The following is a 230,686-nucleotide window of genomic DNA, read 5'->3' as shown; positions in this document are numbered from 1 at the left end:
ACCCACCCCCGGAACCTTCACCCACACCTCACCCACCGGCCGCACCTACACCAAGAACCCCCAACCCCCACCCTTTTAGACCCTGGGGCTGATAGCCTCGATTCCGCTGAAACAGCAGCACGTTGGATGTATGAGAAACGACTAAGACCCCAAGCTCGATTGTCATCTTGATGCGGGGTCTTCATCAGAGTTCTACTTCAAAAACGCTATGGTCTGATCAACGTATCCAAGGAGTACGAAAAAGTTCTTTCTTGGCAGTCGATGAGCGCACTTGCGGCGGGCGCGGCCGGATATCGTGGGGAACAGGAAACACAAGTCTTTAGCTCCAAACCAAGGAATCAGCCTGAAAATCTTTCAACCAGTCCCAACCTCACCAGTCCCGGCTGCGGCCAGCCGCAAACAGAAACAATATTGCGCGGCGGCGATGGCAGGTGTCGTGATCTACACAGGGGTGGACGTCCTTCTGCAGCGGTTACCGCCGCACTACAGCGCGATTCGTGACGCCGAGAGCAATCTGGCAGTGGGACCGTACGGCTGGGTGATGAACCTGAATTTCCTGGGCCGCGCGGTCACGACGTTCGCCGTGGCGCGTGCCGTGCTGGGAACGGGCCCCGCTTCGCGGAGGAGGACCACCGGCGCCACCCTTTTGGGCATCGGCGGAGTGTCGTCCGGTGTCTTGGCTTTCTTTCCCACCGATATCTTGACGGACATTCCCGGCCCTCTCCCCAGCGCTGACGCCGCGGGCACTGACGCCGCGGGCGCGTCCGTGGCAGTGCAAGCAGCAACGGCGACGCCCGGTGGTATGGTGCACCTGATCGTAGCGGGGGCCGGGTTTGTCAGCGCCCTGGCCGGAATCTGCCTATTGACGCAATGGCTTCGGAGCTACCCACCGCTGCGGCCCATATCCCGGGCTGCCACTGGATTTGCCGCCGTCGGCGCCGTCGGCCTCGTTTCCCTGGGGCTGTCCAGCCGATTATTCCCGAGGTTCCTCGGACTTGCCGAGCGGGTGGCTCTGGCCGGGATCCTGGGCTGGGCCTTTAGCGTGTCAGCGGGAATCCGCTCCCTGTCGCGGACCAGATGACCCTGTCGGGGACCCGATGATCCGGTCGCGGCCGGAGTACACGGCGGCGACGCACAGAGCTGCCATAGCCACGGCGATAACGGCCAATGGCAGCGTCCAGCCACCGGTCCAGTCGTGCAGGGCGCCAAACACGACGGGACCGGCCGCCCCGACGGCGTACCCCAACGACTGGGCCATCCCGGAGAGGGCTGCGGCCTGGGTGTGATGCACCGTGCGCAGGCTGAACAACGACAGGGCGACGACGATGAGGCTTCCGCAGCCGAGGGCACCGAAAATGATCCAGAGCAGCATCAAGCCAGGCGCCGCGGCCATGCCCGCATAGGCGATGAATACCAAGATACTGCTCAGCAGAGCGATGAGCCGCTGATCGGCAAATCTATGCAGCACCGCTCCCGCGGCGAAGCTGGTCACCACGTTGATCAGCAGGAAGAGCGACAAGTGTGCTCCGGCCGCGGCTTCGGACACTCCCTGGCTGTGTTCAATGCTGGGCAGCCAGGCCATGAAGACGTAAAACGAGACGGACTGCAGTCCCATAAAGGTGGTGACCTGCCAGCCGAGAGCCGATTTCCAGGGGGAGGAATAGCAGCCCCGGTGCAAGCCGGGTTCCCGCTTAGACGCCGGGCGGCGCCCAAGGAAGGGCAGCAGGAAGCCCATCGCCACCAGAACAAGCCCGACCCAGATACCCAGGGCCAGTCGCCAACCACCGGGAGAGGATTGTGCGATCGGCACCACGAGCGCTGTCCCGATGGCTGCCGCGGCCGCCTGCACAGCCGTGTAACTCCCCGTCACCTGGCTGACCCGGTCCGGGAAGTCGCGTTTTACCAGCGAGGGCACCAGGACATTGAGGACCGCGATGCCCACTCCCACGAGCCCGGTTCCGATCCATACGTAACCGGCGACCGGGAGCGAACGAAGCACAATACCGGCAGCAAGGATAAGTAAAGCGGCCCATAGCGCGCGGTCCAGTCCCAACCAGCGCGCGAAGGCGGGCGCGATCGGAGAGAACAGGGCAAAGACGATCAGCGGCAGACCGGTCAGAAATCCGGCAGCGGTGCTGGACAGGGACAAGTCGGCGCTGATGTCGCTCAAAAGCGGTCCGACGCTGACGAAGGAGACCCGCAGATTCACCGCTATAAATATGACTCCGATAAAGGCAAAGCCAAAGCGGACGCTTCGTCCGGTCTTCGGGTTCACGTCTGCTGCGACGGGCAGTTTGTTCCCCCTACCGTGGCTCATCCGGGTCCTCGGGGGATTTCCGGCGCCGGTCCGCAATCAGGTCCTTGCTGCGCAGCAGTCGCAGCGCGGTCACCAGCAGCAGACCGCCGGCCATATTGAAGACCAGTGTGTAGCCGAACCAGCCCAGCCACTGCAGGTACGTGATGGGCGCCCCGGCGTGGAGCGCACCAAAGATCAGCAGTGAATCCAGGATCGAATGGAACAGCGGCAGTCCGGAGAGCAGGAAGCCGCCGGCTATGGCCGCAACGATCTTGGCGACGTCGGACTCGGTGCCGTGCTGCATCCGGGTCATCAGCGTGATGGTGCTACCGCCCAAGACGGCGAGGCAGATGTTCTGTAAAGAGATGGGCGTGGCGACAAAATGCTGCGCGGACTCAGTGACGGTACCGGTCCATTCCGGGAAGGCCCGCAGGACCAGCCACATGATGACCCAGCCGCTGACCAGGTTGGCAACGAGCGTTCCTGCCCACAGCTTTGCCAGCTTCCCGATACTTGCCTCGCGGGCGGCGACGGCGGCGATCGGTACCAGGAAGCCCTCGGTGAAGAGTTCGCTCTTGGCCAGCAGCAGGGCAATAAAGCCGATGCTGAAGGCCACGCCGGCCAGCAGCGAGCTGCCGGTTTCATGCTTTACCGCAAGGTAGGCCATGATCCCGGTGCCGATTTCCAGGCCGCCGAAGGTCCCGGTAATGAGGACGGACGCCCAGGTGCGGTTGAGCCGCTGGGCACCCTCATCCACGATCCGGCTAAACGAGTCCTGGATTTCGTCTTCGACCGGGGCATCACTTTTGCCCAGTTGTTTACGCCGCGCCTGATCACTCATCCGGTGGAAGCCTTTCATCGCAGGATCTGGCTTTTTATCCTAGTAGGCGCGGTGCCCACAACGTGGAATCCGGACAACGAACTGGCATCGCGGCCGCCCGGAACATATCGTCGGTATAGGCCCAATTCCGCAACCAGGCAGGGATACGATGAGCAGGAACAGCAGAAACCGGCATAAAGTCAAGGACACTGCCGCCCGGAAGGGCAGCAAGGGTGCCGCCGGTTCGGCGTCGACCTCGATGAGCACGTTCCGGGCGGGCCGCGCCATTGACGCGCTCACGCCGGCATTCGTGCAGTGGTTCGACGACGGTTCAGTCGGCTCGGCCACCGCGGCGCTGGAATACCTGGCGGACGTCAAAGCCGTCATCGGCCGTTATATGGAAGGTACGGCCGCGGCGGAGGTGACGGTCTTCGAACCCATACCGCTGGCGATGGCCACCACCGACGTGCTGGTAGCCACGGACGACGAAGCGGACGCTATGTTCATCGTGGACGCCGTTCACGCGTACGTCGATTTCCTCTCCGAAACGGGCAGATGGACCGGCTCCGCGGAGCAGTTGGCCCAGGTCATGGACTTCTTCGAAACTATTGACGACGACGACGACCTTGGCCTGATTGATATGCCGGAGCTGAGCGAGGATGAGGCGCTCAAGGCGTTGGCCGGCCTGCCGCTCATCCAGTGGACAACGGCCCTGCTGCAGTGGATCGGCGACGGCAGGCCCGTCACTGGCACGGGAGCCCTGCGCCTGAAGGATCTTCAAGAGGCGGCCGCGTGCGTTGGAGTGTCGGTCCGCGGCGCCGTCAAGGGCGCACAGCCGGACGACGCCCTTCCCTTCGTCAAGTCCATGCAGGACGTGCCGCTGCTGCCGCAGATCTGGGCCGCGCTGGAAGCCGCCGAGCTGATTGAAATCAAGGCTACGAAGGTGGTGCCGTTCGAGGATGCCGAGGGCTTCCTGTCCGGCACGGCGGCAGAGCGCGTGGAGGCATATAGCTTCTACGCCACGCGGTTCCTGGAGCAGACCGTGCTGGGCATTGACCCGGCCTTTCCCGACATGTCTGCGACCCTGGCCGGGTTGGAGGTGTCGATCCTGATCGCTGCGTCGACTTCTGAGCCTCCGTCGCTGGAACGCGTCCTCGCCCTGGCTGACCAGGCGCCGGAAGAGGAGAAGAGGATCACGGAAATCATCAGCCGCCTGGCCCTGGGCAGGCTGGAAAGGCTCGCTGAACTGGGCCTGTTGACCATCGACACCCATTTCCGCGTGCCACCGGCGTTAATCGGCTGTGTCGTGGACGCCTTCGACGATGACGTGATTGATCGCCTGCATCTCGGGGAAGCCGGGGACGACGCGAAGCTTCCGGCCGCCGCACCCGTCCTGCAGCTGAAGATCCAGCTCAAAAATGCCAAACCACCCATCTGGCGACGCGTTCTGGTCCCGGCCGACATGCCGCTGGACCGGTTGCACAGTGTCATTCAGAGCGTGTTCGGATGGTTGGATTACCACCTGCACAACTTCCAGACCGGTGGTTTCCGCGGCCCCAGCTATGCTCCGGTAGATCCGGATGGCCTCTCCGACTCCTTTGGCGAACCATCCCTGGACGAGTCCACGGTCACGGTGGGCGAACTGCTGCGGGAGGTCGGCAGCAAAATGGTCTATACCTATGATTTCGGCGACGACTGGGAGCACGCCATCGCCGTGGAAAAGATCCTGACAGACGGCGGCGGCCAGCTTCCGCAGTGCACCGGCGGCAGGGGCGCTGCGCCGGCTGAGGACAGCGGCGGAACCTGGGGCTGGACCAAGATTGTGCAGGCCGTCAACGATCCGGAGCATGAGGAGCACGAGGAGTACCGGGAATGGCTGGGCCTGCAGTCCGGTGAGACCTTGGACCCCAAGGCCTTTGACGTGGAAGAGGCCAACGGAGACCTGGCTGATATTTTCTGACGCAGGTCTTCGCATGGCCGGGCCGCCATATGGCTACTCTATGTCCAGTTCCTCACCGATGCCGGGCCGGCGTCGGGCACTCGGTTGGACCGGGAAGCGGCGCCCGCTGATCTGGTCCGGGACAATACGGACGAAGTGGTTCTTTTCCCCGGGCTGCCAGGGAAAAAGCGGCAACATGGCGCCGGCCGCGGCCTCGTCGATGTCCTGATGCTTCTCCGCCGTGCCCTTGATGACAGCACTCCAAGCCTTTGAGGTGGACCGATCGTAGCCGTCCACCTCAAAGGCCAGCGGGTAGCCCGAGCGCACGCCGTCCAGTTTGGAACCCTCAGCGCTGCGGAAAACAACCGTCCCGTGGTCCACCACGTAGGTCAGCGGAAAGATCTCCGGATGGTCGTCGATGATGACGGCCAGCCGGCCGATGTCCGCGCTGCGCAGGGCGTCCCAGCACTCGCGGGTGGAGAGGTGCTCGATTGAGTGAACTTCGTCGTTGGCGTCCATAGTGCCATCCTAGGCTGGTCGCGGCCCCAAAGGGTGAGCTGATTTTCCTTGGCTTTGCACCTGTTGCCCGTTCAACGGTTGCGGGTGTCGCGATCCCGGGTGCCCACGGCGGACCAGCCGCGGCGCACCGGTTCGGCAACGGCCCTGCCTGCAACCTTGCCCTTGTCCCGGCTCCGATAAACAATGTAAGGCCGGAACAGATAGTGCAGTGGTGCCGTGAAGGCGTGCACCAGGCGGGTGAAGGGCCAGATGGTGAACAGCAGCATGCCCACTAGTGTGTGCAGGTGGAACGCAAAAGGGGCGTTGGTCATCGCCGCAATGTCCGGCTGGAAAATGAACAATGAACGGAACCAGGGGGAGACGGTTGCGCGGTAGTTGTGTCCTTCTTCGCCCAGAAAGACGCTGGCCAGCGTGGTCCACAAGCCGAAGACAATGGCGGCGGTCAGTACCACATACATCATTTTGTCATTGCGGGTGGTGGCCATGAAAACCGGGCCCGTCGTCCGCCGTCGGTAGATCAGCAAGATGATGCCACCGAGTGTGCCGATACCGGCGATGCCGCCTACGAAGAGCGCGTTGAAGTGGTAGAAGTCCTGGCTCATGCCCACCGCTTGAGTCCAGGACATCGGTATCACCAGGCCGAAGAAATGACCGGCGATGACGGCCAGCAGGCCGAAGTGGAAGACCGGTGAGCCGATGCGCAGCAGCCTCGATTCGTACAGTTGCGAAGACCTGGTGGTCCAGCCGAATTGGTCGTATTTGTACCGCCAGATGAGTCCGCCAACCAGCACGACCATCATCACGTACGGCAGCACGCCCCATAGCAGGATGTCCATCTCAGCTCCTTGCCAGCGGCAGCAGCCGCGGATCGTAGGGTTCCAGGCCGACCGATTCGGTGGGCGGCCCGTATCCGGCCATCTTCATGACTGCCTGTTGGTCAGCAGGGGATTTTCCGGGCAGGGTGTCACAGATGGCGCGCAGGATTAGGCTGTGCGGGAGTTTGTCATCGAGCAGACCGAGCCGGAGCATTTCCAGGCTGGGCCGGTACTTGATCAGCAGTTCCCGGCCGGCGTCCAGATCAACGCAGGCGGCGAACTCCAGCACCATCGGCAGGTAATCCGGCAGTTCCCCGTGGGTGTCCACCAGGAACTCGCTGCGCCGATAGACCTGCTTGAAGGCACCCAGAACCTGTCCCCGGCGTCGGGTGTCGCCGTCGGTCCAATAGGACAGATGGAGAGCGTGGCGTTTGCCGAGGTCGAACTCCTGCACGTACCGGGCCTGCACCTCCAGGGGGCGGCCGGAGCCCAGAAGGGTCAGGACGGGCTCGAAGTCCTGGACCGTGCCCGGATGCCCTGCCAGCACCGACCTGATCAGCGGCAGCCGCTCCAGGACCGCGTCGTCCGGGTAGGAGAGGCACCACGAAGCGGCCAGGTAAACAGCCCTGTCACGGGCAGCAGCCGCACGGACAGCTGTTTCTCTTTTAGTGCCCGACTTTTTACCGGCCGGCTTAGTTCGATCCCTCACGGCTCCTCCCGGTGGGCCGGGGAGTCCGCGCTCATCCGCGGCGCATCCCGCTTGTCCGGAAACAGCCCGCGGGGTGTCCCGTTGCCGTCCCAGTTGAGCAGGTTGACCCGCCCGCGAAGGGACTGTTCACCGGCAACCGTGTCCGAGGTCTGCCGGTCGCGCAGGGCATTGAACGTCTCCACTGCCACCGGAGTGGGTTTGCCGCTGGCCTCCCCGAACGGAGAATCCTGCATGCCGGGGCCGCCGTCGAAATCCAACGAGCAGCCCATTTCTTCCAGATCGTGGGCCTGTTCCATGTGCGCCTGCGGGATGACGTAGCGTTCCTCGTATTTGGCGATCGCCATCAGCCGGTACATTTCGTACATGTCCTGTCCCGACATGCCCACCGCAGCGGGGATGGAATCGTCGGGATCGTTGCCCATGCTGATGCCGCGCATATAGGAGCGCATGGCCGCGAGCTTTTTAAGCACGGCGGTGACCCGTTCAGCGTCCCCGGCGGTGAACAGTTCCGCCAGGTACTCGACCGGGATCCGCAGCGCATCGATGGCTCCGAACAAATTTCCGTAGTCCTCCGCGTCGTGGCCCTGTTCCTTGAGTAGGTCGACGACGGGCGAAAGCGGCGGGACGTACCAGACCATCGGCATCGTGCGGTATTCGGGGTGCAGCGGCAGGGCCACCTTGTAGACCTTGGCCAGTGCATAGACAGGCGAGCGCTGCGCAGCGTCAATCCAGTCGTCCTGGATGCCCTGTGCCCGGGCCGCGGCTATCACGGCGGGGTCGTGCGGGTCCAGCAGCACGTCCATCTGCGCGTCGTAAAGTTCCTGCGGATCGGTCACCGACGCCGCCGCGGTGACCGCGTCGGCGTCGTACAGGAAGAGCCCCAGGTAGCGCAGCCGGCCCACGCAGGTTTCCGAGCACACCGTCGGCAGCCCCACCTCGATCCGGGGGTAGCAGAAAGTGCACTTCTCGGCCTTGCCGGTCTTGTGGTTGAAATACATTTTCTTGTAGGGGCAGCCGGTGATGCACTGCCGCCAGCCGCGGCACTTGTCCTGGTCCACCAGCACGATGCCGTCTTCCACCCGCTTGTAGATGGCTCCGGAGGGGCAGGACGCCATGCAGGACGGGTTCAGGCAGTGTTCGCAGATCCGCGGCAGGTAGAACATGAAGGTCTTCTCGAATTCGAGCTTGATTGTGTCCTCGGATTCGCGGCGGAGCTTTTCGATGACCGGATCCAGATGGCCCATTTCGGGGGAGCCGCCAAGGTCATCGTCCCAGTTGGCGGACCAGGTGATCTTCGTATCCTTGCCGGTGATCAGGGATTTGGGCCGGGCCACCGGAAAATCATCGCCCAGGGGTGCATCGATAAGGGTCTTGTAATCGTAGGTCCAGGGCTCGTAATAGTCCTTGAGCTCGGGCTGGACCGGGCTGGCGAAGAGCCCGAACATCTTGCTGACCCGCCCGCCCGCCTTCAGGACCAGTTTCCCGCGCTTGTTCAGCGACCAGCCGCCCTGCCACTTTTCCTGATCCTCGTACCGGCGCGGATACCCCTGTCCGGGCCGGGTCTCCACATTGTTGAACCAGACGTATTCGGTGCCGGCCCGGTTGGTCCAGGCCTGTTTGCAGGTGACCGAACAAGTGTGGCAGCCGATGCACTTGTCAAGATTCATGACCATGCCCATTTGAGCCATTACACGCATCAGTACTGCACCTCCTGGGAACGACGGCGGATGGTGGAAACGTTGTCCCGCTGGTTTCCGGTGGGGCCAAGGTAGTTGAACGCGTACGTCAGCTGGGCATAGCCGCCGATCAGGTGCGACGGTTTTACCAGCAGCCGCGTCAGCGAGTTGTGGATGCCGCCGCGCCGTCCGGTCGCCTCCGACTTAGGCACATCGATGGTGCGCTCCTGGGCGTGGTAGACATACACCACCCCCTCCGGCATCCGGTGACTGACCACGGCCCGCGCCACGTAGACGCCGTTGATGTTCACGCATTCAACCCAGTCGTTGTCCTTGGCCTCGATGGACGCCGCATCCGCCGGGCTCATCCAGACAGTCGGTCCGCCGCGGGAGAGCGAGAGCATCAGCAGATTGTCCTGGTATTCGGAGTGGATGGACCACTTCGAATGCGGGGTCAGGTAGCGCACCACCACCTCCTTGGTGCCGTTCGGCCCCAGCTTCGGCTCACCAAACAAGCGCTGCATGTCCAGCGGCGGCCGGTAGATGGGCAGCGCCTCCCCGACATCACGGATCCAGTCGTGGTCCAGGAAGAAGTGCATCCTCCCGGTGAGCGTATGCCAGGGTTTGAGCCGCTCCACATTGATGGTGAACGGGGAGTACCGGCGACCGCCGGATTCGGAGCCGGACCACTCCGGGGAGGTAATCACCGGGACGGGACCGGCCTGGGTCTGGGCGAAGGTGATGAATTTTTCCTCGGATCCTTCGGCAAGGTCCGCCAGTTTCCGGCCGGTCCGGATTTCCAGGTCCTTGAACCCCTGTACTGCCAGCTGGCCGTTGGTGGTGCCGGAAAATGCCAGGATCGCCTCGGCCATCTTGGCATCGGTATCGATCGCGGGCCGCCCGTCTGCCGCGCCGCCGAGCATCACACCGTTGGCGTGGCTGAGCCGTTTCAGCGCGCCGTCGAGTTTGTAGGTGACGTTCTTGACGGTGAAGCCGAGCGTGTCCGCCAGCGGGCCGACGGCGGCGAGCTTCTGGGCGATGGCCGTATAGTCCCGCTCCACCACGGAAAAGACGGGCATGTTTTGTCCCGGCACCGCCGGGATACCCGGTTCGCGCCAGTCCCGGACGATGCCGCCGGGCTGGGCCACCTGGCCGGCGGTGTCATGCTGAAGGGGGACGCTGACCAGGTCGCGGCGGACTCCCAGATGAGTCTGGGCCTGCCGGGAGAGCTCTTCGGCCAGCAGATGGAAGGTCTCGAAGTCTGTCTTGGTTTCCCAGGGCGGGTCGATGGCGGGGGTGAAGGCGTGCACAAAGGGGTGCATGTCCGTGGAGGAGAGATCGTGTTTCTCGTACCAGGTGGCGGCCGGGAAAACGATGTCGGACAGCAGCGTGGTGGAGGTCATCCGGAAATCGGCGGAGACCAGCAGGTCAAGCTTGCCCTCCGGCGCCTGCTCATGCCACCTGACGTCCCGGGGTTTGAGTCCCTCGGCATGGTCCTTGCCCATCACGTTGTTGTGTGTTCCGAGCAGGTTCCGCAGAAAGTATTCATTGCCCTTGGCCGAGGAACCGAAGAGGTTCGACCGCCAGAGCACCAGGGTCCGCGGCCAGTTCTCCGGCGCGTCCACGTCCTCGATGGCCGGCGTCAATGTCCGGTTCTTGAGGGCATCGGCAATATAGGACGGCGTGTCCTGCGCGGTTCCGGCGGCGACGGCGGCCTCGGCCTCGTCCGCAATATCCAGCGGGTTGCGGTCAAACTGCGGGTAGAACGGCATCCACCCCAGCCTGGCGGACTGGGCCATGGTGTCAGCGGTGTGCATGCCGTCCAGGCTTCCGGTGGAGAGCGGGGATTTCAGCGCGTCCGCGGAGTAGCCGTCCTGGCGCCACTGGTCGGTGTGCATGTACCAGTAGCCGGTGCCGATCATGGTCCGCGGCGGCCGGGCCCAGTCCAGGGCATTGGCAATAGAGATCCATCCGGTGGTGGGCCGGGTTTTTTCCTGCCCCACGTAGTGCGCCCAGCCGCCGCCGTTGCGTCCCATGCAGCCGGTAAGCATCACCAGGGACAGCACCGCCCGGTAAGTCGCGTCGCCGTGGAACCACTGGCAGATGCCGGCGCCCATAATGATCATCGAGCGGCCCTTGGACTGCTCGGCATTGCGGGCAAATTCGCGTGCCACCCTGATACACGCCTGCGCGGGGACAGAGGTGATCTCCTCCTGCCAGGCCGGGGTGTACGGGGTGCCGGCGTCGTCGTAGTCGGCGGCCCAGTCACCAGGCAGCCCCGGCCTGCCGACGCCGTATTGCGCCAGCATCAAATCGAACACGGTGGTGACCAGATGCCCGTCCACCCGCAGCACCGGAACGCCGCGGCGCAGCACGCTGCCGGCGCCGGCCGGGTCTTCGAAACAGGGCAGCAGGATTTCGGCACTCTCGGACGAGACCTCCAGCAGCGACAGCGCCGGCTCCACACCCTCCAGGTCCAGATTCCATTTGCCCTTCCCCGATTCGTTGTAACGGAACCCCATTGAGCCGTTGGGTACCACCGCGCGGCCGGTCAGCTTGTCAAAGAGCACCGTCCGGAACGCCGGATCTTCGGCCCCCGCTTCAGCCGGCAGGTCAGCGGCGGTGAGGAACTTGGACGGAACCAGGCCGCCGCCGTCGTGCTCTTCCAGCCGCACCAAAAACGGCAGGTCCGTGTACTGCCGGACGTAGCCGGAGAAGTACGGCACCTCGCGGTCGACGAAGAATTCCCTGAGCATCACATGGCCCATGGCCATGGCCAGCGCGGCGTCGGTTCCCGCCTGCGCCGGCAGCCACTCGTCCGCGAACTTGGTGTTGTCCGCATAGTCCGGACTGATCGCGACCACTTTGGTTCCGCGGTAGCGCACCTCCGTCATCCAGTGCGCGTCCGGCGTCCGGGTCACCGGGACATTGGAACCCCACATCATCAGATAGGTGGAATCCCACCAGTCGCCGGATTCCGGCACATCCGTCTGGTCCCCGAACACCTGCGGACTGGCCACCGGCAGGTCAGCGTACCAGTCGTAGAAGGAGGTCATCACTCCACCGATCAGCTGAATAAAGCGGTTGCCGACGGCGTGGGAGACCATGGACATCGCCGGAATGGGGGAGAAGCCGGAGCAGTGATCGGGCCCGTAGGTCTTGATGGTGTGGGTATGCGCGGCGGCTGCCATCTCGATGGCCTCCTGCCAGGACACTCGGACCAGCCCGCCCTTGCCGCGCGCCTGCTGGTAGCGCCGCCGTCGTTCGGGGTCGGTGACGACGTCCGCCCACGCCAACACCGGATCCTTCAGCCGCCCCTTGGACTCGCGGTACATCTCCACTAGGACGCCGCGGGCATAGGGAAACCTGACACGCGTGGGCGAGTAGGTGTACCAGGAGAAGGCAGCGCCGCGCGGGCAGCCGCGCGGCTCATACTCCGGGCTGTCCGCCCCGACGGAGGGGTAATCCGTCTGCTGCGACTCCCAGGTGATGATCCCGTCCTTGACGTAGACCTTCCAGGAGCAGGACCCGGTGCAGTTCACCCCGTGCGTGGAGCGCACCACCTTGTCATGGCTCCATCTGTCCCGGTAGAACACATCCCCCTTGCGGCCGCCCTCGCGGAACACCGCCCGCGAGTCGTCCGTCTCGTCCCATTTAGTGAAGAAGCGGCCGAGCTTGAGCATTGCGTCCGAAATGGGTCCGTCAAGGCCCGGGGTGATCCGTTCAGTAACCATGCTCACACCATAGGAGCCGGAAATATCCGGCGCTAGAGTCTAACGAATTGTTCACAAAAGCCTGCGCTAATTACCGGCCTTCGGTCCCGGCCGTGGCTTAGACAGGACACGCCCGCGCTGCCTGAGCCGCGTCGGCTACGCTGGGGTAACTGTTATTGCCCTGGTTCGCTACGTCACGTCGGAAGGACCGGATTGGCCAACCATCTTGAGCGCTACCACCAGGTAGCTCAGACCCTTTCCAGGCACGGACTGGCCTGGCTGCTCGGTGCCACCGGACTCGAAAGGCTTGTTACCTTCCCGCGCGGCGGTGGGGACCGGGTGGATGCACCGCTGAGCAATGCCGAACACCTGCGCCTGGCTCTGGAGGAGCTCGGGCCCACGTTCATCAAGCTCGGCCAGGTCCTCTCCACCCGTTCGGACCTGTTGCCTCCTGAGTTCAGAATTGAACTGGCAAAGCTTCAGGACGACGCTCCTGCTTTGCCCGCAGGGACCGTCGAAGAACTGATAGTCCAGGAACTTGGCGCCCTTCCGACTGAGCTGTTTGCGGTCTTTGACCCCGAGCCGCTGGCCTGCGCCTCCATCGGCCAGGCCCATGCGGCCACCTCTATGGACGGAACAGAGCTGGTCGTGAAGATCCGCCGTCCCGGTGTGGTCCGCCAGATCGAAGAGGATCTGGAAATTCTGCAGAACCTTGCAGCCCAGGCCAGCCGCCGTTGGGCCGTCGCCGATGACTACGACCTCGTGGGCATCACTGCGGAATTTGCGCAGACACTGCGTGCCGAATTGGACTATCTGCAGGAAGGCCGGAGCGCCGAGCGTTTTACCGACAACTTCGCCGGCGACGACGGCATCCATATCCCGAAGATTTTCTGGGACTTTACTACCTCCCGGGTTCTGACCATGGAGCGGATCCGAGGAATCAAGGTCAGCGATCTTGCGGCCCTCGACGCCGCCGGCATAGACCGGCGGGACCTGGCCAAACGGGCGGCCGGCGCCGCGGCAAAAATGATTTTCGAGGACGGCTTCTTCCACGCCGATCCGCACCCGGGAAACTTGTTTATCGAAGACGGCGGACGAATCGGCCTGATCGACTTCGGCATGGTCGGCCAGGTGGATGAGAAAATGCGCGCCCAGCTGGGACTACTGCTGCTGGCGTTGGTCCGGCACGACCCCGAGCGGGTCACGGCAGCCCTGCTGGAGCTGGCCACATCGCGCCGGGCTGACGAATCTGTCCGGCTGCACCGCGATGTGGTGTCACTGATCGACCTCTATAAAGGCAAGCCGCTGGCTGAGGTCCCGGTTGTCCGGCTCATTACGGAAACGTTGGCCATTTTGCGCCGTCATCATCTTCAGCTGCCGCGGGAGATGGCGATGCTGCTGAAAATGGTGCTCATGACGGAGGGACTCGGGGTGCTGCTGGACCCGGCCTTTCAGCTCGGAGAGGTGCTCGGTCCCTACGTACAAAAGTTGGCTGTTGAGCGGATATCTATGGCTGCCTTCGCCCGCAAGCTCAGTAAGGCCGGGAGCGACGCCGTCGAACTGGGCCTGGACCTTCCCGGGCAGCTGCGCCGCCTCCTTGCCGTCGTGGACCGCGACGGCGTCGAAGTCCATCTTCGGGCCGCTGAACTCGAGCCGCTGGTAGGACGGATTGAGCGGATCGGCAACCGGCTCGTCGTCGGCATGTTGACCGCAGCCTTCATTCGGGGGATCGGTGACCTCACCACCGCTGACACCTCCCGCTGGCGGCAATGGCAACGGCCGCTGCTTGGTTCCGGACTCGGAGCCGTCGGGAGCTTGGGTGCCTACCTTGGCTGGACGGCCCTGCGCAAACACCGGCCACGCTGAAGCCAGGACCGGCCGCGGTCCTCGGCGTAGCACCGGAGATGAAACCGACAGCTCTGCGCGACAACATTTAGGGGACTTTCGGCCGTAGTCGCACGCCGGTCCGGGGCCTACACTAAGGCTGGCGGAGCGGTGCTCCGGGGGACCACCAGCAAACATTGGATATTCAGTTTGGATCCGCAACACCCCGTCGGTACGATCACCCGTCCGGACGCCGCTGAGCCCCCGGCACTGAAGGAACTGGCCCGCGCCGGCAGCGACGAGGTCCTGCATTCCCTGCAAACGAGTTCCGGCGGACTCAGTGCCGACGAGGCCCGGCGGCGCCTGCTTCAGTACGGTCCGAATGCCCTGCGGACCCACAAAGCAAGCCCGTGGAAAGTACTGGTGCGCCAACTTGCCAGTCCGATTCTGCTGTTGCTGATCATCACCGCCGGAATCTCGGTTTTTCTCGGCGATGCGACCAACTCCATCGTTATCGGCGTAATCCTGATGGTCAGCGTCGGCCTCGGCTTCAGCAACGAATACCGGGCCGAACTAGCGGCCGAGGCGCTCCATTCCTCCGTCCGGCACCGGGCCGTCGTTGTCCGCGATGGAGCGGAGAAAACCGTGGACGTCGTGGAACTCGTGCCCGGCGATGTTGTCCGGCTTACGCTGGGTGCGGTCATCCCCGCGGATATGCGGCTCCTCACCGCGACAGACCTCCTCTGCGATGAGAGCATTTTGACGGGCGAATCCCTGCCGGCAGCCAAGGACCCGGCGCCCGTTACCGGAATGTCAGCGTTGGCGGACCTTAGCTCGTGCATTTTCATGGGCACGATCGTGCAGTCAGGGACCTGCAGCGCGGTGGTGGCAGCTACGGGCGGCCGCACCGAATTCGGCCGGATCGCCCTCGGGCTGGGGGAGCATCAGCCGCAGACGGAATTCCAGCGGGGTCTGAAAAAGTTTTCCTACCTGCTCCTGCAGGTAGCCACGGTCCTGACTACCCTGATTCTGATCGCGAACCTGCTGCTTCGCCGGCCCCTGATCGAATCCCTCCTCTTTTCGCTGGCTATCGCGGTGGGAATCACGCCGCAGCTGCTGCCCGCCGTCGTCAGCACCTGCCTTGCTGCCGGAAGCCGGGCACTGGCCAAACGGAAAGTCCTGGTCAAGCGTCTGGTCTGCATCGAGGATCTGGGCGACATGGACGTGCTCGTCACGGACAAAACCGGTACCCTCACCGATGGGCGGATCAGTTTCCTGGCAGCGATTCCAACCGACAGAACGCTCACGGCCAGTGCGGTGAATGTGCTGGGGCTGCTCGCCACCGAATCCGACATTGGGCACGGGCGCAGCGGTGCTGCTGGGGCGAACTCCCTGGACGCGGCGTTGTGGGAATCGCCCGCGGCCCAGTCCTGGGACCCCACAAATTACCACCGGCTGGACCTGGTCCCCTTCGACCACCGGAGCCGTATGACCACCGTCCTGATGGACGACGACGGCGGGAACCGGCAGATGATCGTCAAGGGGGCACCCGAGGACGTCCTGCAACACTGTGCCGAGGTACCGGCGGCTGCGCGCGCGGCGCTGGACGCCCAGTTCGACGCCGGTGCCCGGGTGGTCGCCGTCGCCCGTTGCCCGGCTCCGGAACTGGGAAGCCTTAAAGGTGCTGACCGGGCCGGCCTGGCACTCGCGGGTTTCCTGTGTTTTTTGGACAATCCAAAAACCAGCGTCAAGGATTCGCTCCTGCAACTGGCAAAACTCGGGGTAACCGTCAAGGTTGCCACCGGAGACAACGCCCGGGTGGCCGAAAAGGTCTGCACGGACCTTGGCCTGGACTACGGGAGGACCCTGACCGGGGCGCAAATTGATGCCATGGATGACGACGAACTCCGTGCCGCAGTGGGCGTCACCGGAATTTTTGCCCGTGTTTCCCCGGAGCAGAAGGGCCGCCTGGTGGGGATGCTGCGCACCACGGGCAGATCCGTCGGGTTCCTGGGCGACGGCGTTAACGACGCCCTGGCGCTGCATCGAGCTGACGTGGGCATCTCGGTGGACGGCGGTGCGGACGTGGCCAAGGACGCAGCCGACATCGTGCTGATGGACAAGGACCTCGGCGTGCTAGCCGAAGGCATCAGGGAGGGGCGGCGGATCTTCTCGAACACCATTAAGTACGTCCTGATGGGCACATCGAGTAATTTCGGCAACATGTTCAGCGCCGCGGCAGCGTCCGTGGTGCTCAGCTTCCTGCCGATGCTCCCGGGCCAGATCCTGCTGAACAATCTGCTCTATGACACCGGCCAGCTGGCCATTCCGGGAGACAGGGTGGATCCGGAGCAGCTCCGCGCGCCATCGCACTGGAACATTGCCTTTATACGCCGGTTCATGCTCACCTTCGGGCCCATCAGCTCGCTCTTCGATTTCGCCACTTTCGCTCTGATGCTGTTCGTTTTCCACGCCGCCCCGGGCGAATTCCGGGCCGGCTGGTTCATCGAGTCGATCGCCACCCAGAGCCTGATCATCTTCGCCATCCGCACGCGCAGGGTGCCGTTCTTCCGCAGCAGACCCTCCGCGGGCCTGCTCCTGGCCACCATCGCGGTGGTGGCCGTGGGGATCTATCTCCCGCTCCCGCCGCTGGGAGGATTCCTTGGCTTTGATCCGCTCCCGGTGCCGTTCTTCCTGGCCCTGTTGGCCATGACGGTGCTGTACCTGGTGCTGGTGGAAATCGCCAAGAAGCAATTCTTCGCCCGGACCGTGGAACCGGACAAGGCCCCGGCCCCTCGTACAGCCGAGCACCACATCCACCGGCGCGCAGCGCGCTTCAGCGCTCCGAGCCGACACGTTCGCGGGCACCGTGGGACGTGATACCCGGAGGCGCCCCCAGCACTGAAACTGGCCTGGTGGGTCATTTCACCACCAGGCCGCGGATCACCGCCATGGCGGCCGCGGCTCGTGTGTCCCGGAGCAAGCTCACTGTAAGGCCCGACCAGAGGGAAATCGGTAGCCAAGATGGTGCCCGGCTTTCCTCAAGCGCAGGCGTCCTACCAGCGGTGCGACGCCTGAAGGATCACCGTGGCCCCGATGACAATGCGAAGCTCAGGAGATCCAGAACCCGACGGTGCAGAGCAGACGCGTCTCGTCGTCGGCCCCGGCCGGTGGTTCGATAGCGGGCGGGAACACGCCGAAGCCGCGCCAGTCCTCGGCGTTGGGCACGACGTGCTCGTTCATTCCGGTAATTATCTCCGTCGAGAGGTGGAATGGGATACCGAGGTGCTTCGCGATCAGCCAGGCCTGGAACGCGCGGTAGAGTGCCAGGTGGACCAGGCCCTCCTCCGCCGGATAGTCGCCGTACTGGAAGCGGAAGGTCTGACCGGGGTCGATGCCGGCGCGCACGGCAGCTGTCGCGGTGTCGTTGAGAGCGTCGTAGGCAGCAATCGGATCGTCGCCGAGCAGATCGCGGTCGCGGAGGTCGTCTCCGTCGGTGATCGAGCCGCCAGCGAGTATTCCCGGGACCCAGGCCTCGTCGTAGGCATGAGCTCTCAGGATGTCGCGGATGGTCGGATTGGGGGTTTGCGTCCATCCGGCCGGAGCGGGCTTGTCGAGGTCCTCGGGTGTCACCCGGTCGATGACGGTGCGAAGGGCGGCATCAGAGGCGAGGAACAGCTGATTGGTTTCCATTTTCGGATTATACCCGCGGCGTGTGGCTCTTCCTCTGGGCGAAGTAACGCACCCCGCCCTGGACGCCCGCCAAGGGGCGACCCTATCCTGGTGTGCCCAGATTCCGGGCAGCCCCGATGCGAGTTCTCCGTAGCGTCGCGGTCCGACGAGCAGGGCCCAGCGCCCGCGTTATGCCGCCATCCTGTCCGTCGTCCTGTGGCGCCTTTATCCTTCAGCCCCGCTGGTCGATGAAGGCGTCACGGCCTTGGGAGGCAGCGACCGGATCCATCCAGCCGAAGTCGATCACATTGCACGCAGCATTGTGATCGGTGAAAGCCGGGTTGATGGTGGCAGGTCCAGGCAGTGCTGCCCGACAGCTCCCGTCGGCTAATTATCCACCATGATCCACCCAGGGCATCGGCGTGCCGCATATGCTCGACGCTTGACGGCTGCAGCTACACCAGCCGAAATAGGCCTCAAATAGTGTCCCGTATAGCGCCCGCGGGATTCTATCGATCGAACACCTTATATGGACACTTCATCAGCCACCAATTACAAAGCGGATTATTGGGGGTCCGGTGACCGAGGAGAAGAAGAAATGCGTTTCAGTAATCCTGTGGCAAGGAATCCATGGCCACATGACATGGCAATTACGGTCGAGGACCATCCGTTTCCTCTGAATCTTCTGCTGTTCATCCGTCAGGCTTGGCAGCTCGGAGTCGATGCCGACATTCCCAAACTCTTGCCACAGCCAGCGAGAGGTAATTCCAAGGCCCCAGACTCGGCCAGCCTCCCCGAATGGAGCGATCGTTGGCAAAACGGATGGGATAGGGCTTGGATCTGGTACCAGATTGCCGACTCCATGGCAGATGAATCAGTCCGTCGCGTCATCCGCCTGTTTCCTGACTACGGCCATCGGTGGCCACTGTGGGAGAACAGCACTGCCGAGCGACCGACGAAATACACAATGGAGCCCGCGGACTTTGGGCTGTCGCCGAGTCTCACGCTCCGACTTCGCACATGGTACGACGCCTGGGATGCTGAGAACTTGTATGACGGCGGTTGGAGCTCGCCTGAAAACGAAACAGCTTGGAACGTGGAGGGTGCCAAAATCGCCGAGCAACTTCGTGAAGAAGTCAACGCCTTCGCTGACGTGGAATACGACGAGTAGAACCAGCGTCTGTAAACGACATCGTCAGCGCCCGTTTAGCGGTCAACAAACGGTTTGATGAATCACGCTGGGAGTCAAAATCTGATGGCTACTATGAAGGCATGAGCGAATACTTGCGGCCCACGTTCGCCCCGGAGATTTACCATGATGAACACGGCCTGCCCATCGACTACGGCAGTCGATGGCCCGGCGAGTCACCGCCCGCTGGTGCCTATTCCCACGTCAGCAATCTCCGGCGGTTTGCGCCTCTGCACGAAGTTGCGGAAGCCCTCATTAAGTGGCTTCTAAATACTTTCGAGGTGATCATTGAGGAAGACCCGGTGGTCGCTACTGACCTTATTCAGGTGCCAAATGACGTTGTTCGAGCCGTACGAGTCGTGCCTAGTGACTTCAAGGCGGCCCCTTTGACTTTTGTCCTCACGTCGTTCCCCGGCGTATACCTTCACGCAGGCTCACTTCACGACTTCCACTTTCCTGTTTGCGGCTGCGATGCCTGTGATGACAAAGTCGAGAACCTGATCGAGGAGCTTGAGTGGACCGTGCGGACCGTCGTATCGGGTGGATATTACGAGAGCTTTGATCCTTTGCCGGCCGACTGGATCGAGTATCGACTTAATGAGCCGGGTGTCGGGATGCAGTCCGGCCGCAGCCGCACGGAGGATCTGCCCAAAGAAAGAGTGGAGCTCGCACGAGCCGTATTACCCGCCGATGGGCAATGGTTGCCTTGGCAAGAGCTTGCACCAGACAGCCTTGCCGCTGACAACTAATCTGCCACGCTGATTGTCCCAGTGAAGGTTCCCGCTGCGGACAGGCTCTGGGTAGCTTCCATTGGCAAGCTGTAGTCCAGCGGCCACCTGGCTCAACTTGCCCTTAGCGTAGATTTTTCCCGTTTTCTGCGGGCCCCTATAGATGGCGCAGGTATCTTTCGGGTGAGTCCAGAAATGATCGCCAGTTTGAAACCAGATCGAGGTTTGACCATTCCTGCCGACGAAGCCCCCATGGGCCCACCTCGAGGATCTGCGCGCCCGGGAGGGCTGCCAGAACAGGGGAGTGTGTGGACATGATGACCTGCGAGTGGCCTTCGGCGAGGAGATCTTTTAGGACCGCGAGCAGGCTGAGGCAACCGGCGAAGGACAGCGCCGACTCTGGTTCATCGAGCACCCACAAGCCGCGTCCCCGGAAACGGTCCACCGCCAGCTCCAAGAACGACTCGCCGTGTGACATGTCGTGGAACGAGATGTCCGGACCCGACGTGCACGGGTTCTTCTCGAGGTAGGTGAAGAATCCGTGCATGGTTTCCGCCCGCAGGAAGTAGCCGCGTCGTGTGGTGCCGGCGTTGCGGACCAGCTGAAGGTGATCGGCGAGGACGGATTCCGCGGACCTGGTGCTGTGGCGGGCCCCTGTGGATCCTCCTTCAGGAGACAAGCCGTAGGCGAGTGCAATAGCTTCGACGAGGGTGGATTTTCCCGACCCGTTTTCGCCTACGAAGATCGTTGCTGGGCTCAGATCGAGCCCTTGGTCTAAGATTTGGGCGACAGGCGGTAGGTTACCTGGCCACCGGTGGCGGTCGAGACCGCTGGTCGGGTCTTCGGTCAACCGTCGGATCGGAAAGGTATGCGAGGACATGCCCCATTCTTGCAGGCACCCCTCCGAGCTGCCGTGCGGACGATGAATCCTCGGTGTTCTTGTTTTCATCAGGCCGAAGGGGCGTCTCCCATATTCGCGCTGAGCGGATAGAATTTATGCTCGGTTTGATGGTGGGCGGGGGGAGGGATGTCAGGCGTGCGAATAGTTCGGCCCGCGTCACGTCAAGGCCTGTTCCGCTGCCGCGGGGCTATTCTGCCCGGGTTACAGTTGCCGGCCCCTGCGGTCCCAATTGTCCCGCTTGGCCTCTTCCTCATTCCAGAACGACCTGTTGTTGCGCTGGACGCGGAACAGGTAGCCCAGAAGAATCCCGCTGATCAGGAACAAGGCGGCAGCCGGAAGGAAAGCTGAGAGATCCCAGTTGTCACCACGTCAGAACAGGGCATTCAGGACGAGTATGCTACTGACGACGGCCAGACCGACATCGGCCCACACCAGGAAACGGAAGCTACCCCGGGTCATTCTCGGTTCATGCCGTTTGGGACCATCTGGTTCCGACATGTTCGAAGCCTACCGCCGGTGACCTGGCTTGTCGCGGTCGGCTCCTTCCGGCGCATCCCCTTATCGCAGGTCTTTTCGCATCCTGTAGTTAATCAGCTCCACACCTGCCTTAACCGGATGCTGTTCTGCTTTGACTGTGAAGCCATGCCGCTCGAAGAACGGCCGCGCTGTAATGCTGACGTTGGCTGAGAGCTCGGGTGTCCCTTCGCGGCGTGCATGCGCTTCCACGTGCGCGAGTAGCTGGTGCGCTACTCCACGTCGCTGGTGACGCGGCGAGACGAACATCATGTCCACATAACCGTCGGAGCTTACATCCGAGAAGCCGGCGAGTTCGCCGCCGATGGTGGCCACGATGCTGTTTCGGGCCCGCATCGCTGTGTGCCACGTATCTGGGTCGCGCCTCTCGGGCTGAGCCCACGCCTGTACTTGCTCGGCCGTGTAGTCCGCGGCAGCAGTCTCTGTCACGGCCGAGATGAACACCGCCAGAGTTTCTGCAGCATCCGAGTGCTGGTAGGGCCGGATCACTACGGACGCGGGCTCTTGTGTTGGCTGACGGTCCATCAACCCAGTCTGCCACCGAGCTGTCCGTGCCTGAACCACAACTATTGGCGCCCGGCCCTCGTGGAGTAGCGCCGTCCGGTGATTGACGCCGGTGAAATTCTGATGATGTGGTCCTGGCCCACTCCCTGCCAGGGAAAAAGTGGCCGGCCGATTCGGTCCAGGTCCGCATCCGAGTGCTCCACGACTGCAGCTGGGCCTTTAATGATGACGCTCCAGGCAATGCCAAACTCGGCGCTGACGGAGTCCGCTTCGAGGGCAACGCTGCCCCCTGCTTCAATGGCGTGCAGCTTTGTCCCGTCACCGGTCTGGAACACCACAGTTTCTTTGTCAACCCTGAAATTGACCGGAAACACGTCCGGATGGCCGTCGCTGATGATGCCCAACCGGCCCACGCTGACTTCGGTCAGCAGCTGCCAGCATTCGGCCGCCGCCAGAATTTCGGGCGTGGGCACGAACGCTTCTTCTCTTGTGTGATCGCTCATAGACCGAGCCTAGGCTTTCGTGGCGGGTGCCATCAGGGCCGAAAGCCCTGTGCCGGGCTTCCGGCGTTCCAGCGCACCGGACCGGACCGCCCGCAGTGCATTCAAAATGGTGGCCAGATCGACCGCTTCCTGGCTGAGCGCCCCGGCAACAGCTGGAATGAGGCCGACGGCGGCGGCGGCCATCAGTGCGATGCTGAGCAGAATTCCTATCCAGATGCTGCCGACAGCTATCCGCATGGTCCGCTGGCCGATCGACACGGCCTGGGCCACTCTGGATAAGTCATCAACCATAATCACCACGTCCGCGGATTCGCTGGCGGCTGTAGAGCCCTTGGCGCCCATGGCGACACCGACATCCGCGGCGGCCAAAACGGGAGCGTCATTGACACCGTCCCCAACCATGAGCACGGGACCGTGCGGCAGGTTCCCGACGATGGAGACTTTGTCCTCCGGCCGGCACTCTGCGTACACATTTTCAATGCCGGCTGCAGCGGCAATATGGGCTGCCGTCGCCTGCGAATCCCCGGTGACCATCATGGTCCGGCGAACTCCGAGAAGGGCGAGCGCTGCAAGCGTGCCGGGGGCTTCTGAGCGCATTGGATCGCTCATGACCAGCGTCCCGGCAAACGTGTCATCCACGCTGACATAGATGGCCAGTTGTCCACTGCGTAACGGCGCCTGTGCGATGGGACCGGATGTGCGCGAGATGAAGCTACGTTTCCCCACGGCGACGTTGTGCCCGGAGACCATGGCCGTCACGCCGTCCGTGGCATGCTCGGTGGCGCTGGCGGGCAGCGGGAGTAGGTGTCCCCGGTGCTGTGCAGCCGAGACGATGGCCGCGGCCAAAACATGTGAGGAGGCCTGCTCGGCGGCTGCGGCCAGGACCAGCAAATCATCCTTGCTGGCAACGCCGGGTCCGGGGCCCTGAGCCAACCGCACCTCGTCCAGCGCCGGTCGTCCATTGGTCAGCGTTCCTGTCTTATCCAGGACGACGGTCTGCACCCGGGACAGCTGCTCCAGAGTGGAGCCGTTCTTAATAATGATCCCTGCGTGGGCCGCGCGGCTCATGCCGCCAAGAAACGCCACCGGCGCAGCAATCAGCAGGGGGCACGGCGTGGCCACAACCAGCACTTGCGCAAACCGCGCCGGTTCCCCGCTGAGCAGCCAGGCCAAGGCACCTATGGCCAGGGCAACGACGGTGAAGGGTACGGCGTAGCGGTCTGCCAGCCTGACGACGGGGGCGCGGCTTTCGGCGGCCGCCTCGACCAGGGCAATGATGCGGCTGTATTGCGAATCGGCCGCCGATGCCAAGGCCTGCAGTCGGACGGAGATCTCTGAATTGACCGATCCGCTCAGGACCGGATCCCCTGCCCTGTGCTCGGAGGGCAGGCTTTCCCCAGTGATTGCTGATTCATCGAAGGCCGCTACGGGGGAGAGCAGCGTTGCATCCACGGGTACGACTTCCGACGGCCGCACCAGCAGAATGTCCCCGGGTTTGACGTCAGCGGCCGGGATATCCTCCAGAGCCCCGCCGCCGCTCTCTCGGTGCGCCAGCTGTGGTGCACGGTCCAGCAGCGCGCTGAGTTCCGCGCGCGCCCGCCCGGCGGCAAAGTCCTCCAGCGCCGCGCCGCCTTCGAGCATCAGAACGATAATCAGCGACGCGATGTACTCCCCAACGGCAACCGTGCTCACGATGGCTGTGACAGCGAGCAGATCCACGCCCCAGCGGCCGTGAATGATGTCCCGCACCATCCCCACGGTTCGGTACCCAGCGACGCATAGAGCGAACCCGCTGGCGCTCCAGCGCGCTGGGCCGGTGTTTCCGGCCAGAAGCAGTGAAGTCACCACAACTCCGGCCACGAGGGTCGCGGCGATTATCGGGTAACGCCGGAGCATAATTCCCGGGGAGCCTGGCTTACTCATCGGCCTCGGGTTGACGGCTGATGATGACCTTGAGCGCCTTGGTTTCAGCCGCGCGGGTGAACGTGTCATAGGCGGCCGGGAATTCATCGAAACTGAAATGATGCGTGCCGAACTTGGCGGCCTCTACTTTATGCTGGGTGGCTAAGCGGAGCAGCATGGCTGTGCTGCTGGTGTTGACCAGCCCCATGCTGATGCTGATGTTGCGGATCCACAGGTCCTCAAGGTGCAGTTCAACGGAGCGTCCGTGGACCCCGACGTTGGCAACCCTGCCGCCGGGCCGGACCACGTCGACGGCCATGGCAAACGTTTCCGGGACGCCGACGGCTTCGATGGCGACATCCACGCCGGCACCGTCGGTCAAGGCGAGGATCTGCCCGCGCCAGTCCGGGGAACCGGACACGACGGTGTGGGTGGCCCCGAAGTCCAGGGACTGTTCCAGCCGGGACGGATCAAGGTCGACGGCGATGACGGTCGAAGCGCCGCACAGTCCCGCCGTCATAACGGCGGCAAGTCCGACGGGACCGGCGCCGATCACGGCCACCACGTCACCGGGTTTGACTCCGCCGGCCTGGACGCCGATTTCAAATCCTGTGGGCAAGATGTCCGAAAGCATGACGGCCTCGGCGTCGCTGACGCCGTCGGGCATTTTGTAGAGCGAATTATCCGCGTAGGGCACGCGGACATATTCGGCTTGTGTGCCGTCAATGAGGTGCCCGAACACCCATCCGATTCCCGCCACACCTTCCTCGCCAAGGCAGTGGGAGTAGAGGCCGGAACGGCAGTTGATGCAGTGGCCGCAGGACTTGATGCAGGAAATAATGACCCTGTCGCCTACCGCCAGATCGTGGACGCCGCTCCCCACTTCCGTGACAGTTCCCACCCCCTCGTGTCCCAAGATGCGTCCCTCCTGCACGGCCGGTACATCGCCTTTGAGGATGTGAAGGTCTGTTCCGCAAATCGTGGTGGTGTCCACCCGGACGATTGCGTCGGAGGGGCTGAGCAGCACCGGCTGCGGTACATCGGTCCAGCTCTTCTTGCCGGGGCCCTGATAGACAAGCGCTTTCACTGGGGGATCCTTAGCTGGTTGCGTGTTGCTGATGGCTATTCGGAAGCTGAATGCGGAGCTTGTGCCTGCGCGGTCCACCATTCCGCCGGCGGGGTGACTTGGAAGCGGCGGCCGGTGATGAGGGTGGGGGAGATGCGAAGGAAGACGTCCTTGTGGCCGGCCTCCCAGGGAAAGAGCATCAGGGAAAAGGTCTCCAGCACTTCGTCCGTGCTGCTGATGGCAGATGCCGGACCCTTAGCGACCACGCTCCAGGCAATTCCGGTGTCCGCGTCCACCCCGTCCGCTTCCATTGCGACCGGCACTGCCCCCGCGGCCGAGGAGAGCTTGGTGCCCTCGCCGGTGCGGAAGACCACGGTGGCATGATCCACCGTGTAATTAATCGGGAAGATGTCCGGGTGATCGTCCACCCAAACCGCAAGGCGACCTACCGAGACGCCGCGCAGCAGTGCCCAACAGATGCTGGGTTCGAGGATTTCGGTCCGGGCGGCCGGCTGGTTGGTGCTCATAGATCCGAGCGTAGTCCGGGGGACCGGCGGCCAGTAGGGCACAAGGACCCTGTGCGTACACGGGACAGCAGGACCACGTCGTACAGTGGCCGCAGAGGCACAACAGCCGCCATCACTGACATGCAGGAACGTCGCGGACCCCTATTCGAACGACGCGCGGCGCGGATCAGACAGGGGGCTCTTCCAGATATCCGGCTTCGTCACACTGAATCTTCGTCCGCTGAGATTGAGCGTATTAATGCGTATGACGTGGTCCTTCGGGCCACCTTGCCACGGCTCCACAGAGGCGGTATTCGCGCTGGTCAGCTCTTCCGGGCGGCGGACCTCTCGAGCAGCTCCGCGCAAGACCACGCTCCACGCGAGTTCGGTGCGCGCGTCGTAGCCATCGATTTCCATGGCCACAGGGGTGTTGTCGAGTGCGCCCTGCAACTTAGTTCCCGTCGAGGTGCGGAAAACGACGGAGCCGTTGTCAACGGCGTAATTGACCGGGAAGATATCCGGGTGACCATCCACCACGACGGCCAAGCGGCCCACAACGTGGTCCTTGAGCAGCTGCCAGCATTCGCTCTGCTCGAGTTTTTCCACGTCGGGGCGGTCGGTTGCATCCATGTGTTAGAGACTATACGACGTCTGGGAGAGATATCGGAGAGCAAGGCCTTCGATCCACAGCTGCCGGACTAAAGGCGCCACCTCGGGCCTCTGCCCGCTCCCGCGGTAGTCTGTGAAGACGTAGTTGGTTCCCTCTGGAGGTGCCGGATGAACGACTCCCCGAGAACGGGCGCACTTCTCTACACGCAGGAGCGCATGCAGGGGCTAATGGCTGCTGTGGTGTCGATCGGGGAGGAGCTGGACCTGGCCTCCGTGCTGAAACAAATCGTCGAGTCGGCCTGCACGTTGCTGCATGCCGGCTACGGGGCATTGGGCGTCATCGGCGACGAGGGTGGACTGACCCACTTCATCACGGTCGGCATCGATCCGGAGCTCGCCGCCAGGATCGGCCCGCTGCCGACCGGCCACGGCGTATTGGGCCTGCTGATCCGGGAGCCGCAGCCGATCCGTTTGCCTGACCTGCGCGCCCACCCTGCCTCGTACGGTTTTCCCGCTTACCATCCGCCGATGCGGACCTTCCTGGGTGTTCCGGTCCGGGTCCGGGACACCGTGTTCGGCAACCTGTACCTCACCGAAAAGGAACATGGCGAGCCGTTCAGCAAGGAAGACGAGGACCTGGCCGTCGCGCTGGCGACCGCTGCCGGCGTCGCCATTGAGAACGCGAAACTCTTCGACGACTCGCTCCTTCGCTCGCGGTGGCTGGAGGCCTGCATGGATGTCGCAGCCAGTGCCATGGGCAGCGGCAGGGACGGCGGAGAAGCCGGCCCCGATCTGGTCGCCGGGCGCGCGCACGAGGTCTCCGATTCGGCCATGGTACTGATCGCCGTTCCCTCCGACGAGGGCGGACCAAGCTACATCGCCGCCGCTGCCGGTGACGGCGCCGGAACGTTCCGGGGACGACCGATGGAACTTGATGCCGCCGTCGTCTGCCGTGTAGTGAAGACCGGCGCCCCCGTGGCGCTCACTGCCACGGAGCTGATGGGAACCGGCCCGGGCAACGCGTACGGTCCCGCCCTCGCCGTGGCCTTGGGGTCCGCTGACATGGCACATGGCGTCCTGATTTTCCTCCGGTCTGCCGGCGCCGGGAACTATCCGGCATCCTTCCTGGACATGGCTGGACTCTATGCAGCCCAGGCGGCGTTGGCCCTCGAACTGGTCCGCACCAACCGGCTGCGCGAACAGCTGGTGGTCCTGACGGACCGGGACCGGATTGCCAAGGACCTGCACGACGTGGTCATTCAGCGGTTGTTCGCTGCCGGGCTGAGCATCCAAAGCCTGGGCCGGCTCACGGATAACCCGACGGCGGTGCAGCGGATCCATACCGTGACCGGCGAACTGGACGCCACGATCCGGGACCTGCGGGACACCATTTATTCCTTGCAGGAAAGCGCCGGGAATGTGGAACTGCTTAGCAGCCGGATCCTGCGCAGTGTCCGAAATGCCACCCGGGAGCTTCCTTTCGCGCCGCGGCTGCACCTGGCCGGACCGGTGGATACCGCCATTGATGACGCCATCTGCGCACATTTGCTGGCGGTCCTCTCCGAAGGGGTGAGTAATGCGGTGCGGCACTCCGGCGCGGAGACGATCGACGTGACGGTCGCCGTAGAGGACGGGCGGGCGCGCCTACGAGTGGACGACGACGGCAGGGGCTTTGCCGACCCGGCGCACCGGAGTGGACTGGCCAACATGGACCACCGGGCCCGGGAGCTCAACGGGTCTCTGAGCGTGGAAAGCGCACCCGGAAAAGGGACACGGCTTTGCTGGTCGGTGCCGCTGCCGGTGCCGGTGGCCGAGATTTAGCCGCCTGCAGATCCTGGCGCTTCAGGGGATCCGTGTCATATAGACCGCTGCCTGAGTGCGGCGCTCAAAGCCGAGCTTGGCCAGCAGCGACGACACGTAGTTCTTGACTGTCTTCTCGGCCAGGAACAGTTCCTGGCCGATTTGCCGGTTCGTCATTCCCTGCCCGATCAGGTTCAGTACCTTCCGTTCCTGGACGGTCAGCTTCGCAACCCGCGGATCCGGATGAACAGGTTCGGCCAGTCCCCGGACCACACGGTTTTTTAGTGCGGAGTCAAAAAGGGATTCCCCACCGGCGGCACGGCGTAGGGAAGAGATCAGGTCAGTACCACCGATCTCCTTGAGCACGTACCCCGCCGCACCGGCCAGCACAGCCCCCCGCACCGCCTGTTCGTCGTCGTAACTGGTCAGGATCAGGCAGCGTAGCGATGGGTCCACGGCGCGCACATCCCGGCAGACCTCGATCCCGGTCCCATCGGGCAAACGCGCATCCAGGACACAGACATCGGGGCGAAGGGCGGGAATCTGCCGTGTTGCCTCGGCCGCCGAGCCGGACGAACCGACGACGGCGAACCCCTCGCCTTCCAAGAGTTCTGCGAGCCCGCGGCGCACCAGTTCGTGGTCGTCGAGGATGTAAACGCCGATGGCCGGGTTCGAAGGATGCGCGGCGTCGCGCGGCTCAGTTGTGCCCGGCGACGGCTCGACGGATTGCTGTGGGCTGGAGGATTCGGAGTTGGCCACGGGACCTGGTTTTCTACTCAGCGTCCGCGGTGGCGGACAAGGCTATTCTTCCGTCCCCGCAGACTCGGCAGCAAGGGTCCAAAGACCCGGGGACCGGACCCGCGGCCGCCACGCCGTCAAGCCGACCGATCCAACCAGGTCATACAGCTTCGGCGCCTCCTCGTCCCGCTGCGCTGCGGGCCGCATCCGCTGCGTGGAGCAGTTCCGAGAATGCCGGGTGGGTTCACACTCACGCCTTGGTACGGGCTCTACCTGTTGCCCATTTTGATCCGAGGCAACCAGGGGGCGATACCGAGGAGGGCCAGAACGAGTATGAGCTCCACAATCCCGGTCGTGAAGTAGAGCCCCTGCAACCAGCTGAAGCCCTGGATCATGATGGTTCGACCATGATCCAGACGATCATGGCGAACCCGGCGACAGCAGTCCATAGGAGGGCCGACACGCGACGGCCACGCAGCAGCATGGTTGCGGCCCGCTTCCTTCTTTGCGCGGCTCTTTTGTGCCCGGCGATGGGCCGCCGGATGTATGTGTGCTGGAGGAATCGGGGCTGACCACGGGACCTGGCTTTCTACTCAGCGTCCGCAGGGGCGGAGGCTAGTCTTCCGTCCCCGCAGACCCAGCAGCAAGGGTCCAAAGACCCGGGGACCAGACCCTCCGGGTTCGGTCCCGGCCCGGGGCCGGGCATGTGACTTTGGCCCCTACCGGTGCTCGCCGGCACAGGCAACACTGGAAGAACAGGCATTTCCGCACGATCAAAGGACAAAACCATGGTCACGCACGATGCACAGCCACGAATTGTCGTCGGGTTCGACGGATCCGCTGCATCCATTGAAGCATTGCGCGAGGCCGCCCGGTTCGCCTCGCTCCTTGGGGCCACGGTCGACGCGATGATCTGCTGGGACTTCCCCGGATTTTATGCGGCGCCCTATGCCCTCGGCGCCAGCGACTTCGAATCGACCGCCCGCCAGATCCTCGACGACACCGTGCAGGGAGCGTTTGACGGCAACATCCCGGCTAACGTTTCCGTCAGGATGGTGCAAGGACCGGCCCGATCCACGCTGATCGACGCCAGCAAGGGTGCAGCCATGCTTGTGGTCGGCAGGCGCGGGCGCGGCGGATTCGGCGGCCTGCTGCTGGGATCCGTCAGCTCGGCCTGCGTGGCTCACGCGCATTGTCCCGTGCTCGTTGTCCACCCGCCCAAGGAAGAAGGCTTACCGTCTTTTGAATAAACTCCCAATTGCTCACGGTCAGCGGTACCTATCCGCTTGTTCGGTTTCTCCTCGGCGTCTGCCAGAAGGTCATCCACATCAGACATGAAGATGTACGGGTCCTTGATTAGGTGTTGGGCCAGATCGGAGGCCGATGGCGGCAGGGCCGCCTTGGGGTTGGTGATGGCTTGCCGGAGCATTCGTAGAATTTGGTGTCGATCTGATGCTCCAGAACATCGCGTGACCAGCCGTTTTTGATGTCTGCCGCGGCGTACCTAGGTCTGCCTGTTTCATTCTGAAGATGCCGAAGAAGGGCTATGTTGTTGTACCAGGGCAATCGGGCAAGCGGCGCATGCCCAATTGGTTCGGAACCCAAGCTGCTGCAAAGCTACGCATAAAGCGGAAGTTAGGTGGTGAGAATCCCCAAGTGTATTTTTCGTTTGTGCAAGGCCATGCACAAACGCTGGGGTCCACTGTTGCAGACGTTGGTTGCAACATTGGGAAACGGACTGCCTACGATTTCACACGGGGTCCTCGAGCATCTTCTCCGCGTCCCTGACTCGAAGCTTGCCGGACGTCAGTTGCGGGAGGAGCGCGAAGGCAGAGCGACGGCTTCATCCAGGTGCCGTCGTTGAATGGGACCCATTGTCGTTGCCTTATCAGCGGCGACAGCTTTGAAGCCATCCAGCTTGACCCGAAGCAACTCATTGACAAGCAAACAGGGTGTTCCCCTTTGGGCATTACCTTGAAAATATGCTGGTCGATTATGCCTGTTGGTCGAGGCCATCGAGGCCATCGATACCATCGATGCAGAGTGAGAGAACCGGACCACGCGAACAACAAGTCGCCCCGGTCGCGCCAAGTTTTCGTCAGCCACGTCTATGTCGTTGTATACGGTCGAGCCACCGATTCCTGAGTTTAATTCAGCGATACGAATGACCACACGGCCTGTTCCACTGGCATTCTTTGTGAAAGCCCTGCCGTTGACGAAGTCTGCCGTGTCGGAGAGCGGCACCTCTGTGGTGTCTTCAAGCATCGTCTGGAATACGGTCTGGGAAAGGTTCTCCGCCGTTGCGGCGAGTTTGGTGTTGGCGGCGATTTTGTCGTCGAGCGCCTCCAGCACCTCCGCAATCGCCCGTTGCTCGGGCAATAGCGGAAAACGAGCTCCAACCCATTCTACTTCTCCGCCAAGGACGCCGAAGGCCGCAAGGCGGATCAACGTCTCTTTGTGGAAGACCCTTTGGGGGCCGGCGACGTACTTCCGGGCGACAAGGCCCGAGGCTCGGTGGCCTTTGACATTGCCCCGGGCACGGCGACTGTGGTGATTTCTGATCCGCTGATGCAGGAGGCCGCACGGGTAAAAATCGACCAATAGAGGCGGAATCCAGATCGGACGTTAGCATTCTACTGTTCGCACTGACTTCTAAACATTGGGGAAATGAAATGAGTGCTAATCAGCACCAAATGACTTCTGACAGGCGGGCGGTGCGCCCAAGACGGAAATCTCCAGCATTGCCGGCTCTGGAATCTATGAATTCCGCGGAGGCGCGGTCACGTGGTTCGGCACACAGCTTCTTGGGGCGCTGTTTACGGTCTGTACCCTCGGTATCTATACCTTCTGGGGGTATCCGCGGCTGATGCAGTGGAAGGTCGAAAAAACCGTCTATGCCTAAGCCCGGTCATGGAGCCGGGGTGAAAAACCACTGGACAGCAAGCCCGCTGAGGAGTTGACTGGAAGTGGAGCCCGGCCCCTGTTTGGAGCTGGACCTGTCGAGGCTCCCACACCCGGGAGCCAAGTCTCAAGGAGATGGGTTCTAATGAAGAAATGGACGCGCTGGCAGGATTGGGCTGCCATCGTAGTCGGTCTGTACGCGGTGCTCGCGACGACGTGGACGACTCATGCTGGAGCCTCCGCATCGTTGATGATCATCTTCGGCGGACTGCTGGTAATCGCAGGTCTGGTGAATCTGGCGATGCCTGGGATGCAGACAATGGAGTGGGCGCAAGCAGTTGTGGCTGCGCTGTTGTTCATCTCCCCTTGGATCGGTTCCTACACCGGAGCGTCGGGTGCGGCCTGGACGTCCTGGATTACAGGCGCCATCGCGGTCATCGTTACCGCGGCGGCCATCAAGCCGAGTATGGCTGAGCACCACCACCACCGGACAGTGCCTTTGCAATAATTGAACGCAACGCGAATCGAGGGTAGCCGTTACGGCTACCCTCGATTCGCGTTCGATCGCCCAACGTGCCCCCGGTGGTACCCCTACACAAACACGGTGGAGCCTCATATGCTGAGGGCAAGACGTGTGGCCGCATCCGAACACCGATGCCGTCACACCCGGGAGCGAGGAACAGCTGCGATGACGTCTTGGACCGACGAAGAAGGCCGTATTGACGGTGTCCGCCATGTAAATGCCGAGCTGACCGCCCGCGAATGCTGGAATCTGCTGACGACGGAAACCACCGGGAGGTTTGGTTATCAGGTCGACGGCCGGATTATGATCTTTCCGGTCAATTATCTGATCCACGACGAAGCCATTTATTTCCGGACTTTGCCTGAAGGTGCCATCGGATCGGCTCTTCCGTGTGCCGTCGCCTCGTTTGAGATAGACATGGTCAAGCGGGAGCAGAGCACAGGGTGGGCGGTGCTCGCCAGCGGCCCGGCCAGCGCGGTCACGGACCAGGACCTGCTGACCTACCTGTGGGGCAGGATCATGCTGGAACCGCTGGCGGCCGGGCTGCGTGACCAGTTTGTCCGACTTGCTCCGGCTGAGCTGACGGGCCGGCGGGTCTACCTGAGCTAGCCGGCCGGCTGGCTGACCCGCGGCGGCCCTCGACTGGCTGGCCCAGCCGGCTGACCCGAATTAAGGCCACGTCGCGGTGCGGGTAGAGTCTTTTGCATGCAAAGTGAGAAAACCGGCGACGACGGATCGGTCATGATCCGTGAGCACCGCGACGTGGCCACCGGATCCGACGGGCAGAACTATTTTTACCGCTCCCTGGGCGACGGCAGCTACGAATCCAGTATTCATACGCAGGGCGCATGGAATCCGCACGAGCAGCATATGGCTCCGGTTGCCGGGATTATGACCCGCGAGCTGGAGTTGCACCGGCCGCGACCTGAGCTGCGGATGGCGCGGATCAGCTTCGATATTCTCGGCATCATTCCGGGCGGAAAATTCCGGATTGAGACCAAAATAATCCGGCCCGGCAGGACTATTGAGTTGCTGCAGGCGGAGTTGATTGCCGATGAGCGCGTGGCAGTTCGCGCCACCGCGTGGCGCCTGCAGCGCGGCCAGACCGCCGCCGTCGCCGCCGTTGAGGACAAGGCCATGCCGACGGTGGAAGAGGCAGGCGAGTGGCACGATCTGGACAAGTGGCCCGGCGGCTACATTGCCTCCCTTGAGGCCCGGGTGGTGTCCGGCCACCGCCCCGGCCGCGGCCAGGTGTGGATCCGCAGCCCATATCCGATGGTGGACGGTGAACCGACGACGGACATGGTGCGGTTGATGGGCTTGGTGGACACCGCCAATGGCATTGCCTCCCGCGTTCCGCCGGGCCCGGGCAGCTACATGTTCCCGAACGTTGACCTCTCCATCCACCTGCACCGCGAGCCAGCGGGGGAATGGCTGGGCCTGGATACCAGTGTGACCTTTGGGGCGGACGGGATCGGTCTGACGAATTCCGTGCTCCACGACGCGCATGGGCCGTTCGGTGTCGCTGCCCAGATCCTTACGGTGCGCCAACTTCCGGAAGCGTAGAATGCGACCCGGCCCTGTGCACATGGCGCCTGCCCTTTCGGTGCTGCGCCAGGACGTGAGTTCGGGTGCAGCGGCGGATCTTGATGGGGCGCTGACCCTGTTGGCCTCGGCCCGCGCGGGGGAGATCGGGCCGACGTTGCGTTTGTACCGTCCGAAGCCCACGATGGCCTTCGGGCAGCGGGATGCTAACCTTCCCGGTTTTGCCGCCGCTTCCGCGGCCGCCGCCGGGCACGGATTCGAACCCCTCATCCGCAAGGCGGGCGGTCGAGCGGCCGCGTACCATCAGGGCTGCCTGATTGTGGACCATATTGAGCCGCAGCACGACGCGATGGTGCACGCTAAACCCCGGTTCGGGTACTTCGGCGAACTCTTCGCCCAGGCCCTGCAGAGCCTGAGCGTGGACGCGGGCATCGGCGAGATTCCGCGGGAGTACTGCCCGGGGGAATATACGGTCTTCGGGCGGCCTGCTGCGCGCAACGCCGGCGACGGTGACGGCGTCGACCATACCGGCGGCTGGGATGGTCGGATCAAGCTCGTCGGCACGGCGCAACGGGTAGTCGCTGGCGCGTGGCTGTTCAGCTCGGTGATCGTGGTTGAGGACTCCGCACCGCTGCGCTCGGTGTTGACGGATTGTTATGCCGCACTGGGCCTGGACTGGAACCCGCTGACGGCCGGCGGCGCAGCGGATCTGGTGCCGCGGCTGACCGTCGACGACGTCACTGATGCCGTGCTGCGCGTCTACGCCGACCGTACCGAACTGAACTTCTGCAGCTGACCAGCAGCGGGAATTCCACGCGCGCCCGGATCTCCACATACCCGCAGGCAGCCGAGGCCGCCTGCGGCCCCCTGATGAACCAGGGGACCGGCAGGCCGCATGCGGCTAGTGACCGCGGTCTATCCAGTCCTGCAGCGCCGGCGCCTCGGCGCCGATCGTGGTGGAATCCCCGTGCCCGGTCCGCACCACAGTGTCCGCGGGCAGCACCAACAGCTTGCTCCGGATGGACTCGATAATGGTGGGGAAGTCACTGTAGGAACGTCCCGTGGCTCCGGGGCCGCCCCGGAATAGTGTGTCGCCGGTGAACACCGTCCCTTCCGCGGGCAGGTAATAGCAGACCGAGCCGGGGGAGTGCCCGGGGGTGTGCAGCGCCGTTAAGGTGACGCCCGCGACGTCGAATGTGTCGCCGTCGTGCACCTCATGACCAGGCCCGAAATCCGGGTAAACGGCATCCCAGAGCATCCGGTCCGCCGGGTGCAGGTAAATCGGCGCCCGCGCATCCTCGGCCAGACGCTCCGCCGCGCCAATGTGGTCATCGTGGGCGTGCGTCAGCAGCAGCGCCACGACCCGGCGTCCCGCCAGCTGGTCAATGATCGCCTGCGCATCGTGCGGGGCGTCGATGATGATGCACTCCTCGTCGTCACCGACAATCCAGACGTTGTTGTCCACGTCCCAGGTGCCGCCGTCGAGCGAGAAGGTCCCGGAGGTTACCAAGGGCTCAATCCGCACGGCCATCAGAGATCCACAACCGAACGAAGTACGGTGCCTTCACGCATTTTGTCGAAGGCTTCCTCAATCTGGTCGATGCCGATCCGTTCGGAGACGAATGCGTCCAGATCCAGCCGTCCCTGCTGATACAGGCGCACCAGCATGGGGAAGTCCCGGGACGGCAGGCAATCTCCATACCAGGAGGATTTTAGAGAACCGCCGCGGCCAAAGACGTCCAGCAGCGGCAGTTCCAGCGTCATCTCCGGCGATGGCACCCCCACCAGAACCACCGTCCCGGCCAGATCGCGCGCGTAAAACGCCTGCTGGTAGGTTTCCGGACGGCCGACGGCGTCAATCACCACATCGGCGCCGAAACCTCCGGTCAGGGCACGGATGGCCTCCACCGGATCATTGTCGGATGAGTTAACCGTGTCGGTGGCGCCCATGCTGAGCGCCCGCTCAAGTTTGGTGTCATTGATGTCCACCGCAATGATGGTCGTAGCTCCGGCCAGCGCAGCTCCAGCGATGGCTGCGGAGCCGACGCCGCCACAGCCGATCACTGCCACCGAATCCCCCCGCTGCACGCCGCCGGTGTTCAGCGCGGCGCCGATCCCGGCCATTACACCGCAGCCCAACAGGCCAACGGCGGCAGCATCCGCCTCCGGATCCACCTTGGTGCACTGGCCTGCGGCCACCAACGTCTTCTCGGCAAAAGCTCCGATGCCCAGCGCCGGGGACAGTACGGTGCCGTCCTCCAGTGTCATCTTCTGCGTCGCATTGTGCGTATTGAAGCAGTACTGGGGGCGCCCGCGTCGGCAGGCACGGCACTCGCCGCAGACGGCGCGCCAGTTCAGAATCACCCTGTCGCCTGGGGCCACCTCAGTGACGTCCGGACCTACGGCGCTGACCACACCGGTGGCTTCGTGGCCGAGCAGGAACGGGAAATCATCGCTGATCTGGCCCAGCTTGTAATGCAGATCCGTGTGGCAGACGCCGCTGGTGATGATGTCCACCAAAGCTTCACCCGGGCCCGGATCCGGGACCAGAATGGTTTCCAACGTGACGGGGGCACCTTTAGAACGCGCAACGACGCCCTGAACTTTATGCACCACTATGTGCTCTTTTCTCTAACGGGATGTTTGCTTGGCAATAAGAAGACGGCAGGCCAGTCTCCTGGCTGCCGTTTCCATTACTGTCTGTCTATCACAACCGGTTGGAGGGCGCTGTCCGACCACGCGGTGTTTAGTGTTTGCGTCTGTCTGTGTCGGCGGCCCGCCAGTGGGCACGTGCCGGTGGCCGCGCGGCCGCGGCGGCAGCCGCTCGTGGAGGTGGCCCGCCACGTCGGGCAGCTCAGGCGGGCAGCTTAAGCGGCGAGCCTGGTCTGCACATCCCGCAGCGACGGGTTGGTAGCGGAAGTCCCATCCGGGAAAATGACGGTGGGAACGGTTTGGTTTCCGCCGTTAAGCTTCTCCACCAGTTCGGACGTCCCCGGCACGTCCTCAATGTTGACCTCGGTGTAGCCGATTCCCTGGGCATCCAGCTGGCTCTTGAGCCGGCGGCAGTAGCCGCACCAGGATGTTGAAAACATGGTGATGGTGCCGGCGTCGGGGGTGAAGTCCACGGGTTCTCCTTGAGTTGATGATTGTATTGGCGGGCCCTTGGTGTTTCCGGGCCCGCGGGGTTGGTATGGCTAATGCTCCATAATGTGCAACACCGGAGCATGGCCGCGGTATTCCGCCCGGTGTGGGAAGACGCCGCCCAGTTCCAAAGGCCCGAAGCCATACTCCGGCACTTTGTTAGGTCAGCAAAACGACGCATGACGCGATGGCTAGTGAGGGGAGGACCGTTGTGGCCCTGAAATGGCGATGGTCGACTTTGTCGCGTCGCCCCTGTTCGGCCCCTTCCGTAGGTCAGCCGGCTCGCCATAATCATGGGCAACGGCGCACTGTTGCCTACTGCAACAAGCGCAATGGCACAAACCAGCCAGGAAGGTACAGGGATTACCGTCCATTCACGACAGCAAGCAATGGCGCCGTCGATCCTCCAAGATCCTCCTTAGATACGGACACGCAAGCAGTATCTGAGGCGGCAAAAGCTATCGCAGGCTGCGCTCTATCGCGAAGTCATTCAGGCATGCCGTTCCAAGCTTGACAAGCAGCACCGAACTGCGGGTCACCCCGCACCAAGGCAACACCATGCAGCGAAGCACGAAGGGCCGCTCAATAGTGCTTGGGAGCAATTTTGATGTCGTCTCTCGTCTCTCGCGTTCAACAACCAAGCAAAACGATTCATGGTGAAATGCACGTAATTCTTCCCAAGGCATTGCTCTAAAGCTACCCATCCCGGTTTATGGGACCTGATCGCGTGGGCGCAGAGGGTTGGCAGCAGGGACATACAATGTGCTTTCGCGTGGGCCGCCAGACCATGGCGGAATGATGCGAACTAGGTGGTCCCGTTCGACGAAGGCCGCCGCCAGCTCGGGTGATACGCCGGCATATGGCGAACTCTGGGTCACATGGCAGGCGATTGCCTGCCATAGCCGTTTGAGGATGAGCGATCCGTCGATGACGGTTGTGACATCATCATCGGTTCGTCCCAACTCGGTCTCGAGATACACACTCTCGGGATCGGTGGCGGGGAGCTCACGTGCCCATTGGCTCATCAGTGAGCGTGGCAGGAACCAGTGGTATAGGCTAGCAGGCCAGTCGACGGTCTGCTGGAACGCCTGCGTGGCCGCGGCACCAATCGCGGCATGGTCGCGGTGGCCGCGGCATGGTCGCGGTGGCCATCGGACCCAGACGGGTCCATCGTGACCACAACATCAGGACGATGGGCCTGGATCATTCGGGAAACCTCGTCAACCAAGGTCGGCAGGTCCTCCACTAGTGAGTGTGCCGGCGCAGGGCCGCTCCAGCCAGAGTCGGCGAAACCAAGGACCTCAACGACCTCAACCCCTAACGCACTGGCAGCCGCATGGAGCTCGGCCTCACGGGCGACACCCAGCAGCCCGGGCTCCGCATAGAGCCCCGAGGCGTCTTCGCCGGCCTCCCCGCGACTGGCACAACAAACCACAACACGCCAACCCGCCTCAGCCGCTGCGGCGATGACTGAGCCACAACCGAAAGACTCATCATCGGGATGGGCAACGGTGACAAGTAACGTAAGGCGGCGATCTGCAGGCGGTCGCATGACGGTACTCATGGGAGGAAGCCTTTCTGCAGCCAGGTTGGGCACCTGTGGGTATTTCCTATATTTCTACTGCATAGAGCACTATCGCAAGGTTTTGTGCCGACCATTTAAGGAAGTACGAACATGCCGAAACGAAACATGACTTCTCTGGCAAGCCTCGATAACAGCCGCCGGCCGGAAAGCTCTGACCGAATGGCTAGATGCGTCCAAGACATCAATGACGTCACAGCTGGCGATCGAACCGCGGTCAACGCACTCAGCATCCAACTCGCAGCAGAGCTCCACCGCACTGCGCTGGCATGGGCACGCTGGGCACACACCGTCGCTTCTCTGGAGCCAATGATGCCTACAGAGTGTGTTTGCCGGTTTTGCCTATCCATCTGCCGGTTCGATGAGTTCCGGGCCGTTGTTGCGCACGCTGTTGGCTTTGGTGCTCACGATTCGCGGGACCAGCCGCGGTTCCGGCATGGACTCCAGGAGCTGCTGCACCTCCGTTGGAGATGTTGTACCGGGGTCCAGCCAGTCCGCGTAGAGATCCGGTGGGACAATGACTGGGGTCCTGTCGTGGATATGCCCCAGCGCGTCCGTCGCCGCGGCGGTGATAATGGTGCAGGTGCGCAGCCACTTGTCGGGGTGGTCATCTGGAAGGGTCGGGTCCGGCCAGTATTCGTAGAGGCCGGCGAACGCCAGCGGTTCGTTAGTTTCGTTGTGCAGATAATTGGGGATCTTGCCGTGGGCCGTTTTCTGCCATTCGTAGTAGCCATCCGCCGGCACCAATGCCCGCCGGTTGGCTGCGGCCTTTCGGAAGGACGGTTTCTCGGTGACGGTCTCGCGCCGGGCATTGATGAGCCGGGCTCCGGATTTGGGATCCTTTGACCAAGAAGGAACCAGGCCCCAGCGGGCGGTCAATAACTGGCGGTCTATTCGAGGAGAGGCAGCTTTGTCGCCCGTCTTATCAAGGCGGCCGACAATTAGCGGGACTTCGTCGGTTGGTGCCACATTGTAGGACGCGACGAGCTCTTCGGTATGGGTGGCATTGATGCCAAAGGACGCTACGAGGTCGCCGGCGCTCCGGGCCATTACATATCTGCCGCACATGATTACATTATGGACCGGCTGCCCTGGTTGCGCGGATGTGGCGTGAGCGGCTATTCGTCTTGTTCTTCAGGCGTCCAGCGTCGGAAGTCCAGCGAGAGGTACAGCGCCAGGGCTGCGGAGTTCTCGTCACTGACGCGCACTGCGACGTTGTGGTGTCCGGCTTGGAAAAGAGCATCCAGGGAGGCGCGCACCAGATCTTCCGCCAGGCCTTGACGCCGGTGCTCGCGATCGGTAAAAAGTTCGATGATGAAAGGTGCATCCGGTGCGCCATCCCATTTGGCGCGTTCCACCACCAGGATGGCGGCAATGATCTCCTCCGCTTCCGTCACAATTTGTGACGCTGCCGGCAGGTAGGTGCCGTACTTACCTTCAAAGGATGCTTTGAGATCGGCGACGGCGGCTTCCATGTTTTCGCTGGCGACTCCCGGACCATAGGCGCTGAAGAAGAGCTCGCCGAGTTTGCGGATGTCTGCGGCGGTTGCCGGGCGGGATTCCGTGGGGAGGTCCCGCTCGAGGGGACTGGTTTGGGCGATCAGGGTAACCATGTTGGTCATGGAGCGCTCCTCTGGTGAACTCATAGGGTGCGGGCGTCGCCAGCGTCGTAGTGGGTCTTGTACACACATGCTAGACGGCATTCCTCCCGCCAGCTACATCACGTAACTGAGTTTGCGATGCTGAGCTTCTTGTGTAACAACGGCGTTGTATATTCGGTAGATCGGGGCGTACACTTGATGGCACTAGAAGATATATTCGACCAATGGTCAATTCGATAAGTGTTCACGAGGTGCGGCGATGGGGATGTTTAGCGAACCGGTTGAGGTGATCCGCTCGGCTGACGGCTTGCCGCTGAAGATACGTTGGCAGGGGCAGGAGTACATTATCGGGGCAGAACCCCTGCGATGGTACGAGCGCCGTAAATGGTGGGCGGAGGAGAGCCGTGCCGAGCGCGGTCACGGTGCGGGTCTGGTCGACCATGAAATCTGGCGGGTCCAGGCCCGGCTCAACGGACAGGGGCCGCTGCATACCTTCGATCTGGGGCTTCACCTGGACAGCGAACGATGGCGAATGCTGCGCATTCATGATGCTGTGCAGGCACGCAGCGCTTGAATCTGTAGACGCGATCTATAAACAGCCTGTGGACACAGCCTGCGGGCTCCCGCTCCAGAAACTAACATTTTGGACTTCTTATGAGCTTCACCCATCTCCATGTTTCCACCGCTTTTAGCGCCCATTATGGGGTTTCCTGGCCCGAGGATCTGGTGCAGGCGGCTGTCGCCGACACTGCGGATGCCTTGGCCTGTACGGACCGGGACGGTCTCTACGGAACGGTGAAACATGTCAAGGCCTGCATGGAGGCCGGGATTGATCCGGTAGTGGGGGTGGATCTTGCGGTTCTCGAGGAGGGGGCGGAAAGCGGCAGGGTGGTGGTCCTGGCCCACGGCGGCATCCACGCTGCGGGATATCGGGCGTTGTGCCGGCTGGTGTCGGATGCGCACGCCAACGTCGGCACCAAGTCTTTGGTGGGGGTGACCCTGGCACAACTGGCCTCCCGGACCCTAGACCCGCAGACACTGGCACCGGTGCTTACGGTACTGGTGGGGCCGTCGTCGGACGTTGGCCGTTCCATGGGCGGCCGTAAATACCTGCTGCCGCGCCGGAAGTTTCAACGTTGGTATCAGCAAATGCCGGCCGGAACCATGGCTGTGGAAATCGTCACTCATCTGAGCACGCCTGGTGAGGCCATGAGTACGGCGCAGGCGGTACGGATGCTTAAACTGGCGCAGGAATTCCGGGTCCCGGCTGTCCTGACCAACGCGGTTCGCTACTGCGAGAGGGATGGCGCTGCCACAGCCGATGTGCTCGACTCTGCCCGAGTCCTCAGCCCGCTGACGGATTTATCCGGGCCTGAACTTCGTCTGCAGCCCAACGGTCAGGGGTGGCTGAAAACTGGGACCCGGATGATTGCGTTGGGCAAGGAAATTATGCGTGCAGCCGGCTTCGGCGCCGGGGAACTGTCCCAGTTGCTGGCCAATACGGAAAAGTTGACGGACCGATGCCGGATGGATCCCCGCACGGATATGGGTTGGAAGCAGCCCGTGGTACCGGAAGCATCGGTGCTGGGTATTGAGCGGGATCCGCAGATTGAATTGGAGCAGCGCTGTGAAGCCGGGATCAGCCGGCGATTCCCGGACGTTACTGGTTCCGGCGCCCGCGCTGTGCAGGACAGGCTGTCGCAGGAACTGACAGTGATTAAGACCTTGGGGTTCGCCTCCTATTTTCTGACCGTCGCCGAGGTGTCCAGAATGATCGCCGACATGGGAGTGCGAGCGGCGGCCCGGGGTTCCGGGGCATCAAGCCTGGTGAATTACCTGCTGGAGATTAGCCAAGTTGATCCGCTGCGCCATGATCTGATTTTTGAGCGCTTCCTTTCGGGGAAACGCTCAACCTTGCCGGATATTGATATAGATGTCGAGAGCGCGGAACGGCATAACGTCTATCAACGCGTTTTCCAGCGGTTCGGCGCCGAACGGGTGTCGTTGATGAGTATGCAGAACGGCTACCGCGCGCGGGGAGCGGTGCGTGATGCCGGGCTGGCCTTGGGAATGGCTGAGGAGGAGATCGGTACAATCGCCAAACAGCTGTGGCGGTTTTCCGCCCGGAATTTCCGTGAAGCGATGGCGGAAAAGCCCGAACTGCGGGAATTCGCGGAGCGGGTTGAAGGGCAAAGAACCGAGGCCTTTGCCCCAAACCAGCAACTGGATCTGCTGGTGGACCTGACCGAACGGCTGGACCGGCTGCCCCGGCATATTTCCATGCATCCCTGCGGTGTGATTTTGGGCAACGGCTCGCTGCTGGACCGCACCCCTGTGCAGCCCAGTGGACTGGGCCTGCAGATGAGTCAGTTCGATAAGTACGATATGGACCCGATGGGCATGCTCAAGCTGGATATTCTGGGGGTCCGGATGCAGAGCGCCATGGCCTATGCGGTCCGTGAGGTGATCCGGATCCATCCCTCCAAAGCAGAGGTGACGGCTGCCGGGAACCATCCCCGCAGTGGATTAGGGAACGGCCCGGACTACATTCAGGCAGACGGCATGATTGAGCTCAACAAGGTACCGCTCGATGACGAACCAACCTTTGAGCTGATCCGCAGTACCCATACACTGGGCTGTTTTCAGATTGAATCACCAGGGCAGCGGGAATTAATTGGCAAAATGGCGCCTCGGGAATTTAATGACCTGATCATCGACATTTCGCTTTTCAGGCCTGGTCCGATGAAGTCCAATATGGTCAAGCCGTATCTGGAGAACCGGCATGGCTTTGCGCCGGAGGTATATCCGCATCCGCGCCTTAAACCGGCTTTGGCGGAGACGCATGGGGTAACAGTCTTTCATGAGCAGGTGCTGCGGACTTTTGATGTCATGACCGGCTGTGGCCTGGCCCAGGCGGATGAGTACCGCCGGATGCTCGGTAATGACAGAGGTGAGCCCAGGATGGAGGATGAGTTTCGCACGGCGGCCCGGGCCAGGGGTTTCTCCCTTGACGTGGTTGACCAGGTCTGGGAGACGCTGAAGGCCTTTGGAAGCTTTGGATTCTGCAAGGCGCATGGCGCCGCCTTTGCGGTGCCGACATACCAATCCGCGTGGCTGAAAGCACACCATCCGGAGGCTTTTCTGGCAGGTCTATGGGAACACGATCCCGGTATGTACCCGCGCCGGCTTCTGGTGGCTGAGGCGCGCAGGATGGGCATTCCGATTCTGCCGCTGGACATTAACAAGAGCGCCGGGGAATACCGGGTGGAATGGGTCGAGGCGCCGGAGGCTATAACGCCACCTCATCTGAGGACGCAGGGGAAGGATGACATGGCTGTCCAGCAGAAGCTGGGAATCCGGATGAGCCTGGCGGGAGTGTATGGGCTCTCCGCTGCCGAGCTCAAGCGTATTATGGCTCATCAGCCCTATGCTTCCTTAGCGGACCTGCGCACGCAGGCCAGAGTGAGCCGACCGACCATGCAACGTCTGGCCCAACTGGGCGCATTCGACGCGCTGCACCGCAAGGCCAAGGATGAGTCGGGGTCAACTGCGAGCCGTGCGGACCTGATTCCCCATTTGCAGAATCTGCCCACGCGTGGGAAAAAATCGGAACCGATCGAAGGTCAATTGTTGCTTCCTTTGGGGGATTTGGAGTTGGCTAACCTCAAGGACAAGCTCCCGGAACCCAGCGCGATGGAGAAAATCCGAACCGAGCTTGATCTGCTGGCGATGGATGTCAGTGGTCATTTGATGTCCAGCTACGGCCCGTTGCTGACTTCTCTTGGTGTGACGACGGCAGACAAATTGCTAGGCTTGCGTAACAATTCGGAGGTGCTGGTTGCCGGTATCCGGGTTGCCACCCAGACGCCGCCGATGCGCGGAGGCCGCAGGGTGGTCTTCATCAGCATCGACGACGGAACCGGCTGTGTGGATGCCACCTTCTTCCATGAAGCGCAGCAAAAGTCTGGTCCGCTGCTCTTTGGCACCAGGTTGCTGCTGATTCGGGGACTGACCCGCCGCACCGGACCGCGGGGGATGAGTTTACAAGCGCTGGAGGCCTGGGACCTTAGCCAAACGGATTCCCTTCCGCTGTCCCCGCTAGCAAAGGAAGACAATTTTCAAATGGAATCCCCGGTCCAGCTGAGAAGAGACATTCTAGGTGGCAGCCTCAGCCCGGAGGACCCACTATTGGGAACGCGGCGCACCTTGGCAGTCACGGGATTTAACGGCTAGTTAATCCACCGAAAGTTTTTCAAAAATTCTTTTCCACAGGGGCCTGTTTTGGGGTCTTTTTGTCCTGATGATGTCAGTGCCTGCTCGTAGCCTTGTAGTAGTTGGAGATCAGCGGGATTTCCCGGTTTTTGCGGGTACGGGTTGCTGGTGCAGGTTGCCGGGTTTGGGTTGCTGGGTTTGTGGGTTGAGGGGTGGTGGGTGGGCGTGGAGATTGATCGGGAGAATCTGGCTCAGGTGCTGGCCGCGATCACCGCGAAGTATCCGCGCCGGGTCCAGCGCGCAGGCCTCGGCTCCGGCGCTGTTCCCGGGCCTGTTCCCGGGACCGGTCAGCCCGAGGGCAGCGGCGCAGCGAACCCGGCCACTCCCGCTGCTCCTGCCGATCCTGTAAAGCCGGCCGCGCCCAAGGTTCCCTATGATGCCGTTGACGGCTCATCTGGTACTGCCGATTCTGCTGCTCCTGCGTGTCCCGTTTGTTCTGTTGATGGTTTTCCTGTTGGTGGTACGTCGGCGGGGATGGTGGCCCGGTTGGAGCTGGTGAATGTGTTGTTGGCGGAGGTGTTGGGGACGGATCCGCAGGCGGTGTCGCCGGAGGCTTGGTTGTCGGTGATTGGTGTGTCTGAGGGGACCCGGCGTCGGTTGGATGCGGTGTATTTGCGCAGTGTCGCGGCAGCGGATCAGTGTGGGGCCGCGGCGTTGTCCGGGATCGGGACGAAGAACGTGCGCGAGTTCCTGGTTCATGGGGTAGGGGTGGAGCCGGGACGGGCGAAAGCCGAGGTCGAAGCGGCCCGCGCCCTCCATACCGGGCCCGGCAGCAGGAACGGTCCCGGTTTTTTGGTGCGTGAGGTGGAGTTGGGGGGCGGGCCGTTGGCGTTGCTGGGTACCCGGTTGGCGGCCGGGGATATCACGGCCGGGCATGTGAAGACGGGGGTGCGGGTGTTGGAGAAGGTCCCGGCCCGGATCATTACCGAGGAGACGTCGGAGCGGATGGGGGAGTATCTGGCCCGGCAGGCTCCAACGCTGCGTAGTGATGATTTCCGTCGGTTCGCTGAGCAGGTCATCAGGCTGTGCCGGGCCGATACGGGGGATCATTATGATCCGGAGTCGGTGATGCGTCGTAAGTTCACGATGGGGGTGGATGTGACGGGGATGGTGCATGGTTCGTATCAGCTGGACCCGGTGGCGGGGGCGGAGTTGATGGCGATCCTGGATCCGTTGTCGGCTCCGCACCCGGATCAGCGGACCCCCGACGGGGACCTGGTCGCCGTTGATCAGCGGACCGCGGATCAGCGGCGTGCGGACGCGCTCACCGAAATGGCCCGTGCGGCAGGCGCTTACCTCAACCTCACCCACCCACCAGGTATCGAGAGCCCCAACAGCGCCGGTACGGCTGGCACCGGTGCCGGCGGTGACCACGACAGCGGAAGCGACGGCTCCCCTGAGGGCACTGGCGGCGGTTCTGCTGAGGGCATTGGCGGTGGCTGTGCTGAGAGCGGCGGTTCTGGTTCTGCCAGTGGTGCTGGCGGTTTGGCCGGTGGCGGTGGTGGGTGGGCGCACCCGGAAGTCGATGCCCGGGCCCGGGCAGAGGCAGCCGCGGCCCAGGCCGATGACCTGTTCTCCCTCACACCAACAGATGACAGCACAGACCCCGGTACCGGCAAGGGTGCGGGTACGGGCCTAGGAACCGGCACAGGAACTGGCACAGGAACTGGAGCCGGAGCCGGAATAGGTACCGATGCAGGTGCGGGCAGGGAAACCGGGACGGGGAGGAGGAGTACTCGTTGCGGTCCGAGTAGGGCCGGCAGGCTCCGCCCGGGGAGGCGGCCGGCCCGTATGACGATCACGACTACCTTTGACCAGCTCCGCAGCTTCCCGGACCGGGAAGCCGCCATCCTCCGCCAAACGCTGTGGAACCAACCACCACCACCTCTACTACCAGCAGTATCACCAGCACCATCAACGCCACCAGCATCACCGCCAGCGGAGCTGCCGGCGCCGCGGACTCCGGCAGACCCAGCCGTGCTACCGGACGGTGACGGGTGGCCGGGAGGGATCGGCCCGGACAGCCGCAGCTTCGGCTGGGCCACCGACACCACTGACAACTGCACCAACGATTCCTCCAACCCCGGGTCCGGGTCCTCATGGTGCTGGGAGCCGGAGCCGGAGCGCGAGCCCGAGCCGGAGCCTCTCTCGGCTCCAGAAAGCGGTTTGACCGGTGCCGTTTTGGTCGGTGCCGGTGGGTTGACGCCGTTGGATCCGATGCCGTCCTGGTGTGATGGTTTGGGCAGCATCAGTCCCGGTACCCTGGCCCGAATGGTGTGTGACGCGGTGTTCGAGCGGGCCGTCCTGGGGAGCAACGGTGCCCTCCTGGATCTGGGCACCGCGGTCAGGCTCGCGACCCCCGCGCAGCGCAGGGCCGTGTCCGTCCGGGACGGCGGGTGCGTCCGGCCCGGCTGTAACCGGCCCGCGTCCTGGTGCGATATCCACCACGTCATCTGGTACTCCCGCGGCGGACCCACCGCCGTCTCCAACATGTGTGCTTTGTGCCCGGGCTGTCATTCCCTGGTCCACGCCGGGATCCTGGAAGTCACCATGATCAACAAGATCCCCTACCTCCGGTACGGACCCAACGCCCGTCAACGCCCGGGCCTGCACTGCTACAACCGCACCACCGGCACCGGCCTCAACACGAGGACCGGCACCACCCCAGACGGAGGGCCGGCGGCCGGGTACACCGAGAATCCCTGGATCCGCAACACCTACCACGACGACCTCAAAGACGCCCAAAACTTCGCCCGCACCATCATCACAGAACAGGCGATGTAGGAAGGCAGTTGGTGGTGAGGAGCTATCACCCATAGGTTATCGAACCGGATGGGTGCCTTGCAGCTCGGAGCTTGATGTTGGTCGGCGCGTGATGTTCCCAGTACGATCGTCAAGTGCTTACAGCAACCCTCGTATGTTGCTTAGACGGAGCCACACACGCGATTTTAGGAGCAGAAGTGCCAGTGGATACTCAAATCACCCTTATCGTCGACGGCGAAGAGACCACGGTGAACACGGGCACCACTGGTGCCGAAGTCTTCTTTGAGCGGCGCGACGTCGTCGTTATGCGGGTGAATGGCGAGCTGAAGGATCTGGACCAGCCGCTAGAGCCCGGTTCCGCCGTCGAAGCTGTCACTATCGATTCCCCTGACGGACTCAATGTGCTCCGGCACTCAAGCGCCCACGTCATGGCGCAGGCCGTTCAGCAGTTGCGACCGGACGCCAAATTGGGAATCGGTCCTTATATTACCGACGGTTTTTACTTTGACTTTGACGTTGAGGAGCCTTTCACCCCTGAGGATCTGAAACAGCTGGAAAAGATGATGCAGAAGATCATCAACAGCAACCAAAAGTTTGTCCGCCGGGTCGTCACCGAAGAGCAGGCACGCGAGGCGATGAAGAATGAGCCGTACAAACTCGAATTGATCGGTATCAAGGGTTCCACTGGAACGGACGCAGCCTCGGCGGATGATGGTTCCAACGTGGAAGTGGGCGGCGCCGAGCTGACCATTTACGACAATGTGGAGCGCAAAGAGGGAACCACCGTCTGGTGCGATCTTTGTCGGGGTCCGCATTTGCCAAACACAAAACTGATTTCAAATGCTTTCGCCCTGACCCGGAGCGCCGCTGCCTACTGGAGGGGAAACCAGAACAACAAGCAGCTGCAGCGGATTTACGGGACGGCATGGCCGACCAAGGATGCGCTCAAGGCATACCAGGAGCGAATTGCCGAGGCCGAGCGCCGGGATCACCGTAAGCTCGGTATTGAATTGGACCTTTTTTCCTTTCCGGACGAGCTAGGTTCCGGCCTGCCGATTTTCCACCCCAAGGGTGGAATTATCCGCAAAGCGATGGAGGACTATTCCCGGCAGCGGCATGTGGAGGCCGGGTACGACTTCGTTTATACCCCGCACATCACCAAGGCGCATCTTTACGAAGTCTCCGGGCACCTGGATTGGTACAAGGACGGCATGTTCCCGCCCATGCACGTGGATGCGGAACTCAATGGTGACGGCACCGTGCGCAAGCCTGGGGTGGACTACTACCTCAAGCCGATGAACTGTCCCATGCACAATTTGGTCTTCCGCTCCCGCGGCCGTTCCTATCGCGAACTGCCACTGAGGCTCTTCGAATTCGGATCTGTCTATCGCTATGAAAAGTCCGGCGTCATCCATGGGCTGACCCGGGTGCGGGGCATGACTCAGGATGATGCCCACATCTATTGCACCCGCGAGCAGATGAAGGACGAGCTGACCTCCACCTTGAACTTCGTGCTGGATCTGCTCAAGGACTACGGACTGGAGGACTTCTACCTGGAACTATCCACCAAGGACCCGGAGAAGTTTGTCGGTTCGGATGATGCCTGGGATGAAGCCACCAGAACGCTTGCGGAGGTCGCGGAAGCTTCCGGGCTGGACTTGGTCCCGGACCCGGGCGGCGCGGCTTTCTACGGTCCGAAGATTTCCGTGCAGGCAAGAGACGCCATCGGCCGGACCTGGCAAATGTCTACAATTCAGCTGGATTTCAACCTGCCGGAGCGCTTCGAACTGGAATACCAGGCGGCAGATGGCACTCGGCAGCGCCCTGTGATGATTCACCGGGCCCTGTTCGGCTCGGTGGAGCGGTTCATGGCAGTCCTGACGGAACATTACGCCGGGGCCTTCCCGGCGTGGCTGTCACCTGTTCAGGTAGTGGCAGTCCCGGTGGCGGAGACCTTTAATGAGTACATGTTCGACGTCGTCGACAAGCTCAAGGCCCACGGCATCCGTGCCGAAGTCGACACGTCCTCGGACAGGTTCCCCAAGAAAATCCGGACGGCCAGTAAGGACAAGGTGCCGTTTGTGCTAATTGCCGGGGGTGACGACGTCGATGCTTCGGCTGTGTCTTTCCGGTTCCGGGACGGCAGCCAAGACAACGGGGTTCCGGTGGATGAGGCCGTGTCCCGGATTGTTGACGCAGTCCGGAACCGGACGGCGTAGCGGGCAGGCGGGCTATTGTGGGGAACGATGTGGATAACTCAGCGGCGGTCGAACCCGGGCCGGGCGCGCCCGGAGTAGGTAGCACGGGTGCGGCAGACCCCGGGCAGCCTGGATCGGCTGCGCCCGGAGAGCCGGGATCGGTGCAGGATGATTTCGTGCTCCCGGGGGTCCCCGATGCCTTCCAGCGACTGTGGACGCCACACCGGCTGGCCTACATCCAAGGGGGCCAGGACCAGTTCCACAAGGATGAGTGCCCGTTCTGCGTGGCTCCATCACGCTCCGATGAAGAGTCCCTCATTGTCTACCGCGGCGAGACCGCTTACGTCGTGTTGAACCTGTATCCCTATAATCCAGGGCACCTCCTGGTCTGTCCGTACCGGCATATTCCCGACTACACGGATCTGACGATGACGGAAACGGCGGAGTTCGCGGCGCTGACTCAACAGGCTATGCGCGTGTTGCGCACGGTCTCCCATCCTTCGGGGTTTAATTTGGGTATGAACCAGGGCATAACCGGGGGTGCCGGTATTTCCGCACACTTGCACCAGCATGTGGTGCCGCGGTGGGGTGGCGACGGGAATTTCCTGCCCATTATTGCCCAGACCAAAGCTATTACGCAGACTCTGGGGGACGTCCGCTGCCAGGTGGCGCAGGCTTGGGCCGCAGCTGTCGCAGAAGACCCTGTAGCGGACCATGCTCAATAAGTACGCACGTGCACTTTTCGCCGCTATCTTCTCCCCAGTGGCCAACCTCCTGGTGCGGTGGCGCATCTCGCCGGATGCGGTCACTATCGTAGGGACGCTGGGGGTGGCCGCCGGGGCGCTGATCTGGTACCCGCTGGGTCAGCTTTTCTGGGGAACTGTGGTCATCACGGTCTTCGTTTTTTCGGACATCATCGACGGGTTGATGGCTCGAGCACTTGGCCGGTCCGGGCGGTGGGGCGCTTTTCTTGATTCCACCTTGGACCGTGTCGGCGATGGGGCAGTGTTCGCCGGCATTATTGTCTGGTTCTATACCGGCGGCAACAACCACACGATAGCTGTCATGGCCCTGATTTGTTTGGTCCTTGGAAGCATCGTTTCATATGCCAAAGCGCGGGCCGAAGGCCTGGGCATGACAGCGAATGTCGGCATCGCCGAGCGGTCGGACCGGCTGGTGTCGGTGCTGGTGGCAACCGGTCTGGTAGGGCTGGGTATCAGCAGTATTCTGCTGTTGATCGTTCTGATCCTGTTGGCCGCGGCCAGCCTTTACACGGTCTTCCAGCGGATCCTGACCGTCCGTCGTCAGGCGTTCATGCTCGACGGCGGCGCCAACAGTGATACCGACAGTAATGCAGGCACGATGCTGAGCGGGGGCGCCGAAAGTGACCCGGATGGCAGTCGGGGGACTCGTGCGGGGGAAGCCCGCCGCCATCCCTGAAGGAGGGCGGGACCACACCCCACGGGGTAGCGGTCCGCACCCGGCTCTCTTGTCCCGGCCTGGGTAAGGTAACGCAAATCCTTTGCGGCCTGACTAGAGGTCTAAGATTGAAGTGTCTAGTTCAGTCTGACTAGTTACGCCTTGCGCAAGAGGCTCTCATCTACTTTCCCATAGGGGTTTTTGTGTCTACACCTGAGGTAACGCCAGTATCCGGTCCTGTCAGCGGCGGTGCCGCGGCCGGGGTAACCGGCAGCAGCCGGGTCAAGCGCGGCATGGCCGAGATGCTCAAGGGCGGCGTCATTATGGACGTCATTAACGTTGAGCAAGCACGCATTGCCGAAGATGCCGGCGCCGTCGCGGTTATGGCGTTGGAGCGCGTTCCCGCGGACATCCGGGCACAGGGCGGCGTTTCGCGGATGAGTGACCCGGACATGATCGACAAGATCATCGAAGCGGTTTCCGTTCCCGTGATGGCCAAGGCCCGGATCGGACATTTCGTTGAGGCCCAGGTGCTGCAGTCGTTGGGCGTGGACTACATTGACGAGTCCGAGGTCTTGACTCCTGCCGACTACGCTCATCACATCGACAAGTGGAACTTCACCGTTCCGTTCGTGTGTGGAGCTACGAATCTGGGCGAAGCACTTCGCCGGATCAACGAGGGCGCTGCGATGATCCGTTCCAAGGGTGAGGCCGGCACCGGGGACGTCTCCAACGCAACCATGCACATGCGCCAGATCCGGGCCGAAATCCAGCGTCTGTCATCACTGGCAGAGGACGAGTTGTACGTGGCGGCCAAGGAGCTGCAGGCGCCGTATGAACTCGTAAAGGAAATAGCCGCCACCGGCAAACTTCCTGTGGTGCTTTTCACCGCGGGCGGCATTGCCACCCCCTCAGATGCAGCGATGATGATGCAGCTCGGCGCGGACGGCGTTTTTGTGGGTTCCGGAATCTTCAAGTCCGGAAACCCGGCGGAGCGTGCGGCTGCCGTGGTCAAGGCAACCACATTCTTCGATGACGCCGATGTCATTGCCAAGGTCTCCCGCGGTTTGGGCGAGGCCATGGTCGGCATCAACGTTGACGAGATTCCTGAGCCGCACCGTTTGGCCACGCGCGGCTGGTAACGGCCACAGCGCCTAAACGGGTCCGTCACCATCAGGTGGCGGACCCGTTTGCGTGGTTGTAGCGGGACAACGTACGGGCCATGATGGTCAGCATGAACGGTGTTGTCACGAAGTATGAAACGGATGTCTGCATCGTGGGCGGCGGCCCGGCGGGCATGATGCTTGGGCTGCTGTTGGCGCGCCAAGGGCTAGACGTGATCGTGCTGGAAAAACACCCGGATTTCATTCGAGACTTCCGCGGCGACACGGTGCATCCGTCCACTCTGGATGTGCTCGACCAACTGGGTCTGGTGGGGGAGACGGAAGAGGTTCCGCACCGGGACGTCGCAGATCTGCGGACCACCTTTGCAGACGGAACCTATCGCGTGGCGGATTTTTCACGGTTGCGAACGGCTCACCCGTACATCCGGTTCATGCCACAATCGGACTTTCTGAACGTCCTGGCGAAAGCCGCCCAGAAGCTGCCCGGCTTCCATTTGCTGCGCAGCCATGAAGCCATTGATCTGGTGCCGGGCGGCGGGGCTATCCAGGGAGTCCGGGCGCGAGGGCCGGACGGAATGGTACAGGTGAGCGCCAAACTCACGGTGGCTGCCGATGGCCGGAACTCGGCGCTGCGCCGGTGCGCCGGCATGCGGCCGCGAGAGTACGGCGCACCGATGGACGTGCTGTGGTTTCGGCTTAGCCGGGCCGCCGGATCGGCCCGGGGACTGGACATGCATTTTGGCCCGGGCAAGGTGGTGCTGGCCATTGATCGCGGTGATTACTGGCAGATCGCTTATGTGATCCCCAAAGGCGGGGATGAAAGGGTGCGGGTCGCAGGGATCGAGGTACTGCGGCAGTCCGTCGTGGACCTGATTCCGGACTTGGCCGACAACGTCGCCGAGCTGGCGAGTTTTGACGATGTGAGCACGTTGACGGTGCGGCTGGACCGGCTGCGACGATGGTCGGAACCAGGACTATTGTTCATTGGGGATGCCGCTCATGCCATGTCTCCGATCGGCGGCGTGGGGATTAATCTGGCCATTCAGGATGCGGTCTGCGCAGCTCGCGTGCTGGGATCCGGGCGGTCCGCAACAGGGTGGCCGTCCCGCCGGATCCTTGCTGCGGTCCACCGTCGGCGCTGGTTCCCCACCGTGGGAACCCAGCTGCTGCAGCGCATCGCGCAGCGCTTCCTGGTTCTGCCGATGCTGGACAGCACCGAGCCTGTGAAGGCTCCGCCGCCGTTGCGGCTCCTCGCCTTCTTTCCGTGGCTGCAGGTGCTGCCGGCAAGAGTAATCGGCATCGGGCTGCGGCCCGAACGCGTGGCCCGAAGCCGTGCTCCGCACCGGCTCAGCCCGCGTCAGTTGCGCACTTAAGGCGGCGTCAGTTGAGCCCGCGGCGGGCTAACACCGGCGCAAGATCGGCGTCCCTGCCGCGGAAGTTCCGAAAGGACTCCAGCGGATCCGCGCTGTTGCCGCGGGCGAGGAGCGTGGAACGGAAGTGCTCGCCGTTGCTGCGGGTCAGGCCGCCGTTGGATTTGAACCACTCCACCGTGTCCGCGTCCAGGACTTCGCTCCAAATATAGGCGTAGTAGCCGGCCGAGTATCCACCGGCAAAGATGTGTTTAAAATATCCGGTCCTGTACCGCGGCGGAACCAGGCGTAGGGATACGCCGGAGTCGGAGAGTGCCTGCGCCTCAAAGCCCAGCGGATCGGCCACGTGAGTTCCCGGGGGCAGACTGTGCCAGGCAAGGTCCAACAGTGCCGCACCGAGATACTCAGTGGTCGCGAAGCCTTCACCCCAGAGGCGGGCAGCTTCAAGCTTCGCCACTGTCTCCGGCGGCAGGGGTTCGCCGCTTCGGTAGTGCCGGGCGTAGTTCTGCACGATTTCCGGCCAAAGGATCCACATTTCGTTGACCTGGGAGGGGTACTCAACAAAGTCGCGCGGCACATTGGTGCCGGAGAACCGCGGATACGTTACCTCGGAGAAGAGACCGTGCAGGGCATGGCCGAATTCGTGGAAGCAGGTCACCACCTCGTCGTAGGTCAGCAGGGTTGGTTCGCCCACGGGAGGCTTGGAAATGTTGAGATTGTTCACCACTACGGAACGGCGATTGAGCAGGGTGGATTGTTCCACCAGCGGGTTCATCCAGGCACCGCCGTTTTTGCTGTCCCTGGTGTAGTAGTCGCCCAGGAACAGGCCGAGCCCCGCTCCATCTGCGTTGAAGACCTCCCAAACGCGGACCTCCGGATGGTAGCCGTGCAGGTCGGGCCGCTCCTGGAAGGTGATTCCGTACAGCCGGGTTGCCGCAGCGAAGACGCCGTCCCGCAGTACGCGTTCGAACTCGAAGTACGGTCGAAGCGAGGCCAAGTCGACGTCGTATTTGTCGCGTCGGACCTGCGCGGAATAGAAGGCCCAGTCCCAGGGTTCCAGATCATGGCCTTCGGCCTCGGCCAGCCCCGTCAGTACGGCCGCTTCCGTACAGGCATTCGCCACGGCGGACGGTGCCAGCCGTGCCAGCATGGATCGCACAGCTGCCAGCGACGGGGCCGTTTCATCGTCCGTGACGAAGGCGGCATGGGACGCAAAGCCGAGCAGCGCAGCTCGTTCGGCACGCAGGGCTGCCATTCGCGCGGCCACCGGCAGGGTGTCTGCGGAACCGTCGCCGGACCCCCGGCCGATGGATGCCTCGAAGAGCCGACGTCGGGTTCCCCGATTCCTCAGAATTTCCAGAGCGGGTTGGGCCGTCGGTAGGATCAGCGTGAGCAGGTACCCGCCGTCGTGCCCCGCTGCCTTCGCTGCCTCGGAGGCGCTGGCGATATCTTCGTCCGGCAGGCCTGCCAGCTCAGCGGCATCGCGAACCAGCAGGGCGGCGTCATTGGTGTTCTTCAGGACGCCGTGCGAAAACTCGGTGCCCAACGATGAAAGCTCCTCGTTGATCTCGCGCAATCTGGATTGCGCAGCCGGTGCCAGATCGGCGCCGGTACGCCGAAACGCCTTGCGGTATTCCTCAACCAGCCGCACCGATTCATCGTCCAGGCCTTCGGTATCGACGTGCAGGAAACGCTGGTACAGGTTTGCGTCAAGGTAGATGTTGTCCTCGTGCGCGGCAAACTTCGGGGAAACCACCGTTTCCAGCTCCTGGATGACTGTGGTGGCATCCGCGGAAGAGTTGTTGAAAAAGACAGCGGCCGCCCGGGAGAGCAGCTGCCCGGAGCGCTCCATCGCCAGCACCGTGTTCTCGAATGTTGCCGGTTCCACAGCTGAACCGATGGCGGCGATCTCGGCGAGGTGTTCGCCGAATCCTGCCTCGAACGCCGGCACGAAGTCCCCGTCCGAGATACTGGCAAAGTCCGGGAAGCCATAGGGGAGCGTGCTGACGGAAAAGAACGGATTATTCCGGGAATTGACGGTCATAACCCGACTCTTTCACACTTGCCGCCCCGCCGGACCCGGGACGGCAAGTGCTTATCGTCTGAAGACCAGGGACATCGGCGTGGTTTCCGTCGTCTGGCCCTGCGGGTTATCTTTGAAGATCGCTTCCAGGACGGTCTTGGACAGTGCCGTGTCGTGCCCCAGCGCCACTACGCCAAGGTCGTTGGCATCCATGATCGCTGTGCCCGCGAAGGTGCCGGCAAATTCTGCCGGGACGGCCTTTTTGACAAGCGCACTGAGCCGGGCCGCGACCCCGTCAGGATCAAGCGGCGCATATTTGACCGAATGGGTGGAAGTGCCCACCTGGTAGCCCGCTGCCCCGTCAATAGCGTTGATGTTATGCCCGACTACCTCGTAGAAGATCCCGGATTTACCCTGCAGCTTCCCAATCACGCTGCGGCCGGCAGCGTACAGCAGCCGGGGCAGACCTACCTCATCGATGGCGAGCTGCATGGACCAGGGGCTGGCAAGCCCGATGCCTCCGGGATTGCGGGTCACAAAGCGGCTCAGCGTTCGGGCCGCCGGGGTGACCTTAATGTCCCAGACCGGAATGGACCGGCCCTGGGTCATGGCGACAATCTTTTCGCTGACGAAGAGGTACCAGGGGGTGCCAGACGCGGCAGCGGCATGTTCGTCTCCGGCCTGCGGTAGTCCCGCAAAAAAACGGTCAATGTATTTCATGACCGCCGGGTCAAAGTCCGTGTCCTTGTAGAACACCTCGGTGCGCAGCGGGTAGCGGCGGTACGTGCCGCCGTCGGACTCTGCGCCGTTCAGTCCTTTACCGTCAGCGGGGACCGTAATGTCTAACTGCTTGTCAGCGTTTGGTATGTAGTCGCTCTTGTCCGCAATGCCGGCCTTGACTTCCGGCTCGTCGAAGAACTCGCGCAGCCACAGCTCGGTGTTAAGCAGCCGCCAAAAGACCATGGTGGACGCGCTGGACTTGCCCGTCAGGTATTCCTCGAAGGCATACAGCACGGCATTTTGATCCCAGTAGGGGCGCGCGCCGAAGGACGAGGAAAGGAAGATCTCATAGATCTTTTCCTTCATCAGAATGAACCATTCCGCTTCCGGCGTGGTGAAACCGATTTTGTTACGGCGATTGCTGATCATCTCCGGCAGCAGGTCGCGGGTGGCATCGCGCAGGATCCGTTTGTTCCAGCCGCCTTTGATGATGGATTCGTCATCCAGGCTGAAGAGGAACTTCACCACTTCCTTATCCAGGAACGGCACGCGGCCCTCGATCGAGAAACGCATGGTGTTCTTGTCCTCGTAACGCAGCACGGCCGGAAGCGACTTGTGGAAAAGATCATCGATCAGACGCAGCTTAAGGTTGTCCGCAATATTGGCGAACCGCTCGCCCTTGTGCGCCGCGGTGAAATCCTTCTTCAGCAGCGAGGAAATGGCCAGCGGCTTTTTGGCAGTGACCATGCCCCGAAGGCGGAAGCGGCCCAGACGGTAAAGAATGTCCGCGCTGGAGGCCAGCTCCTTGGCCAGTTTGGCCCGCTGGCCGTTCTTCTTCAGCTGGCGAAGATAGGCGAAGTAATAGGGGATATAACCGGCCATCATCTCGTCAGCGCCCTGACCATCCAGCAGCACTGTCACGTGTTTGGAGGCCTCCTGCATGACGCGGTACTGCGCGTAGGGACCGGAGGAGATGATCGGCTCTTCCATCGTCCGGACGAAGTCTTCGAGGTCTACGGCGAATTCCTCGGCCTTGGGCAGGATCTTATGGCTGGTGACATTCCCGGTGCAGGTGGCCAGGACTGCGTCGGCGTACTTTTCCTCGTCATTGATCGAGTTCGGGAAGATCGCCGAAAAGGTCTGCTGGGTGGCGCCGAGGGAGTCGGTGGCGGCTGCCTTTTGCTGCATGAGTTTGTTGATGGTCACGACGACGGCGGAGGAGTCCAGCCCGCCGGAGAGCGCGGTGCCGACGGGGACCTCGGACTGCAGCCGAAGGCGGACGCCCTCGGTGAAGCGGCTGCGGTATTCGTCGATGACTGCCGGGCTGTAGGGGGTCCCGATTTCGGCCAGTTCGGCGAGTTCTTCCTTGAACCGGGTATATGGGCTGACGGCGAACCCCGCGGGAGCATCAGGGCTGGTGTCGACGACCAGCTTCTCACCGGGCATGAGTTTGTTGACGCCATCGAAAAACGTCTGTGCTTCCTCGTCGTGGATGCGGAACTGCAGGTAGCGAAACAGGATCCGCTCATTGGGGAACGTGTCCAGCTTGCCGGCGGCCAGCAGCGGCTTGATTTCCGAACCGAACAGCAGCTTAGGGTCCTCGACTGTGCCGGCATTGGCGTAATACAGGGGCTTGATGCCGAAGTGGTCCCGGGCCAGGACCAAGCGATTGTTCCTGCGGTCATGGATGGCAAAGCCGAACATGCCGTTGAAACGGTCAAAGGCCGCATCTCCCCACTCCTCGTAGGCCTGCAGCACTACCTCGGTGTCGGAGACTGTCAGGAATGTCCTGCCCAAGGCAACGAGCTCGTCGCGGAGATCGAGGTAGTTGTAGACCTCACCGTTGTACACCAGAACGGTTTGACCGTCCTGGCTGATCATCGGCTCCTGCCCATGGGCCACGTCGATGATGGATAGCCGGCGGTGTGCCAGACCCACCTGGCCGTGGGTGTAATAGCCCTCGCCGTCAGGGCCGCGGTGCACTATGCACGAGTTCATCTCCCGCAGAAGAGCTTCGTCTTCCCCAAAACCGTAGTAACCGGCGATTCCGCACATACTTCTAAACCTCATCTTTAGTACGTCAGTCCTCGGTCAATGCTACTGTCTCGGCCGGCTCCGTCCCTTCATATCCGCCAGCAACGGTCCGGGCCGTTCCTCCCGCCGGGCGCCCCGCCCGGGCCGCCCCGCCCGGGCGGTTGCCGGGTATGGGCGGGAACTATGATGTCTTGGTGACTATTGAAAGACCCGTGCACCGTCCGCTGACCGTCGGTATCCTCGCGCTGCAGGGAGACGTCCGTGAACACGCCCGTGCCATCGAAGCCTGCGGAGCGCGTGCCGTGAGCGTGCGACGAGCAACCGAACTGGCCGACGTTGACGCGCTGATCCTGCCCGGGGGAGAGTCCACCACGATCGACAAGCTGACGCGCATCTTTTCCCTTGCCGAGCCTTTGAAGGAGCGAATCTCCGCCGGAATGCCGGTGTACGGCAGCTGCGCTGGGATGATTCTGCTGGCCGATGAGATCGCCGACCCGGCGAGGGATCGGGACGGCAACGCCCAGCAGACCCTGGGCGGGCTGGATATCACCGTGCGGCGCAATGCCTTTGGCCGCCAGCGTGAGTCCTTTGAAACGGATCTTGATTTCGCGGCGCTCAATGACGCGGTCCTTAATGATGCGGTCCTCACTAGTGCGGTCCTTGCGAAAGTGTCACCGACCGATGCGGCCCTGGCCAACCGCACGGCCGGTGCCTGGGCACCGAACCATCCCCGGTCCGGCGTACCGGTGCACGCGGTTTTTATCCGCGCGCCATGGGTGGAACGCGTCGGAGCTTCGGTGCAGGTGCTCGCCTCCGTGCAGCTTCCCGCGGCCGCACTTGCGCCGGAAGAGGGCTCCGGGCAGCCGGAAAACACCCGGACCGCTAGAATTGAAGGTAATACCAGAGCGGTGGCAGTGCGATCGCGGCATTTGCTTGCCACCTCCTTTCATCCGGAGGTAACGGGGGAGCGCCGCATTCATGAGCTATTCATCCGCATGATTAGAGGAGAAGCGTAAAGCATGTCAGGGCACTCCAAATGGGCAACCACCAAGCACAAAAAAGCCGTTATTGACGGCCGCCGTGCTAAGTCTTTTGCCAAGCTGATCAAAAACATCGAGGTCGCCGCCCGGATCGGCGGGGCGGATCTGGTAGGCAATCCTTCGCTGGAACTTGCCGTCTCCAAGGCCAAAAAAACATCCGTCCCGGCGGACAACATTGACCGGGCCATCAAGCGTGGCTCCGGCCAGCTTGGCGATGCCGTGGACTACCAGACGATCATGTATGAGGGCTACGGGCCGCAGGGCACGGCGATTCTGATCGAGTGTCTGACCGACAACAAGAACCGCGCCGCTTCCGAGGTGCGCCTGGTGGTGGGGCGTAACGGCGGAAATATGGGGGATCCAGGCTCCGTGGCGTACATGTTCGCCCGCAAAGGCGTGGTCTCGCTGCCCAAGAAAGATCTCTCGGAGGATGATGTTCTGCTCGCCGTCTTGGACGCCGGCGCGGAAGAAGTCAAGGATGACGGTGAAAACTTTGAGGTGATCTCGGAGCCGCAGGACCTGCCGGCCATCCGCGCGGCCCTGACCGAGGCCGGGATTGACTACGACACAGATGACGCCGCTTTTGTGCCCTCTATGCAAGTGGAGCTGGATGTGGAGCATGCCCGTAAGTTCATGAAGCTCTACGATGCCCTAGAGGATCTGGACGACGTGCAGAACATCTACTCAAACGCCGACGTCAGCGCCGAGGTCATGGCCGAGCTGGACGAGGACTGACGCTGCGCGTTCTAGGCGTCGATCCGGGTCTGACCCGCTGCGGGCTTGGCGTTGTCGACGTCGCCGCAAACCGGACGGCAACACTGGTCGCCTTTGGCGTGGTCGGCAGCACCCCGGAGAATAGCCTTGATGCGCGTTTGCTGGTGATTGCGGACTCGATCGACAAGTGGCTCACCGACTACAACCCCGATGTGCTGGCCGTTGAACGAGTGTTCTCCCAACTCAACGTCAGTACGGTGATGGGTGTGGCGCAGGCCTCTGGAGTGGTGATTGCGGCCGCAGCCCGCCGCGGCATCCCGGTGGCTTTACATACGCCTTCGGAGGTGAAGGCCGCCGTCACCGGCAGCGGCCGGGCGGACAAGACTGCGGTGACAACGATGGTGACGAAAATCCTGCGCCTCGATTGCGCACCCACTCCCGCCGACGCGGCCGACGCTTTGGCGCTGGCGATCACGCATGCCTGGCGGGCGGGGCCGGGGTCGGCCAGTCTGGGCGCGACCGGCGCGACGGGTGCGACGGCGGCGCAAAAGCTATGGCGCGACGCCGAGGCCAAGGCAAAAAAGAACAAAGAGAAGACAGCGCACGGCTGGCGTTGAGCGTGGCGTTCCTGCAATGTCCGTGGCCTTCGCTACTGTGTTAGTAGATATGTTCTATCCACAGCCCAGACCGCTACTAACCCGGAGAGTTTCCCTATGATCAGCTTTGTTCGCGGGCCCGTGGCGCAGATCGGTCTCTCATCGGCCGTTATTGATGTGCACGGAATCGGCATGCTGGTCCATGCCGCACCCAAGACCCTTGGCGGCCTGCACACGGGTCAGGAAGCCACGCTGGTTACCTCGATGATTGTCCGCGAGGATTCGATGACGCTCTACGGGTTTGCCAACGGCAGCGAACGCGAGGTTTTCGACGTGCTGCTGAGCGTCAGCGGAATCGGTCCACGGCTGGCGTTGGCAGTACTGGCGGTGCACGAGCCGGAAACCATCCGGGTCGCCGTGGCGGCCGCCGACGGCAAGGCGTTCACGAAGGTCCCCGGGATCGGCCCCAAGGTTGCCGGCCGAATTGTTCTCGAACTGACCGGAAAGCTGCTCCCCGAAGGTACCGGCGGGAGTGCCTCGGCCGCGGCCGGTGTGGCCGGCTCCGCTGCCTGGAAGCCGCAGGTGATCGCCGCAATGACCGGGCTGGGCTGGTCCGAGAAGGACGCTGCCATGAGCATCGATAAGGCGACGGCGGATGACCCGGCACTGCTGGAAAGCGGCAACGTGGCGGCGATTCTGCGGGCCACCCTGCGCTGGCTCGGCCAGGACGTAGCCCGCGCATCGTCCGCGGGGAGGGCAGGCGCACGTGGCTGAGCATGAGCCCGGCGCGGAGGCCGTCCGCTCGGTGGTTTCCCCGGAACCAGTCCCGCCGCTGGCGGGCGAGCCGGAAGAGCGGGCCATCGAAGCGGCGCTGCGGCCAAAAAATCTGCATGATTTTGTCGGCCAACAGCGCGTGCGAAAGCAGCTTTCGCTCGTGTTGGAAGCCTCCCGGCTGCGGGGCCGCAGCGCCGACCATGTCCTCATGTCCGGCCCGCCAGGGCTGGGGAAAACCACGTTGGCGATGATCATCGCGGCCGAGATGAACGCACCCTTGCGGATCAGCTCTGGGCCTGCCATCCAACACGCGGGTGACCTGGCGGCAATCTTGTCCTCGCTCTCCGAAGGCGAGGTCTTGTTTCTGGATGAGATCCACCGCATGTCCAGGCCCGCGGAGGAAATGCTCTATATGGCGATGGAGGATTTCCGGGTAGACATTGTGGTGGGCAAGGGCGCCGGCGCCACGGCCATCCCGCTGGAGCTGCCGTCCTTTACCTTAGTTGGCGCGACGACGCGGGCGGGGTTGCTGCCGGGGCCGCTACGGGACAGGTTTGGTTTCACCGGTCACCTCGAGTTTTACTCAGTCGAGGAACTGGAACTGGTGCTGCGCCGCTCGGCGGGGCTTCTGGATCTGTCCCTTACCAGTGCTGGATTCGCGGAAATCGCCGGACGGTCCCGGGGCACGCCCCGGATTGCGAACCGGCTGCTGCGCCGCGTGCGGGACTGGGCCTTGGTCCATTCGGTATCCACTATTGACGCACGCACGGCATCTGCCGCGCTGGATATGTACGAGGTTGATGCCCGTGGTTTGGATAGGTTGGACCGCTCCGTATTGCACGCCCTGATCACTAAATTCAACGGCGGGCCGGTGGGACTATCAACTCTGGCCATTGCAGTGGGGGAAGAACCGGAAACAGTGGAAACCGTTGCCGAGCCCTTCCTGGTCCGTGAAGGGCTGCTCGGACGGACTCCCCGTGGACGGATCGCGATGGCGCCGGCTTGGGCGCATTTGGGTCTGCACATGCCGCCCGGGGCCGTGGGTGCGGCGCTGCAGCCGCTGCTCCCGCTGGAGGAGGATGTCTGTGCTGACGATTTCTCCCCCGAGATATTCTGAGCTGAATTCTCCGCCGGAGAGGTGCCCGGAGCGCAGTTTCCGCAACGCCTCGACGGTGCATGAAGCCGATGCTGGAAAAAACAGCTTAGACTGGTATGACCTCCGGCACGTTGTTCGACTGTTCCGGAACCCATCGACTTAAACGAACGGACCTCAGCTGTGTTCACAAGCATTCTGGCCGCAGACCAACCTCAAGCGGGCGGCTTTGACCCAATGACACTGATCCTTTTCGCACTTTTCGCCGTAGTCATCCTGATGATGTTCCGCCGCCAGAAGAAGGCAAAGGCGGCGCAGCAGGAGCAGCAGGCGAAGCTGGCCACGGGCGTAGCCGTGATGACTAACTTCGGCCTGTTCGGCACGGTGCTCTCGATTGACGACGCCGAGAATAAGGTTGTCCTTGAACTTTCGCCGGGCAATACTGCAACGGTTCACCGCCAGACCATCACTAAGATCACAGCCCCGGTCCAGAATGACTCGGCGGTTCCGGACGACGCATCATCCCTGATGGGGATGCCGTCAGACGGACAGGCGGATCCGCACCCCCGGGCCTATGGCGATGCCGGTGCAGGCAACGTAAGCGAGAGCGCTGACGAGACGATCCTGCGTTTGAATAAAGACAACAAAAACGACAACTAGTCTCATCCAGGCGAGAAGTTCCCGCGGGAACCACGGCGCATTTGCCGCTCCGGCCCATAGGGCTGGAGCGGCCGCGTTGCGTCGGGAGCCATTGACGAAGAGAAAGATCCACTGATGGCACGTACTCGTCCGACATCGATGGCCCGCAGGACACTGCTGTGGCTTGGGATTATTTTTATTGCACTCGCCATGCTGCTTGGCGGCGGCTCCATTTGGGGCCAGGCCAGTTGGGCGCCCAAGCTTGCGCTCGACCTTGAGGGCGGCACGCAGATGATTCTGACGCCCAAGGTGCAGGGCGGGCAGTCGATCAACGACGAACAGCTGAACCAGGCCGTGTCGATTATCCGACAGCGCGTGGACGGATCCGGCGTGTCGGAATCCGAAATCAGTACCCAGTCCGGGCGCAATGTGATTGTCAGTCTGCCGGGGACGCCCTCGGCGGCGACTCGTGACCTCATCAAGGCCTCCGCGGACATGTCCTTTCGACCTGTCATCACGACCGGCCCGGGAGCTGCCACTCCGGCGGCCCAGATGCTGGCCCCGGACAAGCTGCCGGTTCCGACAGCGGCGCCCACGAATGCCAGCGACCCAAACTGGGTCGACACAGCTTTATACAAGACCTTTGAAACCACCAGCTGCGTCCCTCCGGTGACCGAGGCTCCCACGAACGCCGATCCGGCGAAGCCCGTCATCTCCTGTCAGCTGGACTCGGGGGCGAAGTACATCCTCGGCCCGGTGGAGGTACCGGGTAAGGACATCAGCGGTGCCAGCTACGGATTGCAGCAGGGAGCTCAGGGCGCCACCACCAACCAGTGGTCCGTGAACCTGAAGTTCAACAGCGACGGCGCCACCAAGTTCCGCGAAGTCACCTCCCGGCTCAACGGCTTCCTGAAGGCAAACCCGCAGGACCCGCGGGCGCAGTTCGCGATCGTGCTCGACGGGCGTGTGATTTCCGCCCCCGTTTCACAGGCCGTCATCGCGGACGGGAACTCGTCCATCACCGGCAATTTCACCGAAGCGTCGGCGAAATCGCTGGCGGATAAGCTCAAGTTCGGCGCCCTGCCGATCAGTTTCGACATCCAAAGCGAACAACAGATCTCTGCCACCCTCGGTGGCCAGCAGCTTGAAATGGGTCTGCTGGCAGGCGTAATCGGTCTGCTGCTGGTGGTGGTTTATTCGTTGTTCCAGTACCGCGCCCTTGGCTTCGTGACCATCTTCTCGCTGGTGGTTGCCGGTGCGCTGACCTACCTGGCGATAGCCATCCTTGGCTGGACCCAGAACTACCGGCTTTCACTCGCCGGTGTCGCAGGCCTGATCGTGGCAATCGGCCAGACGGCAGATTCATTCATCGTCTACTTTGAGCGTATTCGCGACGAGCTCCGCGACGGACGCGGCCTGGTTGCCGCGGTGGAGAATGGCTGGCGGCGCGCCAAGCGGACGGTACTGGCCTCCAAGGCAGTGAACCTGCTCGCCGCCGTCGTACTGTACTTTGTTGCGGTCGGGAACGTGCGTGGCTTTGCGTTCACGCTCGGCCTGACAGCCATTGCGGACCTGATTGTCGTGTTTATGTTCACCCATCCCACTCTCCAGCTGCTCGCACGGACCCGGTTCTTCGGCGAGGGCCACCGGTTCTCCGGCCTGGATCCCAAGCGCCTGGGAGCGGTTCCGCTGTACCGTGGAGCGGGTCGGTTCCGCGAGCCGGTGCAGGTCTCACTTGGGGTGAAGGGCGGCGCGAAGTCAGGTTCTTCCTCGGTCCCGAAGGGTAAGAATTCCGGGGCGCTGGCGGAGGCGGAGCGTCGACAGACCATCGCCGAGCGGCGGCTCGCCGCTCGGCAGGAACAAATGGCCGGCAGCAGGGGCGCCGGTTCGCCATCCCCGTCCAACGGATCGCAGGATGCGGCCAAGGAGAACAAATCATGACCAGTTTCGCCACCTTCGGCAATGAGCTCTACACGGGCAAGCGCTCGTACAACTTCGTCGGCAGACGCAAGATCTGGTTCAGCATTGCGGCCGTAGTAGTAATTCTTTCGATCCTGATGCCGATTATCCGCGGGGGGTTCAATCTGGGGATCGACTTCCGCGGCGGCTCGGAATTCACTGTCTCGAATGTGCAGCACACGGATGCGGGCATCGGCGAGCGTGCCGTGACGGACATTGTCCCGGGCACCGTGCCGCGGGTTGCCAATATCGCCGGTAACACTATGCGGATCCAGACGGACAAGCTAACCGACGATGAGACCATCAAGGTCAAGGCAGCGCTGATCAAGGCGTACGGGGTCAACGAGGATCATGTCACCTCGACCTTCGTCGGCCCCACCTGGGGGGCGGACGTGACCAAGCAGGCCGTCCTCGGGTTGATCGTCTTCGTGCTGCTGGCTACGCTGCTGATGGCGTTGTACTTCCGTACCTGGCGTATGTCCGTGGCTGCGATTATAGGCCTGCTGGTGGTGATGTTTACCACGGCGGGACTTTACTCAGCCAGCGATTTCGAGGTGACGCCGTCAGCTATTATCGGCTTTCTGACGATTTTGAGCTACTCGCTGTATGACACCGTGGTGGTCTTTGACAAAATCCGGGAAAATACGTCAGATGTGGAGAGTTCCACGCGCCGCACCTTTGCCGAGGAAGTTAATCTGGCCGTAAACCAGACACTGGTGCGCTCCATCAACACGATGATGGTTGCCGTTCTCCCGGTTGCGTCGGTGCTCTTTATCGGGGCCTTCCTGCTCGGCGCGGGAACCCTGCGGGATCTGTCGCTCGCGCTGTTCATCGGCATTATTGTCAGCACCTTCTCCACCGTCTTCATTGCAGCTCCGATGTACGCGTGGCTGCGGATGCATGAGCCGTCGCTGGTGAAGCAGGCCAAACGGGTATCCCAGCGTCGGGCGGCTGAAAAAGCGGCCCAGACCGAGCGCGACAATTCCTCAGCGGTCACTGCTTAGCCCCTCGCAGGCCGGCATCGCAGCGATCGGGCGGGGTTTAGAATAATAGGAATCCATTTTCGACGGTTCGTCACCAGCGGAACGGAGGAGAATTGGCCCACGGAGAGGGACACGGCAGTGAACGAGCAGGGCGGCGCGACCGGCAAGGTGGTGGAACCGGCTGTTCCGGAGCCACAGCAGCCGGCGGTAACGCCCGCGGCCGCGGCAGTCCGGCAGGCCGGTCAAAGTCCTGCGGAACTGCGCCCGACGTTCCCTGGTCGGCGGGAGCGTACCCGGGCTCGTTTAGCCCGCTTGACCGGACGTGGGAGCAGCGGCTATTCCCCGATCCTGGAACCGCTGCTGCGCACCGTACGGGCCAATAACCCGAAAGAGGATTTTGACCTCATCCAGCGTGCGTTCGTCGTTGCGGAGCGGAGCCACCAGGGACAGAAGCGCAAGAGCGGAGACCCGTACATTACGCATCCGGTGGCCGTCGCCACCATTTTGGGTGAGCTGGGCATGTCCGGGACTACCCTCGCCGCGGCCCTGCTGCACGACACCGTGGAGGACACGCCTTACACGCTCGATCAGCTCCGCCAGGAATTCGGTGACGAGGTGGCCACGCTGGTTGACGGTGTCACCAAGCTGGACAAGGTCACCTTTGGTGAGTCCGCGCAGGCCGAAACGGTGCGCAAGATGGTCGTGGCGATGGCCAAGGACATCCGGGTGCTGGTGATCAAACTGGCGGACCGCCTGCATAACGCACGGACCTGGCGCTTCGTGTCTGCCGAATCTTCGGGCCGCAAGGCCAGGGAGACGCTGGAAATTTTTGCTCCGTTGGCCCACCGGCTGGGCATGAATACGATCAAGTGGGAACTTGAAGATCTTTCCTTCGCCGCACTTTATCCGAAGGTCTACGACGAGATCGTGCGGATGGTCGGGGACAGGACCCCAGAGCGGGAAAAGTCCCTGGCGGTCATCCGCAACCAGATCACCGAGGACCTGCGGACGGCCAAGATCCATGCCAATATTACCGGCCGGCCCAAGCACTACTATTCCATCTACCAAAAGATGATTGTCCGCGACAAGGACTTTGACGATATTAACGACCTGATGGGCGTGCGGATCCTTGTCGACTCGGTCAAGGACTGTTATGCCGCGCTGGGGCAGATGCATGCGCGCTGGAGCCCGCTGCCCGGCCGGTTCAAAGACTACATTGCGATGCCCAAGTTCAATATGTACCAGTCCCTGCACACCACCGTGATCGGCCCGGACGGTAAGCCCGTGGAGATCCAAATCCGTACCTTGGAAATGCATCAGCGCGCCGAGTACGGCGTTGCGGCGCATTGGAAGTATAAGAACCAGCCTAAGGGCGGTCCGGCCGCCACCGCGGCCGGCGACGACATGACCTGGCTGCGGACGTTGGTGGACTGGCAGCAGGAAACCCGGGATCCGGGTGAGTTCCTTGATTCCCTGCGGTTTGAAATGAACGCCCGGGAAGTCTTTGTTTTCACGCCCAAGGGCGAGGTCATGGCGCTGCCGGCCGGGTCCACACCGGTGGACTTTGCCTATGCCGTACACACCGAGGTGGGCCACCGTACCATCGGCGCCAGGGTCAACGGCAAGCTGATTCCGCTCAACAGCGAACTGAACCACGGTGACTGGGTGGAGATCTTTACCTCCAAGGCCGAGGGCGCCGGCCCCAGCCAGGATTGGCAGAACTTCGTTAAGAGCCCGCGGGCCCGGAACAAAATCCGCCAATGGTTCAGCAAAGAACGCCGTGAAGAAGCCGTTGAAAAGGGCAAAGAGCTCCTCACCCGGGCCATGCGCAAGCAGAACCTTCCGCTGCAGCGACTCATGACCCACGATGCCCTGCTGGCAGTGGCCCAGGATTTCCGCTATGTGGACATTACCGGACTGTACGCCGCCGTCGGTGACGGCCACACATCCGCACAGTCCGTCGTCGAAAAGCTCGTCGAGTCCCTCGGCGGCCACGACATCGCCGAGGACGAAGTCGCCGAAATAGCCGCTCCCGGCGTGCCGAGCCGGCCACGCTACTCGGACTCCGGCGTGATCGTTCATGGCATGGGGGATGTGCTGGTCAAACTGGCGCGCTGCTGCACGCCGGTGCCTCCGGATTCGATCGCGGGGTTCGTCACGAAGGGCTCGGGCATTTCGGTGCACCGGTCAGACTGCCGGAATCTGGTGCACCTGAAAAACGAACCCGAACGGCTCGTTGACGTGGAGTGGGCGCCGACCCAGTCCAGCGTCTTCCTCGTGGAGATTCAGGTCGAGGCCCTGGACCGCAAGAGCCTGCTCTCGGACGTGACCCGGATTCTCTCCGAGAACCATGTCAATATCCTCGCCGCCAGCGTCCACACCTCCAGCGACAGGCTTGCCATTTCCCGGTTCGCTTTTGAAATGGGGGATCCAAAGTACCTGCATCACGTGCTGAGCGCGGTTCGGCGCATCGACGGTGTCTTTGACGTCTACCGCACCACCGGATCCCAGCGCCGGGTCTAATCGCCAACGCGGTTTAGCCGGCAGAATCCATACGTTCCTCCAGCAGCGACTGTATCCGCTCCAGTGCGGCCTGCTTATGTGGCACGCGTTGACAGGACTGCAGCGCCTGACGGATGAGACCAAGTGGGCAGTTCAGCGCTGGATCTGCGGCGAGTGCCCGCAGGGCCGGCAGGGCGTCCACAGCGGGAACATGGATGGCGAGGTCGACGGCGGTCCGCAGCGGTGTCGTGACAGGCATAGTACCGATGACGGCAATATCAAAGCGGCTGAGCTTCACTTCATGCAGGGTGCAGCCGCTGCCCGGCTGCAGCGCTCCAGCCCGATGCGCGCTGTCCACCAGCAAAGTAATGGTCGCCCCGGGGCCCGAGCAGCCGTAGATCCAGGCAGCGGTCAGCCTGCCCGCGATCCCGCGGCCGGCGAGGTTGGCGGGTGTGGCAAGGGCCAGGGCCCGGCCGCGCAGAACCGGCGTGATGGCGGTCCCGGTCAGGACATAGGCATCGCCAAACACCGGCAGGAGGATCGAATCCAGAAACATGGCCCGTAGGGTCGTACGGCTAAAATGCCGGCCAGGCGAGAGTACTGTGCCCGTCCAGTCGGACGGCGGGGAAGAGCTCGGTGCAGGCATCTTCCCAGTCTGCGACCAGGCTGCGGCAAACAAAAGATCCGCGCAGGAAGTGTGGAAATCTCCCCGCGCGGACCCGTTGCCGGTAGTGCTGCTCAGTCGAAGTCTTCGGCGGCCTTCTGGATTTGCTCCAGCCACAATTCCCGTGCTGCCAGAGCCTCCTGCGCCTTCTTCAGCTTGCGCTGATCTCCGGTCGCTTCGGCCGCCGCCAGATCGTCACGCAATGCCGCGATAGTGGCTTCGAGCTGGCTGAGGGCGCTGCTGGTGCGGGCCTTGGCCTCGGGGTCGGTGCGGCGCCAGTTGTCCTCCTCGGCCTTGCGCACGGCGTCCTCCACCACACGCAAGCCAGCCTCCACGCGCTGCATATCCGTACGGGGGACCTTGCCGGCCGCTTCCCAGCGATCACGAATCGACTGGAGCGATTTCTTCGCAGCGGCCAGGTTCTGGATTGGAAGGAGCTGCTTCGCCTCGGCGATCAGCGCTTCCTTGACCACCAGATTTGCTGCGAATTCCTGATCCAGCTCTTCGTTGATGCTCTGGCGGGCAGCGAAAAACTTGTCCTGTGCACCGCGGAAACGGGCCCAAAGTGCATCGTCGTCCTTGCGGCTGGCCCGCGGCGATGCCTTCCACTTATCCATCAAACGGCGGTATTCAGCGGCGGCATGACCCCAGTCAGTGGAGCTGGACAAGGCCTCCGCCTCCGCAATGATGTTCTCCTTGACGGTTTTGGCCGCGGAGTTATTGCTGTCCAGTGCCGAGAAATACGCGCGGCGGTGACGGTCAAAGACGGTTCTGGCCGCGCGGAATCTCTTCCACAGGGCTTCTTCGGTATTACGCCCAAGACGCATCCCATTCTTCTGGGCGGTCTTCCAAGCTTCGAACAGCTCATTCATCCGGGAGCTGCTGGTTTTCCACTGAATGCCGTCCGGGTCTTGAGCGGAGATCTCTTCGGCCTCGGAAACTATTGCTTCCCGGGATTTGAGCTCCATTGCGCGCGCGGCCTGATGCTCGGCGCGTTCGGCCGCTTCCAGGGCCTTGATGCCTAGGTCCAAGGAGTCCAGACGCTGTTCGGCGGCGCGGATATCTCCCACCGCATTACGCTCGGCTAACTGCTCCCGCAAGTGCCCAACGGTTTTGTGCATGTCGGCAGAAGGCGCCTTCGCTTCCACCCGCTGCTCCAGCAGCGTGATCGCCGCTGTGACGTCGTCGAATTTCCGTGCGAAGTACGACAGCGCCTCATCGGTGCTGGCACCGGGATACTGCCCAACGGGATGTTCTTCGCCGTCGATGAATACATAGACGTGCCCGTCGTCTTCGGCCCGCCCCCACTTGGCGGCGGTGGCCAGCGACATGCCGGTCAGCGCCGGCGCGGGGGCAGTCCCCTCGGCGCGGGGGAGCGGCACTGCCGGGCGTGGCCGCGCAGCGAACGCCGCCGGAGACGGGATCTGCGGTGCAGCAGGTGCGGGAGCCGGAACCGCTCGGGGTGCGGGAGCTTCTTCGGCCGCAGGAGTTTCGGCTTCGGGCACCTCGGCTTCCGGGTCTTGGGCTTCGGGCGCCTCCGCTGCCGGCGCCTCGTTCACTGAAGTTTCGGCTTCCGGAGCTTCGGCCGCTGAAGGTACGGGTGCTGAAGCCTCGGCGGCCGCCGCCTGAGTTGCCGCTTGGTCGGCCTCGTCCACCCGGTGGATCCTGGCCATGTCGTCGGATTGCTGACTGTCTGTCACCGCTAAAAGTCTTTCGCTGGAGGATTATCTTGCACTGCTGGATGCCACTGCCGCTCAATTTACTTGAGCGTAAACGAGTCTATCGTTACAGGCGTCACGGGGGCCCCATCGGTCGAGCCGCCGGTGATGCCGGCAGCCGCAATCTTCTGCACCACATCAAGGCCCGAGGTCACCTTGCCCATGATCGTGTAGCCACCATCGGTCTGCGGAAGAACGGTGTCCTTATACACAATGAAGAACTGCGTCCCGTTGCTGTAGGTGCTGCTGCCGCGGGCTACTGCGATCGTCCCGGCTGGATATTTGCCGTCGGCCGGAGAGTTTTCCACCGGGCCCCACTGATACGCGGGGTCGCCGGCGCCGTCCCCGGCCTTTGACCCGCACTGCAGGACGCCGAAATTATTGGCATCGGTCAGCCGGTGGCAGGACAGGCCCTTGAAGAAGCCTTCATCCGCGAGGGATTTGAAGACCGCCGCGGCCTGCGGAGCCTTTGTGCCATCGATCTCAACGCCCATGGGGGCGCCGTTGAGGCTCAGTGAGCCGGTGAATGTCTTCCCGGCAGCGGCAGAAGCCGGCGGAACGCCGGGGGAGTTCGTCTGGGCTGCAGAGCTGGTGGCGCCGGCAGACGCCGGTGCCGATGGCGACGGGCTGGAATCGAGTGGAGCCTGGACGGCGGCGGTCTGATCCGCCGTCGGATTGTGACTGAAGACCGTCAGCTGCAGCACAACGGCAAGCACGACGACGGCAACGATTGCCACTGCGGCGGCGACGTTGTCCCGCTTCCGGCGTTTCGCCTGCTGCTCCCGGAGGCTGCGTTTGGCTTCCATGCTGGAGATACGGCGTTTTTGCTCGCGCGCGTCACGGTTGGTGCTCGGCACAGTTCTGCTCTCCTTGTGAATCCAATTTTTGCCCGTGGTTGGGTGGGGCGCCGCTGAACCGGATAAAATGGCTGCCGCAGACAGTGTACCCATGTAGCTGTCGCGAAAATCGTAGAAGACCCTGATAAACCGCTGTGCTTGGCGGTTATTGACCGGCTTCGTCCGTTTCGAAGAGGAGAGCTTCACCCATGGCACGCAACGCCTCACTGTCCGGTTTCCCCGAGTGGCTGCCACAGGAACGGCTGGTGGAACTCCACGTGCTGGACACCCTGCGGCGCACCTTCGAACTGCATGGGTTTTCCTCGATTGAAACCCGGGCCGTGGAAACCGTCGGTCAGCTGCTGCGCAAGGGGGAGATCGACAAGGAGGTGTACCGGCTAAGCCGGCTGCAGGAAGAGGAGCCCGGTGCCGACGCCAAATCCACATCGGACGCCAAAGCAGATGCCGCGCTGGCCCTGCACTTCGATCTGACCGTCCCGTTTGCCCGCTATGTAGTGGAAAACGCCGGCTACCTCGCGTTCCCATTCCGGCGCTACCAGATTCAGAAGGTTTGGCGCGGGGAGCGGCCCCAGGACGGCCGGGCCCGTGAGTTTACCCAGGCGGACATTGATGTGGTGGCCGACGGCGAGCTGCCCTTCCGCTACGACGTTGAGCTGGCGCTGGTGATCGTGGAGGCACTGTCCGCCCTGCCAATTCCGGCCTTTAAACTGCGGGTGAACAATCGGCGGCTGGCCGAGGGGTTCTACCGCGGGATCGGGCTGGCGGACACCGCCGGAGTGCTGCGCAGCATCGACAAGCTGGACAAGATCGGCGCCGAGGCTGTCGCGGGCCTGCTTAAGGCCGAGCTCGGCGCCACGGACAGCCAGGCACGGGCAGCGCTGGCGCTGGCCTCGATCCGGACCGAGGATACGTCCTTTGTAGGGCAGGTCCGCGCCCTGGGAATCACTAACGAACTGCTCGAACAAGGGCTCAGCGAATTGCAGCAGGTGGTCTCCGCCGCAGCCTTGCGCGCTCCCGGTTCCGTCGAGGCGGACCTGAGCATTGCCCGCGGTCTGGATTATTACACCGGAACGGTTTACGAGACGGTGCTGGTGGGGCACGAAAACCTTGGCTCAATTTGCTCCGGCGGCCGTTACGAGTCGCTGGCCGTGAAAGGCAATAGGAGCTTTCCCGGTGTGGGGTTGTCCATCGGAGTCACTCGGCTGGTATCGCGCATTGTGGGGCAGCAGCTTGCCGTTGCCTCACGCAGTGTTCCTACGGCAGTTCTGATAACTCTCGCTAATGATGACAGCTGGCCGCAGGCCCAGGATGTCGCCTCGGTGCTGCGCGATCGGGGAATTGCCACAGAGGTGGCGGCCAAAGCAGAGAAGTTCGGCAAGCAAATCAAATATGCGGACCGCCGGGGCATACCGTTCGTCTGGTTTACCGCCGAGGATGGCAGCCACCAAGTCAAGGACATCCGCAGCGGTGACCAAGCGGCGGCGGACCCGGCCAGCTGGGCACCGCCGACCGAGGACCTTCAGCCGAGCGTCGCCGTCGCCCCTCCCGCCCTCTGATCCCAACTAGGTAGCAGCAGCGGCACACCTTCCGCGATTTGGCTGCAGTTGCTGCTACCCCGTTGGGAAATGGGGCCGACGCGGAGGCCAGCGCATTCAACGGTAAACTCTAAGACGGCCGGAGTCTCGCTTCGCCATAACCTACTTATCATCGGCAATTGCCCTTGGACCGCAGAAGAGTTGAACGCTGGATTTCTACGGCCCAACCATTGAAAGGAATGCTGTGCTGCGCACACATGACCTTGGCTCCTTGCGGGCCGAGCACATCGGACAAACTGTAACCCTCTCCGGTTGGGTTGCCCGACGTCGGGATCATGGTGGCGTTGCGTTCCTGGATCTGCGGGATGAATCCGGAATTGCCCAGATCGTGGTGCGTGAGGAAGAGGTTTTCCACGCACTGCGCAATGAGTACGTGCTGCAGATCACCGGGACCGTTCAGCAGCGCCCGGAGGGCAACGAGAACCCCAATCTTGCCAGCGGGGACATCGAAGTCATCGCTGACACGGTGACGGTGCTCAACGAGGCGGCACCGTTGCCGTTCCAGGTTGACGAGCACGTCGAAGTGGGCGAGGAAGCCAGGCTCAAGCACCGCTACCTGGATCTGCGCCGGCCGAATATGCAGCGGAACCTGCGCCTGCGCAGCGAAGCTAACCGCGTGGCCCGGAACCTGTTGCACGAGCAGGGCTACGTCGAAATCGAAACCCCCACGCTCACCCGCTCCACGCCGGAGGGTGCGCGTGACTTCGTAGTCCCGGCCCGATTGGCTCCAGGATCCTGGTACGCCCTGCCGCAGTCGCCCCAGCTGTTCAAGCAGCTGCTACAGGTGGGCGGATTCGAGAAGTACTACCAGATTGCCCGCTGCTACCGCGACGAGGATTTCCGCGCGGACCGGCAGCCGGAATTCACCCAGCTGGACGTCGAGGCCAGTTTCGTGGACCAGGATGACATCATCGCACTGGGAGAGAGCATCGTATCGGCGCTTTGGAAGCTGATCGACGTGGAAATTCCGCTGCCGATCCAGCGGATGACGTACTGGCACGCGATGGAGAAGTACGGCTCGGACAAGCCGGATCTGCGGTTTGGCCTCGAGCTGACCGAGCTGACGGACTTCTTTAAGGACACGGACTTCGGCGTCTTCAAGGCTCCCTACGTTGGCGCCGTCGTGATGCCCGGCGGGGCCTCGCAGCCGCGGCGGACGCTGGACGCGTGGCAGGAATGGGCCAAACAGCGCGGCGCCAGGGGCCTGGCTTACGTTTTGTTCAAGGACGACGGCGAACTGACCGGTCCGGTGGCAAAGAACCTCACCGATGCGGAGCGGGCCGGCCTGGCGGAGGCAGTGGGGGCGAAGCCCGGAGACTGCATTTTCTTCGCCGCCGGAGAAGTGGGGCCCTCCCGGGCACTGCTGGGCTCGGCGCGCGTGGAGATCGGGCACCGGACCGGACTGATTAACCCAGCAGACTGGGCGTTCGTCTGGATCGTGGACGCACCGATGTTCGAATCCGCGGCAACGGCAGAGGCATCCGGGGATGTGGCCATCTCCGGCGGCGCATGGACGGCCGTGCACCATGCCTTCACGTCTCCCAAGCCGGAGTTCATGGACACCTTCGACACTGATCCGCAGGCCGCATTGGCATATGCCTACGACATCGTCTGTAATGGAAACGAGATTGGTGGCGGCTCCATCCGTATTCATCGCCGTGACATTCAGGAACGGGTCTTCGAGGTCATGGGGCTCTCTCCCGAAGAAGCCCAGGAAAAGTTCGGTTTCCTGCTGGACGGATTCAAATTCGGAGCACCGCCGCATGGCGGAATTGCCATCGGCTGGGACCGTGCCGTGTCGCTGCTCGCCGGTGCCGATTCGATCCGCGACGTCATTGCTTTCCCGAAGTCCGGCGGCGGCTACGATCCCTTGACTGCCGCTCCTGCCCCGATCACCGCCCAGCAGCGCAAGGAAGCCGGCGTCGACTTCAAGCCCGAGGTCAAGCCCGCAAGCTGATTCACCGACACAGCCGAGGCCGGCACAGCTAAGGCGGGCGGGCTTCCATGCCTTGGAGGAAGCCCCCCGCCTCAGGATCGGGACGGGCCTTGCGCGATCCTGTCCGCTGCTTCCCGTGACTCCAATTCGGTGACAATCCTGTCGTAGTCCGTCCGGGTCCCGGGATCGGGGCTAATGCGGTCTAACTCCCTGAAGAGTCGGTTCGTCAAGGTGCCCAATTCGAGCATGCTCAGGTTTGAGAGGTCGGCTGGGAGCTGGGTGGGTGAGGGCCCCCAAACCGGGTGCTGAAAAAGTGCGCTCGCACCGCTCATGCCGCTGACCCGTAGCTGAGGAGTTGTGCCGCGTAGGGCCAGGTAGGCGCCAGGTCCGGGGCCAGCACGGTGAAGGGCTCGGATCCCAAGCCGGTTGCCAGGAAGGTCAGGTACTTCAACGCGGGTGTGTCGATGTGCTGTGCGGCGCTAATGTCGACCGTAATTTCCGGGCCGTCGATGATCCGGCCGGCCCGCCGAACGATGGGAAGCAGTGCATTCACGCCAGAGAGCGTGAGGCAGCCCCTGACATCGATGGTGACTGCCGGCGGTGCAATGGTCATACGAACAGTGACACCCAGTTTGTGGTCCACAAAAACTCCAAGGCAAAAAAGCTTCATGGCCTCTGCTTAGCCGTCTTTGACTATAGATTGTGGTGTTCGGTTCTGCAAGGGTTGGTCTTTCTGCCGGGAGCCAGGTGCACCGCGCGAAGCCCTGCCGGTGGCCACCGCCGGTTGTTGCTGGGCTCTGCGCTAAGAGTCCGTGACGCGAATGCGGATAGCCTGCACTTCGCGGGCAGCAGTTTTCAGTACCGCAGCCTTGGGGTCGGGAACGTCGAGAAACCTCAGCTGCGGGAGTCTGGCCAGGAAGGCGGCCCGGGGCTCGGCCATCAAGAGCGAGGTCAGTGCTCGGTCGCCACCCAAGACCAAATATTCGGCGATGCCAATATTGGTAATGTCAGTGCCCGTCCCTGGTGGCTGCGGTCTGAAAAGGAGCTGGGCATATTCGGCAACTCTTTCCAGCATGGCATCGGCCTGGTTGACGCGCCGTCTGGCAGAGCGTTGCTGGGACGAGCCTCCGGCGCCGGAGCGCGACTGGCTGAACCCGCTGCCCGCTTTGGAAACCAACACCTCGCCGTCCCGGCATAATCCCAGCGCGTAGCCGCCACTGCGGATCAGAACGACGGCGACGGTGCGGCTTTGTGCTGCCAGGGAGGCAAGTCTCTGCAGCTCGGTGGCACCCCTGCCGGGCCGCCCGGCCGCAGGCCACGGCGCATGAAGCAGAGCTGTGCTGCCGTCCGCCGCGCTCAGGTGCAGTCCGTCGTCGTGCTGGTCGCAGCGGAGCGCACCGTGCGCGGCCGCGAACCGCTCCGCCCAGCCCGGTAGCCGCTCGGCGGAAACCAGGGTTGTGCGGGATTGGGTCGCCATTTATACGAGCCTACCCGTGCAGCCACACGGACTGACACGGCGGTGCTCTGGCTCGTTTCGGCGGTGAAGATAGCCTTAGCTGGTGACAGATCTCTTTGACGGCGCATTTCCTTCTTCCTCCGATCCGGTTGGCGGGGCTGACCTCTCTGACGGTCGGGATGCGGAAGACGCAGCGGAGCAGGAACCACGCGGCGTGGGCGAACCGGGCCGGCCGCGAAGCCCGCTGGCGGTGCGCATGCGTCCGCGCAGTCTTCAGGAGGTGGTGGGGCAGCAACACCTGCTTGGCTCGGGGTCCCCGCTGCAGTTGCTGGCGGCGGGCGCCGGGCAGTCCGGTCCGGCGGGACCGAGCTCGGTGATCCTATGGGGTCCTCCCGGGACTGGGAAGACGACGCTGGCGCACGTGATCGCCAGAGGTCCGGGGCGGAAATTCGTTGAGCTTTCGGCAATCACCGCCGGGGTCAAAGACGTGCGCAGGGTGATGGATGAAGCGCTGACCGCGCGGGATCTCTACAGACGCACCACCGTGTTGTTCCTGGACGAGATCCACCGCTTTAATAAAGCCCAGCAGGATGCGCTGCTGCCCGGCGTGGAAAACCGGTGGGTGGTGCTCATCGCCGCCACGACCGAGAATCCCTCATTTTCCGTCGTTGCGCCGTTGCTCTCCCGCTCACTGTTGCTCACATTGCGGCCGCTGACCGACGACGACGTCCGTGACCTTGTGCTTCGGGCGGTGGCCGATCCCCGCGGCCTGGCCGGCAAGGTTCGGCTCAGTGACGAAGCTCTGGATCACCTGGTGCGGCTGGCCGGCGGCGATGCGCGACGTGCCCTGACGACCTTGGAGGCTGCGGCCGGCGTGGCGCATGCCGACACCGACGGCGACGATGTCGGCGTCGGTGTCGGCGACGGCGCGCCGGGCGCTGACGAAGCGGAACGGCCCGACGATGGCGGCGGAGCTGAGCGCGCAGCAGATGCCGGATCAGCGCCGGAGCCTGGACAGCACACTGTGCTGGTGAACCTTGGCCACGCCGAGAGGGCCGTGGATGCGGCCGCCGTTCGCTATGACCGGGCAGGGGATCAGCACTATGACGTCATTAGTGCGTTCATAAAGTCCATCAGAGGCTCCGATGTTGATGCGGCACTGCACTACCTTGCGCGGATGCTGGAGGCGGGCGAGGACCCGCGCTTCGTGGCGCGTCGGATCATCATCTCCGCCGCGGAAGACATTGGCATGGCAGATCCGACCGCCCTGCAGACCGCGGTTGCCGCCGCTCAGGCAGTTGCGCTGATCGGGATGCCGGAGGCCCGCATCGTTTTGGCGGAAGCCGTGGTTCACCTGGCCACGGCGCCGAAATCGAATGCAGCCTATCTGGGAATCAACTCTGCCATTGCTGACGTCCGCGCCGGGCTTGGGACGATGATTCCGGCCGCATTGCGGGATGCCCATTATCCCGGCTCCAAACAGCTCGGCCACGGCAAGGGCTATATCTATTCGCACGACGAGCCACATTCGGTCGCTGCCCAGCAGTACCCCCCGGATGACCTGGTGGGCCGGGATTACTACAGCCCCACTGGCAACGGCTCGGAGCGCGAAATCTCTGTGCGGCTTGCACGACTACGGGGAATCATCCGGTCAAGGCCCAAAAAAGAGTGACCCTGTCCGGCGCACCCGCGCGCCCACCCTGCGCGCTCCCGCACCCCGGCGCACTCCCTCCGCGCTGTGGGTCGGCCGGAAAACAGCGCGGCCAATGACTGCTAGAATTGTGGCTGCACTGGCAAGCCTTGGCTCCATACCTGTTGCCCCTCCTGACTTTTTTGCCGGTTCGATCCGTCGATCCGGCCCTGGTTCAGCGATGCAGGTATGCCCAGCGGCTGCAGCAACGGGCAGCGGTAGCCCTAGCTCTCCACGATGGAGGCCGGAAACACAACCAAAGCACTGATCTTCCACCGACTCGGCAGACACTGGACGGTATTAACCGTCCGGCCAGAAGCTCTTAGACGAAGACAGCGAGCTTTACCGCATGAACAGTGGAAGGACAACGTGGCTAACACCCTACGTGCCCGCCGCCAGGCCCGCCTCTCGCGGTCCCTTGGCATTGCTCTAACCCCCAAGGCAGCTAAGTACCTCGAGCGCCGCCCGTACGGTCCCGGTGAGCATGGCCGTGCCCGCAAGAAACAGGACAGCGACTACGCCGTGCGCTTGCGCGAAAAGCAGCGTCTGCGTGCCCAGTACGGCATCCGCGAAGCACAGATGACCCGTGCCTTCGAGGAAGCCAAGCGCACCAAGGGCCTGACCGGTGAAAACCTGGTCGAGCTGCTGGAAATGCGTCTGGACGCCCTGGTGCTCCGTGCCGGCTTTGCCCGCACGACCGCTCAGGCCCGCCAGCTGGTAGTACACCGCCACATCATGGTTGACGGCGCCCGCGTGGACCGCCCGTCCTACCGTGTTGCCGAGGGCCAGCTCATCCACGTGCACCAGCGCAGCGAGACCATGGTCCCGCTGCAGGTTGCCGCCGCCGGTGCGCACCGCGATGTGCTTCCGATGGTGCCGGCCTACCTGGACGTCAAGCTGGAAAGCCTCCAGGCTCGCCTGGTCCGCCGCCCGAAGCGCTCCGAAGTCCCGGTGACCTGCGAAGAGCAGCTGGTCGTTGAGTTCTACTCGCGCTAATCATCAGCCGAGTTCTACGCACGCTGATAATCGGTTGAGTTCCACTCGCGCTGGGTTCTTTTGGCGTGAGGCCTCGTTGGCGGGAAACCGCGACGGGGAAACGGACGGCTGGTAGCCTGTAGAGAAGCCCGTGGCACACGCCGCGGGCTTCTTTGTGGGTAAGGTACTTAACGAAGCACGACGCAATTTTTCCTTTACGCACAAGAGAAGAGGCTCTCACCTATGTCCGGTGGAGACATTGCAGGCCTTATAGCGGCAGGCGTTTTTGCCGTGCTGGTAGCGATATTGGCAGTCCCGGTGTTTAAGCTCGGCCGGGTCTTCGACGAAGTCCGGCGCACCATAGCGACGCTGAGTGAGGGCACGACGCCTCTGATCGACGAGGTGACCGCTACGGTGTCCACCACGAACGCGCAGCTGCAGAAGGTGGACGGTATTTCCACCAACGTTTCGGACGCGACGGCTAATATCTCCGCCTTGTCCTCTCTGCTGGCAGCTACCCTCGGTTCACCGGTGATCAAGGTAGCGGCGTTCTCCTACGGTGTCCGCTCGGCCGTGGCCGGCCGACGCGCTAAGACATCCAGGCATTCGCGCAGCCGCTAGAGAGCATCTCAGTACGCCAGCGGCCCTCAGGAGCTGGCACAGACCAAGGAGCTACCGGAATATGAAGAAGATTTTCTGGCTCGGCATGGGCATCGCCATTGGCGCCATCGCCGTCCGTAAGGTGACGCAGGCACGCGGGGCGCTGGGTCCGGCGGGGCTGAACCGGGCTGTGGGCCAGCTCAGCGACAGTATTCATAATTTTGCCGACGCGGTACGCGAGGGCATGAGCGAGCGTGAAGGCGATTTGCGCGGCGCGCTTGGCCTGGACGCCACTGACCCGGCGGGTGCAACCGGCCGTCGCGCCGCCGTCGGGCCGTCAATTTAGTCTCTTTTTCGCCAGACATTAACGAAGGGTCCCCCAGGGTCATGCAGTCGCAGGAAATCGCACGCCGATGGATCGAGTTTTTCACCAGTAAGGCTCACACAGCGGTTCCGTCCGCGTCGCTGGTTTCCAGTGATCCTTCACTTCTTTTCACGGTTGCCGGAATGGTGCCCTTCATCCCGTACCTCACCGCGCGCGAGGAAGCTCCGTATGACAGGGCCGTCAGTGTGCAGAAGTGCATCCGAACCGGCGACATTGAAGAGGTTGGCAAGACGGCGCGGCACGGCACCTTTTTCCAGATGTGCGGCAACTTTTCTTTTGGCGACTATTTCAAGAAGGAAGCGATCGGCTTTGCCTGGGAATTGCTGACCAGCAGCATCAGCGACGGGGGTTACGGTCTGGACAAGGACCGCCTGTGGGTGACCGTCTATCTGGATGATGATGAGGCAGCCGCGCTGTGGCAGCAGATTGCCGGACTCCCCGCGGACCGTATCCAGCGGATGGGCAAAAAGGACAATTACTGGCATACGGGGCAGCCCGGCCCCGGCGGTCCGTGCTCGGAGATCTACTACGATCGAGGCCCGGCATATGGCCCGGAAGGCGGACCGGCGGTCGATGACGTGCGGTACATCGAGATCTGGAATCTGGTTTTCATGCAGTACCAGCTCGCCGAGGTCCGCAGCAAGGAAGACTTTGACATCGCCGGTGAGCTTCCCAAGAAGAACATCGATACCGGGCTGGGGCTGGAGCGCCTGGCCCTGATCCTGCAGGGCGTAGAGAATTTCTATGAAACGGATCAGGTCCGGCCGGTGCTCGACGCCGCGGCGGCCATTTCGGGCAAGGAATACACCAGCGCCGAGACCGCTGCCGACCCGCACCACACCGACGATGTGCGGATGCGGGTGGTGGCGGACCATATCCGTTCGGCACTGATGCTGATTTCCGACGGCGTCACCCCCTCCAATGAAGGCCGCGGTTATGTGCTGCGCAGGCTGATCCGCCGTGCCGTCCGCGCGATGCGCCTGCTCGGTGTGGAACGAGCCTGCCTGCCGGAGCTGCTGCCGGCATCCCGGGACGCCATGAAGGGCGTGTACCCCCAGGTCGAGGCCGATTTTGAGCGGATCGCCCGGATCGCCTATGCGGAGGAGAAGTCGTTCCTGCGCACCATCGCCAGCGGAACGGCCCGGATGGAGGAGGCCGTCACCGAGTCCAAGGCCGCCGGAACCTCGCTCTCCGGCGCGGAGGCCTTTGCGCTGCATGACACCTATGGTTTTCCCATCGATCTGACCCTGGAAATGGCCGAAGAAGCGGGCCTGGCTGTGGACGAGGCAGGGTTCCGCTCCCTGATGCTTGAACAGCGCCAGCGTGCGCAGGCCGATGCCCGCGGCAAGAAGAGCGGCCACGCCGACCTGTCCGTCTTCAATGAACTTTTGGCCGGCGGACAAACCGTCTTCACCGGGTATGACGAGTTGGACGGGGAATCCCGCGTCCGCGCGATCCTGTCCGGCGGCCGGAAAGTGGCGCATGCCTCCACCGGAGACGAAATTGAAATCGTGCTGGCACAGACACCGTTCTATGCCGAGGCCGGCGGCCAGGCCGCCGATACCGGGCTGCTGAGCGGAGACGGATTTGTCGCTGAGGTTCTGGACGTGCAGAGGCCGGTCAAGGGGCTGAGCGTACACAAGGCCATAGTCCGTGAGGGCGAAATGCCCGCGGACGCCATGGTCCGTGCGGCGGTGGACCGGCAGCGCCGGCACGCAGCGGAGCAGGCGCACACCGGCACCCATATTGTGCACGCCGCGCTGCACCAGATTCTGGGCCCGGAGGCGCTGCAGCGCGGTTCGTTCAACAAGGCCGGATACCTGCGCTTTGACTTCTCTTGGGGCGAGGGGCTGAGCTCCGCCACCCGGTCCGAGATCGAGGAAGTCTCCAATATTGCCATTCGGAATAACTACCGCGTGGATACCAACGTCATGGCGCTGGCCGATGCCAAGGCCTTGGGCGCCACGGCCTTGTTCGGCGAGAACTACGGCAGTGACGTGCGGGTTGTGGAGATCGACGGCGCCTGGTCGCGTGAGCTTTGCGGTGGAACTCACGTCGCCAACACCTCGTTGATTGGCAGCCTGACGCTGCTGGGGGACCAGTCCGTCGGCTCGGGCAACCGGCGCGTTGAAGCATTCGTTGGGATGGACGCCTTCCGGCATCTGGCCGCCGAGCGCGCGCTCGTCACCGAGCTCAGCGATATGCTCAACGTCCCCTCAAATCTCTTGCCGGAGCGGCTTGCGGCGACGCTGAACAAGCTGAAGACGGCGGAGAAGGAACTTGAGCGCCTGCGTAAGGATCAGTTGGCGGCTCAGGCGGCCGCACTGGTCGGGACGGCTCGTTCCCTCGCGGGTGTGCAGGTGATCGCGCACGACGGCGGCGCGGTTGGCGGCGCGGATGACCTCCGGACGCTGGCGCTGGATCTGCGGAACCGGCTCGGCTCTGCTGCCGCCGTGGTTGCCGTGGCTGGCGTTGCCAACGGGCGTCCGATGGTGCTGGTGGCCACCAATGAAGCAGCCCGGGAGGCGGGGGTGAAGGCCGGCGCACTGGTCAAGCTCGCTGCGGGAATCCTCGGCGGCGGCGGAGGCGGCAAGGATGATGTGGCCCAAGGTGGTGGCAGCGAGCCGGCCAAGGTACCGGCCGCACTTGCTGCCGTCGCCGGGGCGATCGAGCAGCGGTCCTAAGGGTCCTCATGCCCGAATCAGATGCCGGCCCCCTGCCCGGCGTAAAACTGGGGGTGGATGTAGGTACCGTGCGGGTTGGCTTGGCGTCCTGCGATCCGCACGGCATTTTGGCGACGCCGGTGCGGACGCTGAACCGGGACACCAAGAAGAATCACGATGTCCGGGTCCTGGTGCGGGAAGCGCGGGAGCGGGACGTGGTGTGTATCTACGTTGGGTTGCCGCGGACCATGAGCGGGCAGGAACGGGCGTCGGCCCAGATGGCCCGCAGCTATGCCCAGCTACTGGCGGATGCGCTGCTGGCTGCTCAATACCCCGTGCCGGTGCGGATGGTGGACGAACGCCTCAGTACCGTCACAGCTCACCAGTCGCTGCGGGCCGCTGGCATGAGCAGCCGCCGGCATCGTACAGTAGTGGATCAGGTGGCGGCGGTGGGAATTTTGCAGCATGCCCTTGACATCGAGAAATCACGCGGCAGTAGTGCCGGAACCATAGTCACAGGACGGCGGAGCGGCGCGTTGGGGTGTGCCGGGAATTCGCCCCAAGCGAAGGACGGCGTCATCAGCTCGGAGAACGGTAGTAGCCCTAACAGCCCCGACCAAGGACGATCCATTTGAGCCAGATTTTCGGGGATCGGCCCGAGTCCGGAGGCTCCGGCGGGGATCCGCTGCCGCACCACCGTGGCGGCCAGACGGAGCAGCTGAATGCGCCCACAGCTGAACAGGAGGCGAGCCGACGTATCCGGGGGGCCTCCAAACGGGTCCGTCGCCGCCGTCGGACGGTCATTTTCCTGCTCGTTCTTGCGGTCTTTGTCACCGTGGCATTCTTCGCTCTCCAAGCCGTGCGACCGATCTTGTCGGCGACTAGCGCGAAGGATTATCCAGGGCCAGGCCATGGAACAGTGACGTTCATCGTCCCGACCGGCGCCACCGGCCGCATAGTGGCCGAAGGTCTGGTTGCGCAGGGCGTCGCAGCAAGCGAGTCCGCGGTCCTGGACGCGCTGAGCGCGGCGAAGGGCAACACGCTGATTCAGCCCGGGTCGTTCGGGCTCAAGCTTGAGATGAAAGCCTCCGACGCGGTATCGGTGCTGCTGGCGCCGGACAATAACAAGGTCCACTATGCCGCCATTGACCAAAACCTGCGGCAGCCGGAGGTTCTGGCGCTGCTGGCCAAGTCCACCGGCATTGACGAGTCAACGTTTACGGCCCTGGCCAAGACTCCGGCCAACTTCGGACTTCCGACCGCAGCCAAAAGTCTGGAAGGCTACCTGACGCCGGGGGAGTACCGTTTCCCGACCGAGATGACAGCGGAACAGATTCTGGCCCAGCTGGTCCAGGCCACCAAGGACACGCTGGTCAAGGACGGCGTCACCGATCCGGCCGATCAGTATCGTGTGTTGACAATTGCCAGCATTATTGAGTTTGAGGGCAACGAAGCCAACTACGCCTTGATCTCCGGAGCCATCGAGAACCGCTTGCATAATCCGAACGCTGAGACCGGCGGCCGGCTGGAATCCGATGCAACCGTGGCTTATGGACTTGGCCTGAAAACGTACAACATCACCGATGCGCAGAAGAAGGATGCCAGTAACCCGTATAACACCTTTGCCAATCCCGGCCTGCCGGTAGGACCGATTGGCTCACCGGCGGCCAAGGCGATAAATGCCGCCGCGCATCCACAGGATAACCCCTACTATTTCTGGGTAACGGTCAATCTGACCACCGGGGAGACGTTGTACGCAACCACCTATGCGGACCATTTGAAAAACGTGGCCAAGTACCAGGCCTGGTGCGATGCGAACGCCGGGAAATGCAAGTAGTTCGGTCCTCCCGGGATAACACGGTCCCGAGGTCAGGTGCAGCACTTCATGGAGCCGTATTGGGCCATCCGATCGGGCATTCCCGCTCGCCGGCGCTGCATAGTGCCGCCTACGCCCTGCTCGGACTCCCGTACCTTTACTCAGCGATTGACACCGCGGTTTCCGACCTGGAACCTCTTCTGGCCCGGGTACGGGCGGAGCGCAACTGGTACGGATTGTCGGTGACGATGCCCTTGAAGTCGGCGATACTGCCGCTGCTGGATGCCGTTGATCCAGCCGCGGCCAGTCTCGGTGCGGTGAATACCGTTGTCGTCGACCGGTCGGTTCCGGGCGGTCAGCGGCTGGTGGGCCATAATACGGACGTCACCGGCATCGTCAATGCCCTTCGATTCGCCGGAATCGGCCGGGCGCCCACCTCGGCCATCCTCGGGGGTGGCGGGACGGCCGTCTCCGCTGTGGCGGCTCTAAAGGAACTTGGTGCGCCGGCGGCTGACATTTTTGTCCGCGGCACAGGTACGGCCGGACGGCCCGGGAACGTTCAGGCGGTCGACGTCGGCGCCGCCGTCGGGCTCGATTGCCGGGTGCGGAGGTGGGAAGATGCCGCGGCGGCGCTGTCGAGCTACCACGTCGTCATCTCCACTTTGCCCCCGCGGGCGGCCGATCCGCTCGCAGCCCTCGTGCCGCCGTCGTCCCTTGCCGGGAAACTGCTGCTCGACGTTGCGTACGATCCGTGGCCCAGCGTGCTGGCGGCCCATTGGCAACGAAACGGCGGCACAATTGTGCCGGGGATCGAGATGCTGCTCTATCAAGGGGTGGAACAGGTACGGCTCTTTACCGACGACCGAGTCCATATCACGGCCGAAGTCATCAATGTGATGTGTGACGCTTTAGGCGTATCCCGGCGGTAGAAGTGCGGCGCGTGGAGACGCTGGCATGGCAGGATGGAAACTATGTTGCGTTGGTTGACCGCCGGAGAATCCCATGGCCCGGCACTTGTCGGAATTATCGAGGGCGTGCCCGCTGGAGTTGAGCTGACGAGTACGCTCATTCGTGACGCGCTGGCACGGCGCCGGCTGGGATATGGCCGCGGCGCCCGGATGAAGTTTGAGCAGGACGAGGTCACTATCCTTGGCGGCGTGCGGCACGGTCTGACGCAGGGCGGCCCGGTGGCGATTCAAATCGGCAACTCGGAATGGCCCAAGTGGGAGCAGATAATGTCTGCCGACCCCGTCGCGCCGGAGCTGCTGGCCGAGCAGGCACGCAATGCCCCGCTCACCCGTCCCCGTCCCGGCCACGCCGATTTTACCGGCATGCAAAAGTACGGCTTCGATGAGGCGCGTCCGGTGCTTGAACGAGCCAGCGCCAGGGAGACGGCGGCGCGCGTGGCCCTTGGCGTGGTAGCGGCACAGGTGCTCGGCGCTCTCGGGATCAAGCTGGTCAGCCACACGGTGGCCATCGCGGCGGTAGCTGTCCCGGAAAGCGCCGCCGTGCCAGTTCCAGCTGACGTAGCGGGACTCGATGCTGACCCGCTGCGTTGCTTTGACAGCGAAACGTCCACCGCGATGGTGGCGGAGGTGGACGCGGCCCACAAGGAGGGCGAGACGCTCGGCGGCATCGTGGAGGTGCTGGCCTACGGCCTGCCACCGGGGCTGGGCAGCTACGTCCACTGGGACCGTCGGCTGGACGCGCGGCTGGCCGGGGCGTTGATGGGAATCCAGGCCATCAAGGGCGTCGAGGTTGGAGACGGGTTCCGGACCGCCGGGCGGCGCGGCTCCGCGGCCCATGATGAAATCGTCCGCGGTGGCGACGGCGTCATTGCGCGCACCAGCAACCGTGCCGGCGGCATTGAAGGCGGCATGAGCATCGGAGATGTGCTGCGTGTCCGCGCTGCCATGAAGCCGATTGCCACCGTTCCCCGAGCATTGCGGACCATCGATGTGGCGACCGGAGAACCGGCCAAGGCACATCACCAACGCTCCGACGTCTGTGCCGTACCGGCCGCCGGCGTGGTGGCCGAGGCCATGGTGGCGCTGGTCCTGGCGGAGGCCGTGATGGAAAAATTTGGCGGCGACTCGATTGACGAAACCGCACGGAACCAGCAAACCTATCTGGCCAACATCCCGCAGGCTCTGGACTCGCTGGGCCTGTGATGCCGGCGACGGGCACGCAGGGGGGGCGGTTTGTTCCGCCTCGAACCCTGGTCCTGATCGGCCCGATGGCCGTCGGGAAGTCCGCCATCGGCCAGGAACTCGCCAAGTCGCTGGCGTTGGAATTTGTGGACACCGATCAGAAAATCGTGCAGAAGTACGGGAGTATCGCTGAAATATTCAGCGGGCGCGGGGAGAATTTCTTCCGCCGGATCGAGGCCAAAGTGATAGCCGACGCCCTGGCCGCCGGGAGGCAGCGGCCGGTCGTTCTGTCCTTGGGCGGAGGGGCCGTGCTGGACACCGGGACCGCTCAACTGCTGGCCGACGCCACCGTCATCCATCTGGACGCCGACCTGGAGACCGTGCGAGGCCGGATTTTGCGCAACAGCGGCCGCCCGCTCCTGGCAGAGGACCCGGTGGAGCGCTGGCGGCAACTTGCCCTCGACAGGGGTCCGGTATACCGGGCGTTGGCCGATGTGACCTTGGATGTGCGCGCAGGTACCGTGGATTTACTGGTACGGGAGTTGATCGCTGTGTTGCGGCAGAGGTGAACAGCGTTAAGGCGGAGCGAAAATCCAAACCTATCCAGCTGCCTGACGATGCAGCGTCGGACACAAGCAAAGTTCAAGAGAGTGGTAAAAAGTGGCCTCGGCAGTGACAACCATCAAAATCACCGGCAGCCAGTCGGCGGACAACTACGACGTCGTCGTCGGTAACGGTCTGCTCTCGGAACTGCCGGCGCTGCTCGGAGAGCGTGTTCGGCGGGTACTGGTGATCCACCCCCGCGCCCTGCGATTGACGGGCGACACGGTCCGGGACGATATTGCCGCCGCTGGCTTCACCGCTCTGACGGCGGAAATCCCTGACGCCGAGGAGGGCAAGCACATCCAAGTTGCCGCATTCTGCTGGCAAGTGCTCGGGCAGAACGACTTCACCCGCTCCGACGCTATTGTCTCGGTGGGCGGCGGGGCAGTCAGCGACGTTGCGGGCTTTGTGGCTGCGACCTGGCTGCGCGGCGTCAAGGTCATTCACCTGCCGACCAGCCTGCTGGGCATGGTTGATGCCGCTGTTGGAGGAAAAACCGGAATTAACACTGCCGAGGGGAAAAACCTAGTAGGTGTTTTTCATCCACCCGCCGCGGTACTGGCGGATTTGGATGCGCTGGCGACGTTGCCTCCCAACGAGCTCCTGTCCGGGATGGCCGAGGTGGTTAAATGCGGGTTCATTGCTGACCCGGACATTCTGACGTTGATCGAAAAGAACCCCGATGCGGTAAAAGACCCGGCCTCGGCAACGCTGCGCGAGCTTATTGAACGGTCGATTGCAGTCAAAGCGCGGGTGGTTTCAGCAGACCTGACAGAGCAGGGACAGCGCGAGATTCTCAATTATGGGCACACCTTGGGTCATGCTATCGAGCTTGTTGAACGCTATTCCTGGCGGCACGGCGCCGCGGTCTCCGTGGGAATGATGTTCGCAGCGGAGCTGGCGCGAAGCGTTGGGCGGCTCTCCGACGAGGTAGCGGACCGGCACCGCAGCATCCTGCAGGGACTTGGATTGCCCGTGACGTACCGCCGGGACAGGTGGCAGGGATTGTTGGACGGAATGCGCCGGGACAAAAAAGCCCGAGGGGACCTATTGCGCTTCGTCGTGCTGGATGACGTCGCCAAGCCTGGAATTCTGGACGTCCCGGACGCCTCGCTACTCTTCGCCGCCTATCAGGAAATAGCGTCCTGACCCATTGCATATCAGGGCTGGCCTATGCAGGATTCCCCGGCACCGCTGTCAGCCCCACCACCCTGCGGCCTGAGGTAGTGGACCCTGACGGGTGCGATCAGGCCCTGAGCACAACGTGGGATCCGGCAGACGGATATTTGTTCTGCTGTTGAGCGGACGCGTGGCCGGAGCCGCCGGTGCCGTAGCGAACGCCCGAGTGGCTTGGTTTGAGCACAGCCCTGGATCAGGGAGTGCGCTCGGGGACGACGCCGCTGTCCTCCACGCATCCACAGTGGCCGTGTTCCGTGCTCAGGACCTCGCGAAAAAATTCCGCATGTTGACGACATTCGACGGTGGAGCCCCGCGGAAATTTTATTAGAAATTCTTTTCCACAGGGGCCTGTTTTGGGGTCTTTTTGTCCTGATGATGTCAGTGCCTGCTCGTAGCCTTGTAGTAGTTGGAGATCAGCGGGATTTCCCGGTTTTTGTTGGTATGGGTTGCCGGGTTTGGTTGCTGGTGCAGGTTGCTGGGTTTGGGTTGCTGGGTTTGTGGGTTGAGGGGTGGTGGGTGGGCGTGGAGATTGATCGGGAGAATCTGGCTCAGGTGCTGGCCGCGATCACGGCGAAGTATCCGCGCCGGGTCCAGCGCGCAGGCCTGGGCTCCGGCAGTACTGCCGGGTGCGGGACCGCTCAACCCGAGGGCAGCGGCTCAGTGAACCCGGCCGCTTCCGCTGCTCCTGCTGCTCGTGCTGCTCCTGCTGCTGCGGGTTCTGCTGTTCCTGCGTGTCCCGTTTGTTCTGTTGATGGTTTTCCTGTTGGTGGTCCGTCGGCGGGGATGGTGGCCCGGTTGGAGCTGGTGAATGTGTTGTTGGCGGAGGTGTTGGGGACGGATCCTCAGGCGGTGTCGTCGGAGGCGTGGTTGTCGGTGATTGGTGTGTCTGAGGGGACACGGCGTCGGTTGGATGCGGTGTATTTGCGCAGTGTCGCGGCAGCGGATCAGTGCGGGGCCGCGGCGTTGTCGGGGATCGGGACGAAGAACGTGCGCGAGTTCCTGGTTCATGGGGTCGGGGTGGAGCCGGGGCGGGCGAAGGCCGAGGTGGAAGCGGCCCGCGCCCTCCATACCGGGCCTGGCAGCAGGAATGGTCCCGGTTTTTTGGTGCGTGAGGTGGAGTTGGGGGGCGGGCCGTTGGCGTTGCTGGGTGCCCGGTTGGCGGTCGGGGATATCACGGCCGGGCATGTGAGGACGGGGGTGCGGGTGTTGGAGAAGGTCCCGGCCCGGATCATTACCGAGGAGACGTCGGAGCGGATTGGGGAGTATCTGGCCCGGCAGGCTCCGACGCTGCGTAGTGATGATTTCCGTCGGTTCGCTGAGCAGGTCATCAGGCTTTGCCAGGCCGATACGGGGGATCATTATGATCCGGAGTCGGTGATGCGTCGTAAGTTCACGATGGGGGTGGATGTGACGGGGATGGTGCATGGTTCGTATCAGCTGGACCCGGTCGCGGGGGCGGAGTTGATGGCGATCCTGGATCCGTTGTCGGCTCCGCACCCGGATCAGCGGACCCCCGACGGGGACCTGGTCGCCGTTGATCAGCGGACCCCGGATCAGCGGCGTGCGGACGCGCTCACCGAAATGGCCCGTGCGGCCGGCGCTTACCTCAACCTCACCCACCCACCAGGTAACGAGAGCCCCAACAGCGCCGGTACGGCTGGCACCGGTGCCGGCGGTGACCACGACAGCGGAAGCGACGGCTCCCCTGAGGGCACTGGCGGCGGTTCTGCTGAGGGCATTGGCGGCGGTTCTGCTGAGAGCGGCGGTTCTGGTTCTGCCAGTGGTGCTGGCGGTTTGGCCGGTGGCGGTGGTGGGTGGGCGCACCCGGAAATGGATGCCCGGGCCCGGGCTGAGGCAGCCGCGGCCCGGGCCGAGGACCTGTTCTCCCTCACACCAACAGATGACAGCACAGACCCCGGTACCGGCAAGGGTGCGGGTAGGGGCCTAGGAACCGGCACAGGAACTGGAGCCGGAGCCGGAATAGGCACCGATGCAGGTGCGGGCAGGGAAACCGGGACGGGGAGGAGGAGTACTCGTTGCGGTCCGAGTAAAGCCGGCAGGCTCCGCCCGGGGAGGCGGCCGGCCCGTATGACGATCACGACTACCTTTGACCAGCTCCGCAGCTTCCCGGACCGGGAAGCCGCGATCCTCCGCCAAACGCTGTGGAACCAACCAAAACCATTAGCACGACCGGAACTAACAGCGCCACGGGAACCACTGGAACCACGGGAACCACTGGAACCACTGGAACCACTGGAACCACTGGAACCACTGGAACCACGGGGACCATGGGGACCATGGGAATCGGTGGCACAGCTGGCGCTGACAGCCGGACCGGGGCTGCCGGGGCCAGGAACGCCGGCAGACCCAGCCGCACCACCGGACGGTGATGGGTGGCCGGGAGGGATCGGCCCGGACACCCGGAGCTTCGGCTGGGACACCGACACCACTGACAACTGCACCAACGATTCCTCCAGCCCCGGGTCCGGGTCCTCATGGTCCTGGGAGCCGGAGCCGGAGCCGGAGGTACTCCCAGAAAACGGTTTGGCCGGGGCCGGCGGGTTGGGTGCCGGTGGGTTGACGCCGTTGGATCCGATGCCGTCGTGGTGTGATGGTTTGGGCAACATCAGCCCCGGCACCCTGGCCCGGATGGTGTGTGACGCAGCATTCGAGCGGGCCGTCCTGGGGAGCAACGGGGCTCTCCTGGATCTGGGGACCGCGGTCAGGCTCGCGACCCCCGCGCAGCGCAGGGCCGTGTCTGTCCGGGACGGCGGGTGCGTCCGGCCCGGCTGTAACCGGCCTGCGTCCTGGTGCGATATCCACCACGTTATCTGGTACTCCCGCGGCGGACCCACCGCCGTCTCCAACATGTGTGCTTTGTGCCCGGGCTGTCATTCCCTGGTCCACGCCGGGATCCTGGAAGTCACCATGATCAACCAGATCCCCTACCTCCGGTACGGACCCAACGCCCGTCAACGCCCGGGCCTGCACTGCTACAACCGCACCACCGGCACCGGCCTCAACACGAGGACAGGCACCGATACCGGCACCGGCCTCAACGCCGGCCTCAACGCCGGGCCACGCACCACCACAGACGGAGGGCCGGCGGCCGGGTACACCGAGAATCCCTGGATCCGCAACACCTACCACGACGACCTCAACGACGCCCAAAACTTCGCCCGCACCATCATCACCGGGACCTAGGCCACGAGCCCTCGACCATAACCCCAAGGCTATGAGGATCAGACTTACGGACAGGCTAGGCAGCGCGGTGGGTTTCCAGTTCTGTACACGTTTCTTTCACTCAGGAGAAGGGGCGTGGAGGCAGGGCATCCAGAGCAGGTAGACTGGTCAATGGATTTTTGATAACTCTTTCCCTTAACCCGAAGTCAGCTCCCGCCCAGCGGATGAGCGGCGGGCCCGGGAACAATAGCCGGCCGATAGAAAGAGAAACAGTGGCAACTACTAATGACATCAAGAACGGCACGGTTCTGAAGCTCGAGGGGCAACTTTGGAACGTCGTCGAGTTCCAGCACGTCAAGCCCGGTAAGGGCGGCGCTTTTGTCCGCACCAAGATGCGCAACGTCCGTTCCGGGAAGCTGGTGGACAAGACATTTAACGCCGGTCTTAAAATTGAGACCGCGACGGTTGATCGCCGCGATTATCAGTACCTGTACCAGGACGGTGCTGACTTCGTGTTCATGGACACCCAGGATTTCGACCAAATCACGGTCAACGGGGAGACAGTGGGTGAAGCAACCAATTTCATGTTGGAAAATCAATCCGTAAATATTGCAATCCATGATGGCACGCCGCTTTACATTGAGCTGCCTCCTTCCGTCGTTCTGCAAATCACTTACACCGAGCCTGGGCTGCAGGGGGACCGTTCGTCGGCTGGGACGAAGCCGGCCACACTGGAAACCGGCTACGAGATTCAAGTCCCGCTGTTCGTTGAAAACAACACACGCGTCAAGGTGGACACCCGCGACGGCAGCTATCTGGGACGTGTCAACGACTAGTGGCGTCTCCCGATTCAACCCGGCCCAATTCCGCGCGAAGCAAAGCGCGCCGCCGGGCTCTTGACATTTTGTTCGAGGCGGAACAGCGTTCCGTCTCAGTGACCGAGGCGATCCGGCAGCGGCGCGAGCGCACCGATCAAATTATCAACCTTTATACCGTGGATATTGTGGAGGGCGTATGCGCCCTGCAAGGCACCATCGACGAGTTCCTGGAGACCTATTCACAGGGTTGGTCTCTGGAGCGGATGCCGGCCGTGGACAGGATCCTGCTGCGGATTGGCACGTGGGAGCTGCTCTACAATGACGACGTGCCTGATGGCGTGGCCGTCAGCGAAGCCGTTGAACTTGCCAAGTTCCTCTCCACCGACGAATCGCCGCAGTTTATTAATGGCCTTTTGGGCCGTTTGCAGCAGTTGAAACCGACTCTGCTGGCCTAGCCGGCGGGGACTTATCAAGAGTTCAGCTAAGGCGGTGCGTGGAGGTGCCCGCGGCACCGCCTTTGCTGTCAGTAAGCTCAGCTGGCTTCACGTGAGCTGACCGGTCGCGCGGTCCTGCAGCGTCCGCCGGCTTGTTGGCGTGTTGCACCAGTAGCGCCGCCCGTGCCGCCGTCGTTCCTTCCAGTAGGACACCCTCTAAGCGCACGGTCTCGCGCTGCCGCACTTGAGCCGGCTGGGGACCGAGAAGTATCCTCTCGCGGGTGAAGGCCAGCCGTGTGGCGAGGTTGATAAAACGTTTCATCGTCGCGCCGCCACCAAAGGTCTTGGCCCAGACAATTGCCCGATGGCGCCCCTGGGATGTTCCAAGCATTCCGATCTCGTTCGGCAGGAACCAGCCGGAATCTGCGTACTCGGTCAGTCTGCGTCTGGTCAGTCGAGCCTCAGACCGGCGAAGCAGGGCAATGCCGAGCGCGTACACCATGAATATTGGTAATTGCAGAGCGCCGTAGACAATCAGGAAGTTTGCCCCGACTAGCGAACTGCTGTTCCACAGGGCGTGCAATAGCATCGCCGGAACGAGCCCGATAAGCCACGCGCAGACCACGAGCCACGTCCGACCGTACCGAGCGGCATAGCCCAGAAACGCACCCAGAACAGCCGTGAACATCACGTGGGCAAACGGGGACATAAGGCCTCGTATGACAAAAGTCGTGACCAGCCCGGGTCCGATCTTCTGAAGGTCTGTCATAGCGGAGCCAAAGTAGAGAATATTTTCCGTAAACGCGAAGCCTGCGGCTACGGTACCGGCATAGACGACCCCGTTAATGGGTCCGTCGAAGGTCCGGCTACGGAGCAGGAAAATCAGCAGCACGCCGAGCCCCTTGGACGCCTCTTCCACGAGCGGCGCCTGCACCAGCGTGCTGACAGTTGTGGGATCTGTCAGCGTTGCCCCGGCGAGCAGGATGGGCTTGACCCATTGCCCAACAACGAGGGAGGCCACAACGGACATGCCCGCACCCCAGCAGAACGCAAAGAAGAGGGCACTCTTTGGCTCCGGTTCCCATCGGTCAATCCACAGTAGGGTCAGCAAACAGATCGTCAATGGAACCAGGGCTAGAGCTCCGCAGATCAAGAAAACGCTGACGCCGAGGGCTTTCGCAAAGTAAATGAGCGTCGTCGTGGCCACCGTTGCCAGCAGTGAGACCAAGACGACATTGAGGACGCGGAATGCGCGGCTTCCTTCGAGTCCAGACTGCGGTCTCGGCGGCACGACGGCGAGGGGTAACCGGTCATTGGACAGCCCCGGTTCCGTTGGTGCGCGGTTTCGGTATTCGGGCTGTTGCTCCGGCCCGGCGGGGTCCAGCGGGGGCGTGGGCTCCGTCATGTAATTAGCCTATGCGCGACCGAGGCCGTCACCTAGCGGGCAGCTGGTCGGGGCGAGGTTACGCCGTTCCTCCTTGCAGCCGGGAACGTAGCTGCCTGGGTAGAAAGCGCGCCTATGCGTTCCACCCCCCCCCTCGGAATCGAGCTACATAGCGGGAGAGACCTTGAACGTGGACGGCGGCGAGCTAACGCCCTGGCCTCCGGTGGCTCCCGCAGCTGATCTTCAGGAACCGGCGCCCGGCCGGTAGCTGCCGCTGTGATAGTTTTGGCATGCAATGATCCTTTTAATTCCGTCCAGTGAGGCGGGGAAGGGGGGAGGCGAGACATGAGTCCTGAAGCAGCTGCTGCAGGCGCGTCACGCGTCGTCATGAGCGCAGCGGACATCGACCGCGCACTCACCCGTATAGCCCATGAAATTCTGGAAGCCAATAAGGGCTCCAAAGATCTGATTCTGCTCGGCATTCCCCGCCGGGGTTTTCCGCTCGCACAGCGCCTGGCGGCAAAGCTGGCGGCAGCGGACCCATCCATAAAGGCTGACGCCATCGTGGGCCAGCTGGATGTCACAATGTTTCGAGACGATCTGGCACGACAGCCGACTAGGGCCCCCGAACGGACCAGGCTTCCGGCCGCGGGGATCGATGACAAAGTGGTAGTCCTGGTGGACGACGTTCTTTTCTCCGGCCGCACGATCCGCGCCGCGCTGGACGCGTTGGTGGACCTTGGCAGGCCACGGGCGGTACGGTTGGCCGTGCTGGCCGATCGTGGACACCGGGAATTGCCTATCCGGGCCGACCATGTGGGGAAGAACCTGCCGACGGCGTCGGCCGAAAAGGTTCGGGTGCGGTTGAACGAGACCGACGCAGCAAGTTCCAGCTGGAGCGGTGCGGATGAGGTCGTCATCGAGGCAGGCTTATGAGGCACCTGCTGTCCACCCAGGACTTGAGCCTGGAAAACGCAATCCGCATCCTGGACACCGCGGAGGAAATGGCTGCGGTCGGGGAGCGTGAGGTAAAGAAGCTGCCGGCACTGCGCGGACGTACTGTGGTGAATCTGTTTTTCGAGGATTCGACCCGGACCAGGATTTCCTTCGAGGCAGCAGCCAAGCGCCTGTCAGCGGATGTCATCAACTTCTCAGCCAAGGGTTCATCCGTTTCAAAGGGCGAGTCGCTGAAGGATACCGCACAGACTCTTGAGGCCATGAGCGCGGATGCAGTAGTGATCCGTCACTGGGCCTCCGGTGCACCTGCGCAGCTTGCTACCTCAGGATGGATTGACGCCGCAGTGATTAATGCCGGGGACGGCACCCATGAGCACCCGACGCAGGCGCTGCTGGACGCGTTCACCATGCGCCGGCACTTGTCCCGGTTGAACGGGACTGATTCGACCGGCAGCAATCTGGTTGGACTGCGGGTCGCGATCGCCGGGGATGTCCTGCATTCCCGGGTCGCCAGGTCCAATGTCTGGTTACTGCAGACTTTGGGCGCCGAAGTGACCCTAGTGGCCCCGCCCACCCTGCTGCCTGTCGGCGTCGAACACTGGCCGTGCGCCGTCAGTTACGACCTGGATTCAGTGCTCGAGGCAGGCGTGGACGCGATTATGGTCCTGCGTGTCCAGGCCGAGCGGATGAACGACTCGTTCTTCCCGTCCACCCGGGAGTATTCGCGCCGCTGGGGTCTTGACGATGCACGGTTGGCGCGCCTGGACACGCTCGGCATGAAGGACACGATCATCATGCATCCGGGCCCGATGAACCGCGGTCTGGAAATCTCCTCTGCGGCGGCGGATTCCTCCCGTTCCACCGTGCTGGCACAGGTGCGAAACGGGGTCTCTGTCCGGATGGCGGTGCTGTATCTAGCGCTGTCCGGGGATCTGCGTGATCCCCCACCGCGGCTGCCGCCACCGAGAACCGCAGTAGACAATCGTCCGAATACCCGTGCCGATGAAACCCGAGAGAACGCCCGATGACAGCACAGAAAACAGCCGACCAGGCCGGACCGGAAGCCGCGGCCCGCTACCTGATCCGGGGAGCCTCACCACTGGGCAAAGAGCAGACGGATCTGCTGGTGCAGGACGGCCGGATTGTTGAGATCGGTTCCGGGCTGAGCGCCAGGTCTGCCACGGTGATCGACGCCGCCGGACTAATTGCACTGCCCGGGATGGTCGATCCGCATACCCATCTGCGGGAGCCGGGCCGGGAAGATGCGGAAACGGTGGAAACCGGCTCCCGTGCCGCCGCGCTGGGCGGTTATACGGCCGTGCACGCCATGGCGAACAGTTCTCCGGTCGCAGACACCGCGGGGGTGGTGGAGCAGGTATTCAGCCTGGGCCGCGATGCCGGATGGGTGGATGTACGCCCGGTGGGTGCAGTTACCGTGGGCCTTGCCGGCAAGCAGTTGGCCGAATTGGGCGCCATGGCCGATTCCCGGGCGCGTGTGCGGATATTTTCCGACGACGGGATCTGCGTGAGCGATCCGGTGCTGATGCGTCGGGCGCTGGAATACGTCAAGGCCTTCGACGGCGTGATAGCCCAGCATGCGCAGGAACCGCGCCTGACAGAAGGCGCCCAGATGAACGAGGGCAAGGTCTCCGCAGTGCTGGGGCTGGCCGGCTGGCCGGCCGTGGCGGAGGAATCGATTATTGCCAGGGACGTTTTGCTGGCCCAGCACGTAGATTCCCGGCTGCATATTTGCCATGTCTCCACCGCCGGTTCGGTGGAGCTAATCCGCTGGGCTAAGGCACGGGGTATTAAAGTCACGGCGGAGGTGACGCCGCATCACCTGTGGCTTACCGAGGAACTGGTCCGCAGCTACAACCCGGTGTACAAGGTGAACCCCCCGCTGCGCGCCGAAGAGGACGTCGCTGCGTTGCGGGCTGCACTGGCGGACGGCACCATCGATGTCATAGGCACCGATCACGCTCCACATCCGAGCGAAGCGAAAGACTGCGAATGGGCCCAGGCGGCAATGGGCATGACAGGGCTGGAAACGGCGCTCTCGGTGGTGCAGCACACCATGATCGAATCCGGGCTGTTGGATTGGGAAGGGTTTGCCCGCGTCACTTCAGTTGCTCCCGCCAGGATCGGCCGACTCGCAGGCCAGGGACGTCCGCTGGCGGTCGGTGAGCCGGCGAATTTGGTGCTGGTCGACCCGGCCGCGCGCTGGACGGTGGACCCTCGGACTATGGCGACCAAGGGACTCAACTCGCCGTTTAGCGGACGCGTTCTCCCGGGCGCCGTCGTCGCCACCTTTTACCGGGGGCACCCGACGGTGTTGGATGGCAAGCTCAACAGCCCATACCGGCAGGCCAACCCGCGCGGCATACAGGGAGAGCACTGATGGCCAGGCTGTTCCCGACGCTGCTGGCGGTGGCGCTGGTAGTGGTGATTTTTGCGCTGCTCTGGATGGGCTGGCGGCATCGGCTCCAGCGCCAGGCCGGTATTGCACCGCTGCCGGCGGTGCCGCAACAGCTGTCTGCCCCTCTCGCCAGCGCTGAAGGGCAGTACGTCGTGACGACGACGGAGGGAGACTGGCTGGACCGCTTGGCGGTGCACGGCCTGGGCATCCGCAGCAACGCCGTTCTGTCGGTGCATCCGGAGGGGATTTTGATCAGCCGCTCGGGCGCGCCGGATGTCTTCATCCCGAAGGACAGTTATGGCAGCGCAAGAACCGAAAGCGGCATGGCTGGGAAGTTCGTTGAGCGGGACGGGCTGATTGTCCTGTCCTGGCGGCTGGGCGGGCATCCGGTCGACACTGGCTTCCGCACCCGGCAGGCCGCAGCGAAAACCCCGCTGCTCACCATGCTGACTGACTTTGCCCCCATCGCAAACCACTCCGCAGCAAACCACCCCGCAGCAAACCACACGGCTGACAATGGCGCGACTGGGAATGCCCCGGTTGTAAATGGCACCGTTGTAAATGAAACCGAGCAGGCCGATACCGGAAAGAACGAGAATGACTGAACCCGAACAGAGCACATCCGCAACTGCCGCCTTGCTGATTTTGGAAGACGGCAGGACCTTCCGTGGCACCAGCTACGGCGCCACAGGAGCGGCACTGGGCGAGGCGGTTTTCGCCACCGGCATGACCGGGTACCAAGAGACCATCACCGATCCCTCGTACGCCCGGCAGCTGGTGGTCCAAACCGCGCCGCACATCGGCAATACCGGCGTCAATGACGAGGACGCCGAATCCCGGCGGATCTGGGTTGCCGGCTACATTGTGCGCGACGCCGCACGCCGGCCCTCCAACTGGCGCAGCGAACGCAGTTTGGATGATGAACTCCTCGCGCAGGGCATTGTTGGGATCCAGGGCGTGGACACCCGAGCGATCACCCGGCACCTGCGGGAGCGCGGGGCCATGCGCGCCGGCATTTTTTCCGGCACCGCCGCCGATCAGTCCGAAGCCGCGCTGCTGGAGCAGGTCTGCGCCAGCGCCGGAATGGAGGGGGCCAAGCTGGCCGAAGAGGTCAGCGTCGACCAGCCCTACGTCGTCGAGCCGTCCGATCACGGCTGGAAGGGTGAGCCGCGCTTTACGGTGGCCGCGCTGGACTTGGGAATCAAGGCCATGACGCCGCAGCGTTTTGCCGAGCGGGGAGTGCGCGTGCACGTCCTGCCGGCGGCCACGACGTTTGCCGAGCTGGAGTCGGTGCGGGCCGATGGCGTCTTCATGTCCAATGGCCCCGGCGATCCGGCGACCGCGGACGGGCAGGTGGCGCTGCTGCGCAAGGTGCTCGACGCCCGGGTGCCGTTCTTTGGCATCTGCTTTGGCAACCAGATCCTGGGCCGGGCTCTGGGCTTCGGGACCTACAAACTGCGCTACGGCCACCGCGGCATTAACCAGCCGGTGATGGACCGCCGCACCGGCAAGGTGGAAATCACCTCGCAGAACCACGGGTTCGCCGTCGACGCACCCCGAGAAGGTGCGGGAATGGCTCCCGAGGAGCGGTTCGGCCGGGTGGAGGTCAGCCATATCAGCCTCAATGACGACGTCGTCGAGGGCCTTTCCTGCCTGGACATTCCGGCCTTTTCGGTTCAGTACCACCCGGAAGCAGCCGCGGGCCCGCACGATTCCGCCTATCTTTTCGACCGCTTCATTGACCTGATGGCAGCCAATGCCGGCGGCGCAGCGGACACCAGCACCGAAACCTCCGTCGTTTCAGAAACTTCGTCACAGAATGGGGACAAGAACTAATGCCCAAGAGAGAAGACCTCAAAAGCGTTCTGGTCATCGGCTCCGGCCCCATCGTGATCGGCCAGGCAGCGGAGTTCGATTACTCCGGGACGCAGGCGCTGCGCGTGCTCAAGGAGGAGGGCCTGCGGGTCATTCTGGTGAATTCCAATCCCGCCACCATCATGACGGACCCGGAGTTCGCGGACGCCACCTATGTTGAGCCGATCACCCCCGAGGTGGTCGAGAAGATCATCGCCAAGGAACGTCCCGATGCCCTGCTGCCGACCCTGGGCGGCCAGACCGCACTGAACACGGCCATCGCGCTGGATAAGAACGGCGTACTGGCCAAATATGACGTGGAATTGATCGGGGCAAATATCGCCGCGATCGAGCTCGGCGAAGACCGGGAGAAGTTCAAGGGCGTGGTGGAGCGCTGCGGCGCCGAATCCGCCCGCAGCCACATCATCCACAGCATCGACGAGGCGCTCATTGCCGCCGGGGATTTGGGCTACCCGATGGTGGTCCGGCCCTCCTTCACCATGGGCGGGCTCGGCTCCGGGCTGGCCTATGACGAAAAGGACCTGCGCCGCATCGTCGGCCAGGGCCTGCAGTACAGCCCGACCACCGAGGTTTTGCTCGAAGAGAGCATCCTGGGCTGGAAGGAATACGAGCTCGAGATGATGCGGGACAAGAACGACAACGTCGTGGTGGTCTGCTCCATCGAGAACTTCGACCCGGTCGGAGTGCACACCGGAGACTCCATCACGGTGGCGCCGGCCATGACGCTCACGGACCGCGAGTACCAGCGGCTGCGCGATATTTCCATTGCCGTCATCCGCGAGGTGGGCGTGGACACCGGCGGCTGCAACATCCAGTTCGCGATCGAACCGGACACGGGCCGCGTCGTGGTGATTGAGATGAATCCCCGCGTCTCGCGGTCCTCCGCGCTGGCGTCCAAGGCCACCGGCTTTGCGATTGCCAAGATCGCCACGAAGCTCTCGCTCGGCTACACGCTGGACGAGATCCCGAACGACATCACCTTGAAGACACCGGCGTCCTTTGAGCCGGCTCTGGATTACGTCGTCGTCAAGGTTCCGCGCTTCGCCTTCGAGAAGTTCCCGGCCGCGGACCCCACCCTGACCACCACGATGAAATCCGTGGGGGAGGCGATGGCGATCGGCCGCAACTTCACCGAGGCGCTGCAGAAGGCGCTCCGGTCGCTGGAGCAAAAGGGCGCCAGCCTGGACTTCAGTCCGGTCGACGCGCTGGACGTACCGGACCTGATTGCGGCCTCCAGACGGCCGACGACGGATCGGCTCGCGCAGGTGCAGCGCGCACTGCTCGGTGGCGGGACGGTGGAACAGCTCTACGAGGCCACCGGAATCGATCCGTGGTATCTGGACCAACTGCAGCTGCTCAACGAGATCTCCGCCGAAATCAAGGCCTCCGCCGCGCTCGAACCCGCGATGCTGCGCCGCGCCAAACGGCACGGTTTCTCCGACGAGCAGATCGGCGCGCTGACGCACAACAGTGAGGACGTGGTCCGCGGGGTCCGGCAGGCGCTGGGCATCCGCCCCGTCTACAAGACGGTGGACACCTGCGCCGCGGAATTTGCCGCCTACACGCCGTATCACTACTCCTCCTACGACGAAGAGGACGAGGTGGCACAGCACGCCAAACCGTCCGTGATCATTCTGGGCTCCGGGCCGAACCGGATCGGACAAGGCATCGAGTTTGATTACTCCTGCGTGCATGCGTCCATGGCGCTGCGGGCGGCCGGGCACGAAACCGTGATGATTAACTGCAACCCGGAAACGGTCTCCACGGACTACGACGTCTCCACCCGGCTCTACTTCGAACCTCTCACGCTGGAGGATGTTCTGGAGGTCATCGCGGCGGAGGAACGCACCGGTGGCGTCCTGGGCGTGTTCGTCCAGCTGGGCGGCCAGACTCCGCTGAAGCTGGCGCAGGCCCTGGCGGATTCCGGTGTGCCGATTCTTGGCACCTCGCCGGAGGCGATCGACCTGGCCGAACACCGGGGCATGTTCAGCCGCGTGCTGGATGCCGCCGGGCTGATCGCACCCAAGAACGGCACCGCGGTGTCCTTTGAGGATGCCAAGAAGATTGCGGACGAGATCGGCTATCCCGTCCTGGTCCGCCCGTCCTATGTGCTCGGCGGGCGCGGCATGGAAATTGTCTACGATGAACCGAACCTGTCGCGCTACATCAAAAATGCGACGGAAATCACCGAGGACCATCCGGTATTGATCGACAGGTTCCTCGAGGACGCCATCGAAATCGATGTCGATGCGCTCTACGACGGCACCGAGATGTATCTGGGCGGCATCATGGAGCACATCGAGGAGGCCGGCATCCACTCCGGGGACTCCGCCTGCGTGCTGCCGCCGCTGACGCTGGGCACGGACGTCTGCGACCGGGTGCGGGCGGCCACACTGGCCATTGCCGAGGGTGTGGGCGTCCGCGGCCTGATCAATATCCAATTCGCCCTGGCTTCGGATGTGCTCTACGTGCTGGAAGCCAACCCGCGGGCATCCCGGACCGTCCCGTTCGTCTCCAAAGCCACCGGAGTCCAGATGGCCAAAGCGGCGGCGCTGATCGGCACCGGTGCGTCGATCAAGGACCTGCGCAGCGTGCACCACCTGCTGCCGGAAACCGGCGACGGCGGCACGTTGCCGGCCGGTGCGCCGGTCGCCGTGAAGGAGGCCGTGCTGCCGTTCAGCCGCTTCCGCACCCCGGAAGGGACCGTCGTCGACTCCCTGCTGGGGCCGGAGATGCGCTCAACCGGCGAGGTGATGGGCATCGATAAGCACTTCGACACTGCCTTTGCGAAGAGCCAGGCCGCGGCGAACAATGCCCTGCCGACGTCCGGAAAAGTTTTTGTCTCGGTGGCGAACCGGGACAAGCGGGCCATCATTATGGCGGTCAAGCGGCTGGTGGATCTGGGCTTTGAAATCCTGTCCACCGGCGGCACGGCGGATGTCCTGCGCCGCAATGGCATTGCCGCAACGACGGTACGAAAGGTGGCCGAGGGCACCTCTGCCCAGGGGGAGGGAACCATCACCGACCTGATTAATAATGGTGAAGTGGATATGATTTTCAACACTCCCTCCGGCGGGCAGGCCCGAGGGGATGGATATGAGATCCGGGCCGCAGCGATCTCCAATGGGCGCCCGTGCATTACCACAGTGGCGGAATTCAACGTCGCCGTGCTCGCCATTGAAGCGATGCGCACCTATGAGTGGGACGTGACCAGCCTGCAGGAACATGCCGCCACCTTACGGGCGGCCGTCCGTGCCTGAGCAACCGACTGAGCAGGTGCCCGAGCAGGCTAAGCCCGCGGAGCCGGCGGCCAACGGTCGGGAGCCCTTCGGGGTCCGGCTTGCCACCGCGATGGCAGCGCAGGGACCCTTATGCGTGGGCATCGACCCGCATCCGGCGTTGCTCACCGGGTGGGGACTGCAGGACGACGCTGCCGGCTTGCGGCGCTTTTCGCTCTCCGTGCTCGAAGCCGTGGGTCCGCTTGCAGCTGCGGTGAAGCCGCAGGTGGCCCTCTATGAGCGGCACGGTTCAGCGGGCATTGCTGTACTGGAGGAGCTGCTGGCCGAAGCCGCTGCCACCGGGATCCTCAGCATCGCCGACGCCAAACGGGGGGACATCGGCTCGACAATGAGCGCGTATGCCGACGCCTGGCTGCGGGATGGTTCCGCACTGGCCGCGGACGCCGTGACCCTAAGCCCATACCTGGGCTTTGAGTCGTTGCGCCCGGCCCTCGATCAAGCGGCGACCCAGGGCAGGGGAGTGTTCGTCCTGGCACTGACATCGAACCCCGAGGGACCCTCCGTTCAGCACGTTGGCGGGAGGGATTCGGTCGCCCGCAGGATCGTTGCGGCCGCTGCGGCGGAAAACGCCGGTATAGCGGGACCGGGATCCGTCGGGCTGGTGATGGGCGCCACCGTTGGCTCGGCCCTGACGGAGCTGGGGATTGAGCTTGGGACCCTGAACGGGCCTATCCTCGCCCCCGGACTGGGAGCCCAGGGAGCCACAGCGGCAGACATGCGGCGCACCTTCGGGGCCGCCTATCCTCGAGTCTTGGGAACGTCTAGTCGAGGCATCCTGACGGCCGGCCCGGATTTGGCGGCACTGCGTCAGGCGACGCAGCGGACCCTGGACACCCTACGGGCCTGAGTGGGAGCAGCGGATCGGGGGCGGATTGATTTTGTCTCCCCGGTGCGGATAAGTTCAGGGGAAGCCATTCCCGTCCGGCGCCCTCCGCCCCCGCTTCCAAGGAGTTCCCGTGAGCCTGCGCCCATTGACAGCACAAGAACGAACCGCAGCACTGGCCAAGGCGGCTGCGGCCCGCACCACGCGGGCCGCCGTGAAACATAAACTGAAGACAGGCACCGCCACCGTGGCGGAGGTCCTGACTGCCGGCGACGGCGACGAGGCAATCGGCCGGTTGAAGACCAGTGAATTGCTCGAAGCCCTGCCCGGCATTGGAAAGGTACGCGCAACTGTGATTATGAACAAGGTCGGCATTTCTCCGACACGCAGGCTTCGTGGGCTCGGCATTCACCAGCGCAGAGCCCTTATCGACTTTCTGGGACAAGGCTCATGACGGCAGACCCCACGCGGGGCCGGACAGTCATTGCCGCACAGCCAGCGGCTGGCAAGGGAATCAAAGCGGCCACCGGGCTGACGGTGCTGGCGGGTCCAACGGCCGTCGGCAAAGGTACGGTCTCAACATACATCCGGGATAACTACCCACAGGTCTGGCTGTCCGTCTCAGCCACCACTAGGGCGGCACGGCCCGGTGAAATTGACGGTGTGCACTACTTTTTCAAATCTTCTGCGGAGTTTGACGAACTCGCCGCACAGGGCGAATTTCTGGAGTGGGCCGTCGTGCACGGACAGAACCGCTACGGCACCCTCCGCAGCACTGTGCAGGGGGCCATTTCCGAGGGGAAGTCTGTGCTGCTGGAAATTGATCTCCAGGGCGCCCGGCAGGTTAAGGAGGCCGTTCCAGAGGCAAATTTCGTCTTTCTCGCCCCGCCCACTTGGGATGAATTGGTCCGCCGTCTGGTGGGCCGGGGAACCGAATCCACGCAGGAACAGCGCCGACGGCTGGAAACCGCTAAACTGGAACTTGCTGCCGAGCCGGAGTTCGACCACACCATCGTAAATGATGACGTTCAACGGGCGGCAGACGAGCTCGTTTCATTAATAGGGCTGACGCCCAATCCGCGCTGATTGGCGTTGTGACCCTAACGGATTTTGGAGAATTTGTGGCTACCAAGCTTGAAGGTATTATCAACCCGCCGATCGATTCCCTGCTCGAGGCAGCAGATTCGAAGTACGGCCTCGTGATTTTCGGTGCCAAGCGCGCACGCCAGATCAACGCATACTACGCCCAGCTGCACGAGGGCCTGTTCGAATACGTTGGCCCGCTGGTGGACACACGGCTGAACGAGAAGTCCCTTTCCATCGCCTTCCGCGAAATCAACGAAGGAATGCTGGTTTCCACACCCGTTGAGGTCGCCGAGTAGCAGCCCGCTCCATGGCGCCCCTGAATATTGTCTTGGGAGTTGGCGGCGGCATTGCCGCATACAAGGTGGCGTCGCTGTTGCGGCTTTTCACCGAGGCCGGCCACGATGTGCACGTCATTCCAACACCGGCATCGGCCGGGTTTGTCGGGATGGCCACCTGGGAGGCACTCTCCGGCAATGCCGTGTCGAACAACGTTTTCGACGACGTTGACAAGGTCATGCATGTCCGGCTGGGGCACGAGGCGGACTTAATAGTCGTCGCTCCGGCCACGGCCGATCTGTTGGCACGGGCCGCTGCCGGTCTGGCGGATGATCTGCTGACTACTACGTTGTTGATGGCGCGGGGTCCCGTGTTGTTCGCTCCGGCTATGCACAGCGAGATGTGGCAGCACGCCGCGACGGCCGCGAACGTCGCCACCCTACGCCGCCGCGGTGTCACGGTGCTGGAGCCCGCCGTGGGGCGGCTGACCGGAGCAGACTCCGGACCGGGCCGGCTTCCCGAGCCGGAACAGATTTTTGCCGCGGCACTGGAACTGGTGAACAGCGGCGCAGGCGGCTCTGGTCCGTTTGCGATGCCGCTGGCCGGCCGGACCGTGACGATCAGCGCGGGCGGGACCCGCGAACCCCTGGATCCGGTGCGGTTCCTGGGCAACAGGTCCTCTGGTAAACAGGGCGTTGCGCTGGCCGCAGCGGCCCTGCACGCCGGGGCCAATGTTCGCCTGATCGCCGCTCATATGGACGTTCCGGCACCTGCCGGGGTGGAACTGATCACCGTGCAGACGGCCTTGGAACTGCGGGCTGCCGCACTGGCAGCCGCCGAAGATTCCGACGTGGTCGTTATGGCCGCCGCCGTGGCCGATTTCCGGCCGTTGCACAGTTCGGCGAACAAAATCAAGAAACAAGACGACGTCGCCGACCCGGTGATCACGCTGGTCCGGAACCCGGATGTCCTACTCGAACTGGTCCGCGATCGGACACGGACCGGACGGCGCCAGATCATTGTGGGCTTCGCCGCAGAGACCGGAGACGAACAGTCCGACGTGCTGGACTATGCACGGGCAAAGCTGCAACGCAAGGGATGCGACCTGTTGGTCGTCAACCAGGTCGGCGTCGACAAGGTCTTCGGCCTGGATCAAACCGAGGTGGTCATTCTCGATCGCCACGGTGCGGAGCCAATCACCGCCGCGGGGAGCAAAACCGACGTCGCGGCCGCCGTCATCAGCATCATCAGTGACCAGCTGGCCGCCACCTAACGGTTGCCGCTCCCGTTACCTGTTTGCCGCCGGCGGCGCCGGTCTGCCGCTCCCGTGACCGGTCTGCCGTCGTCGTTCGCGCAGCTGTGACCGTCCATGACCTGCGCCGCGGACTGTGCCACCGAAGGAAGTAGAGTGGATAGGTGACTTCAGCTAAAGCGCGTATGCGCCTGTTTACCTCCGAATCCGTGACCGAAGGTCACCCGGACAAGATCTGCGACCAGATCAGCGATTCAATTCTGGATGCGTTGCTCGCAAAGGACCCAAATTCCAGGGTTGCCGTTGAGACCATGGCCACGACGGGCCTCGTCCATGTGGCTGGTGAAGTCACCACAGAGGCCTATGTCGAGATCCCGCAGCTGGTCCGTGAGACCATTCTGAACATTGGTTACGACTCCTCGGCCAACGGCTTTGACGGCGCACGTTGCGGCGTTTCCGTCTCGATCGGTCAACAGTCCCCGGACATTTACGACGGCGTCTTCAACGCTTTGGAGGTCCGCGAGGGGACGGCGCTGGATGAGTACGACCAGCAGGGGGCCGGTGACCAGGGCATTATGTTCGGCTATGCCAGCGATGAGACCGCCCAGTTCATGCCGACGCCTATCTTTCTGGCGCACCGGCTGTCCGAACGGCTAACGGAGGTCCGAAAGTCGGGGCTGCTTTCTTATCTTCGCCCCGATGGTAAGACTCAGGTGACCGTCGGATACGACGGCGACAAGCCCGTTTCCGTGCAGACCGTCGTCATTTCCAGCCAGCACGCGCAGGAGGCGTCGTTGGAGCAGCTGCGCGAGGACCTGGCGCGGTACGTGATCGATCCTGTGCTGGCCAAGTCCGACCTGGACATTTCGCATGTGAAGAACATCCTGAACCCGGCTGGGCCCTTCGTGGTTGGCGGACCTGTCGGGGATGCGGGACTGACCGGACGCAAGATTATTGTGGATACCTACGGGGGTATGGCACGGCATGGCGGCGGAGCTTTTTCCGGTAAGGACCCGTCCAAGGTGGACCGCTCCGCGGCCTACGCTATGCGCTGGGTGGCCAAGAACGTGGTGGCCGCCGGATTGGCGAGCCGGGCGGAGATCCAGATTGCCTACGCGATCGGACAGGCGCGGCCGGTGGGAACGTACGTGGAGACTTTTGGCACCGAAACGGTAGACCCGGACCGGATCAGTGATGCCATCGACGAGATCTTTGACCTCCGTCCGCAGGCGATTATCAATGACCTGCAGCTCAAGCGGCCGATCTATGCCAAAACCGCAGCGCATGGGCACTTTGGCCGTGACGACCCTGACTTTACCTGGGAAAACCTCGACCGGGTGGACGCGTTGAAGGCCTTCTTTAACGCCTAGCTCGGGCGTGCGGCACCGATGTCTGCGGGCCGTGGTTAGCTGGTGGTCCAGTAAAGAAAACCGCTGCAGTGACATTACCCAGTGACATGACCCGCAGCAGCGAAGAAGACCGCCGTAGTGAAGGAGCTGAACATGCAGGCCGATGGTGGCTCCCTTGTTCAGCCCTCCCTGCTGCAGGGATTTGTGGCCCATCAGCTCAAACCCGACCCCTATAGCGCGGTGGTGCTGGCCGAGGACTTGCCCGTCGCCCGGGTATTGATCGAGTCGTCCCTGCCACACCTGGACAGGCTCTTTGACTACAGCGTCCCGGCCGAGCTCGACGGGCAGGCGCGGCCCGGGGTGCGGGTCAAGATCAGGTTTGCGGGGCAGAATCTGCAGGGATTCCTCACGGCCCGCGCCGAAACCTCGGAAAGCAGTCGCCTAACGCCCCTGGCCAAGGTACTCAGTGCAGTACCGGTGCTGACGCCCTCAGTGCTTACGCTGGCCGAAGCGGTGGCCGCACGTTATGCGGGTACCGTCAGCGACGTGCTCCGTGTGGCCATACCTCCGCGGGTGGCAAGCCTGGATAAGCAATACGCGGATAAGCAGATTGCGGCTAAGCAGTCTTCGGAGCCGGCTCCTGCCCTGACCTCGCCGTCGCCATCGCCCTCGCTCTTTGATGGATACCGCAACGCCGGTGCCTTTCTGAGCCATCTTTCTGCCGGCGGCAACCCGCGCGGCGTCCTGTCCACGCTGCAGGGGTTCGGCGACAATTCCTGGCACCACCAACTCGCCCATACCATCGCCACGTGCCACGCATCGGGCAGGGGCGCCGTCGCCGTCGTTCCCGACCAGCGGGACCTGCAACTGCTCGAGCAGGCCGTCGCGGCCGTGCTGCCGGCCGAGTCCTTCGTCCGACTGACGGCGGACGACGGGCCAAACCTGCGCTACCGGAATTTCCTGCGCGTCCTCAGCGGTGAGGTCACCGTGGTGCTCGGCACTCGATCGGCGGCGTTTGCCCCCGTCGTCAACCCCGGTCTCTATTGCTGCTGGGACGATGGCGATGACTTGCATGTCGAGCGTCGGGCGCCGTACCAGCATGCGCGTGACGTGTTGCTGCTGCGCGCCGACCAGGACAACGCGGCGCTGCTGCTCGCGGGCCACACGCGGAGCACGGAAGCCCAGCGGCTGCTCAACAGCGGGTGGGCCCAGCCAATCTACCCTGAGCGCGCTCTCGCGCGGGCTGTAACACCGCGGATCATTAGCACAGCTGACAGTTTTGAACAGGTCCGCGATCCGCTGGCTGCCGTTGCCCGGCTGCCGCAGCGGGCGTGGCAGACTGCCAAGGAAGCGCTCACGCGGGGGCCGGTCCTGGTCCAAGTGGCACGCGCGGGGTATGCGCCTAGCCTGGCCTGTCAGCGTTGCAGGGAACCAGCGCGCTGTGCTGCCTGCGGCGGCCCGCTGATGGAACTCCCGGCGCGAGGCAGCCAGGGTCCGGTCCTGCAGTGCCGGTGGTGCGCCGCCCCGGGTAATGACCATAGCTGTCCCAGCTGCGGCTCCCGCGAACTGCGCCGCGTCGTGGTCGGGGTGGCGCGTACTGCCGAGGAGCTGGGCAGGGCTTTTCCTGGGGTGACGGTGCTTTCCTCTGCCGGGGATCATGTTAAGGCCCAGATTCCGGACAAGCCCGCGCTGGTGGTGGCGACGGTGGGTGCCGAGCCGCTGGCAGCTGCCGGGTACGCCGCGGCCATCCTGCTCGACGGCGACACCTTGCTGCGACGCGAATCCCTGCGCGCCGGCGAGGACGCCCTGCGCCGTTGGTTCAACGCGAGCGCGCTGGTTCGACCGGCGAAGGAGGGTGGAGTGGTGGTGGTGACAGCGGATGATGCTCAGGTAGTGGGTGCGCTGGTTCGTTGGGACCCGGCCGGCTACGCCGAGCGCGAGCTGACCCTCCGGCAGGAATTGGGGCTCCCGCCAGCGTCTCGCATCGCCTCCATCACCGGGCCGGAGGGGGCCGTGAAGGCGTTCATTGGTCAGTTGGACGCGTCCGCCGACGTCCGGGTGATCGGGCCGGCGCCGGTGGCGCCCGGTGTGCAGGGCCCCCGATCGGGCGGCCGAAAGGACGGAGACGAGGAAGCCGAATACCGGACACTGCTCTTCTTTTCCTATGCGCTGGCGCCGCGGATCACGGCCTCGTTGCGGGCGCTGAAGGCGGCGAACGCGGCGAAACGCAGCGGCACCCCCGTGCAGGTCAGATGCGACGGTTTGGACGTCGTGTAGCCACCGCCTCCCAGCTAACCGCCGTCACCGACGGGAAATAAGTTCCCGCGCAATACTGAGCAACTCCTTCGCCGAGGTGTCCCAGCTGAACCGGGATGCCTGCCGCACGGACTCGGCAGAGCGTTTGCTCCAGCTGTCAGGATCCGCGAGGGCAAGGACGGCGGCGGCAAAGCCGGTGGGCGAGTCGGCCGGTACGTAACGGGCGGCGTCGCCGCCCACCTCGCGGAAGATCGGCGTGTCGCTGACCACCACCGGCGTCCCCAGCGACATGGCCTCCACCAGCGGCAGCCCATAGCCTTCCGCCTTGGACAGCGTCACCAGCGCGGTCGCGCGGAGCAGCAGTTCGTCGTATTCGGCGTCGCTGACGCCGTTATGGAAAATGACCCGCGCACCTGCGGGCACCAGCGGCTCCAGCTCGGCCCTGCGCTGATCGGTGATCCGGCTGAGGAGGTGGAGGGAAAACCCGTCCAGTCCGGCCATTCCACGGATCAGTGTTTCCACGTTCTTGTAAGGCATGAAGGAGCCCATATAGATCAGTGACTTCTCCGGCGGCACGTTGGTGCTGCGGGGGGCCCTTTGATCCTGCGGTGCGTTTCCGACAATCCGCACGGGCCGCCGCGTCAGGCGGTGCTTGTGCATCAGCGCCTCGGTGGTCCGGCTGATGGTGGCCACCACATCGGCGCGATTAAGCAGCAGCCGCTGCGGCCAGTACGCCTTGTGGTACAGCCGCCAGAGCAGGCGCACCGGTGCGGGCAGAAAGCCCGGCGGCGCTGGATGCTCATAGTAAATCAGGTCGTGCAGCGTGAGCACCAGGGGATACTTCCGCCGCCAGCTGCCCATGGTCTGCATCGGACAGAAAACCAGGTCGGGGCTAAGCCTGTTTACCTTCCGGGCCACCAAGAGCTCCCGCGGCGAGAGCGGACTGCTGATTTTCACGTAGGGCACGTCGGGGAGCAGCGCCAGCTGGCGGTCATCACTGATCAGCATGGTCACCTCGGCCAGGGGCGCGACGGCGGCAATCAGGGACGCGCCGTATCGGCTGATCCCGTCGTGATGGTCCAACCGGGTAAACCGCGCGTCGATGACGATCTTCAGCTTCGAAGCCGGCGCTTCGTTATCCGCCCTCATCTGCTCTGACCCGGTTGAACATCGGAGGATTCCGGCTGCTGGGCCAAAAAAGCCGCTATGGCCCCGGCCGCTGGCACAGGAGTCTCGTAATGGATCAGATGGCCGACGGCGGAAATCACCACCAGCTTCGCGTCCGGCAGGAGCTCCAGCAGTTTGTACTGCGTGGGCAGGGTGGCGATTTCGTCGTCGGCTCCGGCGATCAGCAGGACCGGCAGGGTGAGCTGCGAAGCCACCTGTCGGACGGTTCCACCCACCGACGCACGAAACGACTGCAGCAGCATGTCACGGTCGGCGAAAAGCGAGAAGTAGGCGTGGTGCTGCTGGTGAATGAAGCGCAGCAGCGCCTTATCCTTGGATTTGGCCATCGTGACGCTCATCAGGTGCACAATTGTTTTGCTCCGCAGCAGGGCGTTGCCCGCCCGGGCAGGGAGCCGGGCGGAGGCCAGGTAGTAGAACTCGGCCAGTTTAGAGAGGATCCCTTTGGGTCCCTCCAGAGCGGGCGCGGCGATCGGATTGATCAGAATCAGTTCGCGGACTTTGCCCGGGTGCTCTGCCACAAAGTGGCTGGTGACAATTGAGCCGAACGAATGTCCGAGCAGAACGGTGCCGGTACCCAAATCCAAGGCGTCCATAAAATCCGCCAGGAATCGCCCATAGGCTGGCACGTCATGGGGCGCATCGATGAGGGCCGCCGAGGTACCGAAGCCGGGGAGGTCCGGCATGATGACCCGCAGCCCCGGCAGCTGTTCAACCACCCGTTCCAGGCCATGATGGTCACCGCGGAAGCCGTGCACCACCAACAGCGTCCGCGGCGCCGGCGCGGTGCTGAGCTGCGTGTCAACTGATGCCGCGGAATATTGCCAGTAGTCGATCCGTACGCCGCGGAGGGTCACACTGTGCCGGCTGCGCCGGGCGTCGAGGTCTACCGTGATGTCTGTCAACGAGAAGCCGTCCGTTTCAAATCGGGGTGTGGTGGAACCGCCGGTGGGGTCAATGCACGTTGCTTATTGACCCTTGCTTATGGACCCTGCTAATTGACCCGGGACGGATCAGACCCGGAGCGATGGCCACGGTCCAGCGCCGCAATGGCGGCCATGGCGCCGTCGTCGAGCTGGAAATCAAAAATGTTCCGGTTCTCCCGGATCCGGGCCGGCGAACTGGCCTTCGGAATCGCGATACTGCCGAGCTGGATGTGCCAGCGTAAAACCACCTGGGCTACGCTGCGTCCCAGCCCGGCAGCGATCCGGACCAGCACCGGATCAGCCAGCAGCTGACCGCGGGCCAGAGGGCTCCAGGCCTCGGTCAGGATGCCGGCCTCGGCGTTGACGGCCCGCACCTCATTCTGCTGCAGCCAGGGGTGCAGTTCCACTTGGTTGACGGCGGGGACCACCTCGGCGGCGTCCAGCAGCCTGCGCAGATGTTCCGGTTCAAAATTGCAGACGCCGATGGCCCGGACGCGGCCGTCGTGATACAGCCGTTCCAGGGCACGGTAGGTCTGGATGTATAGGTCCTGCTCCGGGCAGGGCCAGTGAATCAGGTACAGATCCACATAGTCGAGTCCGAGCTTGTGCAGGGATTCCTCAAAGGCCGCCAGGGTGCGGTCGAATCCGTGGCTGTCGTTCCAGACCTTGGTGGTGACAACGATGTCCTCCCGGCTCAGCGGTCCGCCGTCGCTGGCGGCCTGCCGTACCGCCTGGCCCACGCCCTCTTCATTGGCGTACAGCGCGGCCGTATCGATGCTGCGGTAGCCGGCCTCCAGCGCCTGGCCGACCAGGGATAAGCTGTCCGCCGCCGGCACCTTGTAGACGCCGTACCCCAGCTGTCCGATCTTTACGCCGTTGTTCAGCGTCACGTTAGGCACTTGTTGCATGTCTATGACTCTACCGAGTCGGTGCGGCAGATGGGTGAAGCGCGGTGTGAATCTGCTCAGTCTTCGTCGACGCAGTGTTCTTCTGCGGCGACCGAAGCGGGTAATGATCAGCGTCTTGACCGGCAGCACGCACGCTCCTCGCCGTCGACGTCGGGCATGACTATCTGAATGAGGACGTGAACACAGTAGCGAGGCTTACAGCCAGGTTGGGCGCCGCGTCCGTCACCTTGCCGGGTGCGTTAGCATCCGGAGGGCGTACAAAACATGCAGGCGGAAAGCAGGGCAGTTGGCGCGCCCTATGAAGTAGTGTCCCCACGGCGTAAAGTTGATTTATGTTTTGCGGAATCCGAGGCTGACTTTTATGAGGCGAGCATTATGACCCGGTTGTGGCTGCGCTGGTTGCCCGCGGCTGCGGTGCCCGTGGTTATCGCCGCCGGTGCGCTGGGTGGTTCATTTCAGGCGAGCGCGGCTGAGGGGCTGTCGACGAAAACGCCGGAGCAGGTCCTGGCGATGGTCGGCATGAACACAGTGAAAGCACTGTCTGGGACAGTTGAACAGACATCAGACCTGGGGCTGCCCCAGCTGCCCCCCGGTGTGCCGTCCTCCAGCGCCGGCATGGCCTCCGCCCTCGATCTATTGGCTGCGCCACATACTGCGCGGGTCTATCTTGACGGTACGGCAAATGCACGGGTGCAGGTGATGGATCAGCTCGCCGAGCGGGACGTGATCCGTCATGGAAATGACGTCTGGACCTATAATTCGAAGGACAATTCGGCAACCCACGAAACACTTCCCACCGCCCGCGCGGACGGGAATAACGCTCCCGCCACGACGCAGCTGCAGACGCCGGACCAGCTTGCGCAGCGCATGCTGGCCGCCCTTGATTCCAGCACCGCGGTGACGGTGGGCCAGGATACCTCGGTGGCTGGACGGGCCGCTTATGAACTGCTGCTCACTCCGCGCAGTGCGGACTCGCTCGTAGGATCGGTTTCGATTGCTGTCGACTCGCAGACCGGACTAACGCTGAGCGTGGCGGTGCAGGCCAGGGGCCAGGAAACGCCCGCCTTCCGGTTGGCTTTTACCGACCTCTCACTGCACGCGCCGTCGGCCGATTTGTTCACCTTCACACCGCCGCCCGGTGCCCATGTGACGCAACGCGCCCTCCCGCAGCAGGCGGATCGGCCGCTGCAGGGGGAGCCCGGCAGGACCGGCGGTAACAGTGGCAGCGCCGCTGCGCCGCACACCGTCTCGGGCACCGGATGGGATACCGTGATTGGACTGCCGGCTACCGCGGTACCGGCCGATCTGACGGCCTCGCCGCTGTTGGCGCAGGCGGCGCGGGCGGTCGACGGCGGCCGGTTGCTTTCCACGTCGCTGGTGAACGTTTTGCTGACCAACGACGGTCGGGTTTTCGCCGGGTCAGTTCCGCTGGCGCGGCTGCAGGCCGCGGCCGCCGGCCGGTGACCGCCGAAGGACATTCCGCCGAACTGGCCATAGAAACGAAGGGGCTCACCAAGAGGTTTGGGCACCAAGTGGCCGTCAACGGCATTGATCTTGCCGTTCCACGCGGTGCCGTCTTCGGTTTCCTCGGACCAAACGGGTCGGGGAAAACGACGACCATCCGCGTGCTGCTGGGCTTAGCCGCCGCAACGAGCGGGCAGGCCCGCGTGCTGGGACAGGAGATGCCCCGCAGTCTCCGCGAGGTTCTGCCGCGGGTCGGCGCGCTGATTGAAGGACCGGCGTTCTATCCCTTCCTCTCCGGAGCAGCGAACCTGCATCGGCTCGATACCGCGGATCGGGACGCGCCGTCGAGAACGCGGGCAGCCCGTGTACATCTGGCGCTCGAGCGCGTCGGGCTGACCCAGGCGGCGGGCAAAAAAGTCCGGGCGTATTCCCTGGGGATGAAGCAAAGGCTGGGTATCGCCAATGCATTGCTCGCTCCCCGGGAGCTGCTGGTCCTGGATGAACCGACGAATGGTCTGGACCCGCAGGGAACCCGTGAGGTCCGTGCCCTGGTGCGTCTGCTGGCCGCCGAAGGCACGACGGTGTTCGTATCCAGCCATCTTCTTGCCGAGGTGGAGCAGATGTGCACGCATGCGGCGGTGATGAGCGCCGGACGGCTGGTGGCGCAGGGCACCCTCGATGACTTGCGCCGGTCGGGCACGTCCCGGGTGCAGATCCGAACGCCGGACTCCGCCGCGGCGCAGCGGGTGCTGGCGGGTCTGGGTCTGATGGCGGAAAAATCCGACCAGGCCGCCACCGCCGACGGCCTGGTCACGGCCGTGCTGGCTGTCCACACTGGCACCCAGGAGGAAAGCCAGGAGTCCAGACACGCGCCCAAACCGGAGACGATCGTCGCCGCGCTGGTCGCAGCGGGCGTGCGGGTCCGGGGATTCGCGGTACTGGGCAGCAGCCTGGAGGAACGGTTCGTGGCGCTGACCGGGGAGGGATTCGATGTTGCCCAGTGACGGCAGGCCGCCCAGTAGCGGTGGGGCGCCCGGTGACCGCCGGGTATCCGGTGACCGACGTGCGACAGCGGGGTGGGCCACGTTGGGATCGAATTTGGTGGGATCGGAGCTGTTGGGGTCGGAGCTGAAGGTGCTGTTTGGACGCCGCCGAACGTGGGCCATGCTGCTGGCGCTCGCAGCAGTACCGGTCCTCATCGCCGTGGTGGTCCGGGTCTCTTCCGCCCCGGGTACGCCAGGTCGCGGGCCGGCATTCTTGGACCGCGTCACGCAAAATGGGCTGTTCGTCGGGGTCACCGGACTCGTGGTTTCCATCCCACTGTTCCTACCCCTGACCGTTTCGGTGGTCGCCGGCGACAGCATTGCGGGGGAAGGTGGCCTTGGCACGTTGCGGTACCTGCTGGTGGCGCCGGCGGGCCGGGTGCGCCTGCTGCTGGTCAAGTTCGCCGCTGCGCTGGCGTTCTGCGTGGCGGCGACCCTGGCTGTCGCGGTGCCCGGAGCAATCGTTGGCGTCGTGTTGTTCCCCGTGGGCCCGGTGACGCTGCTTTCCGGTGACACGATCGACGTCGGCGCATCGGTGCTGCGCCTGCTGTTGGTGGCGGGCTACGTGACGGTCTCGCTCGTGGGGCTCGCCGCCGTCGGGCTCTTCATTTCAACGCTCACCGACGTGCCGGTCGGCTCGATGGCTGCGACGATAGTCCTGACGGTGGTGTCCGAGGTACTTGACGCGCTGCCGCAGGTCTCGTGGCTGCATCCCTGGTTGTTCAGCCACTATTGGTTCGGCTTCGCTGACCTGCTGCGCCAACCCGTTGCGTGGGGTTCTTTCGGCGGCAATGCCTGGCTGCAGGCGGGGTATGTTGCTCTTTTTGCTGCGCTGGCCTATGGCAGGTTCGCCAGCAAGGACGTGTTGTCCTAAGCCGGACCGTAAGTGCAGCGGCTGCCCGCGGGGTGAAGGGCCGAATACCGCGGAGCCGGGTGGGTCAGGTCGAATAGCCCTGCTGCCCTGCCGACAAGAATTCCGCTCCTCCCGCTGCGTCCGGGTCCACGAGGATTCGTGCCGTGGTCTCGTCAAGAATGAGGTCCGTGGCCAGTCCAGCTGCGAGCGCTCCGCGCAGACCATTGATCTTCGAAGCACCGGAGACCACGCACACGCGGCGGCGAACCGTGCGCAGCACATCCAGATCGGGGCCACTGGAGCGCAGGTTCATGGCAATGCCATCGGAGGATCCGTCCGCACGGAAGAACACCGTGGCTACATCTCCGACAACATTCCCGGCCGCGAGCGAGTCCAGGTCAGTCTCGTCAAGGTAACCGCCGGAATAGACATGGCTGGGAATATCGGCATCGATGGAGCCGACGCCGAATATCGACATCGTCATCCGTGCCTGCAGGTCAAGTATTCTCCGTACGCTGCGTTCATCCCACATGAGAGTCTTGGTCTCCGCGTGGTCGAAGAATGCCGGAACGGGAAATTGTTCCACCTTGGCTTCGTAGGCGTTGCCGAAGCGGCGCATAATTTCACTGGCATAAGTAATGCCCGTGGTTTGGGTATTACCCGCCCCATTGAGTTGCACAATCGTGCTGCCATGCGTAATTTTCCGGGTCAGGTGACGGCTTAGCGTGCTCAGCGTCGAACCCCAGGCAACCCCAATCACGGCGTTGGATTCCACCAGCGGACTGATCAGCCGTGCGGCCTGAATACAGACCCGTTCCAACACCTCCGCCTCATTGAGCGTATCGAGTACCGGGACAACATGGACGTCGACCTTGAATCTGCTGCGGATGGCACGTTCCAGCTCGGGGGCACTGTCCTGCGGACTGCGGATCTGGATCTGAACCAGCCCGCTCTCCCGCGCGGCGGACAGCAACCGCGAGACCGTCGAGCGGGAGGTACGCAGCTCCCGGGCTATCGCATCCATGGTCAGATCCTGCAGGTAGTACATTTGCGCCGCCCGAAGGCTTTGCGGGGCAGCGCTTCGCTTGGCCGGCATGAAGTGCACCTTCGTTCTGCACGTTTGTGCATACGTGTTGACTATATTTTCCACCTGTCCCAACAATAGTGGGAGAAGGCGCCCAGTGGCGCGAACTTCGGGACTCGAAGGGGTCACATTGAGCAGCACCGAATCGACCGGCACACCAGCAGGAGCAGGAAACCAGAACGTCACGGGGCAGGAGTCCCCGGCAGCCCGAACCGCCACACGGGCAGGGGTGGAGCAGCTGCGCAACAGACCGCACGCCCAGGTCCTGATCATTGGCGGCGGCATCAACGGAGTCGGGACCTTCCGCGACCTGGCCCTGCAGGGGATCGATGTGGCCCTCGTCGAGCGGGGTGACTATTGCCAGGGGGCCAGCGGCGCGTCGTCGCACATGATCCACGGCGGCATCCGCTATCTGGAGAACGGCGAATTCCGTCTGGTGCAGGAGTCGGTGGTCGAGCGCAACGGCCTGCTCAACATTGCTCCGCACTATGTGAAGCCCCTGAAAACGACCATCCCGATTTTCACTACATTTTCCGGAATTTTGGCCGCCCCGCTGCGATTCCTGACGCATAAGCAGCAGGGCAGGCATGTGGAGCGCGGGGCTTTCCTGATCAAGGCCGGCCTGACCCTTTATGATTCGTTTTCCCGCAGTGGCGGTTCGGTGCCGCGGCATCAGTTTAAGGGGCGCAAAACGGCCCTGTCCGAACTGCCGAAGCTGAACCCGGGAATCAAATACGCGGCGACGTATTTTGACGCGTCCGTGCACAATCCCGAGCGGCTGACACTGGATGTGCTGCAGGACGGCCAAATGGCGGGCGACGGCGGCATGACTGGCGCCGGCGGCAAGGGAGCCGGAGCCAGCCAGGCGCGCGCAACAAACTATGTCGGCGCGACAGCGGTGACAGACCAGGGCATCGAACTGACCGATCAGCTCACCGGCAAGTCATTCACCTTCACGGCGGATGTCGTGGTCAACACCACCGGCGCCTGGGTGGATCAGACCAACGCCTCGTTGGGAGAAGCCACCCGATTCATGGGCGGTACCAAGGGCTCGCACATCGTTCTGGACCATCCGGAACTGCTGGCTGCCTGCAACGGGCGGGAAATCTTCTTCGAGCACACCGACGGCCGGATCGTTTTGATCTACCCGATGGGGGACCGCGTCCTGGTCGGCACCACCGACATCGACGCCGACATGACCGAGACTCCGGTCTGCACGCCGGAGGAAGTGGACTATTTCTTTGAGTTGATCGGCCACGTGTTTCCCTCAATCCTGATGGACCGGGGGAACATTGTCTATAGCTTCGCCGGAGTGCGCCCGCTGCCCCGCCACGATGAAACGCAGCCCGGATTCGTTTCCAGGGATTACCGGATCGAACGCAGCGAGGTGGCCCTCGGCGGGAAGGCAAGCGGCGGCCGGAAGGTCCCCACGTTGAGCCTGGTGGGCGGGAAATGGACCACCTTCAGGGCATTATCGGAGCATATGACTAACGATGTACTCGCCATTCTGGGCAGCGAACGCAAGGTCAGCACGGCCAAGCTGCCCATTGGCGGCGGTGCCGGATTCCCGCGCACGGATGCGGGGATCGAGGCGTGGATCCGCAGCCAGGTCACACCCACACTGGATGCGACCCGGGCGGGTGTCCTTCTCACTCGCTACGGCACCCGGGCCAGCGAAGTGATCGCGTACCTGCAGAACGGGCCATCGGGTCAGGGTGGGGCAGACCGGGTTTTTGACTCCACCCCCGAATTAAGCAACCGTGAGATCGCCTTCATGGTGGAGCATGAGCAGATCGGCCACCTCATCGACGTGCTGATCCGGCGCACGTCGCTGGCATTCCGCGGTCTCGTCACCGCGGACCTGCTGACCGAGACGGCGCAGGCGCTGGCAGGGCCGTTGGGCTGGGACGCCTCCCGCTGCTCCTACGAGATCCAGCACGCACAAGATATCCTGCACCAGTTTCACGGCGTTCAGGACAAAAGCATGATCGCCTGACCCCCGTCCTTGGCATATATTCGCGGGGAATTCCACGGGAAAAGGTGCAGGAACGGCGGTTCGCGCGTGAAACCTATCACAATGAGCCCTTTTATAACAGAATAGGTTCTGACAACAGAATAGATAAAGGAGTCAAAGATGTCTCTTGGAATTGTGTTCCTATCCGAAATAATGGGAACCATGATGTTGACGCTGCTCGGTTGCGGCGTTGTGGCGAACGTTGCCCTGCGGGGAACGAAGGGTAACGCCGGCGGATTCCTGATGGTTAACTTTGGCTGGGGTCTTGCCGTCATGGCCGGCGTTTTCGTCGCTGCCAAATCCGGCGCCCAGCTCAACCCTGCGGTGACCATCGGTGTGCTGGTCAGCGGAGCGAAGGAATTCGCCCCCGGTGTCGCGGTGAACGCCGGCAGCGTCTTCACCTCCTTGGGTGGAGAGCTGATCGGCGCCATCATCGGTGCCGTGCTGTGCTGGCTGGCGTACAAGCAGCACTTTGATGCCGAGCCTGACGCGGCAACAAAGCTCGGCGTCTTCTCGACCGGCCCGGCCATCCGCAATTACGGCTGGAACGTTGTGACCGAAATCATCGGCACCTTCGTCCTGGTGTTTGTCATCCTGCTCTTCGGCAAGAGTGCAGCAGGTCTTGGCCCGCTGCCGGTTGCCCTCCTCGTCGTCGGCATTGGTGCCTCCCTCGGTGGACCGACCGGTTACGCCATCAACCCGGCCCGTGACCTCGGGCCTCGTCTTGCACACGCCTTCCTACCGATCAAGGGCAAGGGCTCCAGCGACTGGAGCTACGCCTGGGTGCCCGTCGTCGGTCCGCTGATCGGCGGAGTGCTGGCCGGAATAGGCGTGCAGATCATGCCCCTGCTGGTGAAGTAGGCACAGGAGTACGTTAAGAGCAGACCCACACACCGCAGCCAGAGCAGAAGGAAACAACGATGTCTCAATATGTAATTGCTATCGATCAAGGAACCACCAGCAGCCGCGCAATCGTTTTCGACCATGACGGCAACATCGTCTCCAGCGGGCAAAAGGAGCACGAGCAGATCTTCCCCAAGGCCGGATGGGTGGAACACAACCCCGTCGAAATCTGGGACAACACCCGTGAGGTGATCGGCACCGCCCTGTCCAAGGCGAACCTGACGCGGCACGATATTGTCGCCGTCGGCATCACCAATCAGCGTGAGACGGCCGTCGTGTGGGATAAAACCACAGGCCAGCCGGTGTACAACGCGATCGTCTGGCAGGATACCCGCACGCAGTCGATCGTTGACGAACTGGCGGCCGACGGCGGCGTCGAGCGTTTCAAGCAAAAGGTCGGCCTGCCGCTGGCCACCTACTTCTCCGGCACCAAGATCAAATGGATCCTGGACAATGTGGATGGCGCACGGGAAAAGGCCGAGGCGGGGGATCTGATTTTCGGCAACACGGACAGCTGGGTCACCTGGAACCTGACTGGCGGAACCGACGGTGGTGTGCATATCACCGACGTCACCAATGCCTCCCGCACCATGTTCATGGACCTGGAGACGCTGTCGTGGGACGATGACATCCTGGCTGCCTTCGGCGTTCCGCGCTCGATGATGCCGGCGATCAAGTCCTCTTCTGAGGTATACGGGACGGTCCATACCTCACAGCTGCTGCGCGAGGTTCCCGTCGCAGGGATCCTGGGCGATCAGCAGGCGGCCACCTTCGGCCAGGCGGCGTTTGAAAAGGGCGGGGCCAAGAATACCTACGGGACCGGCAACTTCCTGATTGTCAATACCGGCGAGGAGATTGTGCATTCCAAGAACGGGCTGCTCACCACTGTCTGCTACCGGCTCGGCGATGCAAAGCCGGTCTACGCACTGGAGGGTTCCATCGCCGTCACCGGGTCGCTGATTCAGTGGCTGCGCGATAATCTGGGCCTGATTTCCAGCGCACCCGAGGTGGAAAAGCTCGCACGCACGGTGGAGGACAACGGCGGCGTGTACATTGTGCCGGCTTTCTCGGGCCTCTTTGCCCCGTATTGGAAGGGTGATGCTCGCGGTGTCATGGTGGGGCTGACGCGCTTCGCCAACAAGGGCCACATAGCCCGGGCGGCGTTGGAGGCAACGGCGTTCCAGACCCGCGAGGTGCTTGACGCGGCTAATGCCGACGCCGGGGTTGACATGGAGGATCTGCGGGTCGACGGTGGCATGGTGGCCAACGATGCGCTGATGCAGTTCCAGGCGGACATCCTGGGGATCCCTGTCATTCGGCCGAAGGTGACCGAAACGACCGCCCTCGGTGCGGCCTATGCGGCCGGACTGGCCGTTGGTTTCTGGAAGGACACCGAGGAGCTGGCCAAGAACTGGTCCGAGGACAAGCGCTGGGAGCCGAATATGGATGCCGGCGAGCGTGACCGGCAGATGCGGCTGTGGAAAAAGGCGGTCACGAAGTCGATGGACTGGGTCGACGACGACGTAAGGTAATTTCCCGGCGCCGCTGCGCCGCGGCGGACCGCTGATTTCCCGGTGACTGGCCTCGTTCCCCGGCCTCTGACGTCACCCACCTAAATCAGCGGCTCCGCCGCGGCTGTCTCCTCGTTGCGGTTTCGGCCGATGCGGTAGTCTGGCTGTATGGCTTACTTCCTTGGCTAGCCCCTGCTGCGGCGATCTGCTGCGTCGAGGGGCTTTTGTGCGTTAAGAAGGCAATCGGCCAACAGGCCAATCATGAGTGTAAAGGCAGGATACGTGAGCGTGCAGTCCCGGACTGAGGCAGAAAAAGACGAGCAGGGCGTCTATAACTTCGCACAGATGGAGGCCAAATGGCCGGCCGTCTGGGACGACCTAAAAATCTTCACGCCGCTGGACGACGGTTCCAAGGAACGCCGGTACGTACTGGACATGTTCCCGTACCCCTCGGGCGATCTGCATATGGGGCATGCCGAGGCGTTTGCGATGGGCGATGTAGTGGCGCGGTACTGGCGCCAGCAGGGCTTCGATGTGCTGCACCCGATCGGCTGGGACTCCTTCGGCCTGCCGGCGGAGAATGCCGCCATCGCCCGCAATGCCCACCCCAGCGAGTGGACCTACGCCAACATTGATACGCAAGCTGCGTCCTTCCGCCGCTACGCCATTTCGGTGGACTGGTCAAGGCGGCTGCAGACCTCTGATCCTGCGTATTACCGCTGGACGCAGTGGCTGTTCAAGCGCTTCTACGAGCGGGGATTGGCCTACCGAAAGAATTCTCCGGTCAACTGGTGCCCGAAGGACCAGACGGTGCTGGCTAACGAGCAGGTGGTCAACGGCGCCTGCGAACGGTGCGGTACGCAGGTCACCAAGAAACTTCTGAACCAGTGGTACTTCCGGATCACCGAGTACGCGGACCGGCTGCTCGATGACATGAATGAGCTCAAGGGGCACTGGCCAGAGCGCGTCCTGTCGATGCAGCGTAATTGGATCGGCCGTTCCGAGGGCGCCCATGTGCGCTTTGTCATCGAAGCAACGCCTGACCAGCCCGAACACGAGGTTCCGGTCTTCACCACCCGTCCGGACACGCTCTACGGTGCGACCTTCTTTGTGGTGGCGGCCGACGCTCCCTTGGCCGAACAACTGGTGTCCGCCGAACATGCCCCGGCACTGAGCGAATACCGCGAACAGGTCAAAAAGCTCAGCGAGATCGAGCGTCAGTCCACCGAGCGTGAGAAGACCGGGGTTTTCACCGGGCGGTATGCGGTCAATCCGCTCAACGGTGAGAAGCTCCCGGTTTGGGCCGCAGATTACGTACTCGCGGACTACGGCACCGGCGCCATTATGGCCGTGCCGGCGCATGACCAACGGGATCTGGACTTCGCCCGCGCGTTTGCGCTGCCAGTGCGCGTGGTGCTGGATACCGGACAGGAAGATCCGGCCGTTTCCGGTCTGGCGGCCACCGGTGAGGGTGTGCTGGTGAACTCGGGGGAGCTGGACGGCCTGGCCAAGGACGAAGCCATTTCCGCCGCCGTCGGCATTCTTCAACGCCTCGGCACGGGGGAGAAGTTCGTCAATTTCCGGCTGCGCGACTGGCTGCTCAGCCGGCAGCGGTTCTGGGGCACGCCGATCCCGATCATCCACTGCGGTGCCTGCGGCGAAGTGCCCGTTCCGGACGACCAGCTGCCCGTGACGCTGCCCGCCGATCTGCGCGGTGCCGACCTCTCGCCCCAGGGCACATCTCCGCTCGCCGCAGCAGAAGCCTGGGTCAATGTCCTGTGCCCGCAGTGCGGTGGCCCGGCTAAGCGGGACACGGACACTATGGACACATTTGTCGATTCCTCCTGGTATTTCCTCCGCTTTACCTCCCCTGAATTTACGGGAGGTCCGTTTGATCCGCAGAAGGCCAACCAGTGGATGCCGGTGGGGCAGTACGTCGGCGGGGTGGAGCACGCAATTCTGCATCTGCTGTATGCGCGGTTCTTTACCAAGGTGATCCATGACATGGGAATGCTCGACGCCGACGAGCCGTTCAGCGCGCTGCTGAACCAGGGGCAGGTCCTCAATGGTGGAAAGGCGATGAGCAAGTCGCTGGGTAATGGGGTCGATTTGGGCCGGCAACTGGACAAATACGGAGTGGACGCGATTCGGCTGACCATGGTGTTCGCAGGTCCGCCGGAAGACGAGGTGGACTGGGCGGACGTCTCGCCCTCGGGTTCGGTCAAGTTCCTGGCCCGCGCATGGCGGCTGGGGAACGATGTGACCAGCGCCGTCGGCGACGATCCGGCAACCGGGGACCGCGCCCTGCGTACGGTCACTCATCGGACCATCGCGGACGCCACCGAGCTGATGAAACAGCACAAATTCAACGTGGTGGTGGCCAAGCTGATGGAACTGGTTAACGCTACCCGCAAGGTCATCGATACCGGGGCCGGCGGGTCTGATCCTGCGGTCCGGGAAGCGGCCGAGACGGTCGCCGTCGTCCTGAGTCTTTTTGCGCCGTATACGGCAGAGGACCTGTGGAATCGGCTCGGCCGCGAGCCGTCCGTAGCTAACGCCGGCTGGCCAGCGGTGGAGGCGGACCTGCTGGTCCAGGAGACGGTGACCGCGGTAGTGCAAGTCCAGGGCAAGGTGCGGGACAGACTGGAAGTCTCACCGGATATTTCCGAGGACGAGTTAGGTGCGCTGGCCCTGGCATCCGAGCCTGTCACCAGGGCACTGGACGGGCGCGGGGTGCGTACGGTGATTGTACGTGCACCGAAACTGGTCAACATCGTTCCCGCTTAGGTCACGGCGTGTTGTCCCAGCGTGAGCCGGCGGCCCTCGCCTGGCTGCGCGACCAGCTTGCCCGCAGGCGTCCCGGGCAGGATCCGCTGGCGATCCGTCCTGAGGTGGCAGTCATTACCGACTCCGCGTCCGGACTTCCGCCGGACTGGGCTTCCTCGCTGCCCCACGACGGCCGGCTCACGATCGTGCCGATGCCGGTGCTCGTGGGGACGGAGATTTTCGGCGAGGGTGCTGACGATCTAGCTGAGCCGATTGCCGTCGCCCTGGCGGCCGGACGGCCGGTGAAGACCTCCCGTCCCTCACCGGGGCAGTTTGAACGGGCGTATCTCGCGGCCAAGTCTGCAGGATTCGCCGCAGCCGTCTCGGTACATATTTCCGGCGGATTGTCCGGCACGGTGGAAGCCGCGCGTCTTGCGGCCTCGCGCGTGGACTTCCCTGTGGAAGTCATCGACAGCAGAACCGCCGGCATGGCTCAGGGGTTCGGCGTGCAGGGCGCGTTGCTCGCCGCCTCGGCAGGGCTGGATGCAGCAGGCGTTGTGCGTGCGGCAGGGGAGGAGCTTGCGGCGTCCCGCATTTACTTTTATGTCCCCAGCCTGGATCAGTTGCGCCGCGGCGGCAGAATTGGCACTGCAGCATCGTGGCTGGGAACGGTTTTTGCCATTAAACCGCTGCTCTCCATCCAGGACGGGAAAATCGTACCCCTTGAGAAAGTGCGGTCCGCCGGACGGGCCATCGCCCGTTTGGAGGAACTGGTGCTGGCGGACGTTGCTGCCAGGCCCGCCGGGGCGGCCAAGGCCGCCATCCATCACTTTGGTAATGAGTCCCAGGCGCGGGAGTTCGCCCAGCGGCTGCGCACCGCCGCCCCGGAGCTTGCCGAGGTTGATATTACCCCGCTGCCGGCCGTACTGGCCGCTCATGCAGGTCTTGGTGTCCTGGCCGTCATCGTCGGCGGTCCGCCCACCCGCAGCTGACCAGGCGGTCATCGCGCACCCGGGAACTAACTGGTCCTGCACAGCCGCTTGCTGACGGTGGCGGAGGCACAGATGCCGCCATGGTGTTCCCGCGCCGCCGGGGCGGGCCTAGCGTGGGCATTATGGTCAGGCAGGCGAAGCATTCGTGCGCGGCAGACGGCGGGGCCGGCCATCGGCTCAGCGGTCTCTTACTGCCGTTAGCAGAGCCGACCAGTACGGACGTCCCGGCAAATTCCGAGATTGCCGCCGCAGAGCCTGCTGTGGTTTCGTCTTGGCCCGCTGGGAGGCTGCGGTGGAGGGTAGGGTCAAATGCCGTACTCATTATTCTTGCCGTGCTGGCCAGCGCGGTACTGGTCTTGGTTCTTCATGCCATGGGTCAGCAGCTCGCGAACGACAACGTTGCTGCGGCGCCATCCGTGCAGGTGAGAGTTCCTTCAAACGGGCAGACGGGGGCGACGGCGGACGGAGCGTCAGCATCCGCGCCTGGTGCGCCTCTGGCTGGGTCACAGACACAGGGCGCCATGCCAAATCCGGCATACCCTGGGCAAACGAACCTCACGGGAGGTAACACCGGCAGCGCCGTCCTGGTGCATGTGGCCGGGGCCGTGGTTCATCCCGGAGTCGTTATGCTGCCTTCCGGTAGCCGGGTCTACCAGGCCATTGCAGCTGTCGGCGGGGAGTTGCCCGAAGCGGCTGTGGACGCCGTCAATCTGGCGGCTGTGCTCCAGGACGGGGAACAACTCTTCATTCGCACTAAGGACCAAGCCGCGGCGGCTCCGGGACTTGGAGCCCAAGGTGGGGCGCCGGACACCCCAGGTGCACCGCATGGGGGAGCCGTTGTCGGATCGGCCGCCGCGGGACTCGTGAATCTCAATAGTGCTGGCCTCCAGGAGCTGATGACGCTTCCGAAGGTGGGCCCGGTGCTGGGCCAACGGATCCTCGATTTCCGGCGACAGCATGGCAAGTTCGCCAGCGCGCAGGAGCTGGACGCCGTGGACGGAATCGGCCCAAAGCTGTTGGCGACCCTGCTGCCGCTGCTGACGGTCTAAAGCCATGGTCAATGGAGGAAGCGGACCTGGCGCTGGCCCTGGCCCCGGCGACGGCGCTGGCTCCGGCCCCGGCGACGGCGCTGGGCCGCACGGGCAGCGCTGGGAACGCTACCTTCGAGCTGCCGTACGCCAGGAAAACCGACCCGCAGTTTCCCGTGTCGAAGGGGCGGATTCTGGCCGCATGCAACGCAGTCGGGGGCTGCTGGCTGGTCTCGTGCGGCGGATTGAGGCGGCGACGCACACCAGAGAGCGCTGGGAAATCCGCAGGGAATTCGAGCACACCGGGGCCCCGGGCACCGAGGTGGGCAGCCGGCGGGTCGACGTGCGGTTGGTTCCGGCGGCCATACTGAGCTGGCTCGCGGCGCTGGTGGGCGCGGCACTGCCAGGCCGCGTCGCCATGTCAGCAGGTCTACTCGGCTGTCTCCTCGCGGTGGTTGCCTGGGTCGGTGTTTACCATCGTCGTGACAAGGCCCGCGGTCCCACCGACTGCCATGCACCTCATCAGCGGTCAATCGCGAATTCACTACGCGCCAAACTCCGGTCCCTGATACCAGCAGCGGTGCTGGCTATGGTGTGCGGGTCTGGGATCCTGCTGGCGGCCGGTGCCCAGACAGCGCTGAAGACACAAGGTCCAATAGAGCAGGCGATCGCGGGATCCGGAACTGTTACTGCTGTGCTCGAGATCCGCAGCGATCCACGAACTGTGGCCGGTGCCGGGTCCGGGGCACGCGGGCGGCTGATGATCACTGCACTGCTAACGGAGGCCACGGCGGACGGCAGGAGATTCCAGGCTGCGGCACCCGTGCTGGTCATGGCCGATTCCCGCTGGGCCGGTGTGGCAAATGGTCAGTCCATCGCCGCCGCGGGTACGCTGCGGGCCACCGATCCGGGGGCCGACGCCGTCGCCTACTTCACCGCCAAAACGGCTCCCCGGCTCGTTGCCGGCGAGCCGGGGTGGTCCCGCTGGCCGAAGGATTTGCGCACCCGGTGGCGTGAGGCTGTGCAGGCGCAGTGGGGCCCCGTCTGGCCCGACGCGGCCGGGCTGCTGCCCGGAATGATTACGGGCGACAGGTCCGCTCAGACCGCAGCAATGGATGCAGCCATGAAACGGGTGGGATTAACACACTTGACGGCGGTCAGCGGAGCCAATTGCACGTTGATCCTCGGCGGCCTGATTTACCTGGCCCGATGTTTTCGTTTCCCCCGCTGGCTTGCGGCGCTACTGGCCGTGGCCGGTCTGGGCGCATTTGTTACAGTCGTGGGCCCGGATCCTAGTGTTTTGCGGGCGGCGCTTATGGGGCTGATTGGCATTCTGGCGATGCTGTCCGGGCGGCCGAAACGAAGTTCGGCACTACTGGCGGTTTCCGTGGTGTGCCTGCTGACCGCTGACCCTTGGCTGGCGGGGGACTTTGCTTTCATCCTGTCAGTGCTCGCGACGCTGGGATTGGTGCTGGTAGGGCGGCAGTGCAGCCGGTGGCTGCAGGCCTGGCTTCCGCTCTGGCTCGCCCAGGCCGTGGCGATCCCGCTGACCGCACAGCTGTTTTGCGCACCCGTGATTGTCCTGCTGCAGCCACAGCTGATGACGTATTCGCTGCCTGCAAATGTGGCCGCCGCCCCCGTTATCGCGCTGGTGACGATGGCCGGAACGCTGGGCCTGGCGATGGTGGCCCTCACCCCCTGGACGGCACCGGTCTTGGTGTTCCTCTCCGGGGCGGGGGCAGCATGGGTGGCCGTGGTTGCAAAGTTCTTTTCCGGCCTGCCCGCGGCGGCAGTGCCGTGGCCCCAAGGGGCGGCAGGGGTGAGTTCGATGAGCGCCCTTTCCACCGTGACCATTGCCGTGCTGTGGATCGGGGTGCATCACCGCAGGGTCGGTGCTGGTGCAGCCCGCATCCGCAGACGATTGCCGCCCCGATGGCAGCCTTTGGCCGGATTGCCGGGAGCAGTCGCACTTGCCGCCTGTTCTGGAGCAGCTCTGGGCTGGACACTGGCCTTGTCCGGGGTGGCATGAAGGCACGGCGGGAACCCGCACAGTGAATCAAGGGCGGGAATCTGCAGAAGGTATCCACGGCGCGCAGCCCTCCCGACTATGGAATGTCCGGGCCGCATGGCAGGGTAGATTTCATGACCATAATCCACCCGTTGATCCTGCAATGACACCTGCCGCAGCAAACTCTCGTGGAACTGCGGGGACTGTCAAGGGTTCCCGCCTGGTGAGTTGGCGGGACGTTCCGCCGGCCAGCGTCGTCTTGGTGCACGGACCGGAAGAATTCATCGCTGCGCGGTCGATGGAAAATCTGCGTCGCACGCTCCGCGGCCAAAGCCCCGATCTGGAGGTGACCGCCGTCGACGCCTCGACCTACACCGCCGGACAATTGTCCATGCTGGCCAGTCCGTCGTTGTTCGGTGAGGCCAAACTGATCGAGGCTTCCGCGCTGGCCAGCATGAACGACGATTTTCTGATCGATGCTCTGGCCTACCTGAAAGCGCCGGAGCCGGACGTCGTCGTTGTCCTCCACCACGGCGGGGGGAACCGCGGGAAGAAACTGCTGGACGCAGTCAAGGCCAGCGGCGCGCCCGTCGTCGAGTGCCTGCCGCTGAAAAAGGACCAGGAAAAAGCGGAGTTCGTCAGCACCGAGTTCCGGCAGGCCGGCCGCCGGATCGATCCGCAGGCCGTGCGGGCATTGGTCGCCGCGGTTGGCGCCAGTCTCGCGGAACTGGCGGCCGCGTGCAGCCAGTTGATAGCAGACGTCCCCGCAGCGGATGGATCCGTTGCCGTAACTGCCTCGATGGTGGACAGGTACTACGGCGGACGCGTCGAAGCGACGGCCTTTCGGGTCGCCGATGCCGCACTGGCCGGAAATGCCCCTCTGGCGCTCTCCTCCCTACGGCATGCGCTGGCCACCGGGGTTGACCCGGTGCCGCTGGTGGCAGCGTTGGCCATGAAGGTTAGGACGCTTGCCAAGGTATATTCGGCCCGGGGGAGTTCAGCGCAGATTGCCAAAGACCTCGGAATGCAGGCGTGGCAGGTTGACTCCGCCAAGCGGGACATCGGTGCATGGACCTCGGAGGCGCTGATCACCTGCATTCAAGTGCTCGCCGAGGCCGATGCGCAGGTCAAGGGAGCGGCCAAAGATCCTGTCTATGCAGTGGAAAGGGCAGTCACGGTAATCGCGACCTCGGCCCGGCGCCGCTAGCGCAAGCGGCCAGGGCAGCCAGCCAGTGCAACGAAAACGGCGGCAGCAGCCCACTGCGCTCCAACGGACCGTGCCTCCAGCGAACCGTGCCTCCAACGAACCGCGCTCCAACGAACTGTGCCTCCAACGAACTGTGCCTCCAACGAACTGTGGCCGACACCCGAGGGTGCCGGCCACAGCCGATGCTTATGCGCGAAGCAGTGAATCCCTAGAGAGCGCTAACCTTCTTGGAGATGGCGGACTTCCGGTTGGCGGCGTTGTTGGCGTGGATAACGCCCTTGCCAACAGCCTTGTCCAGCTTGCGGCTGGCGCTTGCCAAGGCAAGCGTAGCGGCAGCCTTATCGGTTGCCTCCACTGCCGTGTTGACTGCGCGGATAGCGGTCTTCAACTCGGATTTCACCGAATTGTTACGCTGGCGCGCTTTCTCATTGGTGAGAATGCGCTTCTTCTGGGACTTAATATTAGCCACGTGTTAACTCTCTTTTTAATGCGGACTTCGGTCGTAGAGGGCGTAGGTTGACCATTGACAGCGGCGTGGGGATGCTCGAATTATGGTGAACGTCCGGCCAACCTGTAGTGACCGCCGACCTGCACGGGCACACAGCTACCAATGATAACAGACCGCAGCAGGGACTTACCTCCCGCGGTATCGGCATGCCGGACTGTCCACCGTGTTCAAAGGCTGTTCTGCCGGGGGATGAGGACTTTCTGAACAATGATGATCCCAGATGCCGCCAACGGTATCGCCACTAGGGCACCGAGGATTCCGCCGAGTGTACCGCCGGCCACGGCCGATATGACGACCAGCGAGCCGGGAACAGCCACAGCCTTGTTCATTATCCGAGGCGTCAGGATGTAAGCCTCGACCTGCATGTATACGAGGTAGTAGATCCCAACAATGAGCGCGGTCTGAGGAGAACTGACCAGGCTCACTAAGGTGATGATAACTGCCGAGATCACCGTTCCCACCAGTGGGATGAGGGCTCCGACAAACGCAAGAAGCGCCAGCAGGAGCGGGATTGGCGCGTGCACCAGCGAGAGGAAAATGGCGGAAAGCACCCCATTGAGGATAGCGAGGCCGAGTTGCCCAATGACGTAACTGCTGACGGCCGTAGAAATGTCTTCGGTGACTTCGGTGAATTTGGCCCGCCTGCTGGCTGGTACTAGCTGGTACGCGGCACGTTTCATCGCCGGAAGTGTAATGACGAAATACAGCGTGAGGACCACGACGATGAGAATGCCGGTGAGGCCGGTGGCAATTCCGCTGCCGACCGCGAGAATCCCGCCTCCCAGCGTCATCAGGTTCGCAGGTTTGCTGAAGAAGTCGCCGGCGCCCTTGACGAGTGAATTGACGTCAAGATAGCCGGCCAGCAGTTGTTCCACGCTACTGACCCACCCGGCATCAGCGACCTGAGTGAAAATGCCCGGCAGCTGGGGGATCAGAGCCTTCGTCTGCGTGATCAGCCGCGGAATAAACAACAGCACCAAGGCAGTCACAATCACCAACAGTGCGATCAGGACGACGGCGACGGCGACAGACCGAGGCAGATGCCGGTGTTCGAGCCAGCGGATGATTGGGTCCAGACCGAGCGCAATGAACAAGGCGATCCCAATGTAGCTGAGCACGGTGGACAGTGACGCAACGGCACCCCAAATGACAAGGCCGACTCCCACGCCCAAGGCCCCGATCAGGCCGACCCGGAAGGCCTTCAGATGACCGGCATCCATTTTCGGCTGTTGGGGCCGCCGCCCTCGGACGGTACGCCGCAAACTGCGCCTACCGGCGTCGTGCGGTCTAACTGCATACATGAGGTGGGAACGCCCTTCGCCCCGATACTGCCGCTGCGGCGGCTGCCAGAGCGCCGGCAGTGAGGAGCACGACGGCGGCGACGGCCACGTAGGAGTCCTTCCGGGAGGTGTGGGGCCGCTGCGTGTAGGCCCTTTCCGGCTCCTCGCCGCGGCCGGCCGAATCTGCGAACAGCGCCGCGGCCAGCAGCTCGGCCAGATGCATGCCCTCGCGTCCACCGGCGTCGCCTTGTTCAATCTGGGTCCGGCAGCTGAAACCATCGGCCAGGACGACGTCCTCGGTCGAGGCGGCGCGCAGGGCCGGGAACAAGACCCGTTCGCCGCAGGCCGTGGAGACATCAAAGTGGCCCGTCTCGAAGCCAAAGTTTCCGGTCAGCCCGCAGCAGCCGGAGTCCAACACCTTCGTGTTGACTCCCATCCCCTGCAGCAGGGACAGATCCGCGTCAAACCCCATCACCGCGTGCTGGTGGCAGTGCGTCTGGATCAGTGCACGGCGTGCCAGCGGGGGAGGTTTCCATCCCGGGCTGTGTTCAGTGAGCAGCTCGGCCAAGGTGACGCTCTGTTGGCGCAGGCGCTGCACATCGGGGTCATGCGGGAAGAGTTCGGCCGCATCGGAGCGGAAGACCGCCGTGCAGGACGGCTCCAGAGCCAGGATCAAGGTTCCCGCACGGAGGTAGAGGGAGAAGACGTGCACGGTGCGCTGGAGCACTTTTTTGGCAACATCGAGCTGGCCTGTGGAGATCCAGGTCAGGCCGCAGCAGACCGCTTCTTCCGGGGCCACTACTTCCCAGCCGGCAGCCTCCAGGACTTCCACCGCGGCCTGCGCCACGTGGGGAGGGAAGGAGTTGCTGAAGGTGTCCGGCCACAACACCAGGGGACCTCGATGTCCGGTGCCGCGTGGGCCGCGCTGCCGATACCAGCTCTGGAAGGTCTGCGGGGCAAACTGCGGGATCCGGCGCTGCGGTGCCGCCCCGGCGGCGGCCAGGGCGAGGCGGGAGAGGCCCGGCGCCTGAGAGAGAGCCTTACTCACCCGCGGAAGCCGGCAGGCCAGCTGCGCCCAGACCGGGAGCCAGCCCATCGAGTAGTGCGCCCGAGGACGCAGCCGTCCTGCATAGTGGTGGCTGAGGAATTCCGCTTTGTAGGTGGCCATGCCCACGTTGACCGGGCAGTCTTTTTTGCACCCCTTGCAGGCCAGGCACAGGTCCAGTGCGTCGAACACCGCGGTGGAGCGCCAACCGTCCAGGACGCACATCACACCGCCTGCATGCCGGCGGCATTTGCCCACTCCCACGCAGCCCAGCACGGCGGCGTCAAAACTTCCGCCGTCTGCCGGAAAGGCGAAATGCGTGCGCAGCTGTGCGGGCTGATAGGTGGTTCCCAGCCGAAGATTCTCATCAATCCGGTACGGCGCGTCCATTTTCCCGGGGTTCATCCGGTTGCCCGGATCGAAAATGGCCTTGAACTGGGCAAACGCGCGGATCAGCTGTGGACCGTACATGATGGGCAACAGCTCGGCCCGGGATTGCCCGTCGCCGTGTTCCCCGGAAAGGGAACCGCCCAGGGAAACCACCAGCCGGGCGGCGCGTTCCATAAACTCACGGAACTTCGCCACGCCGGCCGCGCTCACCAGGTCGAACGGAATCCGGGTGTGTACGCAGCCCTGCCCGTAATGTCCGTACAGAGACGCAGTGTCGAAGCCGAACTCTTGATACAGCGTCCCCAGTTCCCGAAGGCATCGGCCGATCTGCTCCGGTGCCACTGCGGAGTCCTCCCACCCGGACCACATATTTGCAAGCCCCGGAACCTGCGCGGTTGCACCAAGGGGCGCCTCGCGGACCTGCCGGATCTGCTGTTGGTGCGCGTCGTCGTCGAACACCGTCACGGTAGGTCCGGACCCGAATTGCTGCGCTGCCTGTGCAAAAGTTTGTGCGGTTGCCCCCGCCTGCTCCGGGGTATCCGCGCCGAACTGAACCAACAGCCACGCGCCCTGGCCTTCGGGCAGATACCTGATCGCGGCCGCGTTGAGCCCCTTCACCTGCTGGTAGCTGATGACTTTGGCATCGAAACCCTCCAGCGCGATCGGGTCGTATTCCAGCACGGCCGGTACGTCGTCGCCGCTGCTGCCCGCGTCAGGATACCCCAGCAACACCACAGACCGGGCGCGGACTACCGGCATAAGCCGCAGCTTTGCGCGGAGCAGCAGAACGCAGGTGCTCTCCGAACCAACCAACGCCTGCGCCAGATTATTAGTGTTCTCCGGCAGCAGGGAATCGAGGTTGTAGCAGGAGACGCGGCGCGGAATGTCCGGATAGGCGGCCCGGACGTCGGCGCCGTAGGTATCGCGCAGGGTCCGCAGCTGGCGGTATATTTCCGCCTTTCGCCCGCCCGAGCGGACAATGCCAGCATAGTCCTGATCCTCCGTGGTGGAGACGTCCATCCGGGTCCCGTCCGGCAGCATGACTTCCAGGGCCAGCGTGTTGTCCACCGTTTTACCCGTGCGTTGTGCGGTGGCACCGCAGGAATTGTTCCCGACTATCCCTGCGAGTGTGCAGTGATTGTGGGTGGCCGGTTCGGGCCCGAATTCCAGGCCGTGTGCCGCCAGCTGCGCATTGAGTTCGTCCAGCACAATCCCCGGCTCAACCCGGCAGCTGCGGTCTTGGACGTCGACGGAGAGCAGTGCGGTGCAGTATTTGGAAAAGTCGACGACGACGGCGGCATTGGTGCACTGCCCCGCCAGGCTTGTCCCGCCGCCCCGGGACAAGACCGGTGCGCCGAAATCCCGGCAGACCAGCATGGTCTCCGCAGCCGCCTCGACGGTGCGTGGGACCACCACGCACACCGGAAGCTGGCGGTAGTTGGAGGCGTCGGTGGAATACGCAGCACGGGATCCTGGATCGAAGCGGACTTCCCCGTCCACGCGTTCGCGCAGGGCTTTTTCCAGCCCGGCAGGGTCCAGGTCCCGGACGGGGGCGGCCGGGTCAGCGGGCCGGACGACGGGTTCGGGAAGATCAACACGTGTCATGACTGAGGCCTTTGTTAGTCCCGCACCCGAACACGCCCCTGCAGCTGCAGCCCGCATCCGCTCTGCCTATGCTAGGACCGCCCCAGCCCAGAAGTACAGGGTCCGCCGAGCCGGGATTACGGGCAGCTCTTAGCGCAGCCGGTTGGATGTGCCGGTGTGTACCATCCCATGGGAGACTGTAATGGTGTCCGTGGTGCGGATCCGATCGGCTGATGTACCCGACCGAGACCAGCCCCGGCCCCGTCCCCGTCCAACAGTTAGGAACGCCAGTGTCCCCCATGGCCCGCACCGCCCCGGTGCCTGCTGCCACCGATCCGGCGATTATTCGGAACTTTTGCATCATCGCCCACATCGACCATGGGAAATCCACCCTGGCAGACCGGATGTTGCAACTGACCGGTGCCGTGCAACAGCGCGATATGAAGGCCCAGTATCTGGACCGGATGGACATTGAGCGGGAGCGCGGCATCACCATTAAGTCCCAGGCGGTCCGCGTACCGTGGGAGATGGATGGAACAGCTTACTGCCTGAACATGATTGACACGCCCGGCCACGTGGACTTCACCTATGAGGTTTCCCGGTCCTTGGCGGCCTGCGAGGGTGCCATTCTGCTGGTGGACGCCGCGCAGGGCATCGAGGCGCAGACTCTGGCGAATCTGTACCTGGCGATGGAAAACAACATGACCATCATTCCGGTGCTGAACAAAATTGACCTGCCGGCAGCGCAGCCGGAGAAATACGCCGCGGAGATCGCTAATCTTATCGGCGGGGAGCCGGAAGACGTTCTGCTGGTGTCCGGCAAGACCGGCATGGGTGTCGAAGCTCTGTTGGATCAGATTGTCCGGGATATTCCGCCCCCGGTGGGGGACCCGGCTGCTCCGGCCCGCGCTATGATTTTCGACTCGGTGTATGACACCTACCGCGGTGTGGTGACGTACGTGCGCGTGGTGGACGGGCACCTGAAACCGCGTGAACGCATCCAGATGATGTCAACACGCGCCACCCATGAACTCCTGGAAATTGGGGTCAGTTCCCCCGAACCCACCGTCTGCCAGGGCCTGGGCGTGGGTGAAGTGGGCTACCTGATCACCGGCGTAAAGGACGTCCGGCAGTCAAAGGTCGGGGACACGGTGACCACGCTGCACAAACCTGCCGCGCAGTCCCTCGGCGGGTACCAGGACCCCAAGCCCATGGTGTTTTCCGGCCTGTATCCCCTCGACGGCACGGACTATCCGGTGCTGCGGGACGCGCTGCAGAAATTCACCCTCAATGATGCCGCCCTGGTATATGAGCCGGAGACATCCGCGGCGCTGGGGTTCGGTTTTCGTGTGGGCTTCCTGGGCCTGCTGCACTTGGAAATAACCCGTGAACGGCTGGAGCGGGAGTACAATCTAGACCTGATTTCAACAGCCCCAAACGTGGAATACGAAGTCACACTGGAGGATAAGAAAGTCCTCACTGTGACCAACCCCAGCGAGTACCCCACGGGCAAGATCGCCGAGGTCCGCGAGCCGATGGTAGCAGCCACGATCCTGGCTCCCACGGAATTTGTCGGTGCGATCATGGAACTGTGCCAGCAGCGGCGCGGGGTCATGGGCGGCATGGACTACCTCTCCGAGGACCGGGTGGAGATCCGCTATCGGCTGCCGCTGGCGGAAATTGTCTTCGACTTCTTTGATTTGCTTAAGTCAAAAACGCGCGGCTACGGCTCGCTGGATTGGAAGGCCGACGGCGACCAGGTCTCGGACCTGGTCAAGGTGGACATCCTGCTGCAGGGCGAACAGGTGGACGCCTTTAGCGCCATCACACACCGTGATAAGGCTTATGCGTACGGCGTCATGATGACGGGCAAGCTGCGTGAGCTCATTCCCCGCCAGCAGTTTGAGGTCCCGATCCAGGCGGCCATCGGCGCCCGCATCATTGCACGCGAGAGCATCCGTGCGATCCGTAAGGACGTGCTGGCCAAGTGCTACGGCGGTGACATCACGCGCAAGCGCAAACTGCTGGAGAAGCAAAAAGAAGGTAAGAAGCGGATGAAAATGGTCGGCCGGGTCGAGGTGCCCCAGGAGGCATTCATTGCCGCGCTGTCCTCGGATGAGTCCAAGGACAAATCGAAAAAGTGACGTGCGAATCGGAAGGCCGTCATGCCTAGCACTCTTCCCCTTGGCGACCCGGCGCCGGGCGACGGTGTTCTGCCGGGGCAGGCGGCAGACGGCGCCGCTGGGCGCGGCTTCAGTCTGTACGCGCATATTCCGTTTTGTGCCGTCCGCTGCGGATATTGCGATTTCAATACCTACACGGCAACGGAGCTTGGCGGCGGCGCATCGCAGGACGCCTACGCCGCCACGGCCGCTTCGGAAGTGACCTTCGCCGCCCGGGCGATGCAGGAGTCCGGGCTGCCGGAGCGTAAATTGGCTACCGTGTTTTTTGGTGGCGGCACCCCGACGTTATTGCCCGCCCGTGACCTTGTCTCGGTGTTGCGTTCGGCAACCGACGCCTGGGGGGTGTCCCAGGACGCTGAGATTACCACCGAAGCCAATCCGGATTCGGTCAGCCAGGATTCCCTGCGGGAGCTTGCCGATGGGGGTTTCACCCGGGTCTCCTTCGGCATGCAGTCAGCGGTCCCGCACGTGCTGCGGGTTCTGGACCGAACGCATGACCCGGCCAGGGTGCCGCAGGCCATTGAATGGGCCCGGACCGCCGGACTCAAGGTAAGTGTGGACCTGATCTACGGCACGCCGGGGGAATCCGAACTGGATTGGGCGACATCCGTACGGACAGCTCTGAGTTACCAGCCGGACCACATTTCCGCTTATTCGCTCATTGTCGAGGACGGTACAAAGCTAGCGGCCCAGATCCGGCGTGGACAGGTCCCCGGCATCGAGGACGACGACCATGCCGCCAAGTACACGCTGGCGGACGCGTTGTTCCAGGCCGCCGGACTGGCCTGGTATGAGGTCAGCAACTGGGCCCGGACGCCGGAGGACGCCTGCCGGCACAACTTGGCCTATTGGCACGGGGACGACTGGTGGGGAATCGGTCCTGGCGCACATTCGCACATCGGCGGTGTCCGCTGGTGGAATGTCAAACATCCCACCGCGTACGCCGGGCGTCTGGCCCGCGGCCAGTCGCCGGCGGCCGGCCGGGAGACGCTGAATGCCGAAACCCGCGAGATGGAACGGATCATGTTGCTGACGCGATTGTCCGGCGGAATCCAGGTGGACTCTTTGTCCGCCGGGGCCAGGCACGCCATGGCCCAGCTGATAGCGGATGAGTTGATAGACGCCCGCGCAGCTTTCGCCGGGAGGCTGCAGCTCACGCTCCGAGGCAGGCTGCTGGCGGACGCCGTAGTGCGCCGGTTGCTTCCGGACTGACGCGGACCGCGCCCGGTGGACAAGCAGTGACAGTGACGATCAGTGACAGTGACGATCATCGTCGGTGACAAGTACTGTCCGTGACAAGTACTGTCGGTGAGAAGTACTGGCCGTGACAGCCACGGTCAGTGGATCAGACGAAAACTCAAGGCATAGCGGTAGGGCTGGCCGCGGTTAACATGCACGGCGGCGATGACCGAAAAGACGGTGAGGAAAATCCAGATTCCTACCGCGAGAAAGGCGAAGACCGTACCGGTCGCAGGCGAAATGCCCGATAAAACAACAGCAATGATGTTTGCCACGGCCGCCACAATTGTCGGCGGAACCGTGAAGTTCAACGCTTCTCTGGACTCCTGCGCGGTGAACGGTCCGCGGTCCCGAAAGACTAGATAGATGATCAGCGACGGGATGAAACCGAGAATTCCGCCGCAGTGGGCCATGAAGGCCCACTGCCTATCTTCAGCCGGCGTCAATGCCGGTGCGCTGGCCGGGACAGCCTCGTAGTGGGCAGGCTCCCGGTGGTCGGCAGCTGGCTCGGATCCGGCGGTTCTGGTGCCGGAGCCGAAATGTCCGTTAGCGCTGCTGCCGTGTGCTGTCTTAGCCACTGGCTGGTTCCTCTATCTCAAATTGGCCGAGCGGATGCTCGTTACTTCCTCCTAGGATACTGGAACTGTCAGGAAATCGATCACTTCCTCGACGCGCCCCAATAGCGCTGGCTCAAGATCGGCGTAGCTGCTGACCTTTCCCAACAGCCTCCGCCACCCCAGTGCGACGTCTGTTGGCGTCCGGTGCGGCCAGCCGAAGGACCGCAGGATTCCCACCTTCCACTCCACCTCGCGGGGCACCTGCGGCCAGACCGGGATGCCGAGCACCTGCGGGCGGATGGCCTGCCACACGTCCACATAGGGATGTCCCACAATGAGCACATTGTCCCGCGCCCCCGGCACCCGCATGGCATCGGCGGCTATCCGGGATTCCTTGGAACCGTTCACAAGATGATCCACCAAAATTCCGAGCCGGCGGCCCGGGCCGGGGGCGAAGGCCCGAATGGCGCCGGCAAGGTCATCGACGCCGTGCAGTGGTTCCACAACGATTCCCTCCACGCGCAGATCGTCACCCCAGACCTTCTCGACTAATTCGGCGTCGTGCTTGCCTTCCACCCAAATCCGGCTCGCCTTGGCCACCTGCGCACGCTGCCCGGAGACCCGGACCGAGCCCGAAGCCGTCCGCGTCCCCGGTCCGTTGGCCCCTACTTTCCTGGTCACCGGAGCGACTATTTCGACGGGGCGTCCTTCGAGTAAAAAACCAAAGCCGAGTTGAAAAGATTTTGTTTTCCCGCGGCCGTCCTCGAGGACCAGGATATGCATGCCGCCGGACTTCTCGGTCCGGAGCACTGCGCCCACCCAGCCGCTCTGCACGTCTTCCAGCACTAATCCCGCGGTGGCCTGTACCTGCGGTAGAGCGGTCCGGGCGGGGGCAGAAAGGTCCTGCGGACCCCACTGGTCATAACTCACGGCACGTACCTCTCATCGCGGAGCTTTCATGCTAGCAACCCGAAGCTGCCCGATTGTGCTCTCAGCGTGCGCCGGTAAACCCCTGCTGCAGGCCCGGCAGTGAAAGTATTAGACTTAGCAGTTGGACACGCAGAGTGCTAATGTCTGCCGCTATCGGTGAACGCGCGGCTTTTACGAACCGGACCGGGTGGAGGTGGGTGGATGAGCGAGCCGCGCAAACTTGAGGTATTGCGGGCGATTGTCGAGGACTACGTTCATTCGCGCGAACCCGTCGGATCCAAGGCCTTGGTCGACCGCCATCATCTGGGGGTGTCCAGTGCCACTATCCGCAACGACATGGCGGCGCTGGAGGAAGACGGACTGATCACTGCTCCGCACACCAGCTCGGGCCGGATTCCGACGGATAAGGGCTACCGGCTTTTCGTCGACCGGATTTCGGCCGTTCAACCCCTGTCGGCTGCTGAACGGCGGGCTATTCAGGCGCTGCTTAACGGCTCCGATGACTTGGATGACATCCTGGACCGCACCGTCCGCACTCTGGCGCACCTGACGAATCAGGTCGCCGTCGTACAGTACCCGCGGACCACTTCCGCCACGGTGCGGCATATTGAATTCGTCCTGCTCGCCCCGCATCAGGTGCTGATTGTGCTGATTCTGGGGACCGGGAAGGTTGATCAGCGCGTGATCGACGCCGGCCAGCAGCTGGACGAAGCAACGTTGGCCCAGCTGAGAGGCACCTTTCTGGCCGCAGTGCTGGGGATGGAGCTGACGGCGCTGCCGGCGGCGCTGGCGGCGGTCCCGGGGGCGCTGTCGAGGGAAACGAAGCAGGCGGGTCTCCGGCTGGCCGCGGCTCTCGCCCAGCTGGCGGTTGCCGCCCGCGAGGATCGCTTTGTCATGGCGGGAACAGCCAATCTGGCACGATCCAATGTGGACTTCCCCTTAAGCATTGGCCCGGTGCTGGACGCTCTGGAGGAACAGGTCGTCATGTTGCGGCTGCTCGCTGACATGGCCCAGGACGCGCGGGGCGTGTCGGTCAGCATCGGACGGGAAAACCCGCACGACGCCCTGGTGGAAGCGTCGGTGGTGGCGACCGGCTACGGGCCTGATGCACTGGCGAAAATCGGTGTGCTGGGCCCCACTCGGATGGACTACCCCAACACCATGGCGGCGGTGCGCGCGGTGGCCCGCTACCTTTCGAGGATTTTGGCCGGCTGAGCCGCGCCGACAAACGCAAAAGACCAAACAGACAAACGTGTTGACAGATAGGGTCTGGCCCGAGTTCGGCGCCGCGAGGTGTCCGCAGCCGGCCAGCCAGAGGACAATAGAGAAAGTAAGAGAACTTGAGTAACCATTACGACGCACTGGGCGTGTCCCGGGATGCCACCGGCGAGGAAATCAAAAAGGCCTACCGCAAACTGGCCCGCAAGTACCATCCCGACGTCGCCGAGGGGGACGACGCCCAAGACCGTTTCAAGAACGTCAGCCACGCCTACGAGGTGCTCTCGGACCCCGCTAAGCGACGCATCTACGACACGACCGGAAACGAAAACGGGACGGACAACGGTTCGGGTGCCGGTTTCGGTGGCCAGGGTTTTGCCTTTCAGGACATCTTCGAGACCTTCTTCGGCGGCTCCGGGCACTCCGGGCCGGCACCCCGGACCCGTCGGGGCCAGGATGCGCTGATCAACGTCCGGATCGACCTGCGTGACGCCGTTTTCGGGGTCAATAAGAAGATCGAGGTGGAAACCGCCGTCGTCTGCACCAGCTGCGACGGCAGCTGCTGCCGGCCCGGCACGCGTCCGACCACCTGCGACATCTGCCACGGCAGCGGCCAGATACAGCGTCCGGTGCGTTCCATCCTTGGCCAGGTGATGACGGCGGCGCCGTGCGGATCCTGCCAGGGATTTGGCACCATGATTTTGGATCCCTGCAATGAATGCAACGGCGAGGGCCGCGTACGCAGCCGCCGCACTTTGACCATTAAGGTTCCTGCGGGAGTGGGAACCGGTACGCGGATCCAGCTCGGCGGCCAGGGCGAGGCAGGCCCTGCTGGCGGCCCTGCCGGCGATCTGTATGTGGAAATCAAGGTCACCAATGATCCCTCCTTCCTGCGCGACGGTGACGATCTGCACGCAACTTTAAGCGTGCCGATGACGGCGGCCGCCCTCGGCACCGAATTAACGCTGGAGACGTTCGACGGCGAGCAGCCGATCAGCGTGAAGTCCGGTCTGCAGTCCGGTGAAGTCATCCTGCTGCGCGGCCTGGGTGTGACGCATCTGCGCGGCTACGGCCGCGGGGATCTTAAAGTCCACATCAATGTTGAAACGCCGGTACGGATTGACGCTGCCCAACAAGATCTGCTCAAGCAGCTGGCAGCACTGCGCGGCGAACAGGTCAGCGAGGGCAAATTGGTGACCAGCGGTGGAATGTTCTCCAAACTGCGGGATAAGTTTGGAAGCCTCTAGGGCGCATGACTAGCCCCATATTCTTCGCCGGTGCCGGTGAACTTGCTGCGCTGGCTGTTGGTTCGATTTTTGTCCTTGGCGGGGCGGAGGGCCGGCACGCGAGCACGGTCAAACGTCTCGGTGCCGGCGAACGGATTGATCTGGTGGACGGGGCCGGTCGGCGGGTGACCGGCGTGGTGCGTTCGGCGGGCGGCGGGGAACTGACCCTGCTCGTGGACGGGGTGAGCGTCGAGCCGGGTCCAGCTCTTCGACTGGTGCTCGTTCAAGCCCTGGCCAAGGGCGATCGCGACGAACTCGCCATCGAAACGGCCACCGAACTCGGTGCCGACGGCTTTGTCCCCTGGCAGGCCGAGCGTTCCATCGTCCGGTGGAAAGGCGAGCGGGCCGCGAAGTCCCTGGCGAAGTGGCGCGCAACTGTCACGTCCGCGGCCAAACAGGCCCGGCGGGCCTGGGTCCCCGACGTCACTGAGGCCGTGGACACCACCGCACTGCTGCCGCATATCCAGGCCGCGGCGCTGGCTCTGATCCTGCATGAAGAAGCATTGCTGCCGCTCACCGTGGCCGTGACGCAATGGCGGGCGCGGGACTTGACGGAGCAGGACTTGACGGGGCTGGACGTGAAGGAGCAGGACTTGACGGGCCTGGACGTGAAGGGTGGGGAAACAGCCACGCTGAAACCGGGTACTCCGGGACAAATCCGGGAGATCCTCATCCTGGTCGGTCCGGAGGGCGGGATCAGCCCCCGGGAGCTGGATCTACTCACCGGAGCCGGCGCGGTTCAGGTACGCCTAGGCCCACACGTACTGCGCTCGTCCACCGCCGGCCCCGCCGCCGTCGCCCTGCTCAGCGTTGATCTGCACCGCTGGTAGGTTCAGCTGACGGTGATGATTTTCGAGTCGACGCCGTCCTGAGCTGCGGGGTCGGTCTGAACCGCGCGGAAAACCCGCAATTCATAGGAGCCGGCCGGCGGCCGCAGGCTGAAGGTGAAGGCGCCGAGTTGGGACGGTCCGGTGCTCACAGCTACCTTTCCGCTCTGGTACGGGCTTTCGCGGCCGTCCGATCCTCGTTTGATCAGCTGCCAGCCGAGTTCTCCCGTGCCGGAGATTCCTTGGCCGGTGACCAGGACCGGGGACGTAAGAGTGCTGCCTGCCTGTGGATCAATGATCCACACCGGGGCGACAAAACCGCTGTCCCGCACTAGAGGTTTATCCAATTTGACCTTGCCGAAAGCCAGATAATCGGTGTGTCCGTCAACCAGCAGCGATACCTGGACGGGCTGATTGGCAACGATGAGGCCAGCATTGGCCGCGGCCGCGGTGGCCGTGTAGACGAGTTGGGCCAAGGCGCGCTGGGCGATACCTTCATCGACGTTGGTGCTGAAAGCATCGGCGGAAATATCCACCGTGATGACATTCTTCGCGGAGATGGACGCCCCGAGTTTGCTGGGCTTTTTCCACGGCGTGAAATAGTCGCTGTCCAGCGGCTTATCCTCCGTCATGGCCAGCAGGGCGGCCTGGATAGGATCTCCGTTACCCTCCACAGCGAGGAACTCACGGTACAAAAAGACGCCGTTGCCGCTGTGCCCGAGCCAGTAGACCGGCAACTTGGCCGACGATTGGGCCGACTCCAAGGGAGCCGACGTCACGGGGGAGGTCGCCGAGCTTCCAACCGAGGCGGGCATGGTGGTGTCTGCCGGCGGTGGCGAACTATCCGGGCTGCAGCCGGTGATAAACAGGCCTGTACAAAGAAGAACAACTCCCGTCACAGTGCTGCGGCGGGAGGTTCGCTGACGGGCCAAAGACGCAGACAGAGGTATAGATCCGATGATGCATCCTTTCCGCGGAGACCCGCAACAGCCGCCCGCCGACGCCGGAGCCTTATCTACCCTTGCACAGCGTCCGCGGCCAGACTGACCTCAGGGCGCTTTCCGGCGGAACTGAAACCGTATCGAAACCCTTTTGAGATCGCTCCGATATTCCCTGTGCCCGAGCTGTGAGCGGCGAGGGTTGACGTCTTCGGTTGGCGGGGCCTGGGTGCAGGCTTCTCAGCGCAGGTCCAATGAGTGCCGGAACCACTGCCGTAAGATGCCAGTACCGTGGGATGCCACTGCCGTAAGATGCCAGTACCGTAAGATCCAGTACCGTAAGATAAGGGCAAGAACGTGTTGGGAAAACACGTCAAATACATCAGGGAGAGATTCCGGGCCGGACGCGGCCGGCCGATATGACAGATTCAACAGCAAGCAACAGCCCTTCGCGGCAACCCGCCGGCGCCTCTTTCGTGGAGCTTCCGCAGCCCGGCAGTAGAACCGAAGTGGTTTCCTTCGACTCTCCGGAGCAAATGGTGCAGTCCTTGGGTGCCCAGGATGAGGCGCTGCGTTTCGTCGAAGCCGCTTACCCAACGCTTGACTTCCATGTCCGCGGCAACGAACTCTCGATCTCCGGCCCGGCGGCGGACGTACCGCGGATCATGCGCCTCTTTGAAGAGGTCCGGGGCCTGGTGGAGCGTCGCACGACGGTCACCCCTGCGGTGCTGGAACAGCTGGTGTCCATGCTGCACTCCCAGGCGGCGTCGCCCGTTGACGTCCTCACACACAATATTCTCTCCAGCAGGGGCAGGACCATCCGGCCTAAGACGCTGAATCAGAAAAATTACGTGGATGCCATTGACGCCAACACCGTTGTCTTTGGGATCGGCCCGGCCGGAACGGGAAAGACGTATCTCGCCATGGCGAAGGCCGTCCAGGCTCTGCAGCAAAAGGAAGTCACGCGGATTATCCTCACCCGGCCCGCTGTTGAGGCCGGCGAACGGCTGGGCTTTCTGCCGGGCACCCTGAGCGAGAAGATCGATCCGTATCTGCGTCCCTTATACGACGCCCTGCACGAGATGATGGATCCGGAGTCAATTCCGCGGCTGATGGCCGCCGGCACGATCGAAGTGGCTCCACTGGCCTATATGCGCGGCAGGACGCTCAATGACGCGTTTATTATCCTCGACGAGGCCCAGAACACGACGCCGGAACAGATGAAGATGTTCCTGACCCGGCTCGGCTTCGGTTCAAAGATGGTGGTGACCGGGGATGTGACCCAGGTTGATCTGCCGGCCGGGGCAAGGTCCGGGCTGCGGATAGTCGAAAAAATACTCACCGGCATCGACGATGTCCATTTTTCCTTTCTCGAGGCCGCCGATGTAGTGCGGCACAAGCTTGTCGGCGACATTGTCAGGGCCTACGGCCGCTGGGACGAAGAGCAAATTCTTAGCGGATACAGCGGCCACGCCGCAAACGGACGGCCATGAGCATCGAAGTCAACAATGAATCGGGTATCTCCGTGCAGGAAACGGAACTGGTCCGGCTGGCACGGTTCATTCTCGAACGGCTCTACGTCCATCCGCAGGCCGAGCTCTCGATCATTCTGGCCGACGCCGAGGCGATGGAGAAGCTGCACATCGAGTGGATGGATGAGCCAGGACCCACCGATGTGCTGTCCTTCCCGATGGACGAGCTGCGCCCCGGAACTCCCGAGCGGCCGTCTCCGGCCGGTCTGCTCGGGGACATCGTGCTCTGCCCGCAAATTGCGGCCGAGCAGGCGCAAACGGCCGGGCATCCGATGGCCGAAGAGCTGCTGCTGCTCACCACGCACGGCCTCTTGCACCTGCTAGGTTACGACCACGGCGAGCCCGAGGAGAAGGAAGAGATGTTCGCCCTCCAGCGCGAACTGCTCTCCGTCTTCCTGGGCAAGGAAGCACCCAGGGAGACCATGCAGTGATCACCCTGGCGTTGACCGCTATGGGACTTATCTTCCTTGCCTTTGCGGCCGTGCTGACCGCGGCGGATGCGGCATTCAACTTCTTCCCCCGGCATGATGCGGAAACCGTTGCGGCGCACAGCCGGGGCGTTTCGCTGCAGAAAATCCTGGCAGCTCCGGTGGCCCATATGAATGCACTGCGGTTCTGGCGGGTCTTTTTTGAAATGGCCGTCGCCGTCTGTGTCGCGGTGCTCTTTTTGAACTTGGTGGACAACCTCTGGCTCGCCGGGCTGGTGGCCACCGCCGTCATGACCGTGATTGCCTTCGTTTTGGTCGGCGTATCCCCGCGCCAGCTGGGCCGGTTGCACTCGGCTGCGGTCGTCGGCAGGACCGCTGCGCTGGTGCGTTTTCTGTGCTGGCTGTTGGGTCCGGTACCCGGCTGGCTGGTTCGGCTTGGAAACATCGTGGCTCCGGGTGCTCCGGTCGGGGACAATGCGTTTGTCAGCGAAGAGGAGTTCCGCGAGTTCGTTGACCGGGCGAGCGATTCGGAGATGATCGAGGACAACGAAGCCGAAATGATCCAGAGCGTTTTTGATCTCGGCGACACCGTCGTGCGCTCGGTCATGGTGCCACGGACGGACATAGTCAGCATCGACAAGGGCTCCTCGCTGGCGGAGGCCATGACGCTGTTCCTGGACTCGGGCTACTCCAGAATTCCGGTCATCGGCGACAATACGGATCAGATCCTGGGAATTTTGTACCTAAAGGACGTCGTTGCCACCGAACACCGGCTGGCCGCCACCGCAACCGCCCCGCCGGTGGAAATCATAGCCCGCGCCGTGCGCTACGTGCCGGATTCCAAACTCGTGACCGACCTCCTGAAGGAACTTCAGGGTGAATCGACCCACGTCGCTATCGTGATCGACGAGTATGGCGGCACCGCCGGGCTGGTGACACTTGAGGATCTTATCGAGGAGATTGTGGGGGAGATCGTCGATGAGTACGACTCCGAGGCCCCGGAGGTCCAGGACCTGGGCCAAGGCCGTTATCTGGTCAGCGCGCGGCTGGGTGTTGACGACCTGGGTGAGCTTTTCGGGCTGAGCCTGGACGACGACGAAGTGGACACCGTGGGCGGGCTCCTCGCCAAACAGTTGGGCCGCGTACCCATCGTTGGCAGTGAAGCGCAGGTGTCCGGAATCCACCTGCACGCCCAGCGGCTGGAAGGCCGGCGTAACCGGGTCAGTCATATCATTGCCACCGCGCCGGTAGCGGCGGACACTGAACCTACGACCGACGCCGAATTCAACGCACTCATGCACGACGACGATAGTAACCGCGCCGGTAACAGCGCCGACAACAGCGCGACAGGGAGCAAGGCATGACGAAGTCTAAGAAAAAGAGCCAGCAGGGTAGCGATGACCAGTACGGCGGTTTCCGTGCCGGCTTCGCTGTCCTGGCAGGGCGCCCGAACGCGGGAAAGTCCACCCTGACCAACGCCCTGGTAGGGCAGAAGGTGGCCATCACATCCGCCAAACCGCAGACAACCCGGCATACCATTCGTGGCATCGTGCACCGGGAGGACTTCCAGTTGATCCTGGTGGACACCCCTGGGCTGCACCGTCCTCGGACCCTGCTGGGCCAGCGGCTGAACGATCTGGTGGCCGCGACCCTCTCCGAGGTGGACGCGATAGGTTTCTGCCTTCCGGCCAACGAAAAGATCGGTCCCGGAGACCGATTCATTGCCAAGCAGCTGGCCAATGTCGGGAATAAGCCAATAGTCGCCCTTGTCACCAAAACGGACCTGGTGGACCGGCAGGCGCTGACCGAACAACTGCTGGCCGTGGCGCAGTTGGGCCGGGAGGTGCTCGGCGCTGACGGCTGGGCGGACATCATTCCGGTATCCGCTGCGGACGGCTTCCAGGTGGAGACCGTCTCCACCGTGCTGGCCGGGTTCATGCCGCCGTCGCCGCCGCTGTACCCCGATGGTGAGCTCACCGACGAGCCGGTGGCCGTCATGGTGGCCGAACTTGTCCGCGAGGCAGCGCTGGAAGGCGTCCGCGACGAACTTCCGCACTCCCTGGCTGTCGTCGTGGAGGAAATTATTCCGCGCGAAGGCAGGGCAGAGGACAACCAGTTCCTGGATGTGCGCGTGAACCTCTATGTGGAGCGTCCCTCACAGAAGGCAATCATCATCGGTCGGGCGGGATCGCGGCTTCAGGAGGTCGGCAGCGCGGCACGCAAAGGCATCGAAGCGCTGCTCGGAACGCGCATCTATCTGGACCTGCATGTCAAGGTGGCCAAGGACTGGCAGCGCGATCCAAAACAGCTCGTCAAGCTCGGCTTCTAGCGCACTCGGGCAGGGTACAGGCCGGGCAAAGGTTACGCCCAGCTCGGTGCCCCTACACTTAGCTGAGGTATTTATCGTCTACGGAAGGTTTTTCAATGGCGCGACGTCGTACCCGTCCGGGTGCTGATGCCGGGCATCAGGGTAGTTCCCGTGCCGAAGCAGCGCCGGCCAGCACCGGCCGGCACTTCCGTGCGCGGCGGCGTACCGCGCTCTGGCTGAAAATCACTGCCGCAGCGGTTGCCTTCGTGGTGGTCGGAGCCGTAGCCGTCGGCGGCTTCATGGTGATGCGATTGCAGAGCAACGTCCAGGTGGGCGAGCTGAACCTGGCCGATGGTGCCAGCACCAAGGCCGGAGTGGATAACAGCAAAGACGATCTGCAGATCCTCATCCTGGGTAGCGACACACGCGACGGCGCCAACGGCGCCTACGGGACCTCGGCCGACGCCTCGGGTGAAGGCCACTCGGATGTGATGATGTTGATGAACATCTCCAAGGACAACAAACAAGTCAGTGTTGTCAGTTTTCCCCGTGACCTGATGGTGCCCCTTCCTGCGTGCAAGGACCCCAAGAGCGGTCAGACGTATCCGGCGCAGGCGCTGGGACAGCTGAACACCGCGCTGAACAACGGCGGCCCCGGCTGTACTGTGGCGGCGATTAACCAGCTCACCGGCCTGAACATTGACCACTTCATGCTGGCCGACTTCACCGCGGTCAAGGATTTGTCCAACGTGATCGGCGGCGTCGAAGTCTGCGTCGACCACTCGGTGAACGACGTGAACGGTTCCGGGCTGGTGCTCCCGGCAGGGAAGAGCCTGGTGCAGGGCGAACAAGCACTCGCCTTCCTTCGGACCAGACATTCCTTCGGTGATGCGAGCGACATCGCGCGGATTCAGGCCCAGCAGTATTTCCTTGGCTCCATGATCCGCAAGGTTAAGAGCGATAAAACCCTTTCCGATCTGCCCAAGGTTTACAACATTGCGGACGCGATTACCAAAAACCTGACGATTGACAGCGGCCTGGCCAACATACCCGCCATGGTGGCAATCGCCAATCGGCTAAAGAACGTCGATCTGGCGAAAGTTGCGTTCATTACGGCCCCCTGGGTGCCTTTCCCAGCGGACCCGAATCGCAATGTCCTCTCCCAGCCGGCGGCCAATGATCTCTTCACCGCGCTGCACAACGGCACGGACCTGACCGGCGGTTCAACCGCTGGCGCCTCGACCAGTCCGCCGGCACCGCCCGCACCGGCACCGCCTTCAGCGGCGGCGCAGGCACCAACTGTAGCTGCGCCGTCGGCGGCTGCCTATGACAGAAGCATCCAGCCGATCACTGTTGTCAACGCGACCGGAATCCCCGACCGCACCACGGAGTTGGCCGCCGCACTGCAGGGAGCCGGATACACGGATCTTCTGCAGACCCCGGCAAGCACGACTGCCACGACGACCATCGGCTACGGGGAGGGGTTCCAGGATGTCGCCACTGACGTCGCGGCACTCTTCGGGATCCCCGCCAGCGCCCTGGTGGCATCAACGGGCATCAACGGCGTCCGGCTGAACATCGGCACGGACTTCGCCTCTGGAACCACCTTCGGCAAGACCGTGCTGCCGCCTAATATTGTGGCCAGCACCGCGGACCAGTCAGGAAAGTGCCTAACGGTCAATCCGGACATGTACCCGCCGAACTAGCAGACATTTCCGCGACGGCCGCGCCCGCCAACGACAAGGACCCCTGCTGAAGCGGGGGGGGGGCCTTGTCTGCAACGGGTGCGGCGGGGTTGGTGCCACGCGCATGGTTGCTGGATCGGCAGGGCTACCAGATACGCACCCGATCCGCGGGATCCAGCCACAGTCCGTCAGAAGCGCCGACACCGAACGCGTCGTGGAAGGCATCGAGATTACGCACGACGGCGTTGCAGCGGAGTTCCGCGGGGGAGTGTGGATCCACGGTGAGCCTGCGCAAAGCCTCTTCAGCCCTGATTTTGCTGCGCCAGCATTCGGCCCAGGAGAAGAAGAACCGCTGGGCCCCCGTCAAACCGTCGATGATCGGTGGCTCCTGGCCATCGCGGCTGAGCAGATAGGCCTGGTATCCGATGGTCAGACCGCCCAAATCACCGATGTTCTCGCCCAGGGTCAATTCGCCGTTGACAAAGTGTCCCGGCGCCGCTTCCGGACTCAGGACGTTGTACTGTTCCACCAACTTGGCAGTGAGCTGGTCAAACGCCGTTCGATCGGCCTCAGTCCACCAATTGCGTAACGCGCCCGTGCCGTCGAATTGAGAGCCCTTGTCATCGAAACCATGACCAATCTCGTGGCCGATCACGGCGCCGATCCCACCGTAGTTAGCGGCGTCGTCGGCGTCTGCGTCGAAGAACGGCGGCTGCAAAATAGCCGCGGGGAACACCACCTCGTTCATCGTCGGGTTGTAATAGGCATTGACCGTCTGCGGGGTCATCAGCCATTCGCCGCGGTCGATCGGTGCGCCGATTTTCGCCAGTTGGCGTTCGAGCTCAAATTGGTGGCTTCGCTCGAGATTCCCGGTCAGATCCCCGGCGTCAATGACAAGGGAGGAATAATCGCGCCATTTGTCCGGGTAGCCGATCTTGGGGGTGAAAGCCGTCAGTTTTTGCAGCGCGCGCTCAATGGTGTCCGCGCTCATCCAGGTCAACGCCGAGATGCTTTGCCGGTAGGCCTCGATCAGGTTGGCGACCAGAAGCTCCATCCGGACCTTGTGGCTTTGGGGGAAGTGCCGCCCCACATAGATCTGGCCGACGGCCTCGCCGAGGGATCCCTGCACTAAGGCGACACCGCGCTTCCAGCGCTCCTTGATCTCCTCCGTGCCACTGAGCGTGGTGCCGTAAAACGCGAAGTCCGCGTCGACAAAGTCGCTGGAAAGGTAGGACGCCGCGCCGGAAATTATCCGCAGGGCCAGCCATTCCTGCCAGTCGCCCAGGGGCTTGTGTGTGAGCAGCTGCGCGGCCCCAGTGAAGAATTCGGGCGTGGCCACTACCAGCTCGACGGACTTGCCTGCGGGCAGCGCCATGCCCTCGAACCACTGGGCCAGCAAGGGAAATAAAGCGAGTGCCTCTTCGCGGGTTTTCAGGTTGTAGGTCTTTTGCGGGTCCCGCATGGTTACGTTATCCCAATGCACGGCGGCGATGTCCGTCTCCAGCGACATGACTCTTCCGGCGGCGGCAGCTGCGTCCGGAATACCCGCCAGCGTGAACATGGTCGAGACGTAGGCAACGTAGGCGTTACGGATCGGTGCGAATTGGTCCTCTCGGTAGTACGACTCATCCGGCAGGCCGAGGCCGCCCTGATACAGATGCAACAGGCACCGCTGCGGGTCGCCGGCATCATTGTTCACGTAGCCGCCAAACAGTCCGTCGTTGCCGACGCGGTCCAGCATGCCCATCGTGCGGACCAAGGATTCGATGTCGTCGCTGGCGAAGATTGCGGCCAGCCGCTGTGCCAGGGGAGCGGCTCCGGCGGACTCAATGCCGGCCTCGTCCATGAAGCTGGTGTAAAGATCACCGATCTTGGCTTCCACGGACGCTTCCGCGGCCTCCGAGGCTCCCGCTGGTGCAGCCGCGGTGTCGCGGTTATGCCCTGCGCGCCCCGCCGCTTGTTCGATTATGATCCGTACGGCCGCTTCCGCCTCGTCACGGAGGGTCACGAAGGACCCGGTCAGGGCACGATCCGCTGGGATGATCTCGCGGTCAAGCCAATGACCGTTGACCCGGCGGTAGAGGTCATCCTGCGGACGCACCGATGGATCCCCGTTGTCGGACCTGATACCGCTGCGGCTGCTTGTGCGGCTGTCTGCGGCGTGCGCTGCTGGTTGTTGTGCTCCGGGCTGTGCTGCTGGTTGTGCACCCACGGCAGTCGTTTCGGCCTGCTGCGTAAAGGGAGTTGTCATCCGTTGTCTGCCTTCCGTAATGGATTTCCGCACCCATTGGTAACGACAGACATCGTCGTCCAAAAAGGAAAAAATATTGTCCTCACGGAGGCGGAAGAGCTGGTTCACCATCATCCCACGCCGCGTGTTAGGGTGAAAATGTGCGCACTGGAATGCTCCTTCTTAGTTGCCGCGGCGAGGCCAAATACCCGTTGACCTAGACGTCCTGCAGACCAGCCTGGAAAAGGCTGGGCAGGCTTGGTGGGCAGCTGGCAGGCCAATCCCTCGCTGCGGAGTTTGTGGTGCCCGGCCAATCTGTCATCGAAGAGCGAATAGAAAAGGCCAGACCAATGCGAAACGCCCAAAAACCATCCGGGATGCCCGTCCACCGCTACATCCCGTTCGATCAGCAAATCACCGTGGAACTGCCGGACCGTACGTGGCCGGACAAGACCATCACCAAAGCCCCGCGCTGGTGCGCCGTGGACCTGCGCGACGGCAACCAGGCGCTGATTGACCCGATGAGTCCGGGGCGGAAGCTGAAGATGTTCCAGCTGCTGGTGAGCATGGGCTACAAGGAGATCGAAGTTGGTTTCCCGTCCGCGTCGCAGACGGACTTCGATTTTGTCCGGCAGCTCATCGAGGGCGGCCATATCCCGGACGACGTCACCATTCAAGTGCTGACGCAGGCCCGCGAGCACCTGATCGAGCGGACGTATGAGGCGCTCCTCGGGGCCAAAACGGCCATAGTCCATCTGTACAATTCAACGTCGGTCCTGCAGCGCCGGGTTGTGTTCAACCAGGATCAGGACGGCATTCTGGACATCGCGCTGCAGGGCGCAAGGCTGTGCAAAAAATACGAAGAGTCCCTCGCGGATACGCAGATCACCTACGAATATTCCCCAGAGTCCTTTACCGGCACAGAGCCCGAGTACGCCGTCCGGGTCTGCAACGCCATCGCGGATATTTTTGAGGCCTCCGCGGACCGTCAGGTGATCATCAACCTGCCGGCAACCGTTGAGATGGCCACCCCCAATATCTATGCCGATTCCATCGAATGGATGAGCCGTAACCTGCACCCGCGTGAAGGCATCATTCTCTCCCTGCATCCGCACAATGACCGTGGGACGGGTGTTGCGGCGGCGGAATTGGGCTATCTGGCCGGGGCCGACCGGATCGAGGGCTGCCTGTTCGGTAATGGCGAGCGGACGGGCAACGTTGATCTGGTGACGCTGGGGCTTAATCTGTTCAGCCAGGGCGTGGACCCGATGATCGACTTCTCCAACATCGATCAGATACGCCGCACCGTGGAGTACTGCAATCAGCTGCCCGTGGGGGAGCGTGTGCCGTACGGCGGGGACCTCGTTTTCACGGCCTTTTCGGGCTCGCATCAGGATGCCATCAAGAAGGGTTTCGAAGCCCTCGAGCGCGACGCCGAGCAGGCGGGCAAAAACGTCCAGGACGTCACGTGGGCTGTCCCCTACCTCCCCGTGGACCCGAAGGATTTGGGTCGCAGCTACGAAGCGGTCATCCGGGTAAATTCGCAGTCCGGCAAGGGCGGGGTTGCCTACCTGCTCAAAAATGAACACAGCCTGGACCTGCCGCGGCGGGCGCAGATGGAGTTTTCCGGCGTCATTCAGCGCCGGACGGACACCGTTGGCGGGGAGGTCAGCGCCGCGCAGCTGTGGGAGACCTTTGTGGACGAGTACCTGCCAACCGACGACGGCGGCAGCACCAGCCAGTGGGGCCGCTACGGACTGGGGTCGGTCACCACGCAGACCGACGACGACGCGCAGATCACGCTCACGGCCAACATGACGATCGACGGCGTCGCACAGCGCCGCAGCGGGACCGGGAACGGCCCGATTGCCGCGTTGTTGTCCATCCTGCATGACGACGGGGTGGATGTGCGGGTCCTGGATTACTCCGAACACGCGCTCAGCGAAGGCGGGAACGCCCGGGCCGCAGCTTACGTGGAGTGTGCCGTGGGGGAGCGGGTCCTATGGGGGGTCGGCATTGACTCCAACACCTCCATGTCCTCGCTCAAGGCCGTGATTTCAGCGGTCAACCGGGCCATCCGGGACGTGCACGCCTGATTAGGGCCGACGTGTAGTCTGCGGACGGCGACGACGGCAGGGACAGTGGGCCGCGGCTGTTCCGGCTGGTTGCCAATCCAGCAGACCGGCCCCGCCTGCGCGCCCTCACGCGCCTCCGGTGCGACAATGGACGGGTGTCCAGAAACTCTTTCGCCGCGCGCACCTACCGTGACGACGCCGTCGTACTCCGGACGCACAAACTTGGGGAAGCGGACCGCATCATTACGCTGCTGACCCGTAACCACGGCCAGATTCGGGCAGTCGCCAAGGGTGTCCGGCGGACGAGCAGCAAATTCGGCGCCCGGCTGGAGCCATTCATGGTCGCAGATTTGCAGCTGGTTTCGGGCCGCAGTCTGGACATTGTGACCCAGGCCGTTTCCAAGGGAGCTTATGGTGGAAAAATCGCCGCCGATTATGACCGTTACACGGTGGCGGCGGTGATGACGGAGACCGCGGAGCGCATCACGGATGTGGACGGAGAGGCCGCGACGGCCCAGTATCTACTGCTGGTCGGCGCGCTGGCGTCGCTGAGTCGGGGCGATCACGCTCCCGGGCTGATTCTCGATTCCTATCTTTTGCGCGCGCTGGCAACCGGCGGCTGGGCCCCGAGTTTCACCGATTGCGCTCGCTGCGGTGCTGCCGGCCCGCACAGCGCCTTTTCCGCTGCCCTGGGCGGTGCTGTCTGTCATCAGTGCCGGCCGCCAGGCTCACCGTCGCCCGCGGCGGAGACGATGAATTTATTGGCCGCCTTGCTGTCCGGCCAGTGGGCTGCCGCGGATGTTTCTGCGCCGCAGCACCGTCGGGAAGCTGCCGGACTTGTGGCTGTGTATTTGCAATGGCATCTGGAGCGTACGGTACGCTCCCTGAAACATCTGGAGCGTGCTTAGTCTTGGCCCAGTCCTTCCCCCGCGGCCTGCCCGGCCGGCGAAGCACGTCCACTACGCGCAGCGCGGTCAAGCCTGCGGTCACCGCGCCCTGGCCGCATCCCACGGGCGCGCGGATGCCCGAGATACCCGCCGAACTGGTTCCGGTGCATGTCGCAATCGTCATGGACGGCAACGGACGCTGGGCCAACCAGCGGGGCCTGCCGCGGATCGAAGGGCATAAGGCAGGGGAACCGGCCCTGCTGGATGTCATGGCCGGAGCGATCGAGATGGGCATAAAGTACGTCAGTGTCTATGCCTTCTCCACGGAAAACTGGAAGCGTTCCCCGGAGGAAGTCCGGTTCCTGATGGGATTCAATAAGGACGTGCTACGCCGCCAGCGGGACCAGTTGGATGCGTGGGGCGTCCGGGTCCGCTGGGCCGGCCGTAAACCGAGACTGTGGGGCTCGGTCATCCGCGAACTTGAACTGGCCGAGGAACAGACACGCGACAACGACACCGTGACGCTGACCATGTGCGTTAACTATGGCGGACGCGCCGAGATCGTGGACGCGGTGACCGCCATCGCCGAGCAGGTCGCGGCCGGGAAGCTCAGCCCCCGGTCAGTTAGTGAAAAGACGATTCAGCGCTTCATGTATACCCCCGATGTTCCCGACGTCGACTTGTTCCTGCGTTCCAGCGGCGAGCAGCGGCTCTCCAACTTCCTGCTGTGGCAGTCCGCCTATGCCGAGTTCGTCTTCATGGACAAGCTCTGGCCAGATGTGGACAGGCGCACCCTCTGGGAAGCCGTCGATGAATATGCCCGCCGGGACCGCCGTTATGGTGCGGCGGTGGACGCGGCGCAGGGGTAACAAAGGCGGCGCCCGGTTCGGCCGGCCGCCGCCGTCCGGCAAGCAGCCAGCCGCGCACCCGGCGCATGCCGGCTTGTGCAGCCGAATCACAGCTCAGTGGATTCCGGCTGCTGCGGCACGTCCGGCGCTGCGTCCGGAAAACAGGCAGCCACCCAGGAAGGTCCCTTCCAGGGCCCGGGAACCGTGCACCCCGCCGCCCCCGAAACCGGCGGCTTCGCCCGCGGCAAAGAGCCCGGCGATGGGGGTCCCATCGGCAGCAAGGACGCGGGACTGCAGATCTGTCTGGATCCCGCCGAGGCTTTTGCGTGTCAGGACGGAAAGCCGGACGGCAATCAGCGGGCCGTGTTCAGGGGCCAGCATCTCGTGCGGCGGGACAACACGCATAAGCTTGTCCGTCGCGAACCGGCGGGCCTCGCGAATCGCGTTGAGCTGCGACTCCTTGCCGAGCCCGCTGCGGACCTGCAGGTCCCGGGCAGCGATCAGGTCATGCAGGGCTTCGCCATTGATCAAGTCCGCACCCGTCAGCGCGTTCATTTTGGCAGCCAATTGCGCAGCCGTTGCGGCCTGGAGGAAGTCGATCCCGTGGTCCAGGAATCTTTGCACCGGCCCGTTGGAGCCCGGCAGTGCCCGTTTGGCGAGCAATTTCAGGTCCTTGCCGGTGAGGTCAGGGTTTTGCTCCGAACCGGAGAGCGCAAATTCCTTGTTGATGATCGTCTGGTTGAGAACAAACCACGAGTGCGTGTATCCCGTGGCCACGATGTGGCGCAGCGCCCCTAGCGAATCGAAGCCTGGGAACAGCGGCACGGGCAAGCGCTTGCCGGTGGCATCAAGCCACAGCGGAGACGGGCCGGACAAAATGCGGATGCCATGATTGGGCCATACCGGTTCAAAATTGTGGATTCCCTCCGGATAATGCCACATCCGGTCCGTGTTGATCAGCGATCCGCCCGCCTTCGCCACCGCAAATTGAAACTCTCCATTTACCGACGCCGGCACGCCCGCGAGCAGATAGCCCGGCGCGTTGCCACCGGGCCACTGCCGGCGGACCAGCCCGTGATTGCCGCCGATTCCACCTGTGGTCACGATCACGGCCCGGGCGGAGAGGGCAAAGGTGCCGACGACGGTCCGAGAGCTTGGTGCGCCCCGCATGGCGTCTGAGGGCTCCAGCACTTCGCCGCGGACCCCGACCACTCCATTCGTCGTGGCTTCCGGGGTCCCGGGCGCACCGGCCGTACCGGCAGCACCGGCCGCACCGGGCGCACCGGTCCCCTGGTCCGCCATCAGCAGCTCCGTCGCCCGGTACCTGAACGCGTACCTGACCAGGCCGACGTCGACCCCCTCGGCGAGTTTGGCGAGGAATGGCTGCAGAATACCGGGCCCCGTTCCCCAGACAACGTGGAACCTCGGGACGGTATTACCGTGCCCCTGAGCGTCGTAGCCGCCGCGTTCGGCCCATTGAACCAGCGGAAAGAATCGCACACCCAGCGAATGCAACCAATCGCGCTTTTCCCCGGCAGCGAACGCAACGTAGGCCTTTGCCCATTCCCGCGGCCAATGGTCTTCGGCTCGATCGAAGGCCGCCGAGCCCATCCAGTCGCTCAGCGCCAGCTCTTCAGTGTCCTTCACCCCCAGGTGCCGCTGCTCCGGAGAGTCCACCAGGAAGATACCGCCGAAGGACCAATGCGCCTGGCCGCCCAAGGAAGCCTCGGGCTCCTGATCCAATATTAGGACCGACCGTCCGGCGTTGTACGCTTCGGCGGCGGCGACCAGCCCGGACAGTCCTGCGCCGATTACCACCACCTCTGCTTCGAAACCGTCCGGGTCTTCGCTGCTGCTCATCTGGCCATGCTAGCGTCCGCCGTTACCTCACCCGGGAATCGGCCGTGCGAACCGGTAAAAGGGCGCAAGGAAACCGCTGAACGCACGGCGCCGGTTTGGCACGGGCGCCGTTAGACGGGAAACTGGTAATCATGCGCCTGTATCCAACCTTCTTCCGCGTCTGCTTCTCATGGATGGACGCCGAGCGCGCCCACCGAATCGGGTTTACCCTCATCAAAGCCGCACATTCTGCGGGGGCAGGGACGCTGTTGCGCCGACTGACCGGGCCCCCGGCGGCACTGCGCACAACGGCAATGGGCCTGAGCTTTTCGTCACCCTTTGGACTGGCGGCCGGATTCGACAAAGAGGGGCTCGGCATCGACGCGCTGGCGGACCTGGGCTTTGGCCACATCGAAGTAGGTACCATAACCGGCGCCGCGCAGCCCGGGAATCCACAGCCTCGGCTGTTTCGTCTGGTCGAGGACCGCGCTGTAATTAACAGGATGGGCTTCAATAATGCCGGTGCCGCCGCCGTCGCCCCGCGGCTGGCCGCCGCCAGAGCCCGGCTGGTCCAGCGGTATGGCGCTCTCCGGCCGCTGATCGGCGTTAATATCGGCAAAACGAAGAACGTCGAACTCCCCGATGCGCTGGCCGACTACCTGATCAGCGCACGTGCGTTGGCGCCGTCGGCCGACTATTTGGTCGTTAACGTCAGCTCGCCAAACACTCCCGGCCTGCGTCTGCTGCAAAACGTGGATTCCCTGCGCCCGCTGCTGTCAGGCGTCCGGGCGGCCGCCGATGAATCCGCCGGCCGTCACGTGCCACTGCTGGTCAAGATCGCCCCGGACCTCTCGGATGAGGACGTCGACGACGTAGCTCAGCTGGCGCTGGATCTGGCGCTGGACGGCATAATCTGCACCAATACAACGATCGGACGCACCGACCTCAAGGCATCCGCGGAGCAAGTTGCTGCCTGCGGTGCCGGGGGTCTGTCCGGGGCTCCGCTGAAGCAGCGCTCCCTGGAAGTACTCAGGCGGCTGAAATCCACGGTGGGGGAGCGACTTGCCTTGATTTCCGTCGGCGGGGTGGAGACCGGGGCCGATGTTCAGGAGCGGTTGGAGGCCGGAGCCGCGCTGGTGCAGGGCTATACGGCGTTTCTCTATGAAGGCCCGTTCTGGGCGGCCAGAATCAATCGGGAACTGGCCGCCCGGAATAGGTAACGTCTAGGCCACGCGGGTTTCGGGGCTCTGCGTCTTGGCGGGATCCCGCTCCACGCTGCCGCCGAGGGCCGAATCGATGTCCGCCATAAGTTCCGCAGGGATTTTCACCCCGGAGGCCTTGACATTCTCGGCCACCTGCTCCGGCCGGGACGCTCCTACCAACGCGGTGGCCACGTTCGGGTTCTGCAGCACCCAGGCAACGGCGAGCTGCGACATCTTCAGGCCCAGCTGATCGGCAATTGGCCGCAGCTTCTGCACACCCGTCAGAACGTCGTCGTCCATGAACCGGCTGATCGTGTCCTTGCCCCCTTTTTCATCCGTCGCCCGGGAACCCTCCGGAGCCGGCTTGCCGGGCAGATACTTGCCGGACAAGACGCCTTGCGCCATGGGAGACCAAACGACCTGAGACATACCCAATTCCTTGGATGCCGGAATTACCTCTGCCTCAATGACCCGCCAGAGAGCAGAGTACTGCGGTTGGTTAGAGACAAGGGAAAACCCGGCATCCTTCGCGAGCGCCTGGCCGTCCCGCAACTGCTGGGCCGACCACTCGGAAACGCCAATATACAGCGCTTTTCCCTGCCGCACCACGTCGGCGAAGGCTTGGATAGTCTCCTCCAGCGGCGTTTCGTGGTCATAGCGGTGGGCTTGGTACAGGTCTACGTAGTCCATCCCCAGCCGGCGCAGAGATCCGTTGATCCCCTCCATAATGTGCTTGCGGGAAAGTCCGGTGTCGTTAGGCCCCTTTGGTCCTATCGGCCAGTAGACCTTGGTGAATACTTCCAAAGACTCCCGGCGCTGGCCCGCCAGAGCTGCGCCGAGGACTTCCTCCGCGGCGCCGTTCGCGTAGGCGTCGGCCGTGTCAAAGGTTGTAATACCGGCGTCCAGCGCTGCCCGGACACAGGAGGCAGCGACGTCATTCTCAACTTGGGAGCCATGTGTGAGCCAGTTGCCGTAGGTGATCTCAGTAATTTTCAGGCCTGAGCGGCCAAGGTATCGGTAATCCATCCCGCCAGCCTAGCCCCGTTCGCCCGGAGTTACCGGGGCGTAGCCCGACGATCTAGCCTGGGGCGCAGCGTGCGATGCCCCAGCCCGCTACTTTACAGCTGCGCCACGCTTGATCATCGGCTTTGGCAGCCGTAGCTTGCGGAACTGCATGGAACGCATGGTGCCGTACCAGACCACGCCGGAATCAAGGGAGCCGAACTTTTCCCGCACCCGGCGTTTGAGCTTGCGGGAGAGAATCAGGCAGTCAATAACGACTGCCACCACCATCAGCCAGAAGATACCGAAAACGATGATTTGTGTATTCGCCGTCACCGGAACCACAAGTGACAAGATCACAATGGCCAGAGCTGCGAACATAACGTACTCGCCTAAACTGAACCTCGAATCCACGAAGTCACGGGCGAAGCGCTTCTGCGGACCCTTGTCCCGGACCGGGAGGAACCGCTCCTCCCCGGTATCCATGGCGCGTCGCATCCGCGCCTGCTCTTCACGCCGCGCGTCCCGCTGCGCTACTTTAGCCGCCCCGCGGTCGTTCGGAACCAGCGGGCGCTGTCGCGCAGCCTCCTGCTCCCTGCGGGTCGGGGTGGGAACACCCTTGGCTGCCCTCGGGTCAACCTGACGGGCTGCCGCCTGGGCAGCTAAATCGTCGGCGACAGACTGGGCAGAGGGGGCATCATTCTTACGTCCAAACACCACCCTAGGATACTCTGCTTCGGGACTGAGCGGTGACCGACCTGTTCAGCGCCCGCCGGGGCTAGCCGGATATGTGGACCCTTGTTTTGGCATTCGCGGCCTCCTTCCGTCAGATGCGGACAATGACACCCTCTCGGCCACACACGTTCCTGCCATGCCTCCGAAAGTTTTTCAAAAATTCTTTTCCACAGGGGCCGGTTTTGGGGTCTTTTTGTCCTAATGATGTCAGTGCCTGCTCGTAGCCTTGTAGTAGTTGGAGATCAGCAGGATTTTGCGGTTTTTACCGGTGCAGGTTGCCGGGTTTGGGTGCTGGAGATACGCGGCCAAGGTTTGTGGGTTCAGGGGTGGTGGGTGGGCGTGGAGATTGATCGGGAGAATCTGGCTCAGGTGCTGGCCGCGATCACGGCGAAGTATCCGCGCCGGGTCCAGCGCGCAGGCCTGGGCTCCGGCGCTGTTCCCGGGCCTGTTCCCGGGACCGGTCAGCCCGAGGGCAGCGGCTCAGTGAACCCGGCCGCTTCCGCTGCTCCTGCTGCTCGTGCTGCTCCTGCTGCTGCGGGTTCTGCTGTTCCTGCGTGTCCCGTTTGTTCTGTTGATGGTTTTCCTGTTGGTGGTACGTCGGCGGGGATGGTGGCCCGGTTGGAGCTGGTGAATGTGTTGTTGGCGGAGGTGTTGGGGACGGATCCGCAGGCGGTGTCGCCGGAGGCTTGGTTGTCGGTGATTGGTGTGTCTGAGGGGACCCGGCGTCGGTTGGATGCGGTGTATTTGCGCAGTGTCGCGGCAGCGGATCAGTGTGGGGCCGCGGCGTTGTCGGGGATCGGGACGAAGAACGTGCGCGAGTTCCTGGTTCATGGGGTGGGAATTGAACCGGGGCGGGCGAAAGCCGAGGTCGAAGCGGCCCGCGCGATTCACACCACTAACCCCGCCACCGGCACCGGCGGTGGAAGCGGCAGTGGCGGTGCAGGTGGTGGTACCGGTTTTTTGGTGCGTGAGGTGGAGTTGGGGGGCGGGCCGTTGGCGTTGCTGGGTACCCGGTTGGCGGCCGGGGATATCACGGCCGGGCATGTGAGGACGGGGGTGCGGGTGTTGGAGAAGGTCCCGGCCCGGATCATTACTGAGGAGACGTCGGAGCGGATGGGGGAGTATCTGGCCCGGCAGGCTCCGACGCTGCGTAGTGATGATTTCCGTCGGTTCGCTGAGCACGTGATCCGGCTTTGCCGGGCCGATACGGGGGATCATTATGATCCGGAGTCGGTGATGCGTCGTAAGTTCACGATGGGGGTGGATGTGACGGGGATGGTGCATGGTTCGTATCAGCTGGACCCGGTGGCGGGGGCGGAGTTGATGGCGATCCTGGATCCGTTGTCGGCTCCGCACCCGGATCAGCGGACCCCCGACGGGGACCTGGTCGCCGTTGATCAGCGGACCGCGGATCAGCGGCGTGCGGACGCGCTCACCGAAATGGCCCGTGCGGCAGGCGCTTACCTCAACCTCACCCACCCATACAGCCCCCATGATAGGGATCACAGCGACCAGGATCACAGGGACAAGGCTGGTGACAGCAGCAGCGATGGGGCTACTGGCAGCGGTGGGGCAGAGGAGGGCGGCAGCACCGGTCCTACGGAGGGCAGCAGCGCTGATGAGTGCGGTGACGACGGTTTTGCTGGCGGCAGTGGTTGCAGTGGTGGGTGGGTGCATCCGGAGGTGGATGCGCGGGCGGGGGCTGAAGCAGCCGCGGCCCAGGCCGAGGACCTGTTCTCCCTCACACCAACAGATGACAGCACAGACCCCGGTACCGGCAAGGGTGCGGGTAGGGGCACAGGAACCGGCACAAAAACTGGAGCCGGAGCCGGAATAGGCACCGATGCAGGTGCGGGCAAGGAAACCGGGACGGGGAGGAGGAGTACTCGTTGCGGTCCGAGTAAAGCCGGCAGGCTCCGCCCGGGGAGGCGGCCGGCCCGGATGACGATCACGACCACCTTTGACCAGCTCCGCAGCTTCCCGGACCGGGAAGCCGCGATCCTCCGCCAAACGCTGTGGAACCAACCACCACCACCTCTATTACCAGCAGTATCACCAGCGTCGCCAGCACCATCAACGCCACCAGGATCACCGGTACCACGGGGATCAGCGGCACCGTTGGCGTTGGCAGCCGGACCGGGGCTGCCAGCGGAGCTGCCGGCGCCGCGGACGCCGGCAGATCCACCCGTGCTACCGGACGGTGATGGGTGGCCGGGAGGGATCGGCCCGGACAGCCGCAGTGTCGGCTGGGATACCACCACCACTGAGGGCAGCACCAACGATTCCTCCAGCCCCGGGTCCGGGTCTTCATGGTGCTGGGAGCCAGACCCGGAGCCGGAGGTACTCCCAGAAAACGGTTTGGCCGGTGCCGGTTTGGTCGGTGCCGGTGGGTTGACGCCGTTGGATCCGATGCCGTCCTGGTGTGATGGTTTGGGCAGTATCAGTCCCGGTACCCTGGCCCGGCTGGTGTGTGACGCGGTGTTCGAGCGGGCCGTCCTGGGGAGCAACGGTGCTCTCCTGGATCTGGGGACCGCGGTCAGGCTCGCGACCCCCGCGCAGCGCCGGGCCGTGTCCGTCCGGGACGGTGGGTGCGTCCGGCCCGGCTGTAACCGGCCCGCGTCCTGGTGCGATATCCACCATGTCATCTGGTACTCCCGCGGCGGACCTACCGCCGTCTCCAACATGTGTGCTTTGTGCCCGGGATGTCATTCCCTGGTCCATGCCGGGATCCTGGAAGTGATCATGATCGACAAGATCCCCTACCTCCGGTACGGACCCAACGCCCGTCAACGCCCGGGCCTGCACTGCTACAACCGCACCACCGGCCTCAACACGGGCCTCAATACGAGGACCGGCACCACCCCAGACGGAGGGCCGGCGGCCGGGTACACCGAGAATCCCTGGATCCGCAACACCTACCACGACGACCTCAAAGACGCCCAAAACTTCGCCCGCACCATCATCACCGGCTCCTAGGCGTTAAGGCACGAGCTTCTGCGGGCTAGGCGTCGGCGGTTGTCTGTCGGAAACCACGCCAGTTGGTCACCCTGCCTCGCACGGGTAGGGTGGCGCTCATGAATGTAGACTCTCACGGCGCCCGCCAACTCCCGGACAATTCAGCGTCGTCCGCTTTCCCTCTGCCGGAACCAGCAAAGTTAGCGCAAGAACGATCCGGGGTGGACGTGGCAGCCCTTCGTAACAGTGTGAGCCGCACCTTCCGCGACACGGTAGGCAAATTGGTCGATTTGGTGGCCATTCCGGGCATTGCCTGGGACGCCTTTGATCCCGCAGAACTCGAACGCAGCGCTGAGGCCGTGGCCCAGTTGATTCGCTCCTCGGATCTGGAGGATGTACGGATATTGCGGGTCAACAAGGCCGACGGGACCCCGGGCGGTCCGGCCGTCGTTGCCCGGAGACCTGCACAACCGGGCAAGCCGACCATCCTGCTGTACGCCCATCACGATGTGCAGCCGCCGGGAGATGGCAGTCTCTGGGACACGGAACCGTTCACGGCCGTCGAGCGTGACGGGCGGCTGTTCGGTCGAGGCAGCGCGGATGATAAAGCGGGAATTTTGACTCACCTTGGCGCTCTGCAGGCCGTTACGGAAGTGCTGGGAGCTGACTTCGGACTTGGCGTAACCCTCTTTATCGAGGGGGAGGAGGAAGCCGGCTCGCCTACTTTCCGGACTTTCCTGCAGACGTACCAGGATCAGCTCGCCGCCGATGTAATCGTTGTGGCGGATTCCGGTAACTGGGCCGTCGGGACGCCATCGCTGACTACGAGTCTGCGCGGGCTGGTCGATGGGACCATCGAGGTGCGGGTGCTGGACCACGCCGTGCACTCTGGGATGTTTGGCGGCCCGGTTCTGGATGCACCCACGCTGCTGGCACGACTGATTGCTACCCTGCACGACGACGATGGCTCGGTCGCCATTAAGGGGCTCGTCGCCGTCGACGACACTGACGTCGACTACCCTGAGGACACCTTCCGGGCCGATGCTTCCGTGCTCGACGGCGTGCGTCTGGCCGGAACCGGTTCGCTCGCCTCCCGGCTCTGGACTAAGCCGGCCTTGTCGATTATTGGCATGGATGTCCCCTCCGTTGCGCTTAGTTCCAACACACTGCTGCCATCGGCACGGGCCAAGTTCAGCCTGCGACTGGCGCCCGGGCAGGATACGGAAGCGGCCATGCAGGCTGTGCGCGAGCATCTGGAGGTGCATGCCCCGTTTGGCGCAAGGGTGACGTTCACTCCGGGCGAGCAGGGACAGGCCTTTGCGGCGGACACCCGGGGCTCGGCCGCGCAGTCGGCGCTATGGGCGATGGGTGCGTCGTGGGGCGTAAGTCCGGTGCAGGCAGGCATAGGAGGCTCGATACCGTTCATTCCGGACCTGCAGGAATTGTTTCCCGATGCCCAGATTCTGATTACCGGCGTGGAGGACCCGGACTCCAGAGCGCATAGCGCCAACGAGTCACTGCACTTGGGTGACTTTGAGCATGGAATCCTGGCTGAGGCTTTGCTGCTCGCCACGCTGAACGCAGACGGAGTCTGAACAGGCGCCCCTGCGAAGGACACAATAGCGGGAACAGACCAGGCCAGAATTCGGTTCTAGCAGTTACGGGCGGTGTGGTGCCGGCCGTAGCATGTAATAGTCACCCACGTTAGGAAATGCCATGAGCACCATCATCCCTGAAGAGACCACGACCACCGAGGTCTCCGCCCCCGCCCAGGATCCAAAGAGCCACGGCGTCAATCTCACCGATGTCGCGGCCGGAAAAGTCCGCAGTCTGCTGGAGCAGGAAGGCCGCACGGACCTGCGCCTGCGTGTTGCCGTGCAGCCCGGTGGCTGCTCCGGACTGATCTACCAGCTCTACTTTGACGAAAGGCTGCTCGAAGGCGACGCTGTTCGCGACTTTGATGGGGTAGAAGTGGTGATCGACAAAATGAGTGTGCCGTATTTGGACGGCGCTGGCATCGACTTTGAGGACACCATCTCGAAGCAGGGCTTTACGATCGATAATCCGAACGCCGGCGGGTCATGTGCCTGTGGAGATTCCTTCCACTAACGACCTCCGGGCCCAACTTCTCCAGGCTGACGGACACCGACGGCGAAAACTACTAGGCTAAAGGGCGGCACTCGGTAGCGTTGACGAAACCACGCCACGTAAACCGGCTGATATGCACATTTTCCTGTGTGCGGGCGGTAAGCTCTACACCGAGTAGTAAAACTAAGATTAGCTCCCGCCGGACGCCGTCTGGAGCAACAGTAAGAAGAGGGAGGGCCGTCTGTGAGTTCGCAGGACCGTACCGGCAGCCGACGTGCAAAGTTCATTCCAATAACAGGATTGCTCATTGTTGGCGCGTTGGCTTTGTCTGGATGTACCCCGGAGTCAAAAAACGGCTGGTTGCCGTCGGAGCGTAATGTCACGAACCATACCGGGCAGGTCATCGATCTGTGGGTAAATTCGTGGATCACGGTCATGATTGTGGGTGTCATTACCTGGGGTCTGATGATCTGGTGCATCATTGCCTACCGCCGCCGGAAGAACGCAGTGGGTTTCCCGCGGCAGATTAGCTATAACCTGCCCTTGGAAATCTTTTACGTTGTCATTCCGCTGTTCATGGTGATGGTGTTTTTCTACTTCACCGACGCGAGCCAGAAATCCCTGGACGCCCGGGATCCAGCACCCGCCGTCACTATTGATGTCCGCGGCAAGCAGTGGTCTTGGGACTTCAACTACGTCTCCAAGCCCGACATCGCCGGTAACGTCATTGCCGACAGCGTCTATGAGGGCGGTACGCAGATCCACCTTGATGGCACTCCTGTTGATCAGAACACGTTGCCTACGCTTTACCTTCCGGTGAATAAATCGGTGGAACTGCAACTGAATTCCCGCGACGTGATCCATTCCTTTTGGGTACCGGCATTCTTGCGCAAGCTCGATATCATTCCGGGAAAGACGAACTACCTGACACTGACGCCAACGGCGATCGGTACCTATGACGGCAAATGCGCAGAGCTCTGCGGGGAGTACCACTCCGAAATGCTCTTCCGTGTGAAGGTCGTCTCCGAGCAGGACTTCCAGCAGCATCTGGCTTCCCTGAAGGCGGCCGGTTACACCGGGTCGCTGGATAGTAAGTACGACCGCAATCCGAATCTGAACGCAAAGTAAGGGGGCGGAAAATGTCGACCTACGAATATTCCGCGACCGAGGCCGCAACATTGGCACCTCGAGTAGTTCCAGTTTCCAAGGGACGAATCGTGGTCAACTGGATTACCACCACCGACCACAAGACCATCGGGTACATGTATCTGATCGCCTCCTTCATCTTCTTCTGCCTTGGCGGAGTCATGGCTCTGCTGATCCGTTCCGAGCTGTTTGAGCCCGGGATGCAGATTCTGCAGACCAAGGAGCAGTACAACCAGCTGTTCACCATGCACGGTACGGTGATGCTCCTGCTATTCGCGACGCCGCTGTTTGCCGGCTTTACGAACGTCATGATGCCGCTGCAGATCGGTGCCCCCGATGTTGCATTTCCTCGGCTGAACGCTTTGGCCTTTTGGTTCTTCCTTTTTGGCGGAATCATCACAGTCTCCGGATTCATTACCCCGCAGGGCGCGGCTTCATTCGGTTGGTTTGCCTACGCGCCGTTGTCAAACACCACTTTCAGCCCGGGAGTTGGTGGGGACCTATGGGTCTTCGGCCTTGCTCTGGCCGGATTCGGAACCATTCTCGGTGCGGTCAACTTCATCACCACCATCATTTGCATGCGGGCCCCGGGCATGACGATGTGGCGGATGCCGATTTTCACATGGAATGCGCTGATTACCTCCATCCTCGTCCTGATGGCCTTCCCGCCGCTGGCAGCCGCGCTGTTTGCGCTCGGCGCGGACCGACGATTCGGTGCCCATATCTTTGATCCGCAAAACGGTGGAGCAGTGCTTTGGCAGCATCTCTTCTGGTTCTTCGGTCATCCTGAGGTTTACATCATCGCTCTGCCGTTCTTCGGCATCGTCTCGGAGATATTCCCCGTCTTTAGCCGTAAACCGATCTTTGGCTATAAGGGCATCGTCTTTGCGACCATTTCCATTGCGGCCTTGTCCGTGACGGTGTGGGCCCACCATATGTACGTGACCGGTTCAGTCTTGCTGCCGTTCTTCTCATTCATGACAATGCTGATTGCAGTCCCCACCGGTGTGAAATTCTTCAACTGGATCGGCACACTTTGGCGCGGATCACTGACGTTCGAGACGCCGATGCTATGGAGCCTTGGCTTCTTGGTGACATTCCTCTTCGGCGGGCTCACCGGCATCATCCTGGCTTCTCCGCCGCTTGATTTCCATGTCTCCGATACATACTTTGTGGTGGCGCACTTCCACTACGTCGTTTTCGGTACCGTGGTGTTCGCGATGTTTGCCGGATTCTACTTCTGGTGGCCCAAGTGGACCGGGAAGATGCTCAACGAGCGCTTGGGCAAGATCCACTTCTGGATGCTTTTCCTCGGCTTCCACGGAACGTTCCTGATTCAGCACTGGCTCGGTGTGCTCGGTATGCCCAGGCGGTACGCGGACTACATGCCGGAGGACAACTTCACCTGGATGAACCAGTTCTCCACTATCTCCTCGTTCGTTCTGGGAGCCTCGATGATTCCGTTCTTCTGGAACGTTTACATCACCTGGCGCAGCAACAAGCGCGTCGAGGTCGATGATCCCTGGGGCTTCGGTGCTTCTCTGGAGTGGGCAACGTCCTGCCCGCCTCCTCGGCACAACTTCACTTCACTGCCGAGGATCCGTTCCGAGCGTCCTGCCCTGGACCTGCATCACCCGGAACTGGCCCAGCAGCACACATCCGCATCCCCCGGGCGCGTGGCAGCAATGCTCGGCTCGGCCGATCAGAAGGATTCGAACCAGTGAGAATTGAAGCGTGGCTGTTCGGCGGAATAGGTTACTTCTTCGTCCTTGTCGGGGTTGTATACGGGTTCCTGGTGAAGTGGGAGGAGCCGGTCGGCTTTTTGGCCCTCATCCTGGTCGGTGGACTGGCATTCATGATCGGTTCCTACCTGCGGTTTACCGCCAAGCGGGTCGGCATGCGCCCCGAGGACCGCACCGATGCCGAGATTCATGAAGGATCAGGCGAACAGGGACACTTCAGCCCCTGGAGCTGGTGGCCCTTGGTTTTGGGCGCGGCCTGTGCGGCAGCCTTTCTTGGCATGGCCGTCGGCTTCTGGATCGTCTACATCGGTGCTGGCCTTGCAGTCATCGGGCTCGTGGGCTGGGTCTACGAGTACAGCCGCGGAGACCACGCGCATTAGGCAGTTGCCGATCCTCGCACAGTACCAGAGCGGGTCTCACCTTCGGGTGGGACCCGCTTTGTGCTTAAGCGTCTCTGTGGGCCAGATCGTCGGACAGCAGTGCCGCGAGAGTATCCAGCTCCCGGCGGACGATCACGGGATCCAATTTCGGATCGGCTACGCTGAGGATCACTTCGCATCCATGCGTGAAATCGGCCGTCATCACGGCCAGCAGGGACCTGGCGTCCACGGCTCGGTGCCCTGGCTTGGCCACGGTCACCGGGAGCCCGGTCTGGGTGACGGCACGGACAAATTGGGCCGCCGGACGGGCATGCAGGCCGACGGCGGCGGAAACTGTTGCTGTGCGGTTATACATTCGTACTCCTTGTAGTGCGGGAACCGGCCATCCAGGGCTGAACCGTGCGCTGCTGAAAAATGATCTACTGATAAGTGCGTGGCTGAGCGGCGTACCAATAATAAGACGTGTGTGGGGTCAACCGGAGACATGTAGAAATGGTCCTGTAAAAGACCATAGCCGCACTCTAGGCTGGACCACACAGGCGACAGGAAGGAGACTCTCGTGGCATGCTCTGCGTTAGACATCCCGGGCGAAATCGTGCGGGGTTCCGGGACGGCTATCCACGTTCAGCTGCGGGAAATCCTCCGGAAGTTTGTCAGCACCTCACTAGCCCCGGGTGCTGCCTTCCCCTCGGAACGTGATTTGGCTACCCGCTTTTCCCTAGCCAGGATGACTGTCCGCCAGGCCATTGACTCGCTGGTGGATGAGGAAGTACTGGACCGCGTGGTTGGTTTGGGAACCTTTGTTACTCGGCCTAAATTTGATCTGCAGGTGAAGCTAACATCCTACAGCGAGGAGATGCAGCGCCGTGGCATGGTGCCGGCGGCCCGGGTGTTGAGCTTCGAGCAGGTGGCGGCCACGGCGTTGGTGGCACGCGAACTTCAGCTGGACGAGGGCCAGCCAGTGATCCGCTTTCGCCGGCTCCTGCTGGCTGACGGGGAGCCTATGAGTGTGGACGAAAACTTCATTCCCGCCCACCGGGTGCCGGGAATCCTGGACGAGCCGCCGCCGTCGTCCCTCTACAACGTTCTCAGTGAACGCTACGGGCTGGTGATGGAGTGGGGCGAGGACACCATCGAAGCTACCGCGGCCTCCGTGTCGATTGCCCGGCTGCTCAACGTGGATGTGGGGGATCCGTTGCTCAAGCTGCAACGCCATGCCTACGTCTCCAGGGCGATGGTGGATTTCTCGGTGTCGTTTTACCGCGCGGACCGTTACAAGCTCTGGGTTCCTTTGCAGCGCCCCGGCGGACGGAGCAGGAGGGCATATTCCGCCAGAGGATAGGACGGCGGCTCTGACCGCCCTGGAGACCTGGGGTCGCCTAAACTTTCGACGGCTGCCCTGCTAATATCATTCCCACTCCTAGCTGTGTTCGGGCCGTCCGGACACAAGAACTCGGCGGGCGTGCAGTGCGGTCCAGAGGACGACGACCGCCACCAGAGCCGTTCCAAGGAAACCGAGGCCTGAGTAGCCGACGGCGGCCAGGACCGGGCCGGCCAACGCCCCGCCGAGGGCACCGGCAGCATTCATGCTCAAATCCGAGACGCCCTGGAGGGCCGGACGGTCCTGAGTATGCACCGATTCCGCCACCATGGCCGACCCCGCCACTACCGAAGCCGACCATCCAAGTCCGAGCAGGATGAGGCTGACCGTGACGCCGGTGCGGGTGTCCGCAGCGACACCGGCGATTATGAGGGAAGCCAAAAGCATGGCCTGGCCCAGTAGTACGACCCGAAGCCGACCGGCTTTATCTGCCAACCAGCCGAAAACGGGGGAAAGGGCGTACATCCCCGCAATGTGCAGACTGATCGTGAAGCCCACAACTATCAGGGTCGCTCCGTGCTCACGAAGATGCACTGGTGTCATGGACATCAGTGCCACCATGGTTGCGTGGCTAAGCGCTACGACGGCTACTGCGTAACGCGCTCTCGGATTTTTGCGCAGTATCAGCATCCCGCTGCGCGGACGGGCCGCCTCGACGCTTAGATCCCGCATCGACATAGCCGCCAGCAGCGGGTCCGGTCTCAGCCCTGTTAAGTAGACGAGTGCCGCGGCCAGTTGCGCACCCACAGAGAAGGCGAAGGCACCCGTCAGGGGCGGCAAGCCCAAGGAAGCGCCTATTGCTTCGCCAGGACCAAAGAGGTTGGGCCCCAGCACCGCCCCGATGGTCGTGGACCAAATAACGATCGAAAGGTCCCGCGCTCTGGTGCCCGGAAGGGCAAGGTCAGTAGCGGCGAACCTCGCCTGCAGGTTGACCGCGGATCCCGCCCCGAGCAGCATCAAACCCAGCAGCAGCAGGGGAAAGACCGACGCAGATACCGAAGTAATGGCTATGACGGCACCGGTTCCGGCGATGAGCGCACCGGTGGACAGCGATAGCCGCCGCCCCCGGGCGACCGCAAGACGGGCCAAGGGCACGGCAGCGATGGCCGCCCCAAGAGTACTCATGGTGGCGGCCATGCCGGACCAGGCCGGGGATCCGGAAAGCTCGGCCGCAAGCAGTGAGCCCAAGGACAACGTGGCGCCCATGCCGATGCCGCCGAAGATCTGGCCGCCTACCAGGACGGAGACAACCTTGCGCTGCTGAGGAACGCCGATGGCATGACCGGTCACGGTCGCGGAGGATCGTGGCCCTGCAGACGGGGGAGCGGGACGCATTCTGACAGTATTACAGATACCCTCAGGGGTATGCAAGACATCGGGTTGCTTAAAGCCCTACGCTCAATCAACAGGCAAGTCCGGGTGGCGGAAACGGTAGATCGCTGCGTATTGGGCACGTGCCTAGGATTGGTCTTTCTTGATACCCCCTGGGGTATAATAATTAAGAACAGATTCTCGTCCCGTCCCGCTTACCATGAACGGCATCCGTACGAAGAGTATTGCAGTGAACACCCTAACGGTCCTCGGGGCCGATGCCTTGAACCGACTCAAGGGCGGCCCGGAACTGCTCCTGAGCGGCGGCATGGCCAATGAGACAGCCGCGAGTTGCCTGACCAGGTGACATCTCTAGACGGCTGGGGCGGAACGACTCCAGAGTACCGACTAGGCCCTGTTCTTTTATCCGACCGCCGGGCGGGGGAAGGCGGCTGCGCGCAAGCGCGCGGCCGCTACTTTAATCGCCTCACGATATATCGAAAGAGACAATGACTACTTTGATTTCCTTGACTATGAACCGCACCGTTGATTCCGCTCCTCAGTCCATTGATGCCGTAACCCTGAGGGACTGGGAAGATAACCACGACGATCTGATGATCGTTGACGTGCGCAGCGGTGCAGAGTTTGATTCCCTGCACATCTTGGGCTCATACCATGTACCGCTGGCCATGCTCAGCGAACATGCGGAAGAGTTTGCTGCAAAAATGGGCACCCGCGTTGTCCTTGTCTGCCAGTCCGGCAACCGTGCCGAGCAGGCCCGCAAACACCTGGATGCTGTCGGCCTGGCCAGCGCCAGTGTCCTTTCCGGAGGGGTTCTGGCCTACGCAGCTGCCGGCGGCAACGTGGCCCGCAGCCGGGGCCCATGGGCGCTGGAGCGCCAGGTCCGGATGACCGCTGGCTCCCTCGTTCTGGCCGGTGTGCTCGGTGGTAAGTTCATTTCTCCCAAGCTGGGCCTGATCGCCGGGGGGATCGGGGCCGGGTTGACGTTCTCCGCGGCGACCAATAGCTGCGCGATGGGCAAGGTACTGTCCGTGATGCCGTGGAACCGTTCCGCTAATGAGCCCACCGCGCACCAGGCCCTGCAGAGTCTAAGCGCGCGGGCATGATCATCTCCGCGGCGGCGTTTGGGCTGATCGTCGGCGCCCTGCTGGGCCTGGTCGGAGGCGGCGGATCCATCCTCGCCGTGCCCGCCCTGGTCTATGGCGTGGGGCTGCCGCTTGCCGCAGCGATCCCGACGTCGCTGGTCGTCGTCGGCGCTTCCTCCGCCGTCGCGGTGCTGCCCCGGCTGCGGATCGGGGTGAACTGGCGGTTGGCGCTGATCATCGGCGCCGCAGGGACCATGACCGCGTACCTCGGCGCGGCGGTCAACCGGCTCCTGGACCCGAAGATCCTGCTGCTGGCATTTGCTGCGATCATGGTCTTCGCAGGCGTCCGGATGCTGATGCCGTCCACAGCAGCCGGCGGGGCCTGTGCGCTGCCCGGCGGCGGGATCAACTGGCGCAGCTGCCTTCCCAAGGCAATCGCCACCGGCGCCGTTGTCGGGTTCCTCACCGGCCTGCTCGGCGTCGGCGGCGGCTTCCTGATCGTCCCGGCGCTCACCCTGGTCCTCGGGCTGCCGATGGCATTGACCGTCGGGACGTCCCTGGTCATCATCGTCATCAACTCAGCCGCCGGCTTCGCCGCCCACCTCGTGGACCTGCAGATCGACTGGGCCGTCACGGCAGCCTTCGCTCTTAGCGCGATGGCCGCCTCGCTCGCGGCAGGCAGGATCGGCGCCAGTATCCCGGACACGGCCCTCAAGCGCGGCTTTGGCATCCTCGTCCTGGTGATTGCCGCCTACGTCGCAGTGCAGTCGTTCCTCCCCTGAGAGGGACTACGAAGGGAACAGGGAAGCGCCGGAGGAACCCTCCTCCGGGGCTTTGCTATTCTCCATCGCCTCTCCCCGTGCGATGGCACGGGTATCTACCGTCCGAACAGCTTCGCGAAGAAGCCCTGGCCGGCCGATTTCTCCCGCTCGTGCCCGCGGCAACGCTGGGAAGCCGGGACCCCGCGCATAACCTGGTCAACGTGCTGACCGCAGCCCGCCCACGTCGTCTTCTGACACTTCTTACAAGTTACTGCACGGCACATCTGCTCGCTCCCTTAATTGCATGGAAAGTCCCTTTATTATACCCCATGGGGTATACAGCGTACTCTGGAATGCCTTCCCCCGTCAGACATGGCAGCCCGGTGTGGCGGTTGGGGGCACGACGCGGGAATACAGGAGAGAGCCTCAATGACATATCGTCTCGAGCGAGGCCGAATGAGGGAGCGAAATGGAAGGGGTGACCGGTATGTACCGTCAGGCAGGCTGAATGGGGAACGGGCAAGCGCCCAAAACAGCGCGCCGATGGCGGCAACCTGGGTCGGGTAGACCATGGCGGTGCCGGCTCCGAGCAGGACCGCTGCGGCCAGCCCTAACCCGACGTTGTGGCCGACGGCAACCATCCCCAGTGCCACCGCCTGGACGAGTATGCCGCCTACGATCAGCCATTTACCTACGTACTGGTCCGACGGCGCAACCTGTGACGAACTGGCCCGCCCCGCGGACAGCTGGGTAAACGGCCACCAAGATTCCGATGTGCTCGATGCTCAGTCAGGCTGCGGTGAATAGGGTGGGAACAGTCCCCAGGCTAGGCCGTCGTTGAGGTTGTTCACCATGCCGTCCTGGCTGGCCGAGGACAGGGACTTATCCGGGGAGCTCGTCATCGTAAGACGTCCCGGTGCTGGCCTCCGCGTGGGCTCCTGCATCGCCGGGTGGCGATGAGCCAGCCGGCCACGAGGACCGACGTGCGGCCGTAGCGTTGCGGGAGCGTGCCGGCGAAGTAGTTGGCGCCGGCCTTGGCTACCCGAACGCCAGGATGTACGTCAGCGCGGACGTGTAAAAATCCACATTTCAGATGCTGCCCGTGTCAGTTGCTGGACACTGACTCCCGTGCCTGCTGCCAGGCGGCCCAGCCTGCGTAGCTGCCGTCGAGTTCGACGACGTCGTAGCCGGCGCGGCGTAGGGCGGATGCCGCGACGGAGTTCCGGACGCCGCTTTGGCAGTAGCTTACGATGGTGCCTTCGGTCGGGAGTTCGTCGCGGTGCCACATCACGCGGCCGCCGCTGAGCTGGTGGGATGCGGGGATGTGCCCGGCTGCGTGTTCGGTGCGGTTGCGGACATCGAGCACCATCGCGGCGGCGAAGCTTTCGAGTTCTTCGGGTTGGATCAGTTTCGGGGTGCTGGCAGGCAGGCCCTCGATGCTGATGAGGTAGCCGGCGACCTGGTCGATGCCGACCCGGACCAGGTGGTTGCACATCTCCTGCGCCGCGGCCTGGTTGGGAGCCAACAGCACCAGCGGGTTCTTGTCGGTTTCCGGGTCAACGACCCAGGCGCCGAAGCTGGCGGTGGACTTGCCGGCCGGGATGTTCACCGAGCCGGTGACGGTGCCCTGATGGACCTCGGCGTTGGATCGGGTGTCCACGAACGTCACAGTATCTGAGGCGAGGTCCCGTGCGACGTCAGCGGGGGCGAGTTCCTCCAGTGGGGCTCGTTCGCCCATGACGGCAGGGCCCTGCCGGTTTTCGCGTTTCATCCGGGCGAAGTAGGCGTGGGCGTCGGGCTGGCCGTTGAGGAGTTCGTTAATGAAGCCTTCCTCGTCGTTGGCGGCCAGGTAAGGGCCCCACCAGGCGTAGAGCCGCTCGTAGCCGACCGTGGAGGAGGGGATAGCGCCCAGGGCCTTGCCGCAGGCGCTGCCGGCGCCGTGGCCGGGGTGGACCTGGACGTGGTCCGGCAGGGTCAGGAATTTATCCCGCAGGCTGGTGAAGAGCTGCTTGGCCCCGGCAAAGCGGGTGTCCAGGCCGCCGGCGGCCTCGTCGAGTAGGTCGGGTCGGCCCAGGTCACCGGAGAAGACGAAGTCCCCGGAGAGCAAGTATCCCGGGGTTTCGGCGAACGCCCCGTCGGTGATCAGGAAGGACAGGTGCTCCGGGGTGTGGCCGGGGGTGTGCACGGCCTTGATGGTGATGTTGCCGAGGGTGATCTCGTCGTTGTCGTTCAGGCGTTCGGCGTCGAACCGGTACTGCCAGTCCGTTCCGCCCGCACCGGAGACATAAGCGGTGGCGCCCGTCGCGGCGGCCAGCTCACGGGTCCCGGAGAGGAAGTCCGCGTGAATGTGGGTTTCGGTGACGGCGACAATCTTCATCCCGTTCGCTGCGGCGAGGGACTGGTAGACGGCAATGTCACGGCGGGGGTCCACAACAATTGCTTCGCCCTTGGCCTGGCAGCCGATCAGGTAACTGGCCTGGGATAGGTCTTCGTCATAGATGCGCTCTAACAGCATGGGGCTCTCCTTCATTGGGCGGTGGGGGAGTTTCCGGGAGGGATTCTCCGTTCCTCTCACCACAACGGTAATACCCCAGGGGGTATCTTGCAAGTAGTCCGTTCCGGGCTCGATGCGCACGTCCCGGGGCTGGCCGTCATACCCCCCGTGGTATAGGCTTGGTCCATCACCCCGCCCACCTTTGGAGCCCCCTATGGAACTCGATTCGACAGAACTTACCCCGGTCGTCAACCGCCTCAAACGGGCCCAGGGTCAGCTTGCCGCCGTCACCCGCATGCTGGAAGAGGGTCGGGACTGCAAGGACATCGTCACCCAGCTCGCCGCGGTCTCCAAGGCACTGGACCGGGCAGGATTCGCCATCATCGCCAGCGGCCTGGAGCAGTGCATCACCAAAGAAGATGCCACCATGAACAAAAAAGACCTGGAAAAACTCTTCCTGTCTCTCGCATAAACCGCCACCAACCCAAAACCAAATCCACGAAGCCCGGCGTCGCGGCCCCAAACCACTTCCGACCATAAACTGCCACGACTCCTGGGCCAGCCGGCACGACAGAGACCGGTGAACCAGGAGCGGAGCAGGAAAGTGATGAACGGATCCGGTTTCATGATGGGCTGGACGTGGCTGTTCTGGCTGCTCCTTATTATCGGTGTCATCCTGCTCGTGATCCTTGCCGTACGGGCTTTTTCCGGGCGAATTACCCGATCCGGGATCGACCGAGGCCCGGGCCCGGGCTTGGAACGCCCAAACGCTATAGGCGCTACTGCCGCCCGACGGATTCTGGACGAACGGTTCGCCCGGGGAGAGTTGAGCACAGAAGAATACCGTGAACGGCTCGCAGTCCTCGGGGACGACGCCTGATGCAACCTCTCACCCGCCGCAGTGCCCTGATGCTGGGAGGTGCGGGGGCTGTGGCCACCGTGACGGGCGCGGCCGGATTGCTGTGGGGCGCGGGCACCGGGTTCAAGTCCGCCGGTGGGAAGGACCTGAGGGAACCGCAGGCCTTGCACAGTGCCGATGGCCGGCTTCAGGTGAAACTGTCAGCGGCCCTGGGCCAGGTGCGGATGGCGGGCAGGGACGCCACTGCGCTGTCCTATAACGGTTCCCTGCCCGGCCCCACCCTGTTCCTGGAGCCCGGGGACCGTGTGAAAGTGACGCTGGAGAACAGGCTCTCCGATCCGACCAACCTGCACGTCCACGGGCTGCACGTTTCCCCGCAAGGCAACAGCGACAACGTGCTGGTTTCGGTCGAACCGGGAGAGTCCTTTGACTATGAGTACCGGCTGCCGGTAAACCATCCGCCGGGCGTGTACTGGTATCACCCGCACCACCACGGAACCGTCGCCGACCAGATCTTCGGCGGACTGTACGGGGCGATCATCATCCAGGACTCCCCGCCCGTGCCGGTGACACGGGAACGGGTCCTGGTCATCTCCGATATCTCCCTCACCGGGGACGGCTCCATCGCCGCCGTGTCGGCGATGGAGAAAATGATGGGCCGGGAAGGTGGCATGGTCCTGGTCAACGGCCAGCTGAACCCGGCCCTGGCCGCCCGGCCGGGCGAGCGTGAACGGTGGCGGATCATCAACGCCTGCACCTCCCGGTACCTGAAACTGCGCCTGGACGGCCAGAACCTGCAGCTGCTGGGTCTGGATTCGGGCCGTTACCAGAGTCCCAGGGACGTTGAGGAGGTGCTGCTGGCCCCGGGCAACAGGGCCGACCTGCTCGTTACCACCGCCAAAGGGACCGCCGTCCTACGCACCATGCCCGTGTACAGGGGAAGCATGGGATCCATGCTGGGCGGCAACAACGGAGGCGGACAATTCCGGTCCGGCCCGTACGGGGCCGTCTTGGCCACCCTTTCCGTTACCGGCGCACCGGCCGCTGGGCTGGGGCCCGTCCCGGCCCAGCCGACGCCGCGGGACCTGCGGGCCACCCCGGTGACCGCCCGCCGGGAACTGGTCTTCGCCATGGGAACGGGTATGAACAGCGGCGGCATGGGGTCGGGGATGTTGAGTTTCACCATCAACGGCAGGCCGTTTGACCCGGCAAGGGTCGACACCACGGTTCCGGCCGGCGCCGTCGAGGAATGGACCCTGCGGAACACGAGCCCGATGGACCACCCCGTGCACCTGCACGTATGGCCGATGCAGATCATCGAACAAGCCGGCCAGCCGGTGGACAGCCCCATGTGGCAGGACGTGGTCAACGTCCCGGCCCGCAGCAGTGTCCGGGTCCGGATCTCCTTCGATGACTTCACCGGCAAAACCGTCTACCACTGCCACATCCTGGACCACGAGGACAGCGGCATGATGGGCCTGATCGAAGCCCGGTAACAGAGCGGCCTTACAGTCCTTTGCATGAATGAGAAAACCGATGAAGGAGCACAACAATGAGCTACGCACACACCATCACCGTCGCCCTGCCCTACGCAGAAGCAGTAACCCGGACCCGTGAAGCCCTCACCGGGCAGGGCTTCGGCGTGCTCTCCGAAATCGATGTCCGCGCCACGTTGGAGACCAAACTCGGATCCGACGCCGGACAGAGCCTGGGGGACTACCTCATCCTCGGCGTCTGCAATCCCGCCCTGGCGCAAAAAGCTCTGGCCGCGGACCCCGACATCGGACTGCTGCTGCCGTGCAACGTCGTGATCCGAAGCGGACCTGACAACGGCAGCACCGTCATCCAGACCATCGACCCACAGACCATGGTGCAGCTCAGCGACGCCCCTGCCGTCACCGAAGTCGCCTCGGACGCCGACCACAGGCTCCTCGCACCCCTGAAGGAACTCGAAACCGCCTAAAAACCGGCCAACAGGCAGTGCCCGACCGCCCGCGGAGAGAACGAGTACGGTTAAACGCCGCGCAGCACCGGAGCCCGCCCGCCACTGTGCGGTGTCGGCGGGATTATGGGCCCTCGCCGTGGATACGGAGACGTTTCTGGTAGTTCTGTGCGTTCAGTTCACCGCGTCCGCCGACCGGAAAGAACCCGCACCGGCTTTAGACCCGGCCGAAACAGCGCACAAAAGGAGCGGCACCGGTAGTAACCGGATGCCGCTCCTTTTTGCACGTCCGAGATCGCACGGAGGCTAGTGTGCTACCTCTTTGGCTTTCTCGGATTCTTCGATCTGCTCATGTCCATGGTCGTGGGCCGCGTGCAGCTCTCCCGGCGTGGCGGGAGCAACGCGGTCCTCGAAGAAGAACCTGCTGAGCAACGCACGCCGCTTTTCCGCCTTGGTGACAATTCCATTGCGGTTGGGTACCCCTGCGCTGGGTACCGGGGATTCGTACCCGACGAGCTTGAAGCGCTTGTAATCGTCAACCTGGGCGTGCACTTCCTGGTACTCGCCGTGCGGCAGGCGGACGATCCGTCCCGTTTCGCGGCCATGCAGAGCGATTTCGCGGTCCTTGCGCTGCAGGGCGAGGGCGATCCGCTTCGTGACCACGAAGGCAACGATCGGGCCAATGAAGATCAGTGCGCGGAGCCAGTAGATCACGTCATTGAGGGATACATGGAAGTGCGTGGCGATAAGGTCCGAGGAAGCCGCAGCCCAGAGCACGCAGTAGAACGTGAATCCGGCCATCCCGATTGCAGTCCGGGTCGGTGCATTGCGCGGCCGGTCCAGCACATGGTGCTCACGATCGTCCTTAGTGACCCAGCGTTCGATCCACGGGTAGGCGAACAGCACCGTGAAGACAATGCCGGCCGGGACCAGTGCCGGAATCAAGACGTTGAGCGAGAGCGTGTTGACACCCCAGGGGAGCGGAATATTCCATTCCAACGGAAGGCCCAAGAGCCAACCGGGCATCAGGCGCAGGGCACCGTCCACCCAACCGATGTACCAGTCGGGCTGCGTTCCGGCCGAAATGGGTGAGGGGTCGTAGGGACCGTAGTTCCAAATCGGGTTGATGGTGAACAGCGCGGCCATGGCGGCGATGACGCCGAAGATGATGAAGAAGAAGCCGCCGGCTTTGGCCGCATAAACCGGCCCCAGCGGATAACCGACTACGTTCCGGTCGTTGCGGCCCGGACCGGGGTACTGGGTGTGCTTATGCACCACAACCATGAACAGGTGAATGGCGATCATCAGCAGAATCATGGCCGGAACCAGCAGGATGTGCAGAACGTACAAACGCCCGATGATGGCAGTTCCGGGGAACTCGCCGCCGAAGAGGAAGAACGAGATGTACGTGCCGATGACGGGGATGGAGGTGATGACACCCTGGATAATGCGCAATCCGTTGCCGGAAAGCAGGTCGTCCGGGAGCGAGTACCCGGTGAATCCGTCGGCCAGAGACAGGATCAGCAGTACGCCGCCCACCACCCAGTTGAGCTCGCGTGGCTTGCGGAAGGCACCCGTGAAGAAAACGCGCAGCATGTGCACGGCAATCGAAGCCGTGAACAGCAGCGCAGACCAGTGATGTACCTGGCGCATGAACAAACCGCCACGGATATCAAAGGAGATATTAAGGGTGGAGTTCATCGCAACGGACATGTCGACGCCCTTGAGCGGAACATAGCTGCCGTTGTAGACCGACTCTGCCATGGACGGGTCGTAGAAAAAGGTCAGGAATGTGCCGGAGAGCAGCAGGATGACGAAGCTATACAGCGCCACTTCGCCGAACATGAAAGACCAGTGATCGGGGAAGACTTTGCGCCCGAATTCACGGAGAATTCCGGATCCGCCGACACGCTGGTCAACGAAGTCGGTAATGCGGCCGGTCGTTGTGACCGGCTTGTACGGTGTTTCGGCTGCGGTGCTCATGTTAGCCACGCTCCCAGAAGCTAGGTCCGACGGGTTCATGGAAATCGCTCTGCGCCACCAGGTATCCCTCAGAGTCAATGGAGATCGGCAGCTGCGGCAGCGGCCGGTTGGCCGGTCCGAAGATAACCTTGCACTCCTGCGTCAGGTCGAACGTCGACTGGTGGCAGGGGCAGAGCAGGTGATGCGTCTGCTGCTCGTAGAGAGCTACGGGGCAGCCGACGTGGGTGCAGATTTTGGAGTACGCCACAATCCCGTTGTAGCTCCAGTCTTCGCGGCCCTTGGAAGGGTTCAGCTGAGAAGGATCCAGGCGCATCAGCAGCACTACTGCCTTGGCCTTTTCCTCCAGCTTGCCTTCGTGCAGGTCGTTCAAACCGTCCGGAATGACGTGAAAAGCCGAGCCCAAGGTCACATCGGAGGCCTTGATCGGGGTGCCCGTAGGATCCCGGACCAGACGAATTCCCTTGTCCCACATGGTGTGCTTAAGGGCATTGGCCGGCAGCGGGCCCAAATCGCGGAACATGACGATGGCCGGGAATGGCGCCAGCGCCACTGCGCCCAGAAGCGTGTTACGGATCAACGGCCGGCGCTTGATGCCGGTCTCTTCGACGATGTCGTCAACAATTTTCACTGCTGCTTCACGGTCTGCTTCACTGCGCAGTTCGTGACGCTCTTCGGAGACTTCATGATCCGGCATCAGTGCCCTGGCCCAGTGCACAATACCGGTACCAATTCCCAGCATCGCAAACGCGGTACCGAGCCCCAGCAGCATGTTCTGCAGACGCAAGGTAGCGATGGTGTCATCAAGCCGGATGAAAAAGTAGCCGAAAAAGAACAGCAGGGTTCCCACGACGGAGACTCCAAAGAGAATAGCCACCTGGCGCTCTGCCCGTTTGGCTGCCCTTGGATCCGTGTCAGCTAGTCTCAGACGGTGCGGGGGGAGTCCAGGATCCTGGAACTTCTCCACCTCGTTAAGACCAGCCTTAGCTACGGCGTCCGAGCCTGCCGGAATGCCGTCACTATGGTCGCCCATAATCCCCTCATCCTTCTCTTATCCCGGTTTCCCGGGGTCGTAATGAATGTTTCGTCCGGTCGCTGAGCGACCGCAAAATGGTGTGTCCCGTTGGTCTTAGGACGTCCGTGAAGTCAGCCAAACTGTGAAGGCGATGACAACGCCAAGACCGGCGATCCAGATGAACAGGCCCTCTGACACGGGACCCAGCGAACCGAGAGCGGCGCCGCCCGGTGACCCGTTGGCGTCGATGGTGTCCAGGAACGCAATGATGTCGCGCTTGTTATTCGGGGTGATGTTCGCATCGTTGAAGACCGGCATGTTCTGCGGTCCGGTGACCATTGCCTCATAAATATGCTGGTTCGACACACCAGCCAGCGCCGGGGCAAACTTGCCGCGTGTCAGCGCACCGCCGGCAGCCGCGGCGTTGTGGCACATGGCGCAGTTGACCCGGAACAGGACGCCACCGTTAGCCGCGTTTCCGCCGCCCTCGGTGTACTGTGCTTCGGGAATGGCTGGTCCGGCGCCCAGAGATGCCACGTATGCGGCCAGCTGGTGCGTCTGTTCGTCGTTGAACTGTCGCGGCTTCTGCTGGGCCTGCGGCCCCTGCAGCTGCATGGGCATGCGTCCGGTGCCGACCTGAAAGTCGACGGCGGCGGCTCCTACGCCTACCAGCGAAGGACCGTCGGGGGAGCCGCTGGCGCCCATTCCATGACAAGTGGCGCAGTTGGCAATGAATAGCTTCCCACCCTCCTGCGCGTCATTTGCTGAGTAGGTGGTGTCTGCCTTGGCCTGATTGGCGGTGGTGACAACGGCGTAGAGACCACCGGTAAGCATAAGTCCCAGCAGTAGCAATGCGACGGCGGCTAGCGGGTGACGTCGCTTCTGCGAAAGTGCCTTCACGTGGTGGTTCCTTTGTGTCGATCCTGCGGCGGCGGGTCAGCCGCTAATTCAATTGATATTGCGTGGGGAGGATGGAAAGCAGCCTACTTCAGGATATAAATCACCAGGAAGAGACCGATCCAGACAACGTCGACGAAGTGCCAGTAGTACGAAACGACAATGGCCGAGGTCGCTTCAAAGTGACCGAACTTCTTAGCGGCGTAGGCTCGTCCGATTATCAGAAGGAAAGCAATCAGGCCGCCAATTACGTGGAGTCCGTGGAATCCGGTGGTGATATAGAAGGCCGAACCGTAGGCATTCGAGGACAGGGAGACGTGTTCGGAAACCAGGGTGGCGTACTCAGCGGCCTGGCCTGCGACGAAGACGGCGCCAAGGACGAATGTCGCCATGAACCACTCGGACATGCCCCAGCGCGCGAACCCGACCAGACCGCCGGTGCGGCGGGGCTGCAGTCGCTCGGCGGCGAAAACACCCATCTGGCAGGTGAAGGAGCTGGAGACCAGGATGAGGGTGTTCACCAGTGCATAGGGAACGTTGTGCTTGGCCGTCTCATCAGCCCACAACCCGGCCGACGTTGACCGGAGAGTGAAGTACATGGCGAAGAGACCGGCGAAGAACATCAGTTCGCTGGAGAGCCACACCACCGTGCCAACCGAAACCATATTGGGGCGGTTGAGCGTGGGGTGCGCGGGGATGCTGGGGGAATGAGTCGCTGTTGTCACATAGACATTATGTCCATAAAAACGGCTCCTGCCCAATGCAAAATGCGTTTTGTCGATTCTTTTTCTACAAAGCCGCGAAATCCCGCGGTCGGGAGCTGCAGCTAACCACGCGTCCGGGCGGTCAGCAGCGGCTGCACAGCTGCTGACCGGGCACAGACTAGGCACCGTGGCGCTGCGTATTCGTTCAAGACGGGGAATGATCGCTAGCATCAAGAGGTGACTTCATCAGCTTCGGCCGCCGTGGAAGAGCCCACCTGGCCCGTCCTGCTTTCTGCCCTTATCGCCGGTACGGATCTTTCGGCCGGTCAAACGCGCTGGGCCACGAACAGGATTATGGAAGGCTTGGCAACGCAGTCCCAAATAGCGGGCTTCCTGGTGGCTCTGCGGGCCAAGGGAGAGACCGTTGCCGAGGTCGCCGGGTTCGTGGAAGCGATGATGGACAACGCCCGGCCGCTGACCGTGACCGGGGAAACACTTGACATAGTCGGCACCGGCGGTGACCGGCTCAATACGGTCAACATTTCGACCATGGCGGCGCTGGTCTGCGCGGGTGCGGGCGCCAAAGTAGTCAAGCATGGCAACCGTGCGTCCTCGTCCGCCGCCGGCTCCGCTGACGTCCTGGAAGCTCTGGGCGTCCGGCTGGACATGTCCGTTGACCGGGTGGCCGAGGCGGCCGAAAGCGTTGGCATCACTTTTTGCTTTGCTCAATTATTCCATCCGTCGATGCGCCATGTGGCGGTGCCGCGGCGTGAGATGGGCATCCCTACGGTGTTCAATCTGCTTGGCCCGTTGATCAACCCCGCGCGCGTAAGCGCCTCCGCTGTAGGAGTCGCCGACGCCGCCAAGGCCCCCCTGATTGCAGGAGTTCTGGCGGCGCGAGGTACCAGGGGGCTGGTTTTCCGCGGCAGTGATGGCCTTGACGAGCTGACCACCACAGGGCCCTCCACCGTCTGGGAGATCCGGAACGGCAACATCACGGTCTCGGACCTTGATCCCGTCGAACTCGGCATCGCGCGCGCCTCGATCGAGGATCTGCGGGGTCTGAACGCAGTGTACAACTCGCAGGTGGTCCACCGTGTGCTGGCGGGCGAACAAGGTCCGGTGCGTGACGCCGTCGTCCTCAATGCCGGCGCGGGACTTGTAGCGGTCAGCGGCAGCGCCGAGGGCCCGTTGCCGGACCGGATGGCGGCCGGTATAGCAGCGGCGGAAAGATCTCTTGATTCGGGTGCCGCCGCGCAGGTGCTGGCCAAGTGGATCGAGCACTCGGTCGCGGATCCGGCCAGGGGTTAACCGGCCGGCCGGCCGCGCCCGCGGGGATCGCGGAGAGCGCCATCCAAGCTGCGGACGGGGCTAGTGATCGAAGCCGAGGGAAAAGGCGGCATCAAGGTCATGTTGGGAATATGCCCGGAAAGATATCTGCGTCGTGGTCGAGACAACGCCCTTTACCTTGGACAACCTGTCGGCAATGGCGTCGGCCAAATCTTCATGTCGGGTCACCCGGGCAATGGCAATTAGATCCCATTCCCCCGTAACCGAGTACACCTCACTGATGCCGGCTAGCTCGGAAATCTCCTGCGCGGCCTCCGGAATACGAGAGGCGTCGGTCTTGATGAGGACAAAGGCAGTAATCATGGAATAGTCCAATCGTTGAGCGTCGACCCGGGCCGTGACCCCGTAGTAGTTGTACGAGGCTAGTTCAAAAGCGCCGTGTGAGTCTAAAAATTGTCAGTCCGGAAAACCTGTCAGTCCGGAAAACCGGTCAGTCCGGCAGCCCGCTGGATGAGCTTTGCTTGGTTCGCCGGCTGAGTCGGCCGGCTACGGCCCGATGGCCAAGCAGAAAGATGGCCAGCACTATGAGGGCGACGACGACGAAGGGGAGTTGGGCGGTCTGGCCGGACAGCAGGCGTAGCACCATCCCGGCAGCAATCGTCATGGCCCAAACTGCGACGCCGTGCGGCCAAAGACGTAATGGTGCCTGCCACGCCCGACTTACAATCCAGCCCACAGCCGCGCCTGCGACGAAGGGCCACGCGGTGGCTGCCACGCCGAGAACCGGGTTGCTTTCCGCATGGCTGGCCCGGCCCACGGCCGCAAAGACCAGCACCAGAATGAGGTCCGCTGCCGCGGCATAAATCACGGTGCCGCGACCGCGGAGGGAATTGCTTCGTTCGAGCTGTTTGATCACCAGCCCAGCCTACCGGCCCCACGGATTCACCTCCTTCCACCTGCTCAGCGGAGGCATCTTCGCGCACGGACAGATGCAGTGGATACCATGGAAGCCGCAACAATTTTCCGTGACTGCCACGGTGGGCCATCCCTAAGCCAGGAGCTGTCATCGTACCGACCAAGAGCAACGAAACGCCCGGAAACATGCTGGATAACCCCATAGCCGTACCTGCCATGGCTGCCGAACCTACAATTATGCATTGGACCGAAGCGGGGATAGAACAGCAGGCCCGGTGGCAATCTCAGAGCCGGCCGGCTGCCCCTGTCCGAGTCGTGGTGGGCGACGATCGGTTGAGCGCAGACCAGGCGTACCGGCTGGTGCAGCAGGGGACCGGCATTCTGTGGCGTGGAGATTTCCAGAACGCCCGCCAGCTGCTCAGCGCCCTGGCCCGCCGCGTCGACAGGCAACGGCAGACGCCGCAGCGGAACTCTGCCGCGGTGACCTTCCGCCAGCACCGGCAGAGCAGAACACGGCTGGCGCAGTTGCTGGGCCTGCTCCTCGTTCCCCTGGAATCCGATTACAGCGTCCCACTGCGCCGGGCTCCGGACGTGGCGCTGGCATGCACCGAGGCCTACGGTGTCGCCGACGGACCCAGCGTCATAGCTCTGCGCGAGTTGACAGGAGTCATTGGCGCCCACCAGTGGCGGCACAAGGGCGTGCAGATTCCGGCGCTTGGCGCCCGCATCTACCCGCATTATGGGGTTTTTTCACCCATCCGAGGTGAGTATTTGACGCTGGTATCTCAGGCACCGCTCCCACCTGCCGTATGTGCCTCCGGTGGTCTGGCGTTCGACGTCGGTACCGGCACCGGCGTACTGGCGGCGATTCTCGGCCACCGCGGGGCGAACCGCGTCATCGCGACCGATCAGGACTGGCGCGCGGTGGATTGCGCCAGGGATAATCTCAGCCTCCTCAAACTGGCCAATCGGGTGGAAGTCGTGGAAGCAGATCTCTTCCCCGCTGGCCGGGCTTCCCTAGTAGTCTGTAATCCGCCGTGGATCCCGGCCGCCCCTGTCTCCTCTCTTGACCACGCGGTCTACGACCCGGACAGCAACATGCTGCGCCGCTTTCTGGCCGGCCTCGGGGACCATCTGGAAAGGGACGGGGAAGGCTGGCTGGTGCTCTCGGATCTGGCAGAGCATCTGGAACTGCGCTCACGGACGGAACTGCTCGCCATGATCGATGAGTCGGGACTCGTCGTCGTCGACCGTTCCGACACTGTGCCCACGCACCGCAAAGCCGGTGATATCACCGACCCCCTGCATGCAGCGCGGTCAGCGGAAATCACCTCTCTGTGGCGCCTGAAAGTGCGCTGACAGTGAGTGTCCTGTCCCGGCCGCCCGCTGTGAGCTGGGGAATCCGCAACCAATCCACGGCCGCTGCTGTGGTGGTGGTGGCGTGCGCGCTGCTGGCCGGGGGAATACTCCTGCTCGTGCTGCTGCAGAATGCTCTGACAGTGGCAACGGATGGCGTCCTGCGAAGCAAAACCACCGATGTGGCGGCGGTGCTCAGCAGCGGGGACGTTGCGGAGGCCGGCCAGAGCATCGCGTCCGCCGAGGGGCAGGGGTTGCTGATCCAGATCGTGGACGGAGCGGGACGTGTTGTCCAGGCCTCGGATCCTGAACTGATGAAAATTCCGATGGGATCTCTACGGCCTGACCCCGGAGAGAATGCGGCGAAGGAGGTCTCGGCCCTAGCCGGAGTAACGGGAGATGCGGACGGAGAGTTTTACCTTATGGCCACCGGTGCGTTGTCCGGAACCAACCAGTACGTTGTGCTGGCGGCGCGCAGCATCCAGGTTCAGGCGGATACTGTGCGGACCGTGGCCCTGTTCCTGCTGCTGGCCACCCCCGCGTTGCTGCTGATTGTCGCAATGGCCGTGCGCTTTCTGGTCGGGCGGTCCCTGCGTCAGGTGGAGACCATCCGCGCCCAGGTCTCTGACATCGATGCCGGACACCTGGCGGACCGTGTGGACGTGCCGCCTACACGGGACGAGCTGGCAGCCCTGGCGATGACGATGAACGCGATGCTGGGACGCATCGAAACTGCCGACACCCGCCAACGCCAGTTCGTCAGCCACGCCAGTCACGAGCTCCGCAGCCCGCTGACCACTTTGCGGACGGGACTGGAGGTTTCGGCTCAGGATCCTACACACCGTACCTGGCTGGACATGGCACCCCTGCTGGCGGCGGAGACGCGGCGGATGGGGTACCTGGTGGAGGACTTGCTCACGCTTTCCAAGGCAGAGGACAGTGGCCTGCAAATCCTCCGTGCAGACGTTGATCTGGATGATGTCCTGGCGGCTGAGCTGCAGCGCCTGCGCACCACCACTGGCCGTGAGGTGCTGTCCCGCGTCGAGCCCGTCCGAGTGAGCGGGGACACGAGACGATTTTCCCAGATACTGCGTAACGTCCTGGACAACGCCGACCGGCACGCAACACATACGGTCCGGGCGACTTTGACGTCCGCCGATGGCACCGCCACGCTGTGGGTTGACAACGACGGTCTGCCGGTTCCGGAAGCAGAACGCGAACACATATTTGAGCGCTTTATCCGTCTTGACGAAAGCCGTTCCCGGGACACTGGCGGCAGCGGCCTGGGGCTGGCCATTGCGCGGTCGTTGTTGGCCGCCCACGGCGGGACAATCACCGCAGGGGAGGCATCCGACGGGTTTTGCCGCTTCGAGATTCAGCTGCCGCTGCTAGAATCACTCTAGTTTCCGGCAAGTACCGGCCCGGACGCTGCACGGCCGGAGCAGATAACAGCCTTGCTGCCGGCATGGCTGCTTCTCCTCAGCGTTCTCTCAGCGACGACGGGGCACACTGGACGAATGATCATCAATGGTTTGAACCCTGGAGGGCACCAATGACCGAACCCCGCAGGGCCGAAGCGCCCGAGCCCTTGGAGCGGCGTGGCAACGGACGGATCCAGCGGCCGGTTGGCCCTGGCGCAGCGAGGCTGTCCATGCTGCCGCTGGGTTCCTGGTTCCTGGTTCCCATCGGCCTAGTGCTCTTTGCGCTGACTCTTACCATCGGATTGGTGGCGAAATCCTATGGCCCGTTCAGCCCGGATCTGGCGCTGGATGTCCAGCTAAGCCAGGGGCGCAGTCCGTTCCTCACTGCGATTGCCCTGGGCATTAATTACGGGCTAGGTCCGGTTGGCGCGCTGCTCATTTTCATTTTGATCTGTTCCTGGTTGTGGTGGGGGAGCCGTGCGCCGATGCGGGCACTCGCCTTCGGATCGATTACCGCCGTGGGGTGGCTGAGCGCGGACATCGGCAAATACACCGTGGCCCGGCTGCGCCCGCCCTCCTCCGCCACCCACGCACTCGTCATGGAAACCGGTCACAACAGCTTTCCCAGCGGTCACACGGCCTTCGCGGCTTCACTGGCCTGGGCGGCAATCCTCGTCCTCGCCCGTCCTGGCGTCCAGCGTCGGCTGGCCATCGTCGCGGGCGCATTGTTTGCCGCCGTCGTCGCCTTCTCCCGCATTTATCTCGGAGTGCACTACCCGACGGACGTCGTCGGCGGGGTACTGATCAGCGCCGCCGGCATTTTCATATGGCTGGCGCTGTGGAGCAATCTGATCGAGCCCAGGCTGCGCGCTGTAAAAGCACTCAACCCAGTGCCGCATTCGGCAACAGCGTCGCAGACCTCCGTGTGAACCGCGGTGCGGCGGCCGGTGAACACGGCCGCCGCACCGGGCATCGGGTCTGGGGCATAGGGAGCCAGATCAGAGCTTGGTTGTATGACTTTCGCCCGCATCGATGCGCTGGCCGGTGAGGCGTGATTTCACCCAGCTGAGTACTGTGGCAACGGTACCTCCGGGGGTGTCCCAGTACTGGGCGGACTCCGACTCCACCCGTATCAGAACCAAACCGGGCGTCGTGGGGCCCTTGGGGAACCATGCTTCGACCACAGAGTTCCACAACTGCCGGGCCTTCTCCGGGTCTTCAATCACCTCGGCCCGTCCGGCCACGGATACCCATTCGCTTCGATTGCCGAAGCTGACATTGACTTCTCGTCTGGCCCGGATATGGGATACCTGGGAGGTGTCCTTGTCGGTGAAAAACCATAGGTCGCCGTCGTCGCCCACTTCTTGGGCGGCCAAAGGGCGGCTGACGAGTACGCCGTCGTCGTTCGTGGTGGTGAACATGCCTATCTTGGTGTCATTAATGATGTCCACAACTTTTTTCACGTCGTCCTTGTTCACACCGCGCTTGTTGACACCGTCCTTGTTAACATTGTCGTGGTGAAGGTTGGTTGTTTCGTTGTTCTCTGCCATGACTGCCTTAGGGTCGTGATGCCTGCAGGTAGCAAGCCTGCTGATAAGTAAATACTCATACTACTTACTTATCAAGCTTTCCATCGGTATACTCCATAAATGGCCAAGATGGACGTGGGGGAGATGGACAAAGGGGAGACGGACGTGGGGCGGGAGGCCCCGACCGTCGCCTCGATCCTTCTTCGCAGGATCCTTACGGTCAACCACGAAGTGGAAAAGCAACTCGGTCGGCACCTTGAGGTCAACAACACCGATTTGGAAGCCATGCAGCACATGATGCAGCAGGGGCCTCTGAGCCCCACCGAACTGGCGCGTCTGTTGATGATCAGCACGGCCGCGGCCACGTCAGTGGTGGACCGGCTCGTGAAAGTGGGTCATGTGGCGCGACGGAAGCATCCGGATGACAGGCGCCGACTGCTCGTCGTGCCGACAAAACGATCGATGGAACAGGCAAGGAGCCGGCTCAGGCCGATCATCGACGGCACCGACGCACTGTTGGACAGCTACAGCCCCCAGCAGCAGGGCGCCATTGTGGATTTCCTGTCCAAAACGACAGGCATCATGACCTCGTGGCTTGCCGCCGAACGGGACGGCGGTGCCGTGGCTGAACAGCGGGCAACGATGCCCACCCATGACGAAATAATAGGTTTACCAACGCAGCACGGGACTGAACCCGGCTGGGATAAGGAAGCGGTTATTATGACGGACAGAAAAATGAACGACGGCGGCATGAACGACGGCGATCACGATCGGGAAGACCAGGACGAGGAAGGCCGAAACGGGGGCGCTAAGGAAGCACGGGTTTCCCGGGGCGGCGACGAGGTATTGGCGACTGGGGAAGTAACGAAGGACGCGAAAGGACTTGGCGCTGTCTTCGGGGACGCAGACCGCACCTACGCGGATGACCCGGTCAAAACCCCGGGTGCCGCGGACACGCAAGCCATCAAGGACTTGGAGGAAAATTTCACCGTGTATGAGCACGAGGGGCAAAGATACGTGGAAGAAAATCCTAAGTAGGCTCCTCTCCGGGGTAACGGGCTGTCTGGTCCACCATCCGTCGCAGCCGCCAGATTACTCAGCGGCGCCGTGAGCGCCCGCGGGACTGTACAGTCCCTGTTCAAGCTGGGAAACAAGCCACGGGCTGAAGGCGAATGGCGCCCCGGTGACGCTTTGCGCTAGCTTCGCCGGCTCCAGCCACGCCCATTCGCTGACTTCGCCTGGATGGGGATCGAGCTGTCCCTGGGGGTCGCCGGGATAGTCGGCCCGGTAGACGGGACAGATCTCGTTTTCGACGATCCCGGAAGCATCAACAGCCCGGTACCGGAAATCCGGCAGTACGGCCGTCGGTGCGGAGATTGTCATCCGGAGCTCCTCGTCCGCCCGTCGTCGGATGGCATCTTCCATGGATTCCCCCGGTGCGGGGTGGCCGCAGAAAGAGTTTGTCCATACCCCGGGCCAGGTCGGTTTTGTCAATGCCCTGCGTGTTACCAAGGTCCGACCGTAGCGGTCGAAAATATGGCAGGAAAAGGCCAGATGCAGGGGTGTGGTGCTGGTGTGGACGGTTCGCTTGTCCGCGACACCAACGTCGTTGCCCTCGTCATCCATCAGTCGGACCAGTTCGATACTGTGATTCATGTCTTGCGCTGCCCTTCTGCTTCTTCTCCCACCATAGCCGGAACAATCTCCCCTTTTGTGGCTGGCTCCCGGCTAGGACTTCCGAGCGAGAGAGTTGCCGCCAGGCCGACAACTAAGAATCCGGCGGCGGCAAACGCCGAATATTTCGTTCCATTAGAAAACGCCTCTTTCGCCGCCGCCGCGGCGGCCGTGGTCGCCGGTCTTGCCTCCAGGCCAGAGATGGCTGCACCGGAACTTTCGACCACCGCCGTGACCAACTGCCTGCGGTTGGCGTCGGGAATCTGCGCATCCCGCAGCGAATTATCCAACTGCGCGGATGCTGTGGTGAACAAAATGGTTCCCAAAACCGCTATCCCCAGAGCCGAGCCAATCTGGCGCGCCGTGCTTTGCGTCCCCGAGGCCTGCCCGCTTTTGGCCGGTGGGACGTCCTTGAGCACCACACCTGTCAGTTGTGCCGTAGCGAGACCTACCCCGAAACCGTAGACGAACAGAAAAGGGATGAGGATGCCCCAGCCCGTAGTGGGACCTATTACCACTCCCAAGCCAAATACTCCTGCGATTTCCGCAACGATTCCAACTCGGACAATTAGTACAGGTGCGACCCTATTGCCGAAGGCGCCAGCAAAGCCACTGGCCAGAAACGAACCTGCTGCGAGCGCCACCAAAATGAGACCGGTCTGCAGTGCAGAATAGCCCAGAACATTCTGCAGCCAGATTGGCAGGGATAAAACGATGCCGAACTCGCCGAGGCTGACAATCATCGCCGCAATATTGCCGTTGCGAAAGGACCGGATACTGAAAAGGCTGAAATCGAGCATGCTGCTGGCGCCGCACCTGTTCCGGGCCCGTCCCCAGACTATGAAGGCGATCCCGGAAACCAGCATCAAAGCGAATGCAAAAGGGACGGGGGAGAGGCTGAAAGACCATGACCAGCTGCCGATCTCCATCGGCTTCTTGACCCCCCACCAGCCGTAGTTCCGGCCTTCAATCAACCCGAAGACCAGGGTCGCGCTGGCCACTACGGACAACGCTGCGCCGACCCAGTCAACCCGGCCGGCCCCGGGATTCCTGGACTCCATCACAGTGAGAACCGCCCCGACGGTGATCAGAATTCCCAACGGGATGTTGATGCCAAATGCCCAGCGCCAAGAGTACGTGGTGGTTAGCCAGCCACCGAGCAGGGGGCCGACAGCGGTCATACCACCGATGGTTGAGCCCCACACAGCGAAGGCAATGGCGCGTTCTTTTCCCTGGAATGTTGCATTGATGATCGACAGGGTGGTGGGGAGCACCATGGCTCCGCCGATACCTTGAATGACGCGGGCACCAATCAACAGGTCACCGCTGGGGCTGAACGCAGCGAGCAGCGAAGACAATGCAAAGACCGCAACACCTAATGTCAGCAACCGACGGCGGCCGAAACGATCCGCGAGGTTTCCAAAGACCAGCAGCAGGGCCGCAAAGACTAGCGTGTAGGACTCCTGGACCCATTGGACTTGTGTCGAAGTAACAGACAGATCTTTCACTATCGAGGGAATCGCCACGTTGACGATGGTGGAATCAACGATTATCAGCGCTACCGCAAGGCTGACAAATACCAGGGCGAACCATCGGGTCCTCGATGATGTGCTCATGCCGCTACACCGCTGACAGCCGCACGACGGCGGACCTGCATTCCGTGACGACCTCGCATCCTCAGCACAACAGTCACGGAGCCCACGCAGGTGGCTGCTATTATCGCCGCACCGGCTGTCACGGCAGATGGGAGCTCACCACCCAGCCTCGACACCGCGACCCAGGCAAGACCCCAGATCAGCGTTGCTGCGGGGGCAAGCCTTCCCCTGCCTCCGGCCGCCAGCCCAATCCCGATAAGCCCCGCCACGGCAAGAACGAAGACTGCCCACCATTGTGGATCTAGGCCCGCGCCGGAAAAGCCGGAGCTGACCAGTAGTGCACTGACATTGGCCGCGGCAGCGATACAAACCCAGCCCAGGTACAGTCCCAGTGTGCCGTCGCAGACGGCGGCCTCAACCCGGGATTGGGGACGGGTTTGAACACAAATGGCGAAGATCCAGGCCAGCACGGCGACCAACACGAAGATCACCGCCACGCTCAGGGCGAGCTGGCCGGCCTGGATGGCAAAGATCCATGCCGCGTTCAGCAGCGCAGAAGCCGCAATGGGATAGCCCAATCGTCTTTGCCGTTCGTTGATCGCGCGTGCGGGCAGGATCTGCCAGCATGCGTAGGCAACTAATCCGGCGTAGATCACGCTCCAGACTCCGAAAGCGGGAACGGCCGGTGCAATCAGCGTGGCATCGGCGCCCAATGCTCCGCCGGCGGCTTGTGCTATGGGGGTTCCGCCGAGGGCGCCAGATCCGATGAAAGACCCCACAATAGCGAGTACCGTACTGAACATCACCACAGCTTTCCTCACGTTGTCCGCTTTGTTGCCGCCGTTGCTTGTACTTGTTCCGTCTGTACCTGTTCTGGTGGATGCCATGGGGTCACCTCCTTTTCCTAACCAATGATATTACTAGAAATGTGTACTATCAATATTTGTAGGAGTCTATGTTATGTTTGGTTCATGACAGACGGTCTTCGAGGCATGCAGGGATCCACGCAGCCGGGCGCGCAGGTCATCACCCGCGGGCCCGAAGCGTCGCGGCTTATGCGGATGATTCTTATTCTCAACCGCGAGGTCGAGAAGCAGCTTGGCAGGGAATTGACTGTCAACTCAACCGATCTGGACGTGATGCAGCACTTGATGCAGAGTGGGCCGCTTAGTCCCAGCACTTTGGCCAAGCGCCTGGGCATCAGCACGGCTGCCGTGACGGTGGCAATAGACCGACTGGTAAATCTGGGCCATGTGTCCCGCCAGCCGCATCCCACAGACAGGCGACGGTTGCTGGTGGTGCCGACTCCCGACTCGTCCCGCCGGGCAATGGAGAACTTGCTGCCCATGATCAGAGAGGTCGACGCGCTGATGAGCTTATACACGGAAGGCGAACAGAAAGCCATTACTGACTACCTCGCTAAAACAGTTGACATACTGGAACGCAAGATTGCCCGTTCCGCCTCGACAGCAGAAAACAGGTGATGTCCCATGCTCATCCCCGAAGTCAAGCTCCACGATGCCGGCGCTGTTCCCCTTCGCACCCCGGAGCGGGTGCCGGCCGCAGCCGCCCAGAGCAGCCGGCAGCTGGAGAATTACCTGCACCACGTTGAGTTGGCCCTGCGTGAGTTCTTCACTGCGTCCAAGCTGAGGGGGCAGGCGTTGACTCCCCGTTTTGCGCGGCTCTGGGAATCGCTTGAGGCCACTACGGATGGCGGGAAAAGGTTCCGTCCACGGCTGGTCTGGACCGCCTGCCAGGGCTTGGGCGGCGCGGACCTGTCAACGACGGCGTCGGTAGGTGCCGCATTCGAACTGCTGCATACCGCGCTGATCGTGCATGACGACGTCATCGACAGGGATTTTATCCGTCGTGGCCGGCCCAACTTGGCCGGGCTGTACCTGGCGCAGGCCCTGGACGCCGGACTGCCGGTGGCCGAGGCGGAGCATCGTGCCATGTCGGTCGGAGTCGTCGGCGGAGATGTTGCCCTAGTGAATGCGTATCGTCTGATTGATCACGCCGTTTCCGGGTCGGTTCGGGACCGGCTGCTGGAAATCATGGACGAAGCCGTCCTCGCCTCCGCTGCGGGCGAGTTGTTGGACATTGAATACTCCGTGTGCTCGGCCGGGCTGATGGTCGAAGATGTCATAGCGATGGACAGGCTGAAGACAGCTGTCTACTCCTTTGAGGCTCCGTTGAAGGCCGGTGCCGTCCTCGCCGGCGCCGGGCAGCAGACGATTGCTGCCATTGGTCAGGCCGGTCGAAGCATGGGGATTGCCTACCAGATTATCGACGACCTGCTGGGCGTCTTCGGTGATGAGGCAGGGACCGGCAAAAGCGCGCTGGGGGACGTCCGAGAGGGGAAGAGAACCGTGCTGATCAATCATGCCAGCAGAGCGCCGCAGTTCCCTGCCATAGCGGCCCACCTCGGCAACCCGGAATTAACTCCAGAAGATGCCGAGGAAGTCCGTTCCCTGCTGATTCTCTCCGGCTCCCGTGACTATGCGCAGCGGCTGGCCAGGAGTTTCGGCGACCAGGCACGCTCCAGGCTTCAACGTCCGGACATCCCCCAGCCGTTGCGCTTCGAACTTGAACAGATCGTATCTTCCGTACTCACCAGGACGAGGTAGCGAAGCATGGTCACCGCGAGCGCTGAATTTTATGACGAGGTGGCGGCCGCCGCTGCGAGCGTCGTGATCAGGCGGTATTCGACGTCGTTCGGGTTCGCATCGCGCCTGCTGGGGAAATCCATTCGTCAGCATGTGGAAAATGTCTACGCCCTGGTCCGCATTGCCGATGAGGTGGTGGACGGTGCGGCAGCGTTCACCGAAGGCGGTACCGCTGCAATTGCGCGGCAGCTGGATGTCCTCGAATCCGAGTGTATGCGCGCCATGGCCTGCGGCTACAGCACGAACCTTGTGGTGCACGCCTTTGCGTCCACGGCGAGAGCGTCCGGCTTCGGCATTGAGCTGACCGGCCCGTTTTTCCGCTCCATGCGGGCAGACCTGGCCCCCGTGCCGCTCACCGATGAGACCTTCAAGGACTATGTTTACGGTTCGGCAGAGGTCGTCGGGCTGATGTGCCTGAAGGTCTTCCTGATCGGACAGCCCGACGTGGATCAGCAATATGCTGCACTGGCGGAGGGTGCGCGCCGGCTAGGTGCTGCCTTTCAAAAAATCAATTTCCTGCGCGATCTCACGGCCGATTTCCACGAACTCAAACGCAGCTACTTTCCCGGAATCGACCCGATACACCTGACCGACAGCCAGAAGGACGCACTTCTGGACGACATTGATGCCGATCTGGGCGCCAGTGCCTGTGCAATATCCGCCCTGCCAGCGAGCAGCATTCGGGCGGTCCGGCTGGCGCATGCGCTGTTCACCGAGTTGTCCCTGCGCTCCCGCAATACTCCCGCCAAAACGTTACTGCTGTGCCGGGTGCGTGTTCCAGACCGGGTGAAAGTGCGCATCGCGGCATCGGTGATCCTCGGCTCACCGTTCGGAAAACCGGACGTCAGGGTCGGCGCATGACTGGGCCGGCGGACAAAACGGAAAAGCAGGGCAGAAGGAAGGAACACGGTGCGCGCCGCCGCGTTGTCGTCATCGGAGGCGGTATTTCCGGACTGGCGACGGCGGCACTGCTGGCCCGGAGCGGTCACCACGTTACGTTACTCGAACAGCAGGACGCGGTAGGCGGCCGTGCGGGACGGTGGGAGGAGGACGGCTTCGTCTTCGATACCGGTCCCTCCTGGTACCTTATGCCGGAGGTTTTCGACCACTACTTTTCGCTGCTCGGCACAACTGCCGCCGATCAACTTCGGCTGGTCAAGCTGAATCCGGCCTATCGGGTATTTTTTGAAAATGACCCGGTTCCCGTGGACGTGCCCGCTGGACGCCGCAACGTCGTCGACCTTTTTGAGAGCCTGGAACAGGGGGCCGGCGACAAGCTGGAGAAGTATCTGACGTCGGCCGAGCAGACCTACACGCTGGCGCTGCGGCACTTTCTTTACACATCGTTTCAGTCGTTCCGGACCTTTCTGCGTCCGGAGGTACTGCTGCGGTTGCCCAAGCTCGTCCGGCTGCTGCTCCAGCCTCTGGACAGTTTTGCCGCCAGTTACGTCCGGGATCCTCGACTGCGCCAGATTCTGGGGTATCCCGCCGTCTTCTTGGGTGCGTCGCCCTCTACAGCCCCGAGCATGTTTCACCTGATGAGCCACCTGGACCTGACCGACGGCGTGCTCTATCCAATGGGCGGGCTGTACGAGGTAATTAACTCCATTGAACAGTTGGCACGCGAGGAGGGCGTGCGCATCTGCACGGCCGCGACGGCAACGCAGATACTCACCTCCCCGTCGGGGCGCACCCGGTGCCCGGCGCGCGTCAGCGGTGTCCGCTATACCGCAGTCGACGGGCAAAGCCACGATCTGCCGGCAGACATCGTGGTGGGCGCGGCGGATCTGCATCACGTGGAAACGCAGCTGCTGCCCGAGCGCCTGCAGACCTATCCGCAGCGCTACTGGGACCGCCGGATCTCGGGCCCGGGAGCGGTCCTGATCTGCCTGGGCGTGGAGGGGCAACTGCCGCAGCTGCAGCACCACACCTTGTTGTTCAGTACCGATTGGACCGAGAATTTTAAGCGCATTTTCGGCGCCACGCCGTCGATTCCGGAGCCGCCGTCGCTCTATATCTGTAAACCCAGCGCGACAGATCCCTCGGTCAGTCCGGCCGGCACTGAAAACCTCTTCGTTCTGGTTCCGATCCCGGCTGACCCAACATTTGGTCACGGTGGGGTGGACGGGGCGGGGGAGCGCCGCGTCGAAGAGCTTGCGGACGCCGTCATTGCGCAGATTTCCGGCTGGGCGGGCATCGACGATCTCGCCGAGCGCATCCGCGTCCGGCGGACCTTCGGGCCCGGGGATTTTGTTTCCGACCTGAATTCCTGGCAGGGAGGTGCGCTCGGACCCGCGCACGTGCTGCGGCAAAGCGCATTTTTCCGTTCCGGGAACGTCAGTAAAAAAGTAGACGGACTTATTTACGCCGGCAGTTCCACCATCCCGGGCATCGGCCTGCCGATGTGTCTGATCAGTGCCGAAATTGCCCTGAAGCGGCTCAATGGGGACGTATCCAGCGGGCCGCTGCCGGAGCCGCTGGCACCAGATCCCCTGCAGCGCGGCAGTGTGGGAACCCGCTGATGGGTCTGCTCTACCTGGCCGGTTTAGTCCTCTCGCTGGCCGCTATGCTGGCACTGGATTGGCGACTGCGGCTGTTCCTGTTTCACAGCCCGTTCCGGGCCTCGCTGGTGCTGGTCTGCGGTCTCGTCTTCTTCCTGTCCTGGGACCTGGCAGGAATCGGGCTTGGCATCTTTTACCGTGCGGAGACCGCTATCATGACGGGTCTGCTGTTGGCACCGGATCTTCCCCTGGAGGAAGCGTTCTTCCTGACCTTTCTGTGCTATCTGACCATGGTGCTGTTCACCGCGTTGCTTCGATGGGCAGAATCAGGAAGCTTCCGGCCACCGGTGCGGCGCACGGTTGGCACCGGGAACACCACAAAGGGGGACCTCTGATGACGTACTGGGCCTTGAACGCGGTTTTTCTGCTGCCCGCAGCAGCCCTGGCACTGGGCATCGGGCTGCGCCTGCGGAGTCGACGGCGGCGCCGTTCCGTGAAAATGTGCGTGGCCGCGGCGGTAGCGTCCGCCGCGGTGCTGCTGGTGCTCACCGCGGTTTTTGATAATGTAATGATTTCCGCCGGGCTCTTTGGCTACAGCGCCGACAAAATTTCCGGCGCAATAATAGGGCGGATGCCTCTTGAAGACTTCGCTTACCCGTTGGGCGCGGTGCTGTTGCTGCCAGCGCTGTGGCTGTTTTTGGACCGACGGGTCAGCACAGTTGCAGGCGGTGAGGAAGTAGATGATTGAGCAGCGGGCAGCCGTTCGCCGGATGCGGACACTATTTATTTCCTCCCGACCGGTTTCCTGGGTCAATACTGCCTATCCGTTTGGTGTCGCCTACCTACTGGCCACCGGCAGGATCGACCTGACCGCCGTCGTCGGCATTGCGTACTTCCTGATTCCCTATAACCTGGCCATGTACGGCATCAACGACGTCTTCGATTATGAGTCCGATCTGCGTAATCCACGCAAAGGCGGCATCGAAGGCGCCGTGCTGGGACGAAGCATGCACCGCACCACTTTAGCGGCGGCAGCCATCACGAACCTACCCTTCCTGATCTACCTTTTCGCAGTCGGCAATCCGCTCTCCGCGGCAGTCCTCGTCGTCAGCGTCTTTGCCGTTCTCGCCTACAGCGCCCCCGGGTTGCGTTTCAAAGAGCGCCCCTTCCTGGACTCTGTCACCTCCAGCACCCACTTTGTCAGCCCGGCTGTCTTTGGACTAACGCTGGCACAGGCCACCTGGACCCCACAGCTGTGGTGTCTGCTGGGCGCCTTCTTCCTCTGGGGGGTGGCCAGCCACGCCTTTGGCGCCGTCCAGGACATCAGTGCAGACAAAGAAGCGTTCATCAGCTCCATCGCCACTGTGCTGGGCGGCAGGGCAACCGTGCGGCTGGCCGTATTCACATACCTCCTTGCCGGCGTGCTGATGCTTGGCACCAGATGGCCTGGTCCGCTTGCGGGCATCCTGGCGCTGCCTTACGCAGCTAATGCCGGTCGTTACTGGTTCATCAGCGAGGCAACCGCCGAGTCCGCGAACGGTGGCTGGAAACGCTTCCTGTGGATCAACTTTGGCACCGGATTTCTCGTCACGTTGCTGCTGATTTGGTACTCGCTGGCATGACCCGCCGCTGCCAGCGCTGCCAAGGAGGCTCAGCCACCCAGTGTGTGCGGAGGGTGTGGAACGCCCGCCGGAAACGCCGCCGGACCTGGGACCGGCCGTGCAGCGCGCGGGCTGACATGCCGACCCTTAGTCCTCCGATGTAGCGGATCCGGTAGTTCAGGCCCAGATGCAGGCTCAGGCAAATGTCATCATGCATTTCCGGGTCGCTCCGGTGAACCGTCGGAGAGTCCGCCGTCCAGCAGGAGCGCCGGATGGCGAGGTTGGATCCGAACAGTGGAAAGTGGGCCATCGCTGCGCCCACGGCCAGAAAGTATGAGCTCATGTAGAGGCGGGACAACAGAAATCCTTGGAACCGGGGCAGACCATAAAAAGAACCGGGGCCGGTGAGGGCGCCAAGGTCCGGATTCTGAAGGAACTCCAGTCCAATCCGCTGCAGCCAATCGGTCGGCAGCAGGCAGTCTGCATCGCAGCGGGCGATGATTTCCCCTACGGCCGCGTCGTAGCCCGCTGCCGCAGCCGCCGGTATTCCGGGCATCATTTCGGTAACCAGCCGCACGCCGTGACGCCGGGCCACCTCGGCGCTTTCGTCATCGCTGTTATTGTCCACCACAATGATCTCCAGGGGTGGATGCGTCTGCCTCCCCAGGGATGCCAGACACTTTGCCAACAGTTCGGCGTCATTGCGGCACGGAATAACCACTGAGATGGACGGCAGACCCGCCGCCTCATCGCCTCGTGCGGTCATCCCTTCAGCCAGCCTTTCCCACGTTCCACCGATAGGTCTCTCTCCATCGCCGTCCTCAGCGGTACCGCCGGCCCCGCATCGGGTATCCGAGAGCCATACGCGCCCGAGACCGCCCCCGTGGCGTGCAGCGCTGCCCGAAACTCTGGGAACCGCTGATGAATCCAACGGCTGACGAAGCTAACGATACGCAGTCCAACGGCTTGCCGAGATTACCACGGGGCGAACTCGGCGATGGACGCATTGAGACCGCCTGTGTCGTCGAAAATGACGATGCAGAGCCTTCCCAGCCTTCGCTTTCATGGTGAAAGTCCTGATTGTAGGGGCTGGGATCGTGGGCCCGACGGCAGCGTTCTGGCTGAATAGGTGTCCCAGCTGCGGCGACGTAGGTTCGTGATGACTGAAGCAAGGGCGGTTAATCGCGAGGGCCGCCGGGTGGCTTCGTTCAAGCCGGAGGTCATCATGGAGTCGGTAAAGTGCTATTTGAGCCTCGCTCGCTCTGACCTGTCGGCGCTGATCGCCGTCGTGCTGGGAATGGGGGAGGCGATGGCTGTCTGACTCATGTCCGAGCCACCTGATGATGCCGCATTGGCGGAATTGATCGGTGCCCTCATCAGCATGATCCGAGGAGCGGTCAGCTGTCATTCGGGTGCGGGGCCGTTGAGCCCCCGCAGTCGCTTCGGGCTGGGATAGGCGTTGCGCATGTGGTCGCTTGTGAGGAAGTCGGCGATGCCGATCATGAGGACGGCAAAGATGATCTGCTCCACCACCATCCAATACGGGTACAGACCCGGGATGGTGGCCACCACCAGAGTGATGACCGGGAAGATCTGGCTAAAGAGCCGCAGCCGCTGATAGCCCCAGTAATACCCCCTTTCTGCGCGCCAAGCGAAGAAGAACAGGGTCAGTGTCATGCACAGCACGACGACGCCGCGGAACCACACTGCGAACCCCACCGGAGTGCCGCGCACTTGAAGAATCAGGGCGGTGACGATGGCGCTGAGCCCCACCATGACTTCAAGGACGAGGATCCAGTTGACCCAATGGAAGGCGCTGCGTGTGCGCGGATGCACCCGCATTTCTTCCTCGATCAGGTAATGGCCGTTGCGTCCGCCGGCCAGTTTGTCGACGTCCAGTCCGAACACAGTCAGGGGTCTCATGGGAACAGCGTACGGTGCCGGTCGTTGCTGTCCGGCAGGTCCCGCCGTGGCTACGGGGCCATGTCGGGGCTGACTGGAACGAGCCCGATGGCGTTTCGTCGGTGGATATTCCGGGACGTCCGGTCAAAGCCCTTGGCGTCGAGGTTGTTCCCCAAGCGGTAGGCGGCCAGGGCCTGGTCATACAGCCCATTGAGGCGGGCTCCGGAAAATTGTCTCTGCGTGCCGTCAGTGAAGGTGACGACGATGGACATCTTGTTGGGAAAGTGCCGGCTCATGTGGATGAAGCCGGCCGAGTCCTGCCTGAGGTTGAGCACGCGGTTTGCCGCCTTTACGTGGAGAACTTCAAGTGTCCCGCATTTGGGAGCAGGGTGCCGTGCTGTTGTTCGGGACGCCTATACTTCAGATCATGTCGGACGAACGTTGTGTGCTGGTGGCCGAGGATGACGTTGGGCTGGCCTCGATGCTGCAGGAACTTCTTGAAAGCGAAGGGTATTCGGTGGCGGTAGTGCACGATGGCCAGCGTGCCCTGCACGAGGGATTGAGCCGGCGCTTCGACGTCCTGATGTTGGACCGCGGGCTACCGGCGATCGACGGACTGGATGTCCTGGGGAGGCTGCGGGCCAAGGGGGTCACCACACCGGCGCTGATCCTTTCGGCACTGAGCAACCCTGCGGACAGGGTCGAAGGGTTGGACCGGGGTGCCGAGGATTATTTAGGCAAGCCATTTGACATCGACGAGCTGCTCGCCCGACTGAGGTCCTTGCTGCGCAGGCATGCAGCATTCTCGGACACGGTGCGCCTGCCCTGCGGATTGCTGGAGGGCACGAGCCGGACCGTCACGCTGGACGGGGGAGACGTCGTCGTGCTCTCCGAACGGGAAAGCGAATTGCTGCTGCATCTGGCGCGCCGGCCGCGGCAGATTTTTACCCGCGATGCCCTGATTGACAGTGTCTTCACCGAAGCCGACGACGAAGGCGTGGTTGATACCTATGTGCACTACCTGCGCAAAAAGTTGGGGAAGCCCGTGGTGATGACGGTGCGGGGCGTGGGATACCGTCTGGGGCCCATAGCTTGACCCCCCGGGACACCTCTGAGCTTAGGCGCGCCGTGCGTCGGCTCGCCGTGCAACTCACGGCCATGATCGTCGTTCTTTTCGTCCTGGTCGGCACTCTCGTCTACTCAATTGTGGCGGCCGGTGTTCAGGAGTCAGCCACCAGGTCGTTGGCAGATGCAATGCATATCGACTCACCCTCCGATGCACCATTGGGGGTCTTCGTAGCAATCAGCACGGGAGGGAACGTGCTGCGCTCGCGGGAGGAGCCGGCTGGGTTGCCCGACATCGCGGCGATCCAGCGGGTGGCCCAGACGCAGCAGGAGGAGCAGGAAAACGTCACGAACGGTGGCAGGTCCTACACTATTTTGACCACCTACCGGGACGGCAGGGTCATCCAAGCAGCCGTTGACCGCCATGAAGGCCAGGAAGAGCTCACCCGGTTGCTGCTGGCCATGACTATCGCCGCTGTCGTCTCGGCTGTGCTGGCTGCGGGCCTCTCCGTCCTGATGGCCCGTCGGGCGATGCGGCCGATGGCTGAGAGCCTGGCATTGCAGCGCCGGTTCGTCGCGGACGCCAGCCATGAATTACGGACCCCGCTGACGCTGATCAGCACCCGCGCCCAGCTTTTGCACCGAAAGTTGGACGGGGACGGGACCAAGCCGTGCCAGAATGACGTGACGGCCGCGGTGGCCAAGCTGGTCGAGGACTCAAGGAGGCTCACCGGGATCCTGGATGACCTTCTCCTTTCGGCGGATCCACGTGAGACGGTGACCTACACCGTGGTCGACCTTGTCAGCCTGGCCCGGCAGGCAGTGTCCCAGGCCGGGCCGGAAGCCCAACAACGAACCATCCGGCTCACGCGTTCCGGTTCCGCCGAAACGGTCAGCGTCCGCGGCTCGGATGTGGCATTGCAGCGCGTCTTCACCGCGTTGCTCGCCAACGCCCTTGACCACGCCGAAACCAGCGTTGAGGTTGCGGTGGCCCGGCAGGGGGGCGATGCCGTCATCCGTGTCATCGACGACGGGCCCGGCTTTGACTCCGAAACCTCCGCACGGGTGTTCGAGCGTTTTGCATCGGTCAGGCCCGTCGCGAGTGACCCAGGCATGGCGCGCCACTACGGACTCGGACTGGCCCTGGTCGCGGAGATTGTTGCACGGCACAACGGCACGATCGCGGTGGAACGCGCTGCGAGGGGAGGGGGCGCCAGCGTCAACGTGACGTTGACGCTGGCCGAACAATGAAGCCAGCGCCCAGCGCCGTCTAAGAAAGCGCAAAGAAACTGCGCGCATGATGAATGTAGACAGTTCGTCATTGCGAAGACAGGAGAGGACCATGGGCACACAAATCAGCGGCAGGCAGTGGGCCGCTCGCATCACCACGGCAGTCACGGCTGGAAGCTTGGCCACAGCCGGCATCGCCGCGGTGGCGGTTGATATGGCCACAACGAGCCACGCGGCCGCGACGACCTCCGTCACCAGCCAGGACGGCGGGTCGTCGCAGAATCCGGACGGGGGCCAGGGCGCCGGCGATTCCGTCGGCGGCGCGGTCCAGCCCGGCACAGGCCAGACCGTCCATGGCCGCTCCTCGGGGTCCTGAGATGACAGGGGACGCTGCGTGGACGGTATGGGGGTTAGACGCATCCATCGCCGTCACCGATTCCTCCCTCACCGGCAAGGCAAGCAGCCTGGTCCGTGCCGTGCTTGCTGACGTCGATGCCGCTTGCAGCCGGTTCCGCGCGGATTCCGAATTGGCCCGGATCCAGCCGGATCTCCCTGCCGGGGCCCAAATCAGCCCCTGGTTGGCAGTGCTGATCGCGGGCGCACTTGACGCGGCACGTTGGAGCGGCGGTGACGTGGACCCGACTCTCGGCAATGAGCTCGACGCCCTCGGCTACGATCGCGACATCGCCGTGGTGCGGCTCCGGCCATCCGGCCCAGACACGCCGGGTGCTCGGCCGGCGCCCCGCGGGACCGGATGGTCCCGGGTGCACCTCGAAGACGACGTCCTGACGGTGCCTGACGGCCTTCGACTGGACCTGGGGGCAAGCGCCAAAGCTGTCGCTGCCGACCATGCCGCGGCCCTCGTATCTGCCGAACTGGGATGTGGGGTGTTGGTCTGCCTGGGCGGTGACATTGCCACGGCGGGCCCGGCACCGGAGGGCGGCTGGCAGGTCCTCGTCCAGGACCTCCCCGATGACCCCGCGCAGCAGGTCACCGTGGCTGCTGGTTATGCCATGGCCACCTCGAGTACCCAAAAACGCCGTTGGCAGCACGCGGGCCGATCCGTCCACCATATTCTTGACCCCCGCTTCGGGTTCCCTGCCGAACCCGTCTGGCGGTCCGTCACGGTGGCGGAGCGCTCCTGTCTGCGGGCCAATGCGTACAGCACCGCCGGCGTGGTCCGTGGCTTCGCTGCCGTGGACTGGTTCCGGCGCAGTGGCGTTGCGGCACGCCTTGTCGACCAGCAGGGAAGGGTTGTCACCACCGGCGGCTGGCCCAGGGAAGAACGCCGGGGGACCATGGCCCAGGCGGGAGCGCAATCCCATGGATAATGCGCTATGGGCCTTTGGCCGGGTGAGTGGCATCATTTCCCTCGTTTTGTTCACGGGTACCGTCCTCGTGGGGGTCTTGGCCCGTTCCGGCAGGCCGCTGCTGGTCGTTCCCCGGTTCTCGGTCACCCTGATCCATCGCAATATCGCCTTGCTGGCCACGGCGTTTCTTGTCCTCCATGTCGGCTCCCTGCTGCTGGACTCCTACGCGAAACTGAACGTGACCGACGTCGTCGTGCCGTTCTTGGGAGCATTCAGGCCGTTCTGGCAGGGACTGGGCACCGTGGCTTTTGACCTGGTGCTGGCTGTCGTTGTCACTAGTCTCCTTCGGCACCGCATCGGACCGCGGACCTTTCGAGCGGTGCACTGGTTCACCTACGCGATGTGGCCCATCGCACTGGCCCATGCGATCGGCAACGGTACGAACGGAACCAGCAGGTGGTTCCTTCTGCTGGCCGCCGGTTCCGCTGCAGTCGTCGTTGGTGCGCTCGCGTGGCGTGTCTCGGCCAACTTTTTGGAAACCGCCAAAACCCGCCAAGGAGGCCTGCTATGACACCCGTGACCGCCGAGATGCCCATGGTCGTGGATCGCCAGGGCCCCTCCGGCACGCACCGCCTGTTTGCCGCCGGAAACGATGCCGGGCTTGCCGAGCATGTCCAAACTTTTGGCGCGTTGCCCTCGCACGGCGTCGACGCGCGCCTCATCGACGTTGTGGAAGCCTCCGGGTTGACCGGACGCGGGGGGGCGGCTTTCGCCTCATGGCGAAAGATCGCCGCCACGGTGGATGCCCGTTCCGGAGCACCCCTTGCACGCAAGCCGGTGGTGATCGCCAATGGTGCCGAGGGTGAGCCGCTGAGTTTCAAAGACAAGGCGCTGCTGGCCCACGCCCCCCACCTGGTGATCGACGGACTGCTCACGGCAGCGCGGGCAGTCTCCGGCGGCCAACTGTTCATCTACGCGACAGACGCCGGCCTTCCCGCCGTGGAGCGGGCCTTGGCGCAACGCCATGACTCCCGCAGTGTCCGCCTGGTGGCAGCTCCCGAAACGTTCATCTCCGGCGAGGCCAGTGCCGTTGTGAACGGCATTGCCAACGGCCCCGCGCTGCCGACAGACCACCGGAGACGGCTCAGCGAGTCGGGGTTTAAGGGCCGTCCCACGTTGGTGTTGAACGTGGAAACGCTCGCCCACATGGCACTGATCGCCCGCTACGGCTCCGCTTGGTTCCGCACCGAGGGGTCGGACAGGGATCCCGGCACCAGGCTGGTTTCCGTCTCGGGGCCGGCCGGCGATCGTCTTCTTGAAGTGGCCGGTGATGCGGGCCTGGGCGATGTGCTCTCAAGCGCCGATATTGATACTTCGAGCATCCAGGCCGTTTTGGTCGGCGGGTATCACGGGCGCTGGGTCCGGCCGATGGACTACCGGCTGTCCCCAACGGGGCCGGCTAGCCATACGGTCAGGCCAGGTGCCGGCGTGGTCCATGCACTCCCGGACTCAGTGTGCGGTTTAGAGACCACGGCACAGATTGTCGGGTATCTGGCCAACGAGTCGGCCAAGCAATGTGGCCCATGCATGTTTGGCCTTCCCGCCATGGCGCGCGTCTTGAACTCGCTTGCCTACGGCGGCCGCGATCCGCAGCTGGTTCGCGAATTGGGAAGGCTCAGCCGAATGGTCACGGGCCGCGGTGCGTGCCACCATCCGGATGGCACGGCACAACTGGTGGGCAGCGCTCTTGAGGCATTTTCCGCGGAGGTAGCTGCGCACCTGGCCGGGACGTGTTCGAAGAGAATGGGGCGACGGTCATGAGCGAGACACTGCACATTGACTGGACAAGATGCGATGGGCGCGGGCTGTGCACCGAGCTCCTGCCCACTTTGTTGGACCGCGACGACTGGGGATATCCGCTCGCGAAGCGGGCAACCAACGGCGACCGCAGCAACGTGGCCGTCCGTCCCGCCCACTCCGAAGCGGCACGGGAGGCCGTTCATCTGTGCCCAAAGATGGCTCTCAGCCTCGCCAATCAAGTCGCTGGCTTCGGGCAGTAGGCGTGTACTGGAGTGCCGGGAAACATCGCGGCTGCTTCCCGGCACTCCCGCTGGTCACCGGTTCCGGTAATAGTCCTTCCAGATCAATCGGTGAACGGGTATTTTCCGTGGCACCGATCGCAAGCCGGGGATGAACGGGAGCAGGGTCAGCAACAGGGAGAGTCCCACCATGACGGCGACCACAAGGATGTCCGCGTTGGGGGAGGAGTTGAACGGCGGGATCTGGTAGAACAACGAGAAGAGCCACAGCCAGGATTGGCCCGGGGTGTTGCCTGTTTCGTTCATCACGCCCCATTGATCGCCGGTCAGGTGCGCCGCGTCGGCCAGGCCGGCAAAGTAAGTGCCGTCGCCCAGGAACAGGATCGTGGGCGTGTAGTTCAGGTTGTAGGGCTGGCCGCCGCTCTGCAGGACGCCGTCGAGGTTTCCGCTTCCAGCCATGGTCAGCAACGCGCCAGTCAGGGCCGGGACAGGCCCGTAGTCGCCGGGCGCCACGTGGGCCGGGTCGCCATTGGTGACGGCCGCCAGGGCGGTCGCGTAGTCGCTAGTCCATTTTGTCTGCTCTTGGGCGGTGGCGGCGCTCCAGATGGCCAGTGCCGGTGGTGGGGTGGGCAGCGTTTTAAGCGGAGTGAGAACGAAGTCGTTGGCGGTGTCAATGGGGATGCGCACTCCGGATAGGGCCTGCAGGTCGATGAACCCGAGTTTCTGGGTGGCATCGGGCGTCGCGCTGTAGGGCTGGCCATAGGCGGCCGTGTCGCTGGTTCCGCCGAGTTCTGCTGTTGCCGTAGCGATAAAGTCCGACGGCGCCACGGTCGCCCATGATTTCAGCGTCACCCCCGGATCGTCAGGCGAACTGAAGACGGCCGAAAGTCCCACCACGAGCAGACCGACGACGACCACACCAATGACGAGCTCCTTGAACAGGTCGTAGTCCCTCACACGTCCGCGCCAGGGCCTGCCGGCGATATTGTCGCCTCTGCGCCACGACATCGGCGACGGGGCCTTACTCATGGTCGATTCGCCCCCGGGCTAGTTTCGGCGGGGTGGTCTCGCGCAGCTGTGCGTCGGTCTCGGCCGCGTCCAGCGGCGGGACCACCCCGTGCGCGCGGACGAGCAGCACATGCAACGCGACGACAGCGCCAACGGCCAGCGGGAGTAAGGTGATGTGCCACATGAAGATTTGCCCCACGTTGGCGACGTTGAACCACGCCCCGACCCCGACGGCGTTCAAGGCGTCCTTGGCCTGGAAGGCAATCCATTGGGAATCAAAATTCGTCTGCAAAAGATAGCCGGTGAACGCCGTGACAACGGAGACGAGAAATGACACCATGCCGGTGATCCAGGTGAGAATCCGGCCGCCACGCCATGCGGCCATCCAGAATTTGATCCAGAGGTGGACGACGAGGAACATGAAGAACAGTTCAACGCTCCACAGGTGCATGCTGTTGACGAAGTGGCCAAAAGAGGACACGTGATACCACTGGGGTCCGTTGAGGGCGAGCACGAAACCTGAGGCGATCACGAAGACGAGCCCGGCGACGGCGCCCATCCCGAACACGTACGCCCAGGATGCGACGTAGCTTGGCTGGTCCTCCGGCAGCAATTTGTCCGGCGGGAGGTGGTTGAGGAACCAGCCGCGCGATTTTCCCGTCCAAGTGTGAGCGCTTGTCCCTGCTACGTCTGGGTCCGTGGCTGGGGTCGGCTCTTTGACTGTGCTCATTTTCGGCTCTTTCCACCGGGAAACGGCAGTACTAAAGCCAAGATGAAAAGGACGAGCATCACGACGATGACGATCAAGTTACCCAACTGGATGGATACGGCGCCCCAGCTAAGGTAAATTCCTTGGCTGATCGCAGGTGAAGCAGCGCTGAGCAAGCCACGCATGTGATTCTCCGGTCTGGCTAGTGCCATAAGCAGGTTTTACCCCATTCATATGGTCTAACTATGCGACTGAGCGGCGTTAGAGTCTTTGTACCTTGTTCTGCCAGTCTGCCGGTCTGTCTGCCGTGGCCGGCAGTCCGCTATTTGAGCAGGTCCCGCATGACTGGTGCGTTTTTGTCGTTATCAGTCAGGGAGGCCAGACCCCACAGGCTTTCAACAGTGTGCAGCAGGGAGTAGTGGTTGTAGGGAAGGGGGGATTTGTAGGAATGTCGGGCCGTTGGTCCGGCAAAAATTGTCGAGACGGTATTGTCCTTGCCTTGGCCCTCGTCCCAAGTGATCACCAGGAGGGACTTCTGGGTCGTGAAGGCCGGTGAGGTCAGAATGTCGGGCACCTGGTGTGCCAGCCAGGTGTCGCCCGCCGACACCTGGCAGTCATGCATGTCATGGCAGAGATTGGGACTGATAAATACGTAGTTGGGCAGGCTTGAGGCGGCTTTCAGGTCTTGGCTGAGCTGGGTCAGGGGAACGACGTGGGCCGCGCATGAGTCGTGGCTGTCGGTGACGCTGGGGTAGTACATGAACGGGTTGTGCTTCACCGCGTAGGGGTAGGAGTTTTCCACCGTGCAGGGAGCGGGCATACTCTCGGCATACATCTTCCAAGTTCTCCCGGATTGCCCGATTACATCCGCGATGGTCGGTACCCGCGCCGTGCAGCGGCCGCCCGGGCTGCAGTCGTCCGTGATCCCGGCCGTGGTCCCGCTGGTTAGCGCCAGGTAGTTGGGCAGGCTCGGGTGCGATACGGCCTGATAATTGGTCGCCAGTGCGTTTTCGGCGGCCAGTTTGTTGATGTAGGGGGCGGCAGCGTTGCCCAGAATGCTGGCGGCCGGTTTGTTCTCCTCGACAATAATGACGATGTGGTCGATCCCGGGAGGCGTTCCTCCAACCGGGGCTGGACTGCCTACCGGCGGGGTCGGGGCTGCGGCTTTTTGAGGCGACGGGGCAGGGCTGGCAACGGGTGTCGGGGCGGTGCATCCGGCCATGGAGAGCCCGAGCGCGGTGATGCCAATCGCGAATGCGACGGCAAAGCGGCTCTTTTGGCTCATTACTCGATGCTAACCGTAGGTCTCCCACCCGGCCATGCTTTCCCTGAACTGTTCAGGCATGGGCACACAGCTGGCATGCGCCAACGTTCGGGAGCGGATCTAGACCATCAGTGCGGCGGGCTCTGACGCCAGATGTTCCGGCATTAGGTCAGCCGCCAGCCGTCATCAAATTTATCTTCCTGACCGCGACCAACCGATGGACTGAGCTGATCGCTCGACGGATGGAGGTTGCGTCGCTTGTTGAGGCGACGGGTGCAGATCTGGCGAAGAGTCTTCTCTGGAGGGAAGTTCTTCACAACTTCCGGGTAAGGGATGTGGCATCCATCGTCATGGCCGATCGTTACGGTTGCTGGGGTTTCCTGGACCTGTGGCGCAGCACCACCAAGGCATTTGATGACCATGAGCTCGCGTTTCTATGGGAGCTCGCGCCGGTGCTGACACGTGTTGGCTCCGCGCGCTCTTGCTGGCGGACCCAGACCTGTCGGCTGTGCCGGCGAGCGTCTACAATTCGGCAGTGCAGCTACTTGCGGTCGAACACGAGATCGATTCACATGAGGCCCGCGCTCGCGTGCATCTCGCTGAAGGCACGTGGACCACCGCTTGTGCCGCCAGAATGAGTCCACAGATCGCTGCGTCTCTCGAGGCCACCTAGCCCGCAGAACATCTGGAGGACTTTGCGCTGGGCTTGCGCGGCCGACGGCCATTCCCTTCGGACGCGGAGAACCTTCTATAAGAGTTAGCGGGAGATTTGTTGCAGAGCCCAGGAGTTGCCGTCGGGGTCGTTGAAGTACGCGTACCGGACGCCTCCGCCCATGTCGCTCACCTCGGAGACGTCAATGCCGTTGCCAAGCAGTGTTCGCCGGACGGCATCGAGGTCTTCCACCACTAGATGCAGTCCGTGGACGGGTGCGGCGTCGGGGTCACTGATTCCCACGCCAATAACAATCGAGCAGGCTGACCCCGGTGGTGTTAGCTGGACCACTCGCATGCCGTTGCCCGGCTCAATGTCGTGGTCGAGGTTGAAACCGACTTGGTCCAGGTAGAAGGCTTTGCTCCGGTCAACATCGGTCGACGGTAGCGGAACCAATTCCAAACGCATGTCCAAGGGGACTCCTTCTTCCCGCACTGTTCGCGGATAATGGCAGGCCGGCGACCTGTACAACTGCCATGATACTCACCATTGCGTTGGCCGCTGAGTTGAGATTTCCCCGGTAATCAGTGCCCCTTTCCCGGCGGTGGTCTTGACCTCGCCGCCGGTTGGATACACGCTAAAGTATTTTCATCTAAACCATCGGCACGACTGTCAGGAGCCCTCAATGCCAAAGCCCGATATCGCCCCAGGTGATCCCTGCTGGATTGATCTGATGACCTCGGATCCCGAGAAGTCCCGCGATTTCTATGCCGGTCTTTTCGGCTGGACCTACGAAATCGGTGATGAAGAAATGTATGGCGGCTACGTCACTGCATTTGTCGAGGGCGCTCCGGTAGCGGGCATGATGAAGAACGACGGCGAGTCCGGGTATCCGGACGTGTGGACGACGTATCTGCGGGTAAAAGACATCAACACGACCGCCGAGTCGGTCGTGGCAGCCGGTGGTCAGGTATTGATGCCGCCCATGGAAGTTCCGGACCAGGGACACATGGCGATGTTCAGCGACGCAGGAGGCGCAGCCGTCGGTGCCTGGCAGTTCGGCGGCCACACCGGTTTTCAATTGAAAAACGAGCCCGGAGCCCCGTTTTGGCATGAACTTCACACCCGGGACTACGCACCCTCCGTGAAGTTTTACCAGGACGCTTTCGGCTGGGACACCGCCGTCATGAGCGACAGCGAAGACTTCCGCTACACGACGCTCGGATCCGGAGATAACTCACGCGCCGGCATTATGGACGCTGCTTTTTACCTCCCTGACGGGGTTCCGTCGAACTGGCAGATCTATTTTGGGGTAGCCAACGCCGATGCCGTCGTGGAAACAGCGAAGACTCTTGGCGCCCAGGTGATCCATCCCGCTGAGGATTCCCCCTTCGGCCGTATGGCTACGTTGACAGATCCGACGGGTGCGGTTTTCAAGATCGCCCAACGGCCCGAAGAGGCCGCCTAACCACCACCGCTCGTCAACCGGAACCACGATTTTCCGGGCATGGTGTGACTGGGAACATCAAGGCAAAATTAACGGTGGTCCTCGTGCCGGAAGGAAATCAAGAGTCCAGGGCCGGGGACGACGACGTAGGCGCTCGACTTCGAGGAGGGTCATGCTCGTGCCGCGACCGTGGCCAATACGCTGAGAATGGTCAGCCAGTTGGCGGCCGAAATCGGCGCCACGCGCTGACCGCGTACTGGGGGATCACCTTACGATTTTCTGTCGCATCCCAGCGGACGATGGCAGGATTGGGACATGACTCCTGCCCACGGTTTTTCCGGCTTCTCCCGGCGTCCCCAGCCCATCAAACCCAAGGCCGGCCAAGAATCGGTGTGGGACTACCCGCGGCCGCCCAGGGTCGAGCCGCGATCGGAACGCATCATCGTCCGCCTTGGCGGCCAGGTGATTGCCGACACCACCGATGCAGTGCGCGTCCTGGAGACGAGTCATCCGCCTGTCTACTACCTGCCATTGGACTCATTCCCGGCCGGTGTACTCGTCCCGGTCCAGGGCACCAGCTTCTGCGAGTTCAAGGGAGAAGCGCACTACTTCGACGTCGCCGCCGGCGGAGTCGCCGTTTCCCGGGGCGGGTGGACCTACCCAGAACCCACCCGGGGTTTCGAGGCGCTCAGTACCCGCGTGGCCCTCTACCCGGGTCACCTGGACTCCTGTGAGGTCAACGGGGAGCAGGTGACCTTCCAGGATGGTGACTTCTATGGCGGTTGGATCACCACACAGATCGTCGGTCCGTTCAAGGGTGGTCCGGGCACGGCCGGGTGGTGAGAGGTTGCCTCTGCCCGCTCTGCCCGCTCTGCCCGGTGCTCAGGGCTTTACATGTTCCGAAATTCATCCGTGACTCTTAGCGCCGCCACGAACTTCTCGGCCAGGTCTGCCGGAGCGTCTTCTGCGCACAGCGCCATGAGCTTACGGGTCAGAGCAATTTCAGGAACCTCCACCGTCACCACCCCCGCTGGTCGCTCTGCCATCGCCAGCTGTGGAACCATGGCGGCACCATGTCCGGCAGCCACCAGACGCAAGGTTGCATTGAAGTCGTCGCTGGAGGCTACAACTCGCGGATGGAGACCGGCATTGGCCAGGACGAAGTCAAAAACAGTGGCGTCGCTGGATCCGCGCTGGTGCAGGATCCACGGGACTTCGCTCAGTGCTTCCACGCTCATGCGCGACCCGGCCGAAAATCCCCAGCCGGCGGGCACGACCACCTTGTAGGGGTCCTCGCCCAACCAGTGCCGGCTCACCCCCTGAGGCAGCGCCAGTCCGGATTCCCCTACCTGATAGATTATGCCGACATCCAGCTCGCCGCCCACCCGCAGACCGGGGACAACGGAGCTTGGTTCCGCGATTGAGAAGTTCACCTGGACGGACGGGACCTGCCAGGCGGGTAATTCCACGATCCGCGACATTACGAACGTGCACACCGAGGGAAAGGCCCCAACCCGCAGTTCGCGTGCGGCTGTGCTGCCGGCCGCCAAGCCGGCGGCCAGCAGGTTGTCTGCATCGCGGAGAAGCTTGAACGCCTGCCGGCACATGGCATGCGCTGCCTGGGTGGGATGGACGCTGCGTGCGCTGCGCACGAACAATGGCACGCGGGTCGCCTTTTCCAGTGCCGACATTTGCTGGGACACCGCCGAGGCCGTGTAACCGAGCCGGTTTCCGGCAGCCGTGAAAGAGCCGAGCCGGACTACCTCTGCCAGAGTGCGCAGGTGGTTCAGGTTGAGCATAAGTATTCCTTGAAGTCAGACGCGTGAACTGTCGCTGTGGTTCACATCATAGTTTGCCACTTTTCTCGTATCGTTGGTTGAGCCATCGGAGTTTCACCGACAAAACGGCTACCGGTACGCCGCATTTTCACTTCGTACTGCACTACAAAAAGGATCAGGAATGCTTGAGCAACGTCTCTTTGTCAACGCCCGGTTTCACACGCTGTGGGCCCCAGAGCCCCAGGTGCAGGCCGTCCTGACGCGCGGCGAGCGCATCGTGGCAGTGGGCAGCCGCGAGGAGCTGAGCGCGCATTCCATCGGCGGCACGGAAACTATTGACCTTGATGGTGCCACCGTCATCCCGGGCCTGACTGATGCCCATATCCATACGGCAAATCTTGCCCGTGAAATGGCCGCTCTGGACCTGCGCGGAACCGCCAGCCTTGAGGAGGCGCTCGAGCGGGTGCGCGTCTACAGCGACGATCTGCCGGCCGGGTCCTGGGTGTTTGGCGGACGCTGGGACTTCAATGCCTGGGCTGTACCCGTGCAGCCCAACCGTCAGGCCCTCGATGCCGTCACGGGCAGCCGTCCCGCGGCGCTGCCCAGCATCGACGGCCACACCGTTTGGGCCAACTCAGCCGCCCTGGCCGCCGTCGGCATTTTTTCTTCCACGCCTCATCCCGTGGGCGGGGAGATTGTCAGGGACACCCACGGGGAGCCGACGGGGATCCTGCGCGAATCGGCCGGTGGCAAGCTCGTGGACATTATGCACAGCGCCGAGGCCGGGGATCTTGGCGCGCAGCTGTTGGAGGCACAGAAACGGCTGCTGGCTGTGGGCCTCACAGGTGTCCATGACTTCGACGGCGAGGACGCGCTGGCGTCCTACCTAGGCATGCGCGAGTCCGGGCAACTCGAGATCCGTGTACACAAGGCGATTCCGATGACTGCCCTGGACCGGGCCATCGACGAAGGCAGAGCCACTGGCGACGGCGATGCCTGGCTGCGCACGGGCCCTGTCAAACTGTTTTCCGACGGTGCCTTGGGCTCCCACAGCTGCCATATGAACGCCCCGTTCCCCGGCGAAGGAGGCAATACCGGAATTGAGGTCATCCCTTACGAGGACTTGCGTGAACTTGTGCGCCGCGCAGCCGGTGCGGGGATCGGCGTCGCAACGCACGCGATCGGCGACCGGGCCAACGAACTGGTACTGGACGCCTACGCCGACCTGGCGCGAAACCCCCTGGACCCCCCGCCCAGCATGCTGCGCACTGCCACCAAGCTCCGTCATCGGATCGAACACGCCCAGCATCTTCGCCCCAAGGACATTGCCCGAATAGCTCAGCTAGGCGTCATCCCTTCCATGCAACCCACCCACTGCACCACGGATATCCCGCTGGCGTCCACCCTGCTTGCATCGCGGAATCTGGCCTCCTACGCCTGGCGTTCGTTACTGGATGCGGGGGCAGTTCCGGCCTTTGGCTCCGACGCCCCCGTAGAACACCCGGACCCGATGTACGGCATCCATGCGGCCGTCACTCGGCAAAACAGCAACCACGAGCCCGACGGCGGCTGGCAGCCGGGCGAATGCGTCACCTTGATCGAGGCTATCGAGGCCTTTACGGCCGGCGCCGCCTTCGCCTCCGGGGAGGAGGCTCACAAGGGGCGCCTGCGCCCGGGGATGCTTGCCGACTTCACGGCTCTGGCCGCCGATCCCTTCACCGCCACGACCTCTGACCTCCGCGACATCGCAGTGCAGTCCACCACGGTGGGCGGCGTGGTGCGATACCGCCGGGACCATTAGCCGCAGCGCTCCTTTTCCACCCTTCCTATCCGCCACCCGTCCGACCCTCCACCTGCCCCACCCAAAGGAGAAACATCATGAAGCAGTCCATTGCGCAATCGTCCACCTCCATCCGGCGCACCGGCGCGCTGGCGTCAACCGCCATGCTGGCCGTGCTGGCTCTGAGCGCCTGCGGCGGTCAGAGCCTGGCCGACTCGGCCCCTACAACGCACGCTGCCGGAGCCTCCTTCACGGCCGTCCCGGCACCCTCAGAGGACCTGGCCAAGAGCGTGATTGACGGCGTCAAGGCCGACCCGGCCCTGACCTCAGCGTTACCGGCCGGCATTAAGGGGGCCGGCATCAAGATGACCACGTCCGAGGGATACCCGCCCATGGAAATGTTCGCCACGGACGGCAAGACCCTCATCGGCGTGGACCCCTCGATCGGCCGTGCCATCGCCAACAAGCTTGGCGTCCCGCTCTCCATCAACAACGAGGACTTCAACGCGCAGATCCCCGGCGTCACCACGGGCCGCTACGACTGGATTATGTCGTCCATGACGGACAACGGCGAACGCCGCAAGACAGTAACATTTGTCGACTACGTCCGTTCCGGCAACGGCTGGGTGGTCAAGACCGGTAACCCGTCGGGTATGAGCGATTCCGCCAGCGCCTGCGGCAAGACGATCGCCGTCGTCGACAATGGCTCCTCACTGACCCAGGCCGAAGCGTATGACGCAGCCTGCACGGCAGCGGGCAAGAAGGGCGTGAACATCCTCAAGTTCCCCGGCGACCAGGAAGCGATCCTGCAGGTCCGCAGCGGCCGTGCGGACGCTGGAATCAACGACTACCCGGTCGCGGCATACCGCGCTCAAACTTCCGAAGGCGCGCTGGAGGCGGTGGCCATCAAGGGTGACGAAAGCCCTTGGGGTATTGCGATGAAACCGGACAACAAGGAACTGGTCGCCACGGTTCAAAAGGCCCTCCAGGAATTGATCGACGAGGGCAGCTACGCCAAGATCCTCGCCGCCTGGAACGTCTCAAAGATGACAGTGGGAGCCGCCACCGTCAACGACGGCAAGTAAAGCGGCCATGAGAACATCCACCCGGCCCAAGGAACTGAGCGGACCCGATGGCAGGCCCGTGCCCGTCGTTGCGCTCAAGCACCGTGACCGCTGGCTCGTCGGGGCCCTGGCCCTTGTCGTGTTCATCTGGCTGCTGTCCACCTTCGCCACCAACCCCAACATTCGGTGGAACAAGGTTGCCGATTACCTGTTTTTCCCGAAAATCATCGACGGCATCTGGGTTACACTGACCATCTCCGTGCTCGCCACGATCGTGGGTCTTTTGCTGGGCATTTTGCTGGCCATCATGAGGCTCTCGCACAACCCGGTGCTGAACTGGCTGTCCACGCTGTACATCTGGTTCTTCAGGGGCACCCCGGTGCTGGTCCAACTCATCTTTTGGTACAACCTGGCCTTCCTGTTTCCGCGGCTGGTCCTCCAAATTCCGTTCACCGACGTCGGCATCTGGTGGAACACCAACGATGTAATGACGGGCTTCAACTCCGCACTCTTGGGCCTGGGACTGAACCTCGCGGCGTACTTTGCCGAGACCGTACGCGCCGGCATCCAGGCCGTGGATACGGGCCAGACCGAGGCCGCTTATGCACTGGGCATGACACCGGTGAAACGCATGCGCGTCATTGTCCTGCCGCAGGCGCTGCGTATTATCATCCCGCCCACGGGCAACGAGTTCATCTCCATGCTCAAAACCACGTCACTGGTTTATGTGGTGGCGGGTAACGACCTGATGACCAACGCCAGCCAGATCTATAAGCAAAACAATCTGATCATGGAACTGCTGATCGTGGCGTCCCTCTGGTACATGGTGATGACGGCCATCGCCACGTTCTTCCAGTCCAAGTTGGAGGCCCGCTACGGAGCCGAAGCCGTCCGCCTGGTGCGCCGGCCCGGTCTGGTACAGCGGGCGTTTCTCAAGCGCAGCACGCCACAGCTCCGTACCGGCGTTGCAGCCGCCATGTTAAGGGAAGACGACTCCGTCAAGGCAGGGAAGGAACTCTCATGAGCCACAAACTACACGTTTCGTCGGAGGCGCCGGGAAGTACCTCCAGCTGCTGGCGCGCGTCCGTGCCGGTGTCGACTGTGAAGCGGATGGTACTGAGTCCGGCCAGCTGACGGATGGCGTCAGGTGTGCCGTCGGCGATGACGGATCCCCCCATCATGACAATGGCCCGTCCTGCGTTCTCGCTGACCTCTTCGAGATAGTGCGTTGCAAACAGCAGGGTCCGGCCGGTGCCGGCGTAGGCGCGCATGGCTTGCCAGAACTCGGCGCGGCCAGTGACGTCCAGTGCCGTGGTGGGCTCGTCAAGGACCAGAACCTCCGGGTTGGCCACGGCCGCCAGCGCAAAGCGGAGCCGCTGCAACTGGCCACCGGAGAGGCGGTTGACCCGCCGCCTCGCCAGGCCCGAGAGCTGTGCAAGTTCCAGCGTCTCCCGCACCCCCAACGGGTTAGGATACAGGCCGCTGCCCAGGGTGAGCAGTTCGGAAACCGTGACGCCGGGCATGAACCCGGCGTCCTGGAGCATGGCCGCAATCCGGCCCCGCAGCACGGCCGCCCGCGGCGCCATACCGCAAATGGCGACATGTCCGGTGTCGGGTGCCGTCAGGCCGAGCATGACGGCGACCGTCGTGGACTTGCCGGCGCCGTTGGGGCCCAGCAGCGCCACTGTCTCCCCCCGGGCGATCTGAAGGTTCAGGTCACGGACAGCCGCTACGACGCCGTAGTTCTTGTTCAGACCGCGGATAGATACGGCCGGTTGTCGCCGTGTGTCCGGGTCGTCGTGCCGTCCCGTTCGCGTTACGGCATCACTCGCAGTTCGGTTCATGGCTTCAGTGTGCGCGCCGGACACTGCGAGGCGCGTCGGCCGCACAGACAATCCCACTACACCTTTGGGACCATGCGGTTGGCCGTGCACTACGCCCCCTGGCCCATCCGGGTCCCATCGGTCCAGTTTCTTCGTCCTGCCGCGCCGTGGCCATGGGCCGGGCTGCTGGCGACGGCGGTTGGTGCTGGAATGGAACTGACATGGGGGCGCCCATACACGCGCACTGCCCGCAGGTCGGTAGGCCACTTGAGAAATCAGCCATGGCCTGGCAGTCCCGCTTCGGCAGCCTGCGAACTGCTCAGGTCCCCGCGCGCTAGACGTTGCCGCTGTGTTGAGCATGAGCGGAATTGGCACGGGCGGAGCTGGACGCCAGCTGGGCTGCTTTGACGGCGGACGGCGGACAGGAGGGCCAGTTCGGCTGGCTGAAGGACCGGTTTGGGGTTTCGTGGCAGCTAATCGCCAACATGCTTCCCAGCGTGCTCAACGGTCCGGACCCCGACGGCGCAGCCAGGGCCATGCAGGCAATGCTGGGTATGAAAAAGCTGGACGGCAGGATTGCAGTCCGCGTACGACGGCTAGTTTGGGACCGATCCCTTCACCTTCGCCACGCACCACCGGATACCAGGGTGAAGATCGAGGGGACGTGCTCTGTCGGCGTGCTCGCGTCGTGGGGAACCCGAAAATGGATGAGTTGTTCCGGCATGTGCACAGGCGTGCCTGCGGTGTCGGCTCCTGAGCGTCGGCTGGACTGCCACCGCTACGGTGAAGACACAATCCGATGCCGATGGGAACCATCATGAACCAACGCTGCACTCTTTTCCCCGGGGGCCCGTCCTGATGGGAGTGCTGGACGTGCTGCTCGTGGTCGTGCTGGCCGTGGCGGGTCTGCTGATTCTTTTGGTGCAGTCCTGGTTGGCCGCGACAGTGGTGCGGCGTGTGAACTTGCGGCGTCGGCCGGCCAGCTGACCGGGCCAAGGTGCAAGGCCGCCTGCGCCGCCCACCAGCCCAGCACGGGAATGCTCAGTGGCGCAATTTGTGCACGAAATCAGCCAAAGCCGCAGAGTGCTCAAGGTGCTTCACCGGGGGAATATAAACGACTGCCGCACAGGCCGCGGGCGCCATCGGGGGCGCCTCTTGCCGATGATGAAACAAGCGTTTAATATACTGAACATGAGTGCAGTCTCCGATGAGCGGGACCTGACGGCCCGCTCGAATATTCGCAACGCCGCGCTGCGGATGTTCGCGGAGCGTGGGCACGACGCGGTGACAGTACGCGAGATCGCAAGGGGCGCGGGCGTTTCGCCGAGCCTCGTCGTGCACCATTTCGGCAGCAAGGATGGCCTGCTGGCGGCTGTCGACGCCCACGCGGCCGAATCATTCGACGCGGTCTTTGCCGAGTTCAGCGGTGAGGACCTCGCCCAGCTGCTCGCCAGCGGTGAAGCTACGACGTCCGTCGCGGAGGTATTCGCCCGGGCCTTCCCGCATGGGTCCCCGCTCCCTGCATACCTGCGCCGACTGCTGCTGACCAATGACCCGGCGGGCGCGGCGATCTTTGGCCGGTGGTACGCGGTCACCCGGCGGATGTTGGACGCCATGGTCGAACTAGGAGCCGTCGCGCACTGCGAGGACCCGGCCGCCCAAGCGGCGTTCCTGCTGGTCAACGACCTCGCCGTGATCCTGCTTCGCAACCAGATCGCCACCGCCATCGGGGACGACCCGCTGGCGCCCGCGGGGCTCGACCGGTGGACCAAAACCGCCACCGCGGTCTACGCCAGGGGCTTGTTCGCAGCTCCTCCGAAGGAGTCATTATGACCGACACCATCCCCGTCATCCGTACCCAGGGACTCACCAAGGTCTTCGGCAAGGTCCGAGCCCTCGACGGCCTCGACCTCACCGTGCAGCCGGGCGAGGTGCACGGCTTCCTCGGGCCCAACGGTGCCGGCAAATCCACCACGATCCGGGTCCTTCTCGGACTCATGAAGGCCACGTCGGGCCGCGCCGAACTGTTCGGCGGTGATCCCTGGAATGACGCTCCGCGGCTGCACCGCCGGCTGGCCTACGTCGCGGGCGACGTCGCCCTGTGGCCGGGGTTGACCGGGGGCCAGTGCCTAGACGTGTTGGGCTCCACGCACGGCTCCGTCGACGAGCAGCGTCGTGCCGACCTCGTCGAACAGTTCCAGCTCGACCCCACCAAGCGGGTCCGAGACTACTCGAAGGGCAACCGCCAGAAGGTGGCCCTCATCGCTGCCCTGGCGACCGACGCCGAACTGTTGGTGCTGGACGAGCCGACCTCGGGTCTCGACCCGCTCATGGAACATGTATTCCAGCAGCGCATTCGCAACCGACGTGAGCACGGGGTGACTGTGCTGCTGTCCAGTCACATAATGGGCGAGGTGGAGGCCCTGGCCGACCGCGTGAGCATCATCCGACGTGGCCGCACGGTCACCTCCGGCACACTGGCCGACCTGCGCCGACACACCCGGACCGCCGTCCACGCCGTCACCGTGGCCGCCCCAGGATCACTGACCGGTATTCAGGGGCTCGCGGACTTTCAGTACGAGCGACTCAACGAGCTCACGGACACCCGATTCACCATTGACTCCGACCATCTCGACGCCGCCATTGGGCGACTTCACGTGGCGGGCATCCACACCCTTACGGTCACGCCACCGAGTCTCGGGGCCCTGTTCCTGCAGAGCTACGGGGAGACTCTGGACCCCAAGGAGAGCGCCGGCGACGAGAGCCTCGCGGAGGTCGTGCAATGAGCGCAGGCCACCCCGCCGCCGACGACCGCTCGCGTGGCTTGGGAACAATGCTGCACATCGTCGTCCGTATCCAATGGCGCAGCGTCTTGATCTGGGCACTGGCGCTGGGTGCGAGCATGGCAGGCACCGCAGCCAGTGTCGCCTCGCTCTACGACACCGCGGCCAAGATCCACACCTACGCTGCGGCCGTCACCACGGGCGGTGCGCTGGCCGCAATCAACGGCCACGTAGAGGGCATCGACTCCCTCGGTGGCGTGATCCAGGACGAGTTCGGCTTCCTGATCGCCGTCCTGATGCCGCTGCTCGCTATCAGCCTGGTGGCAAGGGCGACGCGAGGCGAGGAAGAGGCTGGTCGGCTCGAGTTGCTGCTCGGTGGCCGCATAGCCCGCCACCATCCCACGGTGGCGGCCCTGCTGGTGGTCACCGCCACGATCTTCGCCACAGCAGTTCTGTTTGCCGTCGGATTGGCGGTCTTCGGCGTCCCGCCGACGGGCGCGGTGCTCTACGCCCTCTCGCTCGGCGCCCTGGGCTTTGTCTTCACCGGTCTCGCGGCCCTGCTTGCCCAGCTCACACCGCACGCCCGGGGGATCTACACCTGGAGTCTGATCATCCTCGCGGGGTCGTTCGCCCTGCGCGGCATCGGTGACGTGACCAAGACCTGGGTGACCTGGTTGTCGCCTCTGGGCTGGGCGGAAAAGGCAGCACCGTTCGGTGACCAGCGGTGGTGGGCCTTGCTCATCCCCCTCGCGGCCGGCCTCACCCTGAGCATCGCGGCGGCGCGACTGGCCAGCCGTCGCGACTTGGGCAGCGCCCTGGTCCGCGGCGGTGCCGGCCCCAACCGGGCCACGGTGCGGCTGCGCAGCCCGATCGGATTCGCGGCCTGGATCCACCGGCCCGCCATCCTCGGCTGGTTAGCCGGTGGCGTGATGCTCGCCGGGTTGATGGGCGCCCTGTCTCACCAGTTCCTCGACGCGATGGCGGGTAACCCCGCTGTCGCCCAGGCCATCGGCATCGGAGGTGGCCGGCCCGTGGACGGGCTCATCGCTGCCACCCAGCTCTATCTGGCAGTCATCGCGGCGGGCTACCTCATCCAGGGCATCGGCACATTACGAACCGAGGAGAGTAACGGCCGGCTGGAAAACCGGCTCTCCGGGACGCTTTCCCGACGCCGTTGGCTCGCTGCGCACGCCGTGGTGCTATTAGGGGGCCTTGTGACGATTGTGCTCGGCTCGTCGCTCGTCCTCGGTTTGGCGACTGCGCTGTCGGCAGGGGACACGGCTGATTTCGGTCCAACCCTGACGTCGGGACTGGCCTACCTGCCAGCCGAGCTGGTGCTCGGCGGAATAGCCCTGACGGTCTACGGGATGCGCCCTCGACTTTTCGCAATCGCGTGGGCCAGCTATGCCGCGATGACGTTCATCGCGTTTCTCGGTTCTGGTCTGAAGTTCAGCCAGTGGGTGCTCGATCTCTCGCCGACCACCCACGTGGGCAACCCGCCGATGAACGCGGTCAATACAGCAGCACTCATCGTGATGTCCGCGGTCACCGCGGTCCTCGGCGCGGTCGGGTTCATTACCTTCCGGCGACGAGGTGTACCCCAGAGCTGACGCCTCGATGCCTAGGCGTCCCGACGATCACCCGGTGGCATTTCAGTACTCGCGAAAACGTGTTCCAAGTTGGATTTCGAGATTGATCCAGTGCCCGCAAGCGGGCCCCACCGAACAGGTCCGTGCCTTGATCCGCATCGACAAAAACGCTGGATGTCGACCGTCCCGTTTGACCCGTTCGGTGATCCGACGGTCACGTTCGGCGGACTCTGTCAAAGGTGCTTTTTTGGTAGTCGATGTAGCGAAACAAGATGCATTGGGTGCCGATAGGCGCGTTGGGATCTAGCGCTGCTTCGGGTGCTGTCCCAACGGGCGAATATGCACCATGTCCAAACGCTTCGGCGCCGGCTGCCGGCCATGAACAGGACTAGGCCGGCGATGAATAATTTTCCGCTACCAAACTCGTCTTCCAGACGGCCGCGGGAACGCCAAGGCCTGCCCACCTGTTGCGGTTGCGTGCTCCCGCCGCGGTACACCCTGCCTCGCTGTTGCATGCTTCAGCTAACAGTCGGGGTGGGGTCTCCTGGCCCTGGCAGGGCCGTGGTGGATGGGGAATACACAACAGGCGCGGCGACTCAGCGGGTGGCGAGTATGGTCGCGGCTTCGGCGCCCTGCTCCCTTTTCCCGAAGAGGCGCGTGCGCAGGGCCAGGAACAGCAGGACCATGCCAACAGTCAGCAGGATGTGGCCCAGGCCAGCGATTCCCGGGATGGCTGCGGAGACGTCGGCGGTGCCGCTGACCTGCAGGATGCCGTGCACCACCATGGTGCCGGCCGTCAGGACCAGACGCGCGTTGTAGGTCCAGAAGAACCAGCTAAACAGCCGCGACGGGGATAGGGCAAACACAACGGGCGTGCGGTAGAGTGCCGGCGTTTGCAAATGTCGCGGGTGGATTTATCCGCCTCGGCGGGCTTCGTCGTTAGCGGACGCGCCGATCGTTGGGGGAGGTGTGCTTTTCGCGGCATGCTGTGTTGCGGTCCGGACCCATGGGTGCCGGCGGCAAGACAGGTGAAAAGGAGCCCGGTCGGCACAGACGAGAGTTACCCGGGATTACTCCTTTTGACCTGCGCACAAAGGGAAGGATCTGACGTAACATTCACCTCAGATATCGTGCCACGATATCGGTTCTCGATAGGTTGAGACTCAGATGCGTGAATTGATGCGTGAATTGATGCGTGCGGCGGTGCGGCTACATATCCTCCACCACACAGCCGAGGCCGACGTCCACGGAACCTGGATGTCCCAGCTGGCCAACCACGGGTATTCCACTTCCCCTTGGAACCCTGCATCCCGCGCCGTACCGGATGGGCAGCACGGTCTGCTGGTCTCCCGCGAGGAAGCGGTCAGCCGCGGCCGCTCCGGGTCTACCGGGCCACGAAGGGAGGCCTCGAGTCACTGACCGCGGGGCGCCGGTCCGTCGCCGAACTCGCCGCTGAAATCCTTCCCGCATCCGACGAAGGAGAACCCTTATGAGTAACCCCCAGGCCCTGGCCCGCCGGCTGGGCACATTCGACGCTGTGATCATTGGTCTCGGCTCGATGATCGGTGCTGGGGTTTTTGCGGCCTTCACGCCGGCTGCCGCCGCTGCTGGATCGGGTCTGCTCGTAGGGCTCGCCGTCGCAGCCCTAGTGGCCTTTTGCAACGCCACCTCCTCAGCACAGCTCGCTGCCATCTACCCGACCTCGGGCGGTACCTACATTTACGGCCGTAAACGCCTAGGCCCATGGCCCGGCTACCTGGCCGGGTGGGGCTTCGTAATCGGCAAGACCGCCAGCGCTGCAGCCATGGCCATGACCTTCGGCGCCTACGCCGCCCCGGCCGGCTGGGAACGCCCGGTCGCCATCACAGCCGTGATCGTTCTCGCCGCCGTGAACTATCACGGGGTCACCCGGACGGCGGGGCTTACGCGTATCCTTGTCGCCGCCGTCCTGATGGCACTGGCGATTGCCGTAGCGGCATGCTGGGGCGGCTCGGGGACAAATCCTGACACTCTCCTCGGGGACGGATTGCTGGCTCACGGCGGGTACGGGATACTCCAGTCCGCCGGCCTGCTGTTCTTCGCTTTCGCCGGCTACGCACGGATCGCGACGATGGGCGAGGAAGTCCGTGACCCCAAGCGCACCATCCCCCGCGCGATCGGGATAGCCCTAGCCATCACCGTTGTGATCTATGCTGTCATCGCGGTCACAGTCCTGACCGTCTTGGGCCCAGATGGGGTTTCCGCGAGTCCCACACCCCTGGCTACGGCCGTCGGCGCTGGCTCCTGGGCCTGGGCTGCCCCGGTTGTCCGGATCGGGGCGGCTGTAGCAGCACTTGGCGCCTTGCTGGCTCTTATTGCAGGACTGGGGCGAACGAGCCTTGCAATGGCACGCGAGCACGACTTGCCGCACTGGCTTGCCGCGGTCCACCCCCGCTACAAGGTGCCACACCGGGCAGAGGTGACCCTGGCTGTGGTGATCTGCGCGGTTATCTCCGTAACCGACCTGCGCGGAGCGATCGGCTTCTCATCCTTCGGCGTGCTTATCTACTACCTGGTCGCCAACATTGCAGCCTTCACCCAGCCCACGACGGACCGCCGCTACCCCAAAGCCCTCCAGGTAGTGGGAGCCCTGGCCTGCATGATCCTGGTCGCCACGCTTCCCCCGCTTTCGGTTGGATCGGGCGTCCTTGTGTTCGCGGTTGGCATCATATTGCGCTTCATCCGAGTTCACCGAGACCGTCCACCCACCATCTAAGCTCCCTGAGAACAGCCGAAGTGGCTACCCCGCAACCACGCCAGGCCCCGGGCAAACAGCATCTAAATTGACCCCCGCAAAAACATGACGCTACGGCGCAGCAAAAAATTAGCATGGCGCCGGCCCAGTGCTCGCTGGGCTCCGGCGTGCCTGCGGAAACATCTTCGTCCCGTTTGTCTCACTTGAGTTGACGCCCGAGCTAATTACGGGGCACGGGGGGAGTCACTTTCTACGGCGGGTCAGCGCAGGAGGAACTACGCCCATTACTTCATGATCCGCGGTCTGGCCATGCCCGTGATGCTCTTGCCCATGCTTGCCCTCTGGGCGCTGCGCGCCCTGCTAGCACTGAGGCTAGTCACCGCGCTTTTCCAGATCCTCGACGCCGTCGGCTGTTCGCCGGGAACGGTCAGGAGAGCTGTACCACCGTCAAGCTCGATGAGGTGGTATGTCCTCCGCGGAACAAAAAATGACCGCCGATGCGCATTGCCACCGTTCCGTTCCTTATGGTGTGGCCATCCATACTGTCGGCTCAAGGTGCAGGGGAGTGGACAGCAAGTCTCTCATTACCCCGTGAGGTCCTCTGCTTCCCTGTACTCCGCCGCTATTGCCTGATTGCGGAGATAGCAATCTCCAGAGTCACCTTTTCGCTCACGAGGACCCCGCCGGCTTCCAGCGGCGCGTTCCAGTTCAGGCCCCAGTCCTTGCGGTTGATCGCTACGGCGGCCTCAAAGCCAATCCGGGTGTTGCCATATGGATCGACGGATGAGCCCGTGTATTGGACGTCTAAGGTTACGGGACGAGAGACACCCTTAATGGCCAAGTCACCCGTCACCTGATAGGCGTCCGCTGGACCGGGTGGGCTCCTCCGCGTCGATGTGCAGGTGCCCCTCGAACTCTTTGAAGGAGCCGTGAACCTTGGTGCGTGTCAGCGCCAGAATTTGGTGAGATGCTCGGCCAAGGCCCTTCCTTGGTTGTAACCGGCTCGAGCAGCGGGCGGACGCAGCGACAGGTCCATGGCGTTGGCGCCGAACATATGCTCGGAGTCGCTGTCTGGGAAGATCGTCTCGACCCTGCTGCCGCCTGCGCGTAGCTCATCGACCTGTGCCGAGAGCTGCATGCCCCAGTCCTTCGGTTGCAGTGCTCTGCCACCGAAGGGTGACAGCACCAGCACCCGTCCGTATCCTGCTGCCAGATCGGCATTCTCATTGCGTCGGTAGCCGCCGTCGATGTATCGGTTGCCCCCTATCCCGTAGGGACGCCCACTGGCACAGCTGGCGGCGACGGCGTCCGCTAGATCGACTCCACTGTGGCGATCGAACACGACCGGTTCACCAGTATGGGCTTCGACCGCCGTAATGAGCAAGGCTCGTTTCGGCCAGTGCGGGCTGGGCAGCCGCGAGGCGACGGTGGCGCGCCACCACGTTTGCCAGGAGTCCGACGCCGCATCCAAGTAGAGTGCCGCCGCGCCCATTCTGCGGCGCATGTCAGTCGCATTCTCGGCGGAGGCGATGATTTTGCGGATCTTCTCCATATGGTCCGCCACAGGCCTGAGCAGAACGCGGCCCCGGTCGGATCCGACCGGACCGGTCAGTTGCTGGGGGACAGCGGCAACAGTGGCGACAAGTAAGTCGGTCGGCGTCGCGCCAGCCATCTGGGCCGCGGCCGTCGAGCCGGCTGACGTCCCAATCGTCAGATCGGCTGTGGTCACGTCCAGCCCGGCATCGAACAGTCCGGCGGCGACGCCGATTAGCCAAGCGTTGCCTGTCGATCCGCCACCACCGAGGACCAACGCTGTGCGGGAGTTGTGTTCCGAGATGCCGTCGGGGGTCGTCACCGAGTTGCACCGAAGTAAATGGTTCATGGTCGTTGCTTTCTGAGAGTGCGTGCAGCGCTCCCCGCAACGGTTACGTCAGTCGCGCGATCGTGAATTCACAGGAGCGCCCAGAGTGGACAGTGCGTGCATCGGGCTCACCTCCTCGAATAGTGTCACGTTCACGAGAAGAGTACAGGTTTGGATCCCTTATGACAACTAGTTCGACGGGCTTGCTTGTGGTGGGCGTTGCGCGGATCAAGGCTCTTGACGTGCCACTTGTTTTTTGCAAGTGTTATCTAGTTCGCATACAGAACCAACGAGGGAGACCAAAATGACCGCGATGTTCGTCAACCTGCCCGTGACCGACCTGGAGCGTGCGAAGGCGTTCTACACGGCGATCGGCTTTACCATCAATCCGAAGTTCACCGATCACAACGCGGCCTGCGTCGTCGTAGAGGAGGACCACAGCTACTTCATGATTCTGGTCCGCGAGTTCTTCCAGACCTTCACCGACCTACCGATCGGCGACCCAGCTGTGAGCCCGACGGTGGCGACGGCGATTTTCCTCGACGATCGGGAGGCCGTCGACAAGACAATTGCCGCCGGTGTCGCAGCGGGCGGCGCTGAGCCGCACCCCGCGTCGGACTACGGTTTCATGTACCAGCGCACGCTCACCGACCCCGACGGCAATATCGTCGAGTTCGGTTGGATGGATCCGGTTGCGGCCGAGCAGGGTCCCGAGGCCTACGCGAACCAGCAGGCCTGAGCTCGATGACTGCTCGGGAGTACGGACAGTATTGCGGCGTCACGCGAGCCCTGGAGCTCGTGGGCGAACGCTGGGCAATGCTGATCGTCCGCGACCTACTCGTCGGGCCGCGCCGCTACGGAGAGCTAGCCGCTGGCCTGCCGCGAATCCCGAGCAACATCCTGGCGACGCGGCTCAAGGATCTGCAGGCGGCCGGCGTTCTCCGGCGCATGCCGCACTCTCGCGTCATTGTCTACGAACTGACGCCCTACGGCCGCGAGCTCGAGCCGGTAGTGCTCGCGCTCGGTGCCTGGGGCTTCAAATCGATGGGCGATCCGCGCCAGGAGCAGATCATCACCCCCGACTCGATGACGATGGCGCTTCGCACGGCCTTCCGGCCGCAGGTCGCGGCGAGCCTGCCAGCGACCGCATACGCAGCGCGCTTCGGCCCCGCCGAGCTGCTCATCCGGGTGGACGGCTCCACGCTCGACGTGGCACGCGGAGACGGGCCAGTCGACCTCGCCTTCGCTGCAGGGCCAGCCATCCGCCTGCTCATCTCCGGCGAGCTCAGCCCGGATCGTGCGATCGCGACCGGCGTGGTCGAGGTGCTGCGCGGCCGCAGTGACCTCCTCGATCGTTTCGCGAACACGTTCCACCTGGCTGCCTAGTCCAAGAACGTGCCCGACAAATACTAAAGGACATGCCTCACATGCGACAGCTCATACTAAAAATGTCGATGTCGCTGGATGGTTTCGTCAGCGGACCTAACGGCGAGATGGATTGGACCCTTGACTCGCGGAGCGACGACGGTGCAGCCTAGGTCTTGGAGACTCTTCAGCAGGCCGGCCTGCACGCCATGGGAAGCCACTTTTACAACGAAGTGGCGAGCTACTGGCCCTCCGCGACGAACTCAACGGCAGCCCCGATGAACGACATCGCGAAGGTAGTCTTCACGCGGCAAAAGTTGTTCGACCTCCATGCCGGGCGGGGCAATGTGCCAGCGCAGGAGCCGTTCCACGGCGTAGCCAGTTGGGTGTCGGCCGGGGTCGCAAATGGAGACCTCCCGGAGGAGATGCTGCGCCTGAAACAGGAGCCTGGCAACTACATTCTCGCGCAGGGAGGAGCGAACTTCGCCCGCAGCCTGGTAGAACTCGGCCTGGTCGACGAATACCGACTCGTGATTCATCCGGTCGCGCTCGGCTCCGGTTTTCCACTCTTCTCCGACCTGCAACAGCCAATGGACCTCGAACTCATCAGTACCACCCATTTTCGGGCAGGCGCTATGGCCCTGGTGTATCGTCCCGTCAGCGCTTAGCCGGTAGTTTTTTCACACCCGCCGCCAGTTTTCTGGCAGCTTCATCGGGTAACGAGGCGCTTATTTCATGATAGTAGAGTTCTTCGAATTCCACTGGAGCACGGTACCCCAAGGTCGAATGTAACCTTTCGTTGCTGTACCAATGCACCCAGTCCACCACGATTTCCACCACATCAGATTCAGCCATCAAAGGCCCGGCTCTGAACGGTGAATCCTTGGCCACGGCCTCGTTCTTGAACAAGCCCATCACCGTTTCGGCGGCGGCATTGTCGCATCCCCGATCGTGCCGATCGAGGGTACCAGCCCCTCCATGGCCAGTGTTTGCGTGTACCTCTGAGAGGTGTATTCCGAGCCAGCGTCGCTGTTAAGCCGAGCTCGGCTTAATAGCGATTATGCCGAGGAAAACGTTAAGCCGAGCTTGGTGCGCTTGCCCTGGTGATTCGGGGGTCTCCGTCCCGTTCCTCGGCTTAATATTGCGGCCTAG

The 230,686-nt window shown here is 63.2% G+C and carries 207 protein-coding genes and 2 pseudogenes (1 of these 209 cut by a window edge); 134 read left to right on the top strand and 75 right to left on the bottom strand.

Translation table 11 applies throughout. From position 1 onward, the window contains the following. Both OS914_RS02825 and OS914_RS02820 read left to right on the top strand, forming a co-directional pair. On the top strand, positions 1–79 hold the final stretch of the coding sequence (locus tag OS914_RS02825; protein WP_267544541.1) for a DUF222 domain-containing protein. The gene continues 1,487 nt to the left of window position 1, outside the view; the window shows 79 of its 1,566 coding nt (coding positions 1,488–1,566); its start codon lies beyond the left edge, outside the window; its stop codon occupies positions 77–79. A gap of 357 nt (positions 80–436) precedes the next feature. Next, the gene (locus OS914_RS02820; RefSeq protein ID WP_267544540.1) at positions 437–1,081 is read left to right on the top strand and encodes a DUF998 domain-containing protein; all 645 of its coding nucleotides are present in this window, start codon (positions 437–439) and stop codon (positions 1,079–1,081) included. Here the strand turns inward: OS914_RS02820 and OS914_RS02815 are convergent. Together OS914_RS02815 and OS914_RS02810 are read right to left on the bottom strand one after the other, a co-directional pair. Further along, entirely contained in the window at positions 1,046–2,317 is a 1,272-nt protein-coding gene (locus tag OS914_RS02815) for an MFS transporter (RefSeq protein ID WP_267544539.1), read from the bottom strand. The genes OS914_RS02820 and OS914_RS02815 overlap by 36 nt on opposite strands. Next, a complete protein-coding gene (locus OS914_RS02810; protein WP_267544538.1) occupies positions 2,304–3,137 on the bottom strand; it encodes a formate/nitrite transporter family protein in 834 nt (277 codons plus the stop codon). Before OS914_RS02810 ends, OS914_RS02815 begins: the two co-directional genes overlap by 14 nt. Positions 3,138–3,285: 148 nt before the next feature. On the opposite strand from OS914_RS02810, the gene OS914_RS02805 reads away from it, so the two are divergent. Beyond that, a complete protein-coding gene (locus OS914_RS02805; RefSeq protein ID WP_267544537.1) occupies positions 3,286–5,076 on the top strand; it encodes a plasmid pRiA4b ORF-3 family protein in 1,791 nt (596 codons plus the stop codon). 33 nt (positions 5,077–5,109) lie between these two features. On the opposite strand, the gene OS914_RS02800 is transcribed toward OS914_RS02805, so the two are convergent. From OS914_RS02800 to OS914_RS02780, 5 genes are all read right to left on the bottom strand, one after another. Beyond that, positions 5,110–5,574 (bottom strand): pyridoxamine 5'-phosphate oxidase family protein, encoded by a 465-nt coding sequence (locus OS914_RS02800; protein WP_267544536.1) that lies wholly within the window; start codon positions 5,572–5,574, stop codon positions 5,110–5,112. Positions 5,575–5,645: 71 nt separating this feature from the next. After that, a complete protein-coding gene (narI, locus tag OS914_RS02795) occupies positions 5,646–6,410 on the bottom strand; it encodes a respiratory nitrate reductase subunit gamma (protein WP_267544535.1) in 765 nt (254 codons plus the stop codon). Between the two features lies 1 nt (position 6,411). Further along, entirely contained in the window at positions 6,412–7,005 is a 594-nt protein-coding gene (narJ, locus tag OS914_RS02790; protein ID WP_267544632.1) for a nitrate reductase molybdenum cofactor assembly chaperone, read from the bottom strand. Between the two features lie 89 nt (positions 7,006–7,094). After that, positions 7,095–8,795, bottom strand: a complete 1,701-nt coding sequence (gene narH, locus OS914_RS02785) for a nitrate reductase subunit beta (protein ID WP_267544534.1) — start codon at positions 8,793–8,795, stop codon at positions 7,095–7,097. Beyond that, positions 8,795–12,508 carry a nitrate reductase subunit alpha gene (locus OS914_RS02780; RefSeq protein WP_267544533.1) on the bottom strand — a complete coding sequence of 1,238 codons (3,714 nt, stop codon included), beginning with the start codon at positions 12,506–12,508 and terminating at the stop codon, positions 8,795–8,797. Before OS914_RS02780 ends, narH begins: the two co-directional genes overlap by 1 nt. A 192-nt stretch (positions 12,509–12,700) precedes the next feature. Here OS914_RS02780 and OS914_RS02775 point away from each other — a divergent pair, with 192 nt between their 5' ends. Both OS914_RS02775 and mgtA read left to right on the top strand, forming a co-directional pair. Beyond that, complete coding sequence (locus OS914_RS02775) at positions 12,701–14,353, top strand: ABC1 kinase family protein (protein ID WP_267544532.1); 1,653 nt, start codon at positions 12,701–12,703, stop codon at positions 14,351–14,353. 168 nt (positions 14,354–14,521) lie between these two features. Beyond that, the gene (gene mgtA, locus OS914_RS02770; protein ID WP_267544531.1) at positions 14,522–17,191 is read left to right on the top strand and encodes a magnesium-translocating P-type ATPase; all 2,670 of its coding nucleotides are present in this window, start codon (positions 14,522–14,524) and stop codon (positions 17,189–17,191) included. Positions 17,192–17,422: 231 nt separating this feature from the next. Here the strand turns inward: mgtA and OS914_RS02765 are convergent, their stop codons facing one another. Further along, entirely contained in the window at positions 17,423–18,004 is a 582-nt protein-coding gene (locus tag OS914_RS02765; protein WP_267544530.1) for a hypothetical protein, read from the bottom strand. 508 nt (positions 18,005–18,512) lie between these two features. Here OS914_RS02765 and OS914_RS02760 point away from each other — a divergent pair. Both OS914_RS02760 and OS914_RS02755 read left to right on the top strand, forming a co-directional pair. Next, on the top strand, positions 18,513–19,154 hold the full coding sequence (locus OS914_RS02760) for a hypothetical protein (protein ID WP_267544529.1): 642 nt from the start codon (positions 18,513–18,515) through the stop codon (positions 19,152–19,154). A gap of 101 nt (positions 19,155–19,255) precedes the next feature. Then, a complete protein-coding gene (locus OS914_RS02755; protein ID WP_267544528.1) occupies positions 19,256–19,921 on the top strand; it encodes a DUF6226 family protein in 666 nt (221 codons plus the stop codon). Positions 19,922–20,057: 136 nt separating this feature from the next. On the opposite strand, the gene OS914_RS02750 is transcribed toward OS914_RS02755, so the two are convergent. From OS914_RS02750 to OS914_RS02715, 8 genes are all read right to left on the bottom strand, one after another. Further along, positions 20,058–20,780, bottom strand: a complete 723-nt coding sequence (locus OS914_RS02750) for an AAA family ATPase (protein ID WP_267544527.1) — start codon at positions 20,778–20,780, stop codon at positions 20,058–20,060. Between the two features lie 390 nt (positions 20,781–21,170). Beyond that, the gene (locus tag OS914_RS02745; protein WP_267544526.1) at positions 21,171–21,299 is read right to left on the bottom strand and encodes a hypothetical protein; all 129 of its coding nucleotides are present in this window, start codon (positions 21,297–21,299) and stop codon (positions 21,171–21,173) included. 60 nt (positions 21,300–21,359) lie between these two features. After that, positions 21,360–21,860 carry a GNAT family N-acetyltransferase gene (locus OS914_RS02740; protein WP_267544525.1) on the bottom strand — a complete coding sequence of 167 codons (501 nt, stop codon included), beginning with the start codon at positions 21,858–21,860 and terminating at the stop codon, positions 21,360–21,362. A gap of 41 nt (positions 21,861–21,901) precedes the next feature. Beyond that, the gene (locus OS914_RS02735; RefSeq protein WP_267544524.1) at positions 21,902–22,342 is read right to left on the bottom strand and encodes a pyridoxamine 5'-phosphate oxidase family protein; all 441 of its coding nucleotides are present in this window, start codon (positions 22,340–22,342) and stop codon (positions 21,902–21,904) included. Between the two features lie 9 nt (positions 22,343–22,351). Continuing rightward, positions 22,352–24,265: a heavy metal translocating P-type ATPase gene (locus tag OS914_RS02730; RefSeq protein ID WP_267544523.1), complete on the bottom strand. Its 1,914-nt coding sequence runs from the start codon at positions 24,263–24,265 to the stop codon at positions 22,352–22,354. Further along, positions 24,258–25,331: a zinc-dependent alcohol dehydrogenase family protein gene (locus OS914_RS02725; RefSeq protein ID WP_267544522.1), complete on the bottom strand. Its 1,074-nt coding sequence runs from the start codon at positions 25,329–25,331 to the stop codon at positions 24,258–24,260. The genes OS914_RS02730 and OS914_RS02725 overlap by 8 nt, the downstream gene beginning before the upstream one ends. Before the next feature lie 35 nt (positions 25,332–25,366). After that, a complete protein-coding gene (locus OS914_RS02720) occupies positions 25,367–25,837 on the bottom strand; it encodes a pyridoxamine 5'-phosphate oxidase family protein (RefSeq protein WP_267544521.1) in 471 nt (156 codons plus the stop codon). Positions 25,838–25,978: 141 nt separating this feature from the next. After that, complete coding sequence (locus OS914_RS02715) at positions 25,979–26,446, bottom strand: pyridoxamine 5'-phosphate oxidase family protein (RefSeq protein WP_267544520.1); 468 nt, start codon at positions 26,444–26,446, stop codon at positions 25,979–25,981. Positions 26,447–26,593: 147 nt separating this feature from the next. On the opposite strand from OS914_RS02715, the gene OS914_RS02710 reads away from it, so the two are divergent. After that, positions 26,594–28,246 (top strand): GAF domain-containing sensor histidine kinase, encoded by a 1,653-nt coding sequence (locus OS914_RS02710; protein ID WP_267544519.1) that lies wholly within the window; start codon positions 26,594–26,596, stop codon positions 28,244–28,246. 21 nt (positions 28,247–28,267) lie between these two features. Here OS914_RS02710 and OS914_RS02705 read toward each other — a convergent pair whose 3' ends face one another. Beyond that, positions 28,268–28,888 carry a response regulator gene (locus OS914_RS02705; protein WP_267544631.1) on the bottom strand — a complete coding sequence of 207 codons (621 nt, stop codon included), beginning with the start codon at positions 28,886–28,888 and terminating at the stop codon, positions 28,268–28,270. Between the two features lie 863 nt (positions 28,889–29,751). On the opposite strand from OS914_RS02705, the gene OS914_RS02700 reads away from it, so the two are divergent. Further along, complete coding sequence (locus OS914_RS02700) at positions 29,752–30,213, top strand: universal stress protein (protein ID WP_267544518.1); 462 nt, start codon at positions 29,752–29,754, stop codon at positions 30,211–30,213. 106 nt (positions 30,214–30,319) lie between these two features. Here OS914_RS02700 and OS914_RS18160 read toward each other — a convergent pair whose 3' ends face one another. Continuing rightward, positions 30,320–30,568, bottom strand: coding sequence for a DUF1016 N-terminal domain-containing protein (locus OS914_RS18160; protein ID WP_420713847.1), 249 nt, complete (start codon positions 30,566–30,568; stop codon positions 30,320–30,322). A gap of 201 nt (positions 30,569–30,769) precedes the next feature. Next, positions 30,770–31,411: a restriction endonuclease subunit S domain-containing protein gene (locus OS914_RS02695; protein WP_267544517.1), complete on the bottom strand. Its 642-nt coding sequence runs from the start codon at positions 31,409–31,411 to the stop codon at positions 30,770–30,772. 9 nt (positions 31,412–31,420) lie between these two features. On the opposite strand from OS914_RS02695, the gene OS914_RS02690 reads away from it, so the two are divergent. From OS914_RS02690 to OS914_RS02670, 5 genes are all read left to right on the top strand, one after another. Next, complete coding sequence (locus OS914_RS02690; protein ID WP_267544516.1) at positions 31,421–31,567, top strand: hypothetical protein; 147 nt, start codon at positions 31,421–31,423, stop codon at positions 31,565–31,567. Positions 31,568–32,009: 442 nt separating this feature from the next. Next, positions 32,010–32,372 (top strand): SPW repeat domain-containing protein, encoded by a 363-nt coding sequence (locus tag OS914_RS02685; protein ID WP_267544515.1) that lies wholly within the window; start codon positions 32,010–32,012, stop codon positions 32,370–32,372. Positions 32,373–32,552: 180 nt separating this feature from the next. Further along, a complete protein-coding gene (locus OS914_RS02680; RefSeq protein WP_267544514.1) occupies positions 32,553–32,996 on the top strand; it encodes a pyridoxamine 5'-phosphate oxidase family protein in 444 nt (147 codons plus the stop codon). Positions 32,997–33,128: 132 nt separating this feature from the next. After that, positions 33,129–33,953 (top strand): thioesterase family protein, encoded by an 825-nt coding sequence (locus OS914_RS02675; protein ID WP_267544630.1) that lies wholly within the window; start codon positions 33,129–33,131, stop codon positions 33,951–33,953. Between the two features lies 1 nt (position 33,954). After that, positions 33,955–34,728 carry a lipoyl protein ligase domain-containing protein gene (locus OS914_RS02670; RefSeq protein ID WP_267544513.1) on the top strand — a complete coding sequence of 258 codons (774 nt, stop codon included), beginning with the start codon at positions 33,955–33,957 and terminating at the stop codon, positions 34,726–34,728. A 105-nt stretch (positions 34,729–34,833) separates the two neighbouring features. Here OS914_RS02670 and OS914_RS02665 read toward each other — a convergent pair whose 3' ends face one another. The 7 genes from OS914_RS02665 to OS914_RS02635 all read right to left on the bottom strand — a co-directional run bounded on the left by OS914_RS02665 (position 34,834) and on the right by OS914_RS02635 (position 40,277). After that, positions 34,834–35,463 (bottom strand): MBL fold metallo-hydrolase, encoded by a 630-nt coding sequence (locus OS914_RS02665; protein WP_267544512.1) that lies wholly within the window; start codon positions 35,461–35,463, stop codon positions 34,834–34,836. Further along, complete coding sequence (locus tag OS914_RS02660; RefSeq protein ID WP_267544511.1) at positions 35,463–36,548, bottom strand: S-(hydroxymethyl)mycothiol dehydrogenase; 1,086 nt, start codon at positions 36,546–36,548, stop codon at positions 35,463–35,465. Before OS914_RS02660 ends, OS914_RS02665 begins: the two co-directional genes overlap by 1 nt. A 251-nt stretch (positions 36,549–36,799) precedes the next feature. Next, on the bottom strand, positions 36,800–37,057 hold the full coding sequence (locus tag OS914_RS02655) for a mycoredoxin (RefSeq protein WP_267544510.1): 258 nt from the start codon (positions 37,055–37,057) through the stop codon (positions 36,800–36,802). Positions 37,058–37,783: 726 nt separating this feature from the next. Continuing rightward, entirely contained in the window at positions 37,784–38,098 is a 315-nt protein-coding gene (locus tag OS914_RS02650) for a hypothetical protein (RefSeq protein ID WP_267544509.1), read from the bottom strand. Then, entirely contained in the window at positions 38,098–38,637 is a 540-nt protein-coding gene (locus OS914_RS02645; protein ID WP_267544508.1) for a PIG-L deacetylase family protein, read from the bottom strand. The genes OS914_RS02650 and OS914_RS02645 overlap by 1 nt, the downstream gene beginning before the upstream one ends. A gap of 360 nt (positions 38,638–38,997) precedes the next feature. Next, entirely contained in the window at positions 38,998–39,723 is a 726-nt protein-coding gene (locus tag OS914_RS02640) for an SOS response-associated peptidase (RefSeq protein ID WP_267544507.1), read from the bottom strand. Positions 39,724–39,773: 50 nt separating this feature from the next. Further along, on the bottom strand, positions 39,774–40,277 hold the full coding sequence (locus OS914_RS02635) for a GNAT family N-acetyltransferase (protein WP_267544506.1): 504 nt from the start codon (positions 40,275–40,277) through the stop codon (positions 39,774–39,776). A gap of 244 nt (positions 40,278–40,521) precedes the next feature. Between OS914_RS02635 and OS914_RS02630 the strand changes: the two genes are divergently transcribed. The 8 genes and pseudogenes from OS914_RS02630 to OS914_RS02595 all read left to right on the top strand — a co-directional run bounded on the left by OS914_RS02630 (position 40,522) and on the right by OS914_RS02595 (position 53,405). Continuing rightward, positions 40,522–40,830, top strand: coding sequence for a DUF6504 family protein (locus OS914_RS02630; RefSeq protein ID WP_324290611.1), 309 nt, complete (start codon positions 40,522–40,524; stop codon positions 40,828–40,830). Positions 40,831–40,910: 80 nt separating this feature from the next. After that, positions 40,911–44,489: a DNA polymerase III subunit alpha gene (locus OS914_RS02625; protein ID WP_267544504.1), complete on the top strand. Its 3,579-nt coding sequence runs from the start codon at positions 40,911–40,913 to the stop codon at positions 44,487–44,489. Between the two features lie 198 nt (positions 44,490–44,687). After that, positions 44,688–47,312, top strand: coding sequence for an HNH endonuclease signature motif containing protein (locus OS914_RS02620; protein ID WP_267544503.1), 2,625 nt, complete (start codon positions 44,688–44,690; stop codon positions 47,310–47,312). 176 nt (positions 47,313–47,488) lie between these two features. After that, the gene (gene thrS / locus OS914_RS02615) at positions 47,489–49,510 is read left to right on the top strand and encodes a threonine--tRNA ligase (protein WP_267544502.1); all 2,022 of its coding nucleotides are present in this window, start codon (positions 47,489–47,491) and stop codon (positions 49,508–49,510) included. A 140-nt stretch (positions 49,511–49,650) separates the two neighbouring features. Then, positions 49,651–50,214: an HIT family protein gene (locus OS914_RS02610; protein ID WP_267544629.1), complete on the top strand. Its 564-nt coding sequence runs from the start codon at positions 49,651–49,653 to the stop codon at positions 50,212–50,214. Next, a pseudogene (gene pgsA / locus OS914_RS02605) lies at positions 50,204–50,800 on the top strand (phosphatidylinositol phosphate synthase); the annotation flags it as partial. The gene OS914_RS02610 and the pseudogene pgsA, both read left to right, overlap by 11 nt. A gap of 311 nt (positions 50,801–51,111) precedes the next feature. Further along, positions 51,112–52,050, top strand: a complete 939-nt coding sequence (gene pdxS, locus OS914_RS02600) for a pyridoxal 5'-phosphate synthase lyase subunit PdxS (protein WP_267544501.1) — start codon at positions 51,112–51,114, stop codon at positions 52,048–52,050. An 80-nt stretch (positions 52,051–52,130) separates the two neighbouring features. After that, on the top strand, positions 52,131–53,405 hold the full coding sequence (locus OS914_RS02595) for an FAD-dependent oxidoreductase (protein ID WP_267544500.1): 1,275 nt from the start codon (positions 52,131–52,133) through the stop codon (positions 53,403–53,405). A gap of 7 nt (positions 53,406–53,412) precedes the next feature. Here OS914_RS02595 and OS914_RS02590 read toward each other — a convergent pair whose 3' ends face one another. Both OS914_RS02590 and asnB read right to left on the bottom strand, forming a co-directional pair. Further along, positions 53,413–55,446, bottom strand: a complete 2,034-nt coding sequence (locus OS914_RS02590; protein WP_267544499.1) for a M3 family metallopeptidase — start codon at positions 55,444–55,446, stop codon at positions 53,413–53,415. Positions 55,447–55,497: 51 nt separating this feature from the next. Then, positions 55,498–58,200: an asparagine synthase (glutamine-hydrolyzing) gene (asnB, locus tag OS914_RS02585; protein WP_267544498.1), complete on the bottom strand. Its 2,703-nt coding sequence runs from the start codon at positions 58,198–58,200 to the stop codon at positions 55,498–55,500. Positions 58,201–58,349: 149 nt separating this feature from the next. Between asnB and pdxT the strand changes: the two genes are divergently transcribed. The 9 genes from pdxT to OS914_RS02540 all read left to right on the top strand — a co-directional run bounded on the left by pdxT (position 58,350) and on the right by OS914_RS02540 (position 68,500). Further along, positions 58,350–59,195, top strand: a complete 846-nt coding sequence (pdxT, locus tag OS914_RS02580; RefSeq protein WP_420713846.1) for a pyridoxal 5'-phosphate synthase glutaminase subunit PdxT — start codon at positions 58,350–58,352, stop codon at positions 59,193–59,195. Between the two features lie 3 nt (positions 59,196–59,198). Then, entirely contained in the window at positions 59,199–59,954 is a 756-nt protein-coding gene (locus OS914_RS02575; RefSeq protein WP_267544496.1) for a YebC/PmpR family DNA-binding transcriptional regulator, read from the top strand. Beyond that, positions 59,951–60,550 carry a crossover junction endodeoxyribonuclease RuvC gene (gene ruvC / locus OS914_RS02570; RefSeq protein WP_267544628.1) on the top strand — a complete coding sequence of 200 codons (600 nt, stop codon included), beginning with the start codon at positions 59,951–59,953 and terminating at the stop codon, positions 60,548–60,550. Before OS914_RS02575 ends, ruvC begins: the two co-directional genes overlap by 4 nt. A gap of 96 nt (positions 60,551–60,646) precedes the next feature. Next, on the top strand, positions 60,647–61,303 hold the full coding sequence (gene ruvA, locus OS914_RS02565; protein ID WP_267544495.1) for a Holliday junction branch migration protein RuvA: 657 nt from the start codon (positions 60,647–60,649) through the stop codon (positions 61,301–61,303). Positions 61,304–61,361: 58 nt separating this feature from the next. Continuing rightward, positions 61,362–62,420 (top strand): Holliday junction branch migration DNA helicase RuvB, encoded by a 1,059-nt coding sequence (gene ruvB, locus OS914_RS02560; RefSeq protein ID WP_267544627.1) that lies wholly within the window; start codon positions 61,362–61,364, stop codon positions 62,418–62,420. Between the two features lie 159 nt (positions 62,421–62,579). Continuing rightward, positions 62,580–63,056, top strand: a complete 477-nt coding sequence (gene yajC / locus OS914_RS02555) for a preprotein translocase subunit YajC (RefSeq protein WP_267544494.1) — start codon at positions 62,580–62,582, stop codon at positions 63,054–63,056. Between the two features lie 114 nt (positions 63,057–63,170). After that, on the top strand, positions 63,171–64,976 hold the full coding sequence (gene secD / locus OS914_RS02550) for a protein translocase subunit SecD (RefSeq protein WP_267544493.1): 1,806 nt from the start codon (positions 63,171–63,173) through the stop codon (positions 64,974–64,976). Then, positions 64,973–65,998, top strand: coding sequence for a protein translocase subunit SecF (secF, locus tag OS914_RS02545; protein ID WP_267544492.1), 1,026 nt, complete (start codon positions 64,973–64,975; stop codon positions 65,996–65,998). The genes secD and secF overlap by 4 nt, the downstream gene beginning before the upstream one ends. A gap of 117 nt (positions 65,999–66,115) precedes the next feature. Beyond that, the gene (locus OS914_RS02540; protein ID WP_420713845.1) at positions 66,116–68,500 is read left to right on the top strand and encodes a RelA/SpoT family protein; all 2,385 of its coding nucleotides are present in this window, start codon (positions 66,116–66,118) and stop codon (positions 68,498–68,500) included. A gap of 13 nt (positions 68,501–68,513) precedes the next feature. Here OS914_RS02540 and OS914_RS02535 read toward each other — a convergent pair whose 3' ends face one another. From OS914_RS02535 to OS914_RS02525, 3 genes are all read right to left on the bottom strand, one after another. Further along, the gene (locus OS914_RS02535; RefSeq protein WP_267544491.1) at positions 68,514–69,125 is read right to left on the bottom strand and encodes a type IV toxin-antitoxin system AbiEi family antitoxin; all 612 of its coding nucleotides are present in this window, start codon (positions 69,123–69,125) and stop codon (positions 68,514–68,516) included. A 92-nt stretch (positions 69,126–69,217) separates the two neighbouring features. After that, positions 69,218–70,843: a DUF349 domain-containing protein gene (locus tag OS914_RS02530; protein WP_420713844.1), complete on the bottom strand. Its 1,626-nt coding sequence runs from the start codon at positions 70,841–70,843 to the stop codon at positions 69,218–69,220. Positions 70,844–70,902: 59 nt separating this feature from the next. Next, the gene (locus tag OS914_RS02525) at positions 70,903–71,718 is read right to left on the bottom strand and encodes a peptidylprolyl isomerase (protein WP_267544490.1); all 816 of its coding nucleotides are present in this window, start codon (positions 71,716–71,718) and stop codon (positions 70,903–70,905) included. A gap of 188 nt (positions 71,719–71,906) precedes the next feature. On the opposite strand from OS914_RS02525, the gene hisS reads away from it, so the two are divergent. After that, the gene (gene hisS, locus OS914_RS02520; RefSeq protein WP_267544489.1) at positions 71,907–73,274 is read left to right on the top strand and encodes a histidine--tRNA ligase; all 1,368 of its coding nucleotides are present in this window, start codon (positions 71,907–71,909) and stop codon (positions 73,272–73,274) included. Between the two features lie 223 nt (positions 73,275–73,497). Beyond that, on the top strand, positions 73,498–75,270 hold the full coding sequence (gene aspS, locus OS914_RS02515) for an aspartate--tRNA ligase (protein WP_267544488.1): 1,773 nt from the start codon (positions 73,498–73,500) through the stop codon (positions 75,268–75,270). Between the two features lie 307 nt (positions 75,271–75,577). Here aspS and OS914_RS02510 read toward each other — a convergent pair whose 3' ends face one another. Continuing rightward, the gene (locus OS914_RS02510) at positions 75,578–75,862 is read right to left on the bottom strand and encodes a hypothetical protein (RefSeq protein WP_267544487.1); all 285 of its coding nucleotides are present in this window, start codon (positions 75,860–75,862) and stop codon (positions 75,578–75,580) included. Between the two features lie 189 nt (positions 75,863–76,051). Next, the gene (locus tag OS914_RS02505; protein ID WP_267544486.1) at positions 76,052–76,726 is read right to left on the bottom strand and encodes an acVLRF1 family peptidyl-tRNA hydrolase; all 675 of its coding nucleotides are present in this window, start codon (positions 76,724–76,726) and stop codon (positions 76,052–76,054) included. Between the two features lie 235 nt (positions 76,727–76,961). Here OS914_RS02505 and OS914_RS02500 point away from each other — a divergent pair, with 235 nt between their 5' ends. The 14 genes from OS914_RS02500 (at position 76,962) to nusB (ending at position 93,222) form a co-directional block, all read left to right on the top strand. Beyond that, positions 76,962–78,377: a replication-associated recombination protein A gene (locus tag OS914_RS02500; protein WP_420713853.1), complete on the top strand. Its 1,416-nt coding sequence runs from the start codon at positions 76,962–76,964 to the stop codon at positions 78,375–78,377. Between the two features lie 387 nt (positions 78,378–78,764). Continuing rightward, positions 78,765–79,391 carry a 30S ribosomal protein S4 gene (rpsD, locus tag OS914_RS02495; protein ID WP_267544485.1) on the top strand — a complete coding sequence of 209 codons (627 nt, stop codon included), beginning with the start codon at positions 78,765–78,767 and terminating at the stop codon, positions 79,389–79,391. A 222-nt stretch (positions 79,392–79,613) separates the two neighbouring features. After that, on the top strand, positions 79,614–79,991 hold the full coding sequence (locus OS914_RS02490; protein ID WP_267544484.1) for a DUF948 domain-containing protein: 378 nt from the start codon (positions 79,614–79,616) through the stop codon (positions 79,989–79,991). Between the two features lie 61 nt (positions 79,992–80,052). Beyond that, positions 80,053–80,316, top strand: a complete 264-nt coding sequence (locus tag OS914_RS02485) for a hypothetical protein (protein ID WP_267544483.1) — start codon at positions 80,053–80,055, stop codon at positions 80,314–80,316. A 41-nt stretch (positions 80,317–80,357) separates the two neighbouring features. Next, positions 80,358–83,039, top strand: a complete 2,682-nt coding sequence (gene alaS, locus OS914_RS02480) for an alanine--tRNA ligase (RefSeq protein WP_267544482.1) — start codon at positions 80,358–80,360, stop codon at positions 83,037–83,039. A gap of 8 nt (positions 83,040–83,047) precedes the next feature. After that, positions 83,048–83,653 carry a Holliday junction resolvase RuvX gene (ruvX, locus tag OS914_RS02475; protein ID WP_267544481.1) on the top strand — a complete coding sequence of 202 codons (606 nt, stop codon included), beginning with the start codon at positions 83,048–83,050 and terminating at the stop codon, positions 83,651–83,653. After that, a complete protein-coding gene (locus OS914_RS02470) occupies positions 83,650–84,855 on the top strand; it encodes an endolytic transglycosylase MltG (protein ID WP_267544480.1) in 1,206 nt (401 codons plus the stop codon). The genes ruvX and OS914_RS02470 overlap by 4 nt, the downstream gene beginning before the upstream one ends. Before the next feature lie 59 nt (positions 84,856–84,914). Further along, complete coding sequence (locus tag OS914_RS02465) at positions 84,915–85,763, top strand: shikimate dehydrogenase family protein (RefSeq protein ID WP_267544479.1); 849 nt, start codon at positions 84,915–84,917, stop codon at positions 85,761–85,763. A gap of 42 nt (positions 85,764–85,805) precedes the next feature. After that, on the top strand, positions 85,806–87,005 hold the full coding sequence (aroC, locus tag OS914_RS02460) for a chorismate synthase (protein ID WP_267544478.1): 1,200 nt from the start codon (positions 85,806–85,808) through the stop codon (positions 87,003–87,005). Continuing rightward, on the top strand, positions 87,005–87,553 hold the full coding sequence (locus tag OS914_RS02455) for a shikimate kinase (RefSeq protein ID WP_267544623.1): 549 nt from the start codon (positions 87,005–87,007) through the stop codon (positions 87,551–87,553). Before aroC ends, OS914_RS02455 begins: the two co-directional genes overlap by 1 nt. Positions 87,554–87,644: 91 nt before the next feature. Continuing rightward, on the top strand, positions 87,645–88,736 hold the full coding sequence (gene aroB / locus OS914_RS02450; RefSeq protein ID WP_267544477.1) for a 3-dehydroquinate synthase: 1,092 nt from the start codon (positions 87,645–87,647) through the stop codon (positions 88,734–88,736). Positions 88,737–89,282: 546 nt separating this feature from the next. Beyond that, positions 89,283–91,970, top strand: coding sequence for an HNH endonuclease signature motif containing protein (locus tag OS914_RS02445; protein ID WP_267544476.1), 2,688 nt, complete (start codon positions 89,283–89,285; stop codon positions 91,968–91,970). A gap of 251 nt (positions 91,971–92,221) precedes the next feature. Then, positions 92,222–92,785 (top strand): elongation factor P, encoded by a 564-nt coding sequence (gene efp / locus OS914_RS02440; protein ID WP_267544475.1) that lies wholly within the window; start codon positions 92,222–92,224, stop codon positions 92,783–92,785. Next, positions 92,785–93,222, top strand: coding sequence for a transcription antitermination factor NusB (nusB, locus tag OS914_RS02435; RefSeq protein WP_196397206.1), 438 nt, complete (start codon positions 92,785–92,787; stop codon positions 93,220–93,222). Before efp ends, nusB begins: the two co-directional genes overlap by 1 nt. Positions 93,223–93,244: 22 nt before the next feature. On the opposite strand, the gene OS914_RS02430 is transcribed toward nusB, so the two are convergent. Next, positions 93,245–94,606, bottom strand: coding sequence for a PrsW family intramembrane metalloprotease (locus OS914_RS02430; protein WP_267544474.1), 1,362 nt, complete (start codon positions 94,604–94,606; stop codon positions 93,245–93,247). A gap of 324 nt (positions 94,607–94,930) precedes the next feature. On the opposite strand from OS914_RS02430, the gene pyrR reads away from it, so the two are divergent. From pyrR to OS914_RS02365, 13 genes are all read left to right on the top strand, one after another. Next, positions 94,931–95,521: a bifunctional pyr operon transcriptional regulator/uracil phosphoribosyltransferase PyrR gene (gene pyrR, locus OS914_RS02425; protein ID WP_267544473.1), complete on the top strand. Its 591-nt coding sequence runs from the start codon at positions 94,931–94,933 to the stop codon at positions 95,519–95,521. Continuing rightward, the gene (locus tag OS914_RS02420) at positions 95,518–96,570 is read left to right on the top strand and encodes an aspartate carbamoyltransferase catalytic subunit (protein WP_267544472.1); all 1,053 of its coding nucleotides are present in this window, start codon (positions 95,518–95,520) and stop codon (positions 96,568–96,570) included. Before pyrR ends, OS914_RS02420 begins: the two co-directional genes overlap by 4 nt. Beyond that, the gene (locus tag OS914_RS02415; protein ID WP_267544471.1) at positions 96,567–97,940 is read left to right on the top strand and encodes a dihydroorotase; all 1,374 of its coding nucleotides are present in this window, start codon (positions 96,567–96,569) and stop codon (positions 97,938–97,940) included. The genes OS914_RS02420 and OS914_RS02415 overlap by 4 nt, the downstream gene beginning before the upstream one ends. Then, positions 97,940–98,563, top strand: a complete 624-nt coding sequence (locus tag OS914_RS02410) for a PH-like domain-containing protein (RefSeq protein WP_267544470.1) — start codon at positions 97,940–97,942, stop codon at positions 98,561–98,563. The genes OS914_RS02415 and OS914_RS02410 overlap by 1 nt, the downstream gene beginning before the upstream one ends. After that, positions 98,556–99,794 carry a glutamine-hydrolyzing carbamoyl-phosphate synthase small subunit gene (gene carA, locus OS914_RS02405; protein WP_267544469.1) on the top strand — a complete coding sequence of 413 codons (1,239 nt, stop codon included), beginning with the start codon at positions 98,556–98,558 and terminating at the stop codon, positions 99,792–99,794. The genes OS914_RS02410 and carA overlap by 8 nt, the downstream gene beginning before the upstream one ends. Continuing rightward, on the top strand, positions 99,794–103,093 hold the full coding sequence (gene carB / locus OS914_RS02400) for a carbamoyl-phosphate synthase large subunit (RefSeq protein ID WP_267544468.1): 3,300 nt from the start codon (positions 99,794–99,796) through the stop codon (positions 103,091–103,093). Before carA ends, carB begins: the two co-directional genes overlap by 1 nt. A 16-nt stretch (positions 103,094–103,109) precedes the next feature. After that, the gene (pyrF, locus tag OS914_RS02395) at positions 103,110–103,979 is read left to right on the top strand and encodes an orotidine-5'-phosphate decarboxylase (protein WP_267544622.1); all 870 of its coding nucleotides are present in this window, start codon (positions 103,110–103,112) and stop codon (positions 103,977–103,979) included. A gap of 109 nt (positions 103,980–104,088) precedes the next feature. Further along, positions 104,089–104,409: an integration host factor, actinobacterial type gene (mihF, locus tag OS914_RS02390; RefSeq protein ID WP_267544467.1), complete on the top strand. Its 321-nt coding sequence runs from the start codon at positions 104,089–104,091 to the stop codon at positions 104,407–104,409. Next, a complete protein-coding gene (gene gmk / locus OS914_RS02385) occupies positions 104,406–105,041 on the top strand; it encodes a guanylate kinase (protein WP_267544466.1) in 636 nt (211 codons plus the stop codon). Before mihF ends, gmk begins: the two co-directional genes overlap by 4 nt. Before the next feature lie 35 nt (positions 105,042–105,076). Continuing rightward, complete coding sequence (rpoZ, locus tag OS914_RS02380) at positions 105,077–105,337, top strand: DNA-directed RNA polymerase subunit omega (protein WP_267544465.1); 261 nt, start codon at positions 105,077–105,079, stop codon at positions 105,335–105,337. A 20-nt stretch (positions 105,338–105,357) separates the two neighbouring features. Next, positions 105,358–106,590: a bifunctional phosphopantothenoylcysteine decarboxylase/phosphopantothenate--cysteine ligase CoaBC gene (coaBC, locus tag OS914_RS02375; RefSeq protein ID WP_267544621.1), complete on the top strand. Its 1,233-nt coding sequence runs from the start codon at positions 105,358–105,360 to the stop codon at positions 106,588–106,590. A 164-nt stretch (positions 106,591–106,754) separates the two neighbouring features. Then, positions 106,755–107,939: a methionine adenosyltransferase gene (gene metK, locus OS914_RS02370; protein ID WP_267544620.1), complete on the top strand. Its 1,185-nt coding sequence runs from the start codon at positions 106,755–106,757 to the stop codon at positions 107,937–107,939. 132 nt (positions 107,940–108,071) lie between these two features. Beyond that, on the top strand, positions 108,072–110,195 hold the full coding sequence (locus tag OS914_RS02365) for a primosomal protein N' (protein WP_267544619.1): 2,124 nt from the start codon (positions 108,072–108,074) through the stop codon (positions 110,193–110,195). 24 nt (positions 110,196–110,219) lie between these two features. Here OS914_RS02365 and OS914_RS02360 read toward each other — a convergent pair whose 3' ends face one another. From OS914_RS02360 to OS914_RS02350, 3 genes are all read right to left on the bottom strand, one after another. Beyond that, entirely contained in the window at positions 110,220–111,290 is a 1,071-nt protein-coding gene (locus tag OS914_RS02360) for a glycosyltransferase family 4 protein (protein ID WP_267544618.1), read from the bottom strand. Between the two features lie 29 nt (positions 111,291–111,319). Next, positions 111,320–112,255, bottom strand: a complete 936-nt coding sequence (locus tag OS914_RS02355) for an alpha/beta fold hydrolase (protein ID WP_420713852.1) — start codon at positions 112,253–112,255, stop codon at positions 111,320–111,322. 98 nt (positions 112,256–112,353) lie between these two features. Further along, a complete protein-coding gene (locus tag OS914_RS02350) occupies positions 112,354–113,193 on the bottom strand; it encodes an aldo/keto reductase (RefSeq protein ID WP_267544463.1) in 840 nt (279 codons plus the stop codon). Between the two features lie 375 nt (positions 113,194–113,568). Between OS914_RS02350 and OS914_RS02345 the strand changes: the two genes are divergently transcribed. The 3 genes from OS914_RS02345 (at position 113,569) to OS914_RS02335 (ending at position 116,574) form a co-directional block, all read left to right on the top strand. Further along, a complete protein-coding gene (locus tag OS914_RS02345; protein WP_267544462.1) occupies positions 113,569–114,657 on the top strand; it encodes a LolA family protein in 1,089 nt (362 codons plus the stop codon). Next, the gene (locus tag OS914_RS02340) at positions 114,654–115,661 is read left to right on the top strand and encodes an ABC transporter ATP-binding protein (protein ID WP_267544461.1); all 1,008 of its coding nucleotides are present in this window, start codon (positions 114,654–114,656) and stop codon (positions 115,659–115,661) included. The genes OS914_RS02345 and OS914_RS02340 overlap by 4 nt, the downstream gene beginning before the upstream one ends. A 160-nt stretch (positions 115,662–115,821) precedes the next feature. Beyond that, a complete protein-coding gene (locus tag OS914_RS02335) occupies positions 115,822–116,574 on the top strand; it encodes an ABC transporter permease (RefSeq protein WP_476375310.1) in 753 nt (250 codons plus the stop codon). A gap of 64 nt (positions 116,575–116,638) precedes the next feature. Here OS914_RS02335 and OS914_RS02330 read toward each other — a convergent pair whose 3' ends face one another. Next, on the bottom strand, positions 116,639–117,649 hold the full coding sequence (locus OS914_RS02330; protein ID WP_267544459.1) for a sugar-binding transcriptional regulator: 1,011 nt from the start codon (positions 117,647–117,649) through the stop codon (positions 116,639–116,641). A gap of 118 nt (positions 117,650–117,767) precedes the next feature. On the opposite strand from OS914_RS02330, the gene OS914_RS02325 reads away from it, so the two are divergent. From OS914_RS02325 to holA, 8 genes are all read left to right on the top strand, one after another. Continuing rightward, positions 117,768–119,633, top strand: coding sequence for a glycerol-3-phosphate dehydrogenase/oxidase (locus OS914_RS02325; RefSeq protein WP_420713842.1), 1,866 nt, complete (start codon positions 117,768–117,770; stop codon positions 119,631–119,633). Positions 119,634–119,771: 138 nt separating this feature from the next. After that, positions 119,772–120,512, top strand: a complete 741-nt coding sequence (locus OS914_RS02320; protein ID WP_267544458.1) for an MIP/aquaporin family protein — start codon at positions 119,772–119,774, stop codon at positions 120,510–120,512. A 59-nt stretch (positions 120,513–120,571) separates the two neighbouring features. Continuing rightward, on the top strand, positions 120,572–122,086 hold the full coding sequence (gene glpK / locus OS914_RS02315; protein WP_267544457.1) for a glycerol kinase GlpK: 1,515 nt from the start codon (positions 120,572–120,574) through the stop codon (positions 122,084–122,086). Positions 122,087–122,347: 261 nt separating this feature from the next. Then, the gene (gene leuS / locus OS914_RS02310; protein ID WP_420713841.1) at positions 122,348–124,852 is read left to right on the top strand and encodes a leucine--tRNA ligase; all 2,505 of its coding nucleotides are present in this window, start codon (positions 122,348–122,350) and stop codon (positions 124,850–124,852) included. 11 nt (positions 124,853–124,863) lie between these two features. Beyond that, positions 124,864–125,823 carry a DegV family protein gene (locus tag OS914_RS02305; RefSeq protein WP_267544616.1) on the top strand — a complete coding sequence of 320 codons (960 nt, stop codon included), beginning with the start codon at positions 124,864–124,866 and terminating at the stop codon, positions 125,821–125,823. Positions 125,824–125,945: 122 nt separating this feature from the next. Then, positions 125,946–126,872, top strand: coding sequence for a helix-hairpin-helix domain-containing protein (locus OS914_RS02300; protein WP_267544455.1), 927 nt, complete (start codon positions 125,946–125,948; stop codon positions 126,870–126,872). Positions 126,873–127,053: 181 nt separating this feature from the next. Then, entirely contained in the window at positions 127,054–128,880 is a 1,827-nt protein-coding gene (locus OS914_RS02295; RefSeq protein ID WP_267544454.1) for a ComEC/Rec2 family competence protein, read from the top strand. A gap of 142 nt (positions 128,881–129,022) precedes the next feature. Then, positions 129,023–130,066: a DNA polymerase III subunit delta gene (gene holA, locus OS914_RS02290; protein ID WP_267544453.1), complete on the top strand. Its 1,044-nt coding sequence runs from the start codon at positions 129,023–129,025 to the stop codon at positions 130,064–130,066. A 208-nt stretch (positions 130,067–130,274) separates the two neighbouring features. Here the strand turns inward: holA and rpsT are convergent, their stop codons facing one another. From rpsT to OS914_RS02275, 3 genes are all read right to left on the bottom strand, one after another. After that, positions 130,275–130,535 carry a 30S ribosomal protein S20 gene (gene rpsT, locus OS914_RS02285; protein WP_267544452.1) on the bottom strand — a complete coding sequence of 87 codons (261 nt, stop codon included), beginning with the start codon at positions 130,533–130,535 and terminating at the stop codon, positions 130,275–130,277. Positions 130,536–130,741: 206 nt separating this feature from the next. Next, on the bottom strand, positions 130,742–131,794 hold the full coding sequence (locus tag OS914_RS02280; protein WP_267544451.1) for an AI-2E family transporter: 1,053 nt from the start codon (positions 131,792–131,794) through the stop codon (positions 130,742–130,744). Positions 131,795–131,861: 67 nt separating this feature from the next. After that, the gene (locus OS914_RS02275; RefSeq protein ID WP_267544450.1) at positions 131,862–134,894 is read right to left on the bottom strand and encodes an FAD-binding and (Fe-S)-binding domain-containing protein; all 3,033 of its coding nucleotides are present in this window, start codon (positions 134,892–134,894) and stop codon (positions 131,862–131,864) included. A 269-nt stretch (positions 134,895–135,163) separates the two neighbouring features. Here OS914_RS02275 and lepA point away from each other — a divergent pair, with 269 nt between their 5' ends. Further along, positions 135,164–137,017: a translation elongation factor 4 gene (gene lepA / locus OS914_RS02270; protein WP_267544449.1), complete on the top strand. Its 1,854-nt coding sequence runs from the start codon at positions 135,164–135,166 to the stop codon at positions 137,015–137,017. Positions 137,018–137,038: 21 nt separating this feature from the next. Further along, positions 137,039–138,268, top strand: a complete 1,230-nt coding sequence (hemW, locus tag OS914_RS02265; RefSeq protein WP_267544448.1) for a radical SAM family heme chaperone HemW — start codon at positions 137,039–137,041, stop codon at positions 138,266–138,268. Between the two features lie 125 nt (positions 138,269–138,393). Here the strand turns inward: hemW and OS914_RS02260 are convergent, their stop codons facing one another. Together OS914_RS02260 and OS914_RS02255 are read right to left on the bottom strand one after the other, a co-directional pair. Then, the gene (locus OS914_RS02260) at positions 138,394–138,873 is read right to left on the bottom strand and encodes a DUF4870 domain-containing protein (RefSeq protein WP_267544447.1); all 480 of its coding nucleotides are present in this window, start codon (positions 138,871–138,873) and stop codon (positions 138,394–138,396) included. A 51-nt stretch (positions 138,874–138,924) separates the two neighbouring features. After that, a complete protein-coding gene (locus OS914_RS02255; RefSeq protein ID WP_267544446.1) occupies positions 138,925–139,782 on the bottom strand; it encodes a DUF3097 domain-containing protein in 858 nt (285 codons plus the stop codon). Positions 139,783–139,983: 201 nt separating this feature from the next. Between OS914_RS02255 and hrcA the strand changes: the two genes are divergently transcribed. The 3 genes from hrcA to OS914_RS02240 all read left to right on the top strand — a co-directional run bounded on the left by hrcA (position 139,984) and on the right by OS914_RS02240 (position 143,116). Next, positions 139,984–140,997, top strand: a complete 1,014-nt coding sequence (gene hrcA, locus OS914_RS02250) for a heat-inducible transcriptional repressor HrcA (RefSeq protein ID WP_267544445.1) — start codon at positions 139,984–139,986, stop codon at positions 140,995–140,997. Positions 140,998–141,122: 125 nt separating this feature from the next. Continuing rightward, the gene (gene dnaJ, locus OS914_RS02245; protein ID WP_267544444.1) at positions 141,123–142,247 is read left to right on the top strand and encodes a molecular chaperone DnaJ; all 1,125 of its coding nucleotides are present in this window, start codon (positions 141,123–141,125) and stop codon (positions 142,245–142,247) included. A gap of 5 nt (positions 142,248–142,252) precedes the next feature. Next, positions 142,253–143,116: a 16S rRNA (uracil(1498)-N(3))-methyltransferase gene (locus OS914_RS02240; protein ID WP_267544443.1), complete on the top strand. Its 864-nt coding sequence runs from the start codon at positions 142,253–142,255 to the stop codon at positions 143,114–143,116. Between the two features lie 2 nt (positions 143,117–143,118). Here the strand turns inward: OS914_RS02240 and OS914_RS02235 are convergent, their stop codons facing one another. Beyond that, positions 143,119–143,928 carry a GerMN domain-containing protein gene (locus OS914_RS02235; RefSeq protein WP_267544442.1) on the bottom strand — a complete coding sequence of 270 codons (810 nt, stop codon included), beginning with the start codon at positions 143,926–143,928 and terminating at the stop codon, positions 143,119–143,121. A gap of 542 nt (positions 143,929–144,470) precedes the next feature. Here OS914_RS02235 and OS914_RS02230 point away from each other — a divergent pair. The 5 genes from OS914_RS02230 to OS914_RS02210 all read left to right on the top strand — a co-directional run bounded on the left by OS914_RS02230 (position 144,471) and on the right by OS914_RS02210 (position 150,025). Next, positions 144,471–145,544 (top strand): PhoH family protein, encoded by a 1,074-nt coding sequence (locus OS914_RS02230; RefSeq protein WP_267544441.1) that lies wholly within the window; start codon positions 144,471–144,473, stop codon positions 145,542–145,544. Further along, the gene (ybeY, locus tag OS914_RS02225; protein ID WP_267544440.1) at positions 145,541–146,014 is read left to right on the top strand and encodes an rRNA maturation RNase YbeY; all 474 of its coding nucleotides are present in this window, start codon (positions 145,541–145,543) and stop codon (positions 146,012–146,014) included. The genes OS914_RS02230 and ybeY overlap by 4 nt, the downstream gene beginning before the upstream one ends. Then, entirely contained in the window at positions 146,011–147,375 is a 1,365-nt protein-coding gene (locus OS914_RS02220) for a hemolysin family protein (RefSeq protein ID WP_267544439.1), read from the top strand. The genes ybeY and OS914_RS02220 overlap by 4 nt, the downstream gene beginning before the upstream one ends. Then, positions 147,372–148,340: a GTPase Era gene (gene era, locus OS914_RS02215; RefSeq protein ID WP_267544438.1), complete on the top strand. Its 969-nt coding sequence runs from the start codon at positions 147,372–147,374 to the stop codon at positions 148,338–148,340. Before OS914_RS02220 ends, era begins: the two co-directional genes overlap by 4 nt. Positions 148,341–148,435: 95 nt before the next feature. Next, positions 148,436–150,025 (top strand): LCP family protein, encoded by a 1,590-nt coding sequence (locus tag OS914_RS02210; protein WP_267544437.1) that lies wholly within the window; start codon positions 148,436–148,438, stop codon positions 150,023–150,025. 124 nt (positions 150,026–150,149) lie between these two features. Here the strand turns inward: OS914_RS02210 and OS914_RS02205 are convergent, their stop codons facing one another. After that, positions 150,150–152,255, bottom strand: coding sequence for a M13 family metallopeptidase (locus tag OS914_RS02205; protein WP_267544436.1), 2,106 nt, complete (start codon positions 152,253–152,255; stop codon positions 150,150–150,152). A 329-nt stretch (positions 152,256–152,584) separates the two neighbouring features. Here OS914_RS02205 and leuA point away from each other — a divergent pair, with 329 nt between their 5' ends. The 3 genes from leuA (at position 152,585) to OS914_RS02190 (ending at position 156,065) form a co-directional block, all read left to right on the top strand. After that, entirely contained in the window at positions 152,585–154,330 is a 1,746-nt protein-coding gene (gene leuA, locus OS914_RS02200) for a 2-isopropylmalate synthase (RefSeq protein ID WP_267544435.1), read from the top strand. A 134-nt stretch (positions 154,331–154,464) separates the two neighbouring features. Continuing rightward, positions 154,465–155,217, top strand: coding sequence for a DNA repair protein RecO (gene recO / locus OS914_RS02195; RefSeq protein ID WP_267544434.1), 753 nt, complete (start codon positions 154,465–154,467; stop codon positions 155,215–155,217). A 113-nt stretch (positions 155,218–155,330) separates the two neighbouring features. After that, complete coding sequence (locus tag OS914_RS02190) at positions 155,331–156,065, top strand: isoprenyl transferase (protein ID WP_324290610.1); 735 nt, start codon at positions 155,331–155,333, stop codon at positions 156,063–156,065. A gap of 93 nt (positions 156,066–156,158) precedes the next feature. Here the strand turns inward: OS914_RS02190 and OS914_RS02185 are convergent, their stop codons facing one another. Further along, entirely contained in the window at positions 156,159–157,904 is a 1,746-nt protein-coding gene (locus OS914_RS02185; RefSeq protein ID WP_267544433.1) for an FAD-binding dehydrogenase, read from the bottom strand. 131 nt (positions 157,905–158,035) lie between these two features. On the opposite strand from OS914_RS02185, the gene OS914_RS02180 reads away from it, so the two are divergent. Beyond that, the gene (locus OS914_RS02180) at positions 158,036–159,103 is read left to right on the top strand and encodes a quinone-dependent dihydroorotate dehydrogenase (RefSeq protein ID WP_267544432.1); all 1,068 of its coding nucleotides are present in this window, start codon (positions 158,036–158,038) and stop codon (positions 159,101–159,103) included. Between the two features lie 3 nt (positions 159,104–159,106). Here the strand turns inward: OS914_RS02180 and OS914_RS02175 are convergent, their stop codons facing one another. Further along, a complete protein-coding gene (locus tag OS914_RS02175; protein WP_267544431.1) occupies positions 159,107–160,111 on the bottom strand; it encodes an aldo/keto reductase family protein in 1,005 nt (334 codons plus the stop codon). An 87-nt stretch (positions 160,112–160,198) separates the two neighbouring features. Continuing rightward, complete coding sequence (locus OS914_RS02170; RefSeq protein ID WP_267544430.1) at positions 160,199–160,804, bottom strand: DUF3043 domain-containing protein; 606 nt, start codon at positions 160,802–160,804, stop codon at positions 160,199–160,201. A 351-nt stretch (positions 160,805–161,155) separates the two neighbouring features. Here OS914_RS02170 and OS914_RS02165 point away from each other — a divergent pair, with 351 nt between their 5' ends. The 6 genes from OS914_RS02165 to OS914_RS02140 all read left to right on the top strand — a co-directional run bounded on the left by OS914_RS02165 (position 161,156) and on the right by OS914_RS02140 (position 169,133). Further along, positions 161,156–163,798, top strand: a complete 2,643-nt coding sequence (locus tag OS914_RS02165; RefSeq protein WP_267544429.1) for an HNH endonuclease signature motif containing protein — start codon at positions 161,156–161,158, stop codon at positions 163,796–163,798. Between the two features lie 98 nt (positions 163,799–163,896). After that, a complete protein-coding gene (locus tag OS914_RS02160; protein ID WP_267544428.1) occupies positions 163,897–165,372 on the top strand; it encodes a dipeptidase in 1,476 nt (491 codons plus the stop codon). Positions 165,373–165,493: 121 nt separating this feature from the next. Next, positions 165,494–165,886: a HesB/IscA family protein gene (locus tag OS914_RS02155; RefSeq protein ID WP_267544427.1), complete on the top strand. Its 393-nt coding sequence runs from the start codon at positions 165,494–165,496 to the stop codon at positions 165,884–165,886. Between the two features lie 222 nt (positions 165,887–166,108). Continuing rightward, the gene (ctaC, locus tag OS914_RS02150) at positions 166,109–166,993 is read left to right on the top strand and encodes an aa3-type cytochrome oxidase subunit II (RefSeq protein ID WP_267544426.1); all 885 of its coding nucleotides are present in this window, start codon (positions 166,109–166,111) and stop codon (positions 166,991–166,993) included. Between the two features lie 11 nt (positions 166,994–167,004). Then, entirely contained in the window at positions 167,005–168,735 is a 1,731-nt protein-coding gene (ctaD, locus tag OS914_RS02145; RefSeq protein WP_267544425.1) for an aa3-type cytochrome oxidase subunit I, read from the top strand. Next, the gene (locus OS914_RS02140) at positions 168,732–169,133 is read left to right on the top strand and encodes a cytochrome c oxidase subunit 4 (RefSeq protein WP_267544424.1); all 402 of its coding nucleotides are present in this window, start codon (positions 168,732–168,734) and stop codon (positions 169,131–169,133) included. Before ctaD ends, OS914_RS02140 begins: the two co-directional genes overlap by 4 nt. Before the next feature lie 64 nt (positions 169,134–169,197). Here OS914_RS02140 and OS914_RS02135 read toward each other — a convergent pair whose 3' ends face one another. After that, a complete protein-coding gene (locus OS914_RS02135; protein ID WP_267544423.1) occupies positions 169,198–169,488 on the bottom strand; it encodes an HPr family phosphocarrier protein in 291 nt (96 codons plus the stop codon). A gap of 204 nt (positions 169,489–169,692) precedes the next feature. Between OS914_RS02135 and OS914_RS02130 the strand changes: the two genes are divergently transcribed. Further along, positions 169,693–170,475 (top strand): GntR family transcriptional regulator, encoded by a 783-nt coding sequence (locus OS914_RS02130; RefSeq protein ID WP_267544422.1) that lies wholly within the window; start codon positions 169,693–169,695, stop codon positions 170,473–170,475. A 78-nt stretch (positions 170,476–170,553) separates the two neighbouring features. On the opposite strand, the gene OS914_RS02125 is transcribed toward OS914_RS02130, so the two are convergent. Next, positions 170,554–171,849 carry an MFS transporter gene (locus tag OS914_RS02125; RefSeq protein ID WP_267544421.1) on the bottom strand — a complete coding sequence of 432 codons (1,296 nt, stop codon included), beginning with the start codon at positions 171,847–171,849 and terminating at the stop codon, positions 170,554–170,556. A gap of 485 nt (positions 171,850–172,334) precedes the next feature. On the opposite strand from OS914_RS02125, the gene OS914_RS02120 reads away from it, so the two are divergent. The 3 genes from OS914_RS02120 to OS914_RS18055 all read left to right on the top strand — a co-directional run bounded on the left by OS914_RS02120 (position 172,335) and on the right by OS914_RS18055 (position 174,770). Continuing rightward, entirely contained in the window at positions 172,335–172,952 is a 618-nt protein-coding gene (locus tag OS914_RS02120) for a rhodanese-like domain-containing protein (RefSeq protein ID WP_267544420.1), read from the top strand. Then, the gene (locus OS914_RS02115) at positions 172,949–173,713 is read left to right on the top strand and encodes a sulfite exporter TauE/SafE family protein (protein ID WP_267544419.1); all 765 of its coding nucleotides are present in this window, start codon (positions 172,949–172,951) and stop codon (positions 173,711–173,713) included. Before OS914_RS02120 ends, OS914_RS02115 begins: the two co-directional genes overlap by 4 nt. 895 nt (positions 173,714–174,608) lie before the next feature. Continuing rightward, positions 174,609–174,770: a hypothetical protein gene (locus OS914_RS18055; protein ID WP_324290609.1), complete on the top strand. Its 162-nt coding sequence runs from the start codon at positions 174,609–174,611 to the stop codon at positions 174,768–174,770. Between the two features lie 27 nt (positions 174,771–174,797). Here the strand turns inward: OS914_RS18055 and OS914_RS02105 are convergent, their stop codons facing one another. Beyond that, the gene (locus tag OS914_RS02105) at positions 174,798–176,207 is read right to left on the bottom strand and encodes an MBL fold metallo-hydrolase (protein WP_267544418.1); all 1,410 of its coding nucleotides are present in this window, start codon (positions 176,205–176,207) and stop codon (positions 174,798–174,800) included. A gap of 193 nt (positions 176,208–176,400) precedes the next feature. Between OS914_RS02105 and OS914_RS02100 the strand changes: the two genes are divergently transcribed. From OS914_RS02100 to OS914_RS02085, 4 genes are all read left to right on the top strand, one after another. Further along, the gene (locus tag OS914_RS02100; protein WP_267544417.1) at positions 176,401–176,658 is read left to right on the top strand and encodes a metal-sensitive transcriptional regulator; all 258 of its coding nucleotides are present in this window, start codon (positions 176,401–176,403) and stop codon (positions 176,656–176,658) included. A 135-nt stretch (positions 176,659–176,793) separates the two neighbouring features. Then, a complete protein-coding gene (locus OS914_RS02095; RefSeq protein WP_267544416.1) occupies positions 176,794–177,066 on the top strand; it encodes an SHOCT domain-containing protein in 273 nt (90 codons plus the stop codon). Continuing rightward, a complete protein-coding gene (locus OS914_RS02090; protein ID WP_267544415.1) occupies positions 177,066–178,541 on the top strand; it encodes a multicopper oxidase family protein in 1,476 nt (491 codons plus the stop codon). The genes OS914_RS02095 and OS914_RS02090 overlap by 1 nt, the downstream gene beginning before the upstream one ends. A 56-nt stretch (positions 178,542–178,597) precedes the next feature. Further along, positions 178,598–179,008, top strand: coding sequence for a DUF302 domain-containing protein (locus tag OS914_RS02085; RefSeq protein ID WP_267544414.1), 411 nt, complete (start codon positions 178,598–178,600; stop codon positions 179,006–179,008). A gap of 285 nt (positions 179,009–179,293) precedes the next feature. Here OS914_RS02085 and qcrB read toward each other — a convergent pair whose 3' ends face one another. The 4 genes from qcrB to ctaE form a co-directional block, all read right to left on the bottom strand. After that, positions 179,294–180,970 (bottom strand): cytochrome bc1 complex cytochrome b subunit, encoded by a 1,677-nt coding sequence (gene qcrB, locus OS914_RS02080; protein ID WP_267544413.1) that lies wholly within the window; start codon positions 180,968–180,970, stop codon positions 179,294–179,296. 1 nt (position 180,971) lies between these two features. Then, a complete protein-coding gene (gene qcrA / locus OS914_RS02075) occupies positions 180,972–182,000 on the bottom strand; it encodes a cytochrome bc1 complex Rieske iron-sulfur subunit (RefSeq protein ID WP_267544412.1) in 1,029 nt (342 codons plus the stop codon). Positions 182,001–182,096: 96 nt separating this feature from the next. Then, positions 182,097–182,882, bottom strand: a complete 786-nt coding sequence (qcrC, locus tag OS914_RS02070) for a cytochrome bc1 complex diheme cytochrome c subunit (protein WP_267544411.1) — start codon at positions 182,880–182,882, stop codon at positions 182,097–182,099. A gap of 83 nt (positions 182,883–182,965) precedes the next feature. Continuing rightward, on the bottom strand, positions 182,966–183,604 hold the full coding sequence (ctaE, locus tag OS914_RS02065; protein WP_267544410.1) for an aa3-type cytochrome oxidase subunit III: 639 nt from the start codon (positions 183,602–183,604) through the stop codon (positions 182,966–182,968). A gap of 216 nt (positions 183,605–183,820) precedes the next feature. Here ctaE and trpD point away from each other — a divergent pair, with 216 nt between their 5' ends. Next, positions 183,821–184,894, top strand: a complete 1,074-nt coding sequence (gene trpD, locus OS914_RS02060; protein ID WP_267544409.1) for an anthranilate phosphoribosyltransferase — start codon at positions 183,821–183,823, stop codon at positions 184,892–184,894. A 60-nt stretch (positions 184,895–184,954) separates the two neighbouring features. Here the strand turns inward: trpD and OS914_RS02055 are convergent, their stop codons facing one another. Both OS914_RS02055 and OS914_RS02050 read right to left on the bottom strand, forming a co-directional pair. Continuing rightward, positions 184,955–185,236: an Lrp/AsnC family transcriptional regulator gene (locus OS914_RS02055; protein ID WP_267544408.1), complete on the bottom strand. Its 282-nt coding sequence runs from the start codon at positions 185,234–185,236 to the stop codon at positions 184,955–184,957. Between the two features lie 127 nt (positions 185,237–185,363). Then, the gene (locus OS914_RS02050) at positions 185,364–185,789 is read right to left on the bottom strand and encodes a DUF3054 domain-containing protein (RefSeq protein WP_267544407.1); all 426 of its coding nucleotides are present in this window, start codon (positions 185,787–185,789) and stop codon (positions 185,364–185,366) included. A 236-nt stretch (positions 185,790–186,025) separates the two neighbouring features. On the opposite strand from OS914_RS02050, the gene OS914_RS02045 reads away from it, so the two are divergent. The 3 genes from OS914_RS02045 (at position 186,026) to OS914_RS02035 (ending at position 189,494) form a co-directional block, all read left to right on the top strand. Continuing rightward, positions 186,026–187,147: a class I SAM-dependent methyltransferase gene (locus OS914_RS02045; protein WP_267544406.1), complete on the top strand. Its 1,122-nt coding sequence runs from the start codon at positions 186,026–186,028 to the stop codon at positions 187,145–187,147. A gap of 2 nt (positions 187,148–187,149) precedes the next feature. Next, a complete protein-coding gene (locus OS914_RS02040; protein WP_267544405.1) occupies positions 187,150–188,547 on the top strand; it encodes a sensor histidine kinase in 1,398 nt (465 codons plus the stop codon). 149 nt (positions 188,548–188,696) lie between these two features. Then, a complete protein-coding gene (locus OS914_RS02035) occupies positions 188,697–189,494 on the top strand; it encodes a phosphatase PAP2 family protein (RefSeq protein WP_267544404.1) in 798 nt (265 codons plus the stop codon). Between the two features lie 69 nt (positions 189,495–189,563). Here OS914_RS02035 and OS914_RS02030 read toward each other — a convergent pair whose 3' ends face one another. Continuing rightward, positions 189,564–190,115 (bottom strand): pyridoxamine 5'-phosphate oxidase family protein, encoded by a 552-nt coding sequence (locus tag OS914_RS02030; protein ID WP_267544403.1) that lies wholly within the window; start codon positions 190,113–190,115, stop codon positions 189,564–189,566. Between the two features lie 99 nt (positions 190,116–190,214). On the opposite strand from OS914_RS02030, the gene OS914_RS02025 reads away from it, so the two are divergent. Continuing rightward, positions 190,215–191,132 carry a MarR family winged helix-turn-helix transcriptional regulator gene (locus OS914_RS02025; protein WP_267544402.1) on the top strand — a complete coding sequence of 306 codons (918 nt, stop codon included), beginning with the start codon at positions 190,215–190,217 and terminating at the stop codon, positions 191,130–191,132. A gap of 54 nt (positions 191,133–191,186) precedes the next feature. Here OS914_RS02025 and idi read toward each other — a convergent pair whose 3' ends face one another. Genes idi through OS914_RS02010 form a run of 3 tightly spaced genes read right to left on the bottom strand, consistent with a single transcriptional unit; the run spans position 191,187 to position 194,166 of the window. Continuing rightward, positions 191,187–191,750 carry an isopentenyl-diphosphate Delta-isomerase gene (gene idi, locus OS914_RS02020; RefSeq protein WP_267544401.1) on the bottom strand — a complete coding sequence of 188 codons (564 nt, stop codon included), beginning with the start codon at positions 191,748–191,750 and terminating at the stop codon, positions 191,187–191,189. Further along, positions 191,747–193,384: a DHA2 family efflux MFS transporter permease subunit gene (locus tag OS914_RS02015; protein ID WP_267544400.1), complete on the bottom strand. Its 1,638-nt coding sequence runs from the start codon at positions 193,382–193,384 to the stop codon at positions 191,747–191,749. The genes idi and OS914_RS02015 overlap by 4 nt, the downstream gene beginning before the upstream one ends. After that, positions 193,381–194,166, bottom strand: a complete 786-nt coding sequence (locus OS914_RS02010; RefSeq protein WP_267544614.1) for a tryptophan-rich sensory protein — start codon at positions 194,164–194,166, stop codon at positions 193,381–193,383. Before OS914_RS02010 ends, OS914_RS02015 begins: the two co-directional genes overlap by 4 nt. Before the next feature lie 189 nt (positions 194,167–194,355). Here OS914_RS02010 and OS914_RS02005 point away from each other — a divergent pair, with 189 nt between their 5' ends. From OS914_RS02005 to OS914_RS01975, 7 genes are read left to right on the top strand one after another with little or no spacing between them, the layout of a single operon-like run. Beyond that, positions 194,356–194,847 (top strand): MarR family winged helix-turn-helix transcriptional regulator, encoded by a 492-nt coding sequence (locus OS914_RS02005; RefSeq protein ID WP_267544399.1) that lies wholly within the window; start codon positions 194,356–194,358, stop codon positions 194,845–194,847. A gap of 6 nt (positions 194,848–194,853) precedes the next feature. Then, entirely contained in the window at positions 194,854–195,990 is a 1,137-nt protein-coding gene (locus OS914_RS02000; protein ID WP_267544398.1) for a polyprenyl synthetase family protein, read from the top strand. A gap of 6 nt (positions 195,991–195,996) precedes the next feature. Continuing rightward, complete coding sequence (locus tag OS914_RS01995; RefSeq protein WP_267544397.1) at positions 195,997–196,890, top strand: phytoene/squalene synthase family protein; 894 nt, start codon at positions 195,997–195,999, stop codon at positions 196,888–196,890. Then, positions 196,887–198,551 carry a phytoene desaturase family protein gene (gene crtI, locus OS914_RS01990; RefSeq protein ID WP_267544396.1) on the top strand — a complete coding sequence of 555 codons (1,665 nt, stop codon included), beginning with the start codon at positions 196,887–196,889 and terminating at the stop codon, positions 198,549–198,551. Before OS914_RS01995 ends, crtI begins: the two co-directional genes overlap by 4 nt. Beyond that, complete coding sequence (locus OS914_RS01985; RefSeq protein ID WP_267544395.1) at positions 198,551–198,925, top strand: lycopene cyclase domain-containing protein; 375 nt, start codon at positions 198,551–198,553, stop codon at positions 198,923–198,925. Before crtI ends, OS914_RS01985 begins: the two co-directional genes overlap by 1 nt. Next, positions 198,925–199,278 carry a lycopene cyclase domain-containing protein gene (locus tag OS914_RS01980; protein ID WP_267544394.1) on the top strand — a complete coding sequence of 118 codons (354 nt, stop codon included), beginning with the start codon at positions 198,925–198,927 and terminating at the stop codon, positions 199,276–199,278. The genes OS914_RS01985 and OS914_RS01980 overlap by 1 nt, the downstream gene beginning before the upstream one ends. Then, entirely contained in the window at positions 199,271–200,152 is an 882-nt protein-coding gene (locus OS914_RS01975) for a prenyltransferase (RefSeq protein WP_267544393.1), read from the top strand. Before OS914_RS01980 ends, OS914_RS01975 begins: the two co-directional genes overlap by 8 nt. Here the strand turns inward: OS914_RS01975 and OS914_RS01970 are convergent. Continuing rightward, positions 200,118–200,897 carry a glycosyltransferase family 2 protein gene (locus tag OS914_RS01970; RefSeq protein ID WP_267544392.1) on the bottom strand — a complete coding sequence of 260 codons (780 nt, stop codon included), beginning with the start codon at positions 200,895–200,897 and terminating at the stop codon, positions 200,118–200,120. The genes OS914_RS01975 and OS914_RS01970 overlap by 35 nt on opposite strands. Before the next feature lie 393 nt (positions 200,898–201,290). On the opposite strand from OS914_RS01970, the gene OS914_RS01965 reads away from it, so the two are divergent. Beyond that, a complete protein-coding gene (locus OS914_RS01965) occupies positions 201,291–201,452 on the top strand; it encodes a hypothetical protein (RefSeq protein ID WP_267544391.1) in 162 nt (53 codons plus the stop codon). Between the two features lie 83 nt (positions 201,453–201,535). Here OS914_RS01965 and OS914_RS01960 read toward each other — a convergent pair whose 3' ends face one another. Then, a complete protein-coding gene (locus OS914_RS01960; RefSeq protein WP_267544390.1) occupies positions 201,536–202,054 on the bottom strand; it encodes a hypothetical protein in 519 nt (172 codons plus the stop codon). Positions 202,055–202,104: 50 nt separating this feature from the next. Continuing rightward, entirely contained in the window at positions 202,105–202,368 is a 264-nt protein-coding gene (locus OS914_RS01955; RefSeq protein ID WP_267544389.1) for a hypothetical protein, read from the bottom strand. Positions 202,369–202,460: 92 nt separating this feature from the next. On the opposite strand from OS914_RS01955, the gene OS914_RS01950 reads away from it, so the two are divergent. The 7 genes from OS914_RS01950 (at position 202,461) to OS914_RS01920 (ending at position 207,698) form a co-directional block, all read left to right on the top strand. Then, a complete protein-coding gene (locus OS914_RS01950; RefSeq protein WP_267544388.1) occupies positions 202,461–203,129 on the top strand; it encodes a response regulator transcription factor in 669 nt (222 codons plus the stop codon). Between the two features lie 32 nt (positions 203,130–203,161). Continuing rightward, entirely contained in the window at positions 203,162–204,349 is a 1,188-nt protein-coding gene (locus tag OS914_RS01945; protein WP_267544387.1) for a sensor histidine kinase, read from the top strand. Between the two features lie 91 nt (positions 204,350–204,440). Continuing rightward, positions 204,441–204,704 (top strand): hypothetical protein, encoded by a 264-nt coding sequence (locus tag OS914_RS01940; protein ID WP_267544386.1) that lies wholly within the window; start codon positions 204,441–204,443, stop codon positions 204,702–204,704. A 1-nt stretch (position 204,705) separates the two neighbouring features. Further along, positions 204,706–205,659 (top strand): FAD:protein FMN transferase, encoded by a 954-nt coding sequence (locus tag OS914_RS01935; protein ID WP_267544385.1) that lies wholly within the window; start codon positions 204,706–204,708, stop codon positions 205,657–205,659. Next, positions 205,652–206,209 (top strand): ferric reductase-like transmembrane domain-containing protein, encoded by a 558-nt coding sequence (locus tag OS914_RS01930; protein ID WP_267544384.1) that lies wholly within the window; start codon positions 205,652–205,654, stop codon positions 206,207–206,209. The genes OS914_RS01935 and OS914_RS01930 overlap by 8 nt, the downstream gene beginning before the upstream one ends. Beyond that, positions 206,206–207,459, top strand: coding sequence for an NADH-ubiquinone oxidoreductase-F iron-sulfur binding region domain-containing protein (locus OS914_RS01925; protein WP_267544383.1), 1,254 nt, complete (start codon positions 206,206–206,208; stop codon positions 207,457–207,459). Before OS914_RS01930 ends, OS914_RS01925 begins: the two co-directional genes overlap by 4 nt. Continuing rightward, positions 207,456–207,698 carry a ferredoxin gene (locus tag OS914_RS01920; RefSeq protein ID WP_267544382.1) on the top strand — a complete coding sequence of 81 codons (243 nt, stop codon included), beginning with the start codon at positions 207,456–207,458 and terminating at the stop codon, positions 207,696–207,698. Before OS914_RS01925 ends, OS914_RS01920 begins: the two co-directional genes overlap by 4 nt. Before the next feature lie 54 nt (positions 207,699–207,752). On the opposite strand, the gene OS914_RS01915 is transcribed toward OS914_RS01920, so the two are convergent. The 5 genes from OS914_RS01915 to OS914_RS01895 form a co-directional block, all read right to left on the bottom strand. Further along, positions 207,753–208,706, bottom strand: coding sequence for a hypothetical protein (locus tag OS914_RS01915; RefSeq protein ID WP_267544381.1), 954 nt, complete (start codon positions 208,704–208,706; stop codon positions 207,753–207,755). After that, entirely contained in the window at positions 208,699–209,415 is a 717-nt protein-coding gene (locus OS914_RS01910) for a cytochrome b N-terminal domain-containing protein (protein WP_267544380.1), read from the bottom strand. Before OS914_RS01910 ends, OS914_RS01915 begins: the two co-directional genes overlap by 8 nt. Positions 209,416–209,716: 301 nt before the next feature. Further along, positions 209,717–210,679 (bottom strand): alkaline phosphatase family protein, encoded by a 963-nt coding sequence (locus tag OS914_RS01905; RefSeq protein ID WP_267544379.1) that lies wholly within the window; start codon positions 210,677–210,679, stop codon positions 209,717–209,719. 143 nt (positions 210,680–210,822) lie between these two features. Further along, positions 210,823–211,080 (bottom strand): hypothetical protein, encoded by a 258-nt coding sequence (locus OS914_RS01900; RefSeq protein ID WP_267544378.1) that lies wholly within the window; start codon positions 211,078–211,080, stop codon positions 210,823–210,825. Positions 211,081–211,415: 335 nt separating this feature from the next. Next, the gene (locus OS914_RS01895) at positions 211,416–211,778 is read right to left on the bottom strand and encodes a VOC family protein (protein WP_324290608.1); all 363 of its coding nucleotides are present in this window, start codon (positions 211,776–211,778) and stop codon (positions 211,416–211,418) included. Positions 211,779–211,995: 217 nt separating this feature from the next. Between OS914_RS01895 and OS914_RS01890 the strand changes: the two genes are divergently transcribed. Next, positions 211,996–212,778 carry a VOC family protein gene (locus OS914_RS01890; RefSeq protein ID WP_267544376.1) on the top strand — a complete coding sequence of 261 codons (783 nt, stop codon included), beginning with the start codon at positions 211,996–211,998 and terminating at the stop codon, positions 212,776–212,778. 294 nt (positions 212,779–213,072) lie between these two features. After that, on the top strand, positions 213,073–213,600 hold the full coding sequence (locus OS914_RS01885) for a DUF427 domain-containing protein (RefSeq protein ID WP_267544375.1): 528 nt from the start codon (positions 213,073–213,075) through the stop codon (positions 213,598–213,600). Positions 213,601–213,647: 47 nt separating this feature from the next. On the opposite strand, the gene OS914_RS01880 is transcribed toward OS914_RS01885, so the two are convergent. Beyond that, complete coding sequence (locus OS914_RS01880; protein ID WP_267544374.1) at positions 213,648–214,556, bottom strand: LysR family transcriptional regulator; 909 nt, start codon at positions 214,554–214,556, stop codon at positions 213,648–213,650. Positions 214,557–214,716: 160 nt separating this feature from the next. Between OS914_RS01880 and OS914_RS01875 the strand changes: the two genes are divergently transcribed. The 3 genes from OS914_RS01875 (at position 214,717) to OS914_RS01865 (ending at position 218,403) form a co-directional block, all read left to right on the top strand. Then, positions 214,717–216,336 carry an amidohydrolase gene (locus OS914_RS01875; RefSeq protein ID WP_267544373.1) on the top strand — a complete coding sequence of 540 codons (1,620 nt, stop codon included), beginning with the start codon at positions 214,717–214,719 and terminating at the stop codon, positions 216,334–216,336. A gap of 77 nt (positions 216,337–216,413) precedes the next feature. Continuing rightward, on the top strand, positions 216,414–217,400 hold the full coding sequence (locus OS914_RS01870; protein WP_267544372.1) for an ABC transporter substrate-binding protein: 987 nt from the start codon (positions 216,414–216,416) through the stop codon (positions 217,398–217,400). A gap of 7 nt (positions 217,401–217,407) precedes the next feature. Next, positions 217,408–218,403, top strand: a complete 996-nt coding sequence (locus tag OS914_RS01865; RefSeq protein WP_267544371.1) for an amino acid ABC transporter permease — start codon at positions 217,408–217,410, stop codon at positions 218,401–218,403. Here the strand turns inward: OS914_RS01865 and OS914_RS01860 are convergent. Then, the gene (locus tag OS914_RS01860) at positions 218,378–219,223 is read right to left on the bottom strand and encodes an ABC transporter ATP-binding protein (protein WP_267544370.1); all 846 of its coding nucleotides are present in this window, start codon (positions 219,221–219,223) and stop codon (positions 218,378–218,380) included. The genes OS914_RS01865 and OS914_RS01860 overlap by 26 nt on opposite strands. A gap of 347 nt (positions 219,224–219,570) precedes the next feature. Here OS914_RS01860 and OS914_RS18155 point away from each other — a divergent pair, with 347 nt between their 5' ends. From OS914_RS18155 to OS914_RS01840, 5 genes are all read left to right on the top strand, one after another. Then, the gene (locus OS914_RS18155; protein ID WP_420713839.1) at positions 219,571–220,023 is read left to right on the top strand and encodes a VOC family protein; all 453 of its coding nucleotides are present in this window, start codon (positions 219,571–219,573) and stop codon (positions 220,021–220,023) included. After that, the gene (locus OS914_RS01855) at positions 219,986–220,189 is read left to right on the top strand and encodes a hypothetical protein (RefSeq protein WP_267544369.1); all 204 of its coding nucleotides are present in this window, start codon (positions 219,986–219,988) and stop codon (positions 220,187–220,189) included. Before OS914_RS18155 ends, OS914_RS01855 begins: the two co-directional genes overlap by 38 nt. Before the next feature lie 204 nt (positions 220,190–220,393). Next, positions 220,394–221,035 carry a TetR/AcrR family transcriptional regulator gene (locus OS914_RS01850; RefSeq protein WP_267544368.1) on the top strand — a complete coding sequence of 214 codons (642 nt, stop codon included), beginning with the start codon at positions 220,394–220,396 and terminating at the stop codon, positions 221,033–221,035. Beyond that, a complete protein-coding gene (locus OS914_RS01845) occupies positions 221,032–221,988 on the top strand; it encodes an ABC transporter ATP-binding protein (protein ID WP_267544367.1) in 957 nt (318 codons plus the stop codon). Before OS914_RS01850 ends, OS914_RS01845 begins: the two co-directional genes overlap by 4 nt. Continuing rightward, positions 221,985–223,595 (top strand): ABC transporter permease, encoded by a 1,611-nt coding sequence (locus tag OS914_RS01840; protein ID WP_267544366.1) that lies wholly within the window; start codon positions 221,985–221,987, stop codon positions 223,593–223,595. The genes OS914_RS01845 and OS914_RS01840 overlap by 4 nt, the downstream gene beginning before the upstream one ends. 575 nt (positions 223,596–224,170) lie before the next feature. On the opposite strand, the gene OS914_RS01835 is transcribed toward OS914_RS01840, so the two are convergent. After that, a complete protein-coding gene (locus OS914_RS01835) occupies positions 224,171–224,440 on the bottom strand; it encodes a DUF2871 family protein (RefSeq protein ID WP_267544365.1) in 270 nt (89 codons plus the stop codon). 301 nt (positions 224,441–224,741) lie between these two features. On the opposite strand from OS914_RS01835, the gene OS914_RS01830 reads away from it, so the two are divergent. Both OS914_RS01830 and OS914_RS01825 read left to right on the top strand, forming a co-directional pair. Then, complete coding sequence (locus tag OS914_RS01830) at positions 224,742–224,993, top strand: hypothetical protein (RefSeq protein ID WP_267544364.1); 252 nt, start codon at positions 224,742–224,744, stop codon at positions 224,991–224,993. Positions 224,994–225,063: 70 nt separating this feature from the next. Beyond that, entirely contained in the window at positions 225,064–226,329 is a 1,266-nt protein-coding gene (locus OS914_RS01825) for an APC family permease (protein WP_267544363.1), read from the top strand. Positions 226,330–226,930: 601 nt separating this feature from the next. On the opposite strand, the pseudogene OS914_RS01820 reads toward OS914_RS01825, so the two are convergent. Both OS914_RS01820 and OS914_RS01815 read right to left on the bottom strand, forming a co-directional pair. Beyond that, positions 226,931–227,200 (bottom strand): annotated as a pseudogene (locus OS914_RS01820) (YceI family protein); the annotation flags it as partial. Between the two features lie 54 nt (positions 227,201–227,254). Further along, positions 227,255–228,190: a patatin-like phospholipase family protein gene (locus OS914_RS01815; protein ID WP_267544361.1), complete on the bottom strand. Its 936-nt coding sequence runs from the start codon at positions 228,188–228,190 to the stop codon at positions 227,255–227,257. A gap of 283 nt (positions 228,191–228,473) precedes the next feature. On the opposite strand from OS914_RS01815, the gene OS914_RS01810 reads away from it, so the two are divergent. The 3 genes from OS914_RS01810 to OS914_RS01800 all read left to right on the top strand — a co-directional run bounded on the left by OS914_RS01810 (position 228,474) and on the right by OS914_RS01800 (position 230,202). After that, entirely contained in the window at positions 228,474–228,908 is a 435-nt protein-coding gene (locus OS914_RS01810; protein ID WP_267544360.1) for a VOC family protein, read from the top strand. A 5-nt stretch (positions 228,909–228,913) separates the two neighbouring features. After that, complete coding sequence (locus OS914_RS01805; RefSeq protein ID WP_267544359.1) at positions 228,914–229,555, top strand: winged helix-turn-helix transcriptional regulator; 642 nt, start codon at positions 228,914–228,916, stop codon at positions 229,553–229,555. A 155-nt stretch (positions 229,556–229,710) separates the two neighbouring features. Then, positions 229,711–230,202, top strand: a complete 492-nt coding sequence (locus OS914_RS01800; RefSeq protein WP_267544358.1) for a dihydrofolate reductase family protein — start codon at positions 229,711–229,713, stop codon at positions 230,200–230,202. On the opposite strand, the gene OS914_RS01795 is transcribed toward OS914_RS01800, so the two are convergent. Beyond that, positions 230,192–230,443 (bottom strand): IS3 family transposase, encoded by a 252-nt coding sequence (locus OS914_RS01795; RefSeq protein ID WP_324290607.1) that lies wholly within the window; start codon positions 230,441–230,443, stop codon positions 230,192–230,194. The genes OS914_RS01800 and OS914_RS01795 overlap by 11 nt on opposite strands. Positions 230,444–230,686: the final 243 nt, after the last annotated feature.

This window comes from Arthrobacter endolithicus (genome assembly GCF_026627425.1).
Classification (GTDB): Bacteria; Actinomycetota; Actinomycetes; order Actinomycetales; family Micrococcaceae; genus Arthrobacter_M.
The sequence above is the reverse complement of the archived record's forward strand: the minus strand, read 5'-3'. Positions and strand labels throughout refer to the sequence as shown.

Bases quoted from the DNA above. Each gene is read 5' to 3' on its own strand.
- OS914_RS02815 (WP_267544539.1), bottom strand. From the start codon at position 2,317: ATGAGCCACGGTAGGGGGAACAAACTGCCCGTCGCAGCAGACGTGAAC.
- OS914_RS02810 (WP_267544538.1), bottom strand. From the start codon at position 3,137: ATGAGTGATCAGGCGCGGCGTAAACAACTGGGCAAAAGTGATGCCCCG.
- OS914_RS02805 (WP_267544537.1), top strand. From the start codon at position 3,286: ATGAGCAGGAACAGCAGAAACCGGCATAAAGTCAAGGACACTGCCGCC.
- OS914_RS02800 (WP_267544536.1), bottom strand. From the start codon at position 5,574: ATGGACGCCAACGACGAAGTTCACTCAATCGAGCACCTCTCCACCCGC.
- narI (WP_267544535.1), bottom strand. From the start codon at position 6,410: ATGGACATCCTGCTATGGGGCGTGCTGCCGTACGTGATGATGGTCGTG.
- narH (WP_267544534.1), bottom strand. From the start codon at position 8,795: ATGCGTGTAATGGCTCAAATGGGCATGGTCATGAATCTTGACAAGTGC.
- OS914_RS02780 (WP_267544533.1), bottom strand. From the start codon at position 12,508: ATGGTTACTGAACGGATCACCCCGGGCCTTGACGGACCCATTTCGGAC.
- OS914_RS02765 (WP_267544530.1), bottom strand. From the start codon at position 18,004: ATGGAAACCAATCAGCTGTTCCTCGCCTCTGATGCCGCCCTTCGCACC.
- OS914_RS02760 (WP_267544529.1), top strand. From the start codon at position 18,513: ATGGACACTTCATCAGCCACCAATTACAAAGCGGATTATTGGGGGTCC.
- OS914_RS02755 (WP_267544528.1), top strand. From the start codon at position 19,256: ATGAGCGAATACTTGCGGCCCACGTTCGCCCCGGAGATTTACCATGAT.
- OS914_RS02750 (WP_267544527.1), bottom strand. From the start codon at position 20,780: ATGTCCTCGCATACCTTTCCGATCCGACGGTTGACCGAAGACCCGACC.
- OS914_RS02745 (WP_267544526.1), bottom strand. From the start codon at position 21,299: ATGTCGGAACCAGATGGTCCCAAACGGCATGAACCGAGAATGACCCGG.
- OS914_RS02740 (WP_267544525.1), bottom strand. From the start codon at position 21,860: ATGGACCGTCAGCCAACACAAGAGCCCGCGTCCGTAGTGATCCGGCCC.
- OS914_RS02735 (WP_267544524.1), bottom strand. From the start codon at position 22,342: ATGAGCGATCACACAAGAGAAGAAGCGTTCGTGCCCACGCCCGAAATT.
- OS914_RS02730 (WP_267544523.1), bottom strand. From the start codon at position 24,265: ATGAGTAAGCCAGGCTCCCCGGGAATTATGCTCCGGCGTTACCCGATA.
- OS914_RS02720 (WP_267544521.1), bottom strand. From the start codon at position 25,837: ATGAGCACCAACCAGCCGGCCGCCCGGACCGAAATCCTCGAACCCAGC.
- OS914_RS02715 (WP_267544520.1), bottom strand. From the start codon at position 26,446: ATGGATGCAACCGACCGCCCCGACGTGGAAAAACTCGAGCAGAGCGAA.
- OS914_RS02710 (WP_267544519.1), top strand. From the start codon at position 26,594: ATGAACGACTCCCCGAGAACGGGCGCACTTCTCTACACGCAGGAGCGC.
- OS914_RS02700 (WP_267544518.1), top strand. From the start codon at position 29,752: ATGGTCACGCACGATGCACAGCCACGAATTGTCGTCGGGTTCGACGGA.
- OS914_RS02685 (WP_267544515.1), top strand. From the start codon at position 32,010: ATGAAGAAATGGACGCGCTGGCAGGATTGGGCTGCCATCGTAGTCGGT.
- OS914_RS02680 (WP_267544514.1), top strand. From the start codon at position 32,553: ATGACGTCTTGGACCGACGAAGAAGGCCGTATTGACGGTGTCCGCCAT.
- OS914_RS02675 (WP_267544630.1), top strand. From the start codon at position 33,129: ATGATCCGTGAGCACCGCGACGTGGCCACCGGATCCGACGGGCAGAAC.
- OS914_RS02670 (WP_267544513.1), top strand. From the start codon at position 33,955: ATGCGACCCGGCCCTGTGCACATGGCGCCTGCCCTTTCGGTGCTGCGC.
- OS914_RS02665 (WP_267544512.1), bottom strand. From the start codon at position 35,463: ATGGCCGTGCGGATTGAGCCCTTGGTAACCTCCGGGACCTTCTCGCTC.
- OS914_RS02650 (WP_267544509.1), bottom strand. From the start codon at position 38,098: ATGAGCCAATGGGCACGTGAGCTCCCCGCCACCGATCCCGAGAGTGTG.
- OS914_RS02645 (WP_267544508.1), bottom strand. From the start codon at position 38,637: ATGAGTACCGTCATGCGACCGCCTGCAGATCGCCGCCTTACGTTACTT.
- OS914_RS02640 (WP_267544507.1), bottom strand. From the start codon at position 39,723: ATGTGCGGCAGATATGTAATGGCCCGGAGCGCCGGCGACCTCGTAGCG.
- OS914_RS02635 (WP_267544506.1), bottom strand. From the start codon at position 40,277: ATGACCAACATGGTTACCCTGATCGCCCAAACCAGTCCCCTCGAGCGG.
- OS914_RS02630 (WP_324290611.1), top strand. From the start codon at position 40,522: ATGTTTAGCGAACCGGTTGAGGTGATCCGCTCGGCTGACGGCTTGCCG.
- OS914_RS02625 (WP_267544504.1), top strand. From the start codon at position 40,911: ATGAGCTTCACCCATCTCCATGTTTCCACCGCTTTTAGCGCCCATTAT.
- OS914_RS02595 (WP_267544500.1), top strand. From the start codon at position 52,131: ATGATGGTCAGCATGAACGGTGTTGTCACGAAGTATGAAACGGATGTC.
- OS914_RS02590 (WP_267544499.1), bottom strand. From the start codon at position 55,446: ATGACCGTCAATTCCCGGAATAATCCGTTCTTTTCCGTCAGCACGCTC.
- asnB (WP_267544498.1), bottom strand. From the start codon at position 58,200: ATGTGCGGAATCGCCGGTTACTACGGTTTTGGGGAAGACGAAGCTCTT.
- pdxT (WP_420713846.1), top strand. From the start codon at position 58,350: ATGGGCGGGAACTATGATGTCTTGGTGACTATTGAAAGACCCGTGCAC.
- OS914_RS02575 (WP_267544496.1), top strand. From the start codon at position 59,199: ATGTCAGGGCACTCCAAATGGGCAACCACCAAGCACAAAAAAGCCGTT.
- ruvA (WP_267544495.1), top strand. From the start codon at position 60,647: ATGATCAGCTTTGTTCGCGGGCCCGTGGCGCAGATCGGTCTCTCATCG.
- secD (WP_267544493.1), top strand. From the start codon at position 63,171: ATGGCACGTACTCGTCCGACATCGATGGCCCGCAGGACACTGCTGTGG.
- secF (WP_267544492.1), top strand. From the start codon at position 64,973: ATGACCAGTTTCGCCACCTTCGGCAATGAGCTCTACACGGGCAAGCGC.
- OS914_RS02535 (WP_267544491.1), bottom strand. From the start codon at position 69,125: ATGCCTGCACCGAGCTCTTCCCCGCCGTCCGACTGGACGGGCACAGTA.
- hisS (WP_267544489.1), top strand. From the start codon at position 71,907: ATGGCACGCAACGCCTCACTGTCCGGTTTCCCCGAGTGGCTGCCACAG.
- OS914_RS02510 (WP_267544487.1), bottom strand. From the start codon at position 75,862: ATGACCATTGCACCGCCGGCAGTCACCATCGATGTCAGGGGCTGCCTC.
- OS914_RS02505 (WP_267544486.1), bottom strand. From the start codon at position 76,726: ATGGCGACCCAATCCCGCACAACCCTGGTTTCCGCCGAGCGGCTACCG.
- OS914_RS02500 (WP_420713853.1), top strand. From the start codon at position 76,962: ATGCGTCCGCGCAGTCTTCAGGAGGTGGTGGGGCAGCAACACCTGCTT.
- OS914_RS02490 (WP_267544484.1), top strand. From the start codon at position 79,614: ATGTCCGGTGGAGACATTGCAGGCCTTATAGCGGCAGGCGTTTTTGCC.
- OS914_RS02485 (WP_267544483.1), top strand. From the start codon at position 80,053: ATGAAGAAGATTTTCTGGCTCGGCATGGGCATCGCCATTGGCGCCATC.
- alaS (WP_267544482.1), top strand. From the start codon at position 80,358: ATGCAGTCGCAGGAAATCGCACGCCGATGGATCGAGTTTTTCACCAGT.
- ruvX (WP_267544481.1), top strand. From the start codon at position 83,048: ATGCCCGAATCAGATGCCGGCCCCCTGCCCGGCGTAAAACTGGGGGTG.
- aroC (WP_267544478.1), top strand. From the start codon at position 85,806: ATGTTGCGTTGGTTGACCGCCGGAGAATCCCATGGCCCGGCACTTGTC.
- OS914_RS02455 (WP_267544623.1), top strand. From the start codon at position 87,005: ATGCCGGCGACGGGCACGCAGGGGGGGCGGTTTGTTCCGCCTCGAACC.
- OS914_RS02430 (WP_267544474.1), bottom strand. From the start codon at position 94,606: ATGACGGAGCCCACGCCCCCGCTGGACCCCGCCGGGCCGGAGCAACAG.
- pyrR (WP_267544473.1), top strand. From the start codon at position 94,931: ATGAGTCCTGAAGCAGCTGCTGCAGGCGCGTCACGCGTCGTCATGAGC.
- OS914_RS02420 (WP_267544472.1), top strand. From the start codon at position 95,518: ATGAGGCACCTGCTGTCCACCCAGGACTTGAGCCTGGAAAACGCAATC.
- OS914_RS02415 (WP_267544471.1), top strand. From the start codon at position 96,567: ATGACAGCACAGAAAACAGCCGACCAGGCCGGACCGGAAGCCGCGGCC.
- OS914_RS02410 (WP_267544470.1), top strand. From the start codon at position 97,940: ATGGCCAGGCTGTTCCCGACGCTGCTGGCGGTGGCGCTGGTAGTGGTG.
- carA (WP_267544469.1), top strand. From the start codon at position 98,556: ATGACTGAACCCGAACAGAGCACATCCGCAACTGCCGCCTTGCTGATT.
- carB (WP_267544468.1), top strand. From the start codon at position 99,794: ATGCCCAAGAGAGAAGACCTCAAAAGCGTTCTGGTCATCGGCTCCGGC.
- gmk (WP_267544466.1), top strand. From the start codon at position 104,406: ATGACGGCAGACCCCACGCGGGGCCGGACAGTCATTGCCGCACAGCCA.
- metK (WP_267544620.1), top strand. From the start codon at position 106,755: ATGCGCCTGTTTACCTCCGAATCCGTGACCGAAGGTCACCCGGACAAG.
- OS914_RS02365 (WP_267544619.1), top strand. From the start codon at position 108,072: ATGCAGGCCGATGGTGGCTCCCTTGTTCAGCCCTCCCTGCTGCAGGGA.
- OS914_RS02350 (WP_267544463.1), bottom strand. From the start codon at position 113,193: ATGCAACAAGTGCCTAACGTGACGCTGAACAACGGCGTAAAGATCGGA.
- OS914_RS02345 (WP_267544462.1), top strand. From the start codon at position 113,569: ATGACCCGGTTGTGGCTGCGCTGGTTGCCCGCGGCTGCGGTGCCCGTG.
- OS914_RS02335 (WP_476375310.1), top strand. From the start codon at position 115,822: ATGCTGCTGGCGCTCGCAGCAGTACCGGTCCTCATCGCCGTGGTGGTC.
- OS914_RS02330 (WP_267544459.1), bottom strand. From the start codon at position 117,649: ATGCCGGCCAAGCGAAGCGCTGCCCCGCAAAGCCTTCGGGCGGCGCAA.
- OS914_RS02320 (WP_267544458.1), top strand. From the start codon at position 119,772: ATGTCTCTTGGAATTGTGTTCCTATCCGAAATAATGGGAACCATGATG.
- glpK (WP_267544457.1), top strand. From the start codon at position 120,572: ATGTCTCAATATGTAATTGCTATCGATCAAGGAACCACCAGCAGCCGC.
- OS914_RS02300 (WP_267544455.1), top strand. From the start codon at position 125,946: ATGGTCAGGCAGGCGAAGCATTCGTGCGCGGCAGACGGCGGGGCCGGC.
- OS914_RS02295 (WP_267544454.1), top strand. From the start codon at position 127,054: ATGCAACGCAGTCGGGGGCTGCTGGCTGGTCTCGTGCGGCGGATTGAG.
- holA (WP_267544453.1), top strand. From the start codon at position 129,023: ATGACACCTGCCGCAGCAAACTCTCGTGGAACTGCGGGGACTGTCAAG.
- OS914_RS02280 (WP_267544451.1), bottom strand. From the start codon at position 131,794: ATGGATGCCGGTCATCTGAAGGCCTTCCGGGTCGGCCTGATCGGGGCC.
- OS914_RS02275 (WP_267544450.1), bottom strand. From the start codon at position 134,894: ATGACACGTGTTGATCTTCCCGAACCCGTCGTCCGGCCCGCTGACCCG.
- hemW (WP_267544448.1), top strand. From the start codon at position 137,039: ATGCCTAGCACTCTTCCCCTTGGCGACCCGGCGCCGGGCGACGGTGTT.
- hrcA (WP_267544445.1), top strand. From the start codon at position 139,984: ATGAGCGAGCCGCGCAAACTTGAGGTATTGCGGGCGATTGTCGAGGAC.
- OS914_RS02240 (WP_267544443.1), top strand. From the start codon at position 142,253: ATGACTAGCCCCATATTCTTCGCCGGTGCCGGTGAACTTGCTGCGCTG.
- OS914_RS02235 (WP_267544442.1), bottom strand. From the start codon at position 143,928: ATGCCCGCCTCGGTTGGAAGCTCGGCGACCTCCCCCGTGACGTCGGCT.
- OS914_RS02230 (WP_267544441.1), top strand. From the start codon at position 144,471: ATGACAGATTCAACAGCAAGCAACAGCCCTTCGCGGCAACCCGCCGGC.
- ybeY (WP_267544440.1), top strand. From the start codon at position 145,541: ATGAGCATCGAAGTCAACAATGAATCGGGTATCTCCGTGCAGGAAACG.
- era (WP_267544438.1), top strand. From the start codon at position 147,372: ATGACGAAGTCTAAGAAAAAGAGCCAGCAGGGTAGCGATGACCAGTAC.
- OS914_RS02210 (WP_267544437.1), top strand. From the start codon at position 148,436: ATGGCGCGACGTCGTACCCGTCCGGGTGCTGATGCCGGGCATCAGGGT.
- OS914_RS02205 (WP_267544436.1), bottom strand. From the start codon at position 152,255: ATGACAACTCCCTTTACGCAGCAGGCCGAAACGACTGCCGTGGGTGCA.
- leuA (WP_267544435.1), top strand. From the start codon at position 152,585: ATGCGAAACGCCCAAAAACCATCCGGGATGCCCGTCCACCGCTACATC.
- OS914_RS02190 (WP_324290610.1), top strand. From the start codon at position 155,331: ATGCCCGAGATACCCGCCGAACTGGTTCCGGTGCATGTCGCAATCGTC.
- OS914_RS02185 (WP_267544433.1), bottom strand. From the start codon at position 157,904: ATGAGCAGCAGCGAAGACCCGGACGGTTTCGAAGCAGAGGTGGTGGTA.
- OS914_RS02180 (WP_267544432.1), top strand. From the start codon at position 158,036: ATGCGCCTGTATCCAACCTTCTTCCGCGTCTGCTTCTCATGGATGGAC.
- OS914_RS02175 (WP_267544431.1), bottom strand. From the start codon at position 160,111: ATGGATTACCGATACCTTGGCCGCTCAGGCCTGAAAATTACTGAGATC.
- OS914_RS02160 (WP_267544428.1), top strand. From the start codon at position 163,897: ATGAATGTAGACTCTCACGGCGCCCGCCAACTCCCGGACAATTCAGCG.
- OS914_RS02155 (WP_267544427.1), top strand. From the start codon at position 165,494: ATGAGCACCATCATCCCTGAAGAGACCACGACCACCGAGGTCTCCGCC.
- ctaD (WP_267544425.1), top strand. From the start codon at position 167,005: ATGTCGACCTACGAATATTCCGCGACCGAGGCCGCAACATTGGCACCT.
- OS914_RS02135 (WP_267544423.1), bottom strand. From the start codon at position 169,488: ATGTATAACCGCACAGCAACAGTTTCCGCCGCCGTCGGCCTGCATGCC.
- OS914_RS02125 (WP_267544421.1), bottom strand. From the start codon at position 171,849: ATGCGTCCCGCTCCCCCGTCTGCAGGGCCACGATCCTCCGCGACCGTG.
- OS914_RS02120 (WP_267544420.1), top strand. From the start codon at position 172,335: ATGACTACTTTGATTTCCTTGACTATGAACCGCACCGTTGATTCCGCT.
- OS914_RS02115 (WP_267544419.1), top strand. From the start codon at position 172,949: ATGATCATCTCCGCGGCGGCGTTTGGGCTGATCGTCGGCGCCCTGCTG.
- OS914_RS02105 (WP_267544418.1), bottom strand. From the start codon at position 176,207: ATGCTGTTAGAGCGCATCTATGACGAAGACCTATCCCAGGCCAGTTAC.
- OS914_RS02100 (WP_267544417.1), top strand. From the start codon at position 176,401: ATGGAACTCGATTCGACAGAACTTACCCCGGTCGTCAACCGCCTCAAA.
- OS914_RS02095 (WP_267544416.1), top strand. From the start codon at position 176,794: ATGAACGGATCCGGTTTCATGATGGGCTGGACGTGGCTGTTCTGGCTG.
- OS914_RS02090 (WP_267544415.1), top strand. From the start codon at position 177,066: ATGCAACCTCTCACCCGCCGCAGTGCCCTGATGCTGGGAGGTGCGGGG.
- OS914_RS02085 (WP_267544414.1), top strand. From the start codon at position 178,598: ATGAGCTACGCACACACCATCACCGTCGCCCTGCCCTACGCAGAAGCA.
- qcrB (WP_267544413.1), bottom strand. From the start codon at position 180,970: ATGAGCACCGCAGCCGAAACACCGTACAAGCCGGTCACAACGACCGGC.
- qcrA (WP_267544412.1), bottom strand. From the start codon at position 182,000: ATGGGCGACCATAGTGACGGCATTCCGGCAGGCTCGGACGCCGTAGCT.
- OS914_RS02055 (WP_267544408.1), bottom strand. From the start codon at position 185,236: ATGATTACTGCCTTTGTCCTCATCAAGACCGACGCCTCTCGTATTCCG.
- OS914_RS02045 (WP_267544406.1), top strand. From the start codon at position 186,026: ATGCATTGGACCGAAGCGGGGATAGAACAGCAGGCCCGGTGGCAATCT.
- OS914_RS02035 (WP_267544404.1), top strand. From the start codon at position 188,697: ATGACCGAACCCCGCAGGGCCGAAGCGCCCGAGCCCTTGGAGCGGCGT.
- OS914_RS02030 (WP_267544403.1), bottom strand. From the start codon at position 190,115: ATGGCAGAGAACAACGAAACAACCAACCTTCACCACGACAATGTTAAC.
- OS914_RS02025 (WP_267544402.1), top strand. From the start codon at position 190,215: ATGGCCAAGATGGACGTGGGGGAGATGGACAAAGGGGAGACGGACGTG.
- idi (WP_267544401.1), bottom strand. From the start codon at position 191,750: ATGAATCACAGTATCGAACTGGTCCGACTGATGGATGACGAGGGCAAC.
- OS914_RS02015 (WP_267544400.1), bottom strand. From the start codon at position 193,384: ATGAGCACATCATCGAGGACCCGATGGTTCGCCCTGGTATTTGTCAGC.
- OS914_RS02010 (WP_267544614.1), bottom strand. From the start codon at position 194,166: ATGTTCAGTACGGTACTCGCTATTGTGGGGTCTTTCATCGGATCTGGC.
- OS914_RS02005 (WP_267544399.1), top strand. From the start codon at position 194,356: ATGCAGGGATCCACGCAGCCGGGCGCGCAGGTCATCACCCGCGGGCCC.
- OS914_RS02000 (WP_267544398.1), top strand. From the start codon at position 194,854: ATGCTCATCCCCGAAGTCAAGCTCCACGATGCCGGCGCTGTTCCCCTT.
- OS914_RS01995 (WP_267544397.1), top strand. From the start codon at position 195,997: ATGGTCACCGCGAGCGCTGAATTTTATGACGAGGTGGCGGCCGCCGCT.
- crtI (WP_267544396.1), top strand. From the start codon at position 196,887: ATGACTGGGCCGGCGGACAAAACGGAAAAGCAGGGCAGAAGGAAGGAA.
- OS914_RS01985 (WP_267544395.1), top strand. From the start codon at position 198,551: ATGGGTCTGCTCTACCTGGCCGGTTTAGTCCTCTCGCTGGCCGCTATG.
- OS914_RS01980 (WP_267544394.1), top strand. From the start codon at position 198,925: ATGACGTACTGGGCCTTGAACGCGGTTTTTCTGCTGCCCGCAGCAGCC.
- OS914_RS01975 (WP_267544393.1), top strand. From the start codon at position 199,271: ATGATTGAGCAGCGGGCAGCCGTTCGCCGGATGCGGACACTATTTATT.
- OS914_RS01970 (WP_267544392.1), bottom strand. From the start codon at position 200,897: ATGACCGCACGAGGCGATGAGGCGGCGGGTCTGCCGTCCATCTCAGTG.
- OS914_RS01965 (WP_267544391.1), top strand. From the start codon at position 201,291: ATGACTGAAGCAAGGGCGGTTAATCGCGAGGGCCGCCGGGTGGCTTCG.
- OS914_RS01960 (WP_267544390.1), bottom strand. From the start codon at position 202,054: ATGAGACCCCTGACTGTGTTCGGACTGGACGTCGACAAACTGGCCGGC.
- OS914_RS01950 (WP_267544388.1), top strand. From the start codon at position 202,461: ATGTCGGACGAACGTTGTGTGCTGGTGGCCGAGGATGACGTTGGGCTG.
- OS914_RS01940 (WP_267544386.1), top strand. From the start codon at position 204,441: ATGGGCACACAAATCAGCGGCAGGCAGTGGGCCGCTCGCATCACCACG.
- OS914_RS01935 (WP_267544385.1), top strand. From the start codon at position 204,706: ATGACAGGGGACGCTGCGTGGACGGTATGGGGGTTAGACGCATCCATC.
- OS914_RS01930 (WP_267544384.1), top strand. From the start codon at position 205,652: ATGGATAATGCGCTATGGGCCTTTGGCCGGGTGAGTGGCATCATTTCC.
- OS914_RS01925 (WP_267544383.1), top strand. From the start codon at position 206,206: ATGACACCCGTGACCGCCGAGATGCCCATGGTCGTGGATCGCCAGGGC.
- OS914_RS01920 (WP_267544382.1), top strand. From the start codon at position 207,456: ATGAGCGAGACACTGCACATTGACTGGACAAGATGCGATGGGCGCGGG.
- OS914_RS01915 (WP_267544381.1), bottom strand. From the start codon at position 208,706: ATGAGTAAGGCCCCGTCGCCGATGTCGTGGCGCAGAGGCGACAATATC.
- OS914_RS01910 (WP_267544380.1), bottom strand. From the start codon at position 209,415: ATGAGCACAGTCAAAGAGCCGACCCCAGCCACGGACCCAGACGTAGCA.
- OS914_RS01905 (WP_267544379.1), bottom strand. From the start codon at position 210,679: ATGAGCCAAAAGAGCCGCTTTGCCGTCGCATTCGCGATTGGCATCACC.
- OS914_RS01900 (WP_267544378.1), bottom strand. From the start codon at position 211,080: ATGGTCATCAAATGCCTTGGTGGTGCTGCGCCACAGGTCCAGGAAACC.
- OS914_RS01895 (WP_324290608.1), bottom strand. From the start codon at position 211,778: ATGCGTTTGGAATTGGTTCCGCTACCGTCGACCGATGTTGACCGGAGC.
- OS914_RS01890 (WP_267544376.1), top strand. From the start codon at position 211,996: ATGCCAAAGCCCGATATCGCCCCAGGTGATCCCTGCTGGATTGATCTG.
- OS914_RS01885 (WP_267544375.1), top strand. From the start codon at position 213,073: ATGACTCCTGCCCACGGTTTTTCCGGCTTCTCCCGGCGTCCCCAGCCC.
- OS914_RS01880 (WP_267544374.1), bottom strand. From the start codon at position 214,556: ATGCTCAACCTGAACCACCTGCGCACTCTGGCAGAGGTAGTCCGGCTC.
- OS914_RS01875 (WP_267544373.1), top strand. From the start codon at position 214,717: ATGCTTGAGCAACGTCTCTTTGTCAACGCCCGGTTTCACACGCTGTGG.
- OS914_RS01870 (WP_267544372.1), top strand. From the start codon at position 216,414: ATGAAGCAGTCCATTGCGCAATCGTCCACCTCCATCCGGCGCACCGGC.
- OS914_RS01865 (WP_267544371.1), top strand. From the start codon at position 217,408: ATGAGAACATCCACCCGGCCCAAGGAACTGAGCGGACCCGATGGCAGG.
- OS914_RS01860 (WP_267544370.1), bottom strand. From the start codon at position 219,223: ATGAACCGAACTGCGAGTGATGCCGTAACGCGAACGGGACGGCACGAC.
- OS914_RS01850 (WP_267544368.1), top strand. From the start codon at position 220,394: ATGAGTGCAGTCTCCGATGAGCGGGACCTGACGGCCCGCTCGAATATT.
- OS914_RS01845 (WP_267544367.1), top strand. From the start codon at position 221,032: ATGACCGACACCATCCCCGTCATCCGTACCCAGGGACTCACCAAGGTC.
- OS914_RS01840 (WP_267544366.1), top strand. From the start codon at position 221,985: ATGAGCGCAGGCCACCCCGCCGCCGACGACCGCTCGCGTGGCTTGGGA.
- OS914_RS01830 (WP_267544364.1), top strand. From the start codon at position 224,742: ATGCGTGAATTGATGCGTGAATTGATGCGTGCGGCGGTGCGGCTACAT.
- OS914_RS01825 (WP_267544363.1), top strand. From the start codon at position 225,064: ATGAGTAACCCCCAGGCCCTGGCCCGCCGGCTGGGCACATTCGACGCT.
- OS914_RS01815 (WP_267544361.1), bottom strand. From the start codon at position 228,190: ATGAACCATTTACTTCGGTGCAACTCGGTGACGACCCCCGACGGCATC.
- OS914_RS01810 (WP_267544360.1), top strand. From the start codon at position 228,474: ATGACCGCGATGTTCGTCAACCTGCCCGTGACCGACCTGGAGCGTGCG.
- OS914_RS01805 (WP_267544359.1), top strand. From the start codon at position 228,914: ATGACTGCTCGGGAGTACGGACAGTATTGCGGCGTCACGCGAGCCCTG.